Here is a 219,478-nt window from a genome sequence, read left to right on the forward strand (position 1 = left end):
CACCTGGAACCCGGGATCGATCGCATCCAGCCAATCGGGCCGTGCCGGACGTCGCCGGTCGGGCAAAGGTGCATCCGGCGCAGGACTGTCGCTGCTCGTGTACGCCGGGCTAGTGGGTGCACTGGTCGGCGTTGGCAGCTATTTTTTGATGTAACGCGACTGCTTCCAGCTGGAGGGTCCTTTTCCGCATCCCCCCACTGGCGCACCCGCGCCGCCTTGGTTACATGGGCCGCCACCAACGAATCGCGACCAGAAAGTGGCACCCCAATGGAAATCCGTACCGGCCTGACCTTTGACGATGTGCTGCTGGTGCCGCAGGAAAGCGAAATCCTGCCCAGCCAAGCGGTGCTGACGACGCAGGTGTCGCGCGGCATTTCGCTCAATATCCCCATCCTATCATCGGCGATGGATACGGTGACCGAGGCCGACATGGCCATTTTCATGGCGCAAGTTGGCGGCATTGGCGTGCTCCACCGCAATCTGGATATCGCGGTGCAGGCTGCGCAAGTGCGGCAGGTCAAACGCTTTGAAAGCGGGATGATCGTCAACCCGATCACCATCGGTCCCGATGCGCCGTTGTCCGAGGCGACCGCGCTGATGGCGCAGCATAATATCTCGGGCATCCCGGTGGTCGAAAACGGGGGGCGGTTGGTGGGCATTTTGACGCACCGGGACGTGCGTTTTGCCGACAATCCGGGCCAGCCGGTGCGCGAGATCATGACCGCTGACAATCTGGCGACGGTCCGCCCCGGCGTCAGTCAGGATGAGGCGCGGCGGTTGCTGCATCAGCGCCGGATCGAGAAGCTGTTGGTGGTCGATGACAGTTTCCACTGCCTCGGCCTCATCACCGTCAAGGATATGGAAAAGGCGGTTACCTATCCCGACGCCACGAAGGATGAGGCCGGGCGCTTGCGCGTTGCAGCGGCCACGACAACCGGCGACGCCGGAATTGAACGGACCGAGGCGCTGATCGCGGCCGAATGCGACCTGATCGTCGTCGACACCGCGCATGGGCACAGCAAGATGGTCGCCGCCACCGTGTCGCGGATCAAAGCGATGGCCCCTAATGTGCAGGTGCTGGCGGGAAATGTTGCGACCGGGGATGCCACGCGCGCACTGATTGATGCGGGCGCGGATGGGGTGAAGGTCGGCATCGGCCCCGGCTCCATTTGCACCACGCGCGTTGTCGCGGGCGTGGGGGTGCCGCAACTGACCGCCATCATGGACAGCGTCTCCGTCGCGGCCAAGGCCGGCGTGCCAGTGATTGGCGACGGCGGCCTGCGCACGTCTGGCGACGTGGCCAAGGCGCTTGCGGCGGGCGCGTCGTGCGTGATGGTGGGGTCGCTGCTGGCGGGCACGGCCGAGGCACCGGGCGAAACCTTCCTCTATCAGGGACGCACCTATAAAAGCTATCGCGGCATGGGCAGCGTCGGCGCGATGGCGCGCGGCAGCGCGGACCGCTATTTTCAGCAGGATATCAAGGACCAGATGAAGCTGGTGCCTGAAGGCATTGAAGGGCAGGTGCCGTTCAAGGGACCCGCCAAAGATGTGATCCACCAGCTGGTTGGCGGGGTCAAAGCCGCGATGGGCTATACCGGCAGCCGCACCTTGCCTGACCTGGTGCAGCGCGCCCAATTTGTTCGCATCACCAATGCGGGCCTGCGCGAAAGCCATGTGCATGATGTGACCATCACACGGGAAGCTCCCAATTATCCGGTAGGTTGAGCGGGGATGACCCCCGCCGCGCGCGTCCAGACCGCCATCGAAATCCTGGACCAGATTGCCGCCGCCGCGCGCGAGGGCGGGGCGCCCGCTGACGCCATTTTTGCCGAGGCGATGCGCGCGCGGCGTTATGCAGGGTCGAAGGACCGGCGCGCGGTGCGCGAGCTGGTCTATGCCGCGATCCGCGCGGTGCGGTCGGCGCCGGAGAGTGGGCGGGCAGCGATGGTCGCGCTGGCAGATGGTGATGCGCAGTTGGCGGCGCTGTTCGACGGCGCACCCTATGCGCCCGCGCCGATTGCTCCCGACGAACCGCGCGCGCAGCCGGGCCTGGCTTCGCCCGCTCTGATCGATTTGTTCGACCCGCTGGTCGGAGCTGACGAGCATGGCGCGATGCTGGCGCGTGCGCCGCTTGATTTGCGGGCCAACCGCGCGCGGATTGACCGCGCCGCACTGGCGACGATGCTGGGAGCTGGCGAGCCGATTGCTGGAACGCCCGTTGGCCTGCGTCTGCCGGCCGAATTCGCTGCCGTCCAGCATCCGGCCTTCGCTGAAGGCCTGTTCGAGGTGCAGGACGCCGCCAGCCAAGTTGCCGCAGAAGCGCTTGGTGCAGCGAACGGCATGACGATTATCGATTTGTGCGCCGGAGCGGGCGGCAAGACGCTGGCACTCGCCGCAGCTGCACCCGGCGCACGGATTATCGCTTGCGATATCAACCGCGCGCGGTTGCAGCAGCTTGCCCCGCGCGCCGAGCGAGCCGGGGTCAGCAACATTGAAACGCGCTTGCTCAATCCGGGGCAGGAAAGCGCAATGCTGGCGGATCTGCTGGGCGCTGCCGACGCGGTCATCGTCGACGCTCCCTGTTCGGGAAGTGGTACATGGCGGCGCAGCCCTGAATTGCGTTGGCGGTTAACCCCGCAGCGACTCGCACGCCACCGCGCCGAGCAGGCGGCGCTGCTGACGCTGGGCGCGGCGTTGGTGCGGGCGGGCGGTGTGCTAATCTATGCCACCTGTTCGGTGCTCGCGGGCGAGGGGCGCGATCAGATCAGCGCTTTCCTTGCTGCGCAAAATGGGGCGTGGAGCGCCGATTTCGGCGCCTTGCCAGTGGGAATTGGTCGCCGCGCTGGCGATGGATTGCTGCTGACCCCGCACCATGACGGCACCGACGGATTCTATCTCGCCCGCCTGCAAAGGGCGTGATAGCATCGCCCGAAATGAAAAATTGGGAGCATGCGATGCGGGTAAGCGCTTTGGCCCTGGTGGCCGGTCTGGTTCTGGCAAGCCATGCGGCGCCGACGGGGGCGATGCGCGCCGACAATGCGATTGAACCACTGTCGCTGCACCTCGCCGCATCGGCGACCGAGGCACAAGCGCGGGGCGATCTGGATGCCGCAACGGACTATTTCGAAAGCGCGCTGGCAGTCGATCCGCGCAACCGCGCCGCCTTTCTGGGCCTCGCCCAGATTGCTCGCACGCAGGGCCTGCCCGGCAAGGCCATCGGTTTCTATCGCGAAGCCCTGCTGATCGAGCCGCGCGATGTGGCTGCGTTGGCCGGGCAAGGCGAGGCGATGGTCGAAAAGGGCGCAATTGAACTCGCCCGGCAAAAGCTGGCCGACGCGCGCAAATTCTGCCGCGACAAATGTCCGCAAGTGGCCGGGCTGGAAGCCGCCATCGCCAAAGGCGAAGCGCGCCGCACGATGAGCGCCGAAGCCGTGATGCCGCGACCGGTGGTGACGGGCAGCGATGACGGGTCGCGCAATTAGGCACATGATTTCGTTGTGCTGAGCTTGGTTCAGCACAACGGGCCACGGTGGCTTGTTATCCCGAAACAAGTTCGGGATGACGAAAGATGGGTTAGGCGCTCAACACCCTTTCAATGGCAACCCATTCAGCGACGCTGAGCGTTTCCGCGCGGCGCGCGCTGTCGATGCCGAGCGACGCAAGCGCGTCCAATGCCCCCGGCATTCCCTTCAAACTCTGTCGCAGCATCTTGCGGCGCTGGCCGAACCCTTCGGCGGTCAGCCGCGACAGGATGCGCGCATCGACACCAGCGGGCGCCTCGGCCGGCGTAATGTGCACAACCGCTGACATAACCTTGGGCGGCGGGGTGAAAGCGGAACGATGCACTTTCATCGCGAGCTTGGCATGGGTCCGCCACTGCGCCAGCACCGCGAGGCGGCCATAAGCCGATGTGTTCGGTGCCGCCACGATGCGCTCCGCCACCTCCAGCTGGAACATCAGCGTCAGCGACAACCAATGCGGCGGCCAACCGTCCGGTTCCAGCCAGCGGGTGAACAGGGCGGTACCGACATTATAGGGTAGGTTGGCGACGATGTGGAATGGCACGCGGCCGACCGCTTCGTGCGGGTCGATGGCCAGCGCATCGCCTTCGATGACGTGCAATTGCCCGGGCCGCCGTTCGGCGACTTCCGCGAGCAGCGGCAGCGCGCGGGCATCGCGCTCGACCGCTGTTACCTTGGCGCCCGCGCGCAGCAGGGCGCGGGTCAGCCCCCCGGGGCCGGGCCCTACCTCGAACACCGCCGCGCCGTCGAGCGGCCCGGGCACCGCGACGATGCGGTCGAGCAATTGTTCGTCGAACAGGAAATTCTGTCCCAGTGCCTTCGATGCCACGAGCCCATGGCGTGCCATTTGTTCGCGGATGGGCGGTAGGTCTGCTTCAGCCATCGGCCACGCGGCGCGCGGCTACCATGGCCGCTGCCTGCAAAATGGCCGCAATCGTCGGCCCCGGATCTGCCACGCCGGTGCCAGCGATACCAAACGCGGTGCCATGGTCGGGCGAGGTGCGGATGATCGGCAGTCCCAGCGTCAGATTGACGCCGTCATGGAAATGCAGGGCCTTGAACGGCGCGAGCGCCTGATCATGATAGGTGCACAGCAGCGCGTCATATTGGCTGCGGATATGCGGCGCGAACAAAGCGTCCGCCGCTAGCGGGCCCGATATGTCGATCCCTTCATCGCGCAGCAGCGCCACGGCGGGCGCAATCACGCTTTGGTCTTCGCCGCCCAGCTGCCCGCCTTCGCCGGCATGCGGATTGAGCCCGGCGATGGCGAGGCGCGGCGCGGCGATACCGAAATCACGGGCCAGCCCCCGCGCGGTGACCCGCGCCTTGTTTATGATCAGCTCGGCAGTGAGCGCATCCGGCACCGCGTTCAGCGGAATATGCACCGTCAGCGGCACCACGCGCAGCGACGGCCCGGCCAGCATCATCACGGCATTTTCGGCCGTAATGCCGCAACGTTCGGCAATAAATTCGGTCTGGCCGGGGTGGGTGTAACCGATGCCGTGCAGTTCGCGCTTGGACACCGGCCCGGTAACCAGCGCTGACGCCGCCTGCTGACGCACAAACCCGATCCCGCACTCCAGCGCATGGAGCGCGCACAGCGCGCCGCGCGGGGAAGGGTGGCCGGGTTGCGGCGGTCCACTATCCTCGACCTGCCAGACGGGCAGTGCGCGGGCGAAGGCGCCGGTTACGCCTTCGATGCTGTTGACGCGCTCGACCGGGCCAGACCACACCTGTTCGACGGCGGCCGCGTCGCCAAGCGCGAAAAAGGCAGGCAGCGCGTAGTCTTCGCGCTGTTCCCAGGCACGCGCGGTGACCTCGGGGCCGACCCCGGCGGGGTCACCCAGCGTAACGGCAATGGGGGCGGCTATCGTCATGCCGCTCTAACTATACTCGATGACGGCATCCCGGCGCAGGTCGCGCAGATAGCGCTGGGCGCGCTTGTTGATCTTTTCCTCCAGCATGCGTTCCTCGATTTCAGCGAGGTTTGGCGTCAGATCGACGTTGGGCATGTCGCGCCCGCACAGCACCAACACGCTGATACCCTCGGTCGGCGAACCAAAGGGCTGGGTTGTCTGGCCGATTTGCAGATTCATCAGCGTCGGCTGGAGCTGGTTGGGCAGCGAGCGCATGGGAATATTGTCCCGCGCAACGACGGTAGCGCCCAATTGTGCCGCGACCGCATCGGCCTGACCGCAGCCGGCAATCGCCTGCGTCTGTTCGGCAAAGCGGCCGGCCAGTTCAGAGGCCTGCGCCTGGCTGGTCCCGGGTGCAAATTCCAGCGACAATTGCTTGAGGCTGAGCGTCGCATCGCGCGGGTCGGCCATCATCACCTGCCGTCGGTCGATCATCAACAGGATGGAAAAACCGCCGGGCACTTCAATCGGTCCCACCAGCTGGCCGGGCTGCATCTGCTGCGCGGCATTGGCCATTGACGGTGGCAATTGCCCGGCGCGCACCCAGCCCAGATCACCACCGACGACGGCGGTCGATGCCTCAGAAAATTGCCGCGCATAGGCAGGGAAAGACCCGCCGCGTTGCAGCGCATCGACGATTCGCTGGGCGTTTTCGACCACCGCCGCGGCAGTTTCCGGGGTGGCAGACAGATAGATTTCGCCAAGCTGGAACTCTTCGGTGCCCTTGGCATCCATCATCCGCTTGGCCACATCCTCAACCTCGTCGGTCGACACATTGGTTTGTGATCGCACGTTGCGAGACAGCAGCCGGTCCCAGGCAAATTCGCCGCGGATCTGTTGCTTGATCGCCGCAGCCGAGCTGCCCTGCGATGCCAGATATTTGCTAAACTGGTCGGGCGTCTGACGGAAATTGGCGGCGATGCGCGCAAATTGCTGATCGATAATCGCTTCGTCAATGGTGATATCGTTCGCGATTGCTTCCTGAATCTGCAACTTTTCGTCGATCAGATTCTGAAAAATCTGTTGCCGCAAACGCTGCAGTTCCTCGGGTGAAATTTCCATGTTGCGGTTGGCGAGCTTTACCAGGGCAAGCCGCTGGTCGATATCGGTGCCAGTGATAATCTCACCATTCACGGTCGCCGATGGCCGGTAAACGTTGCTGGGCGCGTTGCCATAGAGCTGAACATTGCCGGGAATGTTGAGCGCGGCTTCGGGCACGCTGGTGTCACTAACGGTTTGGGCCGCTGCCGCTCCGGCCGCCGCAATGGCGGCAATGCTGGCGGCGAACTTGGTCAATCTGGTCATTTGGGTCCTTCATCCCCGGGGGTCGGGAGGCTCCGTATCAGCCCACCGGCCCGCTGGTCCAGTGTAAAGCGATTGGCAGCCCCTAGCAGTGGGCGGCTGAACGGTGGCTGACGATTGTCAAAAACCGAGGTTGCGGAAACCCACCCGGAACAGGAAGCTGTTGCCGCGCCGCGCATCGCCGGTGTCCTCATAGTCACGGCGCCATGTTACCGCCAGCGAGAGATAGGCATCGTCATAAGCGATGCCCAACCGGTGGCGCACTGGTTCGAATCCGTCGGAGCTGTTGAGCGGGTCTTCGGCGCGGTCCGTTAGATCGACGATTGCCGAACCGAATATCGACCAATTGTTGGCAAAGCCGATACGCCCCCCCACGCGCACTTCTTCGCGGTCTTGCAAGTCTTCGGCCAGATCGGTGATGTCGCGGTTGAGGCGCAGATAGCCGATCACGGCATAAGTTTTGCGCGTACCGACCGTGGCATCGAATTCGTTGCGCCGCACCGCCAGATTATCCTTGTCCAGGCGGAACCGGTGGGTCAGCCGGATGGTATCGCGCCAGGCAAAGGTGGTGCGCCCGACAATGTCCGACGTGCGCGCGGTCAGCCCGGTACCGTCCGGGAACAGCGAAGGTTTGTCCGACAAGCGATAGCTTTGCCCAACCACGCTGTTGATCGCCATGCCCGGCCGCGAGAAGGACCAGTCCAGACCATAGGTGATACGCGCGCCATCTTCGAACCGGTCATAACCGGGGAAACGGTTCAGCGCGAACAGATTGCTGTCTTCCAGATCGAAGGCGCGGCTGTCTTCGTTGGGGATGTCAAGATTGCGGATCGGCGGCGTTGCCACCAGCTGGACGCGCGGTACCAGTTGCTGGGTGCCGCCAAAAATCTCGCCGATAAATGGCCAGCGCACGTCGATGGCGGCGGCGGCAATGGCGCGCGTTTGCCACCCCGATTCGCCGCGATAGCCGGGAACGGCGGTGAGCAAATTTTCGCTGCTGTGATACACATCGCCGCGCGCCAGCCCGGTAATGGTCACTTCCTGACCCAGCCCGGTCAGCCGCCGCAGGTCCCAGCGCACCCCCGCAAAGGCGCGCTGCGTGTCCTGGCCCGCAGTGCGTGCAACGGCCAGGCTGTTCAATTGCAATTCGAACTGCCCGCCCAGCCAGGGGTCGGTCAAGCGCTGTCGAAAATCGATCACCGGAACGGCGACCGGTTGCAACCCCTGGCGGTCGTTAACGCGCAGCGTCTGCACCGCCCAGCCAGCGACCGACAAATAGCTCGACCCGCCGATCCGCTCAGCCTCGAACATGGACCGCAGCCGGTCGTCGCGGCTGATGTCATACCGGCGCATGAAGGTGCGGTCGGTGGTTATGCGGCCTGAAAATTTGACGCTCCACAGGGGGTCGAGCTGAAATTTTCCAACCGTTTCCAGATAGCCGCGAAAGCGGTCGCGCGCCGTTCCCGGAATGGCGGCGACGGGCAACACCGAACTATAAGTGGCATAACCATTTATGCGATAGGCGCCGACATTGGTAAGGGCGCGATACTCCGCCTCGAACAAAGGTGCGGCATCGGTGTAAACGTGCGGGGTAACGGTGACGTCGCGATTGTCGTCAATTTTCAGATAATAAGGAACGGCCAGCTCGAATCCGTTGACACGGTCGATGCGGATTTGCGGGACCAGCACGCCGCTGCCCGAACGATCGCTGGCCTGGTGGCTGAGCCCGGGCAGAGGGATGAGCGGCAGCCCAAACAATTCGATGCGCGCGCCCTTATAGCGCACGCGATCTTTGACACGGTTGTAATAGACCCGGACCGCGCGGATCTGCCAGGTTGGGTTGTATACCTCGCCCGGCACAACCGGGTAGGGCGTATAGGCCCCTTGTTCGAGCGCGATGTCGCCGTTGGCAAAGCGTTCGCCGCGCTGTGCCGCCAGCCGCGCGCCGCTGTCGAGAACGACAAGCAGATTTTCAATCACCCCGTCGCGCAGGCTGTCGGTCAATTCGACGCGGTCGCCATAGGCGGTGTCGCCTTCGGGGTTGGTGATGCGGATGTTACCCTCGGCGAACACCTTGCCGGTCTTGCGGTCCCAATTGACGCGGTCGGCGCGCATTTCAATGGCGTCGCGGCGCAGCACGACATTGCCGCTGGCATCGACCACGTCGGTTTCATCGTCGTAGTTGATGGCGTCAGCGGAAAAGTTGATGACCTCTTCCTGCGCTTCGACGGAAGCCGATGCAGCGGTGTCCTGCGCTGCAACCGTGAGGGGGCAAGCGGTCAGCAGGGTAACTGCAAAAAGGGGAACGGCGCGGTTCAATTCTTTCGCTCTTTCCCACTTCGCGGCGCAAACGGACGCAGCCTTGGAATTGCAACGTCTCGCCTCTCCCCCTATCGGGCGGTTTCGATAGTTTCAATCACCGCTTGAGAAAGACGTTCCATGGACATTCGCTTCACCGCGCAAATCGAAGCAGCCGCCGACACCATTGCCTATCCTGTACGCAAAGGCGGGGTTGGCGATGTCGCGGCAAGGCTCGGTGGTCCGCATGGCGTGCTGCTCGCGGGGGCGGCGGCGCAGGCGCGCTTTGACGGGGCGGCAGGCAGCGTCGCCGAAACGGCGGCGGTGGACGGGGCGCGCGTACTCCGGCTGCTGCTGGTTGGCATCGGCGATGCCAGCGTGGCCGATGCCGAGCGCGGCGGCGCGGCGCTGGTGGCGCGGCTCCAGACCAGCGGAGTGACCGGCGCAGCGGTGGATTTTGGCGCGTTCGACAACGACGGTGCCGTGCTGGGCTTTGCGGCAGGGGCGCGGCTGCGCGCGTGGCGGCATGACGCCTATCGCACGCGTCTGACCGACAGCCAGAAGATCAGCCTGAAAACGCTGACCATCGCATCGCCCTTTGGCGATCTGGAACCCCGCTTTGCCGCCGCGCAGGCGATTGCGGCGGGCGTGCGTTTGACCCAGGATCTGGTCGCTGAACCCGGCAACATCATTTACCCCGAAACTTTCGTCGAACGCTGCCAGCATCTGGTGGGGCTGGGGATCGAAATCGATGTGCTTGATGAAAAGGCGATGCAGGCGCTGGGCATGGGCGCGCTGCTGGGCGTCGCACAGGGATCGGTGCGTCCGCCGCGTCTGCTGGTCATGCGCTGGAACGGCGGCAATCCGGGCGACAAGCCAGTGGTCTTCATCGGCAAGGGCGTGACATTCGACACCGGCGGGATCAGCCTGAAGCCGGGCCCCGGCATGGAAATGATGAAATGGGACATGGGCGGTGCGGGCGCCGTCGCGGGCGCAATGAAGGCGCTCGCGGGACGCAAGGCCAAAGCCAATGTCGTCGGCATTTGCGGCCTGGTGGAAAACATGCCCGACGGCAATGCCCAGCGGCCTGGCGATGTTGTGACCAGCCTGTCGGGCCAGACCATCGAGGTGCTGAACACCGACGCCGAAGGACGGCTGGTGCTGTGCGATTGCATTACCTGGGCGCAAAACACCTACAGTCCGGACGTGATCGTCGATCTGGCGACGCTGACGGGTGCGATGGTGATTGCGCTGGGGCATGAATATGCCGGCATGTTCGCCAACGACGATGATCTGGCCAATGCGCTGACCAAGGCGGGCGCCGCCAGCGGCAATCCGGTGTGGCGCTTCCCGCTGTCGCCCGCTTACGACAAGCTGATCGACAGTCCGATTGCCGACATGAAGAATATCGGCCCGCGCGAAGCAGGGTCGATCACGGCGGCGCAGTTCCTGAAGCGGTTTGTGAATGACGGCGTCAAATGGGCGCACCTGGACATCGCCGGTATGGCCTGGGCCGACAAGGACGGCCCGGTGTGGGGCAAGGGCGCGACCGGCTATGGCGTGCGCCTGCTCGACCGGTTCGTGGCGGATAATTTTGAGGGGTGATGAACATTTCCACGTCGTCGTCATGCTGAACTTGTTTCAGCATAACAGGCTGCCGTGGCGCGTTATCCTGAAACAAGTTCAGGATGACGATGGCGGAGGTGGCCGTGCCCCGCGTTGATTTTTATCGCCTGACGCGTGACCCCGCCGCGCGGGTGCTGCCAATGCTGGCCGAGCGCGTGCTGGGGCAGGGGGAGCGCCTGCTGGTGGTGGCAGGTGAGGGTGAATTGCGCGCCGCGATCAGCGAAGGCCTGTGGGCGCACAAACCCGACAGCTTCCTTGCCCATGGCGCAGCGGACGGCGCGCTGGCGCTGCACGAGCCGATTCTGCTGGCGAGTAACATCGATGCCGCCCCCGCCAACGGCGCGCGAATGGTCGCGCTGGCCGACGGGGTGTGGCGCGACGAAGCCATGACCTTCAACCGCTGTTTCCTGTTGTTCGACAACAGCCGCATCGACGACGCGCGCGCCACCTGGCGCTCGCTTGGCACGCACGACAATGTCGAGCGGCATTTCTGGAAACAGGAGGGCGGGCGCTGGGTCGAGGGGCCGTGACGGCGGCACCAAAACCGTAGCCCTGAGCCTGTCGAAGGGCGCGGCGCAGAGAAGTAGCAACGGTTCAGCAACGCGCCGCGTGCTTCGACAAGCTCAGCACTACGGTGTTTGTTGCTCGCGTTACCCCTCCATTAGCACAATGTCCCAGCGGTACTGATCCGTCGCGGCCAGTTTGGCCACCGCGGTCGCCGCATCCTCGCCCAAATTGGCATAAAGCCGGTCCTTGGCGTTCTGGTCAGCGTCTTCATCAAAATACATTTGCGTGATGAGGCGATATTGCCGTCCTTGCACGTCGACATGGATATGCGGGGTACGGCGCCCGATGGGCGAATCATAGCCCGATGGCTTGATGGTGCGGATCCGCCATTCGCCGCTCGCGCCGGTTTTCAGGCGGGCAAAACCCTGAAAATTGGGGTCGAGTGGCGCGGTGGCGACATCGGCAGCATGGGCGTAGCGCCCGGCGGCATTGCACTGCCACAAATCGAGCATCGCACCGTTCACGGGATTGCCCTTTTGGTCAAGCACGCGCCCGGTTACCTCGATCACCCGGCCCAGCGCGCGGCCGTTGCTGCCTTTGATCATCGTCATGTCAAAATCATCGTCGGCGGGGCGTTCGACGGGGTAAAAGGGTCCAAGCGGCCCACCCGCGGTCAGCGCCGGTGCGGCGAGCGCGCTGCCCCCGGCGACCAGCCCCGCACCCGCAATCGCCGCCCCCGCAAAGCTGCGCCGCGTGATGATAAATTTCTCATGCGCCATTTACGCTCTCCCCCGAAATCCCAGACAGAGCGACCCGTCGGGTGGTTTAACAGCAGGCAAGAGGCTTGCAAGCCTTGGCTTGCCTTATTGCGGCGCAGCATTTAGGGGGCGCGGCAAATCATAATCCCGCAAACGCGCGGTTCACAGGAGCATCCCCATGGCGGTTACCCGCACCTTTTCGATCATCAAGCCCGACGCAACCCGCCGCAACCTGACCGGTGCGGTCACCAAGATGCTGGAGGACGGCGGCCTTCGCGTTGTTGCCTCGAAGCGCATCTGGATGACCCGCGAGCAGGCCGAAGGCTTTTACGCCGTCCACAAGGAACGCCCCTTTTACGGCGAATTGTGCGATTTCATGACCAGTGGCCCGGTCGTCGTGCAGGTGCTGGAAGGCGAAAACGCCATGCAGCGCAACCGCGACATCATGGGCGCGACCAACCCCGCCAACGCCGAACCCGGCACCATCCGCCGCGAGCTGGCCGAGAGCATCGAGGCGAATACGGTGCATGGCAGCGACAGCGATGAGAATGCCGCGATCGAGATCGCGTTCTTTTTCAAGCCGGAAGAGATTGTCGGGTAATCAGGCGATGGAAGTTATCGGGCGCTGTCTGTGCGGCGGCGTCTCGGTAACATTGCCGCATGCCGTGCATGACGTTGGCGTGTGCCATTGCGCGCTCTGCCGCCAATGGACCAGCGGGCCTTGGATGGCGCTGCAAGTGCCCGAAGCGGTGGTGACCGGCGCGACGCTGGTAACTTTCCAGTCGTCGGCCTTTGCCGAGCGCGGATTTTGTTCGCAATGCGGCGCGCATATCTTTCACCGCCCCACCATCGGCAACGAGCTGGCGGTGTCGGCAGGCCTGTTTGAAGACCCCGACCAATTTATTGCCCGCGAGATATTCGTCGATAGCCAACCGGCGCACTATGGCTTTGCAAACCGTGGTTCGCGGCGGACATCAATGTCGATGGCGATGGAATGGGGGCCAAAGTTGGTCTGGCGTAATTTGAAAGGCATGTTTGCTGCCCGCTAAAACTGATCCGCCACGTCCATCAGCCCGGCCAACTTCCGTGGCGCCACCGCGCGCCAGCTGCGGGTGATCCAGCCCGCGATATGCTCCCAATCGTTACGGCCCAGATCGAGCCGGATGCCGACCCAACCGTCGCCAAAATAGGCGGGGCGGAAATATAGGTCGGTGTCCTGCTCGATCAGCGCGGCCTGTTCGTCCGCGCCGCTGATTTTCACGAGCAGCGCGGTGCGTCCGTCGCCGTGGTGGTCGTGGATGAAGTAAGCGAATTTCTTGCCCTTGATGATACCAAAGCAGGGCATGCCGTGGCTGATGATCTCGTCGGCCTCTGCCTGCGCCATCGCGAATTCGCGCACGCGGGACAGCCAATAATCGGGGGTGTTTTCGCGGTTCACCCAGTCGCTCAGCACCCGCGGATAAAGCTGATGCTCGGCGATGCGGACGCGGGCGGCGAGTGTTTCCACCGTATCGCCGGGCAGCACCGCGACAGCGCGCTGCCCCAGCACGTCGCCATCATCGACTTCGGCGGTGACCAGATGCACCGAGCAGCCGGCCTGTGTGTCGCCCGCCTCGAGCGCCCGCGCATAGGTGTTCAGCCCCTTGTACTTGGGCAGCAGCGATGGGTGGATGTTGAGCATCCGCCCGGCCCAGCGTTCGGCGAATTCGGGTGAGAGGAGGCGCATATAGCCCGCCAGCGCGATAAACTGCGCGCCTGCGTCCAGCGCCGCGCGCTCCATGATCGCGTCATGGTCGGCGCGGCCCAAGCCGGCGTGGGGGTGGGCAAAGGTGGTAACACCCTCTGCCATGGCCAGCGCGAGGCCGGGGGCGTCGGGGTTGTTCGAGGCGACCAGCACCACCTCATAGGGGCAGTCATCGGCGCGGCTGGCATAGAGGAGCGCGGCCATGTTGGTGCCATGCCCTGAGATGAAAATGGCGACGGGGGTTTTCATATCTCCCCTCCCGCTTGCGGGAGGGGCAGGGGGTGGGCCAGTTCATGCACGCGGCTCGCTACGCTCGCGCCCACCCCTAGCCCCTCCCGCAAGCGGGAGGGGGACTGGATTGCACTAGCCATCATGCACCGCACGCCAGTCCGCTGTGGCACTCCACGTCTCGGCGCTGCCTGAAACTGTGCAGCCCTTTGCGCCCTCGGCGATATGGCCAATGCGGAACACCGTCTCGCCCGCCGACGTCAGCGATGCCGTCACCGCATCCACGTCCGCCGCAGCTACCACCACCGCCATGCCGATGCCGCAGTTGAAGGTGCGAGCAAGCTCCTCGGGCTCGATATGCCCCTGCGCCTGCAGGAAGGCCATCAGGCGGGGGAGGGGCCAGCTGTCGGCATCGATATGCGCGTGTAAATGGCCTGGCAGAATGCGCGGGATGTTCTCCAAAAGGCCGCCGCCTGTGATGTGCGCCAGCGCGTGGATGCGCCCCCCACGAATTTCGGGCAGCAGCGATTGCACATAGATGCGTGTCGGCGCCATCAGCGCATCGATCAGCAATACTTCATTGTCGAACAGCGCGGGCCGATCGAGTTTCCAGCCCTTGTCGGCGGCCAGCCGCCGCACGAGCGAAAAGCCATTGCTGTGCACACCCGACGAGGCGAGGCCGAGGATGATGTCGCCGGCCGCCACCTTGTCGGCGGTCAGCACCTGGTCACGCTCGACCGCGCCAACGCAGAAACCGGCGAGATCATAGTCGGCATCGGCATACATGCCCGGCATTTCCGCCGTCTCGCCGCCAATCAGCGCGCAGCCGGCCTGTTTGCACCCCTCGGCGATGCTCGCAACAACGGCGGTGGCGACGTCATTGTCGAGCTTGCCGGTGGCGTAATAGTCGAGGAAAAAAAGCGGCTCTGCGCCCTGCACAATCAGGTCGTTGGCACACATGGCGACCAGATCGATGCCAACCCCGTCGTGCCGCCCCGATTCGATGGCGAGTTTCAGCTTGGTGCCGACGCCGTCGTTAGCCGCGACCAGCAGCGGATCGTTGAACCCCGCCGCTTTCAGGTCGAAAAAGCCGCCAAATCCGCCCAGATCGGCGTCAGCACCGGGGCGACGCGTGGCTTTGGCGAGCGGGGCGATGGCGCGCACCAGCGCGTTGCCCGCGCTGATCGACACGCCGGCATCGGCATAGGTATAGGGCTTGGCATCCATGGGCAGGCCGACTATCGCTTTTAGCTGGTCATTACCATGATTTCTGTCACCGCTCCCGCCCCCGACCCCATGCTGCGCTGGCGCGGCCTTGCGCTGCGCGGCCGGTGGGCAGCGATGGCGATAGCTTTTGCAGCACTTCTGATCGCCTTTGCCGTTGAAAGTCAGGTCGAACGCGGCAATCGCGGGATTACACCGATCAACAGCAGCGCCGATTTCGTCGCTTCGGGCATCAGCGTTGATGTCACCGCCAACGGTCCCAACGCCGCGCGCGAGGCAGGCTGGCGCGAGGCGCAGCGCAAGGGCTGGCAGCAACTGTATCGCAAGATCAACGGCAGCGATGGTCCGGCGCTGTCCGATTCGGCGCTCGATGCCATCGTCTCGGCCATCGTGGTAGAGCGCGAATCGATCGGCCCGCGCCGTTATGTAGCGACGCTCGGCGTGCTGTTCGACCGGGTGCGCGCGGGGCAGATTTTGGGGGTTAGCGGGCGGGTGCTGCGTTCACCGCCGCTGCTGGTCATGCCGGTCACTTCGATCGGCGGGCTGCCGCAAATGTTCGAGCAGCGCAGCGAATGGCAGCGCGCCTGGGCCGAATTCAACACGGGCGATACCAGCATTGATTATGTCCGCACCGCCGGGACGGGTGCCGATACGCTGTTGCTCAACCCGGGCCAGACAACCCGCCGCAGCCGCATCTGGTGGCGCAATATCCTCGACCAATATGGCGCCGCCGATGTGCTGATCCCGATTGCGCGGCTGACATACACTTACCCCGGCGGGCCGGTGACTGGGCGTTTTTCGGCGCGCTTCGGCCCCGACAACAAACTGATTGCCAGCTTCACCATGCGCGCGCCGACCCCGGCGGCTATTCCCGATATGATGAACAAGGCAGTGGTGCGGATCGATCAGATTTATTCCGACGCGCTGGCCAGCGGCGTGCTGCGCGCTGACCGATCGTTGGTGCTCGAACGCGTCGTCGAGCAAGAGGAGTTAGAGGCGGCCGCCGAAATCGCGGATGGCGACGCCGCGCCGACCGAAACCGACGACAGCGTTTCAGGCGAAGCGCCGCAGGGGGCGCAGAGTTTCTCCATCCAATATGCCTCGCCCGATGTGGCATCGGTCTCGGCGACCGAGCGCGCAGTGCAGGCCATTCCCGGCGTGCAATCGGCGGCGACCAACAGTCTGGCATTGGGCGGCACGTCGGTCATGCGCGTAACCTATCGCGGTGACGCAGCGGCGCTGCGCGATGCGCTGGCGGCACGCGGCTATTCTGTGCAGGTCAGCGGCGCGACGCTGCGCATTTCGCGCTGATGGGCCGCGCGGCCATCGCCCCGGCGCAGCAGGCGCTGCCGCTCGACTGGAGCGCGGCGGGGAGCAATGATCCGCCATTGCTGGTGGGGGCGTGCAACGCCGAAGCGCTGCGTTTCCTGGCCCATCCTGCGCTTTGGCCGGTGCGCACGGCAGTGCTGGTGGGGCCGGCCAAATCGGGGCGCAGCTTGATCGGCCGCGTTTTCGCGCGCACCAGTGGGGGAACCGTGGTCGATGATCCGGCCAGCCTGTCCGAAGAGGCGTTGTTCCACGCCTGGAATGCGGCGCAGGCCAGCGGCAGGCCGTTGCTGATCATCGCCGACGCGACGCCCGCCGAATGGGGCGTGTCCTTGCCTGATCTCAAGTCGCGCCTCGCCGCCGTGCCAGTGGTGCGCATCGGCGAGCTGGATGACGCCCACGCGCACGAGCTGATCGAGGCGGCCTTTGCCCAGCGCGGCATCGCGATTGCGCCCGATGTTGCTGCCTTCATCGTGCAACGCATGCACCGTAGCCACGCGACGCTGGCGCGCATTGTCGACGCGCTCGACACGGCATCGCTGGCGCAGGGACGGCGCATTGGCAAGAAACTTGCGAAGGAAGTTCTGACCGACGCCAAGCTGATTTTTGACGATCTGGTGGATCAGGCGGGGGCAGCCGAATGACGCAGGGTTTTGAGCCGCGTGAGCGCTATTTCAACCGCGAGCTTAGTTGGCTCGGGTTCAATCGCCGGGTGATGGAGGAGGCCCGCAATCCGGCGCACCCCCTGCTCGAGCGGCTGCGCTTCCTTTCGATTTCGGGCAGCAACCTCGACGAGTTTTTCATGGTCCGCGTCGCGGGCCTCAAGGGCCAGCAGTTGCAGGGGATTGAGGATACCTCAGCCGACGGCCGCACCCCCGGTCAGCAACTCGCCGAGATTGAGGCCGAGGTGAACCGGCTGGTCGACGAACAACAGGTCGAATGGCATCGGCTGCGCGCGTTGTTGGCCGAGTCCGGCGTGGGTGTGTTCCACAAGGTCAGCGATGCCGAACCGCTGCGCGCGAATCTGCGTAGTTATTTCATCAGCGAAATTTTCCCGATCCTGACGCCGCAGGTGCTCGATCCGGCGCACCCCTTCCCGTTCATTGCCAACCGTGGCCTTGGCGTGATTTTTGATCTGGTGCGCATCAATAGCCGCGAAAAGGTTCGCGAACTGGTGATGATCCCGCCATCACTGCCCCGGTTTGTGCGCATAGCTGGCGACAATCCGCAGTGGGTGCCCATCGACACGATGATCGAAATGTTCGGCGACGTGCTGTTCCCCGGTTTTACCGTTCAGGCGCAGGGCACGTTCCGCATCATCCGTGACAGCGATATTGAAATCGAGGAAGAGGCGGAGGATCTGGTGCGCCTGTTCCGCACCGCGATCCGGCGGCGGCGGCGCGGGCGGGTCATCCTGCTCGAAATGGACGCCGACATGCCGGCCGACCTTGCCGCCATTTTGGGCGAAGAGGTGATGGGGCATGAGGCAATTGTCGCCAAGATTGATGGCTTCATTGGCATTGCTGCGCTGTCCGCGCTGATCGACAGCGACCGGCCCGACCTGAAGTTTCAGCCCTATAGTCCGCGCTTTCCCGAACGCATCCGCGAGCATGGCGGTGATTGTTTCGCGGCGATCCGCACCAAGGACATTGTTGTCCACCACCCTTATGAAAGTTTCGATGTCGTCCTGTCCTTCCTGCGGCAGGCAGCGGCGGACCCCGATGTGGTGGCGATCAAGCAGACATTATACCGCGCCGGCGACCAGTCCCCGGTCATCCGCGCCCTGATCGAGGCGGCCGAGGCAGGCAAGTCTGTCACCGCGGTGGTCGAGCTCAAGGCGCGCTTTGACGAGGAACAGAATCTGCTGTGGGCAAATCAGCTTGAACGCGCGGGCGTGCAGGTGGTTTATGGCTTCATCGAATGGAAAACCCACGCCAAAATTTCGATGGTCGTGCGGCGCGAGGGCGGGGGTTACCGGACCTACTGCCATTTTGGTACCGGCAACTATCATCCGGTAACGGCCAAGATCTATACCGACCTCAGCTTCTTTACCGCCGATCCGCGCGCTGGGCGCGATGCGGCGCAGCTGTTCAATTACATCACCGGTTATGTCGAACCGCAGGGGCTCGAACTGATCACCATGTCGCCCATCAACATGCGCGAGCATCTTTCGCAGTTGATTGACGCTGAAATTGCTTCCGCGCGATCGGGGCGGCCCAGCGGTGTATGGGCCAAGATGAATAGCTTGGTCGACCCCGGCATCATCGACAAACTCTATGAAGCAAGCGCGGCGGGCGTTCCTATCGAACTTATCATTCGCGGCATTTGCTGTTTGCGCCCCGGCGTTCCAGGCCTGTCCGAAACCATCCGGGTCAAATCGGTGGTCGGGCGCTTTCTGGAACACAGCCGCATTTGGGCGTTCGGCAATGGCGGCGCCCTGCCGCATCAGGAAGCCCGGCTGTTTATCAGTTCGGCGGACTGGATGCCGCGCAACTTTGATCGCCGCGTCGAATATATGATCCCGATCCTGAACCCGACGGTGCACGACCAGATCCTGGACCAAGTGATGGTCGCCAATCTGCTTGATAACGAGCAAAGCTGGCATTTGCAGCCCGACGGGCGCTATGTGCGCGCGGTTCCCAGTGCAAAATCGTTCAACCTCCATCATTATTTCATGACCAACCCTTCGTTGTCGGGTCGCGGGACAACGCTGCGCCAACGCAAGGATGTGCCGCAGCTTGATATTGGCGGGGGGCGATGAAGGTATTTTCGGCCCGCGCCAAGGCACAGGGGCAGGGGCCACGCCGCCGTGCCGCAGTGATCGACATCGGGTCCAATTCGGTCCGGCTCGTGGTGTATGAAGGGCCGCGCCGGATTCCGGCGGTGATTTTCAACGAGAAAGTGGCGGCCGGACTGGGACGCGGATTGAGCGTCGATGGCCGCATCGCCGATGCTGACGCCGAGCGCGGTTTGGCGGCGCTGCGGCGCTTTGCCGCACTGGCGCGTGCGATGGCGGTCGACGAATTGCAGTGCGTTGCCACGGCGGCGGTGCGTGACGCGGCGAATGGGCCGGATTTTGTTGCGCGCGCGGCGGAGCAAGGGTTGGAAATCAGGCTACTGTCGGGCGATGAAGAGGCGCGCGCTGCGGGTTTGGGCGTGCTGTCGGCCATTCCCGATGCGCGGGGGATCGCCGTCGACTTGGGTGGCGGCAGCCTTGAACTTGCCGAAGTCGCAGATGGCAAGGTTGGGCGCACCATCTCGTTTCCGCTTGGCGTGCTGCGTTTACCGGCCCTGCGTGCCAATGGCGCGGCAGAATTTGATCGGGCGATCCGCAGACAGCTGAAAGAGGCGGGATGGCCTGGGCCCGCGCGCGGCCAGCCCTTATATCTGGTCGGCGGATCATGGCGTGCGTTGGCGCGGCTTGACATGGAATTGGTGCATCTGCCGTTGCCGGTGATGGACCATCATGACCTACCGCGCAGCGCGGTGCGCCGTTTGCAGCGCGCGGTGGCACGGTTGGGCCTTGATGAACTGCGCGCGATTCCCGGAATGTCGACGGCCCGCGCGGCGGCACTGCCCGATGCGGTGGCGCTGCTCGCGGCTTTGGCGGGAGCGATTGATGCGCCGTCGATGACCATCTCTTCGTCGGGCCTGCGCGAGGGCCTGCTTTATGGCGCGCTCAGCGACGAGGTAAGGGCGCAGGACCCCTTGCTGGTGGCCGCCGAATATGAAGGGCGGCGGCTCGCGCGCTTTGCCGCGCACGGGCGCGAGGTTGATGCCTGGATTGCACCGCTATTCGCCGATGACGACGCCGCCGCGCGGCGGTTGCGGCTGGCGGCGTGCTTGCTCAGCGATGTGGCCTGGTCCGCGAACCCGGATTTCCGGGCCGAGCGCGGGGCAGAGATTGCCCTCCATGGCAATTGGCGCGGCGTCGATGTGCCGGGGCGGGTGGTGCTCGCACAAACGCTGCATACCGGCTTTGGCGGTGACGAGCATGATTTTGGTCGCTTGCTCGGCGATGGCGGCACCGCGCAGCTGGAACGCGCCCGGCAGTGGGGACTAGCCATCCGGCTGGCGCAGCGACTTTCGGGCGGGCTGGAAGCGCCGCTGACCGGCACGCGGCTTATGGTTGCAGGCCGCAAGCTGCGGCTGGAATTGGGGCATGAATGGGCGATGCTGGCCGGCGAAGCCGTCAGCCGCCGTATGCGTAATTTGGCTAATGCTTTGGGGTTGGAACCCGAAGTGGTTTAAGCGCAGTCGAAGCCGGTATATTTGCCGCTCTCGTCTATTTTGGCGTTCAGCCGGTCCTGGCGATAGTCCATTGTCACGGGCATGCCGGGGGTGATCCACCGAATATTCTTTGCCCCGCTTGCTCTGGCGATGGCCTCGCGCGCGGTTGGACTGTCGGGCTTGCCGACCCAGCTGGTGACCTTGGCGGCGCCGCATAAGTGAGGTGTTTCCAGCGACGAACCCGCATCGCCAGGCTCGCTGGCATAGGGCTGGCAAGCGGCGAGCAATGCCAGTGCCAGCGACGAACCCAACAGCTTGGGCTTGGTCATTCCACTGCCTCCTCCGTGCGTGTCATCACCAACTTACCATGTTTGACCGCAAAGCCCATGCGCCCTTCAACCAGTTCCAGCGCATCTTTGCCAAACACATCATAGCGCCAACCCGCCAGCAACGGCAGATCTCCGCGCACGCCTGCCGCCAGCGCCTCCAGATCGTCGCTGCGTGCCACCAGCCGTGACGCCATATTGAGCTCGCGCGTGCGGATTTTGAGCAGCAGCTTGAGCAGGTCGGCGACCAGTACCCCATCTTTGCCAAGCCCGGGTCCACGCGGCGCGGCTGCGGGCAATGCTTCACGGCTCAGCGGTTTAGCTTCGGCCAGCGCGGCCATCAGCCGGCTGCCGATGTCATTGGTCTTCCACGTCGCCGAAAGCCCGCGTACTTTGCCCAGATCATCCTGGTTACGCGGCGGGTGGGCGGCGATGTCGGCCAGCGTTTCATCCTTGACAATGCGGCCGCGTGGCAGGTTTTTGGACCGCGCCTCGCGCTCGCGCCATGCCGCCAGCGCCTTAAGCCGTCCCAGCACTTCGGGTTTTTTCGATGGCTGCTTTATGCGTTGCCATGCCTGTTCCGGGTCGAGGTCATAATTGGCGGGATCGGCGAGCTTTTCCATCTCTTCATCGAGCCAATGGCCGCGTCCGGTCTTGATCAGCTTTTGCAGCATCTTGGGGAAAATCTGTGCCAGATAGGTCACATCGGCGATGGCATAATCAATCTGGCGTTTGTCGAGCGGGCGGCGGCTCCAATCGGTAAAGCGTGCGCCTTTGTCGAGCTGGACTCCGGCCCAGGCTTCGACCAGATTGCTATAGCCAACCTGTTCCGCCTGCCCCAGCGCCATCGCACCGATTTGCGTGTCAAATATCGGGTGCGGCGTCTTGCCGGTAATGTTGAAGATAATCTCGACGTCCTGCCCCCCGGCATGAAACACTTTGAGCATATCTTCATTGCCGGTGATCAGTTTCATCAGCGGGCCTAGGTCGATGCCGTCCGCCAGCGGGTCGATTGCCGCAGCGTGGTTCGCGTCGGCGATCTGGATCAGGCACAGCTCGGGCCAGAAAGTGTTCTCACGCATGAATTCGGTATCGACCGCGATAAAGTCGGCGTCGGCAATCAGTGCGCAAAAAGCCTTGAGAGACTCGGTGGTGGTAATCAGCGGATGGATTTCCATGAAATGCCTATAATCAGGATTCGCGCCCGCGCGAGGGGGAAAATGGCCCGCCAAGACTTGACAAATCAGGCGCGCAGGGCGCTTAGCGCCGCGCATGCATAGCTATCGTACTCACAATTGCGGCGCGCTGCGCGCTGCCGATGTCGGCGCATCCGTGCGGTTGTCCGGCTGGATCCATCGCAAGCGCGACCATGGCGGGCTGTTGTTCGTCGACCTGCGCGATCATTATGGCCTGACCCAGCTGGTGGTGAACAGCGGTTCGGCGGCATTCGACGCGCTCGACGGTGCGCGCGTGGAAAGCGTGGTGACGGTTGATGGCGAGGTGATCGCGCGCTCGGCGGCGACGGTGAATGCGGCGCTGCCGACCGGCGACATCGAAGTGCGCGCGAGCAGCGTTACCATCCGGTCGGCCGCGGCCGAGCTGCCATTGCCGGTGGCCGGTGAGCAGGAATATCCCGAAGAAATTCGCCTGCGTTACCGTTTCCTCGATCTGCGCCGCGAGACGCTGCACGCCAACATTGTGAAGCGCACCCAGATTATCCGCGAAACGCGTCGCCGGATGGAAGACATCGGCTTTACCGAATATTCGACGCCGATCCTGACCGCGAGCAGCCCCGAAGGCGCGCGCGATTTTCTGGTGCCCAGCCGCATCCATCAGGGCAAATTCTTCGCGCTGCCGCAGGCGCCGCAGCAGTATAAGCAATTGCTGATGGTGGCGGGCTTCGACCGCTATTTCCAGATCGCCCCGTGCTTCCGCGACGAAGACCCGCGCGCCGACCGGCTGCCCGGCGAATTTTACCAGCTCGATCTGGAAATGAGCTTCGTCACGCAGGAAGAAGTGTGGGAAACGATGGAGCCGGTGATGGCCGGCATCTTCGAAAGCTTTGCCGAGGGGCGCAAGGTGACGCCCGCAGGCGAATTTCCACGTATCCCCTATGCGCAAGCGATGCTCGATTACGGCACCGACAAGCCCGATCTGCGCAACCCACTGATCATCAAGGATGTGTCCGGGCATTTCCAGACCTCGGGCTTTGGCCTGTTCGAGCGCATCGTCGGCGATGGCGGTGTTGTTCGCGCCATTCCCGCGCCCGGTACGGCGGACAAGAGCCGCAAATTCTTTGACGAAATGAACGAGTGGGCGCGTGCCGAAGGCCATGCGGGTCTTGGTTATGTGACGCGCAAGGGCGGCGAATTTGGCGGTCCGATTGCCAAGAACCATGGCGAAGAAGGAATGTTGGCGCTCTATGCTGCGCTTGGCCTTGGCCCCGATGACGGCTGTTTCTTTGCGGCAGGCAAGGCCGATCAGGCGGCGAAGCTGGCTGGTGCCGCGCGCACCCGTGTCGCCGAACAGCTGGATCTGATCGAACAGGACGCCTTCCGCTTTTGCTGGATCATCGACTTCCCCTTCTATGAATGGGACGAGGATGAAAAGAAGCTCGATTTCGCGCACAACCCCTTCAGCATGCCGCAAGGTGGGCTAGAAGCGCTGACGACGCAGGATCCGCTCACGATCAAGGCGTTTCAGTACGACATGGTCTGTAACGGCTATGAGCTCGCCTCGGGTTCCATTCGGAACCATCACCCCGAATTGATGGTCAAGGCGTTTGAACTGACCGGGCTGAGCCAGGCCGATGTCGAGGAGCGCTTTGGCGGCATGTACCGCGCCTTCCAATATGGCGCGCCGCCGCACGGCGGCATGGCGGCCGGGGTCGACCGCATGGTGATGCTGCTGTGCGGCGTCCAGAATCTGCGCGAGATCACCCTGTTCCCGATGAACCAGCGCGCCGAAGACCTGCTCATGGGTGCGCCGTCGCCCGCGATGGCGAAACAGCTGAAGGAACTGGGGATTAGCGTGGTCGCGCCCGCCAAATAGCGATTGTGGAAAATGTGAAACTGTGTTACACAGTTTCACATGAAGAATGTCACCATCGCCCTTGACGATGAAACGCATCGCCGCGCCCGTATCAGGGCCGCGGAAATGGGGACGTCCTTGTCGGCGCTGGTGAAGGAATATCTGACCAGTCTGGGTGACGAGAAGTCGCTCGCCTATCCCGCTGCCGGAGTGCGTGACGTGCAAATGCCATTTCATCATGACGCGCCCGCGCCCTTGGCATCGGCCCCGATGGCTAAGGGGCCTGAAGGCCAGCCCTATTTTGTGGACGGCCAATGGGTGTGGACCAAGGACGGCAAACCGCGCAAGCCGGGCGCGCTAAAGGGCAAATTGTGGATGGCGGATGATTTCGACGCGTGGCCCGAGGATATCCTGAAATCGTTCGAAGCCTGGCCCTATGACGACCCGGACTATGACGCATTGCCTTTTTCCACGGACCAGTTGCCGCGCGAATGAGGCTACTCATAGACACGCATGTCCTGATCTGGTGGCAAAATGCCGACCGGCGGCTTAACGTTGGTGCGCGCAAACTGCTCGCCGATCCACGTGCAGATGTGGCGGTCAGCGTCGCTTCATTCTGGGAAATGTCAATCAAGTTCCGGCAGGGAAAGCTGCAGTCATCGGGTTCAGTTGCCTATCGTCGAGCGGTTGAAGAGCAATTCGGGATTGTAGAAATTGCCGCCGCGCACCTGATGGCGCTGGAGGCGTTACCCGAGCGGGCCAACCACAAAGATCCGTTTGACCGTCTGATCCTGGCGCAGGCGCAAATTGAGGGCAGGGCGCTGATGACGGGTGACCGGTCGATGCTGGGATATGGCGTGCCATGCATCGGGGTGGTGTAGGCGCTAAAGCGATGCCCGCCCCAGTTGAACATTTTCTTGCGGCCCCCCTCGGCGATCTGTGCTGGTTCGAGTGGGGGACAGCACAGCCAGCCCAACCCACTTACCTGCTCGTCCACGCCACCGGCTTTCATGCCCGCTGCTGGGACCAGGTGGTGGCCGCGTTGCCGGCGGGCGCCCATGTCGTCGCGCCCGACCTGCGTGGGCATGGGCGGAGTTATCGGCCGGATTCGCTGGACGATTGGGCGGCGACGGCGGATGATCTGATACCGCTGATTGACAGCTTGTCGCGGCCGCTTGTGGGGGTCGGCCACAGCATGGGCGGCGTGTGCGTGGTGCGCGCTGCGGCGCTGCGGCCCGATCGGTTCCGGCAGCTTTATCTGATCGACCCCGTGATCTTCGCGCCGGAATATTATGCCGCCGGTCATGCCGCACCGGGTGATCCCGACGATCATTTTGTCAGCCGCCGCCGTAACCATTGGGCCAGCGCCGAAGAAATGATCGCGCGCTTTGCCGAGCGCCATCCCTATAGCGGCTGGGACCCGGCGGTGCTGGCGGATTATTGCACCTATGGCTTGCTGCCGCGCCTGCAAGGCGATGGCTATCAGCTCGCCTGTCCGCCGCGGCTCGAGGCATCGGCCTATCTGGGCAATGCTGCGTTTGACCCGCACATGGCGGCCGCCGCGATCACCTGTCCCGTCACGGTCGTTCGCGCGCGCAATGCCGAGCGATCGGGGCAGCTGGATTTTTCGATCAGCCCGACCTGGCCGGGCACCGCCAGCGCCTTCCCGAACGGCACCGACTTGCATTGGAATGACCAGTCGCACTTCATTCCGATGGAGGTGCCGGGGCAAATTGCGTCCCTTATTGGCACGCAATTGCCCCCGGCTTAACCATTAACGCGCCTTGTTCGCGGCTGTGTGCGGCCTAATTTCGCACAATGGCCATCAATCTTGCCAATTTTGAAGCCGGCACCAAGCATAAGGGCGATTATGACGCCGACCTTGCGGCATTGCAGACGCGGCTGGAACGCGTGCAAGCGGCGCATATCGCGCATAACCAGCGTAGTGTGATCCTGTTCGAAGGCTGGGACGCGGCGGGCAAGGGTGGCATCATCAAAAAGCTGACCGCCGAGCTCGACGCGCGCTACTTCGACGTCTGGCCGATCAGTGCACCCAGCGATGAGGAAAAGGCCCGCCATTTCCTGTGGCGTTTCTGGACGCGGCTGCCGGGCACGCGCGAAATCGGGGTGTTCGACCGCAGCTGGTACGGCCGTGTGCTCGTCGAGCGCGTCGAGGGCTATGCCAGCGAGGCCGAATGGCGGCGCGGCTATGACGAAATCAACGAGTTCGAAGCGCAACTGGTTGGCAGCGGCACGCATCTGGTCAAGCTGTTCGTCCATGTGACGCAGGAAGAACAAGACAAACGCCTCGCTGATCGGCTCGACAATCCGTGGAAGCGCTGGAAAACCGGCCCTGACGATTATCGCAACCGGGCGAAGCGCACGGAGTATCTCGCGGCGCTTGCAGACATGTTCAAGTTCACCGACACGCGCTGGGCGCCGTGGAAAGTGGTCGACGGCAATAGCAAAAAGGCGGCGCGCATCGCCGCGCTGACGCACATCGCCGACACGCTGGAGGCCAAGGTGCCGATGACCGAGCCGCCGCTTGACCCTGAGTTCGCCAAAATGGCGAATGCAGCGCTGGGGCGGGGGTGAGAGAAAAACCGTAGCCCTGAGCTTGTCGAAGGGCGTGCCGCAGGACCAAGCAATGGTTCCTCCCCGGGCCGCGGGCTTCGACAAGCTCAGCCCTACGGTGCTAGGGTCAGGACCGTGATCTCTAGGCTCCTTCCATGAAAATGCGCCGCAAAGCCGACCTGCCGACCAAAGACTGCGCCGCCTGTGGCCGCCCGTTCACGTGGCGCAAGAAATGGGCGAAGGTGTGGGACGAGGTGCGTTACTGTTCCGACCGCTGCCGGTCAAAGCGCGGCTAGCCATGCGCGCGCGGGCGGGTTAAGGCTGGACGATGCCGCGCACCAAAAGATCCGATGATTGGGGATGGCCCCGCTGGCGCGGCTATGGCGCGGGCAGCGCAGCGCAGGCGGTAAAGCTGTGCGACCGCTATGGGTGCGACCAGCCCGCGAACCACCCCGCGCCCAAATCACCCAACAGCCCCGAACGCTGGTATTTCTGCGAAGCGCACGCCGCCGAATATAACCGCAGCTGGGATTATTTCGCAGGGCTATCCGCCGAAGACGCCGCGGCGCGCGCCGCCGAGGAGGCCGCCGGCGCGCGCAGCTATGCCCGCGCGCAGCATTATGCCTGGAGCGGCCCCGGTGACGGCAGCCGCAGCGCCGACGAAATGCGCGCGCTCGAGGTGTTCGACCTCGACCCCGACGCCGATTTTGAAACGGTCAAAAAGGCCTGGCGCGCGCTGGCGAAGGAAACGCACCCCGATGTGAAACCCGGCGACCCCGATGCGGCGAAACGCTTTCAGGCGGGGCAGGCGGCGTTCGAGGTGCTGCGCCAGGCCGAAGATCGGAAAAGCTGGAAGCCGGGGTAGGAGGTTGGCGGTTATGACCGCTGCCGACAACCTTGCAGACGTCCGAGACCTCCGGCAAGTTATCGCGGGGGAAAATGAACAATGGCGAATCTATGGGTCCGGGATCGCGCGACGCTCTTCTACATTGGGTTCGGTCTAGCCGGGCTTGGCGTAGTCGGCTTTGGTTTCGGCGTGACCTATGCGGCTCCAATGATTCGCAGAACCTTCTCTGCGCCATGGTATGTCCATAGCCACGGCGCATCCGCGCTTTCTTGGATTGTTTTAGTCATTGGACAGGCGCTGCTTGTGAGAAAGCAGCGGACGCCCGTCCACCGCCGAATTGGGCAAACAGCCCTGCCGCTTGCCGTAGTCGTCTGGGCTAGCGGCATTGCCACGGCAGTCTGGGCGGCAAAAAGGGACTTGGCTGTGATCAGCACTGCCGCGACTTCTGCTTTGTCAGGTACTGCGACCGGCCTCACTCTTTTTGTTCTCCTCGTGGCAGCAGCAATGGCTACCCGACGACGCGCTGACTGGCACAAGCGTCTCGTTATGCTAGCCACTATCCAGTTGCTGTGGCCGGCCTTCTTTCGCCTGCGCCATTGGTTTCCGGCGGTGCCCGACCCCGACATCTGGTTCGCCATAGTGCTGGCTTACTCTCCCATCCTGATCGCCGCCGGGCGTGACAGGTGGAGGTATGACGCAGTCCATCCTGTTTGGCTTCTAGTCGCACCCGCGTTGGTCTTCGAGCAGGTGCTTGAGGTCATGTTCTTCGATCAAGGCATTCAACGCGCGTTCGGCCAGTGGCTCTATACGTTCCTAGCTTAGTGAATTGCTTCGCCCCGGGTCCGCAATCCACCAAAAAGTGGCCGTTAGCCTAATTGTAAACACAGCCATCCAGCCCATCGCGCCGCACCTGCCCGATCCGCGCGGTGATGGTGTTGCCATAACGGCGGGTGAAGCCTGAGGGGCTGACGGCCTCGCGCTTTTTGGGCAGCGGCAGGATGGCGGCGATGCGGGCGGCTTCGCGCGGCGTCAGCTTGGCCGCACCTTTTTTGAAGTAACGCTGCGCCCCGGCTTCGACGCCATAGGTGCCGATGCCGGTTTCGGCGACGTTGAGGTAAACCTCCATAATCCGCCGCTTGCCCCAGATTTTCTCGGTCAGAAAAGTGAACCAGATTTCTGGCGGTTTGCGCAAATAGCGCGTCCAGCCGCTGCCCTGCCACAGGAAGGCGTTCTTCGCGGTCTGCTGGCTGATCGTCGAGCCGCCGCGCAGCCGTTTGCCTTTTTTGTTGCGTTCGATGGCTTGCTCGATGGCTTCGCGGTCAAATCCGTCATGGCTGCAGAACTTCCCGTCCTCCGCCGCGATGACCGCGCGCACCATGTTGCGGTCGATATTATTGAGGCTGGTCCAATCCTTGGTGATGCCATTGGGGTCGGCCAGCATGGTAAAGGTCACCGGCGGCGGCACGACGGCATAGAGCAGCACCCAGGCAATCGAGCCGAGGACGAAGTAAAGCAGCCAGCGCAGCAGGGTGAGGAACCAGCCGCCTCTTTTGCGGGCCTTTGCCGAGGGGGCTGGCGCTGGTTCGGGTTCGAATTCGGCGAGGCTGGCCATGGGGAGAGGATTAGCGGGTGCGGCGGAGAGGGCAAGGGGGCGTGCTGCCGCCAATCACCGTAGCCCTGAGCTTGTCGAAGGGCGTGGAGCAAAACGAAGCGACGGCGCGTGTCAGCGCCGCGTGCTTCGACAGGCTCAGCACTGCGGTGCTGTGGTTCGACCGCGCCTCACAAGCGCTTATCCCGCCAACGTGTCCGCAATAATCCGCCACACGCGCGGGTTGATGCCCAGGCCGAAATGTCCGCCGCCGACCTTCACCATGCGCGTTTGCGGATTGTAGATGTCCTGACTGCTGCCCGGACTGACCACGCCGTCGCGGTCGGTGTAAATGGCGGTGATGGGGCAGTTGAGGCCAATCAGGTTGCGTTCGTGCACCTGGCGTTCGAAATGGTCGAGGTCCAGCGATTGATCCTGCGCATAGCGGCGACCAAGGCTGGTATATTTCGGCCCGCCAATGACCGGCGTGCCCATGGTGATAATCTCGCGCGCCTTGTCCGGGACCAGCCGCGCTGCTTCGCGCGCGACCACGCCGCCCAGGCTCCAGCCGATCAGCGTGACGGGTGCGTCATAGCGCGCGACCAGCTGGTCCGCGATGGCGCGGGCATATTGGTCGACGCGGCCGCGGTTGCGGCCCAGGTCCCAATGCTGGGTGCTGTAACCGATAAAGGACAGGAAGCGGGCCAGCGGCTCCATCGACACTTCGCTCGCGCCATAGCCGGGGAGCAGCAGCACCGGGCGCCCGTCGCCCTTTGGCGCAAAGGCCAGCGACGGCAGATGCAAGGCAAAGCCCGCCATGTCGAGCGGCAGCAGCAGTTCGGCGAGCGTCGCAAGGCGGTCGGGCGGGGTCAGCCCGCTGGGCAGGGCGACGCTGCGTGCGGTCATGCGGTCAGCAGCCGGCGTTCGCCAGCAATACTGAGCATCGCCTTTTGCAGCTTTTCAAAAGCGCGCACCTCGATCTGGCGGACACGTTCGCGGCTGACGCCATATTCCTGGCTCAAATCCTCCAGCGTCTTGGGATCGTCGGTCAGGCGGCGCTCGGTCAAAATGTGGCGCTCGCGCTCATTCAGGCTTTCCAACGCCTCGTTGAGCAGGTCGTGGCGCAGGTTGCGTTCCTGCGCCTCGGCGACGCGTTCGTCCTGCAACGGGCCTTCGTCGTCGAGCAAATCCTGCCACTGGCTGTCGCCATCCTCGCCCATAGGGACGTTCAGCGAGGTGTCGCCACCCATCGCCATGCGACGGTTCATGCTGACGACGTCATCCTCGCTCACACCCAAATCGGTGGCGATTTTGGCGACATGTTCGGGGCTGAGATCGCCGTCCTCAAATGCTTCGAGGTTATTCTTCATCCGCCGCAGGTTGAAGAACAGCTTCTTCTGCGCCGCCGTGGTGCCCATTTTGACAAGGCTCCACGAGCGCAGGATGAATTCCTGGATCGAGGCGCGGATCCACCACATCGCATAGGTGGCGAGGCGGAAACCGCGGTCGGGGTCAAACTTCTTCACCCCCTGCATCAGACCGATATTGCCCTCGGAGATCAGCTCGCTGACCGGCAGGCCATAGCCGCGAAAGCCCATAGCGATTTTCGCAACCAGCCGCAAATGGCTGGTCACGAGCTGCGCCGCAGCTTCCGGGTCCTGATGTTCCTGATAGCGTTTGGCGAGCATATATTCCTGCTCGGCAGTCAGCAGCGGGAATTTGCGAATTTCCGCCAGATAGCGGTTCAGGCTGGCTTCGCCCGACAATGCGGGCATGGTCGCCGGTAGATTGCCATTGTTCGCCATATTCAAAACTTCCCTGAAGAGCCTGCATTTTGCGCCACGTGATGCCGGGCGTCGAGATAGATTTTCAATTGCAACCTAAACGCTTAATTCGGCCAAAAGTTCCTGCATATCTGCCGGAAGTTCGCTGTCGAGCGCGATGGCGTTACCTGTCACCGGGTGAATAAAGCCCAAATGCGCGGCATGCAATGCCTGGCGGTGAAAGCCCAGCCGCTGTGCCGCCGCTCCCACCGTCTTGCGCATCCGGCCATAGATGGGGTCGCCGACCAGCGGGTGACCGATGTGCGTCAAATGGACGCGTACCTGGTGCGTGCGCCCGGTTTCCAGCCGGCATTCGACCAAAGTCCCGTCGCGCAGCGCTTCCAGCGTGCGATAGTGGGTTATGGCGTGCTTGCCCTGTCCGGGCCCAACGACTTCCATTTTGAGCCGGTTTTTGGTCGACCGCGCGAGCGGTGCATCAATGCTACCAACCGGCGGCAGAATTCGACCAGCGACCACCGCCACATAACGGCGCGTGATGCTGTGGTCGGCAAATTGCTTGGCGAGCCCCGTGTGTGCCCGATCATGCTTTGCCGCCACGATCAGGCCGCTGGTGTCCTTGTCGATGCGGTGGACAATTCCCGGGCGGGCGACGCCGCCAATGCCCGACAACTGGCCCTTGCAATGGTGGAGCAGCGCGTTGACCAGCGTGCCATCGGCATTGCCCGCGGCTGGATGCACCACCATCCCCGCAGGTTTGTCGACCACGATCAGATGTTCGTCTTCAAACGCGATGACGAGGTCCAGATCCTGCGCGACATTGTGCGCCGGCAGCGCAGCAGGAACGCGCAGTGTCAGGGTATCGGGTCGGCCGGGCTTTGCCGCCGGGTCCCACAGAATTGTGCCACCGCTGGTGGTAACGCGCCCGCCCTTGATCAGCGTTTTGACCCGCTCGCGCGACAGCTGGGGCAAAGCGGCTGCCAGCGCCCGGTCGAGCCGATCGTCGGCCGCATCGGCGTCAATCGCCACGGTGATGATGTCGTCGTCCCCCATAACCATTACGTGGGACGAGCGGCGCGGCTTTCAAGGGCGGTTCGCGCTTGCCCCGCCGAATCGGCTCGCCTAGGGCGGGACGAGGGGAGACAGGGACCATCCATGACCATCGACCGCGTTGACTTTGCGAGCATCCTGGCCTCGCGCCTGTGCCACGATCTTTTGAGCCCGGTGGGCGCCTTTGCCAACGGCCTGGAATTGCTGGCCGACGAGAAGGACCCGGAGATGCGCGCGCGCTGTATCGAGTTGCTCGAACAGAGTGCAAAAACATCCACTAACAAACTGAAATTCTTTCGGCTGGCCTTTGGATCGGCGGGTGGTTTCGGCGATGAAGTGCCGCCCGATGAAGCGAAGTCGGCGATTGAAGGCATCATCGGCGACACGCGCCCCATCACGCTGAACTGGATGATCGATGATGCTCCTTTGCCGAAACCGGCGGTGAAAATTATCCTCAACCTTGCGCTGTTGTTGGTCGACGCGCTGGTGCGGGGCGGCCGGCTCGACATTGGCTGCGAGCGGCGCGAGGGCACAATCGAAATTGCGCTGCACGTCGAGGCAGAGCGGCTGTTCCTGGACAGCGATGTCGAACGAATACTGGCGCATGGTGCCGGCGATAATGACATGACATCGCGCACCGCGCCCGCCGTGCTGGTGCAGGCGGTTGCGGCCGCCAACCAAGGCCGCGTGATGCTGGCGCGCGAGACCCCGACCTCGTTGTTGGTGGGCGCCGTGATTTCCGGCTGACCAAAGGCCGCAGGGTAAACGCGTCCTTAACCAATCCGCGCCAAAACCCGGCTGTTAACGGGTCGCGGACAGGTGCAATGGACGAACTGCTTTCGGATTTTCTTGGCGAAACCGGAGAGATGCTAGCCGAAATTGCCGGCGCAATCGTGGCGTGGGAAGCAAACCCCGCCGATCAGGAGCGGCTCGACGCGATTTTTCGCTTTGTCCACACGGTCAAGGGCAGCTCCGGTTTCCTCACCCTGCCGCGCGTGACAGCCCTGGCCCACGCGGCCGAGGATGCACTCGACATGGTCCGGCGGGGTCAGCGCGCGGCCGACCGGCCGCTCGTGTCTGCGGTGCTTGCGATTATCGACCGGCTCACCGATTTGACCGAAACCATTGGCGCGGAGGGCAAGGAACCGGCAGGCCAGGACGACGATGTTATCGCCACGTTGCGCGCGGTCACCCGCAGCACCGCCGCCGTGCCTGCCCCCCAACCTGCCCTCGATGATGCTGCGCTGGACGAGGACGCGCTCAACCAGACGCTCGCCAGCTGGCGCTCGATCCGGGTGCCTTTGCCCTTGCTCGACAGCGTGATGACGGGTGTCACCGACATGGTGCTCGCCCGCAATGAATTCGCCCGGTTGCTGCGCGACAAGGTGCGCGACCAAAGCGTTGCAGCGGCGTTCGATCGCCTTTCGGAATCGGTTGCAACGATGCGCCAGTCGGTCAGCCAGATGCGCATGCAGCGCGTCGACCGCCTGTTCGCGCCGCTGCCCCGTATCGTGCGCGACATAGCCGGAGAACTGGGGAAGGAAGCCCAACTGGTCACCGCCGGCGGTGAGGTTGAGCTCGACCGCGAGATGATCGAGAATATCCGCGATCCGCTGACCCACATCATCCGCAACGCCATCGATCATGGGCTCGAAAATCCTGAGGCACGCGCGGCAGCGGGTAAGCCCAAGAGTGGCACCATCCGTATCAGCGCGCGCCAGTCGGGCAATCGCATTGACATCGCGGTGAGCGACGACGGGCGCGGCGTTGATCTCGAGCGCGTGGTGGCCAAGGCCGTTGCCGCGGGTGTACTGGGCGCAGCTGATGCCGCGCGAATGTCGGCTAAGGATCAACTTGCGCTGATCTTCACCCCTGGCCTGTCCACCGCTGCGAGCATCAGCTCGCTATCGGGGCGCGGGGTTGGCATGGATGTGGTCAAGGCCAACGTCGAACGCATTGGTGGCCTCGTCGAACTGGACAACCGCCCCGGCGAGGGGCTGACGATCACGCTGCGCGTGCCCATGACACTGACCATTATTTCCGGACTGCTTGTGTCCGCGGGGGGGCAGCAATTCGCCGTGCCACGCGGCGTCGTGCGCGAAATTTTGCTTGAAGACAATGAAGCGGTGCGAGTCGAACGGGTTGGCGGCGGCGAATATGCAACAGTGCGCGGCGAACGGTTGGCGCTGGTGCGCCTGGAAACGGCGCTTGGTCTGCCGGATGCGGACAGCAGCGATGACCGCGCGTTGATTCTGGTCCGGCTGGGGCAGGAGCGCTGCTTCGCGCTCAGCGTGGCGGCAGTGCACGACCATGAAGAACTGGTCATCAAGCCCGCGGCACCGGCGGTACTGGCGACCGGCCTTTATGCCGGGACCACTCTGCCCGACAGCGGGCGTCCCGTGCTGTTGCTCGACACCACGTCGCTGCCGCAGGTTCTGGGCATAGATATCGAGGCCAATGCCGAAGACGTGGCCGTCGCCGCGGCGGCTGCTGCCGACAAGGACGTCCAAAGTGGTGAACAGCTGCTGTTGTTCCGCGATGGCAGCGGCCTGACCCGAGCTGTACCGCTGGCCGTTATCGACCGGCTCGACGATGTGCCTGCCGATGCACTGTTTGCGGCGGCGGGCGGCATTCATGTCCGCATCGACGGCGCCATCTTACCGGTGTTTGCCGCCGAACCGCCCGCCACCGACGAGCGTGTGAAACTGCTGCGTATCGCCGATGGCGACTGCCTGGTCTGTTACCCGGTGTCCGCTGTGCTCGACATCGTCCGCCGTCCGCAAGCGGTGCGACCAGCGGCTACGCCGGGGCTGGTGCTTGGCACAATCCTGATCGGCGACGAACCGGTGGAACTGATCGATTGTTTCTGGCTGATGGGCCAGGTTGCGCGCGGCGATATTCAGGCTGCGCTCGCCAAGCCATTGTGCCGTGTACTCGGCGATGCCGACAGCTGGGCACGCAGCTTCCTTGCACCAATGCTGGAGCTTGCAGGATATCGCGTCGCGCATGGTCCTGCCGCCAAGGGCGATGAAGCTGGCGACATACTGCTGTGCTGTGACGATGCTACCGAAGTTGCCGATGCCGAGGTTCCCGTCGTGCGGCTGCGCTCGACCATCGCAGCTCAGCGCGCCGATGATGCCAGCATTTATCGCTATGATCGCCCCGCGCTGATGGTTGCGCTGGCGGCGGGTCAGCGGACCAAAAAGACAGGATAGGGGGCTAAGCGATGGAAAATCTCTATCTCATCGCACGCATTGCCGACACGCGCGTGGCGCTACGCTCGGCGGCAATCGAATCGGTGGTGCCTGTTGGCGAAACCATCGCGGTCCCCGGTGCGCCGCCGCATGTCGCCGGGCTGTTCGCGCTGCGCAGCCGCGTGTTGACGCTGATCGATCCGCATGTCGTGCTTGGTTTTGCGCCTACCAGCATTGCGCTCGGGCAGCGCGTCATCGTCATCGAGATTGGTGGCCATGGCTATGCCCTGCTCGCCGATCTGATTGAGGATGTATGCTTCATCGATGCCGGGGAACAACCGGCTAAGGGTCGCCTTGCCGCCAGCTGGGCGCGCTTGTCCGACACGGTGGTCGAACATGACGGCGCAACGCTGTTGGTGCTGGATCCTGCACGCCTTGTCACGCAGCCACTGGCGCGGGCTGCCTGAACCATGCGGTTAACCCGATTGCCAATGTTTGCGTCTATTCAAATGACAGGTTTTCCGAAGGTGTACTGGTGATGAAAAGCTGCCTGATCGTCGATGATAGCAAGGTCATTCGCAAAGTCGCGCGTCACATCCTTGAAAGCATGGACTTTTCGGTCGAAGAGGCATGCGATGGAGAAGTTGCGCTGACCCATTGCCGCGCGAATCGCCCCGACGTCATTCTGCTCGACTGGAACATGCCGGTGATGAGCGGGATGGAATTTCTACACGCCTTCAATGACCTCGATTTCGGTGATGCCGAACGCCCGCGCGTGGTATTCTGTACCACCGAAAACAGCATCGACCATATCCGCGCCGCCATCGAGGCAGGTGCCGACGAATATGTCATGAAGCCCTTTGACCGCGAAACGCTCGAAGGCAAATTGCAGCTTGTCGGCGTTGCTTAGAGCCTGCCCTGATGAACTGGAAACACCGTGATTGCGCTGGGAAGTGCGCCGACAAGGAGCAGCCCGCCGGGCGGGCAGGTTGCCCGTCCAAGGGACGCGACGCAGCTCGGCGTACTTCCCAGCGCAACCCCTTCGGGGCGGGTCAATTTTGGCCCGGTGCAGCGTTGCTCGTCAGTCACTATGCTACAGCATGGCTCCTTCCTCGCGCCTCGCACCGAGCCAAAATTGACTCCGTCACGGCGCTTCCAGTTCGTCAGGGCAGGCTCTGAGCGCTGTGTCCGCGCAGGCGAACCGACGCGCTGACCGCGCCCTGACCCCGCGCACTGCGGACCGGTCGATCCGCGTCATGCTGGTCGATGACAGCTTGGTCGTTCGCAGCGTGCTCGAACGGATTATCGACACGCAGCCGGGCATGGCTGTCTGCGCTTCGGTCGCTTCGGCGGCCGATGCCATTAATTGGCTGGCGGTCGACCGCGCCGATGTGATCATCCTCGACATTGAAATGCCGGGAATGAGCGGCATCACGGCCTTGCCGCACATTTTGGAGCAAGCGGCGCACGCGCGTGTGCTGATCCTGTCGTCGAACTGCGAAGAGGGCGGCCCGGCAGCCATCGAGGCGCTGGCGCGCGGTGCCAGCGACACGCTCGCCAAGCCTGGCAGGGGGAGCTTTGCCGGGCAGTTTACCGAGATATTGATCCAGCGGGTGCGTTCGCTGGCCGCTGCGCCGGTGGCGCTGCCGTCCACACTGGCCGCCGAGGCGCGGCTGGACCCGGCTGCGCTGGCTCCCACACCCGAAGGGCCGGTTGCCTGCATTGCGGTCGCCGCTTCAACGGGTGGTATTCCGGCCTTTGCCAGCTTCCTCAACAATCTCGACGCGCGCATTGCAGCGCCGATTTTGCTGACCCAGCATTTGCCCGACGCCTTCATCCCATATTATGCGCAGCAGATTGCGACGGCGAGCAAGCGCACAGTGCATGTTGCGCGCCCGGGCATGCGCTTGCAGCCGCGGGTTGTGTATCTGGCGCCTGGCGATGCCCATTTGTCGCTGGTCCGGGTGGGGCGGCATGTCGAAGTGCTGCTGGAATATCACCCTGTGGCCAATGGTTGTTGCCCGTCCGCCGACCCGATGTTTGCCGCGGTGGCAGAGGTCTTTGGCGCTCAGGGTGTCGGCATCGTGCTCAGCGGCATGGGCCGCGACGGAGCAGAAGGTGCCGCCGAATTGCACGGTGCTGGCGGTATGATTTTGGCCCAGGCTCCAGAAAGCTGCGTCGTATGGGGTATGCCCGGTGCAGTCGCCAACGGCGGGTGCGCAAATGCAGTGCTAAACCCCGATGCGATGGCGGTGCTGCTTAGCCGGAATGCGCCCGCGCTGCGGGCCGCGTCATGAGCAGCGGGACCGATTCCGCTTACCGCATATTGATGGGCCTGCTCGAGGCGCGCACCGGCCAGACGCTGTCACCGGGGCGCATCTGGCGCATCGAAATGTCGCTGAAGCCGGTGCTGCAACAGCATAAATTGGACGATATGGACCAACTGGTCGCGGCGCTGGTTAACGGCACTGACCGGACCTTGCTCGACGATGTCATCGACGCCATGCTCAACAACGAGACCTTTTTCTTTCGCGAACATTTGCTGTTCGATGATATTGCAACACAGGCATTGGAAGAACTGCGTCGCATCAACGCAGCGACGCGTCAGCTGACCATCTGGCATTGCGGCGTATCGACAGGGCAAGAGGCCTATTCGTTGGCGATGCAACTGGCCGAGGACGGCGACCGCTGGGTGGGCTGGCAGATTGAGATTGTGGGCACCGATGTGAGCCGCCGCGCTATCGCCCGAGCCAAAACGGGGATGTACTCGCAATTTGAAATCCAGCGCGGATTGCCGGTGCAGCGCATGGTGCGCTGGTTCGACCAGACCGACACTGGCTGGCTCGCCAAGGCCGACTTGCGCCGCCGCATCGAATTTTCGGTGCAAAATTTGCTGATTGACCGGCCGCCGCTATCGCGCCCAGCCGATCTGATATTCTGCCGCAATGTCCTTCTCTATTTTTCGCCGCAGACGCGGCACAAGGCGTTCATTCGGCTGCGCAGCTTTGCGGGTCGCGATGCCTTTCTGGTGCTCGGCGCGGGCGAAACGGTGCTCGGACAAACCGACCAGTTTGTCGCCAGCCGACGCATCCGGGGCCTGTATGAACCCGCCGACGCCGCCGTGCAGCTTGCCGCGCGCCGCGCGTGACGCCCCCCTCTTGCAAAGCGCTCTGTGCTGACGCAAGCACGCAGGCATGAGCGAGATCATCGACCGCTGGTCCCCCAATTTCGACGAGCGCACCATGCCGGTGTCGATCATCGTGCTCCACTATACCGGAATGGAAACGGGCGAGGCGGCGATCGACTGGCTCGCCAATCCCGCGTCGAAAGTGTCTTCGCATTATGTCGTCGCCGAGGATGGCCAGATCGTCCGCATGGTGCCAGAGGATAAACGCGCCTGGCACGCCGGCCGCTCGCACTGGCGCGGGATGAGCGATTTGAATTCGGCCAGCATCGGCATCGAAATTGTCAATCCGGGGCATGAATTTGGCTATCGCCCCTTTCCCGACCCGCAGGTCGCGTCGGTCGTGCGCCTCGTTCATGAAATCAAGGACCGCTACCAGATCAGCCGCGGCAATGTTGTCGGCCATTCGGACATTGCCCCGACGCGCAAGCAGGATCCGGGCGAGTTATTCCCCTGGCACGAACTGGCCCGCCGCCGCCTCGCGCTGCCGCGTCCGACCAAAAAGCTGACCGACCCGATGTGGACAGACGCGGGCTTTCTGCTGGCGCTCGAACGCTTTGGCTATGATGTCACTGATGGTTTTGCCGCGACGGTGGCGTTCCAGCGGCGCTTCCGCCCCGAGCTGATCGACGGGACGATCGACGGCGAATGCCGGGCGATATTGCTGGCGCTGCTACTCCCGCAACCCGAGGGTGACTGACCCCCCCACCTTGTGCTAATTGCATGTCAGGTCAGGGGATCGGGCGATCGCCGCTGTGTGGGCGACCATGCGGGGGAGGAAAGTCCGGGCTCCACGGAAACCACGGTGCCGGGTAACGCCCGGCGGCTCGGCGCAAGCCGGGTCAGGGACAGTGCCACAGAGAAAATGTCGCCGCGGCCTTGGCCAGGCGAAAGGTGAAAAGGTGCGGTAAGAGCGCACCGCGCGGCGGGCAACCGGCGCGGCATGGCAAACCCCACCGGGAGCAAGGTCGAATAGGGATGGCACGGGTTTCGGCCCAGGACCCGGTTCCGGTCCCGCCGTCCGGGTTGACTGCTCGAGCGCGCGGGGTGACCCGCCGCCTAGATGAATGATCGCCCAGGTCCCGCAAGGGGCTGGACAGAACCCGGCTTACAGATCCCCTGACCCTTCGGCATCTGGATAGCTGATCGCCGTCACTTCCCATTCCTTCGCGCCGCCAGGCAGCTGCACCGTGCGTAGATCGCCCACCGCAGCCCCGCGCAGCGCGCGCGCCAGCGGGCTGGTCCAACCAATCCGGCCCGCACCCGCGTTTGCTTCGTCATTGCCCACCAGCGTCACGGTGCGGCGCGCGTCATCTTCGTCTGCGAGTTCAACCGTCGCGCCGAACCAGACGCGGCTCTGGTCGGGCTGTTGTGCCGGATCGACGACGCGCGACGCCTTCATGCGCCGCGCCAGAAACGCCAGCCTCCGGTCGATCTCGCGCAATTTCTTGCGGCCATAAATGTAATCGCCATTCTCGCTGCGGTCGCCATTGCCCGCTGCCCAGCTGATGGTTTCGACCAGCGTGGGGCGTTCGTTGCCAAGCAGTGCGTCATATTCGGCGCGCAGCGCGGCGTAACCCGCCGGGGTAATGGGATCAGTGCGGTCGGCAGCGCTCACCCTGGCGTGCGTTTGCCGAGGTAGAAGGACAAGGGGGCGGCGGGCAAGGTCCGCCCCGGCTGCGGGTGCAGCAAGTCATAAACGACCGCATTTTCCAGCACACGCTGAACATAATTGCGTGTTTCGAAAATCGGGATGTCCTCAACCCACTCGACCATGTCGATGGCGCCGTCGCGCGGGTCGCCGTTGGCGCGCAGCCATTTGTTCACATTGCCCGGCCCGGCATTATAGGCCGCCACCGCGAGCGGATAGCTGCCGCGATAGTAGCTTAGCATCTGCTGAAAATAGGTCGAACCCAGTTGCATGTTGTAACTGGTATCGCCGGTCAGCCCCGCGATGTCATAAGGCAGGCCCAGCTTGCCCGCGACCTCGCGCGCGGTGCCGGGCATCAATTGCATCAGCCCGCGCGCACCGGCATGGCTGACCGCCTGCTTGTCGAACTGGCTTTCCTGCCGCGCGATGGCGTGGATGAAAGTCCAATTATTCTGGTGGCCGTCGGGCACGGCGACAGTGGGAAAGCCCGCGACCGCAACCGCGTCGATGCCATTGGCCTGCGCGCTGCGCCCAATCATGACGCCCAGGTCGATGCGGCCAATCTGGCTGGCAAGCTCGCCCGCCAGCGCATGGTCGGCGGGGGTGGAGGCGCGCATGCTGATGGCGCGCAAAAACTGCGACTGGTCGCGCCACGCGCCCATTTCCCCCAGCACACGCGCTGCGCGCACCAGCCGGTCATCCATGAACGCGGTGCGCTCGGCGGCCGTGATGCTAACAGGTGGAGTGTCGGCGGGGCGGCTGATGGTTTGGCCCAACCGTTCGCGTGCGAGCTGGCCGTAAAACTGATCGTAATGCGGTGCCGCGGCCGCCAGCTGCCGCTGCGCCTCTGCGCGGTCACCCGCAGCCTCTGCGGCGCGCCCCGCCCAGTAAAAGCCTTTGGTGCGCGTCTGCGCCGAGCGGGCGGCATCGGCATAGGCGGCATAAAGTGGCACTGCCTCGCGCGACCGACCCAATTTCTCATGCGCGGTATGCGCGGCCAGCCAAGCCAGGCTGGTAAAATCATCACGCACGCCCAGCGGCAGTTCGCGGATAACCGTCCCGGCGGGGAATGCGTCGCCAATCTGGCGCGCGATGGCGAAGGCCGTCTGATGGTCGCCGCTGCTCGCCGCGCCGCGCGCATTGGTCAGCAGCGTTTCAACCCATTCCTCAGCATCAAGCGGCGGCGCATCCAACTGGCGAGGCAGCGACAGTAAGGCGCGTGCGTCACCGACGCGGCCCGACGTACGCAGCCAGGTCGCCTTGTCGGTAATCCAGCCCGCATCGCGTCGGACAAGGTCGGGCCGCGCTGCTTCGACCGCGCTGGCCTGCAACGCCGCGTCGGTCGCGCCGCTGCGCATGGCGAGACGGGCGCTGAAATAGGCGCGCCGCTCGGACGATGTGAACAATAACTGCCGCGTCGCCGCGCGCGTCGCACCGCTCCACAGCAAGCGGTCCATGCGTGCGTCGTGGTCTGCCGTGGTGAGCGCCCCGGGGAACAGCGCGATCACCCGCGCCTCCTCCATTTCGTCAAGCACCCCGCCCGTCCACGCCTTGCGCAACGCGTCACGCGCCGCATCGCGCTGTCCGCTGGCGTTTAGCGCCAGCGCGTGCCGCAAATGGCCACTGGCGGTACGCGGCGGGTTGGCCGCGAAATAGGCCAGCGTCATGCCGGGGTTAAAGCCGTCGATGGCCAGCGCCTTTTCGGCGCGCGCGCGCATCTGGTCGGCCCCGGGCCAGCCGGGATTGTTTGCCAGGAAACGCGCGAGCCGGTCAAAGGAGCTGTTGGCCTCGCTGTTCAGTGCGCGCCATTCGAGCACCGCTTCGGCGACGCTGTTGCGCACTGGCGGGGCGACGACGCCTTGCGCCAGCCCCATTTGCGCGCGGTACCAGGCACGTTGTTCGGGGCTGAGCTCGTTGGCCGATGCGCCGCTGGAAAGGAGCAGGGCCGTGACGAGCGCCAACCGCGAGAGGTTTGTCGCCGTCTTCATAATGCCCTGCATAACCCCTTACGCCTTGCCCAGTGGTGAATGGCGCGCCTATGAGGCGCAACTTCAGCCGGTTTGTGGAGTCCGGTGCGCCGCTTGTAAAGGGATCAAGCATGTTTTCGGGGTCCATTCCTGCTTTGGTGACGCCATTTCGCGGTGGAGCGTTCGATGCGGACGCGTTCCGACGACTGGTTGACTGGCAGATTGCCGAAGGATCGAGCGCGCTGGTGCCGTGCGGCACGACGGGCGAAAGTGCGACACTGGGCTTTGACGAACATTATCAGGTGATCGATGCCTGCATCGCCGCTGCCGATGGGCGTGTGCCCGTAATTGCGGGGTGCGGATCGAACGATACCGCCACCGCGCTGCGCCACATGAAATTTGCCAAGGAAGCCGGAGCAACGGCGGCATTGATTGTCGCTCCCTATTACAACCGGCCGAGCCAGGACGGCATCATCGCGCATTATCATGCGCTGGCCGACGCCAGCGACCTGCCGATGGTGGTTTACAACGTGCCGGGACGCACCGTGACCGACATCATGCCCCAAACCATGGCAAAGCTCGCTGAAATTCCATCGGTGGTGGCGATCAAAGATGCCAGCGGCGATCTGGCGCGCGTCACGCAGTTGCGCGCGGCGGCGGGGGCGGATTTTTGCCAGCTGTCGGGCAATGACGATTTGTGGCTGTCGCACGCGGTAATGGGCGGTGTTGGCTGTATTTCAGTGACCGCCAATGTCGCACCGCGTCACTGTGCGGCCTTTGCGTCGGCTTGCGCAGGCGGCGACTGGTCTGCTGCCCGTACGCTCCACGATTTGTTGTTCGACCTGCACAAGGCCATGTTCGCCGACGCCAGCCCGGCACCCGCCAAATATGCGCTGTCGCGCCTCTACGGCTGGTTCGACCCCGAAGCCCGGTTGCCGATCATTGCGGCAAATGCACCGGCGCGCGCGGCGGTCGATTTGGCGCTGGCCAAAGCAGGACTTATATAGGCCGCTTCCATGTCGCGTCCGCAGTCCGCCCCCGCCTTTGACAAGAAAAAGGTCGTCGCCGAAAACCGGCGCGCGCGCTTTGACTATGCCATTGACGAAGTGTTCGAAGCAGGCATCGCCCTGCAAGGGACCGAGGTCAAAGCGCTCCGTTCGGGCGAGGGCACGATTGCCGAAAGCTATGCCGAGGTGGCCGAGGATCAAGTGTGGTTGGTCAATGCCAATATTCCTGAATTCAGCCACGGCAACCGCTTCAACCATGAACCCAAGCGGCCGCGCAAATTGCTGTTGTCGCGGCGCGAGATCAACAAACTGCACGGCGCCGTCGCGCGGCAGGGAATGACGCTGGTGCCGCTGTCGATCTATTTCAACGGACGCGGGCGGGCAAAGGTTGAACTGGCGTTGGCCAAGGGCAAGAAGGACCATGACAAGCGCGAGGCGATCAAGGAGCGCGACTGGAAGCGCGATAAGCAACGCCTGCTGCGGGATCGCGGCTGATGCCGCGCAGCAAAACCGCGCTGATGGACTGGATCCGCCGCCATTCGCCGCGCCGCGAAGAGCTGCTCGAAAGCCGCTGGATCAAACCCTTCGCGCATCGGGTCGCGCACAGCCACTTGTGGCGCTTCACCCGCACCTCGGTGCCGCGCGGGGTGGCGCTCGGGCTGTTCGTCGGCATCTTCCTGCTAATCCCGGGAGTGCAGATATTGGGTGTGGCGCTGCTGGCTTTGCCGGTCCGCTCCAATATTCCCATCGGCGCGGCGATGACCTTCTTGTCGAATCCGGCGACGACGCCCCTCATTCTGGCGGCATCGGTTGGGGTCGGCAATTGGGCGTTCGGGCTAAAGGCGGACTATACCACCTTCAAGGCGCTGTGGGCCAATCACGCCAGCGCGCGCGAGTGGCTTGCCTGGTTCCTATCGGACACCGCGCCTGCGCTGTTTGCGGGACTGTTTATCATCTCGGCCATCAGCGCGCTGATCGGCTATGTGCTGGCTTCGATCGCATGGGACAATTGGATCCGCCTGCGCTGGCGCCGCAAGTTGCGCCGTTCGCGCGCCGACAAACCGTCATAATCGTTCGACCAGCGCCTTTGCAGGGGGTTGGTGCCATCCTGTAGCCTGCCAGTAGGGGCGGATTTGGTCCGCCGGGCAACCAGGGGATCATCATGACCAATTTTTCGCGCCGCCATGCGGCCTTGCTCACCGCGACTGCCGCTGTGCTGCTCGCAGGCTGTGCCGCCAGCCCGGCACCCGAGGCGCCAGCCGCCGCTGCGGCTCCAGCTGCTAAGCCGCAGCTAGGCACATTTGGGTTCGACGCGGCCGGAATGGATACGGCCGTGGCGCCCGGCGATGATTTTTATGCTTTTGCCAACGGCACTTGGGCGCGCACCACGGCCATCCCGGCCGACCGGTCAAACTATGGCATGTTCACTGCGCTCGACGACATGTCAAAGGAACGCACGCGCCTGATCCTGGAAGAAGCAAAGAATGACCCCTCGAGCAAAATCGGGCGCGCCTATGCCGCCTATTTGGATGAGGCAGCGGTCGAGGCGCGCGGGCTGGCTCCGATCCAGCCGTGGCTGAACAAGATCAGGGCGACCGACAAGGCCGGCATGCCGGCGTTGATGGCTGAGGCCGACCGCAATGGCGTGGGTCATCTGTTCGGCGGCTTTGTGGGGCAGGACGACAAAAATCCCGACGTCTATATCTATACGATGTTCCAGGGCGGCATCGGCATGCCCGACCGCGACTATTATTTGAAGGACAGCGATCGCTTCAAAACGCTGCGCTCCGCTTATGTGCAGCATGTCGAAAACATTCTGACGCTGGCAGGCGAGCGCGACGTCAAGCCGCGCGCCGCCGCGCTCTATGCGCTCGAGGCGAAGATCGCTGAGGTTCATTGGGACAAGAATGACAGCAGCGATGCCACCAAGGTTTATAACAAGATGACGCTGGCCCAGCTCGCCAAGGCCGCGCCAGGCTTTGACTTTGCCGCGTTGGTGCGCGGTGTCGGGGTGAACGAGGATAGTCTGCTGGTATCGCAGCCGAGCGCCTTTACGGGCATTGCCAAAATTTATGCCGATGCGCCGGTCGGCGTGCTGCGCGATCTGTTATTGGTTCGCTCGCTTGACAGCTTTTCCGGATTTTTGCCCGATGCGGTCGCCAAGGAGAGCTTTTCCTTTTACGGCACCGCCTTGTCGGGCACGCCCGAACTACAGGTGCGCTGGAAGCGCGCGGTTGACTTTACCACCGCCAATCTGGGCGAAGCGGTCGGGCAGGATTATGTCGCCAAATATTTTCCGCCCGAAACCAAGGCAGCGATGGATGGCCTCGTTAAAAATGTGCTCGCCGCCATGGGCCGCCGCATCGACAATCTGGCATGGATGCAGCCCGCTACCAAAGTGAAGGCGCGGCAGAAGCTGGCCAATTTCACCACCAAAATCGGGTATCCCGACCGCTGGAAGGACTATAGCGCGCTCGAAATGCGTGCCGATGATCTGTTCGGCAACGCCCTGCGCGCGCGACAATTCGCCCATGACGACAATATCAGCCGTCTGGGCGGGCCGATCCGCCGCTGGGAGTGGGGCATGACGCCGATGACCGTCAACGCCTACGCCAATTTCAGCATGAACGAGATTGTCTTTCCCGCGGCCATTCTCCAGCCACCTTTCTTTGATGTGAACGCCGACCCAGCCATCAACTATGGTGGCATCGGTGCGGTGATTGGCCACGAAATCAGCCATCATTTTGACGATCAGGGCGCCAAATATGACGAAAACGGCCGGCTGGCAGATTGGTGGACTCCCGCCGACGTCGCTGCCTTTGAAAAAGCGGGCGAACAGCTGATTGCGCAATATTCAGCCTATGAAGCGCTGCCGGGCGAGTTTCTGGACGGCAAATTGACGCTGGGCGAGAATATCGGCGACCTTGCCGGTCTGTCGGTGGCCTATGACGCTTACAAAGCCTCGCTGGGCGGCAAGCCTGCCCCGGTGATCGACGGCATGACCGGGGACCAGCGTTTCTTCCTGGGCTGGGCACAGGTGTGGCGACGCAATTATCGCGAGCCTGCTTTGTCGCGGCAAATCACCAATGGTCCGCATTCCCCCTCGATCCAGCGCGCATGGGTGATGCGCAACCTTGACGCATGGTATGATGCCTATCAGGTAAAGCCTGGACAGAAACTCTATCTCGCCCCCGACGCGCGCGTGCGCATCTGGTAGGGGGCTGCTGCCAGAAAGACCAGTTTTGACCGCCCTCGTCCCCCCGAAACTGCTGAACCGGATTGCGGGCGAGGGGGATAGGCCGACGCTGGGCGCAATGCCCATCAATCCGCGGCCATGGGAATGGTTGGTGCTGGTCTCCGCCGGGCTGGGCTCCGCCGGGCTGCTGTTGTGGATCAGCCGCAGCGCGGCGCTGGCCGCCGGATTTCTGGCGGGCCTTTGTCTGCTTGCAGCAGCGGCCATCCTGCTGCGCCGCTTGCTTCCCGGGGCGGTCAGCGAGGTCGCGACGCCCCCCGACTGGACGATGCTGCGACAGGCGATTGACCATGACGATGTCGCCATTGCGGTCACCGATCGTGCTGGTCGGCTGATTTGCGCCAATGATCTTTATGCCAGCTGGTTTGGCGGATTTGTGACCCCGCCGAGCTTGCCCGTGGAACCCGCTGCGGTCGAGGCGCTGAAAGTTGCCGGGCGCGCGGCATGGCGTGACGGCAGCGGTCTGGCCGCCGATCTGCGCGTCGGGGCGCTACGCTTTGATACCGATATCCGGCGCGCCGGGCGCTGCGATGATTATCTGGTGTGGCGCTTTTCCGCTATCCGCAGCGTCGATCTGGCCGCCGAGGCGGCGCGGATGATTGATGGGCCGGCTGGTCTGGCACTGGGCCATGCCGGGCTGATGGTCGCGCTGGTGGGCGCCGATGGGCGGGTGCGCGCCGCCAACACCGCCTTTGCGCTCCGTGCGCTCGGCGGCAATGTGGCAGCAGGAATGGCGGGCCGGGATGTCGCGCGGTTGCTGCGTGTGGATGATGCGGGCACGATTTTTTTTGAGGCAGAGGCAGAACGCGCGACGCCGGTTCGGCTGGTCCAAATCCCCGTCGCCGCCGCCGACCCCGCCTCACCAGTTCTGCTGTTATTGCTGGATGAAGAAGGTGGGCGCGCGGTCGAGCGCGGGACCGCCCAGGGCTATATCGAAACAATGCTCTCGCTGTTGCCGGTCGGGCTGGGGATGGTCGACCGCGACGGGCGGTTCCTGTTCGTCAATCGCGCTTTTTGCCGGGCCGCGGGGATGCCGCAAGGCAAGGTGCCACGCTTCCCAGGCGACATTGTGGTGACCGAAGACAAAGGGCCGCTGGCCGACATGATCCGCCGGCACAGCGTCGGGCAGGCCGCGGGCGGTGACATGTCGGTGCGGCTTGCCGCGCAGCCGGACGAGCCGGTGTCGCTGCGTATCGCCGGCGTGCGCGGGCTGGGAGAGGCGGCGGTGCTGCTGAGCCTGAAGGACAGCAGCGAGGAATCAAAGCTGAAGCGTCAGGTGGCACAGGCCACCAAGATGCAAGCCGTCGGACAGCTTGCGGGCGGTGTCGCGCACGATTTCAACAACATATTGACCGCAATTCTTGGCGCATGTGATTTGATGCTGATGCGGCATACGCCAGGGGACGGCGATTACGACGACATTCAGCAGATCCGCAACAACGCCAACCGCGCCGCTAGTCTGACGCGGCAGTTGCTGGCGTTCTCGCGTCAGCAAACGCTGCGCCCGCAAATCCTGCAGCTGCCCGATGTGATTTCGGAAGTGTCGCACCTGCTGAAGCGATTAATCGGTGACACCATCACGCTGGCGGTGCGCCATGGGCGCGGGCTGGGTGCCGTGCGCGCCGACCCCGGCCAGCTGGAGCAGGTTATCGTCAACCTGGCCGTTAACGCGCGCGATGCGATGCCGGAAGGCGGCACGCTGACGATCGAGACATTTCCCGTCACTACTGCCGAAGTCCGCGCGATGGGCAACGACCTGATGCCCCCTGCCGATTATAGCGCGCTGCGGGTGTCGGACACCGGATCGGGAATTCCCGCCGACGTGCTGCCCAAGATTTTTGAACCCTTTTTTACAACCAAGGAAGCGGGGAAGGGGACCGGACTGGGATTGTCGACCGTTTACGGCATCATCAAACAGTCGGCGGGCTATATTTTTGCCGACACCGAGGCAGGGAAGGGGACCAGCTTTTCCATCTACCTTCCTGTTCACCGCGACGCCAGCGGCAAGGACAAGCCGCAGCCCGCGATCCCGCAAAAGCGCAAGCGCGAAGAATGGGGCACCGGCACGATATTGCTCGTTGAGGATGAGGATATGGTGCGCGCGGTCGCCGAACGCGCGCTGACGCGCGCCGGATATCAGGTCATCACCGCGACGCAGGGCGAAGAAGGGCTCGAACGCTATGCCGCGCATGACCTTATCGACATTGTCGTCACCGACGTGATGATGCCGACGATGGACGGCCCCACCATGGTGCGGCAGCTGCGCGCCGAACGGCCGTTGCTGCCAGTGCTGTTCATGTCGGGCTATGCCGAGGGGCAGCTGCGCCAATCGATTGGCATTGCCGATGTGGATTTTCTCCCCAAACCTTTTTCCGTGCTGCAGTTGACCGACGCCGTGGCCGATGCGCTGGCGCGGGCGCGGGGAGCGCTCGCCGATGGGTGAGGGCGGGACAATATTGCTGGTCGAAGATGACGCGATGATCGCGTTGCTGGTCGCGGACCAGTGCGAGGCCTTGGGTTATGCCGAACCGGTGCATGTCGACAATATCGTCGCGGCGCTTGATGCTGTTGCCGCGGGCGGCGTGGCTGCGGCGCTGGTCGATGTGCATTTGGGCGACGATGCCTGTTGGCCGGTGGCTGATGCACTGGCGGCGGCGGCAATTCCCTTTGCGTTGATGACCGGCGGGGGAAGCTCGGTACCGCACGCCCATGCCGGTTGCCCGGTGCTGGTCAAACCCTTTCGCATCGCGCAGCTCGATTCGATGCTGAAATTGCTTCTTGCGCCCAATCGCGCGTGAAGTTTGGCTGAAATCCAGCAAAGTTCCCCTCTTGTTCTAATGGAACAAATGCGATACACCGGTTTCCGTTGCGGTGCGGAGCGTCCGCGTTTAGGGCAAGAAGGGAAGGGCTAATGGCCAGTCAATTGTCACTCGTCGAAACAGGAAAAGCTGCCAGCATGGACAGACAAAAAGCGCTCGAAGCCGCGCTCGCCCAGATTGACCGCGCCTTTGGCAAGGGCTCGGTGATGAAGCTCGGGCAAAAGGAAACGATGCAGGTCGAGGCGATTTCGACGGGCAGCCTGGGTCTTGATATTGCCTTGGGCGTTGGCGGGTTGCCGCGCGGCCGCGTCATTGAAATCTATGGCCCGGAAAGTTCGGGCAAGACCACGCTGGCACTGCATGCCATTGCCGAGGCGCAAAAGACTGGCGGCACTGCGGCTTTTGTCGATGCCGAACATGCACTCGATCCCGTTTATGCGCGCAAGCTGGGCGTCAACATCGACGAGTTGATCGTCTCGCAGCCCGATACGGGCGAACAGGCGCTCGAAATCGTCGACACGCTGGTGCGGTCGAACGCCATTGATATCTTGGTGGTCGACTCGGTCGCGGCGCTGGTTCCGCGCGCGGAGATTGAGGGCGAGATGGGTGACAGCCACGTCGGCCTGCAGGCGCGGTTGATGTCGCAGTCGCTGCGCAAGCTCACCGGCTCGATCAGCCGTTCGCGCTGCATGGTGATTTTCATCAACCAGCTGCGCATGAAAATCGGCGTGATGTATGGCAATCCCGAAACCACGACCGGGGGCAATGCGCTGAAATTCTATGCCTCGGTGCGCCTCGACATCCGCCGTACCGGCCAGATCAAGGACCGCGAGGAAATTGTTGGCAACACCACGCGGGTGAAGGTCGTCAAGAACAAGGTCGCGCCGCCGTTCAAGCAGGTGGAATTCGACATCATGTACGGTCAGGGAATTTCCAAGATCGGCGAAATTTTGGATCTGGGCGTCAAGGCTGGGCTGGTCGAAAAATCGGGTGCCTGGTTCAGTTATGATTCGATCCGCATCGGTCAGGGCCGCGAAAATGCCAAGACCTTCCTTAAGGATAATCCCGAGCTGATGCAGCGGCTTGAGGCAGCAATCCGCAGCCGCACCGATCAGGTCGCCGAAGAAATGATGGTCGGCGCCGACGCGGATGATGGCGGCGACGACGAGATGTAAGCAATTCGGGCCGGTGGCACGCCCCTCGCCGCCGGCCTGACACAGCCTTGCGTTGACAGCAGGGGGTAAGCGGGCAATGTCCCCCGTATGCCTGCCGCCATTCGTCTGTTCGGATTGCCCACCGATATCAACAGCAGCTTTGAGCGCGGCGCGGCGGCAGGGCCCGCTGCCATCCGCGCGGCGCTGTGGTCCGAGCGCGGCAATCTGGCCTGCGAAGCCGGACTGGAAATCGGTAGCGACATCGCGCTGACCGACGATGGCAACCTGCCGCTTACCGAGGACACCCCCGCTGACGACACCGCGATCGCGCGCCACGTCGCGTTGGTCCATGCGACCGGGGAAATCCCGCTCGCGCTTGGCGGCGACCATGCCGTGACCTTCCCTCTCGTGGCCGCCGCCGCCGCGCGGCACGGGCCGGTCACCATCTTGCATTTCGACGCGCACCCCGATCTTTATGCCGATTTCGGCGGCAATCCGCGCAGCCACGCCTCGCCCTTTGCGCGCATCATGGAGGGCGGGCATGCCAAGCGGCTGGTGCAGGTGGGCATTCGTACGCTGACCCGTCACTGTCGCGACCAGGCCGAACGGTTCGGGGTCGAAATCCTGCCCATGGCTGATTTCGCGCCGTGCGACGTTCCGCTGCTCGGTGGGCCGCTTTACATCAGCATCGACCTTGACGGCATAGACCCCAGCGAGGCGCCCGGTGTCGCGCATCCCGAGCCCGGCGGGTTGACGGTGCGCGAAGTGCTTGCGGTGCTGCGTGCGCAAACCGCCCCCATCGTCGGCGCCGATATTGTTGAGCATCATCCGGGGCGTGACATTGGCGGTGTGACTGCCATAGTCGGTGCCAAGCTGGTGCGGGAGCTTGCCTTCCTCATCCACCGCAACAATGGCTGAAGGGAGCCGTCCATGTCGCTGATCGTCCATCACCTCAACAACAGCCGGTCGCAGCGCATCCTCTGGTTGCTCGAAGAGATCGGTGCGCCCTATGAAATCCGTCATCACCAGCGCGACGCGGTGACCAACCTCGCGCCGCCCGAACTGCTCGCCGTCCACCCGCTCGGCAAGTCGCCAGTAATCGAGGATGCGGGCCGCACGGTTTATGAATCGGCCGCCATCTGCGAATATCTGTGCGAGCGGCACGGCGGCGCGCATCTGGTCCCCGAACGTGGCAGCGATGACCATGTCCGTTACACCGAACTGATGCACTTCGCCGAAGGATCGGCGATGACGCCGATCCTGCTGTCGCTTTACACCGGGCGGCTGGGAGAGGCGGCGGCGCCGCTCAAACCGCGCATCGACCAGCAGCTGGAGAGCCACTTCGCCTTCATGGAAAGCGAGCTGGGTGCCAGCGGCTTCTGGGTCGGCGATCGGCTGACCGCCGCCGATGTGATGCTCAGTTTCCCCGCCGAAGTCGCGGTGATGCAGGGCCGCGCCGCCGACAAGCCCAAACTCACCGCTTTTGTAAACTGGCTCCACGCCCGCCCGGCATGGCAACGCGCACGCGAAAAGGGCGGGGCCTATTACGGCTTCTGATCGCACCGCTCGATCTTTGTCACTGCAACAAGCCCGCTTGTCGCGGCGCAGCAAAGCGCTTACCTCGGCGGCGCTATGACTTCGACCAACGATATCCGCCGGTCTTTCCTGGACCATTTCGCCGCCGCCGATCACCGCGTCGTGCCGTCGGCGCCGCTCGTGCCGTATAACGACCCCACGTTGATGTTCGTCAACGCGGGGATGGTGCCTTTCAAGAACGTGTTTACCGGGCTCGAGAAGCGCGATTATGTGACCGCCGTGTCGTCACAGAAATGCGTGCGCGCGGGCGGCAAGCACAACGACCTCGACAATGTTGGCTATACCGCGCGGCACCACACTTTCTTTGAGATGCTGGGCAATTTCAGCTTTGGCGACTATTTTAAGGAAGCGGCCATCCACCATGCGTGGAGCCTGATCACCGGCACCTGGGGGCTAGATCCGGCGCGCCTGACCGTCACCGTCTATCACACCGACGACGAAGCGGCGGGGCTGTGGCGCAAGATTGCTGGTCTGCCCGATGACCGCATCATCCGGATCGCCACCAGCGACAATTTCTGGTCGATGGGTGACACGGGGCCGTGTGGGCCGTGCAGCGAAATCTTCTATGACCATGGCGCGCACATTCCGGGCGGTCCGCCAGGATCGCCCGATGAGGATGGCGACCGCTTTGTCGAAATCTGGAACCTGGTGTTCATGCAATATGAACAGCTGGCGGGCGGCGAGCGCGTTGACCTGCCGCGCCCCAGCATCGACACCGGCATGGGGCTGGAGCGCATCGCGGCGGTGATGCAGGGGGTCCACGACAACTTCGACACCGACACCTTCAAGGCGCTGATAGGCGCATCGGCTGATATGACCGGCGTGAAGGCCGAGGGTGACAATCGCGCCAGCCACCGCGTCATCGCTGACCATCTGCGCGCGTCGAGCTTCCTCATCGCCGATGGCGTGCTGCCGTCCAACGAGGGGCGCGGCTATGTCCTGCGCCGCATCATGCGCCGCGCGATGCGCCACGCGCATCTGTTGGGGTCGAAGGACCCGCTGATGCACCGCTTGCTCCCGTCGCTGACGGCGGAAATGGGCGCGGCCTACCCCGAACTGATCCGCGCGCAGCCGCTGATCGCCGAAACGCTGGAGCGGGAAGAAGTGAAGTTCCGCCAGACGCTCGCCAACGGCCTGCGCCTGCTCGACGATGCAACGCGCGGCATGGGCGCGGGCGATACGCTGGCGGGCGATGTCGCATTCAAACTCTATGACACCTATGGCTTCCCCTATGACCTGACCGAAGACGCCTTGCGCGCGCAGGGTCTGACGGTCGACCGTGCCGGATTTGACGCGGCGATGGCGCAGCAAAAGGCCGCCGCGCGGGCCGCGTGGAAGGGATCGGGCGAGCGTGCGTCGGATGAGGTGTGGTTCGACCTTGCCGAAACACATGGCGGCACCGAATTCACCGGCTACACGAGCACGAGCGGCGAAGCGACTGTCATCGCGCTGGTACAGAACGGTGCGACTGTGGCGCATGCCGGGGCCGGCGATCAGGTGACCATCCTGACCAACCAGACGCCTTTCTATGGCGAGAGCGGCGGCCAGATGGGCGATACCGGCACCATCACCAGTCTCGACGGGCTGCGTGCGACAGTGACGGATACCGCCAAACCGCTGGGGCGGCTGCACGCCCATCACGCGACCATCGATGCGGGCAGCATCGCCGTGGGCGATACGGTGCAGCTGGTGGTTGATAACGCCCGCCGCGACCGTGTACGCGCCAACCACAGTGCAACCCATCTGGTTCACGCAGCGCTGAGAAATCACCTTGGCGGCCATGTGACACAAAAGGGCAGTCTGGTCGCGGAGGACCGGTTCCGTTTTGACTTTTCGCATCCCAAAGCGCTGACCACCGACGAAATCTCGGCGATCGAGGCTGAGGTAAACGCCCAGATCCGCGGCAACGAGCCGGTGACGACGCGCCTCATGACCCCCGATGACGCTGTCGCGGCAGGCGCGCTGGCATTGTTTGGCGAAAAATATGGCGACGAGGTGCGCGTGCTGAGCATGGGCCGCGCCGATGTGAACAGCTATTCGGTCGAATTGTGCGGTGGCACGCATGTGCGCGCGCTGGGCGATATCGGCCTGTTCAAGATTGTCAGCGAAAGCGCCGTGTCGTCCGGCGTGCGCCGCATCGAGGCGCTGACCGGCGAAGCCGCGCGGCAGTGGCTGAGCGCGCGCGACGAAGCGCTGCGCGGGGTGGCCGCGACGCTGAAAACCAGCCCCGACGAAGTGCCCGCGCGCGTGGCTGCGCTGGCGGAGGCATTGAAGAAAGCCGAGCGCGAGCTGGCCGAGGCCAAAAAGGCGCTGGCGCTGGGTGGCGGTGCGGCGAAGAGCGGCCCCGCGGTTGAAGAGATTGGCGGCGTGCGCTTTATCGCGCAGGTGGTCGACGGGCTCGATCCCAAAGGTCTGCGCGGCGCGGTCGATGATCTGAAGAAGACTGTCGGGTCGGGCGTCGCAATGCTGGTCGCGATCAACGACGGCCGCGCTTCGGTGGCAGTTGGCGTCAACGATGCACCTCAAGACGCTGTGGCGCTGGTCAAGCTGGCCGTAGCCGCGCTGGGCGGGCAGGGCGGCGGCGGACGGCCAGATATGGCGCAGGGCGGCGGCCCCGATGGCGGAGCGGCGGAAGCAGCGGTGGCAGCGGTGCGCACGGCGCTGGCAGCATAAACAGAGCGTTTAATCCCCAATCCGTCTGCCCTGAGCTTGTCGAAGGGCCGTCCTTTCTTTTACCCGTCGATTGAAGGAGAAGTTTGGTGCTTCGACCAGCTCAGCACAGGCGGAGAAGGAAAATGGCCGCGGGCATTTCGGCCTCTGTCGTCCTAACCCTCGCTGCTTGCAGTTCTCCCGACGAACAAGACAATCAAACCACCTCCCCCGGCCTGATCATCGCTCCGGGCACCTATACCGACGTCAGTGGCGAGGGCGATGGTGATGGCTGGCGGCTCACGCTGCCGCAGGGCGAGGCGAGCAAGACGATTGCCGTCGCTTATTGTGCGCCCGAATGCGCCGCGCCGACCGACGTGCCGCTGCGGGCGGGCATGGGCGGGCTGATGGTCGAATACCCGCTCGCTGACGGGCGTAGCGTGGCGCTGGCGATCCGCAGCCACGGCAACGGGCTGGAGGTCGCGACCGACTGGGGAAACGGCCTGGAAAGCTATAAATTGACGCGGGTTGAGGCTGTCAGCGCTCCGCCCCCTTGACCTTGCCCCAGGTGCGCGCGGCGGTGTAGCCGAGGTAGCCGGTGCCGAACAGCGCGTACAGCGGTTCGGGGATCCCCGCCAGATAGGCGTTCATGCCATTGGCGATGCTGGTCGCCATGTCGGGGCGCGCGGCGGCGATCAGGCCCATCGGGATGGCCCACAGCAACAGGGCATACATCACATAGAGGAAGCTGGGCCGCGCGCGGCTGGTCCACGGGTCGGCGCTGTTCGCCTCGGCGACGATGGCGGTCATCTGTGTGCGAATAGCCTCCATTTCCTGGCTACCCTCCAGCTTGATGAGCTCCAGCTTGGCGCGGTCGCGCGCTTCGGGATCGGGGATGATCTTGTCGATCAGCTTGGCGATGGGGCCGATGATAGATTCGATGATGCTCATGGAATGTCCTTTCCTTAGGAAAACTGCGTAACTTCACTCACGATGGGCGCTGAATCAGTGCGAACCAATTCGGTTCGCGAGCCATCCATAGAGAAAGGCCTCCTGGCTGGGGCGGCGCTCGGCCAGCGCGATATAGCGTTCGCCCTGCAACGCCTCGATGGCGCGCAGCAGCACGGTTTCGGCACGCGGGCCGCGGGCGCGCAGCAGGCCGTCGAGCGCGTGCAGTGTCGCGGGGCCGATGGCGCGATCCACGACAATGTCGGGATAGTCGCGCGCGCTGCGGTTAAGCGCGTTGAGCGCGCGTTGCAGAAAACCGGTGGCGGTGGCCGTGCCCATGTTGACGCCAGTATCGAACAATTCAGCGGCGGTGCGCGGGGCGCGTCGGGCGACTTTGTCATAGCCGGGGGCGTGCCAGTAGATGCGGGCATAGATATCCGCCGCCACGTCGCGGGGCAGCGCGCGCATGTCGCCGGCATAGCCCTGCGCGCGCGCCACCGCTGCGGTGATGCCCCAGCGCGTCTGACCACCGCGATCCGCAGGGTGATGAACATAGTCGCCTTCGCGGGCGATAACATCGTCAATCAGCGTTTCAATCGATGGCGTCGGCATGGCAGTTCCTTTCGGGAGAGATGATTCGTCCTAAGGAACCAAATAGGAACAATGTAGGAAAGCGGAATCTGCATGGCGCACGGGCGGCGTGCGATATTTCGCGGCATGGCTGGCATAGTTTTGCGACATTGGCGGCCGACGCTGGCGGTAGAAGAGGAAATTGGCGATGCCGCAAACCTATCTTGCCCTGAATCGCTTTGGCCTGGGGTGGCGTGCGGGCGATGGGCCGGCACCGCGCGATGTGGCCGCCATGCTGGCCGCCGATTTGAGGGCCTATAATCCCGCACCCGATAGTCTGGCCGCGCTGGCGCCGCGCCGGGTCGCGGTCGAAACCTTCAAAAATTATCGCGATGACCGCCGTGCTGCGCGTGCGGGCGAGGCGATGGGCATGGGAACCGATCCCGAAACCATCGCGCGCGATGTGCGCGTCCATTATCTCGACGCCGCCGCGGCACGGTTGCAGCAAGCAGCGGTCACCGACACCCCCTTTGCCGAGCGGCTGGTGCATTTCTGGTCGAACCATTTTGCTGTGTCGGTGCAATCACTGCCGGTGGCGGCGCTGGCGGGCGATTTCGAGAATGCGGCGATTCGCCCGCACATTATGGGCAAATTCGGCGACCTGCTGAAAGCGGCCGCGCTGCACCCCGCCATGCTGCTGTTCCTCGATCAAGCGCAGTCGGTCGGGCCCGGCAGCCTGCTGGCGCAGCGCGTCGGCGCGCGCGCAGCCGCAGGCGAGGGCGGCCGCCTTGGCCTCAACGAAAATCTGGCGCGCGAGATATTGGAGCTGCACACGCTGGGCGTGAACGGTGGTTATGTGCAGGCCGACGTCACCGCCTTTGCCCGCACGCTGACGGGCTGGACGGTGGCCGGGCTGGGCCAACGTCCCGACCAGCTGTTGCGGCGCATGGGCGTCAATGCCGATCCCGGTGATGCCGTGTTCGTGCCCGCGATGCACGAACCGGGGACACAGCGCATATTGGGCAAAAACTATGGCGGGACAGACCGCGCGCAGGCGCTGGCCGTGCTCGATGATCTCGCCCGGCATCCCGCCACCGCGCGGCACATCGCGACCAAACTTGCCCGCCACTTCGCCGCTGACACGCCGCCGCCCACGCTGGTCGCCAAACTGGAGCGGGCCTATATCGACAGCAGCGGCGACCTGCCGACCCTCTACCGCGTTCTGATCGACGCGCCCGAAAGTTGGCAGACCGCCACGCCCAAGTTCAAGACACCGTGGGACTGGACCGTGTCGATGCTGCGCGCGACCGGCATCAAACAATTGCCCGACCGGCGCGGGGCAGTGGGTGCGCTGGCGCAGCTGGGCCAACCGATCTGGCAACCGGGCTCGCCCGCCGGGTTCGACGATATTGCCGACCGCTGGGCTGGGGCGTCGGGGCTGATGCTGCGCGCTGAACTGGCGTCGCGCGTGGCTGGCGGCATTGCGGCGCGCACCGACCCGCGCAGCTGGGGCGCCGCGATCATGGCCGATGGGGCAAGCGAAGCGACGCTGATCGCCATCGCGCGCGCCGACAGCCCGGCGCAGGGCGTGGTGCTGGCGCTGATGGCCCCCGAATTTCTGCGGAGATGATGCCATGACCTTGATCCTGCCCCGCCGCCGTCTGCTCGCCTTTGCCGGTGTCGGCGCTATGACTGCCACATTGCCCGGCCTGGCCTGGGGTGCGGCAGCGACGCCAAAACGGCTCGTGTTCATCATCCAGCGCGGCGCAGCCGACGGGTTAGCGCTGGTGCCCCCGGTCGGCGACCCGGCGCTCGCCACTTTGCGCGGCGCACTGTTGGCCGAGGCTGAACCGGGAGCCAAGCTGGACGGCATGTTCGCGCTGCACAGCGAGCTGACGGGCACGGCGGCGATGTTCGCCGCGAAGGAAGCGCGCATCGTCCACGCCGTTGCCACCAGCTACCGCGACCGGTCGCATTTTGATGGCCAGAATATCCTCGAATCGGGCGGCACCGCGCCCTATGCGCGTAAGGACGGCTGGCTCAACCGCATGCTCGGCCTGCTCCCGTCCGGCGAGGCGCGCGCGGTCGGTATCGCCGCCGCCGTGCCGCTGGCGCTGCGCGGCAGCCACGACGCTGCCAACTATGCGCCCTCGCGCCTGCCGGGCATTGACGAAGATCTGCTGATGCGCCTGTCGCTGCTCTATGGCGGCGATGCACAGCTGGGGCCGATCTGGCAGCAGGCGGTCGAGACCAAGGAACTGGCGGGCGACATTGGCGGCAACAACGGCCGCAACGGCACGCAGCTGGGCGAGCTTGCGGCGCGGCTGATGGCGGGCAGCGACGGCGCGCGCGTGATGATGATCGAAACCGGCGGGTGGGATACGCACAGCCGCCAGCAGCAGCGCCTGGGCGTGCAGGCGCGCGGGCTCGACGCGTTGCTGGTGGCGCTTAAAGGCGGGTTGGGAGCGGAATGGGCGAGCACGCTGGTGATCGTCGCCACCGAATTCGGGCGGACGGCGGCGGTCAATGGCACCGGCGGGACCGATCATGGCACCGCATCGGCGCTGTTCCTGCTGGGCGGCAATTTGAGCGGCGGCGGGAGGGTGCAGGCCGACTGGCCGGGGCTGGGCGCAGGCGCGCTGTATGAAGGGCGCGATTTGCGGCCGACAGCATCGCTGGAGATAGAAGTCAGCAGCTCTATTGCCGCGCATTACGGGCTGGAACCGCACGCGGTGCGGCGCGCGCTTTATCCGGACTTGGTGTGAAATCGAAATGGTCGGGACGAGAGGATTCGAACCTCCGACCCCCACACCCCCAGTGTGATGCGCTACCAGGCTGCGCTACGTCCCGACCGGCCCTGTGCGGGCAGAGCGCGCCCCTAGCGCGGCTGGCGCGGTGATGCAAGCGGGGCTTGCGTCAAACGCCGCGCACCACCAGGGGCTGGCCGCTGTCACCGCAGTCATAGCGATAGACGGCGATGGCTTCGGCCTGCGATGCGCCCAAGGCCGCCTGAAATGCCGCCATGTGCGGCGTGGTGAAATGATAGTCGAGCGCGGCCTGATCGACCCAGCGTTCGGCGATGCGCAGCACCGCAGGGTCGGTGAGGTCGATCGCCATACTGTAATCCAGGCAGCCATCTTCAGCGCGCGAGGCGGTGACCATCGCGACAATCGCATCGCGCATGCGTTCTATTTCGCCCGGCGCGATGCGCGCCCAACCTTCGACGAGGATCATCGTGTCTTCCTCCCTTGATTCCCGTGGCGGTCATCCCACCTTCCAATTGGCTTGCCAAGGGGGATGGCCGCGCGGTTGCGCGGGCTGCGCCCCCGTGATAGGCGCGCCGCACATTTTTCAGGCTCGGGCGCTTGTCCCCAGGCCCAAACAGAATGACGGGAAGTCCGACTATCATGACTGATTTGCTGATTTCGACCCAGGCTGCGGCCGCTGGCGGGGGCGCGGCTGGCTGGCTGATGCTGGTACCCTATCTGCTGATATTCCTGGTCTTTTACATGTTCCTGATCCGCCCGCAGCAGGTGCGGATGAAGCAGCACCGCGCCAAAATTGACGCGGTCAAGGTGCGCGATCAGGTCGTTACCGCAGGCGGCGTGGTCGGCAAGGTGACCAAGGTTGATGCCGACTATGTCGATATTGAGATCGCGACCGGCGTGAAGGTGAAGGTGGTCAAATCGACGCTCGCCGACATCATCCTGCCCGGCGGCAAACCCGCCAACGACTGATGCGCGTCGGCGCCTGAACGGAATTTCCCAGATATGCTAGATTTCCCCCGCTGGAAAACGATTGGCATCAGCATCATCCTGCTGCTTGGCATCATTTTCACCATCCCCAGCTTCCTGCCCGAAAAGACGACCGAACAGCTGCCCGGCATTTTGCAGTCGCGCGTGAACCTTGGGCTCGACCTTGCCGGTGGTTCGCACCTGCTGCTCGAAGCCGACCTCAGCGACTTTGACAATGTCCAGCTGGAGAAAATGGAACGCAGCATTCGTCAGGCGATGCGCGGCGAGCCTGGCCCCGACGATGATGTCGCCATCGCCAATCTGACGCGGGGCAATGGCCAGATCAGCTTTGTCGTGCGTGAACTCACCCAGCTTGACGAGGCGCGCGAGCGCGTCAACCGGCTGACGCAGGGTGTGGCCACCGGCGGGCAATTGTCGGCGCAGCGCGACTGGGACGTCAGCTTTGTCGACACCACCCGCGTCGTGATGCGCGCCACCAACGCCGGGCGCGATGCCGCGATTGCCAGTGCGATGGATTCGGCGCGCGATATTGTCGACCGCCGCGTCAACGCGCTTGGCACGCGCGAGCCAACGATCGTGCGTGAGGGCAATGACCGCATCGTGGTGCAGGTGCCGGGCCTTCAGGACCCGCAGCAGCTCAAGGATTTGCTGGGCCAGACCGCGCGGCTCGAATTCCGCATGGTCGATGAAAATGCCAATCTGGCCGAAGCTGCGGCCGGCCGCGCGCCGGTGGGCAGCGAAGTCGTGCCCTATGCCGCCTCAAGCGGACAGGAGGGCAGCTTTGAGGTGCTCAACCGCCAGGTGATGATCAGCGGCGAACAGCTGATCAACGCGCAGCAGCAATTTGACCAGCAATCGGGCCAGCCGGTTGTGACGATCAGCTTTGACAGCGGCGGCGCCAATACCTTTGCCCGCGTAACGACGCAGAATGTGAACAAGCGTTTTGCCATGGTGCTCGACGGCAAAATCTTGTCGGCACCGTCGATCAACGAGCCTATATTGGGCGGCACCGCGCAGATTTCGGGCAGCTTCACCGTCGATACCGCCAATAATCTGGCCATTGCGCTGCGCTCGGGCGCGCTGCCGGTGAAGATGGAAATTGTCGAAGAACGCACCGTAACCCCCGAACTGGGCGCCGATTCAATCCGCAAGGGCACATTGGCCGGCATCATTGCGACCGTCTCGGTGCTCGTGTTCATGGTGGTCGTCTATGGCCGCTTTGGCATTTATGCGAACGTCGCGCTGGTCTTTAACATCTTCCTGATCATTGCGGTGATGGCGGCGTTTAATGCGACGCTGACGCTGCCGGGGATTGCGGGCTTCGTGCTGACCATCGGCGCGGCGGTGGACGCCAACGTGCTGATCAACGAACGCATCCGCGAGGAGTTAAAGCGCGGGCGCAAGATTATCGACGCCGTCGATACCGGCTATAAAGAGGCTAGCCGCGCGATCTTTGACGCCAACGTCACCAACGTCATCGCCGCGGCGCTGATGTTCTGGTTCGGGTCGGGCCCGATCAAGGGTTTTGCCGTGGTGCTGACCATCGGCATCGTTACCTCGGTTTTCACCGCCGTTACTGTCACGCGGATGTTTGTTGCGCACTGGCTGCGCCGCAACCGTCCCACGACGATCACCATTTAAGCGAAGGCCAAAGCTATGCGCCTGCTCAAACTTGTCCCCGACGACACCAACATCGATTTCCTGAAATGGCGCAACGTCGCCATGGCGATCAGCCTGTTGTCGATTATCGCCTCGATTGCGCTGGTCGCGACGCGCGGCCTGAACTTCGGCATCGACTTTGTCGGCGGCCAGTCGGTGCGCGTCGAATTCGCTCAGGGCGCGCCCAATATCGATGAGCTGCGCAACAAAGTCGACGCCATCGGTTTGGGCGAAGCGACCATCCAGCAGTTCGGCAATTCGAATGCCGTTAACATCCGCACGGCGCTGCCTGAGGGCGATAGAGCTTCGGCTGAAGCGGCGGGGCGCCAGCTGGTCGCCGGCATCAAGGCGGCCTATCCCAGTGCCAAAACGGGCGCAGTGGAAACTGTGTCGGGCAAGGTTTCAACCGAGTTGCTGCGCACCGGCGTGATCAGCCTGGCGCTCGCGATGCTCGGCATCAGCCTTTACATCTGGATCCGCTTTGAATGGCAGTTCGGCATTGCCGCGCTGTTCGCGCTGTTCCACGATGTCACGCTGACCTTCGGCTTTTTCGCGCTGACGCAATTGCAATTCGACCTGAATATCGTCGCGGCGATTTTGACGATCATCGGTTATTCGCTGAACGACACCATTGTTGTGTTCGACCGGGTGCGCGAAAATCTCAAAAAATATCGCAAGATGGACGTGATTGCGCTTTTGAACCTGTCGACCAACGAAACGCTGTCGCGCACCATCATGACCGCAACCAGCATCATTATGGCGCTGTCGGTGCTGGTGTTCCTGGGCCCCGACGTCATTTTCGGCTTTTCGGCGGCGATGCTGCTGGGGATTTTCATCGGCACCTATTCGTCCATCTATATGGCGGCACCGATATTGGTGTGGCTGAAGGTCGGCCCTGACAGCTTCGTGCCCAAAACCAGCGCCGCGATTGCCGGCGGCGAACGGGTGACGCGCAACGATGACGGGGCGGTGGTTTAACTGTCTCACTGTCATTTCGAGCGGAGCGAAGCAATCCAGAGCCGAGTAAACCGCCCCTGGATTGCTTCGCTCCGCTCGCAATGACGAATTAGAGAGAAACGATTCGACGCAAATGCTCCGCTAGTTCGCGGCCGTTGCGGTCCCAGCTGAACCGGTCGCCCAAAGTGTCGGACACCGCGGCGGCGTCGTGCGGGGTGGCGAGCAAGTCGCGCACCGCCATCGCAATGGCCTTTGGTGTACGCTCGACAATTCGCCCCGCCACATCCGACGTCACCAGCTCTGCCGCCCCGCCTGCATCACTGATGACAATCGGCGTGCCGCATGCCAGCGCCTCGACCCAGGCATTGGCCAGTCCCTCGCTGACCGACGGCATGACGATGGCGTCAGCGGCGCGATAGAGCTGCGGTAGGTCGGCGTGCGCCACTGGCCCCAGAAAATGCACCCGGTCGGCAACGCCCAGCCGCGCTGCCATGGCGCGATACTCGCCCTCGCTGTCGCCAGTTCCGGCCAGCAGATAGGTGACCCCGGGTAGTTCGGGTAATGCCTGGATTACCAATGCCTGGCCCTTGCGCGGGATGAGCGCGCCGACGCTGGCAATCAACGGGCGATTGCCTGGTCCCAGTTCCAGTTCCCTTGCCAGCGCGGCGCGCGCGGCGATGCGATCGCCGGGGCAAAAGCGCGCACGGTCAATGCCGGTGTAATGGACGGAGACCTTGGCCGGATCGATGCCGATGGCGACCATATCATCGCGCATCGCCGCCGACACGGCGAGCAATCCGGCTGCCTTAATCGCCGCCTCCGATATTTGCGGCGCGGTCGCAGGTGTGTGACCAAAATGGCTGATGTCCGCCCCGCGCGCCTTGACCGAAAAGGGCAGCCCCAGCGCTGCGGCGATGTGCATCGCTGCCGGGCCGTCCGGGTAGAAAAATTGCGCGTCAACAACGGCGAAGGGCGCAACGGCATGGAGGCGGCGGGCGAGCGGCAACACCGCACGCGCAATTGCGGCCGGGTTGCGCGCAGCGCGGCCTGGAATCAGCCTGAAGCGCGGGCGGTGGACGTGCAAGCCGTGCCAATCGTCTTGCCGCGGCAGCATCCGGAGCGCGCGGTAGCGCGGATGTAGCGACAGCGGCCATGGCGGCACGCCGCGCGGCGCAACCACCGTCAGCTCGACTCCTGGCTGCGCCGCCAGCGCGCGCAGGCTTTGTTCCACGAATAGCCCGAAATTGGGCCGCGCAGCATCCGGAAACAAGGTCGCAAGCGACAGGACGCGCAGCGGCGTCACAGCGCGCGGATCAGCCGCACCGCCACCGCCGCCCACGCCGGATTGACGACTACCTGCTGCCGCTGCCCGGCGCCGAGGGGGAGCAGATGCAGCTTTTCGCCATCGACGTTCAGCAGCCGGGCGAAGATAAAGCGGCCCGCCGGGCGCGGCACCAATATGTCGCGGTTGAGCGCGGCGGCCCAGTCGCCTTCCAGCGGGCGGCACCAGATCTCATCGCCCGCGCGGTAATCGCCAATCGATCCGGTGACGCGCACGGCGACCAGATCGGGCGTCGCGCGCGTCGTCGCGGCCGCCTCGACGCGCGTTGGCGCCTGCGCGCCATCCGGGCCCAGCAGCGCGGTGATGGTCAGCTGCGTGTCGGTCGGCAATTGCACCAACTCGCTGGCATCGACCCCCAGCGCCGCTGCAATCCGGTTCATCCAGCCGAGCGAGAGCGTGCGCGTGCCGGTTTCGAGCCGCCCGATCGTCTGCGCTGTCGTTGGCGGCACACAGCGTGCCGCCACATCCTCCAGCGTCAATCCCTTGGCGCGGCGCACGGCGCGGATGCTATTGATCATCGCATTTTCTTTCGTAACCAAATCGGTTTTCTGTTTCCTACATTTATCGCCAATGTCAAGGGGTGATGCCAACCATGAAGATGGAGTCGTCATGTCCCCCCGACCAATGTTTGCCAGCCGCATCCACCCGGACGACCAGCGCGATCCTGAAAAGCTGGCCCGCGCCGCCTGCCGCGTCGTCACCGTCAACCTGGCCGAAAGCCCGCTCGCCTGGCTGCATGCACGCGGCAAGCTCAGCGACCGGCAGTTGCTGGCGGGCGAAAAACTGCGCGACGATTATGAACGCGCGGGGCTTGGTGCACGGGTCACCATGCGCTGGGATGCGCCGCCCGCCGCCGGCAAACGCAGCGGTGCGCGGGCCAGCGCGGCCGCCGACGGCCGCATCGACGCGCACGACCGCTTCCACCGCGCGCTGGCGGCCGCAGGGCCGGGTCTTGCCGACATCTGCTGGCGTGTCGTTTGTGCCGGCGAGCCGATGCCCGACGCCGAGCGCGGTCTGGGCTGGCCCGCGCGTGCAGGCCGCATCGTGCTGACGCTAGCGCTCGACCGGCTGGCGGAGTTTTACGGTTTATCCTAACTCCTCGACCATTTCCGCCAGCAGCAACCACCGCTCCTCCGCTGCGTCTTTTTCAGCGCGCAGTGCGTCGAGTTCGGCGGTCAGCGCGACAAAACGGGCATGGTTGCGGTTGAACAGGCTGCCGTCCGCCAGTTCAGCCTCTGCCACCGCGACCTGCCGGTCAATTTCCTCAATCCGCGCGGGCAGCAGATCATAATCGCGCTGGTCTTTGTAGGTCAGCTTTTTGCGCGGCGCGGCGGGGGCGGCAGGTGCGGGTGCAGCTTTGCTGGCGGATTTGGCGGCGCGCACCGGCGCGCGCTTTGCCTCCCAATCGGCATAGCCGCCCGCGACGATATCGACCTTGCCGCTTCCGTCGAGCCCCAGCGTCACGGTGACGGTGCGGTCCAGAAAGTCGCGGTCGTGGCTGACCAGCAGCACGGTGCCGTCATAATCGGCGATGACTTCCTGCAACAGGTCGAGCGTTTCCAGGTCGAGGTCGTTGGTCGGCTCGTCGAGCACCAGCAAATTCGATTCGCGCGCAAATTCGCGCGCGAGCAACAACCGCGACCGTTCGCCGCCCGACAGCGCGCCCACCTTGGCATCGACCAGTCCGGGTTCGAACAGAAAATCCTTCAAATAGCCGATGACATGCTTCTTCTCGCCGCGCACGTCGACCCAGTCGCCGCCGTCGGCCAAAATGTCGCGCACGCTGCGCTCGGGCGCCATCAGGCTGCGTTGCTGGTCGATGATGATGCCGTTCAGCGATTTGGCCAGCGTCACCTTGCCGCCGTCTGGCGCAATTTCGCCGGTCAGCAGCTTGAGCAGCGTTGTCTTGCCCGCGCCATTCGCGCCGACCAGCCCGATGCGGTCACCGCGCTGCACGCGAAAGGTGAAATCCTTGATGATCGTTCGGCCATCGAAGGATTTGCTCACCGCTTCGGCGACAATCACCGATTTCGACCGCACATCATCATTGGCGAGCCCCAGCTTGGCCACCCCCGGCCCGCCGATCATCGCCGCGCGGGCGGCACGCATTTCTTTCAGCTTTTCCAGTCGCCCCTGATTGCGCCGCCGCCTTCCCGTGACGCCGCGCTCCAGCCAGTGCGCCTCCAGCCGCAGCTTGGCATCAAGCTTGTCGGCGGCGCGCACCTCTTCGGCATAGACGGCCTCCATCCACGCCTCGAACCCGCCAAAGCCGATCTCTTTGCGGCGGATCGCTCCGCGGTCGAGCCACAAAGTCTGGCGCGTCAACCGCGTCAGGAATGTCCGGTCATGGCTGATTGCGACAAACGCACCCGAATAGCGCGCCAGCCACCCCTCCAGCCAATCAATCGCGGCCAGATCCAGATGGTTGGTCGGCTCGTCCATGAGGAGCACATCGGGCTCCAGCGCGATGGCACGCGCGATGGCGGCGCGGCGACGTTCGCCTCCGCTCGCGCTGGCGGCGGCGCGGCCCATGTCGATGCCCAGCTGCGTTGCGATGGCGTCGACGGCATGTTCGGCGGGACCATTGGCCCCGTGCGTCGCAAAGTCCATCAACGTTGCGAACGGCCGGAAATCGGGCTCTTGCTCCAAAATCACGACATTGGTGCCCGGCACGATCACCCGCTTGCCCTCGTCGGGCTCGATCCGCCCCGCGAGCAGCTTCATCAGCGTGGTCTTGCCCGCGCCATTGCGCCCGATCAGCGCCAACCGGTCGCTTGCCCCGACATAAATGTTAAGGTCGCGGAACAGCCAGCCGCTGCCTTGCACAAGACCCAAATTCTCATAGGATAGGACAGGAGCGGCCACGGGTCAGGACCTACCAAATGCGCGTTCGAGGCGTCGAAATGGCGAAGATGTCGGAGGGAAATGTCCGCCGTCGGGTAGCAGAGCTACCCGCAAGGGCATTTCGCTTCGAGATCGAAGCCATTTCGGCGTCCCCAGGATTTGGTCCATTTTGCCCATTGCGTCGTTGGCCAGCTCGGTAATATCGGCATATGACCTTCGCTTGCCGCCTCGCACTGAGCAAAATGGCCTCAAACCTCGAACGCGCATTTGGTAGGTCCTGACCCATAATGAACGGCGCGCTACAGGCCCGTTCAGCATCGTGCAAGCGCGCTCGCTGCATTGGCGCAGCGCCGGGCGTGGTCCGGTGTCAGGAGAATAAAATACATGCGTAACTTGCTCATCGCCACCGCCGCTGCTGCCGCTGCTTTCCCCGCTGTTGCAATGGCGCAGGCGCAGGCCCCCGCCGACAACGCGCTCATCAGCTTTGCGGTCAGCGAAGAGGTCAAGGTGGCCCCCGACCGCGCGCAAATCGGTGCCGGTGTCACCACCAGCGCGCCGACCGCGGTCGAAGCCCTGCGCGCCAATAGCGCGGCTATGGACAAGCTGATCGCCGCGGCCAAAAAAGCGGGCATTCGCGATGGCGACATCCAGACCAGCCAGCTCAACATTTCGCCGCAATATGATTACCGGCCGCAGGAACAAGGCCAACCGCCGCGCCTAATCGGTTATCAGGCAAGCAATCAGGTCAATGTCGTCACCCGCGACATCAAGGCGCTGGGCGGCCTGATTGACGCAATGATTGCGGCGGGCGGCACCAATATCAGCGGGCCCAATTTCTACGTCGCCAACCCCGACGCGCTGCTCGACGGCGCGCGCGCGAAGGTGATGGCAAAGGCGAACGCAAAGGCGGCCGACTATGCCCGGCTGGCCGGATACCGCGAAGCGCGCCTCGTCACGCTGACCGAAGGCGGCGCCTGGATGCCCCCGCCGCAGCCGATGCCAATGATGGCGCGCGCCGAAATGGCCGACGCCAAATTCGCCGCGCCGATTCAGGCGGGCGAGGTGGGGAATACGCTGACGGTGCAGGTGCAATATCGGTTGGTGCGGTAAACGCCGAGCCGGGGTCTTCCTATTGGGCGATCGCGCTGCGCGTGGTTAGAGATGCATTTCCGGGGACATGCTCTTGCAATTCCCCGATTTTTTCTCTGCGCTGCCTTACGCACGCGCCTTTCCGAGCTTCGCGCAAAACCGCTTTCCTACACCTGCCACGATGTGCCATGACGATGGAACGCGCTCTTTCGCATCGTCCGTTCCGGTGCCAGCAGTCCGGCTTCTTGTCCTCAAGCAAGGTCCTGACCTTAAAGCGACAAAGGATACATATGGGGTTGGGGTGACGGTATCCCTTGTATCCTTAACCGCCTGCATGCTGCGATTATGGCGACGGAAGGGGATAGGGGGGGGGTGCTTCAACTTTGTGAGAATTGCGGGGGTTTTGCACGCCGCAACGCGGCAAAAGCGTTCTCTTCGTGGGTTCGTCGGAACCAAGCGTCAGGCTAAGCGGGGGAAGGGGTATAGGTAGGCGTCAATTTTCTGAAGAATCCGCCTTATTCTAACACCCCCGGCTCCCACGGCCATGGCCGCTCGCGGAACCATTTGGTGATGATATATTTGCGGCCCTTGCGAACCTTCATCCCGTGATGGAGTGTGTCGGGGTTGGGGTGCCCGTCGGCGCGCATATTGTTCCACGCGAGCAGCTTGCCCGTTTCGGGCTGGTGCATTTTGCCCGTCGCCAGAAACCGTGTTGCACCGCCTGCAGCTGGTTCGTTGAGGTAGATCATCATCGTCCAGCTGCGCTGGCCCGACACGCTGCAAAATTTTTCCCAGTCCATCCCGCCGGGGTCGAAATAGTCAGTATGGGCTTTGAATTCCTGCCCCACGTCATAGCATTGCCCCTGGATGGGTTCGCCAAAAGGCAGGGCGATACCGGCCAGATCGTGCAGCCGCTGGTTCAGCGCGATGACCACGGGGTCGCTATGGTCAAGGTCGCACGTGCTGCTGGTGCGGAATGCATCATCGCCGTTGGGGTCGGCGATGGTGGAGGGCTTGAGGTCGCGGTCGATCCGCTCGATCAGCGCGGCGCACGCGTCCGTCGACAGGAAGCGCGGCAGGATGAACTGGTCGAGCTTGGACGACGGCGCGCGGCGCATCCCCGGCACGGCGCGCAGCCGCGCCGCGGTCATGTCCGCACCCGATGGGATCAGGTCGGCGGGGGGATACGATGCGGCCATCGGCGCGGGTCTAGCGCGCACGCGGGGCGCGAACAATGCTTGACGAACGGCGGCAAACGCGCTTATCGCGCCGCCTTCGTGGCGACCATAGCTCAGTTGGTTAGAGCGCCGGTTTGTGGTACCGGAGGTCGCGGGTTCGAGCCCCGTTGGTCGCCCCATTTTTCCCCGCGTGACACGCCTGCCCTATTGCTTTATTGCACAGTCCCGTAATTTCCTTGCTTTGGCAAATGGGGGCAGCAATGACGGCGGTGTGGGACTTTCCCGATTTCGATGACCATGAACATGTCACCTGCTTTCGCGATGCGGCGAGCGGGCTGACGGCGGTCATTGCTGTCCATTCGACGCACCTTGGCCCCGGTGCGGGCGGAGTACGTTTCTGGCATTATGCCGACCGCGCCGCTGCCGTCACCGACGCGCTGCGCCTGTCGCGCGGGATGAGTTACAAAAACGCTATGGCTGGCCTGCCTATGGGCGGGGGCAAGGGCGTGATCCTGGCGGCGCCGGGGCAGGCCAAGACCCCCGAAATGCTCGCCGCCTTTGGCCGCGCCGTCGAACGGCTGGGCGGCGCTTATGTCACCGCCGAAGATGTCGGTATGACCGATGCCGACATGGTCGCCATTGCACAGCAGACGCGCCATGTCTCGGGCCTGCCGGTCGCGAGCGGGGCGGCCGGCGGCGACCCTGGGCCGCTGACCGCGCTGGGTGTTTATTTGGGCATCAAGGCCGCCATCCAGCATCACCTCGGCACCGACAGCGCGGCGGGCGTGCGCATCGCCATTCAGGGCGTGGGTAGCGTGGGCGGCGGCGTGGCGCGGCGGCTGGCGGCGGAGGGCGCGAGGCTCACACTCGCCGATGTGCATCTGGGTCGTGCCAAGGCGCTCGCGGACGAATTGGGCGCTGATCTGGCCGATTCCGCGGCGATCATGGAGGTTGATGCCGATGTCTTCAGCCCCAACGCGCTGGGCGCAATCCTGACCGAGCAGAGCATTGCCCGGCTGAAAGCCCCGATCATCGCGGGTGGCGCCAACAACCAGCTGGCGACCGCCGCCGACGGCCAGCGTGTGCACGACCGCGGTATCACCTATGCCCCCGACTATGTGATTAATGCAGGCGGCATCATCAATGTCGCGCTCGAATATCTAGGGCAAGGCAGCCGCGAAGAGGTCGAGGGCCGTATCCACCAGATCCCGGCGCGCCTCGCCAATATCTGGGCCGAGAGCAAGGCCAGCGGTACACCGGCCTCGGTGGTCGCCGACCGGATGGCGCAAAAGCTGATCGGGCGGGGTTAGGCCCGCAGCGCCGCCGCGAGCCGCGCGGCGGTGACGAACAGCCACTCACGCGCGTCCTCGGCGATCATCTCGCCGATGGCGTCGTCGAACGCGCGGCGGTCATGGCGGCTGGCATGGCCTACCATGGCCAGCAACGCTGCCTCATCATGGGTCAGGCGCGGGCAGCAGGGACGGAACACGGTCAGCGGGTCGGGCCAGACATGCGCCATGCCCGATAGCAGCAGGCGGAAACAGCTGGCGGCATTGGGGGAGCCAAGCAAGTCGACCAGCCGCGGCTGCGCATCGCCGTCCTGAGTCGATGCTAGCCCGGCAACACGAAAAGCGCGCACCAGCCGGTGCGCACACGGCGGCATACTGGCAAGCGATGGTGAGGCCAAGGCGGCGAGTTGGGGATGGGACATGCGATACACTCCTTCTGGTTTCAGCTTGTGATGCAAATGCGAATAAGTCGCAATAAGTAATATCGAGCAATGTCTTGCTTTATGTTAGTTAGGCAACTAACGATAAAGCGACTCGAACGCAGGAGACTTTTGCTATGGCCCTCGTCAATCGCCGCATGCTGCTTATCACTGGCGGTGCGGCCGCCGTCGTGACCGCTGGGACGGGAACGCTCGCCTGGTGGCCCGGAACGGCGAGCGCAACCCAGCCGTGGCGCGATGCAGGCAAAGCGCTGGGCGACCCGCGCCTCGACGCGCTGGCCTACGCCATCCTCGCGCCCAATCCGCATAACCGCCAGCCGTGGCAATATCGACTGATTGACGAAGACCGCATCGATATCAGCTGCGATCTGTCACGCCGCTTGCCGCAAACCGATCCGTTCGACCGGCAGATTGTCGTCGGGTTCGGCTGCATGATCGAGTTGCTGGTTATGGCTGCAGCGGCGAAGGGCTACTCCAGCGTCGTTACGCTGTGGCCCGATGGTGAACCCCAACCGCGTCTGGATGCACGCCGTGTGGCCAGCGTCCAGCTGATCCGCAATCCCGCCGAAAGGCCCGACCCGCTGTTCGAACATGCGCTGGCTCGGCGGTCGACCAAGGAGGTTTACAGTGTGAAACCGGTAACAGCTGACGCCCTAGGGCGGTTGGTCGGCGAGCCGGTAGCGGGAGGCGTGGTGGCTGGTGGATCGGTTGATCCGGCCAGCATTGCAGCACTGCGCGAACTGACGTGGGAGGCGTGGATGGCCGAATATCGCGACGCGGCGATGCGCCGTGAAAGCATCGACCTGATGCGCATTGGCAACGCCGAGATTGTGGCCAACCCCGATGGGATCGAGCTTGGTGGTCTGTTCATGGGGTTGGGGAAGATGACCGGGGTGATCACCCGCGAAACGCTCGATACCCCCGGCACAACCGCATTTCAGCAGGGCATCGACATGTTTAAACCGATCATGGGGTCGGCGCAGGGCCATGTCTGGCTGGTCACGCCGGGGAACAGCCGCGCCGAACAGATTGCCGCCGGGCGCCGCTGGGTGCGGATGAATTTGCAGGCGCAAGCGCTGGGCATCGCTATTCATCCGCTGAGTCAGGCTTTGCAGGAGACCAAGGCCATGACCGGGCCCTACGCCGAGGTGCACGAACGGCTGGGCGCACGCGATGGCGCTGTGGTGCAGATGCTGGCGCGCATCGGCTATGCGCTCTTTCCCGAACCCACGCCCCGCTGGCCACTCAAAACCCATTTGGTCGCAGCATGACTTTATCCGCCGATCAGGGCGCGCGTCTTGTCGCACTGCTAACCGATATTGCCATCATCAACCAGCTGACCTCGGCGGCGGCGACGCGCGTACTGGCGCCGCAGCTGGGGCTGAGCGAATATAGTCTGCTGAACCACATGGTCCGGCGCGGCGACGGCGAGACGCCCACGCGGTTGGCGCGCGCATTTCAGGTCAGCAAGCCATCGATGACCGCAACCATCGGGCGCCTTGCGGGCAAAGGCCTGGCGCGGGTCGAGGATGATGCTGCCGACGGCCGGTCGAAGCGGCTGCGCATTACGGATGCCGGGAAATCCGCCCACGCCGACGCGCGACAGCGGTTGGCATCGCTGCAAGGCGAACTGTTCGGCGGTTATGATATTGCCGCGCTGCTCGATCACGCCGATGCGTTGGCGGACTTGCGGGCGCACCTAGATGCCCAGCGCAACCTGCGCGATGGCCTTGCCTGACTCGCCAGCATGGCGCATCACACGCCGTGCGCATCATCTATCTTGTTGGCGGTTGGCTCGCACTGATTGCGGGCGGCATCGGTATCTTCGTTCCGCTGTTGCCAACGGTTCCGCTGGTGATCCTTGCGGCCTATTGCTTTGCGCGCTCATCACCGCGGCTGGAGGGTTGGTTGATCGAGCATCCCCGCATGGGGCCACACATCGTAGCATGGCGCGAACGCGGCGCGATCAGCCGTAGGGGCAAGCTGGGTGCATTGGCGGCGTTTCTGGCGGGTATCACTGTCAGCCTGATGTTTGCGCCATGGCCATGGCCGCTGGCACCGGTGCTGGCGGCCAGCATTTGCCTACCATGGCTATGGTCGCGCCCCGATGCCTAGAATCACTGGACCGCGCACAGTGGCTCGCATAAAGACGCGTGCCTGATATGCACGCCTATGCCAATCCCACCCGGTTTCTGCGCATCGCCCGTCCGCTGACCATCTGGTTTGCGGGCCTGGGTTTGGGGCTGGTGCTGATTGGCGCATGGGCCGGGCTTACTCAAACGCCGGCCGACTATCTGCAGGGGGAAACCGTCCGTATCCTTTATGTGCATGTCCCCGCCGCTTGGCTTGGGATGGGCGGCTGGACGGCGCTAGCGATTAGCGGATTGGTACAGCTGGTCTGGCGGCATCCGCTCGCCGGGATCGCGGCGAGGGCTATTGCCGTGCCGGGGATGTTGTTCACCGCGCTGTGCCTGATCACGGGCTCCATATGGGGCAAGCCCACTTGGGGCACTTGGTGGGAATGGGACGGGCGGATGACGTCGATGCTTGTGCTGTTGTTCCTCTATGCCGGATTCATCGCGCTGGCGAACAGCGATAATGGCAATGGTCGTGACGGCGGTTCAATCTCTCGCGGCGCGGCCATTTATGCGCTGGTCGGCGCGATCAATATCCCGATCATCAACCGCAGCGTAGTGTGGTGGAACAGTTTGCACCAAGGACCCAGTATCACGGTGCGTGGGTCCAGCATCGATGGCGAAATCCTGTGGCCACTTGGCTTCACGGTCGTGGGCTTTTCGCTGTTGTTCGGGGCGATTGTGCTGATGCGCATGCGCGCACAGATAGCCGCGAACCGCGTCAGCGCCCGGTTGCGGCGGCTGGCCGATGAGGAGCCGCTGCCCGCATGAACGATCAGTGGGATTTTGTAATTGCCGCCTATGTCCTGACTGCACTGCTCACAGTGGCCGTGCTGGGAACGAGTTGGCGCGCCATGCGTCAAGCAGAGCAGCGCGCCGATGCGCTGAAGCGGGAGCGCGAATGAAAGCGAAACATCAGCGGTTGGTATTGGCTTCGCTGGCGGCGGTGGCGGTAGCGGGCGCCGGCCTGCTCGCGGCCGGGGCTCTGCGCGATGAAGCGGCCTATTTCCGTACGCCGAACGAAGTGCGCGCCGGGCAGGCGGCAGTCGGTGAAGCCATGCGGCTGGGCGGCATGGTACAAAAGGGCAGCATTCAGCGCCTGCCCGACGGCGTGTCGATCCGCTTTGTTGCCACCGACGGCAAAGCCAGTCTGCCGGTTGAGTTCACCGGCATCGTCCCCGACCTGTTCAAGGAAGAATCGGGCATGGTCGCGGATGGCGAGCTGCGCGCTGACGGCACATTTGTCGCGACGCGTATCCTGGCCAAGCATGACGAGCGTTATATGCCGCCGCAGATGGGCGACATTCCCAAGGATGCGGGCAAAAGCGTCACCGAGCCGACCGCATGATTGCTGAAATTGGCCACGCCCTGCTGTGGTTGGCGGCGGCGCTCGCCTGCCTTGCGCTGCTGGCGGGGGCCCTGCATTTGCGTGTGCCCAAGCCTGAGTTGGCAGCGCTGGTGCGCCCGGCGATGGTGGCGCAAGGCGTTTTGACCCTTCTGTCTTTCGCGCTGCTGATGGCGCTGTTCATCCGCAGCGACATGTCTGTCGAGCTGGTTGCGCGCAACAGCCACAGCCTTAAGCCCATGATTTTCAAGGTAGCGGGTACCTGGGGTAATCATGAAGGCTCGATGCTGCTGTGGCTGACCATTTTGGGTTTGTCGGGCGGATTGGTAGCGCTGTTTGAAAAGCGGCTGCGCGATGACACGCTGATCGCTACGCTGACTGCGCAGGCGGCACTTAGCCTTGGTTTCTTTGCCTTCCTGCTGTTTTCGTCCAACCCATTCAATCGCCTGCCGGTCGCGCCGCCCGATGGCGCGGGGCTAAACCCGCTGTTGCAGGACATTGGCTTGGCCTTTCATCCGCCGACGCTCTACATCGGCTATGTCGGCCTGTCGGTAGCGTTCAGCTTTGCCGTCGGCGCGCTGATCACGCGCGAAATTGGCCCCAATTTCGCTCGCGCGATGCGGCCGTGGGTGCTGGGCAGCTGGATTTTCCTGACACTGGGCATCACAGCAGGCAGCTATTGGGCCTATTATGAGCTGGGCTGGGGCGGTTGGTGGTTCTGGGACCCGGTCGAAAATGTGAGCCTGATCCCCTGGCTTGCAGGCGCGGCCCTGCTCCATTCCGTCAGCGTGACGGCGACGCGCGACGCGCTGCGCGCTTGGACGGTGATGCTGGCAGTGGTTGCCTTTTCCATGTCGATGCTGGGCACCTTCATTGTTCGGTCGGGGCTGCTGACCAGTGTGCACAGCTTTGCCGTCGACCCGGAACGCGGTGCATTTTTGCTGGCGCTGATGGCGATTTATATTGGCGGCGCGCTGACGCTATTCGCCTTGCGAGCCGGATCGCTGGCCGAGGGGAAGAAGTTTGCGTTGCTCAGCCGCGAGGGCGCGTTGGTGGCGAACAACCTGTTGCTGACCGTAATACTTGCGGTGGTGCTGCTGGGCACCCTCTATCCGATTGTCGCCGAAGCGATGGGTGAGAAGGTGTCGATTGGCCCACCCTATTACAATGCTGTCACCGGTCCGATTGCGCTGATCCTGTTCAGCCTGATGGTAATGGGTCCGCTGCTGAAGTGGCGGCGCGATGATGGCAGTGTACTGCTGGCGCGGTTGCCGGCTATGGTTGCAGCGGCGATGTTGGTGCTGGCAGCGCTGATTGTATTTGGTGGCAGCGTGGGTGTTCTGCCCTTGCTGGGCATGGTCGTCGCGGCGTTTGTTGCGGTGGGCAGCATCGCGCCACTATGGAAACGCAACCTGCGCCGCACGCCGCTAACCATTTGGGGGATGGTCATCGCGCATCTGGGCATCGCGGTGGGGCTCGCCGGAATGGCTGCCGAGCGAGCCTTCATCCAGGAACGGCTGGTCGCGGCCGCACCGGGGGATGTCATTGCCGTTGGCCCATATAAAGTTCAGTTTGTCGGCGTGAAGCCAGCGGCGGGGTCGAACTGGACAGCGGTTGACGCCGAACTGAGAGTAATTTCGCCCGGTGGCATTGACCGCGTGCTCCGGCCGCAGGCGCGCGACTATCCCGGGCTGATGGGCGGCGCGCCGGTCGAGACCAAAGAAGCCGATTTTATCACGTTGGCGGGAGGGCATCTGTTTGCCAATATCGGGCAGGCAGTAAGTAGCCAGGGGCCAACGCGGTACCAAATTGCCGTAAAGTGGATGCCGCTTGTCTATTGGATCTGGATCGGCGGCGGCATGATCGCTCTGGGTGGAACGCTGGCGATGTTGGGCCGCGCGCAGTTGTTCGACCGGTGGAAGCGCCGACGTCGCGCCAAGGCAGAGGCGCGTTTCGCGTGAAGCGGCGTTGGCTCCTCTTTGCTCCGCTGGCGATTGTGTCGCTGTTGTTCGGTATGTTCATCTATCGGCTGGCGACCCCCGAGGACAAGTTGATCCAGTCGCGCTGGATCGATCAACCCATGCCGCTATTCGACCTGCCACCGGCGACGGCAGGAATACCTGGACTGAAGAGCAGCGATCTGGCTGATGGGCGACCGCGCCTGATCAATGTGTTTGCCAGCTGGTGCATCCCGTGCAAGGCCGAAGCGCCGCAATTGGAGGCTTTGGCGCGCGCAGGCGTTCCCATCGATGGTATCGCCATTCGCGACCGTCCAGAGGATGTAGCGGCTTTCCTGGCTGAAACCGGCAATCCGTTCCAGCGCATCGGTGCTGACATGCAGAGCAGCGTCCAAATCGCGCTAGGGTCTTCGGGCGTGCCCGAGACCTTTCTGGTCGACGGAAAGGGCATCATCCGCGAGCAGATCCAGGGCATTATCACCCCTGAAATGGTGCCCGAGATTCAGCGCAAGCTGGAGGCGATGCGGTAATGCGTTGGCTGCTGCTTTTGCTCATGGCTTTGGTGGCTGCGCCGGTCGCTGCACAAGACCGCCTCCCGCCCGCGCCGTTGGCCTACAAACAGCTTGATGATCCCGCGCAGGAGGCCAAGGCCAAGGCGCTGATGGACGAGCTGCGCTGTCTGGTGTGCCAAGGCCAGTCGATTGCAGACAGCGACGCGCCGCTGGCCGGCGACATGCGGCACGAGGTGCGTAGCAAGATTGCGGCGGGCGAAAGCCCCGACGCGATCCGCAAATGGTTGATCGCGCGCTATGGCAACTGGGTGACCTATAATCCGCCATTTGCGAGCGCGACCTGGTTCTTGTGGGTCGGACCATTGCTGTTCCTGCTGGCGGGGCTGTGGCTGGCGCGAAGTCGTTTTCGTCAAAGTGACGACGGTGCGGAGGAGCGGCCATGATCTGGCTTTGGCTACTTGCAGCAGCGGTGCTGACCGCCGGGCTGATGCTGTGGCTGGGCCGCATTCCAAGGGCGTCGAGCACTGTGCCTGCTGCGGCACTGATGCTGGGGTTGGCGGGATACGCACTGTACGGCTCGCCCGAACTGCCTGGCAAGCTGGCGGCGACTACGAGCGCGGCCGAAGGCTTTGGCGAGACCATCGAGAGCAACCAGGGCCAAATGCGCGAACGCTTTGGTGAGGCAGGGCAGTGGCTCGGGATCGCCGATGCGATGGCGCGACGAAATCGGCATGACCTCGCCATCAAGGCGCTGGAAGGCGGGCTAAAACAATATCCAGACAACATCGATCTTTGGGTTGCGCTCGCCAATGCCTATGTCGAGCATGGCGGGGGTATGATGACCCCGGCGGCGGCGCTAGCGTTTGACGAAGCCGCCAAGCGCGGTCCGGATCACCCCGCGCCACCATTCTTCGCCGGACTGGCAATGGCGCGTGGGGGGGACTTGGCCGGAGCGGAGGCGGTGTGGAACCAGTTGCTCGCGCGCTCGCCCGCTGACGCGCCGTGGCGCAGTGATTTGGAAGCGCGGTTGGCGCAACTGCGCGCGATGCGCACGCCGCAGCCGCCACCTCCCGCTAGCGCGGCACCATAGAGCGCCATTTTTGCCGCTTTCGCGGTCCGTTGGCTTGGTTTAAGGCGCGCCGATGGCCAGCGAGTCGCACTCAGCACCCATGGGCGCCAGCGCGTCGGCCGACGGGCAGGACCATCACCGCGACGGCTTTGCTAAGCTCGCCATCGGGTCGGTGGGCGTGGTGTTCGGTGACATCGGCACCAGCCCGCTGTACGCCTTCCGCGAAACCTTTTCCGGCCATCATCCAATCGAGCCAGACCAGTTGCACATCGTCGGCGTCCTGAGCCTGGTTTTCTGGTCAATGATGCTGGTGGTGACGTTCAAATATGTCCTGACCATCATGAAGGCCGATAATAAGGGTGAAGGCGGGTCACTGGCGTTGCTAGCGCTGATCAACCGCCAGTCCGAAGGCGCGCGCTGGTCGTGGCCGATTGTGATGCTCGGGGTATTCGCGACCGCGTTATTCTACGGGGATTCCATGATCACCCCGGCTATGTCGGTATTGTCGGCGACCGAGGGGCTGAGCTATGTCGACGAAGGCTTCCGCGCCTATATCATCCCGATCGCGCTCGCCATTTTGATCGCACTATTTGCGATCCAGTCGCGCGGGACCGCGAAGGTGGGGGCATTTTTCGGCCCGATTATGATTGCCTATTTCACCATGCTGGCGGTGCTGGGCGTGATGCATATCGTGGGCAATCCGGCGATCATATTCGAGACGCTAAACCCGGTAAATGCGCTGCGGTTTTTCTATTATGATGGCTGGACGGCATTTGTCGCGCTGGGCGCGGTGGTGCTGGCGGTGACAGGGGCTGAGGCGCTTTATGCCGATATGGGCCATTTCGGACGCGCCCCCATTGGAACGAGTTGGCTCGCGTTTGTGCTGCCCTGCCTGATGCTCAACTATATGGGGCAGGGGGCAATGGTCCTGGGCGCTGATACTGCCGAAGCCGCCCGCCTTATCAAGGACCCCTTTTTCCTGATGATGCCCGATGATTGGCGCATTCCAGTGGTGGTGTTGGCGCTGCTCGCTACCATCATCGCCAGCCAGGCGGTGATTTCGGGTGCCTTTTCGTTGACGCAGCAGGCGATCCAGCTGGGCTTCATCCCGCGCATGCGGGTCGAGCACACCAGCGCATCGGCGGCGGGGCAAATCTATATCCCGCTGGTGAACTGGTTCTTGATGGTCATGGTGGTGGTGTTGGTCGTGTCGTTCGGATCGTCAAGCAATCTGGCGGCGGCCTATGGTATTGCGGTTACCGGCGCAATGTTCATCGACACATGTCTGGTCAGCGTCGTATTGATTACTCTTTGGCGCTGGCCGTTGTGGAAAGCGCTGCCGGTGCTCGCCGTGTTTTTCATCGTCGATGTCGCCTATTTCGGTGCAAACCTGCTCAAGGTACCCGATGGCGGCTGGGTACCATTGGTCATCGGCTTGATCATCTTCACCCTGCTGACCACCTGGTCGCGCGGGCGCAAGTTGATGCATCAGGAAATGGCCGAAGGCGTCATGCCCATCCCGATGTTCATCGGTTCGGCAGCCAAAAGCGCTACGCGCGTGCCGGGGACTGCGGTGTTCATGACCTCCTCTTCGGACGGAGTGCCGCACGCGCTGCTGCATAATTTGAAACATAATAAGGTGCTGCACGAACGCATCATTTTGCTGACGATCAAGGTGTCCGATGTCCCCTATGTCGACAATGACAAGTGCCAGGAGCTTGAAGATATGGGCGAGGGGTTCCACCGGCTGATTCTGCATTATGGCTTTATGCAGCCGGTCGATGTGCCCGCCGCGCTGGCACAGGTTCAGGGCTGCGGCGCGCAGTTCAAGATGATCGAGACCAGTTTCTTTCTGTCGCGCCAGACATTGATCGCCTCACCCACCCCGGGCATGCCAATCTGGCGCGAAAAACTGTTCGCGTGGATGCTGCGCAATTCGGAAAGCGCGATGGAGTATTTCCGCCTACCAACCAACCGGGTGGTCGAATTGGGCAGTCAGGTGGCCATTTGAGGTGCCGGTCCGATTCTAGCCATTTTGGTTGAAACAGGGCGAAACCGTTTGAAACCCGACGTCTGGCTTGCGATGACAGTTATAGGGTGCAGTAAGAATTGTTGATGCCAATTCCTTCCCGCGCAGTCGGAGGGCGCAAGCCGCATGTCGGATAAGGGCAGTATCCCGATTGCGACGATAGAACAGCAGCGGCCATATTTGCTGTTTTTGGCCGGTGAAGGCCGGCGTCTGGACCGGGCTACGCTGGAACCAGAGTTTCGGCGCATGGGGCTTAACCCGCGCGGAGGTGTTCCGAGTACAGCGGATTGCTCAGGACTCTTTGTCGATCCGCCGCTGGAAGTCGGCTTTGCCAGTCAACGAGCGCTTGCCGGACCAGCACGGCCGGATTTGGCCGAGCTTAACAACGTGGTCGATACCCGGCGGGTGCTGGCATGTGTGCCACTGAATCTGTCCACAGGTGACCGGGTCTCGTGCGGCCGGGAATTGTTCAAACTGGCAGTACTGTTGATCGACTTATGCAGTGCCGACCAGATTTACTGGTCGCCGGCTGGCTTATGGTCTGACGCAAGGCAGTTTCAGGCAGCGGTCACCGAAATGCTGACCAGCGGCATGCCGCCCGTGCTCCATGTCGTGGCCTTTCACCCCGCCACGAACGGGACTGGCGTGCAAACGCAAGGCTTGGCCCATTTCGCGGGACAGGAACTGGTCGCGACCGAAGCAGCCGGGTTGGACCGGGCCGGGTTGCTGCGACGCGTAGCGCGGCTGGCGATCGACATCATGATCAATGGGGCGGTCCAGGCGCCGCGCAGCTTTCCCGGCCTGGTCGAGGGCGAACGAATTAGGATGAGGCCCGATGGTGGCACCGTATATGTGACGATTTTGGCGGAATGACCGGGCGGCGCTGGCACCAGCGAACGGCATGTCCGGATGGATTTCAGCGCCATCACCTCATCCCGCTGGAACTAACCCGTAGAGCGCAATTGGCGGCGATGTTTACGGCGCTGGAGGCCGATGGGCTGCGGCTTGGCCGCTTTGCCGAAAACGGCTTGCACCTGCCCGCGCGCGAGGTCGATGCCGTCGCCCTCGGGCATGCGCTTCACCGTGGGCCGCATCCGGCCTACACCGATGTGGTGGCGGCGCGGCTTGAGGCCATTCGCATGGGTTCTTGTTTGGGCAAGGCCGAGGGCCGGTGGGCGACTGTGGACCGCATCCGGACGCTGCAGGCGGCGCTGCGCCGGGCGCTGACCGATCGGCACAGCCAGCATCTGTGGCTCAACCGGCGCGATCCGATGCGGCTGTTCGCGGATCGCGCCTATCTGGACGCGGCAATCGCGGCGATGTTCGGAGAAGGCTAAAAGGTCCGGACTTTGGCCTGCAGCTGTGCCCAGGCCTCGCGGTATTCACCCTCCAGCTTGGCCACGAAATCGGCGACGCTTCCCACCTGTTTGACTGCGCCGATGCCCTGGCCCGATCCCCAGATGTCCTTCCACGCCTTTTTGTCTGTGTTGCCGCCCGACCCGAAATCCATCGTCTTGAGGTCGCCTTCGGGCAGATTGTCGGGGTCCATGCCGGCAGCCTCGATTGAGCTGCGCAGGTAATTGCCGTGCACGCCGGTGAACAGGCTGGAATAAACGATGTCGGCGGCGCGCCCTTCGGTAATCGCGTCTTTATAGCCCTCGACGGCGTTAGCCTCGGTCGTGGCAATGAAAGCGCTGCCGATATAAGCAAGGTCGGCACCGCACGCCTGCGCCGCGAGCACCGAGCGGCCGTGCGCAATCGCACCCGATAGCGCGACCGGTCCATCGAACCATTCGCGGATTTCCTGTACCAGCGCAAAGGGCGACTGCGTGCCGGCATGGCCGCCGGCACCGGCAGCGACCGGGATCAGGCCGTCGGCACCCTTTTCCACAGCCTTGCGTGCGAAGCGATCGTTGATGACGTCATGAAGCGTGATTCCGCCCCAGCGATGCACCGCATCGTTGAGTTCCACCTGAGCGCCCAGCGAGGTGATGGTGATCGGCACCTTCCATTTTTCGCAGGTGGCAAGGTCGGCCATCAACCGGTCGTTCGAGCGATGGACGATTTGGTTGACTGCATAGGGGGCCGAAGGGCGATCGGGATTGTCGCGGTCCCACGCGGCCAGTTCCTCCGTAATGCGGTGCAGCCATTCGTCGAGCTGCGCCTGCGGGCGCGCGTTGAGCGCTGGGAAACTGCCGACAATACCCGCTTTGCACTGCGCAATGACCAGATCCGGCCCCGAAACGATGAACAGCGGCGAACCAATAACGGGCAGGCGCAGACGGTCGAAAATGGGGGGCAGGGCCATGGCAGCATTCTCCGCAAGGGCAGGGTAGGACAAGGTTCACCTTAACGTAAAGGGAAGGCGGCGCAAGCGCCAATAGCACCGCCGCATTACGCAGCAAGCAGCGGAAATTATCGCCCGATTTTGCTGCAAAAGTCGCTGCATCTTTAGCTCCCGGTAACCTTAATCTGCTTAATTCGGCAGCGAAAACGACGGTCGCGGGTGTGGTCGCGGGCCGGGACCAAGTCAGGACGAAGCGGAAAACAGTGCGCGGATTGCTGCGAAATTTTACCGGCCAAGCGGCGGACGTGACCGAAGCGCCGCTGCGCGCCGGCGGCAATGCCGTGGTGCGCGCCGGCGACGATGCCCGGCGGCTGGCGCTGCTGGATGATTTTGAGGAAGCGGGAATTGGCTGGATATGGGCCAGCGATGCCGAGGGACGGCTGATCTACCTGTCGGCCAGCGCGGCGGAAAAGCTTGGCCAGCCCCTCGAGGCACTGCTCGCACAGCCGCTGACGGCGCTGTTTGAAAGCGACACGCAAAATCCCGATGGGCTGACGGGCCGCCCGCTGAATTTCCAGCTCGCCGCCCGCAACCGCATCACCGACATGGTGGTCCGCTTTGTGCCCGGAACGAAGCGCGAAGCCGAGCGTCAAACCTGGTGGTTGCTCACCGGGCTGCCCAAGCTGGATGCCAGCGGCAATTTTGTCGGCTATCGCGGCAGCGCCCGCGACGTGACGATCGAATATGAGCGCAAGCTGGAGGACAGTCGCCTCGCCGAATATGACTCGCTGACGGGACTTGCCAATCGCCACCGCATGAACCGCAAACTCGACAGCCTGCTCGCCAGTTTCAAGGCGGCGCGGCGATCGTGTGCGGTGATGATGCTGGACCTTGACCGGTTCAAGGCGGTCAACGACACGATGGGGCACCCAGCGGGCGACGCGCTGCTCAAGCAGGTGGCGCAGCGGCTGACCAGCATTGTCGGCAAGCGCGGCGAGATCGGCCGGTTGGGCGGCGACGAGTTTCAGATCATCCTGCCCGATGTCGATGACCGCGGCACGCTGGGCGAGCTGGCCGCCAAAATTGTCCAGCTGGTGTCGCAGCCCTATCCGATTGACGGCAAGCAAGCGATGATCGGCACGTCGGTGGGTGCCGCCATCGCCCCCTATGACGGCGACACGCGCGAGGAACTGATCCGGAATTCGGACCTGGCGCTGTACGCCGCCAAAAATGGCGGGCGCGGACAGTATCGGTTTTATTCGAGCGATCTGAAGGATGAAGCGGAGGAGCGGGCGCAGCTGCTCGACGATCTGCGCACCGCGCTGGAAAAGGGCGAGCTTGACCTGTTTTACCAGCCGGTGGTCCGCATCGAGGACAATCTGGTAGTCGGTTGCGAGGCGCTGATGCGCTGGGAGCATCCCGAGCGCGGGCCGGTTAGCCCCGGCATTTTCATCCCCATCGCCGAGGAAACCAATTTGATCGCGCCGCTGGGCGAATGGGCGCTGCACCGCGCCTGCGCCGATGCGGTCCGCTGGCCCGAAGCGGTGCGCGTTGCGGTGAATGTGTCGGCAGTGCAGTTTGCCAACGCCGACTTTGTCGAAACGGTGCGGCAGGCGCTGACAGAAAGCGGGCTGACCCCCGACCGGCTGGAGCTGGAACTGACCGAATCGGTGCTGCTGGGTGACAGCGAAACGATTGCCGACACGTTCAAGGCGCTGAAGGCGCTGGGGGTGCGGCTGGCGCTGGATGACTTCGGGACAGGCTTTTCGTCGCTGAGCTATTTGCGCTCGGCGCCGTTCGACAAGATCAAGGTCGACCGCAGTTTCGTCAACGACGCGGTGCAGGCCGATCAGAACAGCGCCAAAATCATCGCCGCGATCGTCGGTCTGGCCGATGCTCTGGGCATGGAGACCACAGTCGAAGGCGTCGAGGCGTTTGACCAGCTTGAGGTGATCCGCGGCAAGGGTGCGAAATTCGTCCAAGGCTTTCTTTATTCGCGCCCCATGCCGCTGTCCGAGTTGGAGCAGTGCATGGAAACGGGCGCACTGCGCATCGCGCCGAGCGGCCCCGACAAGTTCCGTTCCGAACGCCGCACCGTGTTCCTGCGTATCGGCGTGATCCACGAGGATCATCGCTATGACGCCATCCTGCGCGACCTGTCCAAGACCGGCGCGCGGATCGAGGGGCTGGTCGGCGTGCCGGTGGGCACCGACCTGGTGCTCGACCTGGGCGGTGGCCAGCTGGTCGTGTGCACCGTCAGCCGTAGCAAGGATGCCGAAATCGGCGTCGAATTTGAAACTGCGCTGATCAGCGACGGCGCCGGCGGGCTGTGCACCCGCTTTCGCATCTCGCCCTATGCCCTTGCGGCCGCCGCGCTCGGCAGCGAAGAGCGGGCAAGCAAGCCCAAATTCATGTCGGTCGACATCGGGTCGTTGCGGGCGGGTTAAGCCGCTGCCAACCCAAAATATTCGCCCCGTTTTGCTTTGGCAGCGGTACGCAGGGTCGCCAGATGGCTCGCTTCGGCCGCATCCAAAACGGCCTGTTCATCATCGGCGAGTGTCCGCCAATACCCTTTGCTGCCAAATTCGCCTTCCGCTTCGCCAGCGAAATCGGGCGTCGGCGGGAAATTGGTGACCCAGCATTGCTGACGGCCATCCCACCACATCTTCAGTTGATCGGCCTGTTTCGCGACGGCCTCTTCATAGGAGAGGTCGGCCGGCGAATCGTCGGAAATCTGCGCAACTTCACTCGCGATCGGCGTTACGCCGACAATTTGCGCCAGCCGGTCGGGTGCAGCGACGCGCGCGGCGAACCATTGTTCGAGCAGGTCGGTCATTGCGGTGGCAAAATCGCCATGGGCAAAGAGGTCGAGGAAGCTGGCCCAGTCCGACGCGGCAAGCTGTGCCAGCCGCGCGTCGAGGGTAACGGCGGGCGTTTCCACCATGCGGTCGAGCCGCGCCAGCATGGCGAGGCCGGATTGTACATGATGCCGCCGCCGCGTGACACGCTGGGTGCCGGCGTCAGCGTCGATGGTGCGTTCCCAGCTCTCCTCCGTGCCAAACAGCGCGCGGTCGAGCATCGCATCTTCCAGCCGCGCGCGGGCAATCAGCACCGCCGCCGCCCAGCCAATCGCCAGCGCCGCGCCGTCAGCACGGTGCCGCAGATCGTGCGCGGCGCGCGGCGACATGCCAACCTGTTTTGCGGCCAGTGTGACAGAGCCGGTGGCGGCCAGATGGCCGAGGAAATCGGCCTGCAGCGCGGGGGTCCAGTGATAGCTGGCGGGCGCGGGGATGTCGGTTGGAGGGGAGAGGGATTCGAGCATGGGTTCATCCTTTGTGGTTTAGGAAACCGGACAGGATGAACCATATTGGTTTGATGTAGGAAAGGGTTTTTTTCGGGACGAAAGGTAGGTCGGGTTTTGGGTGGGTTGCTGCCGCTAGCGTCTCAGCCGGAAGCGCGGACAAACTGGCTCGCGAACTTCACATTGTAGGCGTGGAACTCACCGTCTGGCGTGACAACCAAACCAGTAATGTTTGAACGTTGAAACGTGTCCTCATTAGCGTGATCATTTATCCTTAGACTTACTGTGAGTGCGCCATCTTCCTCTCCTACCAGTTTGTAATCGTAATCGACAGTCTGGCCAAAGCAGGAGACTTCCCCACCACTGACGATTAGCTCGACCGATGAGTCATCCGCATCTACCCAGCGCCCCTGCATTTGCGCCGGGAGCGGTACTTCGCGCAGCGATTGTTCCATGATCAGCGACACCCTGAAGCGATAAAGATATCGAAATCTATAACGTCGGCAACGGGGTCGTTTCGAGCAATTCCGCTTTCGGCCAGATTGGCGCGATAGCTGCCATTCCAGTTTTAGGGGCCCGCATGACCATGCCGAACGACCGGAAGGGGGTGGAAAGCGGACGTTCACACCTAGTCGCTGGTCGAACCGGCAATGATGGTGAGCTTCTGTTGGGCCGGGATGTAGATGCTGAACAGGAAGACTCCCCACCATTCCATTCCTGCCTCAAAGTAATCCGATACCTCTGGAAGCTTCGGGCTAGTCCAATCGCATATGTCGCCCTTGTGCGTCGGCGGGAGGATGAAGTCTCTTATCTCCTCGAAGACGGACTGAATCTCGCTTGGCCGCCCGTTAAGCCCGTAGGGTGAATTTGAGAAGGCATAAGCAAACTCGCCTCCCGCACCAGCCTCTGGGACCGGGGCTCCTCCTGACATGATCTTCACGTGGTCTAGCTCCTTGAGCTTCGGGTTGTGCAACTGGGTCCCGTCAGCGGTCGTGTAGTCGCCGATCTTCAGCAGCATTCCGCTTTCCAGATCATACCACTCCCCGAAAAATGACCGTTCTCGCAGCCGCCTGCACCCCAATGTGCGCAGTCTCTCAGCGTCGAAGTGGCGAGCGTCGAACAATGCCTGCGACATCGCTGAGAGGACATCCTCCTCTGTGCTGCCTGCGTCTTCGAACACAGCAAAATCGAGTGCGCCCAACATCTTTCGATAGCGCTTGAAGGCGGGCGGGAGCTTCTCCATCGGTCGCATTGAGACACTAAACGCCAATGACGGAATGTCGGCAATGGGGTCGTTTCGAGCAATTCCGCTTTCGGCCAGATTGGCGCGATAGCTGCCACTCCAGTTTTAGGGTCCCGCATGACCATGTCGAACGACCGGAAGGGGGTGGTTAGCTGAATGGCGGCTCCTAAGTTCAGCCTTGCGCTCACACCGCTTCAACTTTCGGCGCACGGTATAAGCATTGCGAAGCCGCCCGGTTGGGTGGCATCAGCCAGTCGGCCAGCGGGATCAGCGGTACGGGCAGCCCCAGCGCAAAGAGCACAAGCGCCAGCACTGCGGTGCCGATCCTGCGTGCGGCACTCACAGCATGGATATCCATTGCAGCGCCTCCTCGGTCGTCTTCTCGATAAGCTCGATGCGATAGCCATCCGGATCCTCGATGAAGGCGATGACCTCGCGCTTGTCGCCCTTGAGCGGACCGGCGGGGCGAACCACCCTGACCCCGGCGGCGCTGAGTGCGGCTACCGCCCGGTGAATATCCGCAACACCCAGAGCGATATGGCCCCAGGCGTTGCCGAGGTCATAGTCCGCGGCACCCCAGTTATGGGTGAGCTCAATCACGGCCGTGCTGCTCTCGTCCCCGTAACCCACGAAGGCGAGGGTGAACTTGCCCTCCGGGAAATCCTTGAGCCTGAGCAGGCGCATTTCCAGCAGCCCGACATAGAAGTCGAGACTGCGGCCGAGATCGCGCACACGGATCATAGTGTGCAGCAAGCGCGGCTGGCCAAGCAGGCCAGTCGCGGGCGCGCCGGGAGCGGGTGCCTCCTGAAGCTCGGTGGTCATCACAGCCCCTCCAGCCCCTGCGGCGAACCGAGGAAGTCGCACTTGCCGAGCGGGACGCCGAGGCTTCGGAGGATCGCGTAGGTGATCGAGGTGTGGAACAGGCAGTTCGGCACGGCAAAGCCGAGCAGATAATCCGCTCCGTCAGCTTCGACCGGCCGTCCGCCAAAGGCAAAGGTGACGCGGCGGCGCTCCGCCCCCGCATAGGCGGACCCGTCCGTCGCAGCTAGGAAGCGCAGGGTTGCGGCGATGCGGCCGCGCAGGGAAGCGATACTGTCTTCGTCATCCGCGAAGGAAGGCGCTGGCGTCGCCGTTAGCCGCGCGGCGGCGTTCTTGGCGAGGTCGCAGGCGATCTGGACCTGCCGGACAAGCGGATACATGTCGGGATACAGGCGCGCGGCAAGGATCGCCTCGTCTTCTGCGGTGTGCTCCGCAGCGGTCGCCAACAGGGCATCGAGCCGTTCGAGATGATGGAGAAATACGGCGCGCATCAGCGCAGGAGTAGCAATCGCCATGGTTATGATCCTTTTGCGCAAAGGGGCCTTACCCGGTTGCGGCCGGCGCATGGGGCGATGCGCCGGCCGCGCGGGGGTCAGCCGAAGAACTGCGAGTTCACCCCACGGCTTGCCTCAGCGACCAGCGCCGCATCGAAAATGCGGGTGGTGTAGGCGACATTCAGCCCTGCGGTTTCGGTCGGGAAGTAGTCAGTGACGAAGCGCGTCGCGTTTTCGAGCGTGTCGAACGCGTAGAAGCCCCCGACCGACTGGGTGTGCACGCCCGATAGCCACGTCTTGTGCAGCAGGCCCGGCTGGGCCTTGAGGATTGGGTTCATCGCGCGCCATGGGGCATCGGCGAAATTGGCGGCAATCTGCGCCTCGGTGTAGACGAAGGCGCCCGGCGTGACCGTCACGGTGCCGCCGAAGTGGACTGAGTTCAGGTAGCGGCTGGCTTCCTCGACCACGTCGCCATCGAACACCCGCGTGGTCTGAGCGACGCCGAACTTGCGCGCCTCGCCCGGGAAATAGCCGGTGACGAACTTCTTGGCGTTTTCGATCGAGTCGAATTCATAGAACCCGCCGACCGAGTTGTTGATGACCCCCGACAGCCAGGTCTTGTTGCGAAAGCCGGGCTGCTCGAGAATCACGGGGTTGAGCTCGCGCCACGGTGCGGACTTGAACGGGAGAGAGTTCTGCAATTCGGTGTAGACGAAGGCTTTGGCCATGGGGGACTCCTTTTCGACATTGGCATGCCGCAGCGATTGCCCCGGCATCACGATCTCGATATAACGACCGTGATGCAGTAATTATATAGCGCTCGTTATGCGGTCAATCAAAAAATAGCGATCGCTATGCGGAGAGAGGTATGCATGTCACATCCCGTTGGTAAAAAAGAAGAAAGCCGGGCACGTATCCTTGCCAGCGCAGGCCGAGGCTTCCGCAGCCAAGGCTATGGCGGGCTGGGAGTAGACGGACTCGCGAAGGCCGCAGGGGTCACTTCCGGCGCATTTTATGCGCACTTCCGCTCGAAGAAGGACGCCTTCCGCGAAGCGGTCGTGGCCGGCATGGCCGATCTGGCCGATGGCATTGCTGGGATGAAGGACGGGGGTGGCGCATGGGTTTCGCGCTTCGTCGACTTTTACCTCACCGACCGGCGCAGCTGCGACCTTACCGAAAGCTGCGCGCTGCAAAGCCTGACAGCCGAGGTCGCGCGCGCCGACGCTGACACCCGCAGCGCCTATGAAGAAGAACTGCGGCGCGCGATCAATGTTCTCGCTTCGGGGATGGCCACCGGGGATAGCATGACCGATCAGGCTGAAGCCATCGCCATGCTCGCCATGCTCTCGGGCGGCATCTCCATGGCCCGCGCGGTCGAAGACCCGGCGCTTGCCGACAGGATTGTTGCGGCTCTGAGAAGCAAGCTCGTACGGCAGCTCGGATGACGTTCAACAGGCCCAACTGCTGGCGGCCTTTCCTGCCCGTTCATGCGTCTGCCGAAGGTTCACTGTGCGCTTAGACCGATACGGTCAATTCAGCTCCGGCTTCGAGTTTTCGCGGGAATGACGGCGGCTGAGGGGTCGGTAACTGTCATAGCGTTCCTTATCGTTACACCGTGCTTGACAAGCGGTTTGGCTCTCTAAGCTGAGCGTGCACCGAGTTAGCCAAGCCCCGCATCAAGTGCGGGGCGACGGGGGTTTTTAGATGTTTGGGCGCGCTACCCCCCGTTCGCCGCGCTCAATATCGCGCGCACGCTCGCGGTGGCAACGTCGGTGTCGAGGCCGCAGCCGAACCTGCTGGTTCCATCGGCGGTGCGGCATTCGACATAGGCTGCCGCAGCCACGTCGCTGCCGGCGCCGATAGCATGTTCGCTGTAATCGACGATGTCCATCACCGGGCCGCCGGCTTCGGCCAGCGCGGCGATGACGCTGGACATCAGGCCATTGCCGCGGCCGCTGACGCTGCGGATTTCGCCGTCGATGCGCAATTTACCGGTGAAGATGCGAGAGTGGTTGAGGCTCTGTCCTGACAGTCCCCACCCCAACCCCTCCCCTGAAGGGGAGGGGCTATTAGTTTCGGCCCATTCGACCAGTTCGAAGCGTTTGCCCGCGGTTGTCAGATAGCTTGCCTCGAACGCCTGCCAGATGTCGTCGGCGGTGAGTTCACGGCTGGTGGCGTCGGCAAGCGCCTGGACGATAGGGCTGAAGGCCGCCTGCATGCGCTTGGGGAGCTTCAGTCCCCGGTCCTGTTCGAGCACCCAGGCGACGCCGCCCTTGCCCGACTGGCTGTTGACGCGGATGACGGCTTCGTAAGTACGGCCGAGGTCGGCGGGATCGATGGGCAGATAGGGCACCTGCCAATAGTCGTCATTCTGGCGCTGCCGCGCGGCGAACCCCTTTTTGATCGCGTCCTGATGGCTGCCGGAAAAGGCGGTATAGACCAATTCGCCGCCATAGGGGTGACGCGGGTGGACGGGCAGCTGGTTGCAATATTCGACCGTCTTGATGACCGCGTCGATGTCGGAAAAATCGAGGCCGGGGTCGATCCCTTGCGTATAGAGGTTGAGCGCAATGGTGACGAGGCAGCTGTTCCCGGTGCGCTCGCCATTGCCGAACAGGCAGCCTTCGACCCGGTCCGCGCCCGCGAGCAGACCCAGTTCCGCCGCCGCGACGCCGGTGCCGCGATCATTGTGGGTGTGCAGGCTGATGATGGCGCGGTCGCGATTGGGCAGGTGGCGGCAGAAATATTCGATCTGGTCGGCGTAGATGTTGGGTGTCGCCGCCTCCACCGTGGCGGGGAGGTTGAGGATGATGGGTTTGTCAGCCGTGGGCTGGAGCACATCCATCACCGCCGCGCACACCTCGACGCTGAAATCGAGCTCGGTGGTCGAAAAACATTCGGGACTATATTGGAAATGCCAGTCGGTCTGCGGCAGCCGCGCGGCATTGTCGGCCAGCAGGCGCGCGCCGTCGATGGCGATCTGTTTCACTTGCGGGCGTTCCATGCCGAAGACTTGGGCGCGCCAGGCCGGGGCGAGCGCGTTGTACACATGGACGATGGCGCGGCGCGCGCCTGCCAGGCTGTCGAAACTGGTTCGGATGAGGTCGGCGCGGCTTTGGGTGAGCACCTGCACCGTCACATCGTCGGGGATGCGGCCGGAGCGGACCAGACCCTGGATGAAATCAAACTCGGTCGCGCCCGCGGCGGGGAAGCCGACTTCGATTTCCTTGAGGCCGATTTTGCAGAGCAGGTCGAAGAAGCGCGTCTTCTTTTCCGCATCCATCGGGTCGATCAGCGCCTGGTTGCCGTCGCGCATGTCGGTCGACAGCCAGCGCGGCGCGCGCGTGGTGGTGCGGCCGGGCCATTGACGATCGGGCAGGGGGACGGGCGCGAAGGGGCGGTATTTGACCGATGGGTCGCGGAGCATGAGTCGGTTCGCTTCTGCTAAAATGGCTGGGATTGTGTATTCGCCCTTGGCCGTGTTGCCGCGCGTCACCCGCGCAGACGGTTCATCACGCCCAAGGGCGTGGAAGTCGCAGAAGCAAAAGGGCGTTACAGCGCATACACGGCCTAGTGCGCGAAAATGTCGCTACGTGCAAGGGCTAAGTCAGAAAATTGCGCGTAGCAGCTGCCGTTACTCGGCTTTGCCCTCTGCCTCGATCAGGCGGCGTTCCTCAAACCAGTCGCGCAGCGCTTTGGCGGTGCAGCCGCTCCAGCCGTAGCTGCCGACCGACGAGCAACTGTCGGGGCGCGAGAGGCGAGCGACATTTTCATAGCTTTCGACCTGTGCGGTCCAACTGGCGCCCATCGCCACGGTGTCGGCCTTGCGCTCGCGGAGTGGTTCGGGGATGCGGTAACGTTCGCTTTCAGGCAGGCGCGCGCACACGACGATCTCATCACCCTGCGCGGGCGGACATTGTTCGTCGCCATAGGTGACGAGGAAGGACCAGCGCTGCGATCCGTCGGGCATGGTTTCAATGTCCGCTGCAGCGGGCGGCTCGGCTGCAGCAAGCGCCGGGGCCATCATGAGGGCCGCACAAAATAACGGAAATCGCACGGGCGCCGGACTTTCTGAACTGTGCTGACCAGTGCTGGGTAGCGAAGCGAGATGAACGGGAGCTTGCCGGCGCTGCAACCTTTTGCCGGCGAGGCGCGAACCCACAGCAACCGGGGCCGATAAGCCGCCGGTTGCCCCGACAAGAGCAAAGGAGAATGACATGACGAAGGGACGCAATTTCGCCATGCTGATGGCGGTCGCCGGTGGGCTGACCGTGGTCGCGGCCCCCGCTGGTGCGGTGTCGTGCTGCGGCTTCAGCGCGCCGCGCAGCCAAAGCAGCGGGCTGCACAACAGCAATAGCTACGAAAGCGATGCCCAGCGCGAGGCGCGGCTGGAAAAGCAGCGCGTCGCCCGCGAGGCCCGCAAAGTCGCCCGCGCCGCGAAAAAGGCGGAAGAAGCCAAGGCCAAGGCCGCGGCTGCCGCCGCTGCCGACACCGAAGCGGCCAATTGAGCGGCTGGTCGGTGGCCGACAGTTTGAGCCCGGCTGACCGTTTATGGTCTGCAACGGCGGCGCTGGCGGCCACCGGCGTGCCGTTGATGACGCGCGTGCTTGGCGGGACCCAGCCGGTTTCCGCCGGGCAGCGCTTTCCGGACACCGACAACGCCAGCGGGCCGATGGGCGCGCGCTGGTTTTACCATTGCCACAATCCGGGGGATCGGGGCGCAGAGGAACATGGGCATTTCCACCTGTTCGTCGGCCGCAGCGCGCTGCCGCGCCGCACCGCGCCGCTGATTTCGCCGCCGGGCCGACGGCGGCCGCGCCCGTCACTGGTGCATATCGCCGCGTTGAGCATCGACCATCAGGGGCTGCCGATCGCGTGGTTTGCGCCCAATCGCTGGGTCACCAACGAATGGATGTATCCGGCGCGGGCAATCAGCGCGCTGCTGCCCCGGCTCGCCTTTGGCGCGGGCGATGGCGATGAGCAGGTGGCGCACTGGTTGACCGCCATGGTGCAGGCTTCGATGCCGGTAATCGCTGATGTGCTGATGCGACGCGATGCCGCCGTGCTGGCGGGTAAAGCGGCCGGCGAGAGTCGCGTGACCGAGGTGCTGGCGCGCACCGAAATTGATCTGGAAGCGTTGCTGGCGGGCTAGGGTCGCGGCACGACACCGTTTCCAGACGGTCCCCCTCCCCACCCGTCCTGCGGGTGGGGAGGGTTGGGACCTTAATTTTTTGCCTTGTCCACCAGCTTGTTCTTGGCGATCCACGGCATCATTGCGCGCAGCTCGCTGCCCACTTTTTCAATCGGGTGCGCGGCCGCCGCCTTGCGGCTGGCTTTGAGTTCGGGCTGTCCCGCCTGATTGTCGAGGACGAAGTCCTTGACGAAACGGCCCGATTGAATGTCGGCGAGGACGCGCTTCATTTCGGCCTTGGTTTCGCTCGTGATGATGCGCGGACCGGTCTTGATATCCCCATATTCGGCGGTGTTGGAAATCGAATAGCGCATGTTGGCGATACCGCCTTCATAGAGCAGGTCGACGATCAACTTGGTTTCGTGGAGGCATTCGAAATAGGCCATTTCAGGGGCATAGCCCGCCTCGACCAGCGTTTCGAACCCGGCCTGGATCAGGTGGGTGATGCCGCCGCACAGCACGGCTTGCTCACCGAACAGGTCGGTTTCGCATTCCTCGCGGAAATTGGTCTCGATAATGCCGCTGCGCCCGCCGCCGACGGCCGAGGCATAGGATAGGGCAAGCGCCTTGGCATAGCCATTGCCGGCGCTGCCGCTGGCTTCCTGTGCGACCGCGATCAGGCAGGGGACGCCGCCGCCTTTCTGATATTCGCTGCGCACGGTGTGGCCGGGGCCCTTGGGCGCGATCATGATGACGTCGAGGTCGGCGCGCGCATCGATGAGGCCGAAGTGGATGTTGAGGCCGTGGGCGAAAGCGAGCGCGGTGCCGGGGCGCAGATTGGCTTCCAGGTCCTGATAATAGATGCGCGCCTGGTGCTCATCGGGGGCGAGGATCATGACGACATCGGCCCAGGCGGCGGCGTCGGCATTGGTCATGACGGTGAAGCCAGCTTCTTGCGCCTTTTTGGCGGTGGCGCTGCCGGGGCGCAGCGCGATGGCGACCTCTTTCACGCCGCTGTCGCGCAGGTTCTGCGCGTGGGCGTGGCCCTGGCTGCCATAGCCGACGATGGCGACCTTTTTGTCCTTGATCAGATTTTGGTCGGCGTCGCGGTCGTAGTAAACTTGCATTGTCTTGTTCGTCCCTGTTTTTGGCGCTCCCCGGCGAAAGCCGGGGTCCAGTGGCAACCTGTGGTGATGGGCCCCGGCTTTTGCCGGGGAACGGATCAATTCTCGCCGGCACCCCGCGCAATTGCGACGACGCCGGTTCTTCCGACCTCGACCAGCCCGCATTCGCGCATCAGGCCGACGAAGCTGTCGACCTTTTCGGATGTGCCGGTGATTTCGAAGATGAAGCTGGTGAGCGTGGTATCGACCACCTTGGCGCGGAACACGTCGGCGAGGCGTAAGGCTTCGATACGTTTGTCGCCGGTTCCCGCAACCTTGACCAGCGCCAGTTCGCGTTCGACATGCGCGCCCTCGTCGGTGAGGTCGGTGACCTTATGGACGGGGACGAGGCGATCGAGCTGCGCGATAATCTGGTCGATCACCGGCGGCGGGCCGTTGGTGACGATGGTGATGCGCGACAGCGCGTGATCGGCGCTGATGTCCGCCACCGTCAGGCTTTCGATATTATAGCCGCGCGCCGAGAAGAGGCCGGTGATCTTGGCGAGGATGCCGGCTTCGTTGTCGACCGTGATGGCGAGGACGTGGCGTTCGGCCTTTTGCTGGGTGATTTTCATGGGTGGGCCACCATTCGTACCAACTCCGCTCCCCGGCGAAAGCCGGGGCCCAATGCCGAGATAGCGGTGTAGGCCGCTCTGGACCCCGGCTTTCGCAGGGGAGCAGGCTGGACCAAGAAGGGCAGTCCAAGTTCTAAATCCATCACACCAACGCCTTGGCTTCGTCGTCCATCGTGCCGGTGATGTCATTGGGTTGCAGGATCATGTCGGTGTGCGCGGCGCCGCTGGGGATCATCGGGAAACAATTGGCCATTTTGCTGACGCGGCAGTCGACGAGCACAGGGCCGTCGTGCGCGAGCATGGCGGCGATACCTTCATCAAGTTGGCCCATATTCTCAATGCGGATGCCTTTCCAGCCATAGGCCTCAGCAAGCTTCACAAAGTCTGGCAAACTGTCACTATAACTGTTTGAATAGCGGCTTTCATAGGTCAGTTCCTGCCATTGGCGGACCATGCCCATATATTCATTGTTGAGGATGAAAATCTTGACCGGCAAGCGGTATTGGGTCGCGGTGCCGAGTTCCTGGATGTTCATCTGGATGCTGGCTTCACCGGCAATGTCGATGACCAGCGCGTCGGGGAAGGCAAGCTGCGCCCCGATGGCAGCGGGCAGGCCATAGCCCATGGTACCGAGGCCGCCACTGGTGAGCCATTCATTGGGCGCGTCGAAGTCAAAATGCTGCGCCGCCCACATCTGGTGCTGGCCAACTTCGGTGGTGATGATCGTCTTGCGGCCCTTGCACGCCGCCGCAAGCGCGCGGATCGAGCGTTGCGGCATGATTTCGGCGTCTGGCTTTTTGTCCTCGGGGAAGTCGAGGCAGCGCGTCGCACGCCAGCCGTCGATGCGCGCCCACCATTCGCTGAGGTCCGCGGCCTGATGCCCACCTGCTTTCCAGCCGTCGATCAGTGCGGCGAGCGCGCGGTCGGCGTCGGCGACGATGGCGAGATCGATGGGGACGATCTTGTTGATCGAGCTGCGGTCGATGTCGATGTGGATCTTCTTGGCTTCAGGCGCAAAGGCATCGAGGCGGCCGGTGACGCGGTCGTCGAAGCGCGCGCCGACCGCGATGATCAGGTCGGCGCGGTTCATTGCCCAATTGGCCTCGTACGTCCCGTGCATACCGAGCATGCCGAGCCAGGCAGGGTCGCTCGCCGGAAAGGCGCCAAGTCCCATCAGCGTCGAGGTGACCGGCGCGCCGGTCAGCGCCTGTAGTTCGCGCAGCCGGACGCTGGCATCAGGCCCGGCGTTGATGACGCCGCCGCCGGTATAAAAAATCGGGCGCTTGGCCTTGGCGATCAGCTTGATCGCTTGCGCAATCGCCTTGGCATCGGGATCGACCTGCGGGCGATAGCTGCGGTGCTGGATGCGGTCGGGGACGATATAGTCACCCGTCGCGACCTGAACATTCTTGGGGATGTCGATGACCACCGGGCCAGGGCGGCCATGGGTGGCAATATAGAAGGCCTCATGCATCACCGCGGGCAGTTTGGACGGGTCCATGACGAGATAATTGTGCTTGGTGCAGTGGCGGGTGATGCCGACCGTGTCGCATTCCTGAAAGGCGTCGGTGCCGATCAGCGTGGTGGGAACCTGCCCCGTGATGACGACCATGGGGATCGAATCCATCAGCGCGTCGGTGATGCCGGTGATCGCGTTGGTTGCGCCGGGGCCCGAGGTGACGAGCACGACGCCGGGCTTGCCGGTGGCGCGGGCATAGCCCTCTGCCGCGTGGGTCGCGGCCTGTTCGTGGCGGACAAGGATGTGGCGGATGGTGGGGTGGTTATAGAGCTGGTCGTAAATGGGCAGCACGGCGCCGCCCGGATAGCCGAACACCGTATCGACGCCGAGATCGACCAGCGCCTGCACCACCATTTCTGCGCCGCTCATTTCGCGCACGTCACTGCTCCTTGGGCCATGCTGCGCCGCCTTGTGCGTTGCAGCAGGAGGGCGCGCAATAGGTAACAGATTCTAAGCTGTCAACACGCTATCACGTAATTTAATTGCCAAATTATCAATGCCGACGTGATTTAATGACTCGCCATGGCGTGGCCAGTCGTCCGGGAGCTGGTGACGGAACCAGGTGTATTGGCGCTTGGCATATTGGCGGGTGGCGGCCTGGGCGAGGGTCAGGGCATCAGCGAGGCTGGTTTCCCCCGCCTGTGCGGCGGCGAGTTGGCGCACGCCGATGGCGCGCATGACCGGGAGTTGGGGGTCGAGCTGGCGCGCGACAAGGGTTGCAACCTCGTCAGCCGCGCCGTTGCTGAACATGGCCGCAAGCCGAATATCGCAGCGCTCGCGCAGCCAGTCGCGCGGGGGCAAAAGGATTTGCGGCGTCAGCATAAGCGCATCCGCCATTCCGCCTTCGCGCCGTTCCTGCCAGATATGCAGCGGGGTGCCGGTCGACGTTACGACTTCGAGTGCGCGCGCAATGCGGGTGCTGTCCTGCCGGTTCAGCGCTGCGGAAGCATGCGGGTCGGCGCTGCGCAGGCGGCGATAGGCCTCGTGCACCGGCATGGCGCGGATTTCGGCGCGGATCGCTTCGTCGATGGCGGGGACGGGCGCGATGCCGTGGAGGAGGGTGCGGATATAAAGGCCGGTGCCGCCAACAATTATGGCGATGGCACCGGCGGCGTGGGCAGCCGCGATTTCCCTGCGCGCCTCGTCGGCCCAGCGCGCGGCGCTATAGTCCTGCGCGCCATCGACATGGCCGAACAGTCGGTGGGGGATGCCTTTGCGTTCCGCCGCTGTCGGCTGGGCGGAAAGGATGGGGATATCGGCATAGACCTGGCTGGCGTCGGCGTTGATGACGACCGCTTCCCGCCCGGCATCGCGCAGCGCACATGCAAGCGCGACCGCCAATGCGCTCTTGCCGCTCGCCGTCGGGCCTGCAATGAGCGCGACGCGCGGTCGGTCGTCGGGCGCGGGCAGGGGTGTCGCGATGGTCATTGTCACGCTGATAGCAGCCGATGCGCTGCGCGACGAGATGGTCGAGGAAGCCGCCGGGCGGCTGCGCGGCGCGGGCTTTGCGGTGCATGCGCCCGAATGGATCGACCGCGGCAGCGCGGCAGATTTCCTGCTGACCGGTGAGGTCGCGGCGGCGCGCAAAGCGCTAGCCGACTGGAATGCGCCGGTCGATACAGTGGTGCAGGATGCGGCAGGTCGCCGGAAAAAGCTGATCATCGCCGACATGGATTCGACAATGATCACCGTCGAATGCATCGACGAGCTGGCCGATTATGCGGGCATCAAGCCGCAGATTGCGGCGATTACCGAGCGCGCGATGGCAGGCGAACTGGATTTCCGCGCGGCGCTGGCGGAGCGGGTGATGCTGCTGAAAGGGATGGACGCGGGCGTCATCGACCGCTGTCTGGCCGAGCGCGTGGCGCTGATGCCCGGCGCGCGCACGCTGGTCCACACTATGCAGGACCATGGTGCGCGTGCGGTGATGGTGTCGGGCGGCTTTACCCGCTTTGCCGAACCGGTGGGCGCCGAAATCGGCTTCGACCGGGTGGTCGCCAATGTGCTGGAAATTGCCGATGGCAAGCTGACCGGGCGGGTATTGGAACCGGTCGTCGACAGCGGGGTCAAGGAAGCCACGCTGCGCGCCGAATGTGCAGCCCAAGGGATCGATATTGCCAATGCGCTGGCGGTTGGTGACGGCGCGAATGATGCGCCCATGCTAGCGGCCGCGGGTCTGGGGGTCGCCTATCGCGCGCACAGCGTCGCCCGTGCGGCGGCGGATGCGAGCGTAATGCATGGGGATTTGACAGCTTTGCTGTGGGCGCAGGGGTATGCGCGAAGGGAGTGGCGGGGGTGATGCGCCAACTATTACCCCAACCCCGTTCGTACTGAGCTTGTCGAAGGACCGTCCTTCTTTTCAATAGTGCCAAGAAAAGGACAGCCCTTCGACGAGCTCAGGGCGGACGGTTTATTTTTTGCAGTTTTAGTTTTCTATTTTCCAACCACGATGCAAGGCTGGGCCGCTGTCCGCACCTTCGCGCAAAATGCCTCGGCATCGGCGCGGGCGGCGAAATTGCCGGCTTGCAGGCGGGTCACCGCGCCAGCTTTGACATAATAGGGCCGGGTGCCTGGGTGTTTTTTGGCGATGGCTGAATAGAGGCTGCGCGCATTGGCTTCGTTGCCGAACGCGCCGAGCTGCGCGCGCCAATTATCGGCAGCGGGGGACGGGACGGCGGGTACCCGGGGCGGTGCGGGCCGTGCGGCGGCGGGTTTGGGCGCGGGTGCGGGCGGTGCGGTTATGGCGGCGAGGCGGGTGCGCTGTTCGCTTTTTTCCAATTCGGGCAGCATGGCAAGACCGCGCTGGCGTTCTTCGAGCGGGATCAGCGTGTCGAGCTGCGCAAGGCGCGCACTGGCGACTTGCAGGCCTGCATCGCTGGCGCGCTTGGTGAGGGCATAGGCCAGCGCCCAATCACGGCTGGCGAGGTCGCCGTTAAAATGTGCGGTGCCCAGCACATATTGCGCGCGCGGCTCGCCGCGCGCGGCGGCGCGGGAGATGTAGGGCATCGCCGCCTCGCGCTTGTTCGCGGTAAACAGGACGAGGCCCAGATTATCTTCGGCCTGCAAATGACCCTGGTCGGCGGCGCGGCGGAACCAGGCCTCGGCCTCTGCCAGATCGACCGGCAGGCCGCGCCCCAGCTTATAGGCCTGCGCCAGATTGAACTGCGCATCGGGGTCGCCCGCGATGGCGAGCGGGCGCCACTGTGCCACGGCTGCTGCATATTCGCCGCGCTCCCACGCATCGACGCCCGATTTGACGTCGGCATAAGCGACGACGGGGGTGAAAAGGAGGGCGAGGGCCCAAATCAAACGCATGAACCTTTTCTCCGAGCGATCACACATCACCGTAGTGCTGAGCTTGTCGAAGCACGTGGCGCCGGTCGGCACCATGGGTTCTGCTCTGCGCCACGCCCTTCGACAAGCTCAGGGCTTCGGTGTTTGGGTAGCTGATATTGGCTAACAGCGCGTTAGCAATGGCCGTGCGCGGCGGGATATGATGGCTTAGGGCGCATTAACCCTGCCCGTTAGCCCCACCATCATCATGTTTTCGCCCGCGTTAACCTAATTTTAGCGCCGAGCGTGGCACTCCCCCTTCATTGGTGACCAATTTTAAGGGGAATCCCGTGCGCGTATTGGCATTGGCTTCGCAAAAAGGCGGATCGGGCAAGACCACCCTTTCGGGGCATCTTGCGGTACAGGCGCAGCTCGCCGGGGCTGGCCCCGTCGTGCTGATCGACATCGACCCGCAAGGCTCGCTCGCCGACTGGTGGAACGAGCGCGAGACCGAACTTCCCGCTTTTGCGCAGACCACGGTCGCGCGGTTGGCATCGGACCTGGAGATTTTGCGCCAGCAGGGCTTTAAGCTCGCGGTTATCGACACCCCGCCCGCGATCACCATGGCGATCCAGAGCGTGATCGGGGTTGCCGAACTGATCGTCGTTCCGACCCGCCCCAGCCCGCACGATTTGCGCGCCGTGGGTGCCACGGTGGATCTGTGCGAACGCGCCGGCAAGCCGCTGATCTTTGTGGTCAACGCCGCAACGCCCAAGGCCAAGATTACGTCGGAAGCCGCAGTCGCGCTGTCGCAGCATGGCACGGTGGCGCCGGTCACGCTGCACCACCGCACCGACTATGCCGCCTCGATGATCGACGGCCGCACGGTGATGGAGGTCGACCCCAACGGCAAATCTGCCGAGGAAGTCCGGTCGCTGTGGACCTATATTTCGGACCGTCTGGAAAAGAATTTCCGTCGCACCGTCTTTTCCGCGCCGGTGGCCCAGCAGGCCGCCGGATTTGGTGCCATGCGTCCGCTGGGCGGAGGCTTCGGCCGCCGCGTAGCGGGCCAGTGATGCTCAGCGGAAGGACCAGTCTGATGGGCGAACCCAAACCCCTCGCATCGCTGACCTCTGGCTTGCTCGCGCGCAAAGGCGCAGCCCGCCCGGCGATGCGCCGCCAGCCGCTTGGCAGCGGCCCCGCGCCGCTGACCGGCAACGGTTATGACGATCTTGGCTGGAACGACATGGGTTACGATGTCGATCCGGTAGAGGCCAATGATACGGCGGTGCGCATCGATTTGAAGGCGGTGATGCCCGAATCGGTCCCCGCGCATAATCTTGACGCCGAAACCGCGGTCGATGCTCATCTGCCGGAAGTGCAGAAGCCTGAGGTTGTCCGGCAATTCGAAGAACTGCAGGCGCGCGTGGAAACGGTTGTGGTTGCAGCGCCGGCACCGAAGCCTGTCCGTCGTTCGACGGTGCGCCGTGCGCCGGTCGAGGCGCATCAGCGCGAAAAGGCCGCCTTCACGCTGCGGCTCGATGCCGAGCGCCACCTGCGGCTGCGCCTGGCCAGCGCCATCTACAACCGGTCGGCGCAGCATATATTGATCGACGTGCTCGACAATTATCTGAGCACCTTGCCCGAAATCGACGCGATGGCGAGCCGCGTGCCGGCATCGCCGAGCAACCGCAAATCCGCAAGCCGCATCAGCGACGGGGAATGATGATGAACGCCAGCATGATCCTGAAACTTGCCGCATCGGGCCTGGCCCTCAGCCTGGTAAACACCGGTTGCACGACGGGCACGGCGCGCGTTGCGGGGGCGTCGCAGGCGTTGCCCGAAAAACCGTCGCAGGCCGCCAGCGCCGCCGCCAAGGCGCGCGAATATCTGGCCAAGGACAAGGTAGCCAAGGCCGTGGATCAGGCCGAGTTGGCGGTCAGCTATGCCAACCGTGATGCCGGTTACCGGACGCTGCTGGGCCAGAGCTATCTGGCTGCGGGCCGCTTCAAATCCGCGATTTCGGCGTTTGACGACGCCAAGACGCTGGGCGCCAATGATGCGCAAACCATCATCGGCCTGGCGCTGGCGCAAATTGCGGCGGGCAAGGAAGCCGACGCCGTCAAGCTGATCATGGCCAGCAACACCGTGGTGCCAGCCGCCGATGCCGGTCTGGCGCTGGCGCTGGCAGGCGATTTCGACCGCGCCGTCTATATCTTGACCGAAGCCGCGCGCCAGCCCGAGGCCGATGCGCGCACGCGCCAAAATCTGGCCTTTGCGCTTGCCATGTCGGGTCGCTGGGCCCAGGCGCGCATTGTTGCCGCGCAAGATCTTTCGCTCGCCAAAATCGATGGCCGCATGGCGGAGTGGTCGAAACTGGCGCAGGCCAGCGACAGCAGCATGCGCGTGGCCGGCCTGATTGGCGTGACCCCGGTTAATGACGCCGGCATGCCGGTGCGTCTGGCGCTGGCCCCCGTTGAAAGTCCGGTCGAACTGGCGGCTGTCGCGGCTGCCGATCCGGCGCCGATTGCCGATTTTGCCCCGCCGCCGCCTGCCGCCCAAACCGTGGAGGTCGCGGTCGCCGCGCCGGTCGAGCCCGCTCCTGCCATCCGTGCCGTCGAATTGCCGATGCCGACGACGGCCGCCAAGGCCGCCGAAGCAGAGGTCATTCTGGCCGACAAGACCCCCTATCGCGCGCCGCCGCGCGTGGCGGGTGGGACCGAACTGGCCGCTGCCGCCAAACCCGCAGCGAAGCCGGCTGCCAAGCCCGCCGAACGCCCCGCCGCTGCCGAAGCGCGTACGCTTGCGGCCCGCGTCACTTTGCCGCGCGCGCGCAGCTTTGACGCCAAAAAGCCCTCGGGCTGGGCGGTTCAGCTGGGAGCCTATGACACGCTGGGCGTGGCCAAGCACAAATGGGCGATGCTGGCCCGCAATATCGCAATCCTGAAGGATTTTCCGGCGTCGAGCCAGTCGGCGACCGTGCGTGGCCGCAGCTTTTATCGCCTGACGGTCAATGGCCTCGCCACCCAGCGCGAGGCGATGCAGCTTTGTTCGGCGCTGAAGGCGCGCGGGCAGGGATGCTTCGTGCGCGCAATGGACGCGGCCGAAAAGGTTGAATGGGCGTCGAAGGCCAGCGTGCGGGTGGCGTCGCGGTAATTACCGCACGCGCACGCCGCCTTTCCACAACGCCGTAACGCGGCCCTGCACGGGCAGGCCGTCGAACGGCGTATTGCCCGCAGCAGCGGCCATTTTTTTCGCATCAATCTGCCACGGCTTGCCGGGATCAATCAGGACGAGGTCGGCTTCGCTGCCGACCGCCAATTGACCTGCGTCCACGCCGAGCAAGCGGGCCGGGTTCGCGGCCAGCATGGCAAAGAGGCGCCCCGGCGTCACCTGGCCGTCGCGCACAAGCCCGAGGCCAAGCGCGAGCAGGCTTTCAGCCCCTGCCATGCCGGGTAAGGCTTCGGCAAAGGGCAGCCGCTTGTCTTCGGGGCCGCGCGGATCGTGGCCGCTGCTCAGCACATCGATGGTTCCGTCGGCAACCGCGGCGCGGCAGGCTTGGCGGTCGTCCTCGCTGCGGAGCGGCGGCGACAGGCGCGCAAAGGTCCGGAAATCACCGATGGCGGTGTCGGACAGAAACAGATGCGCCGGGGTGATGCCGCAGGTGACCGGGAGACCCTGTGCCTTGGCGGCGCGGATATGGCCCAGCCCACGCGCGGTCGTGACCTGGCGGAAATGCACCGGCGCGCCCGTTTCTTCCACCAGCGCGAGGTCGCGCGCGATGGCGATGGCTTCGGCGATGGCGGGCGCGGAGGCAAGGCCGAGCCGCGTGGCCATTTCGCCATCGGTGGCGACGGTTCCGGCGGTCAGCCCTTCGTCTTCGGCATGGATGATGGTCACCAGCCCGCGCGCGGCGGCATAGGAGAGCACGCGGCGCATCACGCCGCTGTCGGCGATGCGGTGCCGCCCGGTTGCAACGGCCCGCGCGCCCGCCGCCTGCATCAGCGCGATTTCGGCGAGCTCGCGCCCCTCAAGAGCTTTGGTCGCAGCGGCAAGCGGGTGGACCCACAGGTCGGGTTTGCCCCCCTTGGCGGCGCGCTCGACGATTCCGGGGTGATCGAGCGGGTGGCGGCCGTCGGGCATCAGCGCTGCGCGGGTAATGCCGCCGAAATGAAAGGCGGGTTTGTCGGTGGCGAACACGCCAAGATCAATAAGGCCCGGGGCGAGCCACTGGCCGCGCGCATCAATCCGTTCGGCATCGGCGGGCGGTTCTGCCGGGTTGAGCGCCGCGATGCGGCCGTCCGCAACGAGCACGCTGCCGGCGCGCGGGTCGGGTGCGGTGGCGTCCACCAGCAGCGCGTTGGTGATGAGGAGCGCGGTCATGCTGGAAATGATTCCCTTTTCACAAGCGCGATGCTGTTCCCCGGCGAAAGCCGGGGTCCAGAGTGCCGAAAGCCAGCAATGGCGTTGTGATGCGCTGGGCCCCGGCTTTCGCCGGGGAGCGGTCTTGAGGCGAAGGGAATGAGTGTGCTCATGCCCAGCCCTCCACCTTGCGCGCGCGGCGGGTGAGGACATCGAGGCAGGCCATGCGCACCGCGACGCCCATCTCCACTTGCTGCGTAATCACCGAGCGGCCGGGGTCGTCGGCGACATTGCTGTCGATTTCGACGCCGCGGTTCATCGGGCCGGGGTGCATGACGATGGCGTCGGGCCTCGCCAGCGCAAGGCGGCTGTGCGTCAGGCCATAGAGCGCATGATATTCGCGCGCGCTGGGCAGGTAGGCACCGTCCATGCGTTCATTCTGGAGGCGCAGCATCATGACCACATCAGCGCCAGCGAGCGCGGCGTCCATGTCGGTAAAGCCTGCCACGTTCATCCGGTCAAGCGCGGGCGGCAGCAGGGTCGGCGGTGCAACCACGCGCACTTCGGCCCCCAGCGCGGTGAGCAGGAGGATATTCGAGCGCGCGACGCGGCTGTGCAGGACATCGCCGCAAATGGCGATGGTGAGCCCTTCGATCCGTCCCTTAGCGCGCCGGATCGTAAGCGCGTCGAGCAGCGCCTGGGTTGGATGCTCATGCCGCCCGTCGCCTGCATTGAGCACCGGACAGTCGACCTTGCTGGCAATCAGTTGCACCGCGCCCGAACTGGCATGGCGGATAACGATGGCGTCGGCGCGCATGGCGTTCAGCGTCATCGCCGTGTCGATCAGCGTTTCGCCCTTTTTCACACTCGATTGCGCCGCGTGCATGTTGACGACGTCCGCACCAAGGCGTTTTCCAGCAATTTCAAAGGACAAGAGCGTGCGCGTCGAGTTTTCGAAAAAGGCGTTGATGATGGTCAGGCCGGTCAGCGTGTCGCTGTGCTTGGACGCTTGGCGGTTGGGCTCGACCCATTTCTCTGCCTCGTCGATCAGATAATGGATTTCCCACGGCGTGAGCTGCGAAATCGCCAGCAAATCGCGGTGCGGAAAGGCGAGGCCGCCGGGCGGATAATCGCTGGCGGGACGGGGCGCGGGGGGTGTCATTAAAGGGAGGCTCTTAGGGGAGGCGGGGGGTGGGGGCAATACTTCAATCTGCGGCTAGCGGCTCTGAAGTTGAACCGGGGGTGCCTTGTTCGGTTTCACGCAGGGACGCAGAGATCCGCAGAGGCGCAGAGGTGTAGGCTGAGTCGGCAGTTGGGACATGCTAAAACTCTGGTTCTGCAGGGGCCTACGGCCCATTGTCTTCTCTGCGGCTTTGCGGATCTCTGCGTCCCTGCGTGAAACATCGGCACGCACCAAATATTGTCTGTCATCGCACCAATGCGTCGATCGCGCCCTGCAGGATGAACGCCGCCGCCGCGCTGTCGACGCGGTCCTTGCGCTTGGCGCGGCTGACGTCGGCAGCGATCATCGCGCGTTCGACCGCCGCAGTGGACCAGCGTTCGTCCCACAGCAGAACGGGCAAGGCGAGCGGCGCGAGATTGCGGGCGAAGGCACGGACGCTTTGCGTGCGCGGACTGTCGCTGCCGTCCATATTGAGCGGGAGACCGACAACGAGGCCCTTGACCGATTGCGCGGCGCACAGCGCCGTGAGCGCCGCGAGGTCGGCGGTGAATTTGCTGCGGACGATCGTTTTGTCGGGGGTGGCGAAGCTCCACCCCGCATCGCACAGCGCCACGCCGATGGTCTTGGTGCCCACGTCCAGCCCCGCGAGCCGGCCGCCAAGGGGCAGGGCGGCGGCGAAATCGGGGGCGGAGAGGGTGATCATCCTTGGCTCAATGTCACCGCTTCCAAAAGCTCGCAATGGTGCATTGGGGGAACAAGCGCCCATGCCCACCCCGCTGCGACTAGCGAGCAAGCTCGCAAGTCTCGCTGCCCCTCCCGCTTGCGGGAGGGGTTGGGGTGGGTCAGTCAGCGTTGCGCAAACGCCCTGAGCCGCCGCTCGACATCCGCCCGCACGTTCATCCAGAACAGCGGGATGTCGTACACATGGTAATTGTTGCCGGGCAGGACGTAGGCGCCCATGTCGATAGGCTCGCCGATCAGCAGCAGGCCGGACGTCGCGTCACAGCGTGCGGGGACGGCACCGACGACCAGTTCGGCTTCCTTGAATTCGTCGTCGGGTTTGAGCGTGCCAAGGTTGGCGGTCGCTTCGGCGGCGGCGTCCATTGTGCCGGTCAAAGGGTTGGTGCACAGCATCCGCGTGCCGCGGCGCGGGCGGCCGTCGAAACCGACGCTGGCGTCATAGGCGGTCATGACAAATTCGGGGTCGGCGGGTTCGGCAAAGCTGACCCATGACAAAACACATCCCGGCTGGTCGGGCGCGGTGCAGGCGGGCAGACCCAAGGCAGCAAGATCGGTGTCGACGCTGACCGGCCAGCCGACAACATAGGCAGCGGCGATGCGTTTCGCGAGCGGCTGGCCCTTCACCCGGTCCTTGAGCAGGCGGGTCAGGTGCAGCGCGCCCTGGCTGTGGCCGACGAGCAGGATCGGCTGGTCCTTGGGGATTTCCTTGAGCATCTGGTCGAAGGCGCGTTCGACGTCGAGATAGGCGGCGTCGATGGCTTTGCCGGCGGTGACGCGGTCATCGGCGAGGAAGGCCCCGAGCGTGGCTTGGCGATAGCGCGGGGCCCAGATTTGCCCCGCGCCGTTGAAGGCGCTGGCGAGGCCGCGCAGGTAGATATTGGTGCGGTGGTTGGCGTCGCGGTCGTCGAGCGGCGCATTCCAGCGGGCGCGGTCCATATAGCTGGTGGGGTGGACGAAGAAGATGGCTGCGGGCTTTAGCGGCGGTAGCGGGGGCTCGGACGGCTGGACGATCAGTCGCGGTCCGGCGGCCTGCGCCGCGATAGGGCCACCCGGGCGCGGCGCATCGGGGCGCAGCGCAGCGGGCAGCCATGCCGCGGCATTGTCGGCGACGCCCGGGCGCACGAACCACATCGCGCGATCGGCATAAGCGTTGGGCGCGGCGGCGGCCTGTTCCTCGAACGCGGTATCGGGCACGAAAGCCGTTTGGCTGAGCTCGAGGCTGAACATCCGCAGCGCAATAAAAACCGCGAACACCAGCGCGATGCAGATGGCAACAAGGTAGAGAAATTTGCGCGCCAAGGGGGGCTCCGGGGGTTAACAGCACTGTTGCGCCCATTTGGCTTGCCTTTGCCCCTCGCGCAATGGCAGTCAGCCGGTATGAGCGAACCATCCAGCGCAGCTTCCGCCCGCATCGACGACATCGACCCGCCCTGGCCCGCGCGGCCCGCCATTATGGCGGGGGTTTGCGCGCTGGCGGGGGTAATCTTTTACAACCTGGTCGAGCGCGACAATGCCGAGGCTTTGGCGGCGTTCGTGGCGGTGGCGACCATCGCCTTTGCCCTGACCGCCGAGCAGCGGCGGTTGCACTGGGCGGTGCTGTTCGCGCTGGCGTGGGGCGGCATTATCGCGCTGATTGTCGAAAACAATCGCGGCTACAGCGTCAACGGATCGCCGTTCGAATGGCCCTTCTGGTCGGGATTGCTGGCGGTTGCGGTCGCCGCCCCCTTGTTTCAGGGGTGGCGTGACGAGGCGGCCAGCGCGCGTGACTGGCGGTTGACGCGGCTCAGCTATGCGCGGCTGCATCTGCACGGCTGGACCGATGCGGTGATCGGCGCGGCGGCGGGGGCGTTTGTCGGTATTGCCTTTGCGCTGGCGTTCCTGATTGCGGGACTGTTCGACCTGATCGGCATCCGCGCCATCGGCGAGCTGCTGCGCGAGGGCTGGTTCGCCTGGGGGCTGGCAGGCGCGGCGTTCGGCGGTGCGGTGGGGCTGCTGCGCGAACGCGACCGGCTGGTTGGCAATTTGCAGCGGCTGGTGACCGTGGTGCTGGCGGTGCTCGCGCCAGTGCTGGCGGTGGCATTGGCGCTGTTTCTGGTGTCGCTGGTCGGGACCGGGTTCCAGCAGCTGTGGGCGTCGGGGTTTTCGACCGCGGGGTTGATGCTGGGCGCGTCGGCCTTTGCCGTGCTGCTGGCCAATGCGGTGATTGGGAACGGGGCCGAGGACCGCGCGGCGAACCGCCTGCTGCGCTGGGCGGCGCCGGTGCTGGCGGCGATTGTGCTGCCGCTGGCGGTCATCGCGTTCTACGCCATGCTGATGCGGATAGGCCAATATGGCTGGACCCCCGAACGGTTGTGGGGGATGGTCGCGATGGTGATTGCGCTGGCTTATGGCGCGGCGGGGCTGTGGGCGGTGGTCACGGGCCGCGCCAATTTTGACGATGTGCTACGACCATTGCAGCAGAAATTGGCGATCGGGCTGATGGTGCTGGCGACGTTCCTCGCGCTGCCGATCATGGATTTCGGCGCGATTTCGACGCGCGACCAGCTGGCGCGGCTCAATAGCGGGGCGGTGAAGCCAGAAAAGTTTGACTGGGCGGCGATGGCGTTTGATTTCGGGCCGGAGGGGCGGGAGGCGCTGGGGCGGTTGGCGAAGTCGGCCAAGACCGAGGTTGCCGATGCAGCCAAGGTGGCGCTGGCATCGGAGGATCGCTGGGCGCTTGCCTATGACAGTGAGCGGGGGCCGCAGCCCTTACGGCCCGTCGAGAAGAATGTGCGGCTTACCCCCGGCGATGCGCCGCTAACGCCCGAGATTTACGAGAAGTTGAAAGACAATGGCCTGTGCCGGCGCAGCACATGCATTGTCCGGCGACAAGGCGACGACTGGTTGGCCATTGTCGGACGGTTTCGTGACGACAGCGCCATTGAACTGCAGTGGCTGCAATATGACGCCACGTCGAAACGCTGGGAGAATCGCTATCAGCCGCCGGTCGTGGCGCGCGATGCGGCCAAGATGGGAGAGGTCGAACTCGACAAAGCGACCGTGACCACACGCGAGGTCGTGCTGGAGCAATTGTTGGTGGATGGCGAACCGGTGGGCGATCCCTATGTGCGCCGATGAGCTTGAAGCGCGCTGGGCAGGGTGCTAGCGGCGCTCATTCTCCCCGCAAGGACCGATAAACATGGCCATTGACCAAGCAACCGTGCGCAAAATCGCCTCCCTCGCGCGCATTTCGATCAGCGATGCCGAGGCCGCCGCCATGGAGGGCGAGCTCAACGGCATCCTCGGCTGGGTCGAGCAATTGGGCGAGGTCGATGTGACCGGGGTTGAGCCGATGACGGCGGTGATCCCCAACACGCTGCGGCTGCGCGACGATGTGATCGATGCCGACCCGCTGACCGGCGGCGGGGTGCGCGACGCGGTGCTCGCCAATGCGCCCGCCGCGCAGCACGGCTTTTTTGGGGTGCCGAAGGTGATTGAATGATGGAACATCATTCCATCATCCCGGACAGCCGCGTAGCGGCAACCGATCCGGGATCCAGAAACGAGAAATTGGGCTCGTTGCAGCCCTGGACCCCGGCTTTCGCCGGGGAGCGAGCATGAAATGACCGATCTTACCAACCTGACCGTAGCCCAGATCCGCGATGGCCACCGCGCGGGTGACTTTACCGCTGTCGAAGTGGCGGAGGCGTTCAGCGCCAATGTGGCGGCGGCGGAGGCGCTGAATGCCTTTATCGTCGAGACGCCCGAGCATGCGCTCAGCGCGGCGAAGCAGGCCGACGCCGACCGCGCGAACGGCACGCTGAAGCCGCTGTCAGGCGTACCCATCGGGATGAAGGATTTGTTCTGCACGCGCGGTGTGCAGACGACGGCGGCGAGCCACATGCTCGAAGGGTTCATCCCCCAATATGAATCGACCGTCAGCCAGAAGCTGTGGGATGCGGGCGCAGGCATGCTGGGCAAGCTGAACCTTGACCAGTTCGCGATGGGGTCGTCGAACGAGACCAGCTATTTCGGCAATGTCATTTCGCCCTGGCGGCGGGGGGACGGCGGCAATGCCGCGCTGGCGCCGGGCGGATCGTCGGGCGGATCGTCGGCGGCGATTGCGGCGCGGCTGTGCCCCGCGGCGACAGGTACCGACACCGGCGGATCGATCCGCCAGCCCGCCGCCTTTACCGGCATCAGCGGCATCAAGCCGACCTATGGCCGTTGTTCGCGCTGGGGGATTGTGGCGTTCGCAAGCTCGCTCGATCAGGCGGGGCCGATGGCGCGCGACGTGCGCGACTGCGCGATCATGCTGGAGGCGATGGCGGGGTTCGACCCCAAGGATGCGACCTCGCTCGACATGCCGGTGCCCGGTTGGGAAGCAGCTTTGTCGAGCGATTTGAAGGGTAAGCGCGTCGGTATTCCCAAGGAATATCGGCTCGATGGTATCGACGAAGATATCGCCGCGATGTGGGATAACGGCATTGCGATGCTCAAGGATGCCGGGGCCGAGGTGGTCGACATCAGCCTGCCGCACACCAAATATGCGCTGCCCGCTTATTATATCATCGCGCCCGCCGAAGCCTCGTCGAACCTCGCGCGCTATGACGGGGTGCGTTACGGTTTGCGGGATTTGCCGGAAGGCGCGGGGCTGCAGGATATGTATGCCGCAACGCGCGCGGCGGGCTTTGGGCCGGAGGTCAAGCGGCGGATTATGATCGGCACCTATGTGCTGAGCGCCGGTTTCTACGACGCCTATTACACGCAGGCGCAGAAGGTGCGCGCACTGATCGCGCGCGATTTTGAGGCTGCTTGGGCCAGCTGCGACCTGGTGCTCGCCCCAACCGCGCCGTCGGCGGCCTTCGCGCTGGGCGAGAAAAGCGCCGACCCGCTGGCCATGTATCTGAACGATGTGTTCGCGGTGCCGGCGTCGCTGGCCGGCCTGCCCGCCATGTCGGTGCCGGGCGCACTGAGCCGCGACGGGTTGCCGCTGGGGCTGCAGATTATCGGGCGCGCGTTTGACGAGCAGGGCGTGCTCAATGCGGGACTGGCCATTGAGGAGCGCGCGGGGTTTAGCGCGCGGGCGGAGAAGTGGTGGTGAGGGGAGTGGGGTAAGGGCGGAACCTCTGCCAGTGCCAATTCGGCGCAAATTGTTGGGAACAAGATGAAAATGGTTAAGCAAGGTTGACCATTTGTGGTGAAGCGATAGCTGTCACTGCCCCATCAGCAGGTGGCGGGGCAATGTGGGGACCAGCAATGCAGGACCAACACCATCCTGAATGGGTGGCAAAGCGCTTGGTCGCGGCAGTTTGGCGTGGATAGGAAGCCACTCCTTTGACCCCAGCGTTCGCTCAGCAATTGGAGCAGTTTGGTGATGCACTTGCGCTTTGTGATGCGCAGGGGGTGATCCGCAGTTATCGACAACTGGCCGCTGAATCCGATGCATTTGCTGCGCCAATGGTAGGGACCAGCGGTTTTGTCCTGATCGAATGCCGAAACACGATAGCCACGGTAACCGCGATCATAGGGGCGTGGCGAGCCGGGCTGCCAGTGCTTTTGACCAAGGCCGACGACGCAGTGGCCAGTAAGCGACTGATTGAAAGCTATCATCCCGCATGGCTGGTGAGCGATTCGGGTACAGGCCTGGTGCTATCCCGTGCTACCGAAGGCCCAGCGGACGTGCATCCCGAGCTGGCCCTACTGTTGTCTACATCGGGGTCAACCGGTGCTACCAAGCTGGTTCGGTTGTCCGCCCGGAATGTGGATGCCAACGCCCGGTCGATTGTAGAATATCTGGCGATTCAGTCCACCGATCGTGCCATAACCAGCCTGCCACCGCACTATAGCTATGGTTTGTCCGTCCTGAACTCGCATTTGGCTGCCGGTGCTGCGCTGGTTTTGACCGACGCTTCGGCGATTGACCCGGAGTTTCGCCGCTTGTGCGAGGTGGCGACCGTAACCAGCATTGCCGGCGTCCCCTATACCTATGAATTGCTTGAACGATCTGGTTTCATGGAGTGGGCACCGGCCAGCTTGCAGACAATGACACAGGCGGGCGGGCGGTTGCCTGCGGATACTGCAGCACGGTTCGGCGCTTGGATGGCGGCGCGCGGCGGGCGATTGTTCGTGATGTACGGCCAAACCGAAGCCACCGCGCGGATGGCCTTTGTAGACCCCGACGTGCTGCTGACCAAGCCAGGCATCATTGGCAGGCCCATTCCGGGCGGCAGTTTTTCGCTCGTCGATGATGACGGCAAGCCGGTTACCCAGCCGGACTGCGAAGGCGAACTCGTCTATCGCGGGCCCAATGTGATGATGGGCTATGCCGAACGGGTAGTCGATCTGGCGCGCGGGTCAGAGCTGACCGAATTACGAACCGGCGATTTGGCGATGGTCGATGCCGATGGCGATTACCGTCTGGTCGGTCGCAAGCAAAGGTTCGTCAAACCCTTTGGCCTTCGCGTAAGCTTAGATGCCGTTGAGGAGCATCTGGCAGCGGAAGGTATAACCGCGATGGCCACAGAGACGACAGCCTGATTGCTGTGGCAGTGCGCGGCGACGTCGCGCCGGATAGTGTACGCCACCGGCTATCGCTCTGGCTGAAACTGCCCGAAGCGATCTTTGACGTTGTTACAGTGAACGATTTTCCCCTGTTGGCCAATGGCAAGCGCGACTATCGCAGTTTGTTGAGCGATGGGAAGTCACGGCAGGTCGCCTCAGGCGCAACAGGTCCGTTCAGCTTTCTTGAGCTGTTTCGCGCCTCATTTCCGCGCAAAAATGTCAGTATCAAGGACAGTTTTGTCAGCCTTGCGGGAGATTCGCTGAACTATGTCCTTATCGCGTCCGAGATTGAGGACCGGCTGGGCGCGTTACCCGATGGCTGGGAAGAACTGAGCATCGCCGAACTGGACGCGCGGGCAGGCAAAATGGGAGCGCGGAAAGCAGGTTGGCTGACCCGTGTAGATTCCGAAATCGCACTCCGCGCGGCCGCCATAACCGCCGTCGTCATCAACCATGCAAGCGACTGGCCGGTTGGCGGCGGCGTGGATGCGCTGTTCATGCTGGTCGGCTATAATTTGGCAAGGTTTCATTATGGCGCGTTCACCGGCGGGCAATTCTGGTCCGTCCTTGGCCGGTTTGTTCCGCGCATTCTGATCCCCTATTACTTGCTGATGCTGGCCTATGCGATGGCAGGGCGTCCGATCGCAGTTGAATCCTGGTTCTTAGTATCGAATGTTACCGGCCGCTTTGGCAATCTGCTGGAACCCTATTGGTTTATTGAGGCATTTTTCCAATGCCTGCTTATCTTGGCATTCATCGGCAGCTTTGCACCGATGCGCCGTTGGGCCGCTTCCGCGTCTTATAGTTTCGCCATTGGGCTGCTGGGTGCGACGCTGATCCTAAAGACTACATTGCCGCATTTTTTCAATGAAACGCAGCTGTGGGGGCGCAGTCCCGATCAGGTGTTTGTGCTGGTCGCGCTGGGGTGGGGCATGTGTGTTGCGCACAACTTTACCCAGCGAGCGGTGCTGATGGCTGTGGCGTTATTGTTTGCACTGGCCCAATGGAGCAGCCTGACCGCCGATTTCCGGCCCTTTGTTGGCAGTGACCTGCGCGGCGTCTGGATTTTGCTGGCGGCGATGCTGCTGCTTTATGTGCGGCGGATCATGGTCTTGTCGTGGCTGCGACATATGCTGGTGGCGCTATCGGCGGCTAGCTTTTCGGTCTATTTGCTCCACAATATCGTTATCTATCTGCTCAACTCGGCCTTGCCCGGAATCCCACCAGCGGCGGTCATTGTGATGGCCATCGGCGCAGGGATGGCGGTGCATTTCGTGCTGCCAAAGCTCTGGCGCGGGAGCCGCAGACTCCGCCAGAGCAGCAATGGTGCTGCCAGCGCTTGATATCCTCGACCACAACGCTATCGCTCCGGCAATGAGCAACGCACCGTCAACCTACCGCATCACAGGCACCACCGGCGAATGGGAGGTCGTTATCGGCCTTGAGGTCCATGCCCAGATCACTTCTGCCGCCAAGCTTTTCTCTGGCGCCGCCACCGCATTTGGGGCGGAACCCAATACGCAGGTGAGCCTCGTCGATGCCGCCATGCCGGGCATGCTGCCGGTGCCGAACCGCGAATGCATTCGTCAGGCGGTGCGCACGGGGATGGCGATTGAGGCCGAGATCAACCGCTGGTCGCGGTTTGACCGCAAGAATTATTTCTATGCCGACCTGCCGCAGGGCTATCAGATTTCGCAGCTTTACCATCCGCTGGTGGGTGAAGGGTCGCTGACCATCGACGCCGACGAGAAAGCGGGCATCGCCGAGCCCAAGACCATCGGGATCGAGCGGATTCATGTCGAGCAGGACGCGGGCAAGTTGATGCACGATCAGCATCCGACCATGTCCTATGTCGACTTGAACCGCAGCGGCGTCGCGCTGATGGAGATTGTGTCGAAGCCCGACATGCGCTCGCCCGCCGAAGCCGGCGCGTACGTGCGCAAGCTGCGCGCGATTCTGCGCTATGTCGGCTCGTGCGACGGCAATATGGAGGAAGGATCGATGCGCGCCGACGTCAATGTCAGCGTGCGGCGGCCGGGCGAGCCATTCGGCACGCGGACCGAGACGAAGAATGTGAACAGCGTCCGCTTCGTCATGCAGACCATCGAATATGAGGCCAAGCGCCAGGTCGAGGTGCTGGAGAGCGGCGGCACGGTGGTGCAGGAAACGCGGCTGTTCAACCCCGACACGGGGACGACGCGGACCATGCGGTCGAAGGAAGACGCGCACGACTATCGCTATTTCCCCGACCCCGATCTGCTGCCGCTCGAGCTCGACGAGGCGTTCCTCGACGATTGCCGCGCGAGCCTGCCCGAACTGCCCGACGCCAAGCGCGCGCGTTACGAACGGCTGGGGGTGTCGGCCTATAATGCGGCGGTGCTGACCGCCGAGGTGGAAAATGCGCGCTGGTTCGATGCGCTGTTGGAAACCGGCGCGAAGGCCGATGCGGCGGCGAACTGGGTGACGAGCGAGCTGTTTGGCGCATTGAACCGGCTGGGCCGCGATCTGACGAACAGCCCGGTTTCGCCCGGCGCGGCAGCAGAGCTGCTCAAGCTGGAAGCCGACGGCGTGATTTCGAAGAGCATCGCCAAGCAGGTTTTCGAAATCATGCTGGAAACCGGCGAGGGCGCGGCCGCGATTGTCGAGGCGAAGGGCCTCAAACAGACCAGCGACACCGGTGCGATCGAGGCGGAGATAGCCAAGGTGCTGGCCGCCAACGCCGACAAGGTCGAACAATATAAGGGCGGCAAAGAAGCGCTGTTCGGTTTCTTCGTCGGGCAGACGATGAAGGCGATGCAGGGCAAGGCCAACCCGCAGGTGGTGAATGAGCTGTTGAAAAAGGCGCTGGGTTAGAGCAGGTTACCGCAAAGATTGCGGGAGTTCCGGGAATGATTGGTCGGGTGATAATGACCTGCACAGCGATGGCGCTGATGACGGTCCCTGCGACCGCGCGCGAATATTATTATTTCAACAAGCCCGGTGTGTCGCGCGACCAATATGTCGCCGACAAGCTGGAGTGTGACCGGCTGGCGGGCCGAGTGCAGCCTGAGGATATTGGCCCGGTTTATGTTTCGCAAAATCCCAATCTGACGGCTGGGCAAAATGCGCTCGCCGTCGGCATTGCATCGCTGTTCGCGGGGCTGATGGGAGGCGGCGAGCAACGCAAGGCGATGCGCGCGGTCGAGCGCACCTGCATGGCCGACAAAGGCTATGCCAGGTATGAGGTTGAAAAGCCGGTGGTCCGCGAAATTGAGAAACTGGAAGACGATAGTGCGCGGATCGACCGCTTTTTCGCGCTCGCGGCGACCGATGCGCCGGTGGGTGTGAGGATCAAGGAATGATGCGTTTTGTGCGGATGCTGGCCTTGTGGCTGATGCTGGCGGCTCCGATTGCCGTGTCGGCCAAGGACAAAATCGCGGTTGATCCGGCGGCAGCTTATGTGCTCGTCGAAATTGCCAATCTGGACAATGCCATCCTGAAGGGCACTTCCGTCCCAGGGGCATTGACCTTGGCGCGCTATGACCCGGTGGGCGGCGACGTGCGTGGCGGGGGGGGGGGGGGGGGGGGGGGGGGGGGGGGGGGGGGGGGGGGGGGGGGGGGGGGGGGGGGGGGGGGGGGGGGGGGGGGGGGGGGGGGGGGGGGGGGGGGGGGGGGGGGGGGGGGGGGGGGGGGNAAGAATGACGTGCTGCGCGTCGTTATCGACCGCAAGCCCATCGCCAAATCAAAGGTATCGCGGCTGTATCTGGTGCAAGTACCGGCCGACACCTGGGTGATCGAGGGCAGCGGCACAACGGCTTTTTCGCTGGGCAGTCGTACCTTCACCGCAACGCCGGGTCAGATTGTCGATCTGGGCTGGTTCGACCCCAGCGTCGACTGGCTGGAAGGCGAAGGACCGAAGGACATGGCCAGCGGTCTGATGGGTGCGGCCTTTTTTGGGTCGGTGAACCCCAAGGATTTGCGCCCGATCAAGCTCGACTGGCGGCCGCGTGGGGCAGGGGATTTGCCATTGCCGCCTGCGCTCGCGGGCAAGTCGCTGGTCGCTGCGGAATATTCAGACGGGGCCAAGTTCGGCAATTACCTCGGCGGGCTGGTCAACCGCATCGGTGGACGCGCGACACGGGGACAAGCGGCCGCGCCCGAGCCGGTCGCCGCGATTGCTGAACCGCCAGTCGCGGGTCCCGCCACACCCTGACGCTTCCATCTCACCCCACCCCCTTGCCCCCACCGCCCCGCCTGCTATAGGGCGGCGCGGTTTGTGCCGGTTCCCTCGGCCAAGCGGGCGTGGCGGAATTGGTAGACGCGCTGGTTTTAGGTACCAGTATCGCAAGATGTGGGGGTTCGAGTCCCTTCGCCCGCACCAGTTTGGGCGGCGGGATGGCCCGGTATTTTTCGCAGCGCCGAAGCGGCTGCTGCCATGGTTTGACAAGGATTGATTGAAGGCAATGAAGACCGTCGAGACACTGAACGAAGGCCTGAAGCGCGAATATCGGCTGACCATCGCCGCCAAGGATATTGACGCGCGCGTTGACGCCGAGGTGAAAGCAATTGCGCCGCAAGTGCGCATGCCCGGTTTCCGCCCCGGCAAGGTGCCCGCGAACCTGATTCGCAAGATGCACGGTGCGGGGCTGGCGCAGGATGCGCTGAACAAGGCCATCAACGACGGTGTGCAGAGCCTGATCGCCAAGGAAAAGCTGCGCCCCGCGCTGCAGCCCGCCGTGGCGCTTGATGATGGCTATGAAAATGGCAAGGACGCCGATGTTTCCGTGTCGCTGGAAGTGCTGCCGACGTTCGACCTGCCGTCGCTGGACGGGTTGAAGCTGGAGCGCCTGGTGGTGCCCGCCAACGACGCAGCGGTCGATGCCAAGATCGCCGAGCTTGCCGGGCAGATGAAGCGGTTCGACACCCCCGCCAAGCCCAAGAAGGCCGAGAAGGGCGATCAGGCGATCATCGATTTCGCGGGTTCGGTCGACGGCGTGCCGTTCGACGGCGGCACCGGCGAGGATATGGCGGTGGAAATCGGTGCGGGCCAGCTGATCCCCGGTTTCGAGGACCAGTTGATTGGCGCCAAGCCGGGCGACGCGCGCGAGGTGAAGGTAACCTTCCCCGCCGACTATCCGGTTGAAAATTTGAAGAGCAAGGACGCTGTCTTTGCCGTGACGGTAAAGGACGTGAAGGTCGCCGCCGCGACCAAGGCCGATGACGAGTTCGCCAAGTCGCTGGGCCTCGAAAGCCTGGAAAAGCTGCGCGAGCTGATGAAGGACAGCGTCGAGCAGGAGCATAACGGCCTGACGCGCACCCACATGAAGCGTAAGTTGCTCGACCAGCTCGCCGCCAGCCATGATTTCGATGTGCCGCCGACGATGGTCGAGGCCGAATTCAACCAGATCTGGACCCAATTGCAGCAGGAAGCGGCCAATGAGGCCGATCCCGCCGCCGCCATGGCCGAGCTGGAAGCCGACAAGGACGATTATCGCGGCATCGCGGTGCGCCGCGTGCGGCTGGGCTTGCTGCTGTCCGAGATCGGACAGGCGAACAATGTGCAAGTCAGCCAGCAGGAAATGCAGCGCTTGGTGATGCAAGCAGCGCAGCAGTATCGCCCCGAAGACCGCCAGCGCTTTGTGGAATATATCCAGCAGGATGCACTGGCCGCCGCGCAGCTGCGCGCGCCGCTGTATGAAGACAAGGTCGTCGATTTTCTGTTTTCCAAGGCCGAAATCAGCGAGCGCGAAGTGACCCGCGCCGAGATTGAAGCGGCGATCGAGGCCGAGGACGACGGCGGCCATGTCCATGGCCCGGGCTGTGGCCATGACCATGGTGAGGCCAAGCCCGCGAAGAAGGCGGCGGCGAAGAAGCCTGCGGCAAAGAAGGCTGAAGCGGAGCCGGCTGCGGAAGCCAAGCCTGCCGCCAAAAAGGCACCGGCGAAAAAGGCCGAGCCCAAGGCTGCTGTCGAAGAAGCCAAGCCTGCGGCGAAGAAGGCTCCGGCCAAGAAGGCGGCGGCGAAGAAGTAAGCCAGCGGGCATTGCTGCCCCTCCGACCCCTTCGGGGCCACCTCCCCATCGCAAGTCGATGGGGAGGAGTTGTGCAATAGTTGCGTCTTAGTCCTCCCCAATGACTTGCATTGGGGAGGTGGCAGTGCGCAGCGCTGACGGAGGGGCCCCCTAAATCGCCTCGATGTTATAGCAGTGCCAGCTCAATATCGCGATCGCGCCGCGGTGCGGGCGCCAGGGTTCGGCGAGTGCGCGTGCGGCTTTTTCCGCGGGGCGTTCGGGCAGCGCCAATATGCGCTTGACCGCTTCCTGTACCGCCAGATCGCCCGCTGGCCAGATGTCGGGCCGGCCTTCGGCAAACAGCAGGTAAATCTCTGCCGACCAGCGACCGATGCCCTTTACCTGCGTCAATAGCGCAATGGCCTCTTCATCATCCTCGGGCAGATTGTCGAGCGGAAGCCCGCCTGACAGTGTCAGCTCGGCGAGGCTGCGCGCATAGCCCTGTTTCTGTGCCGATAGGCCGCAGGCGCGCAGCGCGGCGAAATCGGAAGCAGCGACCGCCTGCGCCGGGCAGCCGTCACCCAGCGCTGTCTCCAGCTTGTTCCACACCGATGCGGCCGCCGCGACGCTGATCTGCTGCCCGACAATAGTGCGCAGCAGCGTGGTGTAACCGCGTTCGCGGATACGCGGTTCGGGATAGCCCGCATGCTCCAACGCGCGGGAAAAGCGCGGGTCGATCGCAGCGACAGCGTCGATCCCCTGTTTGATCTGTGCGGCGCTTAAACCCATGTCGTCCCCCTTTTGTTCCGCATGCTTTAGCAGCGCTTGATTAACCGCGCAACGCGCGACATAGCGGCGGGAACGCGCATGGTGCGCTGCCGAAAGGATGCTCGATGGCCAAGCTGATTGTCGTGACGCGGGACGGGAATGAACATGCAGTCGAAGGCGATACCAGCCTGACCGTCATGGAAAATATCCGCGACAATGGCTTTGACGAGTTGCTGGCGCTGTGCGGTGGTTGCTGTTCGTGCGCGACCTGTCATGTCCATGTCGACCCGGCATTTGCGGGCAAACTGCCCAAGCTGGGCGAGGATGAAAATGACCTGCTCGATTCGACGAGCGATCGCAGCGAATATTCGCGCCTATCGTGCCAGATTCCGTTCACGGCGGACCTGGACGGCCTGCGCGTGACAATCGCGGCGGAGGATTGAGGGGTACCCTCCCAACCCCTCGTCATCCTGAACGTGTTTCAGGATAACCAGCGGGCTGGGCCTGTTATCCTGAAACACGTTCAGGACGACGAAACGAGCAAGATTGCCGCTATTTCTTCCCAGCCACCGCCACGGCATAGAGCGCAATCGCCGCTGCGTTCGAGATATTCAGGCTTTCCATCCGCGGGCTGATGGGCAGGCGCGCGATGGCGTCGCAATGTTCCATCACATTGTGGCGGATGCCGTCGCCTTCGGCCCCCAGCACCAGCGCGACGCGGCTGCCATCGAGCGTGGCGGCCAGATCGGTGTCGCTGTCGCCGTCGAGCGCGATGCGCCACCAGCCGGCTTCGGCAATCTCGTCGAGTGCGCGAGCGAGGTTGACGACGCGGACCCACGGCACATCTTCCAGCGCGCCCGAAGCGGCCTTGGCGATGGTGCCGCTTTCGGGCGGACTGTGGCGGTCTTGCGTGATAATCGCGGCAGCATCAAAGGCGGCAGCGGAGCGCAGCACCGCGCCAATATTGTGCGGATCGGTCACCTGATCGAGGATAACAAACGGCCGTTTGCTGTCATTATCGACCTCATATTGCAGCACATCGGCGAGCAGCACATCGTCCAAGGGCACGACTTCGGCGACCAGCCCCTGATGCGGTGCATCGCCGGGGACGAGACGGGCAAGGTCAGTGACGTCGCAAAAGCTGATCGGCAAGACAGGGGGCAGATCGAGCTGCGCCAGCGCCTCGCGCGTGCCCCAGATGCGCTTCACGGTGCGGTCGGGATTGGCGAGCGCAGCGATAACGGCATGGCGGCCCCACAGGCGCGGCGGCTGGCCCTTGGTGCGTTCGGTGGGGGTGCGGCGATGGCGGGAAAACTGGCGGGTCATGATTTGGGCGCTTTGTCACGACAAGGCGTTGACACGCAAGCACCCATTCGCCATGGGACCGCCTTCGCGCGGCAAGCGCCATGGACAGGTGGCCGAGTGGTTAAAGGCAGCAGACTGTAAATCTGCCCGGGTTTCCCGTACGCTGGTTCGAATCCAGCCCTGTCCACCACCGCTTGAATTCAGCGGCGAAGCACCTCTCCCTCGATCACCTGACTGGCCGGGACATGTTTGCCCAAATGCTTTTTGAGTATGCGCAGGTTGCGACTGCTCGATCGGAACAGAACGTCGAACGCGTCGCCCGCCAGCGGGATGGCGCCGACGGCGGTATCGACCGCCAGATTGCCCATCATCCGCCACAACTTCCATTTGGGCAAGCCCAGGTTGCGCGCTTCCCAGATGATATAGGATCCGAGAGCAGCGCTGATCAGATCGCCAACGACGGGCACAAGGCCGAGCACCGCATCGAGCCCGATGGCGCGGTTTATGCCCGGGATCATGATGCTGCGCTCGAGCAGCAGTTCCAGCGCCTCGACACGCTTTAGCGCGGCGTGCGGGTTGGTCGTGTCAACATTCAGCGCAGAAAAGAGCTGGTCGAACGATGGGTTGGGAATGGGCATTTTGGGCAATAGTCCAACAAGCGACCCAGTTGGCCGCATGAACTAGTTGGGGGCGGTGCGCAGCCGATTCAATGGATGTTCGCCGCGATTGTTCGCGCGCACACCGTTCAGCCGCGGCGACACCACCGACCAGCGCAGCGGGGTCGCCAACGGAATCCAGGCGGCATAGCGCACCATGATCACCTCTGCCTCGGCGATTTTGGCGTCGCGCGCTGCAACGTCGGCAGCGTCTTCGGCTTCGCTCAGCAGCACATCTGCTTCGCGGTTGCAGCTGATGCGGCCGGCGCTGCCGCAGGTCAGGCGGCGAAAGGCCCAGATAGGGTCGTCGGTCGGCGCGACCTCATCAATCAGGCGCAGATCGGCGGCGTCGGTGATGCCCACGCGCTGGGCGCGCAGCCCGATGGCGCGCAAGTCGGCGGCGATCCAGGCGAACAAGATGCGGCTACCCGGCCCCTGTGGCAGTGCAATCCGCAGCGGTGCGATGCTGCGACCGGTTGATTTATAGGCCGCGACGATAGCGGCGGCGCGCGCCTTTCGTTCGGGCATGGTCAATTCAATCCAGGGCGGCAGCAAGGGATCGATGCCGGGCGTGCGCAGATTTTGCGACAGGCGCAGCGTCGCCTGCGGCGTCCATTCGTCGAGCCCGAACGCCCCGATCGCCCGCGTGCGATCAATTGCCATGGAAATGGCATCGCGGTTGCGGTCATTGGCCAGAAATCCGTCGGCATTGACCACGGCCAGCCCGAACAGCCCGGGCACCGGGTCGACCACCAGCCGGGCGCGCGAAATGCGCGAACCGACATAGATGGGGAAATCGGCCATCCGCCCGCCAAAGACACCGTCAACACTTCCATCGATAAAGCGCGCGATGGCGGTGGGGGCCGAGACGCCGCGCAGCTCCACCCAGCCCGCCGGGTCCTCGACCGCTTCCTGCGCTTCTTCCGGATCTTCGGCGAGCGGATCAGGCTGTGGCACCAGCATGATCCGGCCGTTGGTGCGCCGGGCATCGAGCGGGCCCCAGCCGCGCCCGCGATTGGGCAGCGACATCGATGGATGGGCCAACAGCTCAAGCAAATGGGATTGCGGCCGTTTCAGCCTGATTTCGATGACCTGATCGGTCATGGCGCGCACCGATTCAACCTCGGCAAAATTATGCCGGAGCGGATGGGTGCTGGTGGTCGCAATATAGCGGGTGATCAGCCTCGCCACGTCGCGCGCCGTAACCCGCCGGCCATCGCTCCATTCGGCTTCGCGCAAGCGGAAAATATAACTCAAACCGTCGCTCGTGACCGTCCAGCGCTCGGCAAGGCCAATGTCGGTTTGTCCTTCGGCATCGATGCTGACTAGCCCCTGCGCTGTAGCGGTGAGCAAGAGCGCATTAGGGGGCGATAGCGGTCCGTTCATGGGATTGGGCGCCGCGATCAATGGACCGATGGCGGCAATCTGGATCGGATCATCCTCGCCAAACAGGCCGCAGCTGGCAAGCGAGAGCAAGGCGATTGCGCCCGCTGCGCCGCGCAAAGCCGCTGCCATCATTCTTTTTCCTCTCCACTGGTGCGGACGGCGGGACTCGAACCCGCACACCCAGATGGATAACAGATTTTAAGTGGGACGAGACTACAGCAAGTATTTGTTAGATATTGCATTATTTTCTGCGCGTCAAGAACTGTGTAAGGTTTTGTGTAAGTTTTTGGGTTTCAGTCAATGGAAATCGTGGCTGTCAAACCGCAGTAATTCCTCTTCATCTGGCATTGCGTTGAATGGCAGATAAGCCAGCGTCCGCGCGCACGGTGCCTCTGGGTCATACGGACCGGGTTTGCCACCGTTCTTCGCGGCATCGCCGCGTACGAGAGCGATAGCGAACTCGGTGCGACCAGTCGAACGCAACAGGTCATCGTGATTGACGGTGCGGTCGCAGATATAGTGGATCATGTCGCCTTCTTTCTGCAACTCTCCCCAAATGGCGATCATGGATGCGGACATGACCTCGCGCCGATAAAGCTCGGAACGGTTCAGCCAAAGGATGCCGTTGGCGAACGAGGATGACGCCTGCGACCTCGGCGTTGCGGCCGTCGCGAGTGCCGCAAGGATCGGAGCAGTGGACGATCTTCATCGCGATGGCTGCTCCAATTACGGCCAGCGAACGGAGCATGTCGGCCCAAACTTCGAGACTATCTTCCTTGCCGCCCCCCCAGATGCACGTCGAAATGAGGTTTACGATCAAGCGGCACTCCACAACGACAGCGGCCCAAAAAAGCTAGGAGCGGCAACAAAATATGTCATATGACCAAAAAATCTTGACCGCAGCCCGGCCAGCGGACTAAGCGTTTCTCAGAATTTGAGGAGGCAGGTCTTGGCAAGGATTCTATTGGCTGGCGGTTATGGATTGGTGGGGAGCAATGTAGCACGATTGCTGAGGCGTGCGCATCCGGACGTCGAGATCGTCTTGGCCGGGAGGAATCCCCGCGACGGCATTGATCTCGCAAGTGAACTGAGCAACTGCACGGTGGCGTTCCTCGACGTTCTGAATCCCCAAGCGGCACTTGACCAAATTGGCGATCTCGATCTCATTGTCGCCATTCTGAAAGACCCTCACGAGGCGCTGTTTGCGGAGGCCGTAGAGAGGCGGGTCGCGTATATCGGGATTACTAAAACGGCGGACGAGGTGTCGCCCCAATTGTTTGCGGCATGCGGAGATAGGCTCCGCACACCAGTCGCTGTTTTGGGCCACTGGCAGGCCGGCGTGCTGGCCTATGCCTGCGCGGACCTGTTCGCTGAGTTCGCTCAGGTGAACAGTATAGAGCTGGCTGCCGTTTATGATCCCGCCGATCCGATCGGTCCAATGACCGAAGGCGATGGAGAGGCCTTTTTTTCGCGAGCTCTACTTCGGCGATCTGGTCGCTGGCAGTGGATCGATCCCGAAACCAACGGCCGAAGCATCGACCGCTTTGGGGTCTCTCCGATCGATGGTCGGCCGATGGGGGTTCTTGATGTACCAAGCCTAGCGATGGCCAGTGGCGCAGCCGATGTCCGTTTTGATCTTGCAATCGGAGAGTCTGAGGGAACGCGATCCGGCGGGGGGGGCTCCCACGACCTGTACATCACAGTATCCGGACGGCTGGAAACAGGCGGCGACGGCATTAGACACCGATTGGTCAGCGACACCAAAGGACAGGCGCACATGACCGCGATGGGCGTGCTCATCGCGATTGAGCGCATACTTGGTTTGGATGGTGCACCGGCGGTCACCAAAGGCTTTCACAGCCCAGAGTCTCTGCTTCCAGCCGCTGACGCTGTTCGGCGTCTGGCGGATGCTGATATCGAAATTAGCGACCTGCCTCCCGTGCAAGGCTGAGCTTGGACAGGCACATTAACAGGGTGATCGGACAACGATGGACATCAAAGACTTGTTTTCGCTGGAAGGGCGGACTGCGCTTGTAACTGGCGGTTCGCGCGGTATTGGGAAGATGATCGCCAGCGGCTTCGTTGCGGCTGGAGCCAAAGTCTATATCTCTTCTAGGAAAGGCGATGCTTGCATTGCGGCAGCTCGCGAACTTGGCCCCATGTGTGAAGCGCTTCCCGCCGATATATCGACGCACGTCGGCTGCCGCCAGCTCGCTCAGGACCTCTCGATGCGTGAGAGCGAGCTCCATATTCTCGTGAACAATGCAGGCGCGACTTGGGGCGCCAAATTCGACGCTTTCCCGGAGTCTGGATGGGACAAGGTGATGGACCTGAACGTCAAATCGCCCTTCTTCCTTACCCAGATGGTGTATCCATTGCTAAAGCAGGCGGCGGTAGAGCAACGACCGGCGAAGGTCATAAATGTCGGTTCTGTGGATGGGCAGCGGCTTAGCCCTTGGGAAACCTATAGCTATCAAGCATCGAAAGCGGCAATCCTGTTCCTGACGAAGAGATTGGCAGCGCGCCTCGCCGAAGACCGAATTCACGTCACGGCAATCGCGCCAGGCGCATTTGCATCGGAGATGAATCCCGGTGCGCGTGATCACGCTGACGAGATGGCGCGACACATTCCGGCGGGACGCGTGGGCGATGCTGAAGACATTGCGGCAGCCGCGATTTACCTCGCGAGCCGGGCCGGCGACTATGTCCTAGGCGACAGCATTTCGATTGATGGCGGCTTGGTTCACGCGGCAACCGGCAAATCTTTGGATTGAAGTTAACTGTTCCAGCCAGACACTAGGCGTCCTCAACGCATTCCGACGCAAGTTGATCGCAAAGCTCCAATATGGCGCGCTCATAGCCGACAAGCGAGGAACGGCGGGGCTTACCGAAACCCCGAAATAGCGAAGCGCCTTCGATCAATGCCACGATGACACCCGCATGGCGCTGCGCTCGTCGCTTGGGCATTTGGGGGGAAACCGAGCGTATCGCCTCGGTCATCTTATCAAGATAGACGTCATAATAGCTGTTCATGATTCCGGCGATACTTGGATCGCGGCCCGCCAGGGCCCAAAGTTCCCAGAAAATGAGGCAGCTTGCCTTCTCGTCCTGATCCTTCAGCAAATATTCGATCATGCGTTGGAACTGCGCTTTGGGCGACCCTGCGCGATTGCGAGTAACGTGCGACAGAGCCGCATTGTAGTCGTCGACCGTTCGCTTCAGCAGTGCGTTGAGCAAGTCTTCCTTGGTCTTGAAATAATATTGCAAGTTGCTGAGCCGTATGTCGACCGCCTCGGCGATGCGTCGCATCGTGAAGAGGCCATAGCCTTCGTCGATCAAGACACGGACAGCGGCATCAAGAATTTCCTCGACCCGCCGCTTTCCCTTTTCATGAATCGCCGTTCCCGGCCTGCTGGGCTTCGCCACCTTACCAACCGACAATCTACGAAGCCCCCATCAATCAATATTTCCAGCCTAGAGTGATACCATATTGGCGGGGTGCGGCCAACTGCCCAGTCTTTAGGTCAAATGTACTAGCCAAGGCGTCGATGCCATGAGCGAGATAGCGCTTGTTGGCAAGATTTCGGCCGTAGAGCGACAAGCTCCACCCATCATTGCTGTGCGCGACGCCAAGCGAGGCGTTGAACAAGCCTACACTTCCGGTTTGCAGTTCCGGATCGTTGAACGGCGTAAAAAACAGATTGCTGCTGTAGACATACTCACCACGGAGGTTGAGATCGACATTCGACGAGAGTTGTGGCGACCATTCAGCAGAGACGCTGAGCGTATCGCGGGGGGCGCGCGGAAGGGTGTTTCCCGATAGGTCAAGCGCCCCGAACTGAAAGCGACGGTACTGCGAAACAAGATGGGCGTAGTTGATGTCGAACTTTAGGTCAGGGACGGGTGTTGCCGTCAATTCGATCTCGAAGCCCTTCACACGCGCTTTCGCAGCGTTCGTAATCTGCACGACCGGCACCTGACCGCCGGTGTCGATCGGCGCGAACACCTGCAGATCGCTATAGTCGTAAAGGAAGACGGCCGTGTTCAGCCGAAGGCGCCGGTCGAGAAACATACCCTTGAGCCCTGCCTCATAAGCGGTGATTTTCTCGGACGAAAAGGGCGTCGCCGCTGCAACAGCATCGGCAGGGAAGTTGTTGAAACCGCCGCTTTTGAATCCACGAGTTACACTACCATAACCGAGTATGTCGTCAGTCGCCTGATATTCGGCGACAAAGCGCGGCGAAAAATTGTTAAAGGACGTTCGGGGCGTAGTTAGCGGGATGAAATCGAACGCAGGCCCGCCAGCGAATGGCAGTAGCTGCCGTTGAATCGCCAGGCGCTTGCGTTCGTGCGTGTAACGCGCACCGGCGGTCAGCTTGAGCTTTGGTGTAACCCGATAGCTTATCTCTCCATAGCCTGCGATGCTTGAGGTTCGGGTTCGGGCATCGGTCAGTTCGTCATCAAGTGCAAAAAATGGCAGAATGAAATGGTCATTTCCACGTCCCCGGTCGCGCAGGAAGAACAGCCCCGCGATCCATGAGAAGGGGGAATCACCCTCCTTTGATACGATACGGAGTTCTTGCGTGAACTGCCGGGCTCTTTGCGTCGTATCGAGATGTACGACAGGCAAGGGTGTGCTGTCATAGTCTTCGGTATAGTGGATGCTGGTTGAGCGGTAGGCCGAAATTGCCGAGATATTGGCACCGCCCAAATCCCAGTTGATGGACATTGAGGCGCCTAGGATGTTTCGCCGGATGAATGCCTCGGGAAGGTCGTAGGATCCTAAAAAGGGATCGGCGCTTTCCTGATAGAGACCAAACAGCGTCCCGCCCACAACCTCCTTGAATGTGCTGGACGGGCGATCACGGGAGTGATCGATGCTGAAGGTGACGTCGAGCGTGTTGGTTGGCTCGATCCGCAACTGTCCTCGAAAGCTCAGGCTGTCTTCGTCATTGAGTTTCCGGCCGGTAATCGAATCGCGCGTCCATCCATGGCGTTCCTTGTAGCTGCCTGAAAGTTTCACAAACACGTTCGAGGCCAGCGGACCACTGACCAAGCCGCGTGCCGAGCGCTGATCGAAGCGGCCATAGCCCAGTTCCAGCCCTGCATGAAAATCAGGGCCGGGTTGGGTCGTCTCGATCTTTATCGCACCGCCATTAGTGTTGCGCCCGTAGAGCGTGCCCTGCGGCCCGCGGAGCACTTCAACGCGCTCAAGATCAAAAAGATCGAAAAGGGCGGACGAAGCGCGGCCGACATAGACGTTGTCGAGATACACGCCGACTGCGCCTTCAGACGTGATGCCATCGTCGTTCGAACCGACGCCGCGGACAAACACCTGTGGCGACAAGGTCGAATAGCTGGACAGATAGAGGCCCGGAACGCTCGCGGACAGGCCGGTCAGGTCGCTTACGCCAGACTGTTGCAACGAATCGCCGGTCACGCTGGTGATTGCCAATGGAACGCGTTGCAGGCTCTCGCGGCGATATTGCGCCGTAACGACAATTTCGTCGACTCCCACCGTATTTTCACTTTGCTCCGATGCCGTCGCCTCCAGCTTGGCCGGCTGCGCCGCTGCTATAGTCGCCGGTGCCAGCGTCACGACGCCTGCCAACAGTGCTGCCCGGAACCAGCGCCCTCCAAACTCTCCCTTCATTTTCCTTCTCCTCGTCAGTCAATTTTTGCTGTTGACAAAAATTATGTCATATGACCAAATAATAGTCAAACGATATGAATCACATTGGCCGAAATCAGGCTTTTCAGGCATTTCTGGGGGAAAAAATGGCTAAGCGACCAAAAACATGGAGTGAGAAATGACACCATACTCGTTCTTTTCGCGGCGAGGGTTTCTCGGCGCCGGAGCGGCTGCCGCAATAGCGGTGGGCGGAGGCTATCTCTGGCTACACGGAAGCGACGAGGAATATGAGCGGATGGCAGCGGGTTCTGTGCCGAAATTTCTGTCGATCAAGGAATATGCAATCCTTGATGCTATGGCCGCCGCCATCATCCACCCGCTCAAAAATGGTCCAGGGGCCAGCAAAGCCATGACCGCTTTGCGAATTGATCGCGAATTGTCATTCCACCAAGAAACCAGCCTAGCCGACGACATCAAAGCATCGCTGGTGCTTCTGGAGAACATGCCCCTCGTGGATGGGCTTGGCCCGCGATTTACGGGTCTGAGTCGCAAGGACAAGCAATTGTTCCTCGCAAATTGTGCCGATGCCGGGCCCGGGCTGCGTCGCGCCGCCTATAACGGCATCCGGTTCCTGGTCGTATTCTTCTATTACACCGATGACCGAACTTGGCCCGCACTTGGCTATTCCGGGCCCCTCGTCGACGAGAAACTGTTCGAAGGTGGCAACCGGATCGCCAATCTGGAAAAAATGAACGCGCGTAACGCCGAGGCATCCGCATCATGATCATCGAACATAGCCAAATAACCAGCGACCTCAACGAGACTGCTGATGTCGTTGTCATCGGTTCTGGCGTCGGCGGTATGACCGTCGCGCACAGGCTTGCGCAGTCCGGAGCAAAAGTCATCGTTCTTGAACGCGGAGGATATTACTCGGCTGCCCGGGGCGATCTGGACCAACGCAGCGACAACATGCTCGCCCGGATCGACGGAAGACGAGGTCTGGGCACGACGTCGACCGGCGAAATCGCCCTCATGTACGGCAATTGCGTCGGCGGCGCGAGCGTCCACTACTGGGCCGACAGCTGGCGCTTGCCCAAGGACCGGGCCGATCTCTATGTCCAGATGGGTGTTGAAGGCCATGAGCATGAGGCGCTCGAACCCATATTCGAGCAGATAGAGAAAGAGCTGAACGTACATCTCGCCGGTCCGGATTATTATAACCGGATGAACCAGCTGTTCGACATTGGCGCGAAGAAGCTCGGATGGCCTGTCGAAGGCGTTCCGCAAGCGCGGCGCGGCTGCGCTAAAAGCGGGCATTGCTATCAAGGGTGCTCCTATGACGCCAAGCAGTCCGCCCTGGTCACCAGCGTTCCTGCGGCGATCGACGCTGGCGCGAGGCTCTACTCAGATTGCGAAGTCGTTGGCATCACGCGCGATGATGCAGGAAAGGCGAGCGGAGTCGCGGCGATCTTCATCGATAGGGCCACGTCCCGCCCTAATGGTCACAAGCTGAAGGTCAAAGCAAAGATTGTGGTGCTGGCCGCCGGCGGCTTTGCTTCGGCTGTGATCTGGATGCGTTCGAAACTACCAAATGGCAGTGGGCAGGTCGGCAAGAATCTCTACCTCAATCCCTGTCCCTATCTTTACGCAATGTACGATGAGCCCGTCATGTTGTGGGAGAATATCCCGACGGCCACCGGGACGACCGAGTTCCGGCTACCTCGCTACGACGGCAAGACCTATGTCGAAGGCGGCTACCTGCTGCATCCCAACCAGATACAGGCGGAGTTTCTGGCGGCGACAATCCCTGGCTTTGGGGAACGCCATGCTCGGATCATGGAGCGGCTGACCCATGTCGGCAGCGTCGTATCGTGGATTGATGACGAGATGCCCGGCCAGATCGTGATTGATGGCAATGGCAACGCGACATATGACTACACAGTGCGCGGCGTCGACCTGCTAAAGACCCGTGATGCGCTGAAGAAACAGGCAATGTTGCTGTTTGCGTCGGGCGCACGCGAGATTATCGTTCCCGACATCGCAGGAACCCGGCTCCGCGACCCGAAACAAATTTCGATCTTTGACAATCTCGACATGACGGGTGGCAACACACTTTGGGGTGGTCCACATCCGGCAGGTGCGCTGCGCATGGGCAAAGACCCCAAGTCCAGCGTGATTGGATCTGACCATCAGGCATATGAAGTTCCGGGCCTTTATGTTGCCGATCCAAGTGCCTTTCCAAGGCCTCCCAGCGTCGACCCGTCGCTAACCATCATGGCGTGGTCGGTGATCGCGGCGAACGCGATACAGGCGCGACTTGGATAGGAGATTGCCGTGACCATTGCATATCGCATCGCGCAAGTTTTCGCCGGGCTCCAGATTGTGAGCTATGCCGATACAGTGCGAAACATCGCTTTGGGCGCGTTCGACAATATCGGTCTTGCAGGGCCGATGATCCGGATGGAAGCCGCGGCCAATAGTCTGTCCAGCATCGGCTGGGCCTCCATCCTCGTGCTTTCGGCCTTGGGGAAAGGACAGGCAGCGGGCCGTCTAGCCTATGGGGTTGCCGGGATGATGTGGTTCGATGTCCTGACCACCTGGCGCCTAGATATGCCTCTTCCGCCCTACTTTTTGTGGTGGGGCTCCGCTGTGGTCGTGCTCCAGTTGCTCGCCGGATACACGTTTGAGCGAGCTGGTGTCAGGAAGGAGCAAACAGCATGATCCGTCGTTGGTTGACCCTCGTTTCCGTCGCCAGCTTTGGCTCGTCGACGTTCTCTTTGCTGAACGGCGATTTCCTCTACAGCGATCTCCCGACCAGAGTTCATTTCGATCACGCCATTGCCAATGGTATCGAGGCAGTGGGTTGGCTGCTCGTTTTTTTGCTCCACCCGACGAAATATGCATCTCTAGCAGGCAGGATAGGACTGTTCCTAATCGGCATGTGGCTCTGGGACATGACAACAACGCTTCCGCTCTCGCTGCCCCTGCCGCCGCTACAGAATATCTGGGGGCCGCTGTCATTGCTGCTCCAAATCTACACCATTCAGCCGTTGTTGCACAGCAACACCAGCGCTCAATCCTGAAAGTCTCAAGCATGGAAAAAAGCAAAAACGAGCGCCGGAGTGTCTTGATCGTCGGCGGATATGGTGTTGTCGGCCTGCAAATCGCCGAGCTTCTGAGCGCGCGAAACCGTGAGCTTGACTTGATCATCGCGGGCCGATCGGAAGCTTCCGCTACCGAGGCGGCTAGGCGGTTTCCGGGCACCCGTGCGCTTCGCGTCGATGTCGATCAGGCCGACCCGTTGGCGGTTCTGACATCGATGCCGGATGTCGTCCTTGCCGTCGCAAATGACAGCCAGGACAGGCTACTCCATGCCACCGCGAAAAGGGGGATTGCATATCTCGATATCACTCGTTGGACGGAACGCATGCATGCTTCGATCATTCGGTTCGCACCTGCTCGCCTCACTGCTCCCGTGGTTCTAGCATCTGGGTGGATGGCAGGCGTGATTGCAACCGTCGCGGCTGCCGATGCCGAAACATTCGAACGCGTCGATTCAATCGACATCGACATCCTCTATGCTCTCAAAGACAAGGCCGGCCCGAATTCGCTGGAATATGCGGACCGGCTCGCCACCCCCTTCCCTGTGCAGATCGACGGCCAGACACAAATGAAGAAGGCTTTGAGCGATCCGCGCGAGGTGACATTTTCGGGGGGGCGATCGTTCCAGACCTATAGGTTCGACACTCCCGACCAGTACACGCTCGTTCAATCAACGGGTGCCTCTAGCGTTTCAACAAGGCTTTCATACGATGATGCATCGGCCCTCAATTCCATGCGGTTCATGCTCAATTCCGGTATCTGGAAGATACTGAGCCTTTCCATGTTTGACCGCATTCGCAAGTCTATGCTTTACAATCCCGGCGAAGGCGACGCCCACGAGGTAATCGTGGAAACGGTTGGAATCGACGCTCAGGGAAAGCGAATGCGAACGCGCTCGTCCATCATCGACGCGCTGGGTCAAACCCACATGACTGCGGCGGGGGCGGTAGCTCAGGTGGAGAGAGTTCTCGCATTGAAGGGCCGAACAATTGTGCCATCTGGCATCAGTTTTCCCGATCAAACGCCTGATCTTGCAGGAGCTCTCGATTCGTTGCGCGAGATGGGTGTCTCCATCACCCGAGCCAGTTGACCAGAACCGGTTCTGGTAACTGGCTCGATCGGCTCCGGATGCCCACGCCCTCTCGAATTCGCCGATCCTATGTCGCGCCGACCACAGCGTCACGATCAACCAGTTATCTACGTCCTTGATGGTAGATGCACCCTGCTTCTACGCAGCTACAATTTTGGAAGGCGCCATCGGACTGTTGAGGATTGTACGATGGCGGTTTCAGTTGAAGAGAATGGCAAGAAACGATCTAGCACGGCCTCAAGCTCTTGGACATCTTGGACAAGAATTTTTACAAGAAAACAGTCTTCACCTGTAACCCGATCCGCTTCGACAATTTGGGGAGTATCGACAAGCATCTGCATTACGCGTTTCACTTGTCCAGGCATAGCACTGATTCGTGCGTGGGCCGCGATCCGGAGACCAAAGACTGCTGGGTCAACTGCAATGGTATATCCTTGGATTGCACCAGCATCCTCCAGCTTGTGAATTCTCTCGGTAACGCTTGGGCTAGACAGGCCAATCCGGGCCGCGAGCTCCCGGATGGTTATGCGACCGTTTAGGGTCAACTCAGCGATTATCTCTCGATCAGTCGCATCGATTTGTCGAACTAAATAGCGGCTTCGATTCATCCTCAGTCTATAGCGGGGCGGCACTGACAACGCCTTGAAATTCCAAAGGCAAATCCCAACTTTCGCCTTAACTTTCGCCGATTTGAACAGCAATCAGTCAGGCAATGAAATCATGCCATAAAAATTGCAAAATACGTGGCAACAAAAATGTAGGCGAACTCCCCAATTTAGCGACGATAGCTAAGTCAGAACGACGGCCACGCCTTCAATAAGCTATGGCTGACCTTCCTCCTCACAGGCTATCCACACGTATCAGCATTGTTGATCGCGCTTGAAGCGAAATGTTCTGCAAGAAAAAGATACGAAAAACCGAAGATTTGATGGGATCGCTAGAGATGGAATATGGTGCCGCGGCCTTGTTGACATTAGCTTCGCAATGCGCACCAACTGTCGCACCCGAAACGGTCCTTGCGATCATTCAAACTGAAAGCAGCGGCAATCCATTCGCGCTCAACGTCAACGGCGGACGGCAGCCACCAAATCAAAGCAACGCTGTCGATGCCGCTACGACCGCGAGGCGTTTCGTCGCCGCCGGATATTCCGTGGATCTCGGACTTGGTCAAATCAACTCGCACAACATGCGCTGGCTTGGCTTGACCTGGGAGAACGCATTCGACCCCTGCACAAATGTTGCCGCGTTGGCCCGCGTCCTCACCACTAACTATAACGCGGTGAAAGCCGGGCGCGATCCGCAATCCGCGCTTCGGGTCGCGCTCTCGATGTATAACACGGGAAGCCAGACGCGCGGTTTTCGCAATGGCTATGTTGCCAAAGTTGTTGGCAATGCGGGCGTTGCGAACTCAGGCATATCATACGCCTCGACCATGCCTCCCGCACCGGCAAGCGGCGATCTGCGCGAGCAGCTGATCTCGGAAAACGCAGCGCCCCAGGCACCGGCAACCATATCCCGCCCCCCACCACCGCCCAGATGGAACGTCTTTGAACGCGCCGCCTACGACCGTGAAACCCAGATTCTCGCTGAAAACGAAAGGGGCAGCATATGAATTTTATCCTGAGAGTCGGGCGCGGCATCGGCACCTGGCGGGCAAATCTGGCCGCCAGATTCAGCGCCATGCCCAAGAGGCGGCAAAGCGCCGTGTTGTGGGGCGCGGCCTTGGCTGCGGCGACGATCATTTCGTTTGCAAACCCCGATCCTGCCTACGCGCAGAACCTGGAGAGCTTCGCCAGCAAGGTGCGCGGCCTGCTCTCTTCGACGCTGCTCCGCACGCTCGCGGTGATCGCCGTTATCGTCACAGGCTTGCTCTGGTTTACCGGCCGGGCTTCGACTGCGGTGCTGGTCACGGTGATTATCGGGATCGCCATCGTCTTTTCGGCTGACGCGATTGTCGGCGCGATTGCCGGATAGCGCCATGACCGACGACGCCGAACCTCCGACCAAAAACACGCTGTTCCTCGCGGTGACACGCCCGGCGCTGTGGGCTGGGATTCCGATCGAGGCGGCGGTGTTGTTGCTCATTTCCAGCGCCTCGGTGCTGATCTGGAGCAACAGTCCGGTCTATGCCGCGCTGGTCGTCGCCTTCGGCTATTCGATCTCGCGGTTGATCGTCCGCCACGACGTCAACGCCTTCCGCCTGCTGTTCCTGTGGGGTCGGACCAAGCTCGGCAACCGCAACCGCGCCTTCTGGGGCGGCAGCAGCTATTCGCCGCTGCCGCTGGCAGGGCTACGCCGCAAAGGCTTTGGCCGTCATGGCTAGGCTACCCGCCCTGAATATCCAACACGGCAATGCTGTGCCGCTGAAAGTGGCGCAGCGCGAGGCTGATCCAGCCAAATTCCTGCCCTACGCGCGGCACATCAATGAGGATATGGTGGCGCTCGATTCCGGCGACATCATGCTGACCTTCGAGTTGCAGGGCCGCGCATTTGAGACCGCCGATGTTCGTGATCTCAACGATTGGCACACCAAACTCAACGGGCTGTTTCGCAACCTTCACGACGAACGGCTGTCGATCTGGACGCATCTGATCCGCTTGCGCGTCGATCAATATCCCGGCGGCAAATTCAAGTCCGGCTTCGCCGCCGATCTCGACCGCGCCTATTTCGGGCGGATCAACTGCGAGCGGATGTTCATCAACCGCTTCTTCGTCACATTGGTAATCCGGCCAGGCGCCACGGGCGGAGACAAAATAGTCCAGTTGTTCAAACGCCGCGTGTCCAGGGATGCGCCGCAAGGGTCGATACTCGACGAGGCGCTTGTCGAACTACTCGACGACAAGGCCCGCGATTTCGAGAAACTGATGGCGCGTTGCGAACCGCGCCGCTGCGCGATCTACGAGCATCGCGGGCTGATGTTCTCTGAAACGATGGAAGTGGCCGACATGGTGATGACGGGTCGCCACCGCCGCGTTCCTGTCGTTCGCGGCCATCTCGGCGGCGCGCTCTATCGCTCGCGGACGATCTTTGGTGCCGAAACCATAGAAGTGCGCGACGCCGATGTCTCGGCGTTCGGCGGGATCTTCGGTATCCGCGAATATCCCGCTCAGACGACACCGCGCCAGTTCGAGGCTCTGCTGTCGGTCGATTTCGGGTTCGTGCTGACGCAGAGCTTCACATTCCTCGGGCGGGCTGCCGCGACCGAGAAATTCCGGCTGCGAATGACGCAAATGGAAAATGCCGGCGACAGGGCGGTCAGCCAGGCCGATGCGCTGATCGACGCGAGCGATGATCTGATGTCGAACCGCTTTGTGCTGGGCGACCACCATTTCACACTCGCGGTCTATGCCGACAGCATGAAGGGCCTGCGCGATCATATGTCGGTCGCACGGGCCGCCCTTGCCGATACCGGGATGGTGGCAGCACGCGAAGGTGCGGCACTCGAAGCGGCCTATTGGTCGCAGCTCGTCGGCAATTTTGCCTGGCGCGCACGGCCCGCGCCGATCACGTCGCTCAACTTCGCGGCGTTCGCGCCGTTCCATACGTTCCCGGCAGGCAGTGCCAGCGGCAACCATTGGGGCGACGCCATCGCCTTGCTGAAAACGAATGCGCGAAGCCCCTATTTCTTCAATTTCCATAAGGGCGATCTCGGCCATACGCTCATCATCGGGCCGTCGGGCGGTGGCAAGACCGTGCTCTTGAACTTCCTGATGGCGCAGACCGAGAAGACCGGCGCACGGCAGATATTCATCGACAAGGATCGAGGGAGCCAAATCTTCGTCGCTGCAAGCGGCGGCACCTATCTTGCGCTGCATAATGGCGAGCCGACCGGCTTTTCCCCGCTCAAAGCGCTCTCCAACAAGGCCGAAGACAAGACGTTTCTGTCACTATTCATCCGCCAGCTCGTCCGCGCGGACGGAAGGCCGATCTCGGTTCAGGAAGAACGGCTGATCGAAGACGGCATCAACGCAGTGATGAAACTCGACGTTGCCGATCGCTCGCTGAGCGCACTGCGTTCGATGCTCGGCATGAAAGATGCGAGCGGCGTCGGCGCGCGGTTGGAAAAGTGGACATCCGAGGGCTCGCTAGGCTGGGTGTTCGACAATCCGGCGGACAGCATGACACTCGATGCCCGGTTCATCGGCTTCGACATGACCGATTTTCTCGACAATGCCGACATTCGCACGCCGGTCATGCTCTATCTTTTCCACCGAATCGACCGGCTGCTGACCGGCGAACGGATGGTGATCTGCATCGACGAATTCTGGAAGGCACTCGGCGACGAGGCTTTCCGCCGCTTCGCCCAGGACGGCCTCAAGACCTATCGCAAGCGCAACGCCGTGCTGGTGTTTGCTACCCAATCACCGGCGGACGCGCTCAAGAGCGACATCAGCCATTCGATCCTCGAACAGGTCGCTACCAAAATCATGCTGCCAAACCCGTTCGGGGCGCGTCGCGATTATGTCGAAGGCTTCGCACTCTCCGAGGCCGAATACAGTTTGGTGCGCGAGGAACTTGCGCCGGAGAGCCACAAGTTTCTGGTTAAGCAAGGCCATGACAGCGTGGTGGTCGAACTCGATCTCGCCGGACTTGATGATGAACTGGCTGTGCTGTCGGGACGTGCGGAAACCACCGCCGTTGCCGACGAAGTGATTGTCGAGGCGGGCAGCGATCCCGCCGTCTGGCTCCCCCTCTTCCACAAACGGAGGCGTCCAAGTTGAACTGAAGGAAAGGACAAGTCGATGAAAAAACTGACCAAGACACTTTGTGCAACATTGCTGTTCGCAGCCCCGATGCCTGCGCTCGCGCAGGGCATCGCCGTCCATGACAGCGCCAATTTGATCCAGCAGATCAATGCGGTGCGGCAGGCGATTCAGGTGGTGGCGCAGGGCAAGCAGCAAATCGCGGAAGCGCAGAAGCTCTATCAAGATTTGAACAAGCTCACCGACATTCCGCAATTGGCGCAGCAACTCAAATCCGATGCCCTGCGCGAACTCGACATATCGGGTGGTTCGCTCGAAGGTTTCGGCAACGGCAATCTCGATGTTGTCGGCGCTGGCCGCGCCAAGGCCGATGCCGTCTATCGCGACCTGCTCAAGCAATTGGGCCTTTCCGGTTCGGAACAGTCCCGCGCGGCCTATGATCTCAACGCCCGTAACATCGGCATCAATGCCGGACTCGCCGAGAATATGGGCGCTGCCGTGACCTCGCGGGCAGAAGGTCTCGACCAGCTACGCAGGCGCTTGTCCAGTGCGGCGACCGCGAAGGAAGTAGCCGACCTGACCGCGCGGCTGCAACTCGAGTCCGCCGCAATGCAGAACGACCAGCTCCGATTGCAAGCCATCGCAATGCAGCAGCAGGCGCAGGAACGCCAGCGCGCCGCCGCCGGGCAAGCCGCCCTCGCCCAAAAGCTCGATGAAGCGAGCCGCTACTACAAGGGGCAATGAGTTGCGGTCGGCGATCGTCTGCACGGCATTGCTACTGGCGGGGTGTGGCGGGACCACACCCCAGGCCGACATACCTGCGCGGGACTGGCGATATTATGTCGCCAATCCCGGCGAGATCGAGCCGATGCAGAAGATATGTCGTGAATGGGCGCGATCAAACGCCTCGGCGGTCACGCAGCCCGCCGTGGTCACGACAAATTGCCGCGCAGCCGCATTCGCCAAATCGCAAATCGCCATCACGTCCAAGGATTGAGCCACGCGCATGGACTTCAGCGATCATGTTTTTACCACGATGTTCGAGGCGCTGAACAATGCGCTGGCTGGCATTGTCGGGAAATATGCAGCCGTGATCGGCATCGTTGCTCCGGCGCTGCGGATCGGGATCGTGATCTACATCTCGCTGCTCGGCTACGCGATCATGCGCGGCGCGGTGCAATATCCTTTCCGCGAATATGCCTATCGCGGCTGCCAGCTCGCCTTTCTCTATTTTGCCGTGACCTCGCTCTACGGAAGCCAGATTGGCATGTTTGCGCTGGGTGGCCTTCCAGGCCAGTTCGCCAGCGCGCTGGGCGGCTCGGATGTCGGCGGTCTGGGCGGATATTATGACAAGCTCGCAGGGACGGGCTTTGAGACCGCGAACACCATGCGGAAGATCGCCGCCGACTATCAGCAAACCCAGGGGACAATCCCCGACATAGGCTATGCAGTCTTTTCCGGCTTCCTCGTGGTGATGGTGATTATCGCCACGCTGCTTTGCGCTGCCATCGGCTTCGTGATCAGCGCCTTCGGACTGTTTGCGCTCGCCCTGTTGTCAGTCGTCGGGCCGCTGTTCGTCGCCGGACTGCTGTTCGAATCCACGCGCGGCTATTTCTTCGCCTGGCTCGGTGCCTGCATCAACTATCTGATGCTGATCGTGTTTGCGCTCGTGCTCACATTATTCCTGACGCAGACCGGCGAAGCCGTCATCGCGACGATTTCGGAGAATGACGAAATCGGCATGGCTGCGATCAAGGCGCTGGCCTTCTACGCGCTCGGCTTCTTTTTCTTCCTGCAAATCCCGATGCTGGCCGCCTCGCTCGGCGGCGGCGGGCCTGCACTCGCCAACCAGTTCGCATCGGCGATCGCAGCCGCAGGCGGCTTTGTCGCGGGGCGCGGCGCAACCGCCACACAAGCAACCAGCCGAGCCATCGAACGCGGCTTTGCGCGCGGGATCGCGCGGATGCGGACATCCGGCTCGGTCAGCCGCGGGACACAGTAAAAGGGGAGTAGGTCATGGGTAAGCGTATTCTAAGTATCGTGGTGGCGCTGGCGCTGATTGCGCCGATCGGCGCTGCCACTGCTGCACCGAAATCGCCAAAACTGGCCAAGTGCGATGGCAAGAACCGCCGCCCAGCCAATCCCTATGGGACGATCTTGCCAAGCGTCGATCCAGAGAACGGAACCTCCACGCCACCAGCCCAGCCGCAAAGTCGAGAACGGGAACGCCGAGGTGTCGAGGTATTTCCCGACAAGAATCCAGCCGCATCAAAGCCAGCAGCGCCGGAACTCAACTCCGACCCTCAAGTTCCGCCGATCAGTGGTTTGTCGCCCTCCATCTCGAACCAGAGTTGCTGAACGTCATGGCGGTCGGCGTCAAAGACAAGGACGATCTCAAAGCCTATTTTGCGGAAGCCGCGAGCTGGGATCACGACCGGCTGATCGCGGCCAACCGCTCGAAGCGGTTGGCATGGACGGTTGCGGGAGCGGCGAGCGGATTGGCGATCACCGGCGTTGCAGCGGTTGCCATGCTGACGCCGCTCAAGACTGTCGCGCCCTATGTCATCACCGTCGATAAGGCGACTGGCGCGAGCGAAATTACCTCGCCCCTCTCTGGTTCTTGGGGGTCGGACGACCGGCAAATCACCTACAACGAGGCCGTCGCCAAATATTTTCTCGCCGATTATGTCCGCAACCGCGAGGGCTGGATACCGCAGGCACGCCAGGAGTTTTTCGAGGGCGTGCTGGCAATGTCGTCGCGCGATGAGCAAGCGCGGTGGACGGCGTTCTACAGCAAGGACAATCCCAAGTCGCCACAATCGACCTTCACCGATCTCGATACGGTGTTCGTCGCGGTCAAGTCCGTCACTTTCGTTTCCGACGAGGTCGCACAGATACGCTTCACCAAGACGCTTCAGCGCGGGGCAACTGTCACCGACACGCCCGCCATTGCGACCGTGACTTACGACACCACCGATACGCCCACCACCGAACAGCAGCGGTTCAAGAACCCCCTCGGGCTGGAAGTGCAAACCTACCGCGCCGACCTGGAGGTGACGCAATGAAAAGAATGAGCTGCCTGACGGCAATCGCGTTGATGCTGGCCAGCGCACCTGCACGCCCCAGCGAAACCCCGCGCCCAACCGCGCAGGACAATCGCATCCGCGAAGTGATCTACAGCGACACGCAGGTTTTCCGCATTGTCGGCGTTTTCCGCTCCGCGACGCAAATCGTGTTTTCGCCCGGTGAGCGCGTCGAGCATGTCGCGCTGGGCGATACCGTATCGTGGGAGGTGGCCCCGGCCGAAAACTCGCTGTTCATCAAACCACGCGAGCTGGCAGGGGCTACCAACCTCATCGTCATCACCCGCTCCAGCACGGGCAATCGCACCTACACATTCGAGCTGTCGGCGCGGCGCGGGGGCATCGGCGCACGTTCGGCTGACACCTTCTTCAAGGTCGTGTTCCGCTATCCACGCGAGGAAGCCGCCGCCGCGCAGGCAGCGGCAACGCAGGCGGCATATTCCCAAGCCGTCGCGCTACAAGCAGGCGCGATCCGCTCGGCACTCGATCTCGCGGTCCTCGAAGGGAAGCGGAACCTGAGCTATTCGGTGCAGGGCTCTTCGGCGATCCAGCCCTCCGAAATCACCGACAACGGCCAGTTCACCGCGCTGCGCTTTCCCAACCAGCGCGAGCTTCCGGCTTTCTTCGCGGTCAATCCTGATGGGAGCGAAAGCATCGTTCCTTTCGATGTCCGCGACGAATTTGTCGTGATTCACGGCGTGTTTGCCCAACTTCGTCTCCGGCGCGGCAAGGAAGTGCTGTGCGTGTTCAACGAAGCCCCCGATTTTTACGGGCGCGACCCGAAGACAGGCACGGCGTCGAGCATCGTCGAGCGCACGGTCGGTCAAGATAGTGGGGAGAAAAGATAATGGCCGAAATCCCAAGGGGCGAACGCGCGACGGTCGATCAAACGCCCGATCCCCAGGAAATCGATCGCGCACCAGCCGTCGAGCGCGCCAGCAAAATGCCGTCGATGCCGGGAACGGCGATGGACCCGAAGAAAATGATCGGGTTTGCCGCCGCCGCAGGCGCCATCATGTTTACCGTGCTGGCGCTAGGAACAGGACTGACCGGGAACTCCAGCCTTCCCCCTGTCAAACCCAAACCGGCGCTCGAACCCGCGCAATATGATCCGGCAACCGTCATCGCACCGACGTTGGCGGGAGCGGCGACCGATCCCAACGCACCGATTGCCGTAGGCGAGCAAATCGTTCCCGCAATTGGTGCCGGGCCCGCACCGTCGCAGCTTCCGCCGCCCACTCAGCAAGTCCGCCAGCCATCGCAAGCCGAAGTGCTGCGCGAAGCTGCACGGCGGTCTTCGCTTATTGCCTATGGCGGGGAACGTGGCAGCGGCAGCGCGGGTATTCGGGCCAGCGGCTACGGTGAACCAGTTGCCGGACGCCAGCCCTCGTCGCCTGCCACCAATCTCGACACGCTGCGCCAGGGATCGGCAATCGGACAGGCGCAAGCTCGGTCACTTCCCGACCGCAATTTTCTGATTACGGCGGGCAGCTTCATCCCGTGCGTGCTGCAATCCGCGATGGACTCAAGCCAGCCCGGCTATGTGAGCTGCGTCGTCCCGCGTAACGTCTATTCTGACAATGGCCGCGTCGTGCTGATGGAGAAAGGCACGAAGATCCTCGGCGAATATCAGGGCGGTCTTGATCGCGGCCAATACCGGTTGTTTGTGCTGTGGACGCGGGCCGTCACTCCGCGCGGGATCGCGATAGATGTGGCGTCGCCAGCAACCGACGCGCTCGGTCGTGGCGGGATGGATGGCCGCGTCAACAATTTCTTCTGGCAGCGGTTCGGCACCGCCCTGTTGTTCAGCCTGGTCGAAGACGCGGCTACGGTCGGCGCGGAAGCCGTCGGCAACAACGGCTCCAATACCACCCGCATTCCTTCCGATGCAGCTTCGACGATTCTGCAACAGAATGGCCAGATCAAACCCGTGTTGCGTAAGAACCAAGGCGAGGATGTTGGCATCACCGTCGCCCAGGATTTCGACTTCTCTACCGTTTACGGCCTCGCGCTCAAATAATGTCCGCGCCGGGCAAAAACACCGCTGTCCTCGACAGCGTGACCGCCCCGTTGCGCAAATATCTCGATGACGAGCGCGTCACCGAACTGGTCATCAACCGCCCACAAGAAGTTGGAATCGAACGGCGCGGCGGCTGGACATGGGAAAGCGAACCCAGCCTCGATTTCAGGAATCTGATGGCGCTGGCGACCGCCGCAGCCGCCTACACCGCTCAGGACATCACCCGCGAAAACCCGATTGTCTCGACCATCTTCCCGACCGGCGAACGGGTGCAAATCATCGTGCCGCCCGTCGTCCCCGATGAAACCGTCTCTATCACCGTTCGCAAACCCTCCACCGTCACCATGACCCTGGCAGATTTCGAGGCGGCAGGTCTGTTCAAGGATACGCGCATTGCCGAAAAGCAGGTGTCGGCTCACGAACTGGACTTGCTCGCGCTGCTCAAGGCAGGCCGCCATGTCGAGTTTTTCGACCGCGCGGTGAAAGCCAGACTCAACATCCTGATCTCGGGTGCCACTGGCTCGGGCAAGACTACGTTATCGAAGGGGCTGATCCAGCTCATTCCGCCCGAAGAACGGTTGCTGACGATTGAGGACACGCGCGAACTGGTCGTTCCGCACAAGAATGTCGTCCACATGCTTTATGCCAAGGACGGCCAAGGAACCGCGAACGTCACCGCCAAGCACTTGCTGGAAAGTGCGCTCAGGATGCGGCCTGACCGCATCTTGCTCCAGGAACTGCGCGACGGGACGGCCTTCTTCTATCTGCGGAACGTCAATTCAGGGCATCCCGGCTCGATCACGACCATCCATGCGGACTCGGCGGAACTGGCGTTCGAGCAACTGACCTTGCTGGTCAAGGAAAGCGAAGGCGGCTCCGATCTGGCGCGCGGTGACATTCGCGCACTGCTCAAGATGCTGGTCGATGTCGTTGTCCAGACCAAGAAAACCGATGGCGAGTTTCGGGTGACGGAGATCTATTATGACCCGGAGAGCAGGCACCTCGCCTGACGGCGGGGCCGCACGATATTTGATTGCCATCCCGCTTGGGAGCCTGATCGCGCTCGCCGTCGCCAGCATGATCGGCTGGGTGCTGCTCGGACTTCCCGTGGAAGCCTATGACCCGCTCAAAATGCCGCAATTTGTCTGGTATTATCGCGGCGATCCGCGTGTCGTGCAGGCAATGGCGGGCGGGCTGGCGGGCGGCGTCACGCTGCTTGCCGGGCTGATCTATGCGCTGTGGGCGCGCGGCGCTCCGCTCCACGGGGCCGCACGGTTCGCCAGCGAACGCGAACTCAAGCGGCACGGCTTCCGCGCGACAGCAGGCATCGTCGTCGGCCGCAAAGGTGGGCGCTTCCTGACGTTCGGCGGTAGAGAGCATGTCCTTGTCGAAGCGCCAACCCGCTCGGGCAAAGGCACCGGCATCGTCATTCCCAATCTGCTGACATGGCAAGGCTCAGTCGTGGTTCTCGATGTGAAGCGCGAGAACTTCGACGCGAGCGCGGGGTTCCGCAGCGCTTACGGACAGGACGTTTTCCTGTTCAACCCGACCGACCGGCAGGGACGAACCGCGCGCTACAACCCGCTCGCCTATGTCGACCGCGGCGATCCCGACGATGTGATCATCGAGCTGCAAAAAATCGCCACCATGCTGTTCGTCGCGCCCGATCGTGGCGAAGCCTTCTGGGCAAACGGCGCGCGCACGGGTTTTGCGGGAGTCGGTGCTTGGCTTGCGGAAACCAGCGACGAACCGCTGACGATGGGGTCGATCTACCGCTACCTGACCGAAGGCGACGCGCGCAGCTTCTTCAAAAAAGAACTCGCCAATCCCATCCTCAGCCTGTCCACAGGATGCCGAACGGCACTTAATGATTTCGCCGGCGGTTCGGACAACAGCTTTGCCGACATCAAGAAGACCATCACCAACGTCCTCGGCCTGTGGCTCAATCCGCTGGTCGATGCGGCAACCTCGGCCAGCGATTTTGATCTCCGCGATCTGCGCAAACGGCACATCTCGATATACCTCGGCGTATCGCCCGATGAACTCGACCGCATCGCGCCGCTCTACAATCTGCTGTTCCAGCAACTGATCGACCTGAATGTGCGGGAATTGCCCGATGACAGGGCGCCGATTCCGGTGCTGGTCATCCTCGATGAGTTTGCCCGGCTCGGTCGCGCCTCGGTCATCGCCAGCGCCTTTTCCTATGTCGCGGGCTACGGCATCCGCTTGCTCCCGGTGATCCAGTCACGCTCGCAACTGCGCGGCGTTTACGGCGAGCATGTCGCCGACGAGATCGTCGCCAACTGCGGTGTCGAAGTGGCGTTCACGCCCAAGGAACTGCGGGTTGCGAACGAGTTGTCGGATCGCATCGGATATGTCGGACAAGAGAGTGTCACCCGATCGCTCACGATCAATGGCTGGCTCGCCAATCGCTCCAAATCCATCTCCGAACAGCGCCGCGCGCTGATGCTGCCCCAAGAACTGATGCAATTTCCAGTGGACAAGCTGATCCTGCTGCGCGGCGGCATCTCGCCGATCATCGGCACCAAGATTTTTTATTACAAGAGCCGCTTCTTCAAGAAACGTGCATTTGCGCCGCCCATTGTTCCGCCGCTCGAAAAGCAAATCCGCGTGACACCGGCACCTCCATCGTTCCGTGACATGACCGAGGAAGAGGCAGAGGGGAATCCAGCCCATCCGCTGACGCCGGACGACATCCGCACCGACGATTATCCGAGCTTCTTTGCCGATCTGCTGACTCTGGATCGCGACGGCCAGGCAAGCATCATCATAGAGGAAGGCGATGAACATGGGTGATGATCTTGAAGGAAGCGCGCCTTCGGGGCGCAGTCGGACTGCCAAACCCAAGCCGGTGACGGCGAAAGCTGCCCCGGAAAAGCCCAGGCGCAAATCCGAACCGCCCACCATCACCGACGATCTCACGGGCAAATTCCTGCGCGTCGGCAACAAGCTCTACCGCACCTCCGACGACAAAACCCCGATCGTGCGGATCGCGGGCGACCGGCTCAAGACCAGCAATCTCGACGCTCTTCCCGAAATCATACGGATCGCAAAGGCGAATGGCTGGACATCGATCAAAGTGGGTGGTGGCGACAAGTTCAAGAAGGCGGCCTATCTCGCTGCTGCCGCACAAGGGCTGGCTGTCGAGAATTACAGCCCGTCAAAGGTAGTCCAGGCCGAAGCTGACCGTCTGCGGACAAGGCTCGCCGAACGCGATATGCGCCGCGAAGGAAAGAAGGCAGGCTCAAAGACGCCGCAGACCGAAGACGAACTGACCAGGCTCAAAGCCCTCTCGGATAGGTTTCTGAGCCAATCACACTCCGAGAACGCGCGTGACCCAGACCTGCGCCGCGCGCAGAGTCTGGTTGCCCAGACCATTTCGATTGCCCGCGCGAAATACCTCGACGATCCGGTCACGGCATCAAAGGAAGTAGAGGCCAGACGTCAGGAGATTGCGATCCGGATCGCGAAGGGTGACAAGATTGCCGTCATTCAGGTCCGAAACCAGCAAGCTCAGCGGGTGCGCGACTTCACGCAGGAACAGGCGTTGCGGCGCGACGGACGGTCTCGGTGATGCGTAAGATGGCGGCATCGTGTTCTTATGACTGCAAAGTTAGGGGGAGCGGACTGTCGGGTATTAAGTGGATATCGCAGTTTTCCGCCGTTGCGATCTACGCCGTTGGCACCTTAAACTCAGCTCGAGCTCGGGCGACCTTATCTCGAAGAACGCAGTCTTCGGCATGGTCATTCACCAGCCCCATCGCCTGCATGAATGCATAAACCGTCGTAGGGCCGACGAAAGCCCAGCCTCGCTTCTTCAGTTCTTTCGAGAGCGATACCGACGCTGCCGAGGTTGACGCGGATTGCGGTACGGCCAGGTCTTCAGGCCGAGTCTCAAAACGCCAAACGAAGGCCGCAAGCGAGCCTTCTGCAATGACCAGTTCCTGAGCGCGGCGGGCATTGTTGATCACAGCTTCTATCTTGCCGCGATGGCGCACAATACCCTCATCTTGCAGCAGCCGCGCAATATCTGAATCGGTGAATGCTGCAACGCGGTCGAAATCAAAACCGAGAAATGCCGCGCGAAAATTCTCGCGCTTGGTAAGGATGGTGCGCCAGCTCAGGCCTGATTGGAAGCTTTCGAGGCAGAGTTTCTCGAACAGACGCTGGTCATCTGCCACGGGAAAGCCCCATTCGCGGTCATGATAGTCAAGAAACTCCGGTGCCGCTGAGCACCAGTTGCAGCGTGGCTGTCCATCCGGGCCTGTGAAGGTCGCTGCCATGCTTCAATCCTTAAAGAAAGCGAGGCGCTCGTCGACACGGGCGGGGGCAATCTCGAGAATCTCCGGATCGACAACACCCTCCGCCACAAAAGGGTCTTCGCCGACGCGCTGCTCAACCTCGGCTCTGGTCAGGCCATAGGCCAGGATTGTCCCGCCAGCGGCGGGTTGCAACGATCCGACCAAAAGGAATACGCCGTCATCGAAACCCTGTCTGATCCAGGCATTGTGCGCGTCCATCAGAGGAGGCGCTTTGGATTTATCAGCGAACCTCAGGATGATGATAAACATGGCGACTCTCCATTTACTGTTTGCGGGGCGAGGCTGGCGATCCATTGCCCGATTGCAGCCAGCTCGCGATCGACGAAACTCTCTTCGCGAAAGGCCGTCGCCAATGTTGCAACGCCCTGGCTGCGCATTAAGAGGTGCATTGCATAAGCGTCGGCATCAGCTGCATGACCCAGCGCCACGAACTGTCTGGTGAGCCATTCACGGAAGAGCGCGAAGATCGCTGACGCTTCGGTCAGGGCATCGTGGTCCAACTTGGCCAGCTCGTTGCAAAGCGTGCCAACGGGACAGCCATACGCCATGATCTGGGGGCGGTTGGCGACAAGAATATGAGCAAAACTCATCAGCCGTTCCGCTGGCGCGGCGCCTTCATGCTCCCAAGCGTCCAGCATCGCCCTTGTACCCTTCAAACGATGGGCGATGACAGCAGAAAGAATCTCATCCTTGGTCTTGAAGTGGTAATAGAAGTTACCGCGCGACAGACCGACCTGCTTTGCAATGTCGGCAAAGGATGTCGCCTCGAAGCCTTGGTTGTAGAAGAGCCGATCCGCCACCGCGACAATCCGCATGCTTGTTGATTCCCCCGCTACTGATGAAGCTTCTTCTGACATGAGCGCTTCATAGAACAACGAGACGGTGCATGTCTAGGACAATTGTCCTAATCGAGCATGGAACCTTCCTCTTCAGCCCAGTGAACCTACGGCGGCTTTGGAGCAGTTAATGAGTTAGCGGGAACGACCGAAAACTTGTCGTTATCGGCCGATGCGTTGGGGACTCCGGATGGTCGGATTCCGCGCGAAAAACTCGAAATGCAGCCATTTTGCGGGTTTCGCGCTTAAGAAATATCACGGTTCCAGGATCGTCTCTCTCAACGCTGGTTAAGCCTGATGTCGACTGTGCTTGTGCCACCGGAGTACTGAAGGGCAGCTTCCTCGAATCTTGGTGCTCGCATGCTGACACGAGGGTTGCGGCTCCATCCGATGCCTTCTTTGGGGATGAGCCCGAAACGCAGATCGACCTTGCCATTGTTGTTCTCGTCATGAAATGCCGTGATGGCAACGCGTCCTGGCGCAATCTTGCTGAAATGGCATGTAGCGGTCCGTCCGTCGATCGTGCCGACAACCCGCGCCGAGGCGCGCTGCGGTTCGCGCGGAAAACCTTCCGCACTGCGGAAAAGAGCGCAGCGGAGCTGACCCGAGGTTGTTTTTAGGTTAGAGATTTGCACGGTGATCGACCCCGTGTCGTCGGCTGTGAGCGGAGCTGCGGTTGCGAGCACGACCAAAGCAAAAGTCCATTTCACAAAATCTCTCCTTCGGGCTGGGCAGCGGGTTGCGAAAGTCTCTTGCGCGACAGCAATCGCCAAGCGAGCAAGAGCGACACGCTAACTCCGATTGCGGTGTAGATGGCGGGCGTCGGGTCCGACAGCGTCGACCTCGATCCAGCCCAGGCCACGACAAATGCAAACGGGACTACGCCCACGGCATATGCTGAAACGAATTTGGCAAAGGGCATGCGCGAAACGCCAGCCATGGTGCAGCTGAGTTCGGGCAGGATGGGCAGTGCCTGGCAGGCAAAGAGCGTCAGGACGGCGTTGCGGCTGAACGCATCCTCGATTTCCTGGAGCTTGGCCGGGTGTTTGTAGATCCGCAGCAGCAGCGGGCGACCGATCCGCCATCCCATGGCATAGCCAGTGACGCCGAGAACCATCAGGCCAAGCGCTGCCGCAGCCCCGCCCAGCAGCGGCCCGAGCACATAGCCCGCCAGCATGATCGTCGCCATCGTCGGCACGGCGATCCACAGATCGATCAGCAGGATGAGGATAACCGCCGCAACGAGGTAGGCGGGGTGGATCGAACGCGCGTTTTCGACAAAGGCAATCACACCCGCTTCAGTTGCAACGCCGCTCGCCTTGATAATCAACGCTGTCGACGCAAATGCCAGCGCCAGCACAATCGCGACTTTGAGCAGTTCCTTCATGTGCCGCGCAATATGCGATGGCCGACCCCGGGCGCCAGTCTAGTCAGGAAGGGGAGCAGCTTCGCCTTGCCGATATGGACAGTCTCGCGCCGGTCCGCAATTCCGGCAAGGATCGCTTGCGCAGCCGCAGCGGCACTGATCTTTCCCGTGCCTCGACCCTCTGTCATCGGGGTATCCACAAGCGGCAGCACGACTTCGCTGACCAGAACGCCGTCGCTCTCAAGCTGGTAGCGCAGGCTGCGCGTAAAGCTGCTGAGGGCAGCCTTGGTCGCGCAGTAAAGCGCGGTTTTTTGCTTCGGGAAGTATGCAAGACCGGAGGACATGTTGATGATCGCCGCGCGTCGGCCATGACCCCGGAACGCTGGCAACATGGCGTATGTCAGAAGCGCCGGCGCGACGAGGTTGATCGCAACTTCGGTCTCCATCCGCTGCGGATCGAAATCAGGGTCGGTCAACTGGGCCGAATATTGCAAGGCGGCATTGTTGATCAGCATGGTCGCATCGCCATGATCCGCAGCAAGCCGCACGCATATCTCCCTGACGGCAGCGACGTTTGAAAGGTCGATGTCGATCGGGATCAGGCCCGGCTCGGGCGAAAGCGTCGATGCGCGTCGTGCCAGCACAACGACCTTGTGCCCGTCGCGCAGCAAGCGGACCAGCAATTCGAGCCCGATCCCCGACGTGCCTCCAGTGAGAATGATGGTCGTAGGCGAACGCAATAGTCGCGGTCTAGTCGGCATCGGCCTGCTTTTCCTTTCGCACTGCATTCTAGCCTGCTAATTGCCGATCTTGATGAACCGAGGTTTAGTCCCTGAACATTTTTCCGCGCCCTGGCTGATCGAGCGATTGCAACAACGGGCTGAGCGCGACGAGCTTTGGCGTGTCCGCGCTATCGCCAAGGGAGAGACAATCTTCGATCCCGATTCGGACTGCCGGGACGTCTTCTTGTTGCTCAGTGGCCTTGTGAAACTCTCCTACCTTTCAGTCGGCGGCGGTGAGACGATCAAGAGCTTCATCGTCGATCAGGGAGTTTTCGGCCGCGAGGAGGGTGGCCCCGACTTTGGCGCCTATGCCATTGAGGCCTCCCAATTGGTGCGACTTCCGCTTTCGTGGGTCCGGCAGCAAATCAGCGGTAGCGATGAGTTGCAGCGGAGTTACGCGCAGTTCATCGACTGGGTCAGGGTGCGCAAGGCGGAGCGCGAGCAAACCCTCCTGCGCTTATCCGCGCGCGAACGACTGCTTCGTTTCCGCGAGATCGAGCCTGAGTTGGCGGAGAGACTGTCGCAAGGTGACATTGCGCGATATCTTGGCATCACGCCGATAGCGTTTAGTCGTATCAAGCGGCGTCTTGACCTTCAGACTACGGCGATGAAGACTTCCGTAACGCCGCCAGTCTTGCCGCGCGCCTCATAGATTCTTGGCGCGGCAATGACTTGATCGGGGGCCGTTGACTTTGGTGGTTTGGCTCACTCGGGGATGCATTGGCGACTGCAGCCCCCGTGGTTGCCGTTCAAACGTGGACGAACCAACTGGCCTGCTGTCGGTCTACTTGTTTACGATCACAGGCAAATGAGCCGCAGCCATGATGGCACCGCTCTGGTCGCGCCGATTGCTTCGGTACCATGGTCAATGTGACATCAGCACTGGTAAGCGTGGGTCATCGAGTATTTCTCGCGTAGCGCCGCCCAAAATGAACTCCCGTAGTCGCGAATGGCCAAAAGCGCCCATCACCAAAAGGTTCGCACCGGATTGCAAAGCGTAGCTTTGGAGCGCCTGACCAATCGATCCCTCACCCAAATGGATTTGTTCGAACCGGGCGTTCAGGCCCTTCTGGGCAAGAGCCGCCTCGATGGTTACGGGATCGGGGCTTGTCTGGAAACGCTTATCGCCGCTTACCGCCACCAGCGTAACCTCTTCAGCAAGCCGCAGAAAGGGCAGGGAATCATGCAGCGCGCGTGCAGCCGTACGGCTGTGATCCCAAGCGACCATCACGCGCTGGCAGGCGAAAGGTTCCGCATAACGGTTAGGAACGATGACCGCAGGGCGACCGGAATCGAACAACACATGTTCCGCAATCTTACGTTCGCTGAGAAAGATACTATGGTCTACCCCAGTAACCGTAAGGTCATGCAGCTTGGCCCTATCGCCCACGAAGGGGATCAGACCAAACGCATGCGCCCAGTCGGTCTGGGTTGACGCTGGCACACCGCGTTCGAGTGCTTGAGCCGCGATGGCTTCGGCCAGTGCAGAGGTATTCTGGCGCCGTACGGCGGTTTCCTGTTCGATCTGTTCGGCAGAGCGCCCTTCCCAGCTTCCTGGCATCAGAAAGTCCGTATATGGCACCAAGACATCAAGATGGGCACCAAGCGCAGCGGCTGCGCCCACTGCAAAGGCGGTGGGCCCAGTGGTTGGCTTGGAGGCTTCCAGCGAGCCATACAGCATGAGGGTGTGACTGGACATAATTTGTGTTCCTCTTCTTTCTGGCGGATCGCGTGGTGCGGGCGTGCGCCCCATTGTGGAGCCTGGTCGGTGATTAGCGTGACTTCGCCCGGACGCTTGGACGCACGCCTATTTCGCTACGAAAGGCAGCGACGAGTGATGAAGCACGATCCGCAGCTTGCCCTCTCCATCGCGAACGTAACCAAAGGTCTTGTCAACCACAGTCACATTGCCTTTGCTGTCGGTGAGCGTCACATTGCCCATCGATATGGCGCTGTTGCCGGTTATCAGGATGGCGGCATTGTCGATCTTGTAACTGCGCCAGTGCTTTAGCGCGAAGCCGCTGTCGCCGGGGTATTTCGGATTGCCCCCGACGAAATAGGAAAGCGCGCCTTCACGGGTAGTGCGGAACGTGGTCGGGGCTGCGGCCAGTGTCGGCTTGAACAAAACCGGCCCCATGTTGTAACCGTACGCCGTGTCGATCACCCGTTCAGCAGTTCGCGTCGCAGCAGCTTTGCCATTGCTGTCATATTCGGTCGAGATCGCGACCAGAGCATCGCCCCAAGCCCTTTGTGCGGCTTCAACTTCGACAATGGTGATGGGTGCATAGACTGCGACAGCCGTGGACATCGTCGGTGCCTGCTGCGCCATCGTCGGCTGCGCCGCAACCAGCGCCAAGCCTGCGATGGCGGGTAGGGTAAGGACAAAATGTTTCATCGGTATTCTCCTGTTGTGGTTGGTTGGTTTTGAGGGGGATTTCATGGGGTTTCCGCGGCACCCCGGGTTTTCCAGAGCGAGTAGATTATTCCACCAAGAATGAGGGCAAAGGTCACCGTGAGGCTCATCACCGGCGGGAATTTATCACCCCCCATGATGAAGTCCGACACGAAGATCTTCGATCCGATAAACACCAGCACCAACGCCAGCGCATATTTGAGATAATGGAACCGGTGGACCATCGCGGCGAGGGCGAAATACAGTGCGCGCAGACCCAGGATCGCCATGATGTTCGAGGTATAAACGATGAAGGTGTCAGTGGTGATGGCAAAGATAGCGGGCACACTATCGACGGCGAACACGAGATCGGCCAGGTTGATAATCACCAGCGCAAGAAACAAAGGCGTTGCCGCCCGCACCAATTTTCCGGTTTTTTCATCGGGCACCTTCACAAAGAAATGCTGATCGTGCAGTTCCTTCGTCACAGGCATGTGCGTGGAAATGAATTTGACTACCGGGTTCCTGGCGACGTCCATTTCCTGATCGCCGGTGAACAGCATTTTGACGCCGGTCGCAATCAGGAAGGCGGCGAAGATATAGAGCACCCAATAATATTCCTGCACGATGGCAGCACCCGCCGCGATCATGACGCCGCGCAGAAAGATAACGGCAATGATGCCCCACAAAAGGGCCCGGTACTGGTATTTCCGGGGAATCGCGAAATAAGTGAATATCAGGCTGATCACGAAAACATTGTCGATCGACAGTGCCTTTTCGATGAAGAATCCGGTATAATATTGCATCCCGCTCTCGGCACCTTTTTGGAGCCAGACCCAGAGTCCGAAGGCAAGCGCGATGCTGATGTAGAAAACCGACAGCTTCAGGCTCTCGCTTATGCCCATCTCCCGGTCTTCCTTGTGCAATATGCCAAGGTCGAACGCGGTTAGCGCGACGACTAATCCGAGGAAGGATAGCCAGAACCAGACCGGCGTTCCCAGCCAGTCCATAATTAGAAACTCCATGCGTCCGTTCCGTTCTAGGCGTCCATAGTCAAGCCGATGGGCCATAATCCAAGATCACGACTGATTGCTCGGTCCCGAAGGAATCTGAAGCAGGCGTGTAAAAATGCCGCCGCCGATCCGAATCGGCGGCGGGGGAGGTCAATCGAACAGCTCGGACAGAAACGACTTCTTCCGCTTGCCGTGGCGATAGCGATCGTGATCATCGTCATATCCGCCCTGCCTGTGGACACGGCTCTGGAGTTCGGGTTCGCGCCGGGCCGGCGCCGCATCCGCGACGCTGCGTTCGATGATCTTGTCCAGCTCGCCACGGTCGAGCCACACGCCGCGGCATGTTGAACAAAAATCGATCTCGACGCCTTGACGGTCGGACATTGTCAGCCCTGTCTTGCAGATTGGACAGGGCATGACGGCGACGGCTTCTGAACTTCTCATCGCCTATACCCCCTTAATTGGGCGAGCGAATGCGAGCCGATGCATGCGATCCTTGATCGCCAGTTTGAGCTTTTTCAGCCGCAACAGCCGCCATACGTCAGGAAAGCGCCGCTGTTGTTCGCAACGCACCTCGGCGTCCAGTTTGCTGTGCATCGACAGCAGTCGATAAATTTGCGCGTTCATTGCCTGTCTCCAATTGATGACTTGCCAATCGAACCAACCACAATGTAGTCCTACTGGGGGTATTGGACTGCATTGGGTTGGCTCGATGCGGTTCGACATCGCGGCTGTCGGGGTAAGACAGCCGCCAGAGGGACCCGGCCCGCAGTCGCTAAATTAGCCACGTCGGCGATAGACTGCCAATTCAATTTCGTTCGCCGGTCAATAGCAACAGCCTATCACCGGCTGCTGTTGCCGGTAAGCGATTCACCCAATCTGGGCGCGCGCCTCAACTCGAATTCGTTCAGCAATCGTCCGATAGGCGTCGCCGTATGCAGCACCGGATCGCCATGCCGCCGCGATGCTGCGTGTATATTCCCACCCCTCGGGCTCAAGCACGTCGATGCCCGCACGGCCACCGACATCCGACCGGATGTAAAGCTCTGGGAGTACCGCAAGCCCCAGCCCTGAACTGGCCATCTGATGGATGCTGTCGAGGCTTGTGCCTTCATAGTCTCGCAGCAGGTCCATGCCGAGTTCGGCGCAGATCGCAGCCACCTGGTGATGTAGGTGGTGGGTCCTAGAGATGCTGAGAACCTGCACGCCTTTCAGGTCCGCAAGGCTAAGACCCGAATTCCTAGCAAACGGATGGTCGGACGGTGCGACGAGGAACAATCGCTCGCGAAACAAGGGCTCTACTTCGAGGTCGCTGCCCTCAATCGGTAGCGGTCCAAGCAGCATGTCAAGCGCGCCTCGCGACAGCGCGAGCGCCTGTTCTTCGGGAATCCCCTCTCTGACATGAAGCTTGAGATCAGGCTGCTCGCGGTGAAGTGCTGCAATGATCGGAGGCATCAAATATGGCCCCAATGTGGGCGTCACTCCGAAACGGAGTGTCCCCGCGAGATTCTCGCCCGCCCGCCGCGCAAGGTCGCGAATGTCCTGCACCTCAATCACCAGACGTCGAGCCCGCGCGGCGATCTCGCGTCCGATCGGGGTTAGTTCGGCTCCCGAGGTTCTTCGTTCGATCAAAGCAACCCCCAGCCGGTCCTCCAACGCTCGCATTTGTTGGCTGAGGGTGGGTTGCGAGACATTGCAGGCGTCCGCTGCGCGGCGGAAATTATGGAGGTCAGCAACGGCGACGAGATATTCCAGCTGGCGCAGAGTTGGCATTCAAGGTCTCCGTTGAGTAATAGTCTATGCCTATCGGCTTCGCCATATATTATCGGATGATTTTCGCCTATGGTGAATTCAGCAGCCTTTTTATCAGAAACCACGCGTCGCCAAATTCGATGATTGGTGGAGGTGAAGACTGAAGACCCGTTCCGGAGGCCAAGCGATATTCCAGCTGACGGGCGGTCAATCTTTGAGGAAATGGAGAATAACGTGGCAAACGGATTTGACCCCAGATCGACAATCCGCCCGCAAATTGGAGCGACCGGAGTTGGCCAGGAAAGTCTCGCCTACCATGAGGGTCTTCGATCCTACATGCTGTCGGTATACAATTACATGGCGTCTGGCGTGTTGCTGACCGGAATCGTTGCCCTGCTGTTTGCAAGCAGCGGGATGGCGGCGCAGATTCTCGGCGGTCCGGGCATTCTCAAATATGTGATCATGCTTGCCCCCTTGGCGTTCGTGCTGGTGCTGAGCTTCGGCATCAATCGACTTTCGACAGGCACCGCGCAACTGCTCTTCTGGGCATTCGCGACGGTGATGGGGCTGTCGATGGCATCGATCTTCCTAGTTTACACCGGCACCTCGATCGCCACCACCTTCTTCGCGGCGGCTGCGGCCTTCGCCGGCCTCAGCCTGTTCGGCTACACCACCAAGAAGGATCTGTCCGGCATGGGCACCTTCCTGATCATGGGCGTGGTCGGCTTGCTGGTGGCGATGATCATTAACATCGTCTTGCAATCGACCGCGATGCAGATGGCGATCAGCTTCATCGGCGTACTGCTGTTCGCCGGCCTCACCGCCTACGACACGCAGCGGATCAAGAGTTTGTATTTCGAGGTGGCGGACACCGACATGATGGGCAAAACCGTGATCATGGGCGCGCTGTCGCTTTATCTCGACTTCGTCAACATGTTCAGCTTCCTGCTTCAGTTCATGGGCCAGCGGCGTTGAATCACCGCCGTGATCCACTGGGCCCAAGTGGGAGAGGTGCGCCGTTGGGCGTTCGCTGGAACCCTGCGCATCTTGACAGCCAACGCGCAGCGCGAGCCACTGCCCCATCGGGGCATTAAGAACGGCATCGATCGTTCCATTTTGAGGACGCGATAGCCGCCATGGACCTTACGGCATTCACTATTGAGGCTTTGCTGCCCTTCATCGCCATCGGATTTGCGGCGCAACTCGTGGACGGCGCGCTTGGCATGGCGTTCGGCCTCATCTCGAATACGTTGCTTATCAGCATGGGTGTTCCCCCCGCCGCAGCCTCGGCCGGGGTCCATGCTGCCGAAAGCTTCACCACTGGCGCTTCGGGCATTAGCCACATCGCCCATCGCAATGTGGACTGGAAGCTCTTCTGGCGGTTGATGATTCCCGGCGTGGCAGGCGGCATCCTGGGTGCCTATGTACTGTCCACGATCAATGCCGAAGCGGCTCGGCCATTCGTGCTGGCGTACTTGTGTGCCATTGGCCTGTATCTGCAGTGGCGCGGTATCAGATTTCCTCCAGTGGCAAAGAGGCCCAAGTTTGTCGCGCCGCTTGGGCTTGTCGGGGGCTTCCTCGATGCGGCAGGCGGCGGCGGCTGGGGTCCGGTAGTGACCAGCAACCTGCTGGTGCAAGGCGGAAGCCCCAGAAAAGTGGTTGGCACCGTGAACACCGTCGAGTTCTTTTTGGCGGTGGCTATCTCCGCCACGTTCATCGCTACCCTAGGCCTCGCGGTATTTACCATCGCCACGGTTGGGTTAGTCATCGGAGGCGTCGCCGCTGCACCGCTCGGAGCGTTGCTGGCGAAACGGGTTCCGGCCAGACCATTGCTCATCCTGGTCGGGATCGTACTCACGCTCACAAGTATCTACGGTGTGCTGCGGGCACTATTTTGGTCCTGATACCGTTGGCACTCGTCTGTCTGATCCGGCACCCTGCGATAAAATTGTCAGCACGACATCGCACGGAAGTAATCCGATCCAGTTCACCGTCATCGTCGACCTCTTCCCTTGTCGACCGGTGGAGGTGCAGGCGGCTCGACATCCCTCAGCGGTACTCCTGGTTTCGACATTCGGGCATGGTGCGCCGCAAAGACTTCGGGCGTGGCGTTCATTTCCTGATGCTTGTCGAGGAAGGTGCGAACATCGCGCGCAAGCTCCCGGTCGTCGGCTTGCCCGGTGGCGTCGAGGGCAGCGGCGGTTTGTTCATAGGCACGGCGTATCTCGTGCCAGCGCAATGTGCCGGCGGCGATGAACGGCGGCAATTGATCCTGGCCACGCGCCACGGCAATGGCCTGCTCATTGGAGCGCCGGTCGGCGTTCGTTATCTGGCGACTCCCTTCGGTTCGCAGCCGCGCCCGCAATTTGACCAGTGCCATGCTTGATCCGGCGATTCCCTGCCCACGCGCCCGTCTCGGTGTGGCTTCGGCCGCTACACCTCGTGCACGCAGCTCGCGGGCGAAGCGTTCGCGGAAACGATTGAGCTGAACGGGACGGGGATTGAACCTTTTGCGATCCAGCCCCTCGGCCTGCACCGTCAGATGAACATGCGGGCGTGGTGTATCGGTGTGGAGGGCCATGACATAATCGTAGTTGTCGCTCAGCTCGGCATGAGCCAGCGCGCGAACGGCGCCCAGCACCTTTTCGGGATCGGTGCCTTCGGGCATCGAGAAAATCAGCGATACCGATGATACCGTGGGCCGCGACCGCCATTGGAGGGTGTCGCTCCACTCCGCCGCGCGCTCGGCAAGGTCATCCTTGGTTGTCAGGACTTCGCCGTCGCGGGTTTCGATGTCCACGTCACCCTTGCGTCCGATATAGTCGAGATGGGCTCTGACATGGCGACCGCCGTGCTGGCGACCCGTTACCTTGACCACCACCTCGGGCGCCTTGCGGACGATCCGCGCCAGTTTGGCCCGTGCGGTCGGCCCGGTGGCAAAACCATAGCTGGCATAGAGCGGGACGCGCGGCGAATTGGCCGGGTCATGGATGTAGCGCACCCGGAAGGCGGGGCGCGTCGCTTCCCACAGGGCCGATTCCAGAGTCATCAATCCGCGACCGCCCAGTAGCTGACATCGCCGCGCATCGCTTCGCCAACGGCCGTTACCTGCTCGGAGATTTCCATTCGCATGTCAGCAATCCGACGCAGCTCGGGTTCGATCTGCTTGTCGCCGGTTTCGAGCATGGCGGTGTTTGCCGCCTTCATCGCCTGATTGAGATTTCGACCGATGCGCAGCAACTGCATCCTGATCGGTGCGAGTTCCGCCAGCAGCCCGTCATCGACGCGCGATTTGAGGGCCAGGTGGCGGCGCACCAATGCCTTGAGCCAGCCCGCACGATCGGTCGAGCGCTGTGCCGCCCGAACCTCGATCACGGTAATCTCGACATCGGTAAAGCGCAGCGAGACGCGATTGCGCGATGCGCCCTCGGGGCGGTCAATGAGCGGACGCTGATCGCTCTCTTGCAACGTCCGTTCGATCATCTGCCGGACTAGCGCGCTGCGTCCGCCACGCCCGACCGCCAGCCTGTCGAACGCCGCAAGCGCATCGGCGTCGAGCCGGATGCTGAGCATCGCCGTGTTCGCAAAGTGATTTGTCGCCATCAAACATGCCCGTGATAAACAAGAGCAATGTATGACAACACGCGCCGCTAGGCATATCCTGCATTAAAGACAAATCGGACAAATCCCCTAAGACAAGCACACCCGCAGCGGGTTTCTACTTCGGACAATAAGGAGCTTCGGGTGCGCTTGGGGATTTGAAGTTTCAGGCGGGATGGGAAGCGCGGCTTCCCATGCGGGCCGAAGATCGCCGGATGATTTCATGATGACGGCTGGCGGTCGCGCTCCCCCATTCGGCGATCTCGCCAAGTGTGCGACCGCAGCCGGTGCAGACGCTGGAACTGGTGTCCAGCGGGCAAATATCTTTGCATGGGACCGAGGTCTACAACCGCATGTAATCTGCGTTTGTTATTGGTCCTTGAAATGAAATGCGGCAACCCGCGCTACCTCGACATCAACCTCCGTTGGCACGGATGACTTGGGCAGGAACAGTCGTACTGCACCAAGCGGATAGGCGACAATCGCAAGGCGGCACATCAGCAACGGCCGATTGATGCGCTTTGCAAATGCGCGCATGGCGGCACCAACCTCGTCATTTACATGGTCGATCTGTTCGCGGAGCGATTGCGGCGTGGCCGGGTTCAGGAACTCCGACGGGCGGCAACAGGCAAGAACCAATGCTATGTCCGGTTCCTCGCGGCAGAAGCGGGGTGTAGCAAGAGCCGCTTCAATCCCGGCGGTTACTGCATCCTCATGCGCGAACGCTTCCATGATCCGCGCCTGGAACGCCCGGACGGCGTACAGCCAGGCTTCGGCCATTAGCCCCTCGCGTGAGCCAAAACGGTGGTAGAGCGATCCGATCGAGATGACTGTGGCTTCGCGCAGCATGGTGACGGTCGCCTGCCCATCGTCCGCCAGCAACCGTCCGAGAGCAGCATAGACGATCCGGTCTTCAAAGCTTGACACCCTTCCCATACACGACCCATATACTAGAAAATAAATTCTATAAAAGATGATTCGCCATGCAAAGTCTGATTCTTTGGCTAGCAAGCCTCACCGCACTGATCACGTTTTGCGTCCACACCTTCGTCGGCGGTCGCCATGTCGCCCGGCCGCTGCTGGCTGATGCGGGCCTGCCGAAAGCGGCTAAGTGGTTGGCCTATTATTGCTGGCATCTGGTGACACTCATGCTGATGGCGATCACCATATTCTTTGCCGCAGCCGCAGGCTCCGACGTGGCATCCTCGCTCGTTCTGGCCATGTCGATCTTCTGCTTGAGCTGCGGCGCCCTGAGTATTGCCGTCGCCGCCAAGGGTGGCATTGCACCCTGGCGGTTCCCCTCGACATCGCTTTTCACTCTGACCGGCCTGATCGGTATCGCTGGAGCCGTGAGTTGAGTTGGCAGCTTGCCCTTGGGGCGTTGTTGGCCGTCTTGCTTGCCCTTGTGCATTCGATCCTGGGCGAGCGATTGATCTTTCGTCATTTGCGCGGAACGAATGAAACACCGCTGCAAAGCCTGCCTTCCCATCGCATCGCCACTATCCGCGGCACTTGGCACATTGTGTCCATCTTCGGGTTCGGATTTGCCGCAATACTCTGGCTGCTCGCGGACAAAATGGCGATTTCCGAGTTGCGGAGCACTCTCTGCCTGGCGTTGGCCGTGACCTTCGTGCTGTCGGGTCTCTATTGGATTTGGGCAACACGCGGGCGGCATCCAGCCTGGATAGTCCTATTGGCACTCGGTCTGCTGTGTTTTGTCACGCCGCAGTGAATGATGGGCGAGGGTATTCAGGCATAATGGAACACGACAGGTTAGATGTGGCAATGCGGCGCAAGACGGGTGTTGTGGAAGTTCCGTTTCCCGACACGTCGAGACTGGCCGAGCTGTTTCCCGTGGGCGGCTGGTTCCAGGATTCTTGGCGTGCGCCGCTTTCCATTACCGATCAGACCATGCCTGAACTCTTCTTTGCCATTTTCGGTCACCATCCCGGCTGGATGAAGGCCTTGCTGATCCTCCGGAATCGCTTGGCGGCAAAAGGGGGACTCCACGTTCCCGACGATGCTGACATTCTCCATCCAGCGATCAAGCCGGAATATCGCGTCGGTGAGAACATCGGGCCCTGGCCGATCTTTGCCCTATGGCCTGACGAGATCGTTGCCGGACGCGACAACAGTCACCTCGATTTCCGTATCTCGATATTGCGGGAATTCGGCGAGTATCCCTGCGTCACGGTCAGCACCATCTGCCACCCACATGGCTTCAGCGGAAAAGCCTATCTGCTGGCGATCGCGGCCTTTCACAAACTGGGTATGCGGCAACTGCTCGTCAGCGCCGTGAAGAGCGGTCGAATCTGATTGGTTTGAAGCAATCAAACGTTGCGTCGGCTACGTCCGCGCCCGACAGCTGCCGTTCCGGGATCCAAAGCATTCCGGCAAATTGAGCTGAACCCGACTTGGGCGCCAATTGAGTTTCTCAGGCAAAAGCCCCGCCCGGCAGAGCCGGACGGGGCTTGGGTGCGTTGGTCAGTTGCCGTTCGAGGCGCGGGCGCGGGACCAGATCAGGTTGAACGTCTTGCCATCTTCGTCGGCGAACAGGCTGGCGAAGATCGGGGCGGTGAAGCTGGGATCGTCGAGCTTGATCGAGAGATAATCGCGGCCTTCCTTGGAGGTCTTCTGCCAGCAGGCGCCGATCTCGGCTTTGGCCACGAACACCCGGTGCGACGGGGCGTTTTCATTCTCGCTTGCTTCCTCGGCGACGATGGTGACGTTCTTCTTCTGCAAGCTCATCGTGACGATCTCGCCGGTGTAGTTGGTGTCGCCGGACTTTTTGAATGTGCCGATGTTTGCCATGATTCAGTTCCTTCGTGTTGGTCGAACCCCGCGCTCATTCGCGGCCTCGATGGCTGGTTTCAGGCAGGGGCTTGCACCGCTGCACCCGCAGGGCCGCAACGCAGTCGAGGACGGGGCAGGCCGGGGTTTCTTGTCCCGCGAGGAATGGGCGCCGTCGGGGTCCCCATCGCGTTAGCGATGGGGTGGCAAGGCCAGGGGAAGAAAGTTCGGACTGCACCGTTGCGGCAAGGGGCAAGAGGCGCAGCCGTCCCCTGCCAACCAAAGCCATTGACGAGGCCGTGGGTGAGTGCGGTTCTGGCCGTCACGCGCAAGGAGATTTGGCAAGGATGGACGCGCGCGTTCAATGTCTGGCTGGCGCACCCGCTGGCGGAACCGAATGATGGGCTTGCCGGATGAAGCTGCGGCATTCTGCCGATAGGGCAGGGAATGGAAACGCTCCGTCGCGCCGGATTCTGTGGCTGCTGGCGACAACGCCGCTGGCGCTGACCGCAGGAAGGCGGCGACGGACTCGGTCAGCGTTGCACCCCGCCCCGCCCCGATCCGCCCGCGCGTTCGCGGGCGGTGATGGCTATCCACATCATCCGGTAAGGTTCGTGCCCAGCCGCAACCCAAAATGACCGAGCACTCAAGCCCCGTCCGGTTCTGCCGGACGAGGCTTTGTGGCGCGCGCGGTGCGGATAAGAGCGGGCGGCATATCGCCGCCCGCTCCCTGTTCACGCCGCAAGCCGTTGCTCGTCGATCTCCTCCAGCGCGTCGGCGGCTTCGGTGACGCCGTCCTCTGCCTCCGCCGCCGCATCTGCGGCGGCGGAGTCGGGATCGAGCGGTGCTTCGGGTTCGGCCAGCCATGCCGCGCGGTTGGATGCGGCAACCGTCGCCACTCCGCCGCGCTGGGTATAGGCCGATGGCGGAAACGCCATCCAGCGCGGCACCCAATTTTCGACCTTGGCGCGATCATTGCCGCCGGTCAGATAGTCGGCGATGACAGATTTGATCGTCTTGCCCTTCTCGGCGGCATGGGCCTGCGCCACGGTATCGCCGCCGATCTCGCGCAACACTGCGGTCAAAACCTCGCGGTCGCGGATCAGGCCGTAGAACGCATCGTCCGCCACCCAATAATCGGCCATCTTGACGCCAAGGTGAAGGCCAATGGTTTCGATGAGGCCGGTGCCGCTCGCCAACGTCTCGGCCATGACCACGCCCAGCACTTCCATGACCACCGCGTCGGGCAGTTCCAGCAACCGCTGGAGCAGACCGCTCACGCCGTTCCTCGGTTCGTGGCCCAACGCGACGCTTTCTTCGTCGGGGTCGAACCTCAAAACGGCAAGCACGGCCCGCCGCCGCTCGTCAAAACGGGTTTCGGCAATGCTGATTTCGATGCTCTCGGTGATAGCCTCATTGCGCGACCGCTGGCTTTGAACCTCGACGCGCCACAGGGGCGAACCGCAAATCGCATGGGCGACCATGACCCGCAGCGCCACGCCGCTATTCGCGGCAAGCGCCGACCGCACCGCCGCATGACGGTGCAGGTCGATATAGCTGGTCATGGCTGCGGTGATTTCAGGCCGCGCGGGAGCGGGCTGCTTCGCGGCCTCGCTGCCGCCTTCACCCTGTCGCCGCGCTTCCTTGCGGGTCAGATAGCCTTCGTGAAAGGCGACCTCGCCCTTGCCGTTGACGTCGATATAGACGCGCCCGCCTTTGCGCTTCGGGGTCTTTTCATGTTCCCATGTCTGGAAATAGACACCGGCGGGGACGATCTCGACTGCGCTCCACCCGTCTTCGAGATAGGCGGCCTTGCGCCGCTCGATCTCGGCGGACTGCGCGGCCCAGAACTGATCGGCATCGGCGAAATAGCCTTCATCGCCGAACAGGTCTTTAACGATCTGGCCGTCGAAGGCGGCAAGATCGAACAGCGCCGCGCCGGTCGCAATCGACGCGCCGCCGAACAGCCATGCTTTCAGCTGCTGCCCGCGCGGGGCATAGCCGTCCGCATCCTCGAACAGCGCCAGCCACGCCTTTTGCTGCGCCTTGGTCGCCAAGGTCAGGTGCTTGACGGTGGGCGCGTCGATTTCCTCGGCGCGGAACGCCTCGCGGATACGCGGCAACAGATTGCCAAGCGCAAGGATGCGCTTCACCTGCAACTCGGTCAGCGCGAAGGTCGCGGCAATATCCTCGACGCTCCGGCCTTCTTTGACCAGCCGCGTGTAGCTTTCCCATTGCGTCACCTGATCGGGATTCTGCCGCAGCATGTTCTCGATCATCGAAATTTCGAGCGCCTCGGCGTCGTCGCCTTCGCCAAGCGTGATGCAGGGCAGCATCACGCCGTCCTGGCCCCGCCGCGCGGCCTCAAGGCTAGCGAAGTAGCGGCGCTTGCCCGCGACGATCTCGAAATGACCGGCATTGCAGTTGGGCCGGACGAACAGCGGTGAAATCACGCCACGCTTGATGATCGACGGCAATATGTCCGAAATGTCGGGCGGCTTCTTGCCCGCCCGCATGTTCGCCTTGGAAACCGAAAGCCGGTCGAGCGGGATTTGGTCGATGTGCATGATAGGTTACTCCTTCGCTTCGATGGTGGCCCCATCCTCGGGGCATCTTGGGGGGCGGTGAGGACGGGGCCGGTTGTCCGCGCGAGGGTGTCCCGCGCGGGGTCTGCCGCACCTTGAGGGGGTCAAGGTGGCGGAAGGGCTGAATCTTCTTGGGCGCGGGCGACGGCTGCGGCCTCAAGCCGCGCCTCATCCTCGGTGATACCGCCGCACAGGCGCGCGGCATCGGCGTAGATGGTCAGCGGGAAGCGCCCTTCAAAATGAAGGTCGCGCTCGATGGCGAGGCCGAACGGCAGCTTGACCGCCGCAATCTCGGCAAGGCTGGCCGAACCCATTTCGGGGCAACCGAACCCCAAATCGCACAGCCCGAACAGCGTGTCGCCGCCCTCGTCCAGTTCGGAAAACAGCCAAGTGCCGGACCCTACGGGATTGAAGAATTTGACGACCGGCACATGATCGCCACGGCTCTGGCCGTTGGCGATCAACCGTGCGCGCTGGTCTTGGGTGAGCAAAAGCATGAGGAAAGTCCTTTCAAAACATCTCGATCTGGTTGCGGGCGTTGGTGTCGAACAGGCCGTGATCGGCGGGGCGCTGCGGCCTTTTCGGCTCCAGCGGCGCATTGGCGCGCATGGCGAGTCGGTCGCGAGGCGTGATCGGCGCAACGCCGTAAACCAGTGTTTGCTCGCCGATGGACGTCTGCTCGGACGCAAGAGAATGCGGCGCGCCTGCGCTGTAAGCGCAAACCGATTGGGCTATGCCTGCGCTATGCTTGCCGCCGCTCCGCCGTGTCCCGCTGTAATCCGCCATCGTCGCCTCCACGCCCAAGAAACCACACCCGACCCCGGAGAGGGGGAGGGGCGGTAATGAGCGACCAAGAGGCCCGCCGCGATCAGGCGCACCTGCAAGGCTGTAACAAAGTGAAAGACCCGGACAAAAGAACGAAGTGGGGCCGGGTTGCGCCTGATCGCGGCGGGCCTAGCCGGAAGCGCCGCCCATCCCCCTCTTCGGGGACGGCCACGAAAACGCCGGCGCACCTGCGCCGTCCACGATCAGTCGAAGATCATCGAGACTATCTCACCGCGCAGCGGCTGAACAGGGACGGCACCCTTGCACGGCGCGACGCCGCCGGATGGTGTGTGCGGGCAATCGTCCGCCAGCGCCCATCCGGCAAGGAGAGAGGCAAGAGTGCCAGCGGGTCAGCCCAAAAACGCTGCACCCTCAGGAGCGCGATAGCAGCGGGAAAGAGTGCATCCTTGGAAAATCCCGCTCATTAGCCCACGCTCCCGATCGTCACCCGAAGGGCCAAGACTACAGGCTTGGTTCGCGCGAGCGAATAGCGCGGGTTGCCGTTAGGCAGCGCAAATCATTCTACAACAGTATTTTTGAACGATCCGATTGCGCCATTCAGAATCTCGGCGACCTGATGATAGTGACTGGAAGCCTTATGGCAGTTAGGGGCATAGGATGATTCAAGCACAAGATCTCATAAACCAATCAAGTAACGGAACGCTGCACCAGTTCATTCTCGACAGCTACGAGCGCGGCAATGACGCGGACGATGGTGCCTTGGTGACACTGGCGGTCGATCTGCACAACAAGGGCGGGCTTGATCTGTTGGGCGTTTTGACGCCAGCGGCATTGGAAGACGCCAAGGGTTTCCATTTTTTCACGCTCCAGCAATTCTATTGCGCCGTCATACCGCGCCTCGAAGCCGAACCGAAACCGCTCATGGTTGCCACATCGGCACTGGTGAAAGCGGGCGGCAACGACGGAATGGCAAACGCGCCAAACGCCGCCTATCGGGATTGGTGCGCGGCAAAACCTGATCGTCCCGGCGCCGCGCTGGCGCTCATTGAAGCGGGCGATGCGGACGCGCAAGACTATCTGTCGCTAACGCTCGAAGCTGGGGCAAAGCTCGACCTGCGCGCCTATATGGAACGCGCAATTACCTATATACGCGATACACCTGAATTGCGCACGGGAGCGTTGACGGCGCTGTCCAGATTTGAATGCGGCGCTGCCATTGACCTAGCGCGCGCGGCGCTCGCACTGCTAACGGAACTGACGAAAACCGAAGCGGATGATTTGGTCCGCACGCATGTCCTTGCCGCAACAATCGGGCTTTATGCTCAATCGCCGAAGAAGCTGCACAAGAAGGCCTTGGCTTTGATATCCAAGGCGGTCGATCTGCGCGGTGAACATGTGCTGCATCACGCGGCCTCGGTGCTATTCAGCCACCGACAGCATTTGAGCGATGAGATGATCGAGGTGCTGCTAGGGGCGTTGGAAGAGGTGAAACCCTCGAACCTCGGCACCATCAACTCCTTGGATGTGGGCCTTTCGCAGTTAGTGAAAGCGGGCAAAGGCCAGCGCGTTTCCGAGTATCTGGAAGTGGTCTTCCAAGCCCATCCGGATGAGCTCAGCTTCAAGCAATTCGATAGCGTCGGCTATGCGCTGACCTCGCAGGACCGAGTGCTGGTTGAAGACATGACGGTGCGGTGGCTGATGAGCGGCAATCAGGATTTGGCGTCGCATATTTCGTCGTTGCTGCAAGGCTCCACGCAAAATCCGACCGTTTTCGAGGTCGATATCGCGACTTACGGGCTCAGCGACAATGAGGCGCTGTTTCTGGCGCGCAAGGCAGTCGGCTGGTTCTTCTTCCATCCGATAACGGCGGCATCGCTCATCATCTGCATATTGCGCTCGGTGAAAGGCGAGATTGCGGAATCTATTGGCGATTTGCTCTTCGAACCGCTGCTGCTTAATTATTCGGGCGAGCTTCGCGACCATCTGACGGCGCGCATCAAAGGCCCGAAGGACCGTGCCAAGCCGCATATCCGCCGCGCGGTGGCGAAGCTCGACGCCTATCTCGATGACCTGCGCGCCGTAGGCTTTATGAAGGAGCTTGAACCTTCGGAAAGCGAGCGGCTGATCGAGCGCAAGCAGCAAAGCGAGCGAATGCGGCAGATTCAGAAACAGGCCGAGCAAAGCTCGGTCCTGATGTCGCTAGTATCAAAATCGATCATCCTGCACGGCAACGGCTCGGTCGGCTATCAGCGCGGCGCGGATGGCAAGCTCCACCGCCACGCGATGAAGATGGGCGGTTTCAGCACAAGCTGGGAAGCGCCGCGTCTGCAGGCCATCGACCCGTTCGGGGTCGAGATGCAGCTTCGGCAGTTTCGTTCCGAAAGGCTTGCTGCATGAAGCTTGTCATCAAGGAATATCTGGCCTCGCTGAAAGAGCGTGAGGAGCTGGATGCCATGCTTCCCAATCTCCTGAGCGAGATGGGGTTCACCGTCTATTCGCGGCCAGGCAGAGGCACACGTCAATATGGCGTCGATGTCGCTGCGGTGGGCACAGCCGATGATGGCACGCGCAGGGTCTATCTCTTTTCGGTCAAGCAGGGCGATCTCAACCGGCAGGATTGGGACGGCACGCCCCAGGCGCTGCGTCCGTCGCTCAATGAAATCCGCGATGCCTATATTCCTACCTGCATCCCGTCCGAATATCAAAATCTCGGCGTAGTCATCTGCCTCGTGTTTGGCGGTGATATCAAGGAGGCGGTGCATCAGGAGGTGCGCGGTTACATCCGCGCGAACACAACGGTGAATGTAACTTACGAAGAATGGAACGGCGACCGTCTGGCCGACCTGATCCTGAGCGGCATTTTGCGCGAAGACATGTTCACCGGCGACATGCGCTCGCATCTTCGCAAGGCGGCGGCGATGGTCGAAGAACCGGATATTGCTTACGCTCATTTTCAGAAGCTGGTCGATGCGATTGTGAAGCGGCCTGCAAAGAAGCGGGTCGCGCGGATTTCCAAAGTTCGAGAAATCTACATGTGCCTGTGGGTGCTGTTCACTTGGGGCCGCGAAGCGAACAATGTGGAAGCGCCGTATCGCGCCAGCGAATATGCGGTGCTGCGGGCGTGGGAATTGCTCAACGGGATGATCGGCAAGAAGGGCCGCGAAGCGGTTGAGGCTGGTATCGTGTTCAACGATCTGGTCGAACTGCATTTCGCGATTTGGGATGAACTGGCGGGCAAGATATTGCCGCATGTGGACAAGCGGCACGCTATTTCAGCGACGGTACCGTCCTTCTCAAGCCTCGATATCAACCTCAAGACTCATGACATAATGGGACGTATCGCGCTGCGAGGGCTATGGCTCGCCTGGGCGAAGAGTCAAAGCGCATTGCCGGAGCCGCTGGAAACAACCGAAGACGATCCGCTGCACACGATCGCGATGCAGCTCTTCAGCCTCATCGACAATAATCCGGCGCTGCACTCGCCGATCAGCGATGAACAGGCGATCGACATAGCGTTGGCGCTGATGCTGCTTGGTGTCCACGGGGGCCTCAAAAAGGCGATTGGCTCATGGCTCGATGTGCTGGTGGACCGGACCTATGCGGCATATCGCACGCATGGAGCATATCCGACATGCAAATGGTCCTATTGGGATTTGGTCGAACATCCAACCGAAAAGACCGACGAATATCGCAAGGAAGCGACGGGCGGCAGCACCCTCTTCCCGCTTCTGGCGCTGTGGGCAGGCGGATATAGCGATGGCAAAGCCATGGCGACGCTCACGAAGTTCAAGAACGAGCATCTGAAACATTGCAATTTCCAGCTATGGTTTCCCGACAGCGACAGCGAAGCGGGGCTTTATCAAGGGAGCGACCGGCATGGCGACATGTTGTCGAACATTCCCGTCGATGCGGAAGGCGCCGAGACAAGGGAGTATGTCGATACCGAATGTGCGGCGAATGCCAATTTCAGCAAATTGTCTGCCGTCCAGCTCGGCCATTGGCCGATAGTCCTGATGGCGTGCCGACACTACCGGCTGCCGGTGCCGCCGCAAGTCTGGCTGGGCCTCGTGCCAAAGGATGAAAACAGTTCGCCGGATGACGTAACCGCCTCGCGGGACGGACCCGCTGAACAACATGAAAATCTCGAACCGGTCCCCAACCGGTAGGGCAGTTGAATGGCAATCGCCGCGTTAGTCAAAATGGACCCGCAAGCGACGTGCGCGCTCCTTAAAGGCTTCCTCGCCTCCCTCCAAAATATCGCAAACGGCGGTGCGCATTGCGGCTTCGTCAAGGCCGCCCGAACGATATGAGATCGGCGGTAGCGATCCGGCAACATGGGGGCCTACGGTCGCAACAATGATTTGATCTGCGTCGGCGTTGACGACGAGATTGGCATTGTGAGTGACCATAATCACCTGCCGCTTTGCCTTGGCTTGCACGAACAGGCCCACAAGCTCGTCGTAGATCGATTTTGGGTCCAGATTTTCTTCGGGTTGGTCGATAATCAAAGGACGGTCGTCCGCATCGTCCAATGCCAGATAAAGGAGGAGAAGAACGATGCCGCGCGTGCCAGGCGACAGGTTGCGAATGTCGATGCCGTCATAATCGACGCTGTATTTGATGTTGATATGGTCAGTGCCGTAAAGCCATTGGGCAAGGCGGCGAGACCAGTCACGATAGCCCGCTTGGTCGTTCTTCGCTGCGATTGAGTGTTCCACGAAAAACGCATCGTGTTGATCGCGGAAAGCACGCATCGCCGAGCTGATCTGCTCTGCGGTGCCGGTTTCCCAAGCGGCTTTGAGCTTTTCGTTCGCAAAACCGGCGATGGTGCCTTTGCCCTTGAACGGGCCGGTTCGCAGATCCAGCAGTTGCTCTCCGGCCAGCGCCCATCTTTCCACATCCGCAGTGCGCGACACAGCGAAGGAGAGCTTGTTCAAAGTGCCGGTCGCGGCGGCCAGGCGGGCCTTTATAGGAACATAAAGCGAGTTCAGCACTTCCTGCTCGGCAATCACGGCTTGAAACACGCGAATGTAGCTTTGCTCGCGTTCTTCCCGAAGCAGGCGCGCCCTCTCTCGCGCCCCTTTCGCATCCTCCAGCTTTTCGGTCAGCCCCTTCAAAGTTTCGTTTTCCGTGACGATTTTTTGGGAAATGGCGGCAAATCGCTCCGCCGTAAGTCGGTCCACGCTTACAAGCTGACTGAGACGGGCTATCTCCGCTTCGAGGGTCGCCAGCGCTATCAACTTGAGGTCGGCATCTTCGGGGATGATTGGGGTTTGCAAGTCTTGGCTCGGCGCGACGGGCGCGCCTTTCCAACCAGCGCTATTCTGCTGCGCCTTGGTGATGCGGTCGGCGAGGATGGAATCGACGTCGCCTTGGAAGTCGAGTTTGAAGGGCGCCCATTCGTCGTCGTTGGCGATGCCCGTGAGGGTATGGCGTTCTTTCATGCCGCGCAGTGTGTCCGGCGTCTTGTTGGTGCGAACGTCACCGACCTCATCGCGGAGCGTTAGCAGCTGCTGCTCTTGGCGATTGAAGTAGCGAACATTCGAGCGCGCTTGCTCGGCAGCCTTGGTGATTTCGTCGAGGCGCAGCACACGCGCCTCGCTGTCTTTTGTGACCAGTTTGGAACGGTCTTCGGTCAGGCGAGCAATGATGGCCGTCTTTTCCGTTACCTGCGCTTGATAGCCCGCAAGCAGCTTGTCTTTCTCCATCTCTGTGCTGATCCGCTCGGAGATAGCGGCTAATGAAGCCTCTTCTCTGGACCGCGCTTGCCGGAAGCGGGTTGCTCGGAGCTCCAACAGATCGTCGAAGTTCACTGCGCCGTCGCGGTCATTGACGCTGTGCGCGTCATAGACAACGCGCTCCACCTCGCGCAAAAGCTCGTCGGTCATGCCATCGGCAGCGCAAAGCTTCTCCACAAATTGCTGCGAAAGGAACCGCGCGCGGGGGTAGGTATCAGCCATTGGCGCAGAGGTACTGATAAGCGCTTTGGTTTCTTTGCCGTTGCCGTTCCAAGTCAGCGTCACGTCCGTTCCGGTCAGATATTCCTGCGCGCGATAGAGGAATGACTGGCGGTTTTGATCGAGGGCGGGGACGGCTTCACAGCCTGCCGCAATCATTTCTGCCAACGCCGTTTTACCCGACCCGCGCGCGCCGATGATCGCAACGAGGCCAGGATTGAGTGTCAGATGCGTGGGCTGGAGCCACGTCGCATTTCCAATTTCTACATCGGAGATGATCTGCGAAGCTGACGCAGCAACGGGAGGGTTTTCGCCGACAAAAGCCCTTCCTTCTGGGTCGATGCAAGCCTGCCGGAGCGCGTCGAAGGTTGGATTGCCCTTGATCCAGCAATAGCGGCTTAAGGCCGGTGCGCCGACTGCTCCATGATCGTGTGCATCACTGCCATGAATGCAGGGCTTCAGGCTTCCGTAGTTCTGCCGAATCTCTAGCGGCGTGTGCACGCCTTTGCCCAACCAGAAGTCACGGGCCTTAGGGCTGGATGCGAAAATTGCATGGGCAAATTTTTCAACTTCCTTACGAAGTGTGGCATCGGCCCCGTCGCGCAATCCCGATGTTCCGTCATTGCCGCTGGCGACCGCTATCAGAATGTTATCTCTGGCCCATTTGATGCTCTTGAAAACTTCCTTGAGTTTCTCGAACGGTATTTTGAATTGCTCGGCTCCGATTTTGAGCGCGGCAATGTCATCAAGGAGCGTTTGGTTCACTCGCCGTCCCAGCCGCATCAGCTCCGCCCTTGTGCAGCCAAAACGGTCATCGAAAGCTTCAAAAGTGAGGCCGCCCAAGATGCGCTCAACCTCGTCAAGATGATTGGGGTCGTCAGGGCAAACCAGCAAATGGATGTTTACGAAGTTGGCGGTGGCCGTGCCGAGCGCCAGCCTCATTTCGATATTCGGGAAAATCAGTCCGCAATCTGGGATGCGACCGGCAGCTTTTGCCGCGACCAGCCGCTTGTAGGTTTCGATACTGTAGTAATCGGTTATACCGATGGCCTCGATGACGGGATTGCTGGTTTCAAGTTTGGTGAGATAGGCCTCCCAAGGGTCCGTGCCTTTGAACTGATCGTTGTAGATCGTGCCAGGAGCATGAACATGGGGGTCCCATCGCCGCCAGCGCGAGCCCGAATTGACGTCTGAAACTGTCACGATTTTCCCCGTTCTATTGCTTTACTAAGTTCATCTTATCAAACGCATTGTGCTTTGTGATTTCGACTTAAACAAGCGCAAAGCGGGCGCTATCAACTCTACAGCCAACCGCTCGTAAGATTTCGTCGCCGTTTGCCGCAAATTATTCCGTCTCTTTTTTGCCACCGATCCGACGATGGCAATTTCACTCCATCGCGTTCACGCTTTGGTCTACCGCTGTAAATTGCGACCTGTTAAAGCTCGGCTTATGCAAGCCAGAGACTTCACCATCGAACTTACCGGCGAAGAAAGCGATATCGCGGGCCGGTTGAATTTCAACCAGGTTGCTTTTGTCGGCAATTATGAGGGCTATCTGCAGAATGCCGATCTGGCGCACCGCCTCACCACAAGCCTTTTAGACCGCGACGCCATTCCACCTCAGCGAAAAAGCTATTTTGCCGATCCGGAGTATCACCCAGGCGGGCGCGGCTCATCGCGCCAAGACAATTTCGTCCGGCACGGCAACAGCCATGACGAAATATTGCGGCATCCCAATTTTTTGAAGCATCTGCGATACTTTGTTTATGGTGCCGACTTGCCTGCGGCGGTCATTGCCGCATTCGCCGATGCGGTCGAAGACTGCGGGATGGTGACATCGGGCGATATAGTGCCACTTGGCCAGAAGGCGCGGCTCCTTGCCCGCACACACGGTCTCGAACGGTCGGCGGCGGCTGAAGAATTCTACAAGCTTTGCCTTGATTTGGGCCTAAGCGCCAGCCAATCGGCGAGCATCCGAACGTCGGTGCTGCAACTGCGTAGTCGACGCTGAGGTAGCCAAAGCGAGGCTGGGCGTTGTCGCCCATTCCAAACTAGCCGCTGGCCCAAAGGGGGTCGTAAATCGACGCCGGATGATAGTGACCGACAATATGTTCGGGTGGAAGATCGACCGTCAAGCTTAGGGCCGACCCCGAGCCGGGGCTGAGCGCGCAGCAATCAAGACCATCGACCAGCTCGCAGAACAGAAATTCGAGCATCATGCCTCCGAACTCTTTGAGTGTGTATGGCGATAGGAGCGTCATGGGAATGTCGCATACCAGCATTGTTGGCCGACCAATCTCCTTGAGCGCGCGCTTGGTTTCTGATGTGCTGGTGACGCGCATTCCGAGACAGTAGAGATATTCGCTGCCATAGATCAGATAGTGGCCTGAGCCGCCAATGCGAGTGAAAAGGCTACTTTCCTCGGCTGCAAAATAGAGGCGGCCTTCGCGGCCGCCAGACTTTTTATGGGCTTCGATGTCGTTGATCGCGCGCTGGAGCCGTTCCTCGTTGGCGCTGTCGTAGCGACCATTGAGAAAAATGGTGCGCGCCCGATCCTCGATCTCCTCGGCGCGAAGGCACTTCAAGCCTCGCGCGTAGAAAGGGGCGAGGTCGTTTGTCCTTGTGGCGTGGCCTGCGCGAAAGGCGCGATACTCCTTACCGAGCCTTTCTCCCATCAGCTCCCTAATGTCGCACGTCAGGTGCGTTACGGTAAAAATGATGTCGTCCAGCCAGCTCAGGTCGTCCGAAACGACATATTCGGGCGGATTGCGAACAAACTCGGCTTTCACGTCGTCGTTGATGTAGTCGGCCAGCATCTCCCAGATGCGTGTCCGCCAGGTATCGGGTTGTGGATAGCAAAACACATCATCGGCAAGTTTCGGACGCGCGCTGGTTTCTTGCGGAATCTGGCGCTCGTCATAGCCAGGCAGCATGTGTCCGGCCAAGCTGCCCGACGCCCACTTATAGTTCATCCTTGCCCTTTCTGATTGCGAACGGTTAGCGGCGACGTCGCTAAGCGCCATCGCCTATGCCAAATTCGTCGGGCAGTCCTTGAAACGCGAAGGGGTTGAGGAATTGCCGACGCCACAAGAAAGCGCGCTCGGCCTCGCCAAGCGCTGCTTCGTCGCATACCGCCGCCCAATCGGCTTTGACGCGCGCGACCTGTTGCGCAATGATGGCGCGCGCGCGCGCATCATCGAGCAGAAAGACGGGCGCGGCTTCGAGGCATAGGGACAATTGGCTCATGCGGCGGTTGCCGACGATGAGCATGGCTTGCGTCGCTTCTCCGCCGGTTCTGCCCTGTGGGCATAGATCATAGGCGGGGGTCAGGCGGAGCGATTTGCCATCCCAATATGCAGCGTGGTTGCGCGCATGATCGTCGGTGTTGCCACACAGGATATTGAACACGATGCGCGCAAACAATTCGGTGAGTGTTTCGACTGGATCGTCGAAGCGGTGGCGGATGATGGTCGCCAGTTCCTCATAGCTTGCGTAGCGTGCTTCGGTTTCGTCGAGATCGAGCAGCGTCAAGGCGGAGACGATGCCCCGACGCGCCCAGCTTATGCCATTGGCGGTGCGGTCGAAGCGTTCGATGAGCAATACATCTTTGCCAAGCGCGTGGGTGAGCTTGACTGGCGCGACGGCGAGGCCGACGCGCTCCGCAAGGCGCATGGCAACAAATTCGGCTTTCACGACATTGTAGAGATCGTTGGTCGCCGAGAATTTGGCGATGTATTTCTTGTCGCCGTCGTCGATCAGCGCCTTGGGTCGTGCGCCGCCAAGCGATGAACCATGCTGCAAGGCCTGATCGAGTTCGGGCGTGAGCTGCACGCCTTTCTCGACGCGCTCGGCGGACTCCATAAGTTCGGCGAGCGTGGCATTCTTGCGCTGGCGCGGCACATATTCGGTGGCTGAACGCTGGAAGTCGAGCATACCGATGCGGTCGGATCCCGATTCCAGCAAATAGGTCAGCTCGTCCAGATCGGTTTGCGCAGCTTCATTGCCTTTGAGGCCGGTCACGCGGTTGATGATGACGCGCCGCCCCCATGCGTCGGGCGAGCCATCGCGGATGCTGCTGGGGAGCAGCATCTTGTTGTTGGTGTCGATGGCACCGGCGCGCAGCGGCAATTCGGGGTCGTAGATGGCGATGGCGTCGGCGCGCGCCAGATAGCTTTGGCCATAATTGAAGGCTAGCCGTCCGTCGCGCGCGCGCGCCAAGCGTCCGGCGACAACGGGCTGAGTTGCGCCAGGTAGCCAAATCCAGACGAAGGCCTCGTCGATGCGATTTTCAGAAGTCATCTTTCACCTCGGTGCGCGGCTTGTGGATGGCCTTGGGAAGCAGGCGCAGCTTGCCTTCCTGTTCGGCTAGCAGCGTGGTGAGGCGGCTGCGGTCGCTTTCAAACAGCGGGACGCCAACGATGGCGGCGGCCTCGAAGACCAAGCCGATGCCGCAACGCGGATCGCCTTGCTCGATGCGGCGCATCATGTCGCGCGATACGCCCGCGCGCGTCGCCAATTCCTCAATGCCGAGCTTGCGCTCTATCCGATGGATGCGGATGAGCTGACCAAGCACGGCGACGGCTTCCCTGCCGTAGCGGGAATAGGAACGGGGAACGGATTTGCTGCGCTCGATAGCCACAAGGATGCCTTTCGTTATCCTTGCGATCATGCCGCAATAAAGAGAGAATGTCAAGAAAATGGCTTACAAATAAGTCATAATGGTATTTAGGGCTTAAATATAAGCTGTTCTAGGTGGATATGGCAATGGCGGTGCACCGTTGGGCGCGCTAGTCGCCACCGGTCAGCTTCGTTCGAGTTGACCTTTGCGTGGGGCTTTCCGGTTCCGTCTCAGCCCTCAAAATAGGTGGCATGGCTGCCACGTTTGCCAGCCATCACGGGGTCGCCGCGCACGCCGCCGCGCGACGGCGTGCAAATCTTGAAGTGATCGCCGCAGTCGAAGATCGCCAGAATCGGCTCATTGCCCAATTCATAGTATCTGGGCATTGGGTCACCGACCGCACCAGTGAAGTCGCGACCATTGTGCTGCCAAGCAAGCGCGCGGATGCGCGCCGATTTCTTCGCCGGAACGGCAGCGCCGACGAATTTGGCGAAAGCGTCGTAAACGCTTTCTGCTTCGTCGGCATCGCTGGCATGGGGAACGAAGAATTGCATCGGTGCCTCAAAGAGTTGGTGCGGACGGGGGGACTTGAACCCCCAAGGGCAATGCCCGACGGATTTTCTTACCCGCTACGGTTTTCACCGCCGCCCGTAAGGGCGTTTGGAGTCTGGACTATCCCTTCACCGTGCCACGGCAAGCCGTGGGTTAGGTGCTGCCCGTCTAGTCTCTACACCTTCCGCAGCGCTTTCGCGCTGCGGCTTGGCTCGGGATTGCCAGTTGAAAGGTTTCCCCGAATTTGAGCAGTTCTGCATCGCGGGTTTCCCCGCGAGCACTCAAGATTGGTCTAAGTCCGTTGCGTCTACCGATTTCGCCACGTCCGCATTTCCAAGGCCACCTATAGAGGGGCGATGAATCTTAGCCAAGCGAGATAATGGTCAGCCGTCGCTACTTGAGGATGTTTTTTGCAATAGCTTGGGCTTCCGAACATTAACGGCTGAAGCGTCAATAGTGTTCGTCAAATGGCGGGCGTAGTGTTTCTCGATCATCTCGACACTGGTGCGGCAATTCTTGGCAACCTGATAGATGTCGGCCCCTTCAAGCAAGCGAAGGCAGATGTAAGTATGCCGCAGACTGTAGCAGGTGCGGACATGACCATCACGGTCGAACTTCAGGTTCAGTTCGTCGAGCAGCGTATTCATAAGGTCGCGCGGCGTCTTCCCAAAAATCCGATCGGTTGGCTTGAGTCCTTTGCGCTTGGAAATGCGCTCGAAAGGCAGGATCGCGCCGGGCATCGACTTGCAAAAGCCGACCCCGCGCTTGCCGCGCACCTCGATCTCAAGGATGCGCTCGCCAGTCGAGTCGTCGTGCACGATCTTGACGTCGCGCAGCTCAAGTCGCGCGGACTCATCGGGGCGAAGCCCAGTGTTGCCCATGAACAGAACATAGTCATGAAAATTCTCGCACACGGAGCGCCAGCGCGGCTTTGGCGGGTTCTTCGTCCGCTCGCGAGTCGCCTCATAAAGCATCTTGTATTCTTCGGGCGAAAACCAGGCGCGATGTTCGAGCTTTCCTGACGTTTTGTAGGGCGCGGACATATCAGGGATTGCCGCGATCCAGCCCTTGCGGTTGGCGGTCTTCAGCACCTGACGAAGCGTGACGATCTCGTGATGCAAAGTGGCGCGGGCCGGTTTCTTCGGCTTACCGGTCTTGGCATCGAGCCGCGATGTCTGGCGGTGAGCCCGATACTCCTGCACCTTGCCTGCCGTAATGTCTTCTAGGGCCGTATCGCCAAAGAACGGGGTCAGGTGGACGCGGATGATGTTCGCCTTCGACTGCACATAGTCCGCGTTGCGCTCGCCGAGCGTGATTACCTCGAACTCGTCGGTGAACGCTTTGGCGGCGTCCGCGAAACTCGGGCCGGGCGACGCTCGCCGCCGACGGCCATCAGCGGACGAGCCGGGATCGGCAACTAGAGGCTGAATGGCTCCGTTCGACAATGACACGCCACCGCGCCGGCGCTGGCGATCTTCGACGCACCGCTCCATATACCAGTCGCGTGCGAAATCCTTGGCGGCGGCAAGGCTTTCCTCCTTTGTGGTTTGCCGGTGATTGCGGCTGCCAAGGAAGGTCGCGCATTGCCAGAATCGGCTGTTCTCACGCTTGTAAACGTGAAGGGTGCCATCCATCAAAACATGGCTCTCGATTGGCACTGTGAAAACTCCAAACTGTGTAAGACATGTGTAAGTCTTTTTTGGAGTCTCGTCCTTGCTCAAACCGTTGGTTTTGCTAGGTTTTTGGCTTATAAAAATAGGCAAAACGCAATTTTAAGTCTGCTGCGTCTACCAGTTCCGCCACATCCGCACGCGTAGCTCCGGCAAAGCCGATGGGCAGGGACGGGTCAAGCGGGATTTGCCGCTTCACCGCGGCCGCACGCTGGGTTAGGGCCTTGGCAATGACCACAGTCCTTGAAATTTCCGGTTTGGGCAAGACCTATGCCAGCGGTCACCGCGCCTTGAGCGGTATCGATCTGACCATCCACAAAGGCGAGATTTTCGCGCTGCTCGGCCCCAATGGCGCGGGCAAAACGACGCTAATCAGCATTGTTTGCGGTATTGTAACGCCGAGTGAGGGCAGCGTTCGCGTTGGCGGGCATGATCATCGTACAGGCTATCGCGCGGCGCGGGCGATGATCGGGCTGGTGCCGCAGGAATTGCACACCGACGCTTTCGAAACCGTGCTGGCGACGGTCACTTTCTCGCGCGGGTTGTTTGGCAAGCCCAAGGATCCCGGCTTCATCGAACAGTTGCTGCGCGATCTGTCGCTGTGGGACAAGCGCGATGCGCAGATCAAGGAGTTGTCGGGCGGGATGAAGCGCCGGGTGATGATCGCCAAGGCGTTGAGCCACGAGCCCGAAATCCTGTTCCTCGACGAGCCCACCGCCGGGGTCGATGTCGAGCTGCGCCGCGACATGTGGAATATGGTGCGCGGCCTTCGTGCGCGCGGCGTCACCGTGATCCTGACGACGCATTATATCGAGGAGGCCGAGGAAATGGCCGACCGCGTGGGCGTGATTAGCGGCGGAAGGTTGATACTGGTTGAGCAAAAGGACGCACTGATCCGCAAGCTGGGGCGCCGCACGCTGACGCTGCAGCTGAGCGAGCCGCTGGGCGCGATGCCCGCCGAGCTGGGCGAATGGGCGCTGTCGCTCGCCGATGACGGGCATGCGCTGGTTTATGAATTTGACAGCCAGGCCGAGGCGACGGGTGTGCCGTCGCTGCTGCGCCGGATGAGCGACATCGGCATTTCGTTCAAGGATTTGCATACCCAGCAAAGCAGCCTGGAGGACATATTCGTCGGGTTGGTGCACAGGGAGGGGCAATCATGAACCTGCGCGGCATATCGGCGCTGTATCGTTTCGAAATGGCGCGCTTTGGACGAACGGTGTGGACCAGCCTGGCATTGCCGGTGATCACCACTGCGCTTTACTTCGTGGTGTTCGGTTCGGCGATCGGCGGGCGGATGAGCGATGTCGGCGGCGTGCCCTATGGCGCGTTCATCGTGCCAGGCTTGATGATGCTGACGATGTTCACCGAAAGCATCAGCAACGCCAGTTTCGGCATCTATATGCCCAAATGGTCGGGTACGATTTACGAGATGCTGTCGGCGCCCATGTCGCCCGTCGAGCTGCTGATTGCCTATGTCGGTGCAGCGGCGACCAAATCGGTGATCATCGGCGCGATCATCTTTGCGACCGCGCATGCATTCGTCGATATCAGCGTGGCGCATCCGGTGCTGATGGTCGGCTTTCTGGTGCTGATGGCGGTCACCTTTTGCCTGTTCGGCTTCATCATCGGCATATGGGCGCAGAGCTTTGAGCAGTTGCAGGTCATTCCCCTGCTCGTCGTGTATCCGCTGACTTTTCTGGGCGGGGCCTTTTACTCGCTCGAGATGTTGCCGCCGGCCTGGCAGACGGTAACGCTGTTTAATCCGGTCGTTTATCTGATCAGCGGGTTTCGCTGGACCTTCTTCGGGGTCGGCGATGTGAGCATCGGGGTGAGCATGGGCGCGGTCGCGCTGTTCCTGGCACTGTGCCTGGGCGTCGTGTTCTGGATGTTCAGAACGGGTTACCGGCTGAAGAGCTGAGCCGGGGGGCCCCAATTGCCCCATGCCTCAAACCGTTGTCGTCGTCATCCCGGACTTGATCCGGGACAACGCACCGACGACGGCCCGTTATCCCGGATCAAATCCGGGATGACGATAGCGTAGAAGTTTCGGACCAATCCTAACGGTTCAATCGCTCGCGGATTTCCTTGCCCGGCTTGAAATAGGGCACCTTTTTCGCGGTTACAGCGACGGATTCGCCCGTGCGCGGATTGCGCCCCGTGCGCGAGTCGCGTGCGCGCGTCGAAAAGGCCCCGAAGCCGCGCAACTCGACACGGCCCCCACTGGCGAGCTGCTTGACGATGGAATCGAAAAACAAATCCACGATTTGCTCAACCTCTTCGAGGCGCAAATCCTTGTTTTCCGCAGCTATTTTTTGCACTAATTCTGAACGGATCATGCGCATACCCCTTCGCGCGCGGTCGCAACCGCACGGCCCCCAAATGTAGCTTGACCGACCCGGTCGCCTCGTACGGTGCACCTTTTGTTGGCGCTTCTTCGTATCAGAACAGCCTATCATGCTTTGGCCCTGTATCAACCGCTTTCCGGTCAACCGGCCAGCAAAAGGCCCGCCGGAACGGTGTCCGGCGGGCCAATTTGCGTTTCATATTGAAACAAACTGGCTTAGCTGTCCTTGCGCGCCTTGAGCGCTTCGCCAAGGATGTCGCCAAGCGACGCGCCGGAATCCGACGAGCCATATTGCGCCACCGCTTCCTTTTCCTCGGCCAGCTGCATGGCCTTGACCGAGAAAGTCGGCTTTTTCGAGCGATCGAAACCGGTGACCATGGCGTCGAACTTCTGGCCGACCTGATAGCGGTCAGGACGCTGTTCGTCGCGGTCGCGGCCAAGGTCGGCGCGCTTGATAAAGCCCGTCGCACCATTGTCGCCCGCCTGCACTTCCAGCCCGTTGTCGCGGACTTCGAGTACGGTGACGGTGGTGATCTCGTTCTTCTTGAGCGAGCCGGTCGATGCCGTGGCACCGGCAACGGGGCCGCCCTTTTCCAGCTGCTTCATGCCAAGGCTGATGCGTTCCTTTTCCACATCGACGTCGAGCACGACGACCTTAACATTCTCGCCCTTGCGATGCAGATGCAGCGCTTCCTCGCCGGTGATGCCCCAGGCGATGTCCGACATGTGGACCATGCCATCGACGTCGCCGGGCAGGCCGATGAACAGGCCGAATTCGGTCGCATTCTTGACTTCGCCCTCGACAACCGCGCCCACGGGGTAGGTTTCGGCGAAATGGCCCCACGGGTTCGACTGGGCCTGCTTCAGGCCAAGCGAAATGCGGCGCTTGTCGCTGTCGACTTCGAGCACGATGACGTCGACTTCCTGGCTGGTCGAGACGATCTTGCCGGGGTGGACATTCTTTTTGACCCACGACATTTCGCTGACATGGACCAGGCCTTCGATGCCGGCTTCCAGTTCGACGAACGCACCATAGTCGGTGATGTTGGTGATCGTACCCGACAGCTTGGCGCCGACGGGATATTTGGCGGCCACGCCATCCCAGGGATCGCTTTCGAGCTGCTTCATGCCGAGCGAAATGCGCTGCGTGTCCTTGTTGATGCGGATGATCTGGACGCGCACGGTGTCACCAATGTTGATGACTTCGCTCGGGTGATTGACGCGCTTGTAGCTCATGTCGGTGACGTGCAGCAGGCCGTCAATTCCGCCGAGGTCAACGAACGCACCATAATCGGTGATGTTCTTGACCGCGCCTTCGATGATCTGGCCTTCGGCGAGGTTCTGGATCAAGCCGGTGCGCTGCTCGGCGCGCGTTTCTTCGAGGATCGCGCGGCGCGACACGACGATGTTGCCGCGGCGGCGGTCCATCTTCAGAATCTGGAAGGGCTGCGGCAGGTCCATCAGCGGGCCAACATCGCGCACGGGGCGGATATCGACCTGGCTGCCGGGCAGGAAGGCCACGGCACCGCCCAGATCGACGGTGAAACCGCCCTTGACGCGGCCGAAAATGACGCCTTCGACGCGCACTTCCTTGTTGAATTCTTCTTCCAGGCGGTCCCAGGCGGCTTCGCGGCGGGCGCGGTCGCGCGACAGCATCGTCTCGCCATTGGCGTTCTCGACACGGTCAACATAAACTTCGACTTCATCGCCAACGTTGAGGTCGGCCTTTTGCCCCGGCATGGCGAATTCGCGCAGCGGCACGCGGCCTTCGCTCTTCAAACCAATGTCGATGACTGCATGGTCGTTATCGATCGCGGTCACGGTGCCCTTGACGACGCGGCCTTCAAAGCCGCCGTCGGCGCCGCCCAGCGATTCATCGAGCATCGCGGCAAAATCGTCGCGCGTCGGAAAAGCCGTCGTGGCCATAAATGTAAGTCCTTCAATTGTTTATACCGGCCAAGCGGTTGGTTCCGCTGGTCTTTTGGCCGAAATGCCGCGACTGCCGGATGCAGGCCGCAGCATCCGCCGGATGACGACGTTGAGCGAGGAGCGGGCAAAGCAAAAAGGGCGCGGCGGGAATAATCCCCCACGCCCGACGCTCAATCAGAGCGGCGGCTCAGCCGTGCCTCAACCAGCGCAATCGCCCATTGGACGGCGTTGCCTATAGTGAGGTCGCTCGTATCAAGCAAGTGGGCATCGGGCGCCTTGACCAGCGGCGCGGCGGCGCGTCCGGCATCACGCTCATCGCGCAGATAAATGTCGCGCGTCACCGAGGCCAGGTCCGCGGCGACGCCGCGCCCGGCAAGCTCGGCCTGCCGCCTTAGCGCGCGCGCTTCGGGGCTGGCGACAATGAACAGCTTGGCATCGGCTTGGGGAGCGATCACGGTGCCGATGTCGCGCCCGTCGAGTACCGCCCCGCCGGGCTGGGCGGCAAAGGCGCGCTGGCGATCGAGCAGCGCGGCGCGCACCGCCGGGTGCACCGACACGCGGCTCGCTAGGCTGCCCGTGATTTCGAGGCGTAACTCGGGGTCTTCGAGCAAGCTGTCGGGAAAGTCGCAGGCGGCGAGTGCATCGGCTTGATTGTCGGGATCGCCGCCATTGCGCGCGGTCTGCAAGCCGACGGCGCGGTAAAGCAGGCCGGTATCAAGGTGCGGAATCCCGAAATGCTGCGCCAGCGCGCGCGCAATCGTGCCTTTGCCCGACGCGGTGGGGCCGTCGACGGCGATGATCATGCGCCAACCCTGTCGAGCGCAGCATCCAATGCAACAGGGACGATTGAGAAAGCCATGCTCAATCGATGACAGGCAGACCTGTGCTGTGCAAGTGCCATGTATGGGAACGATTAACCACAAAAGTCAGACGTCGGCGCGCAGCCCAGCCAGCAGCGCCTCAAACCCGGGAAAGCTGGTGCCGACCGGCGTCATGTCGTCGATTTCGACGGGCGCGCGGCTGGCCAGCCCGGCGACGGCGAAGCTCATGCAGATGCGGTGGTCGAGGTGGCCGGCGATGGTCGCGCCGCCCGCGAGGGGCTCGCCGCCCGTGCCCTGGATGGTCAGGCCGTCTTTGCTTTCCTCAACGTCGGCCCCGATGGCAGCGAGGCCCGCGGCCATGACCGACAAGCGGTCGCTTTCCTTGACCCGCAATTCGTCAAGGCCGCGCGTCACCGTGCGGCCTTGGGCAAGCGCGGCGGCGATGAACAGGATCGGGAATTCGTCGATCATGCTGGGCGCAATGGCGGGATCGACGTCGATGCCGCTCAGGCTGCTGTGCCGGACGCGGAGATCAGCGACAGGCTCGCCGCCGACTTCGCGCGGGTTGAGGAGGTCAATCTGTCCACCCATCGCTTGCAGCACGCCGATCAGACCGGCCCGCGTCGGGTTGATGCCGACGTTGGTGATGGTGACATCCGACCCCGGCACAATCAGCGCCGCGACGATGAAGAAAGCAGCCGATGACGGATCGCCGGGAACGGTGATGGATTGCGGCTTCAGTTCGGCCTCGCCCAGCAGGCGGATGTGGCGGGTGCCATCGGCCGCGATGTCCACCGTCAGGTCTGCACCGAAGCCGCGCAGCATGCGTTCGCTATGGTCGCGCGTCGGGACGGGCTCGATCACCTCGGTGATGCCTGGAGTGTTGAGCCCCGCGAGCAGCACCGCCGACTTCACCTGCGCCGAGGCGACCGGCAATTTGTAGGACAGCGGCACCGCCGGGCACAGCCCACGCACCATCAGCGGCAGGCGGCCCCCGGGCGATGCGCTGATATCAGCGCCCATCTGGCCGAGCGGATCGATGACGCGGCCCATCGGGCGGCCCGACAGGCTGGCGTCGCCCACAAAGGTCGCCGTAATCGGGTGGCTCGCGACCAGGCCCATCAGCAGGCGCGTCGACGTGCCGCTGTTGCCCATGTCGAGCGCAGTCGCCGGTTGCAGCAGCCCGCCGACGCCAACGCCGTGCACCGACCATTGGCCATTGTCCGTCCGCACGATCGTCGCGCCCATTGCGCGCATTGCCGCGGCCGTGGCCAGCACATCGTGCCCCTCCAGCAATCCCGCGATACGCGTTTCGCCGACGGCGAGCGCGCCGAGCATCAGCGCGCGGTGCGAAATGCTCTTGTCACCCGGGACGGCAATGTCGCCCCTGAGCGGCCCGCTGGCGACGAAAGAACAAGGGCGGGCAGGGGCGCTTTGGGTCATGGTCGGCGCGGCTTTTGACAGCGGGATAACATTCTGGCAAGGCGCACGCCGATTTGCCGGTGGTCCCGCTTTGGACTGCCGTAACCTTCCAACACAAACGGCTATATTTCAAGGATTAAGAGGCTTTTATGATTAAGGCTGAATGGGGCACGAAGCGCAGCTGCCCGAAATGTGCAACGCGATTCTATGACCTGACGAAGGATGATCCGATCACCTGTATCAACTGCGGCTATGCCTGGTTGCCGGAATCGGTGCTGAAATCAAAGCAGCCGATGCCGTTTGAAGAGGTCGTGAAGCCGGGTGCGACGCCCGATGCCGATCTGGCGGGTGATGATCTGGATATCGACGTCGATGTCGATGAAAATGCGGATTCGCCCGACAATGATGTCGATCTGGGCGGCGACGATGATCTGGGCGTCGAAACATCGGACGGCACCGAAGAGGAAATTTGACGCGCCAGCGCTGCGGGCAGGGGACGCGAAAATGACCCGCGGGGTCAATTCGCCCCTTGCCAGCGCGCAGCGGCCTGACTAAAGGGCCGCTCCTGCCCGGCGGAACCAGCGTCGGGCGTGTAAATGATCGGGGCCTTAGCTCAGCTGGGAGAGCGCCTGCATGGCATGCAGGAGGTCAGCGGTTCGATCCCGCTAGGCTCCACCATTTTTTCGGGACAAGTGAATGTCCGGCGGACATTTACCCGAAAAAATCCCAAGCCGAAGGCGCGAGGGGCGGTTTGCGCCACATAATCCAACCAAAATTTGTACGTTTGGTTTGTTGTCCCGGAACAAGTCCGGGACGACGATGGTCAGGTTTACTCCGCCGCGTCGGCGAACAGCGTCATCAGCGTCATCGAACTATGTACGCAAACATGAAAAAGCCCGACGCCGCTCTGGCGCCGGGCTCTTTCGTTTAGTCTGGTCTTTTATGCAGCGACGAGCTGGCGATTGCCGACCCGCGTCGCACTGCGGTGGCGCATCGCGCCGCCCACCAGACCAAAGCCAAGGATCATCATCGTCCATACCGCAGGCTCCGGCACGCCAGCTGCAAAGGACAAATTGCCCGAGAAGGATGCGTTTCCGCCCGATACGCCATTCACCGCTATCGTGTTGAAGCCGCCGGACAGCATAGACTGGTCCAACAGATTGCGGAATTCTTGCACGCCGGTTGACAAGACATTGAATGCGACACCGTTCAGCGTCACTGACGTAAAGTCGATGTTGGTGTCCGCATTGCCGCCGGTGATAAGCGACGAGATACTTGCGCTGACCAGTTTGAAGCCCACTGGCGTGGCAAATGTGAAGGTGCTTGTGAAATTGCACGGCGCCGTTGTGGTACAGGTGACCGATGGGTTGCCATAGACGCCCGACGCGCCTTCAATCGTAATGAAGTCCATGGCTGCGGCGGGAGCAGCAAAGCCCATCGTCGCGGCGGCGGCAAGCAATAGGGATGTAGCTTTGTTCACTGCGGTTACTCCTAGAGGGGATCAGACCGTGCCGACACAGCGCAGCCGCAGGGTTAATCGCAGTTAAACCATTATGTTCCTTTGCCTTGGGAAATAGCCTGCCGAGTGGCGCTAGCCACGCGTGTCACTCCGCTGCGTCGGCGAACAGCGGCTCCAAATCAATCCGGTCTGCCAAAGTGATACGGTCCAAAATGGCCGCCGTTTCGTCGCGCACCTTTAGCATCAGGCTGCGCAGGCGGCACTCGCTCTCTGGCAGGCAGTTTTTGCAGCTTTCGTATGCGTTGCGCGCCGCGCAAGGGACCAGCGCGAGCGAGCCGCGTGTCAGGCGCACGAGATCGCCATAGCTGATGTCGACCGGCGGCAGCGCGAGTTGATAGCCGCCGTCGCGTCCGCGCTGCGAGATAACGAGGCCTTCGCGGCCCATTTCCGAGAGGATGACGGTCAGGAACTTGGGCGGAATATTCTGCGCCGCCGCAATTTCCGCCAGCTGCACCTGGCCCTGACCGAACTTGTCGGCCAGATGCTGGAACGCGCGGATCGTGTAACGGGTCTTTTGCGACAGCATGGCGCTTCTATGCCCCGCCTTGCAGGAAAATTCAACCTCTGCGCATGACAATGCGCCGGGTCGATTGATCGAAATCACATGGCGTTCACGCATTGCGCGCTATAGAGTGTGCGTCACAGCATGGGGGTGGACCATGACAGGGAAGATTTCGGCCGGCACGTGGCTGGCAACATTGGCGCTGGGGGGTCTGGCTGCTGCGCCGGTAAATGCGCAGCTCGGCAATCTGCTGCGCCGCGTGCCGCAGGCCGCCGCTGATGAGGCCACTGCCAGCCCCGATGACAAGAGCGGCGGATGTCCCAAGGGCAAATCGGGCAGCCGCGCCGGGCGCAATCTGCTGGGCGGGCTGGTGCGCGACACGGTGGGCGACGCGGCAAGCAAGGCGGGGGTGTATAGCTTTACCCCGATATCCGAAGTGTCCGACGCGTTGACCAACGCCATCGCGTGCAAGCTCGACCCCGCCGAGCAAGTGCAGGCGGCGGCCGCCACCGAGGTTGCGACGCGCGGCGAGGAAGTGGGGTCCACAGCGGCGTGGACCAGCGAGACGCGGGCGAATGTCAGCGGGTCATCGACCGTTGTTGCCCGCAATGACGAAGCGGGCGGGCGGCGCTGTATGAACGTCACTGACTTCATCATTGTGGATGGCGAAGAAACGCGCGTGGACAAGCGTATGTGCAAGGAACCCGGCCAGAAACGCTACGTGCTGGCTGAAGCATGACGGCGGCGACAAGGTTATGGGTGGCTTTGCTCGCGCTGCTGGCGGTCGGCGCAACACCGCCGCTCGACCCGGTCAATCCAACCTGCCCGCTCAATCCCGGTTGGTCGCTGAAACCCAAAATGGAATTCCGTGCCTTCAAGGTCGACGGTCGCCTGATTATCGCGGGTGAAGGGCGGATCGACGCCGGAGTGGCGGCCCGGCTGGAAGCGTTTCTGGCCAAACATCCGGATCCCCACGAAGTCTGGCTCAGCTCCCCCGGTGGTGATGCACGGGCCGGCAACGCTGCGGGTCGGCTGCTGCGTGAAACGCTGGATGTCGAAACGCGGGTGCCAGCGGGCTGGGCTTGCTACAGTTCGTGCAACTTCGTGTTTATGGGCGGACGCAAACGGACGATTGATCCTGGAGGTCAATTCATTGTCCATATGTTCACCCAAACCAATGATCGCGACAGCATCGACATGAGTGTCGCAATGGGCACGGATGCCACCACCGAACTGATTGGCGCGATTGAACAGGATGCCGCCATGCTGGCGACCGAGGACAATGACTTTCTGATCCGGATGGGCGTTTCCCGCAAATTACTGACTGATATCATGTATCGGCAAAAGGCGGTCGCGGGCTCTGGCAGCGATCGGTCGACACGGCGATGCCTGACCATCGACGAGGCGATACGCTATGGTGTAATGAGCAAACCAGACTGAAGAAAAAACCGGCATTTGGGAGAGCCGCCATGAACGATATGACCCATCCGCGTGCCAAATTCCGCGCCATGACCGAGGGTACACAGGAAGACTGGGCGATTATCGCCGCCGAGCAGAAGGAATTTGCGCCGCAGAATGGCAAGCGCATTATCGAGCATCTGAAGCTGCTCGCGGGCGATTATGGCGGCTTTCCGGTCGACCGGCTGACCCACTGTCTGCAAACCGCGACGCGCGCGCACCGTGACGGGCGCGACGAGGAATATGTCGTGATGGCGTTGCTGCATGACATTGGTGACACGCTGGGTGCGTTCAACCACCCCGACATTGCCGCCGCGATATTGAAACCGTTCCTGTCAGAGGAAAACCACTGGATCGTGCAGCATCACGGCATTTTCCAGGGGCATTATTTCTTTCATTACATTGGCCTGGACCGCGACATGCGCGATCAGTTCAAGGACCACCCCTATTATCAGGCGTGCGTCGATTTCTGCGAGAAATATGATCAGCCGGCGTTTGACCCTGACTATGACAGCCTGCCGCTTGAGTTCTTTGAACCGATGGTCGAGCGCGTTTGCGGCTATCCCAAGACCAGCATTTACAAGAAGGTGATGGTGGAGGCGGAGTGAGGCCCAAAGTTTCGTCGTCCCGGACTTGATCCGGGACAACGCACTACCCTCTGCTTGTCATCCCGGATCAAGTCCGGGATGACGATAAATTGCGTTTTGGCTCTCTCACTTACCCGAAAAATTGGCCGGGCGTTTTTGCAGGAAGGCCATGACGCCTTCGACCGAATCGGCGGTGCCGGCAGCGGCAAATTGCCCCATGGCTTCGGCGTCGAGCGTGGTGGCGAAGTCCTGGCTCAGCCCTTGGCGGATCACGCGGCGCATGGTGCCGAGCGCCACCGTCGGACCCTTGGCCAGTCGCGCCGCCAGCGCGCGCGCCTCATCCAGCAGCGCGGCATCGTCGACGGCCTTGTAAATCAGCCCCCAGTCGGCGGCTTGTGCGGCGGAGATTTTTTCGCCCAGCATCATCATCTGCATCGCCCGCGGCAGGCCGATCAGGCGTGGCAAAATCCAGGACGAACCGCCATCGGGCACCAGTCCGATGTTGACGAATGCCTGAAGGAAGTAAGCGCTCGACCCCGCTAGCGTGAAATCGCCTGCCAGCGCGAGCGAACAGCCAACGCCCGCTGCCGGGCCGTTGACCGCGGTGATTACCGGAATGTCGAGCCCCGCCAGCGCCAGCAGCATCGGGTTGTAATGATGGCGCAGCGCGTTGCGGCTGCGCGCTCCGCCGCCGACGGCAGAGCCTTCGCTGCTGGTGCGATCGCCGCCGAGATCCGCCCCCGAACAGAAGCCGCGCCCCTCGCCGGTGATCAGCAGCGCCCGCGCGCCGTTGCCGGGCAAATGGTCGAGCGCAGCGCGAATGTCATCGGCCATCGCCGGGGGCATCGAGTTCAGCCGATCGGGCCGGTTCAGTGTGATCGTGGCAACGGCGTCGGCAACGTCAAGCTTGATGGTGTCGAAGGTTGGGGTCGTCATAGCTGCTTCCTCTTCGCGCGGCTTTCCCTTTACGTGAACGTAAAGTGACATGGTTGCGGGAGTGATGCAAGGGGGCCATTGGTCGAAAACAGACGACGGTCGGCGATTTTGGCTATCTGTCAGCCAGCTGGCGCAGCAGATATGGCGTGATGACAACCGGGGAGAGCAACATGACGCAATTGGGGCGGCGCGAAGTGGTGGCTGGCATGGCGGTACTGCCGCTGGCCGGGCTGGCGGCGACGGCACGGGCGGAGGGCCCAAGCTGGACCAAGCTGCCGACCGAGCCCTATCGCGGCAAGCAGGACGACATCAGCTTCATCGACGCTCAGCGCGGCTGGTATGGCAATGGAGCGGGCAAACTTTATGCGACGACCGATGGCGGTGACAGCTGGGCCAAAGTCTGGGACCAGCCCGGCACCTTCATCCGCGCGATGGGATTTGTCGATGATCAAGTGGGCTATCTGGGCAATGTCGGCACCAATTACTATCCCGGCGTCACCGATACCCAGCCGCTGTATCGCACGGCTGACGGCGGCAAAAGCTGGACGCCGGTAACTGTTGCTGGAGTGTCGGACGTTGCCGGGATTTGCGGGATCGACATTGTGCGTCAGCGCCGCATTTTCCAGGGCGAGCTGCGCGACGCGCATATCGTGACGGCGGCGGGGCGTGTGGGCGGGCCCGCGATGATGCTCCGGTCAGAGGACAGTGGCACGACATGGCGGATCATCAACTTGTCCGACGTGGCGAGCATGATCCTTGACGTCAAATTTCATGATGCGCGGACAGGCTTTGTTGCTGCATCGGGCCCGGCGCCGGATGGCCAGGGTGACGCAATGATCCTGATGACTGCCGACGGCGGCGTGACCTGGAAGATGGTGTGGCGCTCGGGCCGCCCGATGGAAAATGTCTGGAAAATGAGCTGGCCCAGCCGCGACGTCGGCTATGCAACGGTGCAGAGCTATGACCAGGCGGGGGGGAATTTGCGGGTCATCGTCAAGACCGTCGATGGCGGCAAAAGCTGGCGCGAGCTGCCGTTGGTCGAGGCCCCGGGGATCCAGCAATTTGGCATCGGCTTTGTCGATGAACTGCGCGGCTGGGTCGGAACGCGCGATACCGGATTTGAAACGCGCGACGGCGGAGCAAGCTGGACCCCGGTGGCGATCGGGCGGGCCGTCAACAAGGTGCGGATTTTGCCCAACGGCGGCGGCAAGCGGGTGTTCGCCATCGGCGTTGATGTGCACCGGCTCGATCTGTGAGCACAGCTGACGGCGAACACCCTTCCATCCGTCGCGCGCGCCTGCTACCCGCCCGCGACCATGACCGCCACGCATCCCCAGCGCCGCACCTTTGCCATCATCTCGCACCCCGACGCGGGCAAGACGACACTGACCGAAAAACTGCTGTTGGCGGGCGGCGCGATCCATATTGCGGGTGAAGTGAAGGCGCGTGGGGCCGCGCGGCGGGCGCGGTCGGACTGGATGAAGATCGAGCAGCAGCGCGGGATTTCAGTGACCTCGTCGGTCATGACGTTCGAGCATGCGGGGCTGGTCTTCAACCTGCTCGACACGCCGGGGCACGAGGATTTTTCGGAGGACACCTATCGCACACTGACCGCCGTCGACAGCGCCGTGATGGTCATTGATGCCGCCAAGGGCATTGAACCGCAGACATTGAAGCTGTTCGAGGTGTGCCGCTTGCGCTCGGTACCGATCATCACCTTCGTCAACAAGGTTGACCGCGAGGGTCGCTCGCCGTTCGAGATATTGGACGAGGTGGCGGACCGGTTGGCATTGGATGTGTGCCCGATGAACTGGCCGGTGGGGATGGGGGGCACTTTTTCCGGGCTATATGATCTGGTCCATCCTTCGCTGGCCGTGCCGGGCGACGATGCTTCGCGCGAGTTTGCGGGACAGCGGATCGCACTGGCGGGACACGACGATCCCAAGCTGGCGGCCAATGTCGATGCGCGCGCGCTCGACCAGTTCAACGAGGAAATCGAGCTGGCCTCGGCGGGCTATGCCGCGTTCGACGCGGCGGCCTATCGTGGTGGCGACCTGACGCCGGTATACTTTGGCTCGGCGCTGAAGCTGTTCGGGGTTGAAGAATTGCTCGCCGCACTCGCCGCGCATGCGCCGGGGCCGCAGCCGCAGCCCGCCGAACCCGCGCCCGTCGACCCGGCGGGCGACGATGTGACCGGTTTCATCTTTAAGGTGCAGGCCAATATGAACCCCGCGCACCGTGACCGCATCGCGTTCATGCGGCTGTGCTCGGGCAAATTCACGCGCGGCATGCGGCTGACGCAGGCGGGGACAGGCAAGGCGATTGCGGTCAGCCGCCCGATGCTGTTCATGGCGCAGGACCGTGAAATGGCCGAGGAAGCCTTTCCCGGCGATATCATTGGCATCCCCAACCATGGCACGCTGCGGGTCGGGGACACGCTGTCCGAACGCAGCGACGTGACGATTACCGGCCTGCCCAATTTCGCTCCCGAGATTTTGCGCCGCGTTGCCCTCGTTGATCCGACCAAGACCAAGCAGTTGCGCAAAGCGCTCGACGATATGGCGGAGGAGGGGATCATCCAGGTCTTCTACCCCGAGATCGGGTCCAATATGATTGTCGGCGTGGTCGGCCAGTTGCAGCTGGATGTGCTGATCAGCCGGCTGGAGGCGGAGTATAAGGTCGAGGCCAAGCTGGAGGCATCGCCGTGGGACACCGCGCGCTGGATTGCTTCGGACGATACGGCCGCGCTCAAGGCCTTTCAATCCGAGCATCGCGGTGCCAGCGCCGCCGACCGTGACGGCGCGCCGGTGTTCATGGCCAAGGACGCGTGGGAACTGGGCTATGTTGCGCAGAAAAATGCGGCGATTCGCTTTACCGCGACGAAAGAGCGGCGCTTCGCCTGAGCCTTGCGCTGATGCCATTATGACGTCACCATGAGCGCGAGTGGTGAGGGAGACATGGCATGCGCAGGTTGCTTGGAATCGCTTTGCTGCTGACGAGTTGGGGGCAGGCACAAGCGGCGATCAGTTTGCCGGTCGCCAAGGGATTCTGGACCGATCTGAGCCAGAAATGTGCAACCACCCATTATGGCTATGTCTTTGACGGTCAGCGGTGGGGCGCATTTTATTTTTACGGCCCCAACGGCAGCATGGGTCCGGCCGCAGAGCTGGAGCCGATCACCCAGACCCGGACAGTCGGCGATGGCTTTACGCAGATGCAGTTCGGCGGTTTCGATGGCGCTGGCTATTTTCGCATCAAATCCGTTGGCCCTGCGCGGGCGCTGTACCGCGTCGGTGCGCCGCACCGTGAAGAAATTCAGGAAAGCGACGAACAGCTGCAGCTGTGCAGCTTTGCCGCGCTGTCGCCCAAGATGAAAGCGGCACTCCGCAAAGCCGTCCCGTCGCTCGCCGCACCGGTCAAGTGAGGCTGAACAAGTCGGCGCCATTGGCGGCGCCGGCTTCGGCTTCTGTCTCGCCCTCAAATTTGCTCACCGTCACGCCGAGCAACCTTATCCCCTGGTCCAGCGGCAACAACGCCTCGAGCAATCCAAAGGCTATGCCGCGCAACGTGAGCGCATCGGCGACTTGCCCGCCCAAGGTCTTCGCCCGCGTAATGGTGGTGAAATCGGCAAAGCGCAGCTTCAGCGTCACCGTGCGACCTTGCCGCTGTTTCGCCGACAGCCGGTCCCACACGACCGCTGCGACATGGTCGAGCGCGGCGACAATGTCGGCGGGGTCGGTCAGGTCGGTGTCGAATGTCCGCTCTGCCCCGACCGATTTCAAAGGCCGGTTCGATTTGACAGAGCGGTGGTCGATCCCGCGCGCGAGATTGTACAGCCATTCGGCGCTGTTGCCGAAATGCGCGGCGAGCCACGCCAGGTCATGTGCGGCGAGGTCGGCGCCCGAATAAATGCCCAGCCCTTCCATTTTCGCCGCGGTTACCGGCCCGATGCCGTGAAAGCGGCGGATCGACAAACCCGCAACAAATGCCGCGCCGGCATCGGGACGGATGACGGTTAGTCCGTCGGGCTTGTTCTGGTCCGACGCCAGCTTGGCGATGAACTTGTTATAACTGACGCCGGCCGACGCGGTAAGCCCGGTTTCGGCCCGAATTCGCGCGCGGATCGCTTTGGCGGCGGCGGTCGCGCTGCCCAGCCTGGCCTTGTCGGCGGTCACATCAAGATAGGCCTCGTCGAGCGATAGCGGTTCAACCTCGTCGGCATAGTCGCGAAATATGGCGCGGATTTGCTGCGATACGGCCTTATAGGCATCGAAGCGCGGTGGCACGAAGATGAGTTCGGGGCATTGCCGTGCCGCCGTCACGCTGGGCATGGCGGACCGAACGCCAAACCTGCGCGCTTCGTAGGATGCGGCTGCCACTACGCCGCGCCGTGCCGACCCACCGACCGCGACCGGTTTGCCGCGCAGGTCGGGATTATCGCGTTGCTCCACCGACGCAAAAAAAGCATCCATATCGACATGGATGATCTTGCGCGAAAATGCGCCAGGGTCCGAGGCTTCGTCCACGCATCGCCGACTAGCATGTTGCGTTTATGTTCTCAATCGCGCGGTCGCGACGCTTGACGTCGTCGAGCCAAGCTGGCAATCGCCGCGCGCTTGGACATGAGCGGGTATAGCATAGTGGTAATGCTCTAGCCTTCCAAGCTAGCTAGGCGGGTTCGATTCCCGCTACCCGCTCCAGCCCGCGACAAATTGCGACAAACTTGCCGCCGATTGGCATAGTTGCAGGACATATGAAGCCTAGATGCGGCATCGTCGGACGGCGCCCCAGCTGTTCGCCCGCAGTCAAGGACCAAAGGTGATGAAGAAATTTTCGCTGCTGCTCGGCACCGTAGCCGCTGCTATTGCCGCCCCCGCGCTGGCCGCACCCGCCCCGGGCGCTGCGCGCGCCAACCCCGATGCCGACAATAATGGCGTGCTGACGCGTGCCGAAGTTGAAGCTGACGTGGCCAAACGGTTTGCCAAGCTCGACTCCAACAAGGACGGCAAGGTTGATGATGGCGACCGCGCTGCACATCGCGCCGAACGTCAGAACGCCATGTTCGCCGCGCTCGATACCGACCGTAACGGCAGCGTCAGCCGCGCCGAGTTCGATGCCGCCGCAGCGGCACGCGACGCCAAGCGGACCGAGCGCCGCGCAGCGCGCGCGGAACGTCGCGGCGGCGGCGCAGAAATGCGCGGCAAGCATGGCGACCGGCGTCACGGCGGCGGTCACCATATGCTGGGTATGGTCGACACCAATGGCGACAAGGCCATCACGCTTGATGAAATGCGCAGCGCCGCGCTCGCCCGGTTCGACCGTATTGATGCGAACAAGGATGGGCAGGTGAGTGCAGAGGAACGCGCCGCCGTGCACGGCAAGCGCGGCGAAGGTCGCCGCGGCGGATCCGCTGCCACATCTGCTGGCGAATAAAACCCACTCCACGCCGCCACGGCCCGGGCGGCACACTGGCGGTGCGCTGCCTCGCTCCTCCCCTCGGGCAGCGCGCCGCCCCTTGCAATTTCTAACGTATTGGCCGACCCGCCATGCACGCTATGCCTGACGCTGTCCCATTGTGCCGTTTGCTGTTGATTGACGATGAACCGTCGATCCGCGAGCCGCTGGGCGAATATCTTGTCGGGCAAGGGTTCCTGGTCGATGCCGCTGCATCGGCGGCGGAGGCACGGGTACTGGTGGCGGCCAATGACTATGATCTGATCGTCAGCGACATCATGATGCCGGGTGAGGATGGTTTGTCGCTGACGCGGTTCTTGCGCGCTACCACCAATATTCCTGTGATATTGCTGACGGCCCGGGCCGAGGATACCGAAAAAATCGTCGGGCTGGAAATGGGTGCGGACGATTATCTGGCCAAACCCTTTAACCCGCGCGAGCTGGTGGCGCGTATTCGCACCGTGCTGCGCCGAGCCGCTCCGGCGGGCGTGCCCATTGGCGGTGACGCCAGCGGATATGCTTTTGCCGGGTACATGCTGCGCGACGCCGAACGTACGCTGCTTGGCCCGGACGGATCAGTGATCGAGCTGTCGACGGGCGAGTATCTTTTGTTGCACGCGTTGGTGCGCCATCCGCGCCAGGTGATGAGCCGCGACCGGTTGCTTGACATGGTGCGCGGGCGCGAGGCGGATATTTTTGATCGTGCCATCGACAATCTCGTCAGTCGCCTGCGCAAGAAGATCGAGGAGGATCCGACACATCCCAAACTGGTCAAAACCGTTTGGGGCGGCGGATATACGTTGGCGTGCGACGTGCGGCGCGTGGGCGAGGCGAGGTGATGCGCGTGCGGCTGTGGCCCAAAAGCCTGGTCGGCCAATTGTTGCTGGCGGTCGCGATAACGCTGTTTGTGGCGCAATCGGCCAATTTGTGGTTGCTTGGTCGGGCGCAGCGCGAGCAATTTGTCGCACAGGTTGGCGGTGTTGCGGCTGCCCGCATCTATGACCTGGTCGAACGCGAGCGGCGCGAAGATTCGATTCTTGGGCCAGGCGACTATCAGCGCGGCCGCGTGTCGATCGCGTTGATTGCCCCGGAACGTCCGCCCCGAGCGCGCGAAATCCCGCGGCTGGCGCAGCATGTACGCGATCTGCTGGCGGAAAATGGGGTGGCTGTGCGTTCGGTGCGGGCATGGCATATGGCCGGGTCGGGTCGCCGAGCGGCGGTTGAAGGACAGGCAGAGGGCGAACCCTATATCCCGCCGCGCGCCGTCGTCGTTGTGTTCGACGGCATCCGTTGGATCAGCGTCCAAGGGCGCGCGCCCCAGACGGGCGACCGGTTGTCGGCGCTGTTGATCGGACAAACTCTGCTGCTTTACCTCGGCCTGCTGGTGCCGATTGTGCTGATTGCGTGGCGCGTGTCGCGTCCGCTCAACGAACTGACGCAATCGGTGCGCGGCGCGATGCCGGGCGACCGCGCTGCACCGCTGGCGCCGCGTGGTCCCGCCGATGTCCGCGACCTGATGGGAGCGTTCAATCTGTTCCGAGCGCGCATCGATGCCATGCTGGCAGATAAGGACCGGATGCTCGGTGCGGTGGGGCATGATTTACGCACGCCGCTTGCGAGCCTGCGCGTGCGCGTGGAACAGGTGGATGACGAGGCGCTGCGCACCAAGATGATTGCGTCAATCGACGAACTGGCGGCGATGCTGAACGACATATTGGCGGTCGCGCGCAGCGGGGCGGGCGTCGAGGCACCGGCGCGCATCCGCCTGGGGCCTTGGCTCGATGCGCTGGTCGCGGAATATGCCGAGCGTGGGCTGGCCGTGTCGCGGATCGCCGGGGCCGACGACGCAGCTTTTGTCGGGCGAGCAATGCTGCTGGCGCGCGCGGTGCGCAACTTGATCGATAATGCGTTGGCTTATGCGACACGCGCCGAGGTGCGGTTGGATATGGCAGCTGGCGCGATAGCCATCGTCATCGCCGACAATGGCCCCGGCATTGACCCGGCCAAAATTGACGCGCTGCAGGAACCATTCGCGCGCGGCGAGGAATCGCGCAGCCGTGCCACTGGTGGATCTGGGCTGGGCTTGGCCATCGCCAAAATGGTTGCCGAGGGCGAGGGCGGGTCGTTGTTGCTGGCCAATCGGACCGAAGGTGGGCTGGAGGCGCAGATATTGTTGCCGCGTCAACAGTAAATCGCCACCGCCTGGCTGCCGGAAACCACCGCCTGGCCTGCGCGGTTCCAGATGATCATGTCCTGCACCGAAAAGCCGCCACGGGCATAGCGACTTGTGGCCGAAAGCAGCCACCAGCCATCGGCGTCAGTGGTGGGGGTGTCGACGAGCATATTGACGGTCCAGTTCATCGAGCTGATCGGACCAAATTCATGGAACAAATGCAGGGCCGCTGGGGGGAGCGCGTCACCGAGCGCCAGCAGGGCAACGGCCGGATGGCAGGCCGGATTTTCATTGAAGCGCACCCAGGTCAGCATCTCGGCCTTATCTTGCTTGGTCACGATGCGCGGGCCGGATGTCGGGCGCATGTCGAAATGGCGCGTAAATTCGGGGCGATATTTGCTTGCCGGGATGGGTTCCAGCATTTCGGGAGCTGCCGCTTCCGGCATTGCCAGCCGATCATGGTCAAGGTGCGAGGCGCGCGCGCGGGAGAAGGTGAACAACGCCGCCGTGCCAAACCCGTCAGCGCCCGATACGCCGGCATCGACGAACAGGCTGGATTTCGACTGGCGGATCACGCGTGTCGCCACGCGGCAATCGCCGCCGAGGGGCCCGACAAAGCTGATCTGGGCACAGCGGAGCGGCTGTTCGGGCTGGTGCCTGCGCAACACTGCCGCCAGCGCCACCGCGCTGCTGATCCCGCCATGGGCGGTGCGGCCCTGCATCCAGCTGGGGTCGATGGTAGCGGTGACATCATCGCCGTCATCGGCAAGCGTAGCGAGCAAAGCATCGAGGGTGGAGGGGTGGGTCATCAAATATTTTCTATGAACAGCCCACCGATCCTGAACCTTTCGAAGGGCCGTCCTTTTTACTCCTGAGTCAACGGAAAGGACGGCCCTTCGACAAGCTCAAGGCAGACAGGTTGAAGGATAGGAAGGGTCAATCCTCAATCTTGAACGTTAGCCCGGCATGTTCGGTCAGCCGAGCAATCAGTGCGTCACCCAGCAGCGCGCCGGGCGTCCACACGCCGCCGCCACCTTGGCTCGCCAGTAAGGCGATGCCCGTTTCCGCCAGCATTTTCGACGTCGAGCCATAGCCGGGATCACGGTCGCCAGTAACATTGGCGGTCAGCTTCGCCCCGTCAGGCCATTCGCCAATGAAGAGAATGTCGTAAAAGCCGTTCTCGCGCTCTTCCTTGCTTGGCCCTTCGCCCGGTTTCAACTTGCTTTCGCCGAACGGGTTGGCCTTGGCCATCGCCTCCGCCATCGCTTTCCCCGCATCGCCGATGGTCGTCATCACCATTTCGTCATACACAAGGTCTGTGCCCCACGGATGGCCGAGCAGAAAATTGGTGCGGTGGACATTTTTGGTGTTGATCGGCGCCATGATGAAGGGCGCGGTCCAGGTACCGGTCGCGCTGTCATATTCGGGGATGAGACCCGACGGCTGCGACGGCCCTTCAAACCCGGGGGTTAATGCGAAGCTGGATTTGAGCAGCAACGCGAGGCTGGGCTTTCTTGCTACGGCTTTGAGCGTCTCCGTCAGGCTGGCGACAGTTCCGCCCGACGCGCCGCCCGCCATCTTGCGCATACGGCCCTTTACGCGCGGGGCGGGGGAGCCGTGGCGCTTCACTGCCTCGGCCTGCAGGAACAGGACGCCGAGATCGAAAGGGATCGAGTCAAAGCCGCAGCTGAACGTAATGCGCGCGCCCGATGCCTTCGCCGCCTCGTGATGCAGATCGATCATCTCACGCATCCAGCCCGGCTCGCCGCACAAATCGGCATAGTCCGTGCCCGCTTTCACGCAGGCGGCGACCAGTTCATTGCCATAAAGCTGATAAGGGCCAACGGTGGTCAGCACGACGCGGGTGCGTGCGCACATGGCGTCGAGGCTGGCAGGATCGCTTGCGTCCGCGACGACCAGCGGCGTATCAGCGGGCGCGCCGATTTCGTCGCGAACGGCGGCGAGCTTGGCGTCGCTGCGCCCCGCCATCGCCCATTTGGGAGCATCCTTGCGGCCGGCATAATGCTGGGACAGATATTCGGCGACGAGGCGGCCAGTGAAGCCGGTGGCGCCATAGACGATGATATCGAATTCGCGGTTCTTCGCAGCCACCTTATTCTCCTCAACCGTTCGCCCTGAGCTTGTCGAAGGGCCGTTCTTTCTTTCCGCTTTTGCAAAGTAAAGGACAGCCCTTCGACAAGCTCAGGGCGGGCGGGGCACAAAATCAAAGCCGCGGCAGCGTCACTCCGCGCTGCCCCATATATTTACCCGCGCGGTCGGCGTAGCTGGTTTCGCAGCGCTCATTGCCCTGCAGGAACAGAAACTGGCACGCGCCTTCATTGGCGTAAATCTTGGCGGGTAGGGGGGTCGTGTTGGAAAATTCCAGCGTCACATGACCTTCCCACCCTGGCTCGAGCGGGGTGACATTCACGATGATGCCGCAGCGCGCATAGGTGGATTTGCCCAGGCAAATGACCAGCACATCTTCTGGCACGCGGAAATATTCGACGGTGCGGGCAAGCGCAAAGCTGTTTGGCGGGATGATGCAGACGTCGGTTTGCATGTCGACAAAGCTTTGCGGGTCGAAATTCTTGGGGTCGACGACGGTCGAATGGACGTTGGTGAATATCTTGAACTCGGGCGCGACGCGTGCGTCATAGCCATAAGACGATAGGCCATAGCTGATGCAGCCGTCGCGCCGCTGTGCCTCAACAAACGGCTCGATCATCCCGCGTGTCTGAGCCTGTTCACGAATCCATTTGTCGGAAAGAATTGCCATGGCTGTGGGTGTGGCGGCGGCGACGGGCGAGCGCAAGCCCCTCAGGCCAGCCCCAAGTCTTTCGGCCCGAAACTGTGCGGCAAGAGCTCGCTTAACCGGTAAGTCGCTGTCGCGCCGCCGTCGCCCGACGTGCAGATGACCGTCATGTCGGCGCGCGCCTGTTCGGCGGCTTCGTTGAGCATCTGGCGGCAGCGACCGCAGGGATGCACCGGTTCTGTACCGACAAGCGCTCCGCTTTCGGGCCGTCCGCCGATGATTGCCACGGCGCGCACCTGTGCCAGCGCGCCCATATTGGCGAGTTTGGCGATGGCCACTGTTTCGGCGCAGAGTGACAGGCCGTAGCTTGCATTTTCAACATTAGCCCCGGTCACGATACTGCCGTCGCTCAGCAGCAATGCCGCACCGACATGAAAGCCCGAATAAGGGGCATAGGCACGGGCAGCGGCTTCGCGCGCGGCTGCGATCAGCGCCTTTCTTGTCTCAATATCCGCCATCATCGCTCCCCACGCACCACATTCCAGCCGACGGTGCCATCGACCCCGGTGATGCGGACATAGTCGCTCGCCTGCCACAGGGTCCAGTCGTGGGCGCCATAATCGGGCTCGAAGAAAAATCCGCGTACCCACGTGGTTCGCGCCACGTCCTGACTGACCCCATATTCGGCGTCGAACGCGGCGCTGGGAGCGATGATACTGCGCTTACCCAGATGGGCTTCAATCTGGGCAAGGAAGGTAGTGAGTTCGGACAGGAGCAGCGCCCGGCTGGGGCGGGCGGCGCAATCATCATCGAGTTCCAGCCAAACCGCCGGGGGCAGCGCGGTGGGATCACGCGGCACGTTGCGAATGAAATTGGCCGCTTGATCAGCCGCAAAGGCGCATAACCGATAGCGGTGGATGGCGCCGCTGCGGATGCCCTGCGCCGCTGCGCCTTCGCGGTTGGCAGCGAAGCGGCCATCGCGGCCGCGCGCGCCGTCCGTGGCGGCGAGATAGGCAAAACGCGCCCCCGCGGCCTTGACCCGGCCCCATGGCACATCGCCATTGGCGGCGCTGATCGACACGCCTTGTTCGGGATAGTGAACCAGATCGGGTTTCCACCGCGCTGCCCACCAGAGGGCCGCGCCGCCCGCAATCAGCAACAAGACCGCCCATGCGGTCACCCGGCGCAGCACAGTGTTCACCGGTTCAACCCTTGATATGCAGCACGCAGATCAGCGTGAACAGCCGCCGCGCGGTATCGAAATCGACCGCAATCTTGCCTTCCAGCCGCTCAATCAGCATTTCCGCGCCTTCGTTGTGCAGCGCCCGGCGCGCCATGTCGACCGTTTCAATTTGCTGCGCGGTCGACGTGCGGATCGCTTGATAATAGCTGTCGCAGATGGCGAAATAGTCGCGGATCGGGCGCCGGAAGCGACCGAGGCCCAAAATCAACACCTCCAGCAGTTCGCCATTTTCACGGGCAATTTCGAAGACCAGCCGTCCTTCCTCGACGCGCAGTTTCAGGCGATAGGGACCGGCATAACCATCGTCATGCTGGCGCGCGGGGGTGAAGCTGTTTTCCTCGAGCAAATCAAAAATTGCGACGCGCCGCTCCTGCTCGACGTCGGCATTGCGCCAGACGATGGTCGTTTCGTCGAGATCGACAGAGATGATGCGGCGGTCTTCGTTCACGCCCAGCCTCTTCGCCTAGGAAAAGGGCGAGGGCAAGGGACTTATCCCCGACATCTCCCCCAACCAATCGGGTCACGCCCGTTGCATCCCATCTGGCCCCGGCGCATGATGAATTCATGGTTGATGTCCTTCCCTTTCCCGTGCCCGCCAACAATGGCGAAGCTGCGCAGTTGCCGCGCAATATCGAAGCCGAAGCGGCCTTTCTGGGGGCGCTGCTGATCGACAACCGAGTCGCCGAAGACTTGCCGGTCGCGTTGACGCCCGAACATTTTTATGAGCCATTGCACGGGCGCATTTTCGCGCATGCAACCGCGCTGATCGAGCGCAATATGGTCGCCAACCCGGTGACGCTGAAGCCTATGTTCGACGCCGACGAGGCGATGAAGTCCGTGGGTGGGACGGCCTATCTCGCGCAATTGACGGGTAGCGGTGCGGGGTTGATCGGCGCGCGTGATTTTGCGCGGCAGATTTTCGATCTGGCGCTGCTGCGCGAGCTGGCAGGCGTCGGGCGGGTGATGGTGGAAAACGCGCTCGACACCAGCGAGCGCGTTGACCCGCAGGCGCAGATCGAGGAGGCCGAAACCGCGCTCTATCGCGTGGCGGGGGGTGAAGCGGAGCTCGGCACGGTGAAGCATTTTGCCCAAGCGACGAAATCGGCATTGGATGTCGCCGAACGCGCGCTGAATTCGGGCGGCAGCCTGTCGGGCATCACCACGGGTCTTGCCAGCGTGAATGCCAAGATTGGCGGGCTGCATGACAGCGACCTCCTCATCCTCGCCGGACGTCCCGGTATGGGCAAAACCTCGCTCGCCACGAACATCGCCTTCAGCGCGGCGGAGCGCTATCGCCGCGACGAGGAAGACGGCATCCCGCCCGAGAAAAACATGGGCGCGAAAACCGCCTTTTTCAGTCTGGAAATGTCCGCCGACCAGCTCGCGACGCGCATCCTGGCCGAACAATCGGGCATCTCGGGCGAGGCGCTGCGCATGGGGAAAATCAGCAAGGATGATTTCCAGTCGCTGAGCCGCGCGGCGCAGCGGTTGCAGACATTGCCGCTATTCATCGACGATACGGCGGGGCTGACGATCGCTGGCCTGCGCACCCGCGCGCGGCGGCTGCAGCGGCGACATGGCATCGGCCTGATCATCGTCGACTATCTGCAATTGCTGCAAGGAACGAGCAAAGCCGGCGATAATCGCGTTCAGGAAATCAGTGAGATATCGCGCGGTCTTAAGACTTTGGCGAAGGAACTCAACGTTCCCGTGATGGCGCTGTCCCAGCTCAGCCGTGCGGTCGAGCAGCGCGAGGATAAGCGGCCGCAGCTGTCGGACCTGCGCGAATCGGGCTCGATTGAGCAGGACGCCGACATCGTGTTGTTCGTGTTCCGCGAGGATTATTATGTCGCCGCGCGCGAACCCAAACGGCCGGTCGAGGGCGACGATGTCAAGGTGCACGCCGCGCACGAAGCCTGGGCACAGGAAATGGAGCGTGTTTTCGGCCTTGCCGAACTGATCGTCGCCAAACAGCGTCACGGCTCGACCGGTAAAGTGCGCCTGCACTTTGAGGCGCGGACGACGAAATTCACCGATCTGGCCGATAGTAGTCAGGCGTATGAGGATTATGAGTGATTTTTTGCCGTCGTTCCGAGCGTAGCGAAGCAATCCAGAGCAGCGTGCGCAATCATTGATGAACCAAGTTTTTCGTCATCCCGGATTTGATCCGGGATAATAAGCGGCAGTGGGATGTTATCCCGGATCAAGTCCGGGATGACGATGGCGCAGATATTGGGAGCACTGCGTCAGAAAATCGGATCGTTCGCCGGATCGTCCCCGCCCGGCAGCGGCGTCACTTCGCCGTGGATGCCGCATTCGACCTTGTCCCACCCGCGCCAGCGGCCCGCGCGCGGGTCTTCGCCGGGGAGAACTTTAGACGTGCAGGGCGAGCAACCGATTGAGGGATAGCCTTGCGCTTCGAGCGGGTGGCGCGGCAGGTCATGCTCTGCGAAATAGGCGTCGATCCGTGCCTTGTCCCAATCAGCGAGGGGGTTGATCTTGAGGCGACCCTCATCAATCTCAAAGCGCGGCAGCGCGGCGCGGGTTTTGGCCTGAAACGCCTTGCGCCCCGAAATCCATGCGTCGAAGCCTGCGAGCGCGCGGCGAAGCGGCTCGCTCTTGCGCAAGTCGCAGCAGCCGTCGGGGTCATAGGACCAGCGCAACCCGGTCGCATCGCGCGCTGCGAGCAACAGCGGGTCGGGACGATAGACGCGCAAATCGGTGAAGCCCAGCCGCTCGCTGAGTTCATCGACGTAGAGCAGCGTTTCGGCAAACATCTTTTGCGTGTTGACGAAGATCAGCGGCACCGACTTGTCAATCTGCGCGATCAGGTGGAGCAAAACTGCCGACTCTGCGCCGAAGGAGGACACCGCCGCAACATTTGCGAAGGGCCGGGTTGCAAGTAGGTTGGCGAGCATGTCCGCCGTACCGACGCCTTCATAGCGTGCATTCAGCTGTGCAGCGTCGGACGCCATGAAAGGCGGCGCGGTGTCAATGACGTCAAGCTGGCGCGCGGCCTTAGCCATGCCGCAGTTTCCAGATCGGCACAGCGGCATCAGCTGCGCGCTGATAGGCGTGCGGGAAACGCTTGAGCGCCGCTTCGACATCGGCGGGATTGAGCGGCTTTTCGGGGGCAAAGCTGTCAAAGCCGCAGCGCTGCAGGAAAGCGATCTGGTCGACCAACACGTCGCCCTGCGCGCGCAATTCGCCGGTAAAACCCGACTCGCGCAAGATGCGCGCCGCCGAATAACCGCGTCCGTCGCGGAATTTGGGAAAGGCGATCTCGATCAGCTGGAGCCGATCGAGAAAAGGGATGAGTGCGCGCGCATCCTCGTCGGGCTCCAGCCGCACGGCGGTGGCATTCGACTGGGTCAGGAAGGCGTCAAGGGTGACGCAGGGTTCTTCGCCGCTGGTCAGATGCTCAACCATAAATCGCCTCCTTGAACGGGGCCATGCCGGTGCGGCGATAAGTGTCGACAAAGCGTTCGCCGTCCGCGCGCAGCTCGAGATATTTGTCAGTGACGCGTTCGACGGCATCGACGATGCCATCCTCGTCAAAGCCGGGGCCAGTGATGGTTCCGAGCGACACATCCTCCGCGCCCGAACCGCCGAGAAGGAGCTGGTAATTTTCGACGCCTTTGCGGTCGACGCCCAAAATGCCGATGTGTCCGGCATGGTGATGGCCGCAAGCGTTGATGCAGCCCGAGATTTTGAGCTTGAGCTCGCCCAGTTCGCGCTGGCGATCCAAATCGGCGAAACGCCGCGCGATTTTCTGCGCGACCGGTATCGAGCGCGCGTTGGCGAGGCTGCAATAATCAAGGCCAGGGCAAGCGATGATGTCGCTGATCAGGTCGAGATTGGCATCAGCCAGCTCGGCATCGCGCAGCGCCGACCACACAGCATGGAGGTCGCGTTTGGCCACATGCGGCAGGACAATATTCTGGGCATGCGTAACGCGCAGCTCATCAAAGCTGTAGCGTTCGGCGAGGTCAGCCATCACGTCCATCTGCGCCGAGGACGCATCGCCGGGAATGCCGCCGACGGGCTTCAGACTGATATTGACGATGGCATAGCCCGGCACCTTGTGGGGCTTCACATTCTGGTCGAGCCACACGGCGAAATCGGGGTCGCTGCGATCCAGCGGCGCGGCGGCATCGGCATCGAAGGCCGGCGGTGCGAAGTAGGCCGCTATGCGCTCCAATTCGGCGGCGGGCGGATCGATGCCCAGCGTCTTGACGTGGACAAACTCCTCCTCGACCTGGCGGCGATATTCGTCGGCACCGATTTCATGGACGAGAATTTTGATCCGCGCCTTGTAGATATTGTCGCGGCGACCATAGCGGTTGTACACGCGCAGGCACGCCTCGGCGTAGCTGAGATAGTCCTCGATCGGCACAAAATCCCTGATCAGCGGTGCTATCATCGGGGTGCGGCCCATCCCGCCGCCGACGTAGAAGGCCGCGCCGAGCTTGCCGTCGCGCTCGACCAGCTGGATACCGATGTCGTGGAGGCGCATGGCCGCGCGATCCTCGTCCGACGCAATGACGGCAATCTTGAACTTGCGCGGCAGGAAGCTGAATTCGGGGTGGAAGCTCGACCATTGGCGCAGCAGCTCGGCCCAGGGGCGCGGGTCGGCGACTTCGTCGGCAGCGGCCCCGGCATATTGGTCGGAGGAGATATTACGGATGCAATTGCCGCTGGTCTGGATGGCATGCATTTCGACGCTGGCCAGATCGGCTAGCAGGTCGCCGCACTCTTCCAGTTTGATCCAGTTATACTGGATGTTCTGGCGCGTGGTAAAATGGCCGTAATCGCGGTCATATTTGCGCGCGATATGCGCGAGCATGCGCATCTGGCGGCTGTCGAGCGTGCCATAGGGAATGGCGACGCGCAGCATATAGGCGTGGAGTTGCAGATAAAGACCGTTCATCAGCCGCAGCGGTTTGAACTGGTCCTCGGTGATCTCACCGGCCATGCGGCGGCGCACCTGATCGCGGAATTCCTCAACGCGTGCATCGACCATGGCTTGGTCATAAGTGTCATATTTATACATGAGTCAGCTTCCTTCGCGCGGGCGAATGCGGTCGGTGCGAACGATGCGCCCGAGCTCGCTGAGGCCCTTGCCGTCGATCAAGATGATGGTGTGCGCCTGTCGGATCGCCTCGAACCGGCCCTGCGTTTCGCGGTTTTGATAGCCCTCGGCGGTGGGATAGCCGACCGCGACCTCAAAATCCCAATCGGCGACAGGGTCCAGATTTTCCGAGAGCCGGTAAAATGTGAAGAGCCCTTGGTCGAGACCGGTGCGGTCCATTGCAAACCAGTTGGCCACAATGAATTTGGCCAGCGCTTCGCGAACGCCCGGCGCGGCCTTCAAATAGGTCCGCTCGACCACCATGGTATCCGCCGGACTGGCAGGTTGCGGCGCGGCGATAGCCGGCATGGCTATTGCGAGCAGCAGGGTCAGCACCAGGGCGCGCATCAAATCACCCAGTCGCCTGCGGCCGGATCGGCGGGCTTTAATGTAAGGTCAGGGCGCACCGTGGGCCCCAGCGCGCGGACGCGGTCCTTAATATGCGCGGGGCGCGGGCCTTGCGGGGTGGCTTCGGCGGCGATGATATAGGGGGCATTGACGCGGCGCGCGCCTTCCTCGGCTGCCAATATAGCGTCGCCGCTTTCGCCGACGTCCACGGCATCTTCGACATGGCGCGACCAGCCGCTGCCGGTCCACCAGGTCACCGCTCCGCTGGCGAGGTCGTTTCCGGTCAGGATTTTCATAGAGTCTTCTCCGCTTCGGCGGCCAGTGCGTGAAGCCGGTCGTCGGCATCGGCAAGCGCCGTGACCGCACCGATAACAATCAGCGCAGGGCTCTTAACACCCTCGCGCACCACCATATCGCCCAGATCGGCGAGCAGCGTGCGCAGCGCGCGCTGGTCGGCGCGCGTTCCTTTTTCTAGTACTGCGACGGGAAGATCGGGCGCAACACCATCGGCCATCAGTTTGTCAGCGATCGCTGTTGCCGTGGCGATGCCCATATAGACAACCAGCGTGCGGCCATGGCCGGCGAGGCCCGACCAGTCCTGATCGGTCAAGTCCTTGCACTGCCCCGCGACAAAGCTGACGCTGTGCGCATGGTCGCGGTGGGTGAGGGGGAGGCCAGCGGCAGCCGCGCAACCCGTAGCGGCGGTGATACCAGGAACGATTTCGCAGGCGATGCCGGCGTCGCGTGCCGCCTCCAGCTCTTCGCCGCCGCGCCCAAATATAAACGGATCGCCGCCCTTCAGCCGCACCACATCGCGTCCGGCGCGTGCCGCATCGACCAGCAGCGCATTGATGCCATCCTGCGGCAAGGTGTGCCGACTGCGCTGTTTGGCGACCGAGACCAGCTCGGCGTGCGGTGAAGCCAGCGCCAAAATCGCGGCATCGACCAGCCCATCGTGGACGATCAGGTCGGCACCGGCAATCAGGCGGGCCGCCTTCACTGTCAGCAGGTCGGGGTCGCCCGGCCCTGCACCGACCAGCCAGATTTTGCCCGCGCGGTGCAGGGGGAGGGGAGCGTCATGCATGGCAGCAAGATGGGCCGTCTGGCCGATCGGGGCAAATCAGCGATAATTGCCCAGACTAAAGGTCAGCTATGCGCCCTTGCGCACCAGATTGGGGCGGTCACCGTCGCCTTCGGGATCGCGAAGACCCACGCCGATGCTGGCGCGCGCCGATTCCGCCTCCGAACTTGCGACAGGATAGGCGCAGTAATCGGCGGCATAATAGGCGCTTGGCCGGTGATTGCCCGAAAGGCCAATGCCGCCAAAGGGGGCGGCCGAAGACGCGCCATTGGTCGGGCGGTTCCAGTTGATCACCCCGGCGCGCGCATTGGCCCAGAATTGATCATACAGCTGGGGTGTCCCGCCAATGAGTGAAGCGGAAAGGCCGAATTTGGTGTTGTTGGCCTCGATGATCGCCTCTTCGAACGATCCGACGCGGATCACCTGCAACACCGGACCGAACAGCTCGGCATCGGGACGCTCTTTGATACCAGTCACATCGATGATGCCGGGGGTCAGAAAGGGACGCCCCTTTACCGGGCGCGCCAAATGTTTGATCACCTTGCCGCCGTTGGACATCAGCTCGAGAAAACTCTCGGTCAAGCTGTCGGCGGCGTCGTTGTCGATCACAGGCCCCATGAAAGGCGCGGGGGTGGCATGCGGTTCATCGATGATTAGACGGCCCGCAATACCCTTCACCTCGTCGATAAAGCGGTCGGCCAGATCGTCATGGACGATCAGGCGGCGCGCAGCCGTGCAGCGCTGTCCGGCGCTCAAGAATGCCGATTGCGCGACGAGCGTGGCGGCGCCGGTGAGTTCGGCGGTGTCCCACACCACCACCGGATTGTTACCACCCAGCTCGAGTGCCAGCATCTTGTCAGGACGCGAGGCGAATTGCCGGTTGAGCGCAATGCCCGTCCGCGCTGATCCGGTAAACAACAAGCCGTCGATGCCTTCATGCGCCGCGAGCGCCTTGCCTTCGTCGGGGCCGCCGATGACCAGCCGTACCACGCCCTCGGGCACGCCCGCTTGTCGATAAAGATCGACAAGCATCGCGCCGACCGCAGGCGTCTTTTCCGATGGCTTGAACACCACTGCATTGCCGGCAATCAGCGCGGGAACGATGTGCCCGTTGGGCAGATGCGCGGGAAAATTATAGGGACCAAGCACTGCCAGCACGCCGTGCGGTTTGTGGCGCAGCGCGTTGCGCATGCCCATGGCCCCGTCGATACGGCGGTTGGGGGTGCGCTCGCCATAGGCCTGTGCCGAAATATCGACCTTATTGGCGACCGAGTCGACTTCAGTCTTGGCTTCCCAAAGCGGCTTGCCGGTCTCGCGCGCGATGAGGTCAGCAAGCCTGTCGCCTTCAGCCTTCACCCGGTCGGCAAAGCGCCGCAGCGTCTCGACGCGAAAGGTCAGCGGCTTGGCGGCCCATTCGGCCCATGCCCCGCGCGCCGCCATAACCTCATCGTCAACATTGCTGATGTTGCCCCGCCACAGCTCGTTGCCAGTGGCTGGTTCGAATGAAACAATCTCGCCGCTCATAAAGCTATCTGAATCCCCCAGCGTTCGGACCGTGCCGACGATGGCCAGTCAAGCGCGCGCCAGTCGAACAGACTGGGGGGCGACCGGCGATGCGCTTGTCCCTAGCCGCGAAAGCCGTCGCCTGCAACGCTTGCGTCACCCGCGCCTTGCCGCGATAGACGTTTCTGGTGTCCCGCAGCGAGAAGGACTGAATTTGACGGCGCAGCTCCGGCCAGTTCCAACCGATTGGATCGATCATTTTTGGTGGTCGGGCGACGGAATCCGTTTGCATTGCCGCCTGTATGGCGCTGATCAGAGCGCGCTGCCAATATTGTGTCTGCCCGGCCTTACGCGCAATGCGCGTGATTTCGAATTGCTGGCACCGGAGCTGGCGCAACATGGTCCGGTCGCGACGGTCAATTTTCGTGGGCGCGGCGACAGCGGCTATGCCAAGGACGCAATGAGCTATGTGCCGCTCACCTATGTGCAGGATGTCGCCTTATTGCTTTCCAGCCTGAAGTGGGATCGCTTCGCCGTCATTGGGACATCGCTGGGCGGACTGGTCGCGATGCTGCTGGCAGGAACAATGCCGGCGCGCTTTGCCGGGGCGGTGCTTAACGACGTCGGGCCCGAGCTTGAATCAGCTGGGCTCGATCGCATTCGCACCTATGTCGGCAGTGCGCCAAGCCAGCCGACGTGGCTTCACGCCGCGCGTCAGACAGCCGAAATCAACGCCAGCGTGTTTCCGGATTACGACATCCACGACTGGTTGCGCATGGTGCACCGCACCCACCGGTTGACCCCCGAGGGCCGGATCGTCGCCGACTATGACAAACAGATCGCTGCGCCGTTTCGCCTGCCCGGCGGTGAGGCGGGGATTGATATGTGGCCTGCCTTCGACGCGCTAGCGGCGCACCCTTTGTTGATTGTGCGCGGGGAATTGTCGGACATATTGGCAGCGGCGACCGCCAAGAAAATGCTGGCGCGCGCGCACGGTGGCGCTCTGTGTACGGTGCCGCGCGTTGGACATGCCCCGACGCTCGATGAACCCGAAGCACGGACAGCGATTACCGCATGGCTGGCCAAACTGGGCGCATGACGGCGCCCGCGCGCATACTGCACCTCCATTCCAGCTTTACGCTCGGCGGTAAGGAGGCGCGGGCGACGCGGTTGATGAACCTGATGGGGCCGCGGGCAGAGCATGTCATCTTGTCGGCGACCCCCGACGCACTAGGCGCGCGCGCGGCGATCGCGTCGGATATTGCGGTCGAATTTCCAGGGACGGCGGCGCCGACTTTGCACGGCAGGCCCGGGCTGCACCGATACCGGGCGCTCGCCCGCTACATGCAGGGTTTCGACTTGGTGCTCAGCTATAATTGGGGCGCGATGGACGGGGTGATGGCGCACCGCCTGCTGTCGCCCTTCATGCCGTTACCGCCGCTCATCCACCATGAAGACGGGTTCAACGAGGATGAAGCTGTCAAGCGCAACTGGAAGCGCAATGCGTTCAGGCGGCTAGCACTGCCCACAGCAAAGTCGCTGGTGGTGCCGTCGGAATTGCTGGCGCGGATATCAAGCGCCGAGTGGGGCAGGGAAGCGGCCCTGATCCGCAACGGCATTGACGTCGCGCGCTATGCTGGCCCGCCCGATGTGAAAATACCGCAGCTTGAGCGCACCGCTGACGATGTGGTGATTGGCACGGTGGCCGGGTTGCGAAAAGTCAAGAATTTGCCCGCGCTCGTTATTGCTGCCGGTCATGTCAAGAAAAGGGTCAAGCTGGCCATTGTGGGTGAAGGTCCGGAACGGCAGGAGATTATCGCGTGCGCAATTTCTTGCGGCTGGGACAATCGCTTCGTGATGCCCGGCTTCATGGCAGAGCCGCACCGCTGGATTGGTGATTTCGACATTTTGGCGCTGTCCTCGTTGAGCGAACAAGCCCCAATTGCGGTCATCGAAGCGATGGCAGCGGGCAAGCCGATTGCCAGCTATGATGTTGGCGATGTGAAGGCCATGGTTTCAGAGGAAAATCAGCCCTTCATTGTCAGTGACCCCCATCAGCTGTCGACGGTCCTTGACCATCTCGCCTCTGACGCCAAACTGCGCCAGCGGATCGGCGCGGCCAATGCGGTGCGTGCCGCCCAATTGTTCGATGAGCAGACCATGGTTACCGCCTATGACCAGCTCTACGCCGACGCGCTTGGGGGCCGGTCGTTGTTCACCGCCTGACGCATTTGGCGCGAATCTGTTTCAATATTGCGGCAAGGCGCGCTAACGCGGGTATGCGGTTCGGTCTGCGCCGGGGGAGAGAAAGCAGGCCCGACATCAAGAGGTCATTTGTGTTCAAGGGTTTGAAGCCGATTGTTTACGGCGGCCGTGAGGTTTGGCCGCTGGTCGAAGGTGGCAAAGGGGTATCTGCGACGAACCATATGTCGAGCGGGGCCTGGGCAGCGGCAGGCGGAATTGGCACTGTGTCCGCCGTGAACGCCGACAGCTATGACGCCGATGGCGATGTCATCCCGCAAACCTATCATGGCAAGACCCGCGCCGAACGGCACGAGGAACTGATCGCCTACGCCATCGCGGGCGGGACCGAACAGATCAAGCGCGCCCATGAAATGGCGAACGGCAGGGGTGCGATCAACATCAACGTCCTGTGGGAAATGGGCGGGGCGCAGCGCGTGCTGGAAGGCGTGCTGGAAAACTGCCCAGGGCTGGTGACTGGCGTCACCTGCGGCGCTGGTATGCCCTATAAACTCTCCGAAATCGCGGCGCGGCACAATGTTCTCTACCTGCCGATTATCAGCTCGGCGCGCGCCTTTCGCGCGCTCTGGAAACGCGCCTATCACAAGGTGCCGCATCTGCTCGGGGCGGTTGTGTATGAGGACCCCTGGCTTGCGGGCGGTCACAATGGTTTGTCCAACGCCGAGGACCCGCGCAACCCCGAAGACCCCTATCCCCGCGTCAAGGCGCTGCGCGAGGTCATGCGTGCCGAGGGGATATCGGATGACCTGCCCATCGTGATGGCCGGGGGCGTCTGGTACTTGCGCGACTGGAATGACTGGATCGACAATCCGGAACTGGGGCAGATCGCCTTCCAGTTTGGCACCCGCCCGCTGCTGACCGTCGAAAGCCCGATCCCCCAGGCGTGGAAAGACCATTTGCGCACGCTGGACGAAGATGACGTGCTGCTGCAGAAATTTTCGCCCACTGGCTTTTATTCCAGCGCGGTGCGCAATCCTTTCCTGCGCATGCTCGAGGCGCGGTCCCAGCGCCAGATTGCCTTTGGTAAGCAGGAAAGCCCGGAAACGCCGGTGCGGTTGGAGGTTGATCGCAAGAAATACTGGGTCTGTGAAGCGGGCGAGGCCAAGGCGCGCGAATGGATGAATGCCGGATACACTGCGGCGCTCAAGACGCCGGACGATACGCTGGTATTTGAAACTCCGGAAATGAAAGCGGAGATCCACAAGGACCAGACCGACTGCATGGGTTGCCTGTCGCATTGCGGTTTTTCATCATGGAAGGACCATGATGATTTTTCGACCGGTTATCTCGCCGACCCGCGCAGTTTCTGCATTCAAAAGGGGCTGCAGAACATCGCGCACGGCGGAAGCATCGACGACAATCTGATGTTCGCCGGGCATGTCGCCTACAATTTCAAGACTGACCCATTTTATTCCAACAACTTCACCCCCACGATGAAGCAATTGGTCGAACGGATTTTGACGGGAGATTGAGCGTCCCCAACTCCGCCATTCAAGCGTCAGCGCGGGTCAAGCGGATATCAACTTCCCAATCCACATAGTCCCACTCGGCGCAGGCGCGCAACCGTTCGAGCATATGGTCGAACGCTGCCTCTTGCTCGGGGGCGAATTCGAACCAGGTGAGGAAATCAAACGGCTCGCCATGATCGCGCGAATGATAGAGTTTGCGCGCAACGCCGGGCAGATAATCGAGCCCAATCGGCAAATGCGAGCCGCGTTCATACACGCCGCGCCGCTCGTCTTGCGCCATGGCCCACCATTCGGCCGCCTTGCGGATTGGGATGAGTGCCGCGCGGGTTGCCGACGGGCGCCCCAATCCTTCCTGTTTGGCTTGCAGCATCGATCGTTCGTGCGCGGTGGTGTAGCGCAGGTTGCTGCCCGCCCCGCGCAATGTCCAAACGGCTGCTTGCGGATCAGCATCGGTATCGATTGCCAGAAAGGGTGCCGAAGGCAGAGATTCTCCGCGAAACGGGCAAATGGACGTAATTTGCCACTGGCCATGATCGGCACCGACAAATTGGGTCAGGGTAATGGTTGGACGATCGGTCATGACAACTGTTCCTGGTTGGTGCAAATGCGCGGTGCCGCTGGCCACGCGGTTAGCAGCACGGCAAAATTGCCGTCATCGTATGTCCAGCACAAGCTTGCTGGTGCCATCGTCAACCGTCGCCGGGACTGCGCTGCATATCAGCACTTCGTTAGCGGCGTGCGTAGCGGATGTTTCCCGGAAATAGGCCACTGCCCCTGCGAGCAGTGGTGTTTTGCAGGCGCCACATGCGCCCACACGACAGCCGAATTCGGGTTTGAGGCCGGATGCTTCGGCAAATTCCAGCAAGCTGCCCGCTTCGGGTGACCAGTTGCCCTGGTCCCCTGCCGCATTGAATACAACGTCAACCGGGACTGCTGACGGTCGGATCGCAGGCACAGTACAGCGAGCTTCCTGCTGCCGTTGCAGCGACGCCGGGCCAAAAGCTTCGGCGAAGATCCGGCTGTCCGCGACGCCAAGCCCCAACAGCATGTCGTAGACAGCCTGCATGAACAATGGTGGCCCGCACAAATAGAAATCATGCTTTCGGAAACCGAGATACTTGCTCAGAATGTAGGTGGTCAATTTGCCCTGTTCTTCATAATCCAAGCCGATCACTGCATTGTCGGTGTCTTGCAGTAGACGGATCATCGTCAGCTTGCCGCGCGCCCGTCGGCGCAGCTGGCTTAGTTCGGCATCGAAGGCGCGCTCGACCTTGGATCGGGCCGCGTAGAACAAGATCACCGGACGCATCGCGCCGGTTCGTTCGCCTTCGTCGACGAGATGGCTGATCATAGCCAATATCGGGGTAATCCCAACCCCGGCCGCGATCATCACTGCGGGATAAGTTGGCTCGCAATCGATGGTAAAATCGCCGGCCGGTTCGCGGCACTCAATGGTGTCGCCTACGGTAATCTCTTCATGCAAATGGCTTGAACCCAGCCCCAGTTTCCGCACGCTAATGCGCAACTGCGCTGCCGAAGGCGCCACCGACAATGTGTAGGTTCGCAGTATCGGCGATGTGCCGTCGCACAGGTTCAACCGGATCGGTAAATGCTGACCGGCGCGGTGCGGTGCAAATCTCTGTCCATTGGAAGGTTCAAGATAGAAAGACCGGATTACTTCGCTTTCGGTCACAATCCGGATGATTGTATATTGGTGCCACGAAGAATGAGACGGCGACGCAATCGCTAACGACATTGGGCTGCTCCAAACTTTCCGCGACGCGCGCACTGCCAGCACGCGTCGAGCGCGTTCCACGGCGGTTAGCGCGGGCCGGTCTGGCCAGGCTTTTCAATTTGCGACGATTAAATGTCGTCGGTTCGACTTTTGTTATGATTCGGCGTGCAACATGCGCCACTGCCAGCGCCTAGTTCCCGGAGCACGGACAGGGTGGGGCTAGCTCGCGCTTGTTAAGCCCAACCCTCGATCACCTGATCGGGCGGGCGGTGGCCGTCGCACCAGGCGCGGATATTGGCGATGACGCGTTCGCCCGATGCTTCGCGCCCTTCAACCGTTGCCGAGCCGAGGTGCGGCAGCAGCACGACATTGTCTAGCGCGAGCAGGCGCGGATCGACCGCTGGTTCATGGTTGTAAACATCGAGCCCGGCGCCGGCGATGCCGCCGTGGGTCAGCGCATTGATCAGGGCGTCCTCATCAACCACCTCGCCGCGCGCGGTGTTGATGAGGTAAGCGCTGGGCTTCATCGCGGCAATGCGCGCCGCGCTGACCAGCTCGTGCGTTTCGGGGGTGTGCGGGCAGTGCAGCGTGACTATATCGGCGATGCGCAGCAGCGTGTCGACGCTAGCGTGATAGCTGGCGCCCAGCTCGGCCTCAATCGCCTCGGGCAGGCGCTTGCGGTTGTGGTAATGGATCGACAGCCCGAATGCGCGCGCGCGCCGCGCCACCGCAAGGCCGATGCGCCCCATTCCGATGATACCGAGCAATTTGCCATTGACGCGGTGGCCCAGCATCGCGCTGGGCGCCCAGCCCTGCCACTGGCCCGAGCGCATCAACTTCTCGCCCTCAGCCAGGCGGCGCGGCACCGACAGGATGAGCGCCATTGTCATGTCGGCGGTATCTTCGGTGAACACGCCGGGAGTGTTGGACACCATGATGTTTTTGGCGCGTGCGGCGGCGAGGTCGATATGATCGACCCCGGCACCGAAATTTGCGATCAGCTTCAACCGCTCGCCCGCCTCCGCCAAGACATTGGCGTCGATGCGGTCGGTCACTGTCGGCACCAACACGTCGCAGTCGGCGACCGCGCTCTTCAGATCTTCGGCGCTGAAGGCGGCGTCGTGAGCGGACAGGACGACGTCGAACAATTCGGCCATGCGTGCCTCGACCGAAGGCATCAGTTGGCGGGTGACGATGACGCGCGGACGTTTGGGGCGGGGGGTGAGGTCGGCCATGCGCCGATAGAGCGCCCGCCTGCGCGCGGGTCAAGAGCATGTGCGCGCGGCGGTGGATAATGCTGCGCGGTCCGCTGCGTGGCAGTTGTCATCGCGCCAGCGCTTTGGCATGGGATTAACCATGCGGATGGCGGGAATTTTTGGGGTGTTGGGGTTGGTGGTAGCGATCGGCGCGGCATTGCCGGTCGGCGCCCAGTCCGACGATTTGCCCTATTGGGCGTCGATTGCCGTTGACGAAGCGCGCATGCGCAAGGGGCCGTCGCCCGATGTGCCGGTTATCTGGGAATATCGCCGCCGCGACCTGCCGGTGCGGGTGGTCGCGCGCTATGAAACGTGGCGCAAGGTGGAGGATCCCGATGGCACCACCGGCTGGATGGCATCGCGGCTGCTGAGTCGGACGCGGACGGCCATTGTGACGATCGGGCCCGCCGCGATGCGTAGCGAGGCGCGGAGTGACGCGACTGTCGCTTACCGGGCCGAAGCCGGCGTGGTCGGGCGCATCACCGATTGTGATGACGGCTGGTGCCTATTTGATGTGCGCGGCAAACGCGGTTGGATTTCCACCGACGCCATTTGGGGCGATTGATTGGGTGGAAAAAGGAGGGCCGGGCGCTCTCCAGAACCCGGCCCTCCTCCCCCATCCGGCAGGCTTAGCGCCAGCGGAAGTGGTTGCGATAGACCCGCACCACGCGGCCGTTGCGCTCGTTAACAAGCAGCAGGTCGTTATAGTGGCGGACATACACCTGATTGCGCTTGGCACGCGGCAGACCCCAGCGTGCGTCCCAGCCCGGCCGATAAGCGGCAGCGTAATAATTGGGACGTAGCGTCACGCCGACCACGAACGGGCGATAGGCAAAGGGCGCGCGATAGTTGCCGTAACGCCGGTCCTGACGCCAATCGCGCTTTGCATCGCGCAGGTCGCGCTGGGCATCGCGATATTCGCGCCGTTCTTCGCGCACATCACCGCGGTCGCCATAACGGAGCGCTTGATTATATTCGCGGCGCTCTTCGCGCACATCACGGCGTTCTTCGCGAATTTCCCGGTTCTGCGCCTGCGCAGCGACGGGGGTGAGCATGGCGGCCATTACGCTGCCGAGAATCACAGTTTTTTTCATCGTGCTATTCCTTCCTTGTCAGTCAGGGGCAAAGCCCGGTGACAAGGAAGGGATTAGGCGATCCGCTTTGAACCCAACCGGAACGGGACGTTTATTTTCAGGACATTAGTGTCGCAAATTGTCGCAAACTGCCGCGGCGCCGACGCGGTCAGATCAGCTCAACCGCCACTGCCGTCGCCTCGCCGCCGCCTATGCACAGGCTGGCCACCCCGCGCTTTTTGCCATGCCGTTCGAGCGCGGCAATCAGCGTGGTGATGATGCGGGTGCCCGACGCGCCGATTGGATGGCCGAGTGCGGTCGCGCCGCCGTGGACGTTGATCTTGTCGTGCGGAATGCCGAGATCGTGCATGGCGAACATGGCGACGCAGGCGAAGGCTTCATTGACTTCGAACAAATCAACGTCGGCGATGGTCCAGCCGGCCTTTGCCAAGCACTGCTGAATTGCGCCGACGGGGGCGGTGGTGAAATCCTTGGGTTCCTGCGCATGCGCGGCATGGGCGACGAGGCGCGCGACGGGCGCCTTGCCCTTCGCCGCAGCCACGCTGGCGCGCGTCAGCACGACTGCGGCGGCGCCGTCGGAGATGGAACTGGATGTCGCGGCGGTGATCGTGCCGTCCTTGGCAAAGGCGGGCTTCAGTGCCGGGATCTTGTCGGGGCGGCCCTTGCCGGGGGCTTCGTCGGTATCGACCACCACCTCGCCGGCGCGCGTCGCCAGCGTGACGGGGGCGATTTCTTTGGCAAAGCCGCCTTCCGCTATAGCTGCTTGCGCGCGCTTTAGCGATTCGATGGCGTAATTATCCTGCGCTTCGCGGGTGAGTTGGTAGCTGTTGGCCGTATCCTGCGCGAACGTCCCCATCGCGCGTCCCGCGTCATAGGCATCTTCTAGGCCGTCCAAGAACATATGATCATAGGCCGTATCGTGGCCGATGCGCGCGCCCGAGCGGTGCTTTTTCAGCAAATAGGGCGCGTTGGTCATCGATTCCATTCCGCCCGCTACGACGACATCGACGCTGCCCGCAGCCAGCGCCTCGGCACCCATGATAACGGTTTGCATGCCTGATCCGCATACCTTGTTGACGGTGGTGGCCTGCACCGATTTGGGGAGGCCCGCCTTGATCGCCGCCTGCCGTGCCGGAGCTTGGCCCAGACCGGCGGGCAGGACACAGCCCATGTAGATGCGTTCGACATCGCCGCCGTCGATCCCGGCGCGCTCGACCGCTGCCTTTACCGCCGTCGCGCCGAGGTCGGTTGCCGAAGCGTCGGACAGCGCGCCCTGCATGCTGCCCATCGGCGTGCGGGCATAGGAAAGGAAGACGATCGGATCGGTCATGGCGGGTTTCCTTAGGGCAGGGGATTTGATGTTGGCTCTTTATAAGCCCGCGCCAGCGCTCTCGCAATCCAGCAAAGCCTTGGCAATCCGGTTTCATCTTGCAACTCGGCCGCCGCCGTGGTCATAACGCGGTCATACCAAACACAATCGGGAGACGACCGTGGCCGCCATCGACCAAGCCGACCGCATGCAACGCATACTGGCCGCCCAGCGTGCCAGTTTTACCGCAGCGCTGCCCGAAAGCCTTGCCGTGCGCGGCGACCGCATTGACCGTGCCATCGCGCTGCTGATCGATCATAAGGATGACTTTGCCAAAGCGGTCAGCAATGATTTCGGTCACCGCAGCACGGAGCAGACGCTGATGACCGACATCATGCCGTCCGTCAGTGCGCTCAAACATGCCAAAAAGCATCTTGCCAGCTGGTCACGCGGCGAGCGGCGCAAGCCGACTTTTCCGCTAGGGCTGTTGGGGGCGAAGGCCGAAGTGGTTTATCAGCCGAAAGGCGTCGTCGGCGTCGTAGCACCATGGAATTTTCCCGTGGGCATGGTGTTCGTGCCAATGGCGGGAGTATTGGCGGCGGGTAACCGCGCGATGATCAAGCCGTCAGAGTTTACCGAAGGCGTGTCCGAGCTGATGGCGACGTTGGTGCCCAAATATTTTGACGAAAGCGAAATGGCGGTGTTCACTGGTGACGCCGATGTCGGGATCGCTTTTTCCAAGCTCGCCTTTGACCATCTGATTTTCACTGGGGCGACCAGCGTCGGGCGGCACATAATGCGCGCGGCCGCGGACAATCTGGTCCCGGTGACGCTGGAACTGGGCGGCAAATCGCCGACCTTCATCGGGAAGTCGGCCAATCTGGCGCAGGCTGGCGAGCGCATTGCGCTGGGCAAGCTTATGAACGCGGGGCAAATCTGTCTTGCGCCTGACTATCTGCTGGTGGCGAAGGATCAGGAAAGCGCGGTGATCGACAGCGTCAGCGCGGGTGCGGCCAAGCTGTATCCGACGCTGCTCGCCAACGATGATTACACCTCCGTCGTTAACGGGCGAAACCGTGCGCGGCTGCAAAGCTACCTGGATGACGCGCGCGACAAGGGCGCTGATCTGATTGAAGTCAATCCGGGCGGCGAGGATTTCGCCAGTAGCAACGGCAACAAAATGCCGCTGACCATCATCCGCAACCCCACCGATGATATGAAGGTGATGCAGGAAGAAATCTTCGGGCCGATTCTCCCCGTTAAAACCTACAACCACATCGATGACGCCATCGATTATGTGAATGCCCACGACCGCCCGCTCGGCCTATATTATTTCGGCACCGACAAGAGCGAGGAAGAACGCGTGCTGACCCGCACCATCTCTGGCGGGGTGACGGTCAATGATGTGCTGTTTCACAATGCCATGGAAGATTTGCCCTTTGGCGGGGTAGGCCCTTCGGGCATGGGCAATTATCACGGCTTTGACGGTTTCAAGACGTTTAGCCATGCCAAGGCCGTCTATCGCCAGCCCAAGCTGGATGTGGCAGGACTGGGCGGGTTCAAGCCGCCCTATGGCGCGGCCACGCACAAGACGCTGACGCGCGAGCTTAAGAAATAACTTGGCAAGGCGCGCCGCTTGGCATTAGGGGACCGCCCACTGCCCCTGTGGTGAAATTGGTAGACGCGCTCGACTCAAAATCGAGTGCCGCAAGGCGTGCTGGTTCGAGTCCGGCCAGGGGCACCATCCTTTATCAGCGGACAGGCTCTAGACCGTCATCGACATGCCGCGATAGATGCGCGCGCGGTAATGCGAATCTTCGGCATCAGGCAGCGGTGCTCCAAGTAGCAGGACCGCACGGGCAAAGCGGCGCACTTCCTCCAGATGCTCGTCCATGTCGCGCGGTTCTTCCGAACGTACTCGCCGCGTCAAGTTAATCTGGTTGACCGGTACGTCATGGACCAGTCGTTCATTTTCGACTGCCAGTGTAGCGGTGAAGCTGTGCAGCGTCGTCTCCGGCACAGAAGGTAGGTGCATCCGATAGTTCACCGGTAACGCCGATTTTACCCGGCCGCGTTACGTCCCTCGGGTATGGACATGTCATGGCAACCCGATCTGCCGGCCGTTATGCCGTGCGATTATGACCGCGGGACGGTAACGCCAGGCATTGTGCACTTTGGTACGGGGCGCCGCTTTCGTACCGCCATTGCCCCGCTGGTCGATCGCATTTTGGCAATGGGACATCTGGAATGGGGCATTGTCGCAGTGT

General features: G+C 62.4%; 228 protein-coding genes, 7 tRNA genes, 1 other RNA gene and 3 pseudogenes (2 of these 239 only partly in view). 134 read left to right on the forward strand and 105 right to left on the reverse strand.

The annotated features are described in order from the left end of the window. The 4 genes from AC2TC0_RS06795 to AC2TC0_RS06810 all read left to right on the forward strand — a co-directional run. On the forward strand, nt 1-154 hold the 3' end of the coding sequence (locus AC2TC0_RS06795; RefSeq protein WP_484716757.1) for a PilZ domain-containing protein. Its footprint begins 422 nt before the window's first position; 154 of the gene's 576 nt are visible here — the last part of the coding sequence; its start codon lies off the left edge, out of view; it ends in the stop codon at nt 152-154. 113 nt (nt 155-267) lie between these two features. Then, nucleotides 268-1,725, forward strand: coding sequence for an IMP dehydrogenase (gene guaB, locus AC2TC0_RS06800; RefSeq protein WP_484716758.1), 1,458 nt, complete (start codon nt 268-270; stop codon nt 1,723-1,725). A gap of 6 nt (nt 1,726-1,731) precedes the next feature. After that, the gene (locus tag AC2TC0_RS06805) at nt 1,732-2,919 is read left to right on the forward strand and encodes an SAM-dependent methyltransferase (RefSeq protein WP_484716759.1); all 1,188 of its coding nucleotides are present in this window, start codon (nt 1,732-1,734) and stop codon (nt 2,917-2,919) included. A 59-nt stretch (nt 2,920-2,978) separates the two neighbouring features. Further along, the gene (locus AC2TC0_RS06810; RefSeq protein WP_484716760.1) at nt 2,979-3,482 is read left to right on the forward strand and encodes a tetratricopeptide repeat protein; all 504 of its coding nucleotides are present in this window, start codon (nt 2,979-2,981) and stop codon (nt 3,480-3,482) included. Between the two features lie 91 nt (nt 3,483-3,573). Here the strand turns inward: AC2TC0_RS06810 and rsmA are convergent, their stop codons facing one another. From rsmA to AC2TC0_RS06830, 4 genes are all read right to left on the reverse strand, one after another. Continuing rightward, entirely contained in the window at nt 3,574-4,404 is an 831-nt protein-coding gene (gene rsmA / locus AC2TC0_RS06815) for a 16S rRNA (adenine(1518)-N(6)/adenine(1519)-N(6))-dimethyltransferase RsmA (protein ID WP_484716761.1), read from the reverse strand. Next, nucleotides 4,397-5,398 carry a 4-hydroxythreonine-4-phosphate dehydrogenase PdxA gene (gene pdxA, locus AC2TC0_RS06820; protein WP_484716762.1) on the reverse strand — a complete coding sequence of 334 codons (1,002 nt, stop codon included), beginning with the start codon at nt 5,396-5,398 and terminating at the stop codon, nt 4,397-4,399. Before pdxA ends, rsmA begins: the two co-directional genes overlap by 8 nt. A gap of 6 nt (nt 5,399-5,404) precedes the next feature. Next, on the reverse strand, nt 5,405-6,742 hold the full coding sequence (locus AC2TC0_RS06825) for a peptidylprolyl isomerase (protein WP_484716763.1): 1,338 nt from the start codon (nt 6,740-6,742) through the stop codon (nt 5,405-5,407). 117 nt (nt 6,743-6,859) lie between these two features. Then, complete coding sequence (locus AC2TC0_RS06830; RefSeq protein ID WP_484716764.1) at nt 6,860-9,058, reverse strand: LPS-assembly protein LptD; 2,199 nt, start codon at nt 9,056-9,058, stop codon at nt 6,860-6,862. A 120-nt stretch (nt 9,059-9,178) separates the two neighbouring features. On the opposite strand from AC2TC0_RS06830, the gene AC2TC0_RS06835 reads away from it, so the two are divergent. After that, nucleotides 9,179-10,642, forward strand: a complete 1,464-nt coding sequence (locus tag AC2TC0_RS06835) for a leucyl aminopeptidase (protein WP_484716765.1) — start codon at nt 9,179-9,181, stop codon at nt 10,640-10,642. An 83-nt stretch (nt 10,643-10,725) separates the two neighbouring features. After that, nucleotides 10,726-11,193, forward strand: coding sequence for a DNA polymerase III subunit chi (locus AC2TC0_RS06840; RefSeq protein ID WP_484716766.1), 468 nt, complete (start codon nt 10,726-10,728; stop codon nt 11,191-11,193). A gap of 120 nt (nt 11,194-11,313) precedes the next feature. Here AC2TC0_RS06840 and AC2TC0_RS06845 read toward each other — a convergent pair whose 3' ends face one another. After that, nucleotides 11,314-11,949, reverse strand: a complete 636-nt coding sequence (locus AC2TC0_RS06845; protein WP_484716767.1) for a dioxygenase family protein — start codon at nt 11,947-11,949, stop codon at nt 11,314-11,316. 157 nt (nt 11,950-12,106) lie between these two features. On the opposite strand from AC2TC0_RS06845, the gene ndk reads away from it, so the two are divergent. Both ndk and AC2TC0_RS06855 read left to right on the forward strand, forming a co-directional pair. Further along, entirely contained in the window at nt 12,107-12,529 is a 423-nt protein-coding gene (gene ndk / locus AC2TC0_RS06850; protein WP_484716768.1) for a nucleoside-diphosphate kinase, read from the forward strand. A gap of 7 nt (nt 12,530-12,536) precedes the next feature. Then, nucleotides 12,537-12,977, forward strand: coding sequence for a GFA family protein (locus tag AC2TC0_RS06855; RefSeq protein ID WP_484716769.1), 441 nt, complete (start codon nt 12,537-12,539; stop codon nt 12,975-12,977). On the opposite strand, the gene purN is transcribed toward AC2TC0_RS06855, so the two are convergent. After that, complete coding sequence (gene purN / locus AC2TC0_RS06860) at nt 12,974-13,921, reverse strand: phosphoribosylglycinamide formyltransferase (protein ID WP_484716770.1); 948 nt, start codon at nt 13,919-13,921, stop codon at nt 12,974-12,976. The two genes, AC2TC0_RS06855 and purN, sit on opposite strands and share 4 nt — an antisense overlap. Before the next feature lie 114 nt (nt 13,922-14,035). Continuing rightward, on the reverse strand, nt 14,036-15,127 hold the full coding sequence (gene purM, locus AC2TC0_RS06865) for a phosphoribosylformylglycinamidine cyclo-ligase (protein WP_484716771.1): 1,092 nt from the start codon (nt 15,125-15,127) through the stop codon (nt 14,036-14,038). A 36-nt stretch (nt 15,128-15,163) separates the two neighbouring features. Here purM and AC2TC0_RS06870 point away from each other — a divergent pair, with 36 nt between their 5' ends. The 4 genes from AC2TC0_RS06870 to AC2TC0_RS06885 are packed head-to-tail and all read left to right on the forward strand — an operon-like array spanning nt 15,164 to nt 20,701. Further along, nucleotides 15,164-16,435, forward strand: coding sequence for a heavy-metal-associated domain-containing protein (locus AC2TC0_RS06870; protein ID WP_484716772.1), 1,272 nt, complete (start codon nt 15,164-15,166; stop codon nt 16,433-16,435). Beyond that, the gene (locus AC2TC0_RS06875) at nt 16,435-17,094 is read left to right on the forward strand and encodes an HdaA/DnaA family protein (RefSeq protein WP_484716773.1); all 660 of its coding nucleotides are present in this window, start codon (nt 16,435-16,437) and stop codon (nt 17,092-17,094) included. Before AC2TC0_RS06870 ends, AC2TC0_RS06875 begins: the two co-directional genes overlap by 1 nt. Further along, the gene (locus AC2TC0_RS06880) at nt 17,091-19,211 is read left to right on the forward strand and encodes an RNA degradosome polyphosphate kinase (protein ID WP_484716774.1); all 2,121 of its coding nucleotides are present in this window, start codon (nt 17,091-17,093) and stop codon (nt 19,209-19,211) included. Before AC2TC0_RS06875 ends, AC2TC0_RS06880 begins: the two co-directional genes overlap by 4 nt. Continuing rightward, nucleotides 19,208-20,701 carry a Ppx/GppA family phosphatase gene (locus AC2TC0_RS06885; protein ID WP_484716775.1) on the forward strand — a complete coding sequence of 498 codons (1,494 nt, stop codon included), beginning with the start codon at nt 19,208-19,210 and terminating at the stop codon, nt 20,699-20,701. The genes AC2TC0_RS06880 and AC2TC0_RS06885 overlap by 4 nt, the downstream gene beginning before the upstream one ends. Here the strand turns inward: AC2TC0_RS06885 and AC2TC0_RS06890 are convergent. Together AC2TC0_RS06890 and rnd are read right to left on the reverse strand one after the other, a co-directional pair. Beyond that, nucleotides 20,698-21,009: an I78 family peptidase inhibitor gene (locus tag AC2TC0_RS06890; RefSeq protein ID WP_484716776.1), complete on the reverse strand. Its 312-nt coding sequence runs from the start codon at nt 21,007-21,009 to the stop codon at nt 20,698-20,700. The genes AC2TC0_RS06885 and AC2TC0_RS06890 overlap by 4 nt on opposite strands. Then, on the reverse strand, nt 21,006-22,184 hold the full coding sequence (gene rnd / locus AC2TC0_RS06895) for a ribonuclease D (protein ID WP_484716777.1): 1,179 nt from the start codon (nt 22,182-22,184) through the stop codon (nt 21,006-21,008). The genes AC2TC0_RS06890 and rnd overlap by 4 nt, the downstream gene beginning before the upstream one ends. A gap of 94 nt (nt 22,185-22,278) precedes the next feature. On the opposite strand from rnd, the gene aspS reads away from it, so the two are divergent. The 8 genes from aspS to AC2TC0_RS06935 all read left to right on the forward strand — a co-directional run bounded on the left by aspS (nt 22,279) and on the right by AC2TC0_RS06935 (nt 28,279). Then, nucleotides 22,279-24,057, forward strand: coding sequence for an aspartate--tRNA ligase (gene aspS / locus AC2TC0_RS06900; RefSeq protein WP_484716778.1), 1,779 nt, complete (start codon nt 22,279-22,281; stop codon nt 24,055-24,057). 39 nt (nt 24,058-24,096) lie between these two features. Further along, nucleotides 24,097-24,531: a hypothetical protein gene (locus AC2TC0_RS06905; RefSeq protein WP_484716779.1), complete on the forward strand. Its 435-nt coding sequence runs from the start codon at nt 24,097-24,099 to the stop codon at nt 24,529-24,531. Further along, a complete protein-coding gene (locus AC2TC0_RS06910) occupies nt 24,528-24,917 on the forward strand; it encodes a type II toxin-antitoxin system VapC family toxin (protein ID WP_484716780.1) in 390 nt (129 codons plus the stop codon). The genes AC2TC0_RS06905 and AC2TC0_RS06910 overlap by 4 nt, the downstream gene beginning before the upstream one ends. A gap of 11 nt (nt 24,918-24,928) precedes the next feature. After that, nucleotides 24,929-25,807, forward strand: a complete 879-nt coding sequence (locus AC2TC0_RS06915) for an alpha/beta fold hydrolase (RefSeq protein WP_484716781.1) — start codon at nt 24,929-24,931, stop codon at nt 25,805-25,807. 47 nt (nt 25,808-25,854) lie between these two features. Beyond that, nucleotides 25,855-26,631 carry a polyphosphate kinase 2 family protein gene (locus tag AC2TC0_RS06920; RefSeq protein WP_484716782.1) on the forward strand — a complete coding sequence of 259 codons (777 nt, stop codon included), beginning with the start codon at nt 25,855-25,857 and terminating at the stop codon, nt 26,629-26,631. A gap of 134 nt (nt 26,632-26,765) precedes the next feature. Next, nucleotides 26,766-26,906: a DUF2256 domain-containing protein gene (locus tag AC2TC0_RS06925; RefSeq protein ID WP_484716783.1), complete on the forward strand. Its 141-nt coding sequence runs from the start codon at nt 26,766-26,768 to the stop codon at nt 26,904-26,906. Between the two features lie 32 nt (nt 26,907-26,938). Beyond that, a complete protein-coding gene (locus tag AC2TC0_RS06930; RefSeq protein ID WP_484716784.1) occupies nt 26,939-27,475 on the forward strand; it encodes a J domain-containing protein in 537 nt (178 codons plus the stop codon). Nucleotides 27,476-27,556: 81 nt separating this feature from the next. Further along, nucleotides 27,557-28,279, forward strand: a complete 723-nt coding sequence (locus AC2TC0_RS06935; protein ID WP_484716785.1) for a hypothetical protein — start codon at nt 27,557-27,559, stop codon at nt 28,277-28,279. 49 nt (nt 28,280-28,328) lie between these two features. On the opposite strand, the gene mtgA is transcribed toward AC2TC0_RS06935, so the two are convergent. The 4 genes from mtgA to AC2TC0_RS06955 form a co-directional block, all read right to left on the reverse strand. Then, nucleotides 28,329-29,069, reverse strand: a complete 741-nt coding sequence (gene mtgA, locus AC2TC0_RS06940) for a monofunctional biosynthetic peptidoglycan transglycosylase (protein WP_484716786.1) — start codon at nt 29,067-29,069, stop codon at nt 28,329-28,331. A 177-nt stretch (nt 29,070-29,246) separates the two neighbouring features. Then, a complete protein-coding gene (locus AC2TC0_RS06945) occupies nt 29,247-29,951 on the reverse strand; it encodes an esterase/lipase family protein (protein ID WP_484716787.1) in 705 nt (234 codons plus the stop codon). Continuing rightward, nucleotides 29,948-30,850: an RNA polymerase sigma factor RpoH gene (gene rpoH, locus AC2TC0_RS06950; protein ID WP_484716788.1), complete on the reverse strand. Its 903-nt coding sequence runs from the start codon at nt 30,848-30,850 to the stop codon at nt 29,948-29,950. The genes AC2TC0_RS06945 and rpoH overlap by 4 nt, the downstream gene beginning before the upstream one ends. A 75-nt stretch (nt 30,851-30,925) precedes the next feature. After that, complete coding sequence (locus tag AC2TC0_RS06955; RefSeq protein ID WP_484716789.1) at nt 30,926-31,879, reverse strand: RluA family pseudouridine synthase; 954 nt, start codon at nt 31,877-31,879, stop codon at nt 30,926-30,928. Between the two features lie 102 nt (nt 31,880-31,981). Here AC2TC0_RS06955 and AC2TC0_RS06960 point away from each other — a divergent pair, with 102 nt between their 5' ends. From AC2TC0_RS06960 to rnpB, 8 genes are all read left to right on the forward strand, one after another. Beyond that, nucleotides 31,982-32,623, forward strand: a complete 642-nt coding sequence (locus AC2TC0_RS06960; protein WP_484716790.1) for a histidine phosphotransferase family protein — start codon at nt 31,982-31,984, stop codon at nt 32,621-32,623. Nucleotides 32,624-32,700: 77 nt separating this feature from the next. Further along, nucleotides 32,701-35,091, forward strand: coding sequence for a chemotaxis protein CheA (locus AC2TC0_RS06965; RefSeq protein ID WP_484716791.1), 2,391 nt, complete (start codon nt 32,701-32,703; stop codon nt 35,089-35,091). 11 nt (nt 35,092-35,102) lie between these two features. Next, nucleotides 35,103-35,537: a chemotaxis protein CheW gene (locus AC2TC0_RS06970; RefSeq protein ID WP_484716792.1), complete on the forward strand. Its 435-nt coding sequence runs from the start codon at nt 35,103-35,105 to the stop codon at nt 35,535-35,537. 71 nt (nt 35,538-35,608) lie between these two features. Continuing rightward, nucleotides 35,609-35,980, forward strand: coding sequence for a response regulator (locus AC2TC0_RS06975; RefSeq protein ID WP_484716793.1), 372 nt, complete (start codon nt 35,609-35,611; stop codon nt 35,978-35,980). A 274-nt stretch (nt 35,981-36,254) separates the two neighbouring features. Then, nucleotides 36,255-37,367 carry a chemotaxis-specific protein-glutamate methyltransferase CheB gene (gene cheB, locus AC2TC0_RS06980; RefSeq protein ID WP_484716794.1) on the forward strand — a complete coding sequence of 371 codons (1,113 nt, stop codon included), beginning with the start codon at nt 36,255-36,257 and terminating at the stop codon, nt 37,365-37,367. Then, on the forward strand, nt 37,364-38,218 hold the full coding sequence (locus AC2TC0_RS06985) for a CheR family methyltransferase (RefSeq protein ID WP_484716795.1): 855 nt from the start codon (nt 37,364-37,366) through the stop codon (nt 38,216-38,218). Before cheB ends, AC2TC0_RS06985 begins: the two co-directional genes overlap by 4 nt. A gap of 46 nt (nt 38,219-38,264) precedes the next feature. Beyond that, entirely contained in the window at nt 38,265-38,954 is a 690-nt protein-coding gene (locus AC2TC0_RS06990; protein WP_484716796.1) for an N-acetylmuramoyl-L-alanine amidase, read from the forward strand. Between the two features lie 31 nt (nt 38,955-38,985). Next, an RNA gene (gene rnpB / locus AC2TC0_RS06995) (RNase P RNA component class A) lies at nt 38,986-39,381 on the forward strand. An 8-nt stretch (nt 39,382-39,389) separates the two neighbouring features. On the opposite strand, the pseudogene greB reads toward rnpB, so the two are convergent. Both greB and AC2TC0_RS07005 read right to left on the reverse strand, forming a co-directional pair. Then, nucleotides 39,390-39,872, reverse strand: a pseudogene (gene greB, locus AC2TC0_RS07000) (transcription elongation factor GreB); the annotation flags it as partial. Beyond that, the gene (locus AC2TC0_RS07005) at nt 39,869-41,893 is read right to left on the reverse strand and encodes a lytic transglycosylase domain-containing protein (RefSeq protein WP_484716797.1); all 2,025 of its coding nucleotides are present in this window, start codon (nt 41,891-41,893) and stop codon (nt 39,869-39,871) included. The gene AC2TC0_RS07005 and the pseudogene greB, both read right to left, overlap by 4 nt. 110 nt (nt 41,894-42,003) lie before the next feature. Here AC2TC0_RS07005 and dapA point away from each other — a divergent pair, with 110 nt between their 5' ends. The 11 genes from dapA (at nt 42,004) to AC2TC0_RS07060 (ending at nt 54,907) form a co-directional block, all read left to right on the forward strand. After that, nucleotides 42,004-42,879 (forward strand): 4-hydroxy-tetrahydrodipicolinate synthase, encoded by an 876-nt coding sequence (gene dapA / locus AC2TC0_RS07010; protein WP_484716798.1) that lies wholly within the window; start codon nt 42,004-42,006, stop codon nt 42,877-42,879. 9 nt (nt 42,880-42,888) lie between these two features. Beyond that, on the forward strand, nt 42,889-43,374 hold the full coding sequence (gene smpB / locus AC2TC0_RS07015) for an SsrA-binding protein SmpB (RefSeq protein WP_484716799.1): 486 nt from the start codon (nt 42,889-42,891) through the stop codon (nt 43,372-43,374). After that, complete coding sequence (locus AC2TC0_RS07020) at nt 43,374-43,949, forward strand: DUF2062 domain-containing protein (RefSeq protein WP_484716800.1); 576 nt, start codon at nt 43,374-43,376, stop codon at nt 43,947-43,949. The genes smpB and AC2TC0_RS07020 overlap by 1 nt, the downstream gene beginning before the upstream one ends. Nucleotides 43,950-44,041: 92 nt before the next feature. Then, complete coding sequence (locus AC2TC0_RS07025; protein ID WP_484716801.1) at nt 44,042-46,096, forward strand: M13 family metallopeptidase; 2,055 nt, start codon at nt 44,042-44,044, stop codon at nt 46,094-46,096. Between the two features lie 97 nt (nt 46,097-46,193). Further along, nucleotides 46,194-48,575 (forward strand): hybrid sensor histidine kinase/response regulator, encoded by a 2,382-nt coding sequence (locus AC2TC0_RS07030; protein ID WP_484716802.1) that lies wholly within the window; start codon nt 46,194-46,196, stop codon nt 48,573-48,575. Beyond that, nucleotides 48,568-48,930, forward strand: coding sequence for a response regulator (locus AC2TC0_RS07035; RefSeq protein WP_484716803.1), 363 nt, complete (start codon nt 48,568-48,570; stop codon nt 48,928-48,930). The genes AC2TC0_RS07030 and AC2TC0_RS07035 overlap by 8 nt, the downstream gene beginning before the upstream one ends. Before the next feature lie 113 nt (nt 48,931-49,043). Then, on the forward strand, nt 49,044-50,126 hold the full coding sequence (recA, locus tag AC2TC0_RS07040; protein ID WP_484716804.1) for a recombinase RecA: 1,083 nt from the start codon (nt 49,044-49,046) through the stop codon (nt 50,124-50,126). 87 nt (nt 50,127-50,213) lie between these two features. Continuing rightward, complete coding sequence (locus tag AC2TC0_RS07045; protein WP_484716805.1) at nt 50,214-51,023, forward strand: arginase family protein; 810 nt, start codon at nt 50,214-50,216, stop codon at nt 51,021-51,023. Between the two features lie 12 nt (nt 51,024-51,035). Beyond that, on the forward strand, nt 51,036-51,662 hold the full coding sequence (locus AC2TC0_RS07050) for a glutathione S-transferase family protein (RefSeq protein ID WP_484716806.1): 627 nt from the start codon (nt 51,036-51,038) through the stop codon (nt 51,660-51,662). A gap of 75 nt (nt 51,663-51,737) precedes the next feature. Beyond that, the gene (gene alaS / locus AC2TC0_RS07055; protein WP_484716807.1) at nt 51,738-54,374 is read left to right on the forward strand and encodes an alanine--tRNA ligase; all 2,637 of its coding nucleotides are present in this window, start codon (nt 51,738-51,740) and stop codon (nt 54,372-54,374) included. Between the two features lie 122 nt (nt 54,375-54,496). After that, nucleotides 54,497-54,907, forward strand: a complete 411-nt coding sequence (locus tag AC2TC0_RS07060; protein WP_484716808.1) for a hypothetical protein — start codon at nt 54,497-54,499, stop codon at nt 54,905-54,907. Here AC2TC0_RS07060 and AC2TC0_RS07065 read toward each other — a convergent pair. Beyond that, nucleotides 54,888-55,301, reverse strand: coding sequence for a holin family protein (locus AC2TC0_RS07065; RefSeq protein ID WP_484716809.1), 414 nt, complete (start codon nt 55,299-55,301; stop codon nt 54,888-54,890). The two genes, AC2TC0_RS07060 and AC2TC0_RS07065, sit on opposite strands and share 20 nt — an antisense overlap. A gap of 54 nt (nt 55,302-55,355) precedes the next feature. Next, nucleotides 55,356-55,910: a glycoside hydrolase family 108 protein gene (locus tag AC2TC0_RS07070; protein WP_484716810.1), complete on the reverse strand. Its 555-nt coding sequence runs from the start codon at nt 55,908-55,910 to the stop codon at nt 55,356-55,358. 166 nt (nt 55,911-56,076) lie between these two features. Here AC2TC0_RS07070 and AC2TC0_RS07075 point away from each other — a divergent pair, with 166 nt between their 5' ends. Then, a complete protein-coding gene (locus AC2TC0_RS07075; protein ID WP_484716811.1) occupies nt 56,077-57,498 on the forward strand; it encodes a DUF1800 domain-containing protein in 1,422 nt (473 codons plus the stop codon). A gap of 4 nt (nt 57,499-57,502) precedes the next feature. Beyond that, nucleotides 57,503-58,633 (forward strand): DUF1501 domain-containing protein, encoded by a 1,131-nt coding sequence (locus AC2TC0_RS07080; protein WP_484716812.1) that lies wholly within the window; start codon nt 57,503-57,505, stop codon nt 58,631-58,633. Nucleotides 58,634-58,641: 8 nt separating this feature from the next. On the opposite strand, the gene AC2TC0_RS07085 is transcribed toward AC2TC0_RS07080, so the two are convergent. Further along, nucleotides 58,642-58,718: transfer RNA gene (locus AC2TC0_RS07085), tRNA-Pro, on the reverse strand. A gap of 66 nt (nt 58,719-58,784) precedes the next feature. After that, nucleotides 58,785-59,102, reverse strand: a complete 318-nt coding sequence (locus tag AC2TC0_RS07090) for a putative quinol monooxygenase (RefSeq protein WP_484716813.1) — start codon at nt 59,100-59,102, stop codon at nt 58,785-58,787. Between the two features lie 173 nt (nt 59,103-59,275). On the opposite strand from AC2TC0_RS07090, the gene yajC reads away from it, so the two are divergent. The 3 genes from yajC to secF are packed head-to-tail and all read left to right on the forward strand — an operon-like array spanning nt 59,276 to nt 62,260. Further along, entirely contained in the window at nt 59,276-59,605 is a 330-nt protein-coding gene (yajC, locus tag AC2TC0_RS07095) for a preprotein translocase subunit YajC (protein ID WP_484716814.1), read from the forward strand. Nucleotides 59,606-59,638: 33 nt separating this feature from the next. After that, complete coding sequence (gene secD / locus AC2TC0_RS07100) at nt 59,639-61,264, forward strand: protein translocase subunit SecD (RefSeq protein ID WP_484716815.1); 1,626 nt, start codon at nt 59,639-59,641, stop codon at nt 61,262-61,264. A gap of 15 nt (nt 61,265-61,279) precedes the next feature. Then, the gene (gene secF, locus AC2TC0_RS07105; protein ID WP_484716816.1) at nt 61,280-62,260 is read left to right on the forward strand and encodes a protein translocase subunit SecF; all 981 of its coding nucleotides are present in this window, start codon (nt 61,280-61,282) and stop codon (nt 62,258-62,260) included. 88 nt (nt 62,261-62,348) lie between these two features. Here the strand turns inward: secF and AC2TC0_RS07110 are convergent, their stop codons facing one another. After that, a complete protein-coding gene (locus tag AC2TC0_RS07110) occupies nt 62,349-63,578 on the reverse strand; it encodes a glycosyltransferase (protein WP_484716817.1) in 1,230 nt (409 codons plus the stop codon). Further along, a complete protein-coding gene (locus AC2TC0_RS07115) occupies nt 63,539-64,099 on the reverse strand; it encodes a helix-turn-helix domain-containing protein (RefSeq protein WP_484716818.1) in 561 nt (186 codons plus the stop codon). Before AC2TC0_RS07115 ends, AC2TC0_RS07110 begins: the two co-directional genes overlap by 40 nt. A 91-nt stretch (nt 64,100-64,190) precedes the next feature. Here AC2TC0_RS07115 and AC2TC0_RS07120 point away from each other — a divergent pair, with 91 nt between their 5' ends. Continuing rightward, complete coding sequence (locus AC2TC0_RS07120; protein ID WP_484716819.1) at nt 64,191-64,676, forward strand: DUF6456 domain-containing protein; 486 nt, start codon at nt 64,191-64,193, stop codon at nt 64,674-64,676. Here AC2TC0_RS07120 and AC2TC0_RS07125 read toward each other — a convergent pair. Then, entirely contained in the window at nt 64,668-66,446 is a 1,779-nt protein-coding gene (locus AC2TC0_RS07125; RefSeq protein WP_484716820.1) for an ABC-F family ATP-binding cassette domain-containing protein, read from the reverse strand. The genes AC2TC0_RS07120 and AC2TC0_RS07125 overlap by 9 nt on opposite strands. A 363-nt stretch (nt 66,447-66,809) precedes the next feature. Between AC2TC0_RS07125 and AC2TC0_RS07130 the strand changes: the two genes are divergently transcribed. Beyond that, on the forward strand, nt 66,810-67,535 hold the full coding sequence (locus tag AC2TC0_RS07130) for an SIMPL domain-containing protein (protein WP_484716821.1): 726 nt from the start codon (nt 66,810-66,812) through the stop codon (nt 67,533-67,535). A 494-nt stretch (nt 67,536-68,029) separates the two neighbouring features. Here the strand turns inward: AC2TC0_RS07130 and AC2TC0_RS07135 are convergent, their stop codons facing one another. Next, nucleotides 68,030-68,713, reverse strand: coding sequence for a prolyl hydroxylase family protein (locus tag AC2TC0_RS07135; RefSeq protein WP_484716822.1), 684 nt, complete (start codon nt 68,711-68,713; stop codon nt 68,030-68,032). An 81-nt stretch (nt 68,714-68,794) separates the two neighbouring features. Here AC2TC0_RS07135 and AC2TC0_RS07140 point away from each other — a divergent pair. Together AC2TC0_RS07140 and AC2TC0_RS07145 are read left to right on the forward strand one after the other, a co-directional pair. Next, nucleotides 68,795-68,871, forward strand: a tRNA-His gene (locus AC2TC0_RS07140). An 81-nt stretch (nt 68,872-68,952) separates the two neighbouring features. Next, nucleotides 68,953-70,002 carry a Glu/Leu/Phe/Val family dehydrogenase gene (locus AC2TC0_RS07145; RefSeq protein WP_484717472.1) on the forward strand — a complete coding sequence of 350 codons (1,050 nt, stop codon included), beginning with the start codon at nt 68,953-68,955 and terminating at the stop codon, nt 70,000-70,002. Here AC2TC0_RS07145 and AC2TC0_RS07150 read toward each other — a convergent pair. Next, nucleotides 69,999-70,403 (reverse strand): addiction module antidote protein, encoded by a 405-nt coding sequence (locus AC2TC0_RS07150; protein ID WP_484716823.1) that lies wholly within the window; start codon nt 70,401-70,403, stop codon nt 69,999-70,001. The two genes, AC2TC0_RS07145 and AC2TC0_RS07150, sit on opposite strands and share 4 nt — an antisense overlap. 155 nt (nt 70,404-70,558) lie before the next feature. On the opposite strand from AC2TC0_RS07150, the gene AC2TC0_RS07155 reads away from it, so the two are divergent. From AC2TC0_RS07155 to AC2TC0_RS07215, 13 genes are all read left to right on the forward strand, one after another. After that, nucleotides 70,559-71,692: an Acg family FMN-binding oxidoreductase gene (locus tag AC2TC0_RS07155; RefSeq protein WP_484716824.1), complete on the forward strand. Its 1,134-nt coding sequence runs from the start codon at nt 70,559-70,561 to the stop codon at nt 71,690-71,692. Continuing rightward, the gene (locus AC2TC0_RS07160; RefSeq protein ID WP_484716825.1) at nt 71,689-72,159 is read left to right on the forward strand and encodes a MarR family winged helix-turn-helix transcriptional regulator; all 471 of its coding nucleotides are present in this window, start codon (nt 71,689-71,691) and stop codon (nt 72,157-72,159) included. Before AC2TC0_RS07155 ends, AC2TC0_RS07160 begins: the two co-directional genes overlap by 4 nt. 26 nt (nt 72,160-72,185) lie before the next feature. Further along, nucleotides 72,186-72,536 carry a YbaN family protein gene (locus tag AC2TC0_RS07165; protein WP_484716826.1) on the forward strand — a complete coding sequence of 117 codons (351 nt, stop codon included), beginning with the start codon at nt 72,186-72,188 and terminating at the stop codon, nt 72,534-72,536. Between the two features lie 47 nt (nt 72,537-72,583). Further along, a complete protein-coding gene (gene ccmC, locus AC2TC0_RS07170; RefSeq protein WP_484717473.1) occupies nt 72,584-73,327 on the forward strand; it encodes a heme ABC transporter permease CcmC in 744 nt (247 codons plus the stop codon). Next, nucleotides 73,324-73,461: a hypothetical protein gene (locus AC2TC0_RS07175; protein ID WP_484716827.1), complete on the forward strand. Its 138-nt coding sequence runs from the start codon at nt 73,324-73,326 to the stop codon at nt 73,459-73,461. The genes ccmC and AC2TC0_RS07175 overlap by 4 nt, the downstream gene beginning before the upstream one ends. Continuing rightward, nucleotides 73,458-73,904 carry a cytochrome c maturation protein CcmE gene (ccmE, locus tag AC2TC0_RS07180; RefSeq protein ID WP_484716828.1) on the forward strand — a complete coding sequence of 149 codons (447 nt, stop codon included), beginning with the start codon at nt 73,458-73,460 and terminating at the stop codon, nt 73,902-73,904. Before AC2TC0_RS07175 ends, ccmE begins: the two co-directional genes overlap by 4 nt. Then, entirely contained in the window at nt 73,901-75,862 is a 1,962-nt protein-coding gene (locus tag AC2TC0_RS07185) for a heme lyase CcmF/NrfE family subunit (RefSeq protein WP_484716829.1), read from the forward strand. The genes ccmE and AC2TC0_RS07185 overlap by 4 nt, the downstream gene beginning before the upstream one ends. Next, nucleotides 75,859-76,389, forward strand: coding sequence for a DsbE family thiol:disulfide interchange protein (locus AC2TC0_RS07190; RefSeq protein ID WP_484716830.1), 531 nt, complete (start codon nt 75,859-75,861; stop codon nt 76,387-76,389). The genes AC2TC0_RS07185 and AC2TC0_RS07190 overlap by 4 nt, the downstream gene beginning before the upstream one ends. After that, nucleotides 76,389-76,814 (forward strand): cytochrome c-type biogenesis protein, encoded by a 426-nt coding sequence (locus AC2TC0_RS07195; protein ID WP_484716831.1) that lies wholly within the window; start codon nt 76,389-76,391, stop codon nt 76,812-76,814. Before AC2TC0_RS07190 ends, AC2TC0_RS07195 begins: the two co-directional genes overlap by 1 nt. Further along, complete coding sequence (locus tag AC2TC0_RS07200; RefSeq protein ID WP_484716832.1) at nt 76,811-77,461, forward strand: tetratricopeptide repeat protein; 651 nt, start codon at nt 76,811-76,813, stop codon at nt 77,459-77,461. Before AC2TC0_RS07195 ends, AC2TC0_RS07200 begins: the two co-directional genes overlap by 4 nt. Before the next feature lie 52 nt (nt 77,462-77,513). After that, on the forward strand, nt 77,514-79,451 hold the full coding sequence (locus AC2TC0_RS07205; protein ID WP_484716833.1) for a potassium transporter Kup: 1,938 nt from the start codon (nt 77,514-77,516) through the stop codon (nt 79,449-79,451). A 144-nt stretch (nt 79,452-79,595) separates the two neighbouring features. Next, nucleotides 79,596-80,342 (forward strand): hypothetical protein, encoded by a 747-nt coding sequence (locus tag AC2TC0_RS07210; RefSeq protein ID WP_484716834.1) that lies wholly within the window; start codon nt 79,596-79,598, stop codon nt 80,340-80,342. Continuing rightward, nucleotides 80,339-80,806: an AHH domain-containing protein gene (locus AC2TC0_RS07215; protein ID WP_484716835.1), complete on the forward strand. Its 468-nt coding sequence runs from the start codon at nt 80,339-80,341 to the stop codon at nt 80,804-80,806. The genes AC2TC0_RS07210 and AC2TC0_RS07215 overlap by 4 nt, the downstream gene beginning before the upstream one ends. Here the strand turns inward: AC2TC0_RS07215 and AC2TC0_RS07220 are convergent. Further along, entirely contained in the window at nt 80,803-81,777 is a 975-nt protein-coding gene (locus AC2TC0_RS07220) for an NAD(P)H-dependent flavin oxidoreductase (protein ID WP_484716836.1), read from the reverse strand. The two genes, AC2TC0_RS07215 and AC2TC0_RS07220, sit on opposite strands and share 4 nt — an antisense overlap. Nucleotides 81,778-82,061: 284 nt before the next feature. Between AC2TC0_RS07220 and AC2TC0_RS07225 the strand changes: the two genes are divergently transcribed. Continuing rightward, nucleotides 82,062-84,203, forward strand: a complete 2,142-nt coding sequence (locus AC2TC0_RS07225; RefSeq protein WP_484716837.1) for an EAL domain-containing protein — start codon at nt 82,062-82,064, stop codon at nt 84,201-84,203. Here AC2TC0_RS07225 and AC2TC0_RS07230 read toward each other — a convergent pair. The 7 genes from AC2TC0_RS07230 to AC2TC0_RS07260 all read right to left on the reverse strand — a co-directional run bounded on the left by AC2TC0_RS07230 (nt 84,200) and on the right by AC2TC0_RS07260 (nt 88,341). After that, the gene (locus AC2TC0_RS07230; RefSeq protein WP_484716838.1) at nt 84,200-85,078 is read right to left on the reverse strand and encodes a hypothetical protein; all 879 of its coding nucleotides are present in this window, start codon (nt 85,076-85,078) and stop codon (nt 84,200-84,202) included. The genes AC2TC0_RS07225 and AC2TC0_RS07230 overlap by 4 nt on opposite strands. 122 nt (nt 85,079-85,200) lie before the next feature. Beyond that, a complete protein-coding gene (locus AC2TC0_RS07235) occupies nt 85,201-85,512 on the reverse strand; it encodes a hypothetical protein (protein ID WP_484716839.1) in 312 nt (103 codons plus the stop codon). Between the two features lie 173 nt (nt 85,513-85,685). Next, entirely contained in the window at nt 85,686-86,300 is a 615-nt protein-coding gene (locus tag AC2TC0_RS07240) for a hypothetical protein (protein WP_484716840.1), read from the reverse strand. A 184-nt stretch (nt 86,301-86,484) separates the two neighbouring features. Further along, nucleotides 86,485-86,658 carry a hypothetical protein gene (locus AC2TC0_RS07245; protein ID WP_484716841.1) on the reverse strand — a complete coding sequence of 58 codons (174 nt, stop codon included), beginning with the start codon at nt 86,656-86,658 and terminating at the stop codon, nt 86,485-86,487. Next, a complete protein-coding gene (gene gloA / locus AC2TC0_RS07250) occupies nt 86,640-87,122 on the reverse strand; it encodes a lactoylglutathione lyase (protein WP_484716842.1) in 483 nt (160 codons plus the stop codon). The genes AC2TC0_RS07245 and gloA overlap by 19 nt, the downstream gene beginning before the upstream one ends. Next, nucleotides 87,122-87,634, reverse strand: coding sequence for a DUF1993 domain-containing protein (locus tag AC2TC0_RS07255; protein WP_484716843.1), 513 nt, complete (start codon nt 87,632-87,634; stop codon nt 87,122-87,124). The genes gloA and AC2TC0_RS07255 overlap by 1 nt, the downstream gene beginning before the upstream one ends. A 77-nt stretch (nt 87,635-87,711) precedes the next feature. Then, nucleotides 87,712-88,341 carry a hypothetical protein gene (locus AC2TC0_RS07260; RefSeq protein ID WP_484716844.1) on the reverse strand — a complete coding sequence of 210 codons (630 nt, stop codon included), beginning with the start codon at nt 88,339-88,341 and terminating at the stop codon, nt 87,712-87,714. A gap of 144 nt (nt 88,342-88,485) precedes the next feature. Between AC2TC0_RS07260 and AC2TC0_RS07265 the strand changes: the two genes are divergently transcribed. Continuing rightward, a complete protein-coding gene (locus AC2TC0_RS07265; protein WP_484716845.1) occupies nt 88,486-89,058 on the forward strand; it encodes a TetR/AcrR family transcriptional regulator in 573 nt (190 codons plus the stop codon). A 272-nt stretch (nt 89,059-89,330) separates the two neighbouring features. Here the strand turns inward: AC2TC0_RS07265 and leuA are convergent, their stop codons facing one another. After that, nucleotides 89,331-91,040, reverse strand: a complete 1,710-nt coding sequence (gene leuA / locus AC2TC0_RS07270) for a 2-isopropylmalate synthase (RefSeq protein ID WP_484716846.1) — start codon at nt 91,038-91,040, stop codon at nt 89,331-89,333. A gap of 207 nt (nt 91,041-91,247) precedes the next feature. Next, on the reverse strand, nt 91,248-91,640 hold the full coding sequence (locus tag AC2TC0_RS07275; RefSeq protein WP_484716847.1) for a hypothetical protein: 393 nt from the start codon (nt 91,638-91,640) through the stop codon (nt 91,248-91,250). Nucleotides 91,641-91,830: 190 nt separating this feature from the next. Between AC2TC0_RS07275 and AC2TC0_RS07280 the strand changes: the two genes are divergently transcribed. After that, a complete protein-coding gene (locus tag AC2TC0_RS07280) occupies nt 91,831-92,121 on the forward strand; it encodes a hypothetical protein (protein WP_484716848.1) in 291 nt (96 codons plus the stop codon). An 11-nt stretch (nt 92,122-92,132) separates the two neighbouring features. Further along, a complete protein-coding gene (locus AC2TC0_RS07285; RefSeq protein WP_484716849.1) occupies nt 92,133-92,765 on the forward strand; it encodes a DUF6969 family protein in 633 nt (210 codons plus the stop codon). A gap of 71 nt (nt 92,766-92,836) precedes the next feature. Here AC2TC0_RS07285 and ilvC read toward each other — a convergent pair whose 3' ends face one another. The 4 genes from ilvC to miaA all read right to left on the reverse strand — a co-directional run bounded on the left by ilvC (nt 92,837) and on the right by miaA (nt 97,429). Further along, nucleotides 92,837-93,871, reverse strand: a complete 1,035-nt coding sequence (gene ilvC, locus AC2TC0_RS07290; RefSeq protein ID WP_484716850.1) for a ketol-acid reductoisomerase — start codon at nt 93,869-93,871, stop codon at nt 92,837-92,839. A 95-nt stretch (nt 93,872-93,966) separates the two neighbouring features. Continuing rightward, on the reverse strand, nt 93,967-94,482 hold the full coding sequence (ilvN, locus tag AC2TC0_RS07295) for an acetolactate synthase small subunit (RefSeq protein ID WP_484716851.1): 516 nt from the start codon (nt 94,480-94,482) through the stop codon (nt 93,967-93,969). A 142-nt stretch (nt 94,483-94,624) separates the two neighbouring features. Then, entirely contained in the window at nt 94,625-96,379 is a 1,755-nt protein-coding gene (gene ilvB / locus AC2TC0_RS07300) for a biosynthetic-type acetolactate synthase large subunit (RefSeq protein WP_484716852.1), read from the reverse strand. Nucleotides 96,380-96,451: 72 nt separating this feature from the next. Beyond that, on the reverse strand, nt 96,452-97,429 hold the full coding sequence (gene miaA / locus AC2TC0_RS07305; protein ID WP_484716853.1) for a tRNA (adenosine(37)-N6)-dimethylallyltransferase MiaA: 978 nt from the start codon (nt 97,427-97,429) through the stop codon (nt 96,452-96,454). On the opposite strand from miaA, the gene serB reads away from it, so the two are divergent. Further along, nucleotides 97,422-98,300, forward strand: coding sequence for a phosphoserine phosphatase SerB (serB, locus tag AC2TC0_RS07310; RefSeq protein WP_484716854.1), 879 nt, complete (start codon nt 97,422-97,424; stop codon nt 98,298-98,300). The genes miaA and serB overlap by 8 nt on opposite strands. 134 nt (nt 98,301-98,434) lie before the next feature. On the opposite strand, the gene AC2TC0_RS07315 is transcribed toward serB, so the two are convergent. Continuing rightward, on the reverse strand, nt 98,435-99,316 hold the full coding sequence (locus AC2TC0_RS07315) for an SPOR domain-containing protein (RefSeq protein WP_484716855.1): 882 nt from the start codon (nt 99,314-99,316) through the stop codon (nt 98,435-98,437). A gap of 308 nt (nt 99,317-99,624) precedes the next feature. On the opposite strand from AC2TC0_RS07315, the gene AC2TC0_RS07320 reads away from it, so the two are divergent. From AC2TC0_RS07320 to AC2TC0_RS07330, 3 genes are read left to right on the forward strand one after another with little or no spacing between them, the layout of a single operon-like run. Continuing rightward, nucleotides 99,625-100,350, forward strand: coding sequence for an AAA family ATPase (locus AC2TC0_RS07320; RefSeq protein WP_484716856.1), 726 nt, complete (start codon nt 99,625-99,627; stop codon nt 100,348-100,350). A 23-nt stretch (nt 100,351-100,373) separates the two neighbouring features. After that, nucleotides 100,374-101,000, forward strand: a complete 627-nt coding sequence (locus tag AC2TC0_RS07325; protein WP_484716857.1) for a hypothetical protein — start codon at nt 100,374-100,376, stop codon at nt 100,998-101,000. A gap of 2 nt (nt 101,001-101,002) precedes the next feature. After that, entirely contained in the window at nt 101,003-102,430 is a 1,428-nt protein-coding gene (locus AC2TC0_RS07330; protein ID WP_484716858.1) for an SPOR domain-containing protein, read from the forward strand. Here AC2TC0_RS07330 and AC2TC0_RS07335 read toward each other — a convergent pair whose 3' ends face one another. The 4 genes from AC2TC0_RS07335 to AC2TC0_RS07350 all read right to left on the reverse strand — a co-directional run bounded on the left by AC2TC0_RS07335 (nt 102,431) and on the right by AC2TC0_RS07350 (nt 106,859). After that, nucleotides 102,431-103,657, reverse strand: a complete 1,227-nt coding sequence (locus AC2TC0_RS07335) for a dihydroorotase (RefSeq protein ID WP_484716859.1) — start codon at nt 103,655-103,657, stop codon at nt 102,431-102,433. Nucleotides 103,658-103,805: 148 nt separating this feature from the next. Then, nucleotides 103,806-104,798 (reverse strand): aspartate carbamoyltransferase catalytic subunit, encoded by a 993-nt coding sequence (locus AC2TC0_RS07340; RefSeq protein ID WP_484716860.1) that lies wholly within the window; start codon nt 104,796-104,798, stop codon nt 103,806-103,808. A gap of 265 nt (nt 104,799-105,063) precedes the next feature. Continuing rightward, on the reverse strand, nt 105,064-105,522 hold the full coding sequence (ruvX, locus tag AC2TC0_RS07345) for a Holliday junction resolvase RuvX (RefSeq protein ID WP_484716861.1): 459 nt from the start codon (nt 105,520-105,522) through the stop codon (nt 105,064-105,066). Between the two features lie 143 nt (nt 105,523-105,665). Further along, complete coding sequence (locus AC2TC0_RS07350; RefSeq protein ID WP_484716862.1) at nt 105,666-106,859, reverse strand: DUF3089 domain-containing protein; 1,194 nt, start codon at nt 106,857-106,859, stop codon at nt 105,666-105,668. Between the two features lie 78 nt (nt 106,860-106,937). Here AC2TC0_RS07350 and AC2TC0_RS07355 point away from each other — a divergent pair, with 78 nt between their 5' ends. From AC2TC0_RS07355 to tig, 10 genes are all read left to right on the forward strand, one after another. Then, the gene (locus AC2TC0_RS07355; RefSeq protein WP_484716863.1) at nt 106,938-108,677 is read left to right on the forward strand and encodes a DUF4153 domain-containing protein; all 1,740 of its coding nucleotides are present in this window, start codon (nt 106,938-106,940) and stop codon (nt 108,675-108,677) included. A 61-nt stretch (nt 108,678-108,738) separates the two neighbouring features. Continuing rightward, the gene (gene gatC, locus AC2TC0_RS07360) at nt 108,739-109,041 is read left to right on the forward strand and encodes an Asp-tRNA(Asn)/Glu-tRNA(Gln) amidotransferase subunit GatC (RefSeq protein WP_484716864.1); all 303 of its coding nucleotides are present in this window, start codon (nt 108,739-108,741) and stop codon (nt 109,039-109,041) included. A gap of 120 nt (nt 109,042-109,161) precedes the next feature. Further along, nucleotides 109,162-110,643, forward strand: coding sequence for an Asp-tRNA(Asn)/Glu-tRNA(Gln) amidotransferase subunit GatA (gene gatA, locus AC2TC0_RS07365; protein WP_484716865.1), 1,482 nt, complete (start codon nt 109,162-109,164; stop codon nt 110,641-110,643). A 233-nt stretch (nt 110,644-110,876) separates the two neighbouring features. Beyond that, nucleotides 110,877-112,079, forward strand: a complete 1,203-nt coding sequence (locus AC2TC0_RS07370) for an AMP-binding protein (RefSeq protein ID WP_484716866.1) — start codon at nt 110,877-110,879, stop codon at nt 112,077-112,079. Between the two features lie 11 nt (nt 112,080-112,090). Further along, nucleotides 112,091-113,446 carry an acyltransferase family protein gene (locus AC2TC0_RS07375; RefSeq protein WP_484716867.1) on the forward strand — a complete coding sequence of 452 codons (1,356 nt, stop codon included), beginning with the start codon at nt 112,091-112,093 and terminating at the stop codon, nt 113,444-113,446. Nucleotides 113,447-113,477: 31 nt separating this feature from the next. After that, nucleotides 113,478-114,956 (forward strand): Asp-tRNA(Asn)/Glu-tRNA(Gln) amidotransferase subunit GatB, encoded by a 1,479-nt coding sequence (gene gatB / locus AC2TC0_RS07380; RefSeq protein WP_484716868.1) that lies wholly within the window; start codon nt 113,478-113,480, stop codon nt 114,954-114,956. 53 nt (nt 114,957-115,009) lie between these two features. Then, nucleotides 115,010-115,444, forward strand: a complete 435-nt coding sequence (locus AC2TC0_RS07385) for a hypothetical protein (RefSeq protein WP_484716869.1) — start codon at nt 115,010-115,012, stop codon at nt 115,442-115,444. Between the two features lie 341 nt (nt 115,445-115,785). Further along, complete coding sequence (locus tag AC2TC0_RS07390; protein ID WP_484716870.1) at nt 115,786-116,295, forward strand: hypothetical protein; 510 nt, start codon at nt 115,786-115,788, stop codon at nt 116,293-116,295. Between the two features lie 83 nt (nt 116,296-116,378). Continuing rightward, nucleotides 116,379-116,463 (forward strand) — tRNA-Leu (locus AC2TC0_RS07395). Nucleotides 116,464-116,545: 82 nt separating this feature from the next. Then, nucleotides 116,546-118,111, forward strand: a complete 1,566-nt coding sequence (tig, locus tag AC2TC0_RS07400) for a trigger factor (protein ID WP_484716871.1) — start codon at nt 116,546-116,548, stop codon at nt 118,109-118,111. 150 nt (nt 118,112-118,261) lie between these two features. Here the strand turns inward: tig and AC2TC0_RS07405 are convergent, their stop codons facing one another. After that, nucleotides 118,262-118,879 carry a DNA-3-methyladenine glycosylase family protein gene (locus AC2TC0_RS07405; protein WP_484716872.1) on the reverse strand — a complete coding sequence of 206 codons (618 nt, stop codon included), beginning with the start codon at nt 118,877-118,879 and terminating at the stop codon, nt 118,262-118,264. Between the two features lie 104 nt (nt 118,880-118,983). Between AC2TC0_RS07405 and AC2TC0_RS07410 the strand changes: the two genes are divergently transcribed. Continuing rightward, the gene (locus AC2TC0_RS07410; protein WP_484716873.1) at nt 118,984-119,301 is read left to right on the forward strand and encodes a 2Fe-2S iron-sulfur cluster-binding protein; all 318 of its coding nucleotides are present in this window, start codon (nt 118,984-118,986) and stop codon (nt 119,299-119,301) included. A 109-nt stretch (nt 119,302-119,410) separates the two neighbouring features. Here AC2TC0_RS07410 and AC2TC0_RS07415 read toward each other — a convergent pair whose 3' ends face one another. Then, the gene (locus tag AC2TC0_RS07415; RefSeq protein WP_484716874.1) at nt 119,411-120,184 is read right to left on the reverse strand and encodes a TrmH family RNA methyltransferase; all 774 of its coding nucleotides are present in this window, start codon (nt 120,182-120,184) and stop codon (nt 119,411-119,413) included. A gap of 82 nt (nt 120,185-120,266) precedes the next feature. Between AC2TC0_RS07415 and AC2TC0_RS07420 the strand changes: the two genes are divergently transcribed. Beyond that, nucleotides 120,267-120,353: transfer RNA gene (locus AC2TC0_RS07420), tRNA-Tyr, on the forward strand. Nucleotides 120,354-120,363: 10 nt separating this feature from the next. Here the strand turns inward: AC2TC0_RS07420 and AC2TC0_RS07425 are convergent. From AC2TC0_RS07425 to AC2TC0_RS07435, 3 genes are all read right to left on the reverse strand, one after another. Beyond that, nucleotides 120,364-120,801: a DUF4112 domain-containing protein gene (locus AC2TC0_RS07425; RefSeq protein WP_484716875.1), complete on the reverse strand. Its 438-nt coding sequence runs from the start codon at nt 120,799-120,801 to the stop codon at nt 120,364-120,366. 42 nt (nt 120,802-120,843) lie between these two features. Continuing rightward, the gene (locus AC2TC0_RS07430; RefSeq protein WP_484716876.1) at nt 120,844-122,337 is read right to left on the reverse strand and encodes an ABC transporter substrate-binding protein; all 1,494 of its coding nucleotides are present in this window, start codon (nt 122,335-122,337) and stop codon (nt 120,844-120,846) included. Nucleotides 122,338-122,502: 165 nt separating this feature from the next. Beyond that, nucleotides 122,503-122,784, reverse strand: a complete 282-nt coding sequence (locus AC2TC0_RS07435) for a hypothetical protein (RefSeq protein ID WP_484716877.1) — start codon at nt 122,782-122,784, stop codon at nt 122,503-122,505. A 370-nt stretch (nt 122,785-123,154) separates the two neighbouring features. On the opposite strand from AC2TC0_RS07435, the gene AC2TC0_RS07440 reads away from it, so the two are divergent. Beyond that, entirely contained in the window at nt 123,155-124,156 is a 1,002-nt protein-coding gene (locus AC2TC0_RS07440) for a hypothetical protein (protein WP_484716878.1), read from the forward strand. Nucleotides 124,157-124,193: 37 nt separating this feature from the next. Next, entirely contained in the window at nt 124,194-124,979 is a 786-nt protein-coding gene (locus tag AC2TC0_RS07445) for an SDR family oxidoreductase (protein ID WP_484716879.1), read from the forward strand. A gap of 22 nt (nt 124,980-125,001) precedes the next feature. On the opposite strand, the gene AC2TC0_RS07450 is transcribed toward AC2TC0_RS07445, so the two are convergent. Together AC2TC0_RS07450 and AC2TC0_RS07455 are read right to left on the reverse strand one after the other, a co-directional pair. Next, nucleotides 125,002-125,631 (reverse strand): TetR/AcrR family transcriptional regulator, encoded by a 630-nt coding sequence (locus tag AC2TC0_RS07450; RefSeq protein WP_484716880.1) that lies wholly within the window; start codon nt 125,629-125,631, stop codon nt 125,002-125,004. Between the two features lie 34 nt (nt 125,632-125,665). Further along, complete coding sequence (locus AC2TC0_RS07455; RefSeq protein ID WP_484716881.1) at nt 125,666-127,858, reverse strand: TonB-dependent receptor; 2,193 nt, start codon at nt 127,856-127,858, stop codon at nt 125,666-125,668. A 157-nt stretch (nt 127,859-128,015) separates the two neighbouring features. Here AC2TC0_RS07455 and AC2TC0_RS07460 point away from each other — a divergent pair. From AC2TC0_RS07460 to AC2TC0_RS07485, 6 genes and pseudogenes are all read left to right on the forward strand, one after another. After that, nucleotides 128,016-128,093, forward strand: a pseudogene (locus AC2TC0_RS07460) (twin-arginine translocation signal domain-containing protein); the annotation flags it as partial. 99 nt (nt 128,094-128,192) lie between these two features. Continuing rightward, entirely contained in the window at nt 128,193-128,621 is a 429-nt protein-coding gene (locus tag AC2TC0_RS07465) for a hypothetical protein (protein ID WP_484717501.1), read from the forward strand. Then, nucleotides 128,618-130,162, forward strand: coding sequence for a GMC family oxidoreductase N-terminal domain-containing protein (locus tag AC2TC0_RS07470; RefSeq protein WP_484716882.1), 1,545 nt, complete (start codon nt 128,618-128,620; stop codon nt 130,160-130,162). The genes AC2TC0_RS07465 and AC2TC0_RS07470 overlap by 4 nt, the downstream gene beginning before the upstream one ends. Before the next feature lie 9 nt (nt 130,163-130,171). Beyond that, nucleotides 130,172-130,558 (forward strand): hypothetical protein, encoded by a 387-nt coding sequence (locus AC2TC0_RS07475; protein WP_484716883.1) that lies wholly within the window; start codon nt 130,172-130,174, stop codon nt 130,556-130,558. After that, nucleotides 130,555-130,920 carry a hypothetical protein gene (locus AC2TC0_RS07480; protein ID WP_484716884.1) on the forward strand — a complete coding sequence of 122 codons (366 nt, stop codon included), beginning with the start codon at nt 130,555-130,557 and terminating at the stop codon, nt 130,918-130,920. The genes AC2TC0_RS07475 and AC2TC0_RS07480 overlap by 4 nt, the downstream gene beginning before the upstream one ends. Before the next feature lie 11 nt (nt 130,921-130,931). After that, nucleotides 130,932-132,029: a saccharopine dehydrogenase family protein gene (locus AC2TC0_RS07485; RefSeq protein WP_484716885.1), complete on the forward strand. Its 1,098-nt coding sequence runs from the start codon at nt 130,932-130,934 to the stop codon at nt 132,027-132,029. 146 nt (nt 132,030-132,175) lie between these two features. Here the strand turns inward: AC2TC0_RS07485 and AC2TC0_RS07490 are convergent, their stop codons facing one another. After that, on the reverse strand, nt 132,176-132,730 hold the full coding sequence (locus AC2TC0_RS07490) for an Lrp/AsnC family transcriptional regulator (protein ID WP_484716886.1): 555 nt from the start codon (nt 132,728-132,730) through the stop codon (nt 132,176-132,178). Nucleotides 132,731-132,918: 188 nt separating this feature from the next. On the opposite strand from AC2TC0_RS07490, the gene AC2TC0_RS07495 reads away from it, so the two are divergent. The 14 genes from AC2TC0_RS07495 to AC2TC0_RS07560 are packed head-to-tail and all read left to right on the forward strand — an operon-like array spanning nt 132,919 to nt 145,430. Next, nucleotides 132,919-133,641: a lytic transglycosylase domain-containing protein gene (locus AC2TC0_RS07495; protein ID WP_484716887.1), complete on the forward strand. Its 723-nt coding sequence runs from the start codon at nt 132,919-132,921 to the stop codon at nt 133,639-133,641. Beyond that, on the forward strand, nt 133,638-134,003 hold the full coding sequence (locus AC2TC0_RS07500) for a TrbC/VirB2 family protein (protein ID WP_484716888.1): 366 nt from the start codon (nt 133,638-133,640) through the stop codon (nt 134,001-134,003). Before AC2TC0_RS07495 ends, AC2TC0_RS07500 begins: the two co-directional genes overlap by 4 nt. Nucleotides 134,004-134,007: 4 nt before the next feature. Then, the gene (locus tag AC2TC0_RS07505; RefSeq protein ID WP_484716889.1) at nt 134,008-134,352 is read left to right on the forward strand and encodes a VirB3 family type IV secretion system protein; all 345 of its coding nucleotides are present in this window, start codon (nt 134,008-134,010) and stop codon (nt 134,350-134,352) included. Continuing rightward, entirely contained in the window at nt 134,345-136,750 is a 2,406-nt protein-coding gene (locus AC2TC0_RS07510; protein WP_484716890.1) for a VirB4 family type IV secretion/conjugal transfer ATPase, read from the forward strand. The genes AC2TC0_RS07505 and AC2TC0_RS07510 overlap by 8 nt, the downstream gene beginning before the upstream one ends. 21 nt (nt 136,751-136,771) lie before the next feature. After that, on the forward strand, nt 136,772-137,476 hold the full coding sequence (locus AC2TC0_RS07515) for a type IV secretion system protein (protein WP_484716891.1): 705 nt from the start codon (nt 136,772-136,774) through the stop codon (nt 137,474-137,476). Between the two features lies 1 nt (nt 137,477). Then, complete coding sequence (locus AC2TC0_RS07520; protein ID WP_484716892.1) at nt 137,478-137,729, forward strand: EexN family lipoprotein; 252 nt, start codon at nt 137,478-137,480, stop codon at nt 137,727-137,729. Nucleotides 137,730-137,738: 9 nt separating this feature from the next. Continuing rightward, nucleotides 137,739-138,734 carry a TrbL/VirB6 family protein gene (locus tag AC2TC0_RS07525; RefSeq protein ID WP_484716893.1) on the forward strand — a complete coding sequence of 332 codons (996 nt, stop codon included), beginning with the start codon at nt 137,739-137,741 and terminating at the stop codon, nt 138,732-138,734. A gap of 14 nt (nt 138,735-138,748) precedes the next feature. Then, complete coding sequence (locus AC2TC0_RS07530) at nt 138,749-139,090, forward strand: hypothetical protein (RefSeq protein ID WP_484716894.1); 342 nt, start codon at nt 138,749-138,751, stop codon at nt 139,088-139,090. Nucleotides 139,091-139,095: 5 nt separating this feature from the next. After that, a complete protein-coding gene (locus AC2TC0_RS07535) occupies nt 139,096-139,797 on the forward strand; it encodes a VirB8 family type IV secretion system protein (RefSeq protein WP_484716895.1) in 702 nt (233 codons plus the stop codon). Beyond that, the gene (gene virB9, locus AC2TC0_RS07540) at nt 139,794-140,663 is read left to right on the forward strand and encodes a P-type conjugative transfer protein VirB9 (RefSeq protein WP_484716896.1); all 870 of its coding nucleotides are present in this window, start codon (nt 139,794-139,796) and stop codon (nt 140,661-140,663) included. The genes AC2TC0_RS07535 and virB9 overlap by 4 nt, the downstream gene beginning before the upstream one ends. Further along, a complete protein-coding gene (virB10, locus tag AC2TC0_RS07545; protein ID WP_484716897.1) occupies nt 140,663-141,835 on the forward strand; it encodes a type IV secretion system protein VirB10 in 1,173 nt (390 codons plus the stop codon). Before virB9 ends, virB10 begins: the two co-directional genes overlap by 1 nt. After that, nucleotides 141,835-142,845: a P-type DNA transfer ATPase VirB11 gene (virB11, locus tag AC2TC0_RS07550; RefSeq protein ID WP_484716898.1), complete on the forward strand. Its 1,011-nt coding sequence runs from the start codon at nt 141,835-141,837 to the stop codon at nt 142,843-142,845. The genes virB10 and virB11 overlap by 1 nt, the downstream gene beginning before the upstream one ends. Beyond that, nucleotides 142,817-144,652 carry a type IV secretory system conjugative DNA transfer family protein gene (locus AC2TC0_RS07555; RefSeq protein ID WP_484716899.1) on the forward strand — a complete coding sequence of 612 codons (1,836 nt, stop codon included), beginning with the start codon at nt 142,817-142,819 and terminating at the stop codon, nt 144,650-144,652. Before virB11 ends, AC2TC0_RS07555 begins: the two co-directional genes overlap by 29 nt. Next, on the forward strand, nt 144,645-145,430 hold the full coding sequence (locus AC2TC0_RS07560) for an LPD7 domain-containing protein (protein ID WP_484716900.1): 786 nt from the start codon (nt 144,645-144,647) through the stop codon (nt 145,428-145,430). The genes AC2TC0_RS07555 and AC2TC0_RS07560 overlap by 8 nt, the downstream gene beginning before the upstream one ends. Before the next feature lie 97 nt (nt 145,431-145,527). On the opposite strand, the gene AC2TC0_RS07565 is transcribed toward AC2TC0_RS07560, so the two are convergent. The 6 genes from AC2TC0_RS07565 to AC2TC0_RS07590 form a co-directional block, all read right to left on the reverse strand. Beyond that, nucleotides 145,528-146,139, reverse strand: a complete 612-nt coding sequence (locus AC2TC0_RS07565; protein WP_484716901.1) for a DNA-3-methyladenine glycosylase I — start codon at nt 146,137-146,139, stop codon at nt 145,528-145,530. Nucleotides 146,140-146,142: 3 nt separating this feature from the next. After that, the gene (locus AC2TC0_RS07570; protein ID WP_484716902.1) at nt 146,143-146,427 is read right to left on the reverse strand and encodes a YciI family protein; all 285 of its coding nucleotides are present in this window, start codon (nt 146,425-146,427) and stop codon (nt 146,143-146,145) included. After that, the gene (locus AC2TC0_RS07575; RefSeq protein WP_484716903.1) at nt 146,409-147,035 is read right to left on the reverse strand and encodes a TetR/AcrR family transcriptional regulator; all 627 of its coding nucleotides are present in this window, start codon (nt 147,033-147,035) and stop codon (nt 146,409-146,411) included. The genes AC2TC0_RS07570 and AC2TC0_RS07575 overlap by 19 nt, the downstream gene beginning before the upstream one ends. A gap of 257 nt (nt 147,036-147,292) precedes the next feature. Further along, nucleotides 147,293-147,724, reverse strand: coding sequence for a DUF2141 domain-containing protein (locus tag AC2TC0_RS07580; RefSeq protein ID WP_484716904.1), 432 nt, complete (start codon nt 147,722-147,724; stop codon nt 147,293-147,295). Further along, complete coding sequence (locus AC2TC0_RS07585; protein ID WP_484716905.1) at nt 147,721-148,401, reverse strand: VTT domain-containing protein; 681 nt, start codon at nt 148,399-148,401, stop codon at nt 147,721-147,723. Before AC2TC0_RS07585 ends, AC2TC0_RS07580 begins: the two co-directional genes overlap by 4 nt. Beyond that, on the reverse strand, nt 148,398-149,141 hold the full coding sequence (locus AC2TC0_RS07590; protein WP_484716906.1) for an SDR family NAD(P)-dependent oxidoreductase: 744 nt from the start codon (nt 149,139-149,141) through the stop codon (nt 148,398-148,400). Before AC2TC0_RS07590 ends, AC2TC0_RS07585 begins: the two co-directional genes overlap by 4 nt. 52 nt (nt 149,142-149,193) lie before the next feature. Here AC2TC0_RS07590 and AC2TC0_RS07595 point away from each other — a divergent pair, with 52 nt between their 5' ends. Next, on the forward strand, nt 149,194-149,814 hold the full coding sequence (locus AC2TC0_RS07595) for a Crp/Fnr family transcriptional regulator (RefSeq protein WP_484716907.1): 621 nt from the start codon (nt 149,194-149,196) through the stop codon (nt 149,812-149,814). 213 nt (nt 149,815-150,027) lie between these two features. Here the strand turns inward: AC2TC0_RS07595 and AC2TC0_RS07600 are convergent, their stop codons facing one another. From AC2TC0_RS07600 to AC2TC0_RS07625, 6 genes are all read right to left on the reverse strand, one after another. Then, on the reverse strand, nt 150,028-150,915 hold the full coding sequence (locus tag AC2TC0_RS07600; protein ID WP_484716908.1) for a universal stress protein: 888 nt from the start codon (nt 150,913-150,915) through the stop codon (nt 150,028-150,030). A 54-nt stretch (nt 150,916-150,969) separates the two neighbouring features. Then, a complete protein-coding gene (locus AC2TC0_RS07605) occupies nt 150,970-151,557 on the reverse strand; it encodes a phosphoribosyl-AMP cyclohydrolase (RefSeq protein ID WP_484716909.1) in 588 nt (195 codons plus the stop codon). A 41-nt stretch (nt 151,558-151,598) separates the two neighbouring features. Further along, a complete protein-coding gene (locus AC2TC0_RS07610; RefSeq protein ID WP_484717474.1) occupies nt 151,599-152,579 on the reverse strand; it encodes a TerC family protein in 981 nt (326 codons plus the stop codon). 138 nt (nt 152,580-152,717) lie between these two features. After that, nucleotides 152,718-153,011 (reverse strand): TFIIB-type zinc ribbon-containing protein, encoded by a 294-nt coding sequence (locus AC2TC0_RS07615; RefSeq protein WP_484716910.1) that lies wholly within the window; start codon nt 153,009-153,011, stop codon nt 152,718-152,720. A gap of 3 nt (nt 153,012-153,014) precedes the next feature. Beyond that, nucleotides 153,015-153,194: a DUF465 domain-containing protein gene (locus AC2TC0_RS07620; protein WP_484716911.1), complete on the reverse strand. Its 180-nt coding sequence runs from the start codon at nt 153,192-153,194 to the stop codon at nt 153,015-153,017. A gap of 243 nt (nt 153,195-153,437) precedes the next feature. Beyond that, entirely contained in the window at nt 153,438-154,340 is a 903-nt protein-coding gene (locus AC2TC0_RS07625; protein WP_484716912.1) for a hydrogen peroxide-inducible genes activator, read from the reverse strand. 213 nt (nt 154,341-154,553) lie between these two features. Here AC2TC0_RS07625 and AC2TC0_RS07630 point away from each other — a divergent pair, with 213 nt between their 5' ends. Both AC2TC0_RS07630 and AC2TC0_RS07635 read left to right on the forward strand, forming a co-directional pair. Next, nucleotides 154,554-155,294, forward strand: a complete 741-nt coding sequence (locus AC2TC0_RS07630) for a Bax inhibitor-1/YccA family protein (RefSeq protein WP_484716913.1) — start codon at nt 154,554-154,556, stop codon at nt 155,292-155,294. A gap of 161 nt (nt 155,295-155,455) precedes the next feature. Then, nucleotides 155,456-156,223, forward strand: a complete 768-nt coding sequence (locus tag AC2TC0_RS07635; protein WP_484716914.1) for a sulfite exporter TauE/SafE family protein — start codon at nt 155,456-155,458, stop codon at nt 156,221-156,223. A gap of 89 nt (nt 156,224-156,312) precedes the next feature. Here AC2TC0_RS07635 and AC2TC0_RS07640 read toward each other — a convergent pair whose 3' ends face one another. The 4 genes from AC2TC0_RS07640 to AC2TC0_RS07655 form a co-directional block, all read right to left on the reverse strand. Further along, nucleotides 156,313-157,368, reverse strand: a complete 1,056-nt coding sequence (locus tag AC2TC0_RS07640) for a relaxase/mobilization nuclease domain-containing protein (protein ID WP_484716915.1) — start codon at nt 157,366-157,368, stop codon at nt 156,313-156,315. Beyond that, on the reverse strand, nt 157,368-157,922 hold the full coding sequence (locus AC2TC0_RS07645) for a hypothetical protein (RefSeq protein WP_484716916.1): 555 nt from the start codon (nt 157,920-157,922) through the stop codon (nt 157,368-157,370). Before AC2TC0_RS07645 ends, AC2TC0_RS07640 begins: the two co-directional genes overlap by 1 nt. A gap of 163 nt (nt 157,923-158,085) precedes the next feature. After that, nucleotides 158,086-158,241, reverse strand: a complete 156-nt coding sequence (locus AC2TC0_RS07650; RefSeq protein WP_484717475.1) for a DUF1289 domain-containing protein — start codon at nt 158,239-158,241, stop codon at nt 158,086-158,088. 47 nt (nt 158,242-158,288) lie between these two features. Next, a complete protein-coding gene (locus tag AC2TC0_RS07655; RefSeq protein WP_484716917.1) occupies nt 158,289-158,846 on the reverse strand; it encodes a TetR/AcrR family transcriptional regulator in 558 nt (185 codons plus the stop codon). Between the two features lie 56 nt (nt 158,847-158,902). Between AC2TC0_RS07655 and AC2TC0_RS07660 the strand changes: the two genes are divergently transcribed. The 3 genes from AC2TC0_RS07660 to AC2TC0_RS07670 are packed head-to-tail and all read left to right on the forward strand — an operon-like array spanning nt 158,903 to nt 160,235. Then, nucleotides 158,903-159,277: a hypothetical protein gene (locus AC2TC0_RS07660; RefSeq protein WP_484716918.1), complete on the forward strand. Its 375-nt coding sequence runs from the start codon at nt 158,903-158,905 to the stop codon at nt 159,275-159,277. Then, nucleotides 159,274-159,651 carry a hypothetical protein gene (locus AC2TC0_RS07665; protein WP_484716919.1) on the forward strand — a complete coding sequence of 126 codons (378 nt, stop codon included), beginning with the start codon at nt 159,274-159,276 and terminating at the stop codon, nt 159,649-159,651. Before AC2TC0_RS07660 ends, AC2TC0_RS07665 begins: the two co-directional genes overlap by 4 nt. A 26-nt stretch (nt 159,652-159,677) precedes the next feature. Continuing rightward, a complete protein-coding gene (locus AC2TC0_RS07670; protein WP_484716920.1) occupies nt 159,678-160,235 on the forward strand; it encodes a DUF2867 domain-containing protein in 558 nt (185 codons plus the stop codon). 168 nt (nt 160,236-160,403) lie between these two features. On the opposite strand, the gene AC2TC0_RS07675 is transcribed toward AC2TC0_RS07670, so the two are convergent. The 4 genes from AC2TC0_RS07675 to AC2TC0_RS07690 form a co-directional block, all read right to left on the reverse strand. After that, nucleotides 160,404-160,730 carry a DUF736 domain-containing protein gene (locus tag AC2TC0_RS07675; RefSeq protein ID WP_484716921.1) on the reverse strand — a complete coding sequence of 109 codons (327 nt, stop codon included), beginning with the start codon at nt 160,728-160,730 and terminating at the stop codon, nt 160,404-160,406. Between the two features lie 713 nt (nt 160,731-161,443). Then, nucleotides 161,444-163,276, reverse strand: coding sequence for a ParB/RepB/Spo0J family partition protein (locus AC2TC0_RS07680; RefSeq protein ID WP_484716922.1), 1,833 nt, complete (start codon nt 163,274-163,276; stop codon nt 161,444-161,446). A 122-nt stretch (nt 163,277-163,398) separates the two neighbouring features. Further along, the gene (locus tag AC2TC0_RS07685) at nt 163,399-163,791 is read right to left on the reverse strand and encodes a DUF2958 domain-containing protein (RefSeq protein WP_484716923.1); all 393 of its coding nucleotides are present in this window, start codon (nt 163,789-163,791) and stop codon (nt 163,399-163,401) included. Nucleotides 163,792-163,804: 13 nt separating this feature from the next. Then, nucleotides 163,805-164,080 (reverse strand): hypothetical protein, encoded by a 276-nt coding sequence (locus AC2TC0_RS07690; protein ID WP_484716924.1) that lies wholly within the window; start codon nt 164,078-164,080, stop codon nt 163,805-163,807. A 657-nt stretch (nt 164,081-164,737) separates the two neighbouring features. On the opposite strand from AC2TC0_RS07690, the gene AC2TC0_RS07695 reads away from it, so the two are divergent. Beyond that, complete coding sequence (locus AC2TC0_RS07695) at nt 164,738-166,477, forward strand: hypothetical protein (protein WP_484716925.1); 1,740 nt, start codon at nt 164,738-164,740, stop codon at nt 166,475-166,477. Next, entirely contained in the window at nt 166,474-168,246 is a 1,773-nt protein-coding gene (locus tag AC2TC0_RS07700) for a hypothetical protein (RefSeq protein ID WP_484716926.1), read from the forward strand. The genes AC2TC0_RS07695 and AC2TC0_RS07700 overlap by 4 nt, the downstream gene beginning before the upstream one ends. 24 nt (nt 168,247-168,270) lie before the next feature. Here AC2TC0_RS07700 and AC2TC0_RS07705 read toward each other — a convergent pair whose 3' ends face one another. Then, the gene (locus AC2TC0_RS07705) at nt 168,271-171,240 is read right to left on the reverse strand and encodes a TrlF family AAA-like ATPase (RefSeq protein ID WP_484716927.1); all 2,970 of its coding nucleotides are present in this window, start codon (nt 171,238-171,240) and stop codon (nt 168,271-168,273) included. Nucleotides 171,241-171,487: 247 nt separating this feature from the next. Here AC2TC0_RS07705 and AC2TC0_RS07710 point away from each other — a divergent pair, with 247 nt between their 5' ends. After that, nucleotides 171,488-172,048, forward strand: coding sequence for a hypothetical protein (locus tag AC2TC0_RS07710; protein ID WP_484716928.1), 561 nt, complete (start codon nt 171,488-171,490; stop codon nt 172,046-172,048). Nucleotides 172,049-172,088: 40 nt separating this feature from the next. On the opposite strand, the gene AC2TC0_RS07715 is transcribed toward AC2TC0_RS07710, so the two are convergent. The 6 genes from AC2TC0_RS07715 to AC2TC0_RS07740 all read right to left on the reverse strand — a co-directional run bounded on the left by AC2TC0_RS07715 (nt 172,089) and on the right by AC2TC0_RS07740 (nt 177,076). Further along, nucleotides 172,089-173,060: a hypothetical protein gene (locus AC2TC0_RS07715; protein ID WP_484716929.1), complete on the reverse strand. Its 972-nt coding sequence runs from the start codon at nt 173,058-173,060 to the stop codon at nt 172,089-172,091. Then, complete coding sequence (locus tag AC2TC0_RS07720; RefSeq protein WP_484716930.1) at nt 173,050-174,336, reverse strand: type II toxin-antitoxin system HipA family toxin; 1,287 nt, start codon at nt 174,334-174,336, stop codon at nt 173,050-173,052. The genes AC2TC0_RS07715 and AC2TC0_RS07720 overlap by 11 nt, the downstream gene beginning before the upstream one ends. Then, nucleotides 174,326-174,676: a helix-turn-helix transcriptional regulator gene (locus tag AC2TC0_RS07725; protein ID WP_484716931.1), complete on the reverse strand. Its 351-nt coding sequence runs from the start codon at nt 174,674-174,676 to the stop codon at nt 174,326-174,328. Before AC2TC0_RS07725 ends, AC2TC0_RS07720 begins: the two co-directional genes overlap by 11 nt. A gap of 209 nt (nt 174,677-174,885) precedes the next feature. Further along, on the reverse strand, nt 174,886-175,209 hold the full coding sequence (locus tag AC2TC0_RS07730) for a hypothetical protein (RefSeq protein WP_484716932.1): 324 nt from the start codon (nt 175,207-175,209) through the stop codon (nt 174,886-174,888). 381 nt (nt 175,210-175,590) lie between these two features. Next, complete coding sequence (locus tag AC2TC0_RS07735; protein WP_484716933.1) at nt 175,591-176,865, reverse strand: site-specific integrase; 1,275 nt, start codon at nt 176,863-176,865, stop codon at nt 175,591-175,593. Between the two features lie 76 nt (nt 176,866-176,941). Further along, nucleotides 176,942-177,076, reverse strand: a complete 135-nt coding sequence (locus AC2TC0_RS07740; protein WP_484716934.1) for a hypothetical protein — start codon at nt 177,074-177,076, stop codon at nt 176,942-176,944. Nucleotides 177,077-177,107: 31 nt separating this feature from the next. Here AC2TC0_RS07740 and AC2TC0_RS07745 point away from each other — a divergent pair, with 31 nt between their 5' ends. Together AC2TC0_RS07745 and AC2TC0_RS07750 are read left to right on the forward strand one after the other, a co-directional pair. After that, on the forward strand, nt 177,108-178,040 hold the full coding sequence (locus tag AC2TC0_RS07745; RefSeq protein WP_484716935.1) for an ABC transporter ATP-binding protein: 933 nt from the start codon (nt 177,108-177,110) through the stop codon (nt 178,038-178,040). Next, complete coding sequence (locus AC2TC0_RS07750; RefSeq protein WP_484716936.1) at nt 178,037-178,798, forward strand: ABC transporter permease; 762 nt, start codon at nt 178,037-178,039, stop codon at nt 178,796-178,798. The genes AC2TC0_RS07745 and AC2TC0_RS07750 overlap by 4 nt, the downstream gene beginning before the upstream one ends. A 139-nt stretch (nt 178,799-178,937) precedes the next feature. On the opposite strand, the gene AC2TC0_RS07755 is transcribed toward AC2TC0_RS07750, so the two are convergent. The 4 genes from AC2TC0_RS07755 to aroA form a co-directional block, all read right to left on the reverse strand. After that, nucleotides 178,938-179,216, reverse strand: coding sequence for an integration host factor subunit beta (locus tag AC2TC0_RS07755; RefSeq protein ID WP_484717476.1), 279 nt, complete (start codon nt 179,214-179,216; stop codon nt 178,938-178,940). 224 nt (nt 179,217-179,440) lie between these two features. Next, complete coding sequence (gene rpsA, locus AC2TC0_RS07760) at nt 179,441-181,150, reverse strand: 30S ribosomal protein S1 (RefSeq protein ID WP_484716937.1); 1,710 nt, start codon at nt 181,148-181,150, stop codon at nt 179,441-179,443. Nucleotides 181,151-181,323: 173 nt separating this feature from the next. Further along, nucleotides 181,324-181,956, reverse strand: coding sequence for a (d)CMP kinase (gene cmk, locus AC2TC0_RS07765; protein ID WP_484716938.1), 633 nt, complete (start codon nt 181,954-181,956; stop codon nt 181,324-181,326). Nucleotides 181,957-182,079: 123 nt separating this feature from the next. Next, entirely contained in the window at nt 182,080-183,417 is a 1,338-nt protein-coding gene (gene aroA, locus AC2TC0_RS07770; RefSeq protein ID WP_484716939.1) for a 3-phosphoshikimate 1-carboxyvinyltransferase, read from the reverse strand. 128 nt (nt 183,418-183,545) lie between these two features. On the opposite strand from aroA, the gene AC2TC0_RS07775 reads away from it, so the two are divergent. Continuing rightward, nucleotides 183,546-183,869: an FYDLN acid domain-containing protein gene (locus AC2TC0_RS07775; RefSeq protein WP_484716940.1), complete on the forward strand. Its 324-nt coding sequence runs from the start codon at nt 183,546-183,548 to the stop codon at nt 183,867-183,869. A 129-nt stretch (nt 183,870-183,998) separates the two neighbouring features. Further along, nucleotides 183,999-184,074: transfer RNA gene (locus tag AC2TC0_RS07780), tRNA-Ala, on the forward strand. Nucleotides 184,075-184,336: 262 nt separating this feature from the next. Here AC2TC0_RS07780 and AC2TC0_RS07785 read toward each other — a convergent pair. Further along, a pseudogene (locus AC2TC0_RS07785) lies at nt 184,337-184,843 on the reverse strand (FxDxF family PEP-CTERM protein); the annotation flags it as partial. A gap of 157 nt (nt 184,844-185,000) precedes the next feature. Continuing rightward, a complete protein-coding gene (locus tag AC2TC0_RS07790) occupies nt 185,001-185,441 on the reverse strand; it encodes an RrF2 family transcriptional regulator (protein WP_484716941.1) in 441 nt (146 codons plus the stop codon). Nucleotides 185,442-185,574: 133 nt separating this feature from the next. On the opposite strand from AC2TC0_RS07790, the gene AC2TC0_RS07795 reads away from it, so the two are divergent. Genes AC2TC0_RS07795 through AC2TC0_RS07805 form a run of 3 tightly spaced genes read left to right on the forward strand, consistent with a single transcriptional unit; the run spans nt 185,575 to nt 187,483 of the window. Next, on the forward strand, nt 185,575-186,156 hold the full coding sequence (locus AC2TC0_RS07795; protein ID WP_484716942.1) for a hypothetical protein: 582 nt from the start codon (nt 185,575-185,577) through the stop codon (nt 186,154-186,156). Continuing rightward, nucleotides 186,153-186,857 carry a COG3904 family protein gene (locus AC2TC0_RS07800; protein WP_484716943.1) on the forward strand — a complete coding sequence of 235 codons (705 nt, stop codon included), beginning with the start codon at nt 186,153-186,155 and terminating at the stop codon, nt 186,855-186,857. The genes AC2TC0_RS07795 and AC2TC0_RS07800 overlap by 4 nt, the downstream gene beginning before the upstream one ends. Before the next feature lie 29 nt (nt 186,858-186,886). Further along, entirely contained in the window at nt 186,887-187,483 is a 597-nt protein-coding gene (locus tag AC2TC0_RS07805) for an HD domain-containing protein (RefSeq protein WP_484716944.1), read from the forward strand. A gap of 105 nt (nt 187,484-187,588) precedes the next feature. On the opposite strand, the gene AC2TC0_RS07810 is transcribed toward AC2TC0_RS07805, so the two are convergent. Next, nucleotides 187,589-188,398 carry an enoyl-CoA hydratase-related protein gene (locus AC2TC0_RS07810; RefSeq protein ID WP_484716945.1) on the reverse strand — a complete coding sequence of 270 codons (810 nt, stop codon included), beginning with the start codon at nt 188,396-188,398 and terminating at the stop codon, nt 187,589-187,591. Nucleotides 188,399-188,568: 170 nt separating this feature from the next. Here AC2TC0_RS07810 and AC2TC0_RS07815 point away from each other — a divergent pair, with 170 nt between their 5' ends. From AC2TC0_RS07815 to AC2TC0_RS07825, 3 genes are read left to right on the forward strand one after another with little or no spacing between them, the layout of a single operon-like run. Further along, complete coding sequence (locus AC2TC0_RS07815; RefSeq protein WP_484716946.1) at nt 188,569-189,654, forward strand: WD40/YVTN/BNR-like repeat-containing protein; 1,086 nt, start codon at nt 188,569-188,571, stop codon at nt 189,652-189,654. 60 nt (nt 189,655-189,714) lie between these two features. Beyond that, on the forward strand, nt 189,715-191,301 hold the full coding sequence (locus AC2TC0_RS07820; protein ID WP_484716947.1) for a peptide chain release factor 3: 1,587 nt from the start codon (nt 189,715-189,717) through the stop codon (nt 191,299-191,301). A gap of 59 nt (nt 191,302-191,360) precedes the next feature. After that, complete coding sequence (locus AC2TC0_RS07825; protein WP_484716948.1) at nt 191,361-191,822, forward strand: hypothetical protein; 462 nt, start codon at nt 191,361-191,363, stop codon at nt 191,820-191,822. Here AC2TC0_RS07825 and dinB read toward each other — a convergent pair. Beyond that, nucleotides 191,815-192,870 (reverse strand): DNA polymerase IV, encoded by a 1,056-nt coding sequence (gene dinB / locus AC2TC0_RS07830; protein WP_484717477.1) that lies wholly within the window; start codon nt 192,868-192,870, stop codon nt 191,815-191,817. The two genes, AC2TC0_RS07825 and dinB, sit on opposite strands and share 8 nt — an antisense overlap. 154 nt (nt 192,871-193,024) lie before the next feature. Between dinB and AC2TC0_RS07835 the strand changes: the two genes are divergently transcribed. The 4 genes from AC2TC0_RS07835 (at nt 193,025) to AC2TC0_RS07850 (ending at nt 196,043) form a co-directional block, all read left to right on the forward strand. Further along, a tRNA-Gly gene (locus AC2TC0_RS07835) sits at nt 193,025-193,098 on the forward strand. Nucleotides 193,099-193,219: 121 nt separating this feature from the next. Next, a complete protein-coding gene (locus AC2TC0_RS07840; protein WP_484716949.1) occupies nt 193,220-193,831 on the forward strand; it encodes an EF-hand domain-containing protein in 612 nt (203 codons plus the stop codon). Nucleotides 193,832-193,953: 122 nt separating this feature from the next. Further along, a complete protein-coding gene (locus tag AC2TC0_RS07845; RefSeq protein WP_484716950.1) occupies nt 193,954-194,691 on the forward strand; it encodes a response regulator in 738 nt (245 codons plus the stop codon). After that, a complete protein-coding gene (locus tag AC2TC0_RS07850) occupies nt 194,691-196,043 on the forward strand; it encodes a sensor histidine kinase (protein ID WP_484716951.1) in 1,353 nt (450 codons plus the stop codon). The genes AC2TC0_RS07845 and AC2TC0_RS07850 overlap by 1 nt, the downstream gene beginning before the upstream one ends. On the opposite strand, the gene AC2TC0_RS07855 is transcribed toward AC2TC0_RS07850, so the two are convergent. The 6 genes from AC2TC0_RS07855 to AC2TC0_RS07880 all read right to left on the reverse strand — a co-directional run bounded on the left by AC2TC0_RS07855 (nt 196,034) and on the right by AC2TC0_RS07880 (nt 200,471). Continuing rightward, nucleotides 196,034-196,834 carry an acyl-CoA thioesterase gene (locus AC2TC0_RS07855; protein WP_484716952.1) on the reverse strand — a complete coding sequence of 267 codons (801 nt, stop codon included), beginning with the start codon at nt 196,832-196,834 and terminating at the stop codon, nt 196,034-196,036. The genes AC2TC0_RS07850 and AC2TC0_RS07855 overlap by 10 nt on opposite strands. Nucleotides 196,835-196,961: 127 nt before the next feature. Then, complete coding sequence (locus AC2TC0_RS07860) at nt 196,962-198,137, reverse strand: saccharopine dehydrogenase family protein (protein ID WP_484716953.1); 1,176 nt, start codon at nt 198,135-198,137, stop codon at nt 196,962-196,964. 112 nt (nt 198,138-198,249) lie between these two features. Continuing rightward, nucleotides 198,250-198,804 (reverse strand): dCTP deaminase, encoded by a 555-nt coding sequence (gene dcd, locus AC2TC0_RS07865; RefSeq protein WP_484716954.1) that lies wholly within the window; start codon nt 198,802-198,804, stop codon nt 198,250-198,252. 41 nt (nt 198,805-198,845) lie between these two features. After that, nucleotides 198,846-199,298: a cytidine deaminase gene (locus tag AC2TC0_RS07870; RefSeq protein WP_484717478.1), complete on the reverse strand. Its 453-nt coding sequence runs from the start codon at nt 199,296-199,298 to the stop codon at nt 198,846-198,848. After that, a complete protein-coding gene (locus tag AC2TC0_RS07875) occupies nt 199,298-199,981 on the reverse strand; it encodes a GH25 family lysozyme (RefSeq protein WP_484716955.1) in 684 nt (227 codons plus the stop codon). The genes AC2TC0_RS07870 and AC2TC0_RS07875 overlap by 1 nt, the downstream gene beginning before the upstream one ends. Before the next feature lie 4 nt (nt 199,982-199,985). Continuing rightward, a complete protein-coding gene (locus AC2TC0_RS07880) occupies nt 199,986-200,471 on the reverse strand; it encodes a UPF0262 family protein (protein WP_484716956.1) in 486 nt (161 codons plus the stop codon). 116 nt (nt 200,472-200,587) lie between these two features. Between AC2TC0_RS07880 and AC2TC0_RS07885 the strand changes: the two genes are divergently transcribed. After that, nucleotides 200,588-202,099 carry a replicative DNA helicase gene (locus tag AC2TC0_RS07885; protein ID WP_484716957.1) on the forward strand — a complete coding sequence of 504 codons (1,512 nt, stop codon included), beginning with the start codon at nt 200,588-200,590 and terminating at the stop codon, nt 202,097-202,099. Between the two features lie 170 nt (nt 202,100-202,269). Here AC2TC0_RS07885 and AC2TC0_RS07890 read toward each other — a convergent pair whose 3' ends face one another. From AC2TC0_RS07890 to astD, 7 genes are all read right to left on the reverse strand, one after another. Then, on the reverse strand, nt 202,270-203,049 hold the full coding sequence (locus AC2TC0_RS07890) for a phosphoadenylyl-sulfate reductase (RefSeq protein WP_484716958.1): 780 nt from the start codon (nt 203,047-203,049) through the stop codon (nt 202,270-202,272). Then, the gene (locus AC2TC0_RS07895; RefSeq protein ID WP_484716959.1) at nt 203,042-203,452 is read right to left on the reverse strand and encodes a DUF934 domain-containing protein; all 411 of its coding nucleotides are present in this window, start codon (nt 203,450-203,452) and stop codon (nt 203,042-203,044) included. Before AC2TC0_RS07895 ends, AC2TC0_RS07890 begins: the two co-directional genes overlap by 8 nt. Continuing rightward, nucleotides 203,445-205,076, reverse strand: coding sequence for a nitrite/sulfite reductase (locus AC2TC0_RS07900; protein ID WP_484716960.1), 1,632 nt, complete (start codon nt 205,074-205,076; stop codon nt 203,445-203,447). The genes AC2TC0_RS07895 and AC2TC0_RS07900 overlap by 8 nt, the downstream gene beginning before the upstream one ends. 3 nt (nt 205,077-205,079) lie before the next feature. Continuing rightward, nucleotides 205,080-205,505, reverse strand: coding sequence for a hypothetical protein (locus AC2TC0_RS07905; protein WP_484716961.1), 426 nt, complete (start codon nt 205,503-205,505; stop codon nt 205,080-205,082). Beyond that, nucleotides 205,502-205,798: a DUF2849 domain-containing protein gene (locus tag AC2TC0_RS07910; RefSeq protein ID WP_484716962.1), complete on the reverse strand. Its 297-nt coding sequence runs from the start codon at nt 205,796-205,798 to the stop codon at nt 205,502-205,504. Before AC2TC0_RS07910 ends, AC2TC0_RS07905 begins: the two co-directional genes overlap by 4 nt. Then, nucleotides 205,795-206,586, reverse strand: coding sequence for a uroporphyrinogen-III C-methyltransferase (gene cobA / locus AC2TC0_RS07915; protein WP_484716963.1), 792 nt, complete (start codon nt 206,584-206,586; stop codon nt 205,795-205,797). The genes AC2TC0_RS07910 and cobA overlap by 4 nt, the downstream gene beginning before the upstream one ends. A 66-nt stretch (nt 206,587-206,652) precedes the next feature. Beyond that, nucleotides 206,653-208,107 (reverse strand): succinylglutamate-semialdehyde dehydrogenase, encoded by a 1,455-nt coding sequence (astD, locus tag AC2TC0_RS07920; RefSeq protein WP_484716964.1) that lies wholly within the window; start codon nt 208,105-208,107, stop codon nt 206,653-206,655. 193 nt (nt 208,108-208,300) lie between these two features. Between astD and AC2TC0_RS07925 the strand changes: the two genes are divergently transcribed. From AC2TC0_RS07925 to AC2TC0_RS07935, 3 genes are read left to right on the forward strand one after another with little or no spacing between them, the layout of a single operon-like run. Then, nucleotides 208,301-209,185, forward strand: coding sequence for an alpha/beta fold hydrolase (locus AC2TC0_RS07925; RefSeq protein ID WP_484716965.1), 885 nt, complete (start codon nt 208,301-208,303; stop codon nt 209,183-209,185). Next, nucleotides 209,182-210,312, forward strand: coding sequence for a glycosyltransferase family 4 protein (locus AC2TC0_RS07930; RefSeq protein WP_484716966.1), 1,131 nt, complete (start codon nt 209,182-209,184; stop codon nt 210,310-210,312). The genes AC2TC0_RS07925 and AC2TC0_RS07930 overlap by 4 nt, the downstream gene beginning before the upstream one ends. A 53-nt stretch (nt 210,313-210,365) precedes the next feature. Then, nucleotides 210,366-211,820: an NAD(P)H-dependent flavin oxidoreductase gene (locus tag AC2TC0_RS07935; protein WP_484716967.1), complete on the forward strand. Its 1,455-nt coding sequence runs from the start codon at nt 210,366-210,368 to the stop codon at nt 211,818-211,820. 19 nt (nt 211,821-211,839) lie between these two features. On the opposite strand, the gene AC2TC0_RS07940 is transcribed toward AC2TC0_RS07935, so the two are convergent. The 3 genes from AC2TC0_RS07940 to AC2TC0_RS07950 form a co-directional block, all read right to left on the reverse strand. Next, the gene (locus AC2TC0_RS07940; RefSeq protein WP_484716968.1) at nt 211,840-212,397 is read right to left on the reverse strand and encodes a chlorite dismutase family protein; all 558 of its coding nucleotides are present in this window, start codon (nt 212,395-212,397) and stop codon (nt 211,840-211,842) included. A gap of 72 nt (nt 212,398-212,469) precedes the next feature. Then, nucleotides 212,470-213,510, reverse strand: a complete 1,041-nt coding sequence (locus AC2TC0_RS07945) for a 2Fe-2S iron-sulfur cluster-binding protein (protein ID WP_484716969.1) — start codon at nt 213,508-213,510, stop codon at nt 212,470-212,472. 275 nt (nt 213,511-213,785) lie between these two features. Next, nucleotides 213,786-214,787: a 2-hydroxyacid dehydrogenase gene (locus tag AC2TC0_RS07950; protein ID WP_484716970.1), complete on the reverse strand. Its 1,002-nt coding sequence runs from the start codon at nt 214,785-214,787 to the stop codon at nt 213,786-213,788. A gap of 121 nt (nt 214,788-214,908) precedes the next feature. Here AC2TC0_RS07950 and AC2TC0_RS07955 point away from each other — a divergent pair, with 121 nt between their 5' ends. Next, on the forward strand, nt 214,909-215,373 hold the full coding sequence (locus AC2TC0_RS07955) for an SH3 domain-containing protein (RefSeq protein ID WP_484716971.1): 465 nt from the start codon (nt 214,909-214,911) through the stop codon (nt 215,371-215,373). Nucleotides 215,374-215,437: 64 nt separating this feature from the next. On the opposite strand, the gene AC2TC0_RS07960 is transcribed toward AC2TC0_RS07955, so the two are convergent. Together AC2TC0_RS07960 and AC2TC0_RS07965 are read right to left on the reverse strand one after the other, a co-directional pair. Next, nucleotides 215,438-215,902: a hypothetical protein gene (locus AC2TC0_RS07960; protein WP_484716972.1), complete on the reverse strand. Its 465-nt coding sequence runs from the start codon at nt 215,900-215,902 to the stop codon at nt 215,438-215,440. 148 nt (nt 215,903-216,050) lie between these two features. After that, entirely contained in the window at nt 216,051-217,232 is a 1,182-nt protein-coding gene (locus AC2TC0_RS07965; protein WP_484716973.1) for an acetyl-CoA C-acyltransferase, read from the reverse strand. Nucleotides 217,233-217,392: 160 nt separating this feature from the next. Between AC2TC0_RS07965 and AC2TC0_RS07970 the strand changes: the two genes are divergently transcribed. Continuing rightward, nucleotides 217,393-218,829, forward strand: coding sequence for a coniferyl aldehyde dehydrogenase (locus tag AC2TC0_RS07970; protein ID WP_484716974.1), 1,437 nt, complete (start codon nt 217,393-217,395; stop codon nt 218,827-218,829). Between the two features lie 41 nt (nt 218,830-218,870). Then, nucleotides 218,871-218,955 (forward strand) — tRNA-Leu (locus tag AC2TC0_RS07975). Between the two features lie 21 nt (nt 218,956-218,976). Here the strand turns inward: AC2TC0_RS07975 and AC2TC0_RS07980 are convergent. Continuing rightward, a complete protein-coding gene (locus AC2TC0_RS07980) occupies nt 218,977-219,246 on the reverse strand; it encodes a hypothetical protein (RefSeq protein WP_484716975.1) in 270 nt (89 codons plus the stop codon). Between the two features lie 60 nt (nt 219,247-219,306). Here AC2TC0_RS07980 and AC2TC0_RS07985 point away from each other — a divergent pair, with 60 nt between their 5' ends. Next, nucleotides 219,307-219,478: the beginning of a mannitol dehydrogenase family protein gene (locus AC2TC0_RS07985; protein WP_484716976.1), read on the forward strand. It continues 1,208 nt past the right edge of the window; the window shows 172 of its 1,380 coding nt (coding positions 1-172); the start codon lies at nt 219,307-219,309; its stop codon lies off the right edge, out of view.

Source organism: Sphingopyxis sp. sgz302558 (assembly GCF_057220455.1).

Excerpts from the sequence above, each read along its gene's own strand:
- secF (WP_484716816.1), top strand. The coding sequence starts at position 61,280 with ATGCGCCTGCTCAAACTTGTCCCCGACGACACCAACATCGATTTCCTG.
- AC2TC0_RS07245 (WP_484716841.1), bottom strand. The coding sequence starts at position 86,658 with ATGGATATCCATGCTGTGAGTGCCGCACGCAGGATCGGCACCGCAGTG.
- AC2TC0_RS07640 (WP_484716915.1), bottom strand. The coding sequence starts at position 157,368 with ATGACTCTGGAATCGGCCCTGTGGGAAGCGACGCGCCCCGCCTTCCGG.
- AC2TC0_RS07425 (WP_484716875.1), bottom strand. The coding sequence starts at position 120,801 with ATGCCCATTCCCAACCCATCGTTCGACCAGCTCTTTTCTGCGCTGAAT.
- AC2TC0_RS07930 (WP_484716966.1), top strand. The coding sequence starts at position 209,182 with ATGACGGCGCCCGCGCGCATACTGCACCTCCATTCCAGCTTTACGCTC.
- AC2TC0_RS07800 (WP_484716943.1), top strand. The coding sequence starts at position 186,153 with ATGACGGCGGCGACAAGGTTATGGGTGGCTTTGCTCGCGCTGCTGGCG.
- AC2TC0_RS06975 (WP_484716793.1), top strand. The coding sequence starts at position 35,609 with ATGAAAAGCTGCCTGATCGTCGATGATAGCAAGGTCATTCGCAAAGTC.
- AC2TC0_RS07530 (WP_484716894.1), top strand. The coding sequence starts at position 138,749 with ATGGGTAAGCGTATTCTAAGTATCGTGGTGGCGCTGGCGCTGATTGCG.
- ccmE (WP_484716828.1), top strand. The coding sequence starts at position 73,458 with ATGAAAGCGAAACATCAGCGGTTGGTATTGGCTTCGCTGGCGGCGGTG.
- AC2TC0_RS06835 (WP_484716765.1), top strand. The coding sequence starts at position 9,179 with ATGGACATTCGCTTCACCGCGCAAATCGAAGCAGCCGCCGACACCATT.
- AC2TC0_RS07445 (WP_484716879.1), top strand. The coding sequence starts at position 124,194 with ATGGACATCAAAGACTTGTTTTCGCTGGAAGGGCGGACTGCGCTTGTA.
- pdxA (WP_484716762.1), bottom strand. The coding sequence starts at position 5,398 with ATGACGATAGCCGCCCCCATTGCCGTTACGCTGGGTGACCCCGCCGGG.
- mtgA (WP_484716786.1), bottom strand. The coding sequence starts at position 29,069 with ATGGCCAGCCTCGCCGAATTCGAACCCGAACCAGCGCCAGCCCCCTCG.
- AC2TC0_RS07050 (WP_484716806.1), top strand. The coding sequence starts at position 51,036 with ATGTCGCTGATCGTCCATCACCTCAACAACAGCCGGTCGCAGCGCATC.
- AC2TC0_RS07625 (WP_484716912.1), bottom strand. The coding sequence starts at position 154,340 with ATGCCAACTCTGCGCCAGCTGGAATATCTCGTCGCCGTTGCTGACCTC.
- gloA (WP_484716842.1), bottom strand. The coding sequence starts at position 87,122 with ATGACCACCGAGCTTCAGGAGGCACCCGCTCCCGGCGCGCCCGCGACT.
- AC2TC0_RS07265 (WP_484716845.1), top strand. The coding sequence starts at position 88,486 with ATGTCACATCCCGTTGGTAAAAAAGAAGAAAGCCGGGCACGTATCCTT.
- recA (WP_484716804.1), top strand. The coding sequence starts at position 49,044 with ATGGCCAGTCAATTGTCACTCGTCGAAACAGGAAAAGCTGCCAGCATG.
- AC2TC0_RS07795 (WP_484716942.1), top strand. The coding sequence starts at position 185,575 with ATGACAGGGAAGATTTCGGCCGGCACGTGGCTGGCAACATTGGCGCTG.
- AC2TC0_RS07330 (WP_484716858.1), top strand. The coding sequence starts at position 101,003 with ATGAACGCCAGCATGATCCTGAAACTTGCCGCATCGGGCCTGGCCCTC.
- AC2TC0_RS07890 (WP_484716958.1), bottom strand. The coding sequence starts at position 203,049 with ATGGCTAAGGCCGCGCGCCAGCTTGACGTCATTGACACCGCGCCGCCT.
- AC2TC0_RS07430 (WP_484716876.1), bottom strand. The coding sequence starts at position 122,337 with ATGATGGCAGCGGCTTTGCGCGGCGCAGCGGGCGCAATCGCCTTGCTC.
- AC2TC0_RS06955 (WP_484716789.1), bottom strand. The coding sequence starts at position 31,879 with ATGGGGGACGACGACATCATCACCGTGGCGATTGACGCCGATGCGGCC.
- AC2TC0_RS07325 (WP_484716857.1), top strand. The coding sequence starts at position 100,374 with ATGGGCGAACCCAAACCCCTCGCATCGCTGACCTCTGGCTTGCTCGCG.
- AC2TC0_RS07455 (WP_484716881.1), bottom strand. The coding sequence starts at position 127,858 with ATGAAGGGAGAGTTTGGAGGGCGCTGGTTCCGGGCAGCACTGTTGGCA.
- AC2TC0_RS07755 (WP_484717476.1), bottom strand. The coding sequence starts at position 179,216 with ATGATCCGTTCAGAATTAGTGCAAAAAATAGCTGCGGAAAACAAGGAT.
- dapA (WP_484716798.1), top strand. The coding sequence starts at position 42,004 with ATGTTTTCGGGGTCCATTCCTGCTTTGGTGACGCCATTTCGCGGTGGA.
- AC2TC0_RS07775 (WP_484716940.1), top strand. The coding sequence starts at position 183,546 with ATGATTAAGGCTGAATGGGGCACGAAGCGCAGCTGCCCGAAATGTGCA.
- AC2TC0_RS07600 (WP_484716908.1), bottom strand. The coding sequence starts at position 150,915 with ATGGGGCGCACGCCCGCACCACGCGATCCGCCAGAAAGAAGAGGAACA.
- AC2TC0_RS07590 (WP_484716906.1), bottom strand. The coding sequence starts at position 149,141 with ATGCCGACTAGACCGCGACTATTGCGTTCGCCTACGACCATCATTCTC.
- AC2TC0_RS07045 (WP_484716805.1), top strand. The coding sequence starts at position 50,214 with ATGCCTGCCGCCATTCGTCTGTTCGGATTGCCCACCGATATCAACAGC.
- yajC (WP_484716814.1), top strand. The coding sequence starts at position 59,276 with ATGACTGATTTGCTGATTTCGACCCAGGCTGCGGCCGCTGGCGGGGGC.
- AC2TC0_RS07070 (WP_484716810.1), bottom strand. The coding sequence starts at position 55,910 with ATGCCGACGCCATCGATTGAAACGCTGATTGACGATGTTATCGCCCGC.
- alaS (WP_484716807.1), top strand. The coding sequence starts at position 51,738 with ATGACTTCGACCAACGATATCCGCCGGTCTTTCCTGGACCATTTCGCC.
- AC2TC0_RS07030 (WP_484716802.1), top strand. The coding sequence starts at position 46,194 with ATGCCCATCAATCCGCGGCCATGGGAATGGTTGGTGCTGGTCTCCGCC.
- aroA (WP_484716939.1), bottom strand. The coding sequence starts at position 183,417 with ATGACCCAAAGCGCCCCTGCCCGCCCTTGTTCTTTCGTCGCCAGCGGG.
- AC2TC0_RS07585 (WP_484716905.1), bottom strand. The coding sequence starts at position 148,401 with ATGAAGGAACTGCTCAAAGTCGCGATTGTGCTGGCGCTGGCATTTGCG.
- AC2TC0_RS07020 (WP_484716800.1), top strand. The coding sequence starts at position 43,374 with ATGCCGCGCAGCAAAACCGCGCTGATGGACTGGATCCGCCGCCATTCG.
- virB11 (WP_484716898.1), top strand. The coding sequence starts at position 141,835 with ATGTCCGCGCCGGGCAAAAACACCGCTGTCCTCGACAGCGTGACCGCC.
- AC2TC0_RS07495 (WP_484716887.1), top strand. The coding sequence starts at position 132,919 with ATGTTCTGCAAGAAAAAGATACGAAAAACCGAAGATTTGATGGGATCG.
- AC2TC0_RS07240 (WP_484716840.1), bottom strand. The coding sequence starts at position 86,300 with ATGGAGAAGCTCCCGCCCGCCTTCAAGCGCTATCGAAAGATGTTGGGC.
- AC2TC0_RS07715 (WP_484716929.1), bottom strand. The coding sequence starts at position 173,060 with ATGGCGCTTAGCGACGTCGCCGCTAACCGTTCGCAATCAGAAAGGGCA.
- AC2TC0_RS07060 (WP_484716808.1), top strand. The coding sequence starts at position 54,497 with ATGGCCGCGGGCATTTCGGCCTCTGTCGTCCTAACCCTCGCTGCTTGC.
- dinB (WP_484717477.1), bottom strand. The coding sequence starts at position 192,870 with ATGGATGCTTTTTTTGCGTCGGTGGAGCAACGCGATAATCCCGACCTG.
- AC2TC0_RS07280 (WP_484716848.1), top strand. The coding sequence starts at position 91,831 with ATGACGAAGGGACGCAATTTCGCCATGCTGATGGCGGTCGCCGGTGGG.
- purM (WP_484716771.1), bottom strand. The coding sequence starts at position 15,127 with ATGGATGCCAAGCCCTATACCTATGCCGATGCCGGCGTGTCGATCAGC.
- AC2TC0_RS07210 (WP_484716834.1), top strand. The coding sequence starts at position 79,596 with ATGTCGGATAAGGGCAGTATCCCGATTGCGACGATAGAACAGCAGCGG.
- AC2TC0_RS07720 (WP_484716930.1), bottom strand. The coding sequence starts at position 174,336 with ATGACTTCTGAAAATCGCATCGACGAGGCCTTCGTCTGGATTTGGCTA.
- AC2TC0_RS07840 (WP_484716949.1), top strand. The coding sequence starts at position 193,220 with ATGAAGAAATTTTCGCTGCTGCTCGGCACCGTAGCCGCTGCTATTGCC.
- AC2TC0_RS07195 (WP_484716831.1), top strand. The coding sequence starts at position 76,389 with ATGCGTTGGCTGCTGCTTTTGCTCATGGCTTTGGTGGCTGCGCCGGTC.
- AC2TC0_RS07595 (WP_484716907.1), top strand. The coding sequence starts at position 149,194 with ATGAACCGAGGTTTAGTCCCTGAACATTTTTCCGCGCCCTGGCTGATC.
- AC2TC0_RS06910 (WP_484716780.1), top strand. The coding sequence starts at position 24,528 with ATGAGGCTACTCATAGACACGCATGTCCTGATCTGGTGGCAAAATGCC.
- AC2TC0_RS07610 (WP_484717474.1), bottom strand. The coding sequence starts at position 152,579 with ATGGAGTTTCTAATTATGGACTGGCTGGGAACGCCGGTCTGGTTCTGG.
- AC2TC0_RS07900 (WP_484716960.1), bottom strand. The coding sequence starts at position 205,076 with ATGTATAAATATGACACTTATGACCAAGCCATGGTCGATGCACGCGTT.
- AC2TC0_RS07605 (WP_484716909.1), bottom strand. The coding sequence starts at position 151,557 with ATGAAACATTTTGTCCTTACCCTACCCGCCATCGCAGGCTTGGCGCTG.
- AC2TC0_RS07895 (WP_484716959.1), bottom strand. The coding sequence starts at position 203,452 with ATGGTTGAGCATCTGACCAGCGGCGAAGAACCCTGCGTCACCCTTGAC.
- AC2TC0_RS07820 (WP_484716947.1), top strand. The coding sequence starts at position 189,715 with ATGACCGCCACGCATCCCCAGCGCCGCACCTTTGCCATCATCTCGCAC.
- AC2TC0_RS07525 (WP_484716893.1), top strand. The coding sequence starts at position 137,739 with ATGGACTTCAGCGATCATGTTTTTACCACGATGTTCGAGGCGCTGAAC.
- AC2TC0_RS07155 (WP_484716824.1), top strand. The coding sequence starts at position 70,559 with ATGCTGCTTATCACTGGCGGTGCGGCCGCCGTCGTGACCGCTGGGACG.
- AC2TC0_RS07410 (WP_484716873.1), top strand. The coding sequence starts at position 118,984 with ATGGCCAAGCTGATTGTCGTGACGCGGGACGGGAATGAACATGCAGTC.
- AC2TC0_RS07615 (WP_484716910.1), bottom strand. The coding sequence starts at position 153,011 with ATGAGAAGTTCAGAAGCCGTCGCCGTCATGCCCTGTCCAATCTGCAAG.
- AC2TC0_RS07825 (WP_484716948.1), top strand. The coding sequence starts at position 191,361 with ATGCGCAGGTTGCTTGGAATCGCTTTGCTGCTGACGAGTTGGGGGCAG.
- AC2TC0_RS07385 (WP_484716869.1), top strand. The coding sequence starts at position 115,010 with ATGACCTGCACAGCGATGGCGCTGATGACGGTCCCTGCGACCGCGCGC.
- ndk (WP_484716768.1), top strand. The coding sequence starts at position 12,107 with ATGGCGGTTACCCGCACCTTTTCGATCATCAAGCCCGACGCAACCCGC.
- AC2TC0_RS07885 (WP_484716957.1), top strand. The coding sequence starts at position 200,588 with ATGGTTGATGTCCTTCCCTTTCCCGTGCCCGCCAACAATGGCGAAGCT.
- AC2TC0_RS07465 (WP_484717501.1), top strand. The coding sequence starts at position 128,193 with ATGGCCGCCGCCATCATCCACCCGCTCAAAAATGGTCCAGGGGCCAGC.
- AC2TC0_RS06845 (WP_484716767.1), bottom strand. The coding sequence starts at position 11,949 with ATGGCGCATGAGAAATTTATCATCACGCGGCGCAGCTTTGCGGGGGCG.
- miaA (WP_484716853.1), bottom strand. The coding sequence starts at position 97,429 with ATGACCATCGCGACACCCCTGCCCGCGCCCGACGACCGACCGCGCGTC.
- AC2TC0_RS07485 (WP_484716885.1), top strand. The coding sequence starts at position 130,932 with ATGGAAAAAAGCAAAAACGAGCGCCGGAGTGTCTTGATCGTCGGCGGA.
- cobA (WP_484716963.1), bottom strand. The coding sequence starts at position 206,586 with ATGCATGACGCTCCCCTCCCCCTGCACCGCGCGGGCAAAATCTGGCTG.
- AC2TC0_RS07535 (WP_484716895.1), top strand. The coding sequence starts at position 139,096 with ATGGCGGTCGGCGTCAAAGACAAGGACGATCTCAAAGCCTATTTTGCG.
- AC2TC0_RS07710 (WP_484716928.1), top strand. The coding sequence starts at position 171,488 with ATGCAAGCCAGAGACTTCACCATCGAACTTACCGGCGAAGAAAGCGAT.
- AC2TC0_RS07175 (WP_484716827.1), top strand. The coding sequence starts at position 73,324 with ATGAACGATCAGTGGGATTTTGTAATTGCCGCCTATGTCCTGACTGCA.
- AC2TC0_RS07845 (WP_484716950.1), top strand. The coding sequence starts at position 193,954 with ATGCCTGACGCTGTCCCATTGTGCCGTTTGCTGTTGATTGACGATGAA.
- AC2TC0_RS07980 (WP_484716975.1), bottom strand. The coding sequence starts at position 219,246 with ATGCACCTACCTTCTGTGCCGGAGACGACGCTGCACAGCTTCACCGCT.
- AC2TC0_RS07940 (WP_484716968.1), bottom strand. The coding sequence starts at position 212,397 with ATGACCGATCGTCCAACCATTACCCTGACCCAATTTGTCGGTGCCGAT.
- leuA (WP_484716846.1), bottom strand. The coding sequence starts at position 91,040 with ATGCTCCGCGACCCATCGGTCAAATACCGCCCCTTCGCGCCCGTCCCC.
- AC2TC0_RS06985 (WP_484716795.1), top strand. The coding sequence starts at position 37,364 with ATGAGCAGCGGGACCGATTCCGCTTACCGCATATTGATGGGCCTGCTC.
- AC2TC0_RS06935 (WP_484716785.1), top strand. The coding sequence starts at position 27,557 with ATGGCGAATCTATGGGTCCGGGATCGCGCGACGCTCTTCTACATTGGG.
- AC2TC0_RS07025 (WP_484716801.1), top strand. The coding sequence starts at position 44,042 with ATGACCAATTTTTCGCGCCGCCATGCGGCCTTGCTCACCGCGACTGCC.
- secD (WP_484716815.1), top strand. The coding sequence starts at position 59,639 with ATGCTAGATTTCCCCCGCTGGAAAACGATTGGCATCAGCATCATCCTG.
- purN (WP_484716770.1), bottom strand. The coding sequence starts at position 13,921 with ATGAAAACCCCCGTCGCCATTTTCATCTCAGGGCATGGCACCAACATG.
- dcd (WP_484716954.1), bottom strand. The coding sequence starts at position 198,804 with ATGGCAATTCTTTCCGACAAATGGATTCGTGAACAGGCTCAGACACGC.
- AC2TC0_RS07415 (WP_484716874.1), bottom strand. The coding sequence starts at position 120,184 with ATGACCCGCCAGTTTTCCCGCCATCGCCGCACCCCCACCGAACGCACC.
- AC2TC0_RS07850 (WP_484716951.1), top strand. The coding sequence starts at position 194,691 with ATGCGCGTGCGGCTGTGGCCCAAAAGCCTGGTCGGCCAATTGTTGCTG.
- AC2TC0_RS07815 (WP_484716946.1), top strand. The coding sequence starts at position 188,569 with ATGACGCAATTGGGGCGGCGCGAAGTGGTGGCTGGCATGGCGGTACTG.
- AC2TC0_RS06945 (WP_484716787.1), bottom strand. The coding sequence starts at position 29,951 with ATGACCGCACGCAGCGTCGCCCTGCCCAGCGGGCTGACCCCGCCCGAC.
- AC2TC0_RS07340 (WP_484716860.1), bottom strand. The coding sequence starts at position 104,798 with ATGACACCCCCCGCGCCCCGTCCCGCCAGCGATTATCCGCCCGGCGGC.
- AC2TC0_RS06875 (WP_484716773.1), top strand. The coding sequence starts at position 16,435 with ATGGGCCGCGCGGCCATCGCCCCGGCGCAGCAGGCGCTGCCGCTCGAC.
- AC2TC0_RS06855 (WP_484716769.1), top strand. The coding sequence starts at position 12,537 with ATGGAAGTTATCGGGCGCTGTCTGTGCGGCGGCGTCTCGGTAACATTG.
- AC2TC0_RS06880 (WP_484716774.1), top strand. The coding sequence starts at position 17,091 with ATGACGCAGGGTTTTGAGCCGCGTGAGCGCTATTTCAACCGCGAGCTT.
- AC2TC0_RS06825 (WP_484716763.1), bottom strand. The coding sequence starts at position 6,742 with ATGACCAGATTGACCAAGTTCGCCGCCAGCATTGCCGCCATTGCGGCG.
- cmk (WP_484716938.1), bottom strand. The coding sequence starts at position 181,956 with ATGATCATCGCCGTCGACGGCCCCACCGCGTCGGGCAAAGGCACGATT.
- aspS (WP_484716778.1), top strand. The coding sequence starts at position 22,279 with ATGCATAGCTATCGTACTCACAATTGCGGCGCGCTGCGCGCTGCCGAT.
- AC2TC0_RS06840 (WP_484716766.1), top strand. The coding sequence starts at position 10,726 with ATGACGATGGCGGAGGTGGCCGTGCCCCGCGTTGATTTTTATCGCCTG.
- AC2TC0_RS07810 (WP_484716945.1), bottom strand. The coding sequence starts at position 188,398 with ATGACGACCCCAACCTTCGACACCATCAAGCTTGACGTTGCCGACGCC.
- gatC (WP_484716864.1), top strand. The coding sequence starts at position 108,739 with ATGGCCATTGACCAAGCAACCGTGCGCAAAATCGCCTCCCTCGCGCGC.
- AC2TC0_RS07035 (WP_484716803.1), top strand. The coding sequence starts at position 48,568 with ATGGGTGAGGGCGGGACAATATTGCTGGTCGAAGATGACGCGATGATC.
- AC2TC0_RS07505 (WP_484716889.1), top strand. The coding sequence starts at position 134,008 with ATGACCGACGACGCCGAACCTCCGACCAAAAACACGCTGTTCCTCGCG.
- AC2TC0_RS06920 (WP_484716782.1), top strand. The coding sequence starts at position 25,855 with ATGGCCATCAATCTTGCCAATTTTGAAGCCGGCACCAAGCATAAGGGC.
- AC2TC0_RS07560 (WP_484716900.1), top strand. The coding sequence starts at position 144,645 with ATGGGTGATGATCTTGAAGGAAGCGCGCCTTCGGGGCGCAGTCGGACT.
- AC2TC0_RS07510 (WP_484716890.1), top strand. The coding sequence starts at position 134,345 with ATGGCTAGGCTACCCGCCCTGAATATCCAACACGGCAATGCTGTGCCG.
- AC2TC0_RS07635 (WP_484716914.1), top strand. The coding sequence starts at position 155,456 with ATGGACCTTACGGCATTCACTATTGAGGCTTTGCTGCCCTTCATCGCC.
- smpB (WP_484716799.1), top strand. The coding sequence starts at position 42,889 with ATGTCGCGTCCGCAGTCCGCCCCCGCCTTTGACAAGAAAAAGGTCGTC.
- AC2TC0_RS07870 (WP_484717478.1), bottom strand. The coding sequence starts at position 199,298 with ATGGCGGATATTGAGACAAGAAAGGCGCTGATCGCAGCCGCGCGCGAA.
- AC2TC0_RS07955 (WP_484716971.1), top strand. The coding sequence starts at position 214,909 with ATGCGGATGGCGGGAATTTTTGGGGTGTTGGGGTTGGTGGTAGCGATC.
- AC2TC0_RS07215 (WP_484716835.1), top strand. The coding sequence starts at position 80,339 with ATGACCGGGCGGCGCTGGCACCAGCGAACGGCATGTCCGGATGGATTT.
- AC2TC0_RS07500 (WP_484716888.1), top strand. The coding sequence starts at position 133,638 with ATGAATTTTATCCTGAGAGTCGGGCGCGGCATCGGCACCTGGCGGGCA.
- AC2TC0_RS06870 (WP_484716772.1), top strand. The coding sequence starts at position 15,164 with ATGATTTCTGTCACCGCTCCCGCCCCCGACCCCATGCTGCGCTGGCGC.
- AC2TC0_RS07150 (WP_484716823.1), bottom strand. The coding sequence starts at position 70,403 with ATGTCCCATCCCCAACTCGCCGCCTTGGCCTCACCATCGCTTGCCAGT.
- AC2TC0_RS07355 (WP_484716863.1), top strand. The coding sequence starts at position 106,938 with ATGAGCGAACCATCCAGCGCAGCTTCCGCCCGCATCGACGACATCGAC.
- virB10 (WP_484716897.1), top strand. The coding sequence starts at position 140,663 with ATGGCCGAAATCCCAAGGGGCGAACGCGCGACGGTCGATCAAACGCCC.
- serB (WP_484716854.1), top strand. The coding sequence starts at position 97,422 with ATGGTCATTGTCACGCTGATAGCAGCCGATGCGCTGCGCGACGAGATG.
- AC2TC0_RS07565 (WP_484716901.1), bottom strand. The coding sequence starts at position 146,139 with ATGGCAGCGACCTTCACAGGCCCGGATGGACAGCCACGCTGCAACTGG.
- AC2TC0_RS07315 (WP_484716855.1), bottom strand. The coding sequence starts at position 99,316 with ATGCGTTTGATTTGGGCCCTCGCCCTCCTTTTCACCCCCGTCGTCGCT.
- AC2TC0_RS07960 (WP_484716972.1), bottom strand. The coding sequence starts at position 215,902 with ATGAAAAAAACTGTGATTCTCGGCAGCGTAATGGCCGCCATGCTCACC.
- AC2TC0_RS07700 (WP_484716926.1), top strand. The coding sequence starts at position 166,474 with ATGAAGCTTGTCATCAAGGAATATCTGGCCTCGCTGAAAGAGCGTGAG.
- AC2TC0_RS07515 (WP_484716891.1), top strand. The coding sequence starts at position 136,772 with ATGAAAAAACTGACCAAGACACTTTGTGCAACATTGCTGTTCGCAGCC.
- AC2TC0_RS07620 (WP_484716911.1), bottom strand. The coding sequence starts at position 153,194 with ATGAACGCGCAAATTTATCGACTGCTGTCGATGCACAGCAAACTGGAC.
- AC2TC0_RS07660 (WP_484716918.1), top strand. The coding sequence starts at position 158,903 with ATGCAAAGTCTGATTCTTTGGCTAGCAAGCCTCACCGCACTGATCACG.
- AC2TC0_RS07685 (WP_484716923.1), bottom strand. The coding sequence starts at position 163,791 with ATGCTTTTGCTCACCCAAGACCAGCGCGCACGGTTGATCGCCAACGGC.
- rsmA (WP_484716761.1), bottom strand. The coding sequence starts at position 4,404 with ATGGCTGAAGCAGACCTACCGCCCATCCGCGAACAAATGGCACGCCAT.
- AC2TC0_RS06915 (WP_484716781.1), top strand. The coding sequence starts at position 24,929 with ATGCCCGCCCCAGTTGAACATTTTCTTGCGGCCCCCCTCGGCGATCTG.
- gatB (WP_484716868.1), top strand. The coding sequence starts at position 113,478 with ATGAGCAACGCACCGTCAACCTACCGCATCACAGGCACCACCGGCGAA.
- AC2TC0_RS07690 (WP_484716924.1), bottom strand. The coding sequence starts at position 164,080 with ATGGCGGATTACAGCGGGACACGGCGGAGCGGCGGCAAGCATAGCGCA.
- AC2TC0_RS06960 (WP_484716790.1), top strand. The coding sequence starts at position 31,982 with ATGACCATCGACCGCGTTGACTTTGCGAGCATCCTGGCCTCGCGCCTG.
- AC2TC0_RS07065 (WP_484716809.1), bottom strand. The coding sequence starts at position 55,301 with ATGAGCATCATCGAATCTATCATCGGCCCCATCGCCAAGCTGATCGAC.
- AC2TC0_RS06890 (WP_484716776.1), bottom strand. The coding sequence starts at position 21,009 with ATGACCAAGCCCAAGCTGTTGGGTTCGTCGCTGGCACTGGCATTGCTC.
- rnd (WP_484716777.1), bottom strand. The coding sequence starts at position 22,184 with ATGGAAATCCATCCGCTGATTACCACCACCGAGTCTCTCAAGGCTTTT.
- AC2TC0_RS07145 (WP_484717472.1), top strand. The coding sequence starts at position 68,953 with ATGACGGCGGTGTGGGACTTTCCCGATTTCGATGACCATGAACATGTC.
- AC2TC0_RS07160 (WP_484716825.1), top strand. The coding sequence starts at position 71,689 with ATGACTTTATCCGCCGATCAGGGCGCGCGTCTTGTCGCACTGCTAACC.
- AC2TC0_RS07335 (WP_484716859.1), bottom strand. The coding sequence starts at position 103,657 with ATGACCGCGCTCCTCATCACCAACGCGCTGCTGGTGGACGCCACCGCA.
- AC2TC0_RS07200 (WP_484716832.1), top strand. The coding sequence starts at position 76,811 with ATGATCTGGCTTTGGCTACTTGCAGCAGCGGTGCTGACCGCCGGGCTG.
- AC2TC0_RS07135 (WP_484716822.1), bottom strand. The coding sequence starts at position 68,713 with ATGGCCGCATCGTATCCCCCCGCCGACCTGATCCCATCGGGTGCGGAC.
- gatA (WP_484716865.1), top strand. The coding sequence starts at position 109,162 with ATGACCGATCTTACCAACCTGACCGTAGCCCAGATCCGCGATGGCCAC.
- AC2TC0_RS07090 (WP_484716813.1), bottom strand. The coding sequence starts at position 59,102 with ATGATCCTCGTCGAAGGTTGGGCGCGCATCGCGCCGGGCGAAATAGAA.
- AC2TC0_RS07790 (WP_484716941.1), bottom strand. The coding sequence starts at position 185,441 with ATGCTGTCGCAAAAGACCCGTTACACGATCCGCGCGTTCCAGCATCTG.
- guaB (WP_484716758.1), top strand. The coding sequence starts at position 268 with ATGGAAATCCGTACCGGCCTGACCTTTGACGATGTGCTGCTGGTGCCG.
- AC2TC0_RS06970 (WP_484716792.1), top strand. The coding sequence starts at position 35,103 with ATGGAAAATCTCTATCTCATCGCACGCATTGCCGACACGCGCGTGGCG.
- AC2TC0_RS07750 (WP_484716936.1), top strand. The coding sequence starts at position 178,037 with ATGAACCTGCGCGGCATATCGGCGCTGTATCGTTTCGAAATGGCGCGC.
- ruvX (WP_484716861.1), bottom strand. The coding sequence starts at position 105,522 with ATGATCACCCTCTCCGCCCCCGATTTCGCCGCCGCCCTGCCCCTTGGC.
- AC2TC0_RS07910 (WP_484716962.1), bottom strand. The coding sequence starts at position 205,798 with ATGAAAATCCTGACCGGAAACGACCTCGCCAGCGGAGCGGTGACCTGG.
- AC2TC0_RS06885 (WP_484716775.1), top strand. The coding sequence starts at position 19,208 with ATGAAGGTATTTTCGGCCCGCGCCAAGGCACAGGGGCAGGGGCCACGC.
- AC2TC0_RS07645 (WP_484716916.1), bottom strand. The coding sequence starts at position 157,922 with ATGGCGACAAATCACTTTGCGAACACGGCGATGCTCAGCATCCGGCTC.
- AC2TC0_RS07675 (WP_484716921.1), bottom strand. The coding sequence starts at position 160,730 with ATGGCAAACATCGGCACATTCAAAAAGTCCGGCGACACCAACTACACC.
- AC2TC0_RS07570 (WP_484716902.1), bottom strand. The coding sequence starts at position 146,427 with ATGTTTATCATCATCCTGAGGTTCGCTGATAAATCCAAAGCGCCTCCT.
- virB9 (WP_484716896.1), top strand. The coding sequence starts at position 139,794 with ATGAAAAGAATGAGCTGCCTGACGGCAATCGCGTTGATGCTGGCCAGC.
- AC2TC0_RS07205 (WP_484716833.1), top strand. The coding sequence starts at position 77,514 with ATGGCCAGCGAGTCGCACTCAGCACCCATGGGCGCCAGCGCGTCGGCC.
- AC2TC0_RS07575 (WP_484716903.1), bottom strand. The coding sequence starts at position 147,035 with ATGTCAGAAGAAGCTTCATCAGTAGCGGGGGAATCAACAAGCATGCGG.
- AC2TC0_RS07680 (WP_484716922.1), bottom strand. The coding sequence starts at position 163,276 with ATGCACATCGACCAAATCCCGCTCGACCGGCTTTCGGTTTCCAAGGCG.
- AC2TC0_RS07115 (WP_484716818.1), bottom strand. The coding sequence starts at position 64,099 with ATGATCAATAGCATCCGCGCCGTGCGCCGCGCCAAGGGATTGACGCTG.
- astD (WP_484716964.1), bottom strand. The coding sequence starts at position 208,107 with ATGAGCGGCGAGATTGTTTCATTCGAACCAGCCACTGGCAACGAGCTG.
- AC2TC0_RS07260 (WP_484716844.1), bottom strand. The coding sequence starts at position 88,341 with ATGGCCAAAGCCTTCGTCTACACCGAATTGCAGAACTCTCTCCCGTTC.
- AC2TC0_RS07555 (WP_484716899.1), top strand. The coding sequence starts at position 142,817 with ATGACCCGGAGAGCAGGCACCTCGCCTGACGGCGGGGCCGCACGATAT.
- AC2TC0_RS07230 (WP_484716838.1), bottom strand. The coding sequence starts at position 85,078 with ATGCTCGAATCCCTCTCCCCTCCAACCGACATCCCCGCGCCCGCCAGC.
- AC2TC0_RS06930 (WP_484716784.1), top strand. The coding sequence starts at position 26,939 with ATGCCGCGCACCAAAAGATCCGATGATTGGGGATGGCCCCGCTGGCGC.
- AC2TC0_RS07255 (WP_484716843.1), bottom strand. The coding sequence starts at position 87,634 with ATGGCGATTGCTACTCCTGCGCTGATGCGCGCCGTATTTCTCCATCAT.
- AC2TC0_RS07120 (WP_484716819.1), top strand. The coding sequence starts at position 64,191 with ATGTCCCCCCGACCAATGTTTGCCAGCCGCATCCACCCGGACGACCAG.
- AC2TC0_RS07405 (WP_484716872.1), bottom strand. The coding sequence starts at position 118,879 with ATGGGTTTAAGCGCCGCACAGATCAAACAGGGGATCGACGCTGTCGCT.
- AC2TC0_RS07695 (WP_484716925.1), top strand. The coding sequence starts at position 164,738 with ATGATTCAAGCACAAGATCTCATAAACCAATCAAGTAACGGAACGCTG.
- AC2TC0_RS07470 (WP_484716882.1), top strand. The coding sequence starts at position 128,618 with ATGATCATCGAACATAGCCAAATAACCAGCGACCTCAACGAGACTGCT.
- AC2TC0_RS07745 (WP_484716935.1), top strand. The coding sequence starts at position 177,108 with ATGACCACAGTCCTTGAAATTTCCGGTTTGGGCAAGACCTATGCCAGC.
- AC2TC0_RS07480 (WP_484716884.1), top strand. The coding sequence starts at position 130,555 with ATGATCCGTCGTTGGTTGACCCTCGTTTCCGTCGCCAGCTTTGGCTCG.
- AC2TC0_RS07855 (WP_484716952.1), bottom strand. The coding sequence starts at position 196,834 with ATGACCCACCCCTCCACCCTCGATGCTTTGCTCGCTACGCTTGCCGAT.
- AC2TC0_RS07075 (WP_484716811.1), top strand. The coding sequence starts at position 56,077 with ATGCCGCAAACCTATCTTGCCCTGAATCGCTTTGGCCTGGGGTGGCGT.
- AC2TC0_RS07670 (WP_484716920.1), top strand. The coding sequence starts at position 159,678 with ATGGAACACGACAGGTTAGATGTGGCAATGCGGCGCAAGACGGGTGTT.
- ilvC (WP_484716850.1), bottom strand. The coding sequence starts at position 93,871 with ATGCAAGTTTACTACGACCGCGACGCCGACCAAAATCTGATCAAGGAC.
- AC2TC0_RS07130 (WP_484716821.1), top strand. The coding sequence starts at position 66,810 with ATGCGTAACTTGCTCATCGCCACCGCCGCTGCTGCCGCTGCTTTCCCC.
- AC2TC0_RS07950 (WP_484716970.1), bottom strand. The coding sequence starts at position 214,787 with ATGGCCGACCTCACCCCCCGCCCCAAACGTCCGCGCGTCATCGTCACC.
- ilvN (WP_484716851.1), bottom strand. The coding sequence starts at position 94,482 with ATGAAAATCACCCAGCAAAAGGCCGAACGCCACGTCCTCGCCATCACG.
- tig (WP_484716871.1), top strand. The coding sequence starts at position 116,546 with ATGAAGACCGTCGAGACACTGAACGAAGGCCTGAAGCGCGAATATCGG.
- AC2TC0_RS06925 (WP_484716783.1), top strand. The coding sequence starts at position 26,766 with ATGAAAATGCGCCGCAAAGCCGACCTGCCGACCAAAGACTGCGCCGCC.
- AC2TC0_RS07965 (WP_484716973.1), bottom strand. The coding sequence starts at position 217,232 with ATGACCGATCCGATCGTCTTCCTTTCCTATGCCCGCACGCCGATGGGC.
- AC2TC0_RS07005 (WP_484716797.1), bottom strand. The coding sequence starts at position 41,893 with ATGAAGACGGCGACAAACCTCTCGCGGTTGGCGCTCGTCACGGCCCTG.
- AC2TC0_RS07935 (WP_484716967.1), top strand. The coding sequence starts at position 210,366 with ATGCGGTTCGGTCTGCGCCGGGGGAGAGAAAGCAGGCCCGACATCAAG.
- AC2TC0_RS07185 (WP_484716829.1), top strand. The coding sequence starts at position 73,901 with ATGATTGCTGAAATTGGCCACGCCCTGCTGTGGTTGGCGGCGGCGCTC.
- AC2TC0_RS07805 (WP_484716944.1), top strand. The coding sequence starts at position 186,887 with ATGAACGATATGACCCATCCGCGTGCCAAATTCCGCGCCATGACCGAG.
- AC2TC0_RS07080 (WP_484716812.1), top strand. The coding sequence starts at position 57,503 with ATGACCTTGATCCTGCCCCGCCGCCGTCTGCTCGCCTTTGCCGGTGTC.
- AC2TC0_RS07730 (WP_484716932.1), bottom strand. The coding sequence starts at position 175,209 with ATGCAATTCTTCGTTCCCCATGCCAGCGATGCCGACGAAGCAGAAAGC.
- AC2TC0_RS07435 (WP_484716877.1), bottom strand. The coding sequence starts at position 122,784 with ATGTCCGCATCCATGATCGCCATTTGGGGAGAGTTGCAGAAAGAAGGC.
- AC2TC0_RS06965 (WP_484716791.1), top strand. The coding sequence starts at position 32,701 with ATGGACGAACTGCTTTCGGATTTTCTTGGCGAAACCGGAGAGATGCTA.
- AC2TC0_RS07235 (WP_484716839.1), bottom strand. The coding sequence starts at position 85,512 with ATGGAACAATCGCTGCGCGAAGTACCGCTCCCGGCGCAAATGCAGGGG.
- AC2TC0_RS07220 (WP_484716836.1), bottom strand. The coding sequence starts at position 81,777 with ATGGCCCTGCCCCCCATTTTCGACCGTCTGCGCCTGCCCGTTATTGGT.
- rpoH (WP_484716788.1), bottom strand. The coding sequence starts at position 30,850 with ATGGCGAACAATGGCAATCTACCGGCGACCATGCCCGCATTGTCGGGC.
- ccmC (WP_484717473.1), top strand. The coding sequence starts at position 72,584 with ATGCACGCCTATGCCAATCCCACCCGGTTTCTGCGCATCGCCCGTCCG.
- rpsA (WP_484716937.1), bottom strand. The coding sequence starts at position 181,150 with ATGGCCACGACGGCTTTTCCGACGCGCGACGATTTTGCCGCGATGCTC.
- AC2TC0_RS06990 (WP_484716796.1), top strand. The coding sequence starts at position 38,265 with ATGAGCGAGATCATCGACCGCTGGTCCCCCAATTTCGACGAGCGCACC.
- AC2TC0_RS06905 (WP_484716779.1), top strand. The coding sequence starts at position 24,097 with ATGAAGAATGTCACCATCGCCCTTGACGATGAAACGCATCGCCGCGCC.
- AC2TC0_RS07275 (WP_484716847.1), bottom strand. The coding sequence starts at position 91,640 with ATGATGGCCCCGGCGCTTGCTGCAGCCGAGCCGCCCGCTGCAGCGGAC.
- AC2TC0_RS06805 (WP_484716759.1), top strand. The coding sequence starts at position 1,732 with ATGACCCCCGCCGCGCGCGTCCAGACCGCCATCGAAATCCTGGACCAG.